We start from the raw sequence: 191,699 nt of genomic DNA, 5'->3' as shown, positions 1-191,699 counted from the left end.
CTTTCACTCCCGGGTTGGGCTGCACCGAAACGATGGCGCAATTCGTGTTCCCGAATGCGCTTCGACCGGCCAACCGGTCTGTTTCAGCGTTGCAACCGGGCAGGCGAGTCGGGAAATGGCGAGCCCAATGGGATCGGGAAGGGGAACCTTCCGCATCGACCCCGAAGGTTTCGACAAGGGCGAGCGACGTGTGCAGGCGCTTGAGCCGTGCGAAACGTATCAACGCTGAAACATTTTCATCCGTTCACGGCGACTTTCCGTGTATTCCGGCGGTTCGTATCGCCGTGCGAATCGAGTGCATTGCGATGGCATATCGCTTGCTACTGAGATTGACCCGCAGACGAGTGATCCGGGAAATAGCGTCCAGGTGCGATCGTCTTCATGAGGATCAAGAGGAAATCGTAATGAGCATACTTGCGACTTACACGTTCGCATTGCAGCACGGCAGCCATGTGACGTTCCTTATTCCTCAGAACGGCTGCCCATCCGGCGCGGCCCAGTTTTTCCTTGCCGCGCATCTGTCCGATGGCGCCGGATCGCTCGCCGACAGATTTCATCGAGCGAACAGGTTTGCCGAGCTGACTTCACCCGACGCGCACGAGAATTTGTCCTATCGCTACCTGGTCGATCTCGGCGGGCATATCGTCGCGTTTCGGCACGACTCGGAGGGGAACGAGTGGGAGCGGTTTTTCTCGGGACACTACGCGGAATTCATCAATGGGCACGCGCCGCTCAAGGTGCTCGGCGACGGCGTGCTGAAGCACATCAAGTCCTGCACCGGCGGAAATGACGAATGGGTGACGCGCGGGCAGCTTGTCAGGCGTCATGCCGCAGCCGTGGAGACACTGTCGTTGCAACGCGAACGATTTCCGGAGCGGGCGGATGTGATTTCAAGCTATCAAAGCGATGTCGACGCACTGGCCGTTTCTCTCCGGCGATACAGCGAATGTGAGGATTTCGAATGAATGCAGGAGAATGTTTCTTGAAGATATCGACCTGCATTATCTGACAGCTTCAAAAATGAATGATTTGGTGATTATATGAAATACGGTGGTATTTATATATTCATACCATTTCGCATGTTTTCTTAATTTAGATCAATGATAACGTTTCCGAATCAGGGCATCCACCTATGAGGTAGCGGACCGAAATGGATGCGAGCGCGTTAGAATGTGCCCACTAAATTTCGCATTGAATCGTCGCAGGAAATGGTGAGGGCGTTACAAACTCTCGAGCACCTCGTTACGTTGAAAGCGGGAGGCATGCGTTCGCGCATGTATACACAATCCAATTGTCCGATACGAACATTCCATGCAGACCATGCTAAGTCCGCACGAAATTACTACTTTAATGATCGTTCGGGATGCGCCAGATCAGATCGAACTGGATCGCGACGAACTCGTCACGCTCATCGAGCATCGCCTGATCGCCCTTGATCAGCCGGCATCGGGTTGTCGGCGTGTCCAGGTTACCGCAGAGGGCCGCGCTGTCCTGAGAGCGGTGTCGCGAATGCGTTGAGTGATCCGAGTTGGCCGAAAATGACGGAGGCTGCTATGAGCGGAGCATGGGTCGGGTTCGTGGTCGGCGCGTTCGTGCTGGCGTTTGCGGCAATTGCCGCAATGAACCGCTATCGCCGCGAACATCGTCGCGCGGAACTGCTTAGAAATCTGGACCACCATGAATGGTGGCACTGGACTCATACCTCCACTGCGGGTTCGCGAACCGCGAAAAGATGAACCACGCACATCGCAGGCCAGGCATCCGGCAGCAGGTCGCGCGCGACACGTTGCAATGACGCGTCGCGCGTGGCCGTCTCTACCGGCTTGATGAAGTGATCACCGAGTCGGGCGTGCGCGGTGCGCATCGTATATGCGAGCCGGCTCGCAACTCGGAGACTCTGCGGCCGGCGCCTCCCGGTCGACGGCCGCCTGGAATGCCGATTGCGTCGCGGTCGGGAACGAATGCACATTCAGCGCGCAGTGAAGTGTCCGATATCCGGACCCACCATGCGTCCGGCCCGCAGTTTCATACCGGCGCGCTAGATCCGTCGGACATACCGTTCCGAAACGACCGAGCGTTGCTGGATCCATGCGACGCCAAGCTCCAGCGCTTCATCGCGGGCCTCCCGGGCGTGGGCGAAGTCCCCATCGACGCCGAGCGTGCGTGTTTCGCCGGCCCGGTCGGTGACGATGGCCGCAGCTGCGTAGCGCCCCTTTCCGGTGGCGGTTACCACTGGCCGGACCTCACAGCCGTGATACTCCATGACATTGTCCGTTTGCATGTGACACCTCCTACAGAGCGTTGCGCCCGGAGCGAGCCCGGCGATACCGGCTGGCGTTCGAACAGCGCGTCGAACTCGGCGCGATTCATGTCGAGCTGGTCCGGCGCCTGGCGAACCAGCAGCCAGGTCGCAAATTCGTGCGGACCGACTTTGCGGACTTGCCCTAGCCGATATCGATCGTGCGCTTCGTGGACTGCGCCGGCTCCGATTTCGGCACGGTCAACGTGAGTACACCATTGTCAAACTTGGCCAGGGTGTGATCGGGGTCGGCGTTTTCCGGCATCGGGATCGTGCGCACGAAGCTTCCATGGGCGCGCTCCAGCCGGTAGCAGCCGTTTTCCTCGCTGCGCACATCCTGCTTTTTCTCTCCGCGCAGCACGATTGCCCCATCCTCGACGCTCACCTTCAGATCTTCGCGCTCCATTCCGGGCAGTTCGGCGGTCACGCGCAGCACCTGTCCTTCATCGACGACGTCGATGCGCGGCTGGAAGCGCGATGAGCTGAAGTCGCCAAACCATCGTTCGAGCACGCCACGGCCTGCAAACGGGTCGTGAAAGAACTCCTCCATTGCACGCCACGGCTCGCGTGAGAACAGTCGCGGAATGTCAGGCCATGAGGTCCGCCACGGTTCGCTTGGCGGCGGGCTTTCCGGGCCTTCCGCATCGGACTTGCGGGCAGCCCCGCGAAGAAACTTGAAGGGGTTCCACTTTTTCAGATCGGTATTCATAGCGTCCTCCGATTCAGCATCAACCTGTTTCGAGCGTGGCGGATGCGTGGCACGATCTGTCGCACGGGAATCGTGCGGATGCGGATCGCATGCCCTGGCCAGGACTCCTGAGTGACCTCAGGCACCGGGGCCTCTTGCTCCTGGTTCTCGCGGCGGCGGCAGCGCGATCGCTGCCGCCCATGCACCTGACCTGCCCTTGCTGGCGGGTCAGGTGGTCTTGACTTCAATGCGCCGTGGGCGCGCCTCGTCGCGGCGTGGGATCGTCAGCTTCAGCACTCCGTCCTGAAGGTTCGCCTCGATCTTTGACGTGTCGAAGTCCGGTGACAGCGTGAACGTCCGGGCGAAGTGCGGTTCGCGGACCTCGGCATGCTGCAGCCGCAGGTTCGCCGGCGTCGTCACCGCTGCCTCGGCTTCGATCGAGAGGCTGCTGTCGTGAACTTTGACGTCCAGCTTGTCCTTCGTCACGCCGGGCAGGTCGGCCCACAGCGTGACGCCCTGGCTGTCCTCGTATATGTCGACTGCCGGGGTGAGCGTGATCCGGCGCGTGGGCTGTTCGGTGTCGCGACGCGCTACGGAGGATGGGCCGCGTTCAGCCAGTTGGGTCGTGTCAGTCATGATCGGCTCCTTGGATTACTGGACAGTGATGGCGCGCGGCTTGGACGATTCGCGCCTGCCGATGCTGATCGACAGGCAGCCGTTTTCGTAGCGCGCCTGGACCTTATCGGGATCGGCGTTTTCCGGCAGCTCGATGACGCGCCGGAAGGTGCCGGCAAAGCGCTCCTGCGCATAGGTGCGCGTCTCGCTGCCAGTGTCGGGTTGTGTCGATTTGCGTTCGCCGCTGATGGTCAGCAGGCCCTTGTCGACCGATACGTCGAGTTCGGTTGCGTTGATTCCCGGGGCGAAGGCGACAATCTCGATCGACTCGTCGGTCGCGCCGATGTTGATCTGAGGAAACGCACCGAAACGGCTGGCGCGGATGCTGGACGGGAAACCGCCGAAAAGTTGCGCCATCTGCTGCTGCAGACGGTCAAACTCACTGAAGAGGTCGGTTCCGAAGTAAAGATCGCTCATGATCATATCCTCCTTGAGTGCAGCCGGGAGGCGAACGGGCCTACGCGCTCCAGTTCGCCTGCCGGGCTGCCGGCAAACAAATCGAAACACGCAGCGCGCGGAATGAGAGGGCCCGCGCGTCTGCCTGAGCGAAACTCAAGATAGGAACTCTGCGGAAAATTTCAAGGGGCGGCGGCAGTTTTTTGCACTTGAAATTTCGGCGTTGGCACCTATCATCGCAGCGGCTTGGAACTGCATATGGAGGACGCCATGGAATTCGACACGGACTGGCTTACGCTGGGCAGGCATCGTATCCGGCTGCGCTCGACAAAGGGCTTTCCGACCGAGACGATGCGCACCGTGGTGGAGGTTGTCAGGCTCGCGATCGACAACAACATGAGCGCGCGGGCGCGACTCGTCGAGGTCGTGTGCCGGCAGGAAAAGACCTACGACGTGCTGGTCGGCACGACGATGGTGGAGGACAAGGTTTGTGCACCGCAACTCGAAGCCGCCGTCGCGGTCGTGCTGGGCCTGTTACCTGACCAGATCGACATCACGGTCACTCACGTTACGCAAAAGGAGGTCGATCTGCACTTTGGTGTGTACGAGCGAATGTTGTCAGAGAAGCTGGGCGCGGCACCGCCGATCCAGTGAGCAATCGGTGCCTCATGTCGACCGTGTTCTGCGAGATCGCCGCCGAAGCAACCAGGTCGTAGCGTAGCCGCTTCCGTTGCTCCTCCGGCTCGTTCCCGGTAATCACGTAATAAGCAGGAGATTCTTTATTACCCAATGCTTATGACAGGGCTTACGCTTACCGTGTTCATACCCCGTTACCGGTGGATTGCCGCACGCAGCCGCTCGACTTCCCGTTCCGACACATCGCGCTGCCGGATGCGTACCTCGCCGCGGGCGCGTTGCCGACGTTGCACGAGCGCTACGGGATCTCGATCGGCGCGATGCAGGCGAACATCAAGTCGTGGCTCGCGTAGCAACGGCATGGCCGAGAGCTTCGTGAAGACGATGAAGCGCGACTATGGGGCCTTCATGCGGAAACCGGATGCAGCGACGGCCGTGCGGAATGTCGGCCATTGCGTTCGAGCATTGCAACGAGAAGCATCCCCGTAGCGCACTGAAATATCGCTCACTACGCGAGTTTCGACGCGCGGTGGATTCATCGAGCATGGCGTGAGGCTGTGTCCGCGACTACGGGGGTAACTCCACTTTGTGTCGTGGACGCGGTCGCCGTCGGCTCCGCGGCACGTGACAGGTACTGTTGCGCCTGGGGTGGCGCTGACGCGGCAAGCAGCGTGGATTCTGGTCCGGATTGTCCGGCGGGGGCGGCGAGGTGCGCCGGAACCGCTTCCGTCACAACAGGCAGACCCGACGCAGCGTGACCGTTCTCCGATAGACGGATTTATCGAGCCACGGCACGAACACATACTCGTCGTAAGCGTCGCAGCCGATCAGAATCCAGTGGGACAGAACGTTGGACATGATGGTCTCCTTGACTGCGCTCGTTTCGATGTGCAGGGCGCCGACGCGTCGCGATCGTCATCCGTCGTGCTCACACACCGTATACCCGGCGAGCACCGCGCCTATTCCCGAAACCGTGCGATGCACTTCATGCGCGGGATGTCGCGCGTCGCCGGAATAAACGGGCCCGCTCCGCGGTATGCCGATCAAGCGGCGGACGCATCGAGGGGAGGCGCCAATGAACGGCAAGGAGAGGCAAACCCGGGACATTCCGGGCCGATCGCGGCGCGATCGCGACGGTGCCCCGCAGGTGAACGAGGCATGGCGGCCATCGTTGTTCCAGGATCGCATCGGCATGCGCCCGCCGCGGCGCAACCGCGCGCCGCGTCCCGCGCAGAACGCGATCGACTCCGATGCCGGTAAAACGGCGTCGGCGCAAGACGGGATGCATACGGCCGCGCGAAGGCTGCAACTCGGTTCCGGCATCCTGCTGTGGCTCTATATTTCCGTCCATATGGTCAATCACGCGCTCGGCATCTGGTCGATCGATATCGCTGAGCGCGCGCTGCATCTGGCAATCGGGCTGTGGCAAAGCGCGCCCGGCACGATCCTGCTGTATGGCGCGGCCGGCCTGCATTTCGCGCTGGCGATCCGCACCATCTACGGCCGCCGACACTGGGCGCTGCCGCCCGCCGAATGGCTTCGTCTGTGGGCGGGACTCAGCCTGCCAATGCTGTTGATACGCCACGTCGTCGGGACGCGGGTTGCGACATCGTTTTACGGCTTCGAGCCGAACTACGAACGGGTCATCGTATCGCTCCTGACGAGCGGCACACAGGGCTTGCAGATCGCGCTGCTCGCACCGGGTTGGGTGCACGGCAGTCTCGGGCTGTGGTTTCATTTGCGCCGCCATGCATTTTTTCGGCGTGCGAAGTTCGTGCTGCTGGCGATGCTCGTCCTGCTGCCCGTGCTGTCGGCGGCGGGATTCGTGCAGATGACGCGTGCGATCGTGCCAGGAAGTCTCGCCGTGCCGGCGCCCGATGCGGCGCTGGTTGCGCACCGCGCCGCGCTCGACGGCTGGCGGCATCTCCTCGTTGCCGGGTATCTGTCGTTGATTGCGGGTGCGTTCGTCGTCGGTCAGTTGCGAAACAGGCTCTTCAGCGGCGATTCGCACGATCCATCCCGCGAGCAGCGGCGAACGGACGCATGAACGCCGTACGCCCGCTCGCGGTTCGCGTTCCGCGCACGTCGATTGCGTCCCGCACGGGTGCGCCGGCCGGGAAAGACTGCTGACCTACGTGAAGCAAAATGGCGATGCGTCGGCACAGTCGGCGCGATCCGCGATTTCACTACACGCCGGCACTATGCGGGCCGGCATGAGGTCGAGCTGATCGTCAACGGCCGGGTCGTGGCGCAATCGTCCTTCGAACTCGCCGTGTGAGCGGCCGTTGGCTGGTGCGAAGGAGGGAGTACGAAACGACGGACGTGTCGGCCGCCGGCCTTCGGAGATCGTGACCGGTGGCCGGCCGCGGGCCACCAGCGGTCATTCGACATCGCTGCCAGGATCGTTACAATCCGCTGCATACACCGCACCCACTGGCGCAAAGCCACCCGACAGGGAGTCCTCAATGACTGGAATATCCATCAGGTCCGCAAACATCGACGACGCACAGGCGATCGCCGATTTCCACGTCAAGGTCTGGCGGCACACCTATCGGGATCTCGCACCGACGCAAGCGCATGCCGTGCTCGACGAGCGCTATCGCGGCAGGAAATGGCAGGAAAAGCTGGCGTCGAACGACGGCGACCAGCTAGTGCTCGTTGCGGAGACCGACGGCAGGATCGTCGGAATCGGCGCGGCTGGCGCGCCGTCGGAACCGATATTCGACGGCCGTGGCGAGATCAAATTCCTGTATGTCGATCCCGAATTCAAGCGTCGCGGCATCGGCCGCAAGCTGCTTGCCCAACTCGCAACGCATTTGAGAAGGCTGCGGTATCGGGGTGCCGCGTTGAGTGTCGTCAACGGAAACGAATCCGCGATTGCCTTTTACGAGGCGCTGAATGCGCGGTTTGCCGGCGAGTACGTCGATGCGGGGCCGATCTGGCGGTCGCACAACATCGTCATGGTGTGGGACGACCTGGCGAATCTCATTTCCTGACCGAAACCCTGCCGCAAGCAACGACGCGCATCACGCGAGGCATGCTCGCAGCCACGACGTGAACGCGGTCACGAGCGGCGTCCCGGTCAGCTCGTGACGCGTGACGAGATAGTACGCATGACGTGACGGCACCGTTGCGCTGAACGGCCGCACGAGCGTGCCGTCGATCAGGTCGTCGCGCACGGACAGGCTGTCGCCGAGTGCGACGCCTTGCCCGTGCACCGCGGCTTCGACGCCGATGTGCGCGTTGCCGATTTCGAGGATGCGGATGCCCGGCAGCTTGTCGGCGTTCGCTTCCGCCAGCCAGCGCATCCACGAGCCCGCATGCTCGCAGAACAGCGTGCGCCCGGCGAGATCCTGCACCTTGCGGATCGCATCGGGCCCGTTCATCAACGCCGGGCTCACGACCGGGAACAGCGCCGGATGCTCGAGCAGCTCGACGTGCCGATTGCGCCAGGTGCCTTCCCCGTAACGGATGCAGACGTCGACGTCCGTCGAATAGATCTCGCGTTCGTCGTTCGACGGAATCACCTTCAGATGGATGCCCGGATAGCGCTCGAGAAAATCGCCGATGTGTCGGGCGAGCCAGCGCGACGTCAGCGACAGCGGCGTCGACACGACGAGATCGCCGACGGCGGCCGGCGAATCGAGCCTGACGGTGGCGTTCGCGATCAAGTCGAACGCGGCGCCGACCGGTTCCAGCAGCGCCTCGCCTTCGGGCGTCAGCTTCACGCGCGCCTTTGATCGGACGAATAGCGCGACGCCGAGCGTGCTTTCGAGAATACGGATCTGGTGGCTGACCGCGCTCGCGGTCACGTGCAGTTCGTCGGCGGCGGCCGACACGCTGCCGCGCCGGGCGGCGGCCTCGAATGCGCGAAGCGGGTTCAGCGGGGGCAGGCGGTTGCGCATCGGCGGGCGCGTCGAAGGCGACGGTGCTGAGAAAAACTTCATTTAAGCGGAGCCAATTTCTCGCTACAACAAAAAAAATTGAATGCCTACAGTGGGGGCAATCCAACCGAGTCGAGGTCGACCGCAATGAGCCTTACCGAACCGATCGAACGCCTGTGGGGCGGCCGCTTCCAGTCGGAGCCGTCCGACGCGCTGCAGAACCTGTCCCGCTCCGATCCGAGTTTCTACCGTCTCGTGCCGTACGATCTGGCGGGCTCCCGTGCGCATGCGCGCGAATTGAACCGCGCCGGCATCGTGAACGACGACGACCTCGCGCAGTTGCTGGCCGCGATGGACGGCATCGCGCGCGACTACGCGGCCGGTGTGATCGCGCCGTCGCTTGCCGACGAAGACGTGCACACGTTCCTCGAGCGCGTGCTCACGCAGCGGCTGCCGGCGCTCGGCGGCAAGCTGCGCGCCGGGCGTTCGCGCAACGACCAGGCGGCGAACGATCTGCGCCTGTACCTGCGCGACAAGGCGCGCCAGCTCGTGCGCGGCGTGCTCGACCTGCAGCAGGCGCTGGTCGGCCAGGCGAGCCGGCACGTCGACACGGTGACCGCCGGCTTCACCCACCTGCAGCCCGCGCAGCCGATCGTGTTCGGCCATCAGTTGCTGGCGCATGCGCAGTCGCTGTATCGCGACGCCGACCGCCTGGTCGACTGGGACCGCCGCACCGCGCGTTCGCCGCTCGGCGCGGCCGCGCTGGCAGGCTCGGCGATTTGCGTGCGGCCCGAGCTGTCCGCGCAGGAGCTCGGCTACGACGCGCCGTGCGAGAACTCGATCGACGCGGTGGCCGCACGCGATCACGTCGCCGAATTCGCGTTCGTCGCGAGCATGCTGGCCGTGAACCTGTCCCGCCTGTCGGAAGAAGTGATCCTGTGGACGTCGCGACAATTCCGCTGGGTGGAACTCGACGACGGTTATGCGACGGGCAGCTCGATCATGCCGCAGAAGAAGAACCCGGACATCGCGGAACTGACGCGCGGCAAGGCCGGGCGCCTGATCGGCAACCTGACGGGCCTGCTCGCGACGCTGAAGTCGCTGCCGCTCGCGTACAACCGCGATCTCGCGGAAGACAAGATCGCCGCGTTCGATTCGATCGACACGCTCGAACTCGTGCTGCCGGCGATGGCGGGGATGATCCGCACGATGCGCGTGAATGTCGACGAGATGCGCCGCCAGGCGCCGCTCGGTTTCACGCTCGCGACCGAGGTCGCGGACTGGCTTGCGCTGACGGGCGTGCCGTTCAGCGAAGCGCACGAGATCACCGGCGCGCTCGTGCGGGCGTGCGAACGCGACGGCATCGAGCTCGCGGACGCAAGCGCGGAACAACTGCAGGCCGTCGACGCGCGCCTCGCGCCGGCGGTGCGCGCGCATCTGACGCTCGACGCGGCCGTCGCCGCGCGCGGCGGCGCGGGCGGCACGTCGCCCGCGCGCGTGCGCGAGCAGATCGGCCGCCTGAGCGGTGCGATCGAACGCCAGGCCGCCTGGGCGGCCGACTACCGGGGGCCGTCATGCTGAGCGCATCCGATTCGAGCCGTCTCGACGGCGCACCCGGGCCGGCCGGCGCCGCGGCAGACGATACCGCAGGCCTCGTGCGCGTGCGCCGGCGCTACTGGGGCCGTTATGTCGCGTCGATCGCGATCGTTGCCGCGCTCGCCTACGTGGCCGCCGCGTTCGCGCGCGGACAGATCGAGTGGCGCGTCGTCGGCCAGTTCCTGACCGCACGCTCGATCCTGACGGGGCTCGGCAACACGATCGTGATGACCGTTCTCGCGATGACGCTCGGCGTCGTGCTGGGCGTGGTCACCGCGGTGATGCGGCTGTCGTCGAACCCGGTGCTCGGCGCGATCGCGCAGGGCTACATCTGGCTGTTCCGCGGCACGCCGGTGATCCTGCAACTGCTGCTGTGGTTCAACCTCGCGCTGGTGTTCCCGACGCTCGGCATTCCGGGTATCGCCGAATTCCGGACCGTCGACGTGATGACGCCGTTCCTCGCGGCGGTGCTCGGGCTCGGCATCAACCAGGGCGCGTATACGTCGGAAGTCGTGCGTGCGGGGCTGCTGTCGGTCGACACCGGCCAGTACGAGGCCGCGAAATCGATCGGCATGCCGCGCCTGCAGGCGCTGCGCCGGATCATCCTGCCGCAGGCGATGCGCGTAATCGTGCCGCCGATCGGAAACGAGCTGATCGGCATGGTCAAGCTGACGTCGCTCGCGAGCGTCGTGCAATACGCGGAGATGCTGCACAACGCGCAGAACATCTACTACGCGAACGCCCGCGTGATCGAGTTGCTGATCGTCGCGGGCATCTGGTATCTCGCGGTCGTCACCGTGCTGTCGCTCGCGCAGGCGCGCGTCGAACGGCGCTTCGCGCGCGGCGCGGGTCGCGCGGTGGGCCGCACATGAACGACACGACCCTCAACCATCGGGAGAACGTCATGACGAACGCGGTCGTTCGCGCGGTCGACGTGCGCAAGTCGTACGGCGATTTCCAGGCGCTGCACGGCATCACGCTCGACGTCGCGCAGGGCGAAGTGCTGTGCATCATCGGGCCGTCGGGCTCGGGCAAGAGCACGTTCCTGCGCTGCATCAACCAGCTCGAGACGATCAGCGCGGGCGCGCTGTGGGTCAACGGCGAACTGGCCGGCTTCCGCCGCACCGGCAACCGGCTCCACGAGCTGTCGGAGCGCCAGGTCGCGCGCCAGCGGCTGGCGACGAGCATGGTGTTCCAGCGCTTCAACCTGTTCCCGCACAAGACCGCGCTCGAGAACTTGACCGAGGGCCCCGTGCAGGTGCTCAAGCGCCGCCGCGGGCAAGCGGAGGAGGAAGCGCGCGCGCTGCTCGCGCGCGTCGGGCTCGCGCACAAATGCGACGCGTTTCCGGTCGAGCTGTCGGGCGGCCAGCAGCAGCGTGTCGCGATCGCGCGGGCGCTCGCGATGCATCCGCAACTGATCCTGTTCGACGAGCCGACGTCGGCGCTCGATCCCGAGCTCGTCGGCGAAGTGCTGGCCGTGATGCGCGATCTCGCGAAGAGCGGGATGACGATGATCGTCGTCACGCACGAGCTCGGCTTCGCGCGCGAGGTGGCCGACCGCGTCGTGTTCATGGACGGCGGACGGATCGTCGAGAGCGGGCCGCCCGACCAGGTGCTGTCCGCGCCGACGCACGCGCGCACGCGCGATTTCATCTCGGCCGTGATTGCATGACCGGGCCGGGCGCCCCGTACCGAAGCGCCCGAACGATTCCACCGTCAACGATACAAGCCCACCACGACAAGGCGATACTCCCCATGAAAGCATCCGTCCTGACCCGCACGCTGGCCGCCGTCGCATTCGGCGCGTTCGCGCTGCATGCCTCCTTCGCAGTCGCGCAGGCCGCGGGCGCGAAGCGCACGCTGAACGTCGCGATCGTGCCGAACTATCCGCCGTTCGAATACAAGGACCCGGCGACCGACAAGCTCGCGGGCTTCGACGTCGATCTCGGCGAAGCGCTCGCCGCGAAGATGGGCGCGAAGCTGAACTGGGTCGAGACGAGCTTCGACCAGATGATGAGCGCGGTCGCGACGCAGCGCGTCGACATGATCCTGTCCGGCATGACCGACCTGCCGACGCGCCGCGATGCGGTGACGTTCGTCGACTACATCGAGACGGGCCCGCAGTTCTACACGCTGAAAGCGCGCGCCAGCGAGTTCGCGCAGATGAGCGCGCTGTGCGGCAAGCGCGTCGGCTCGAGCCGGCGCACGTCGTTCCCGGACAACACGACCGCGTGGAGCGCGGAGAACTGCGTGAAGGCCGGCAAGCCGGCGATCGTCGTGGTCGGCACCGACGGCTCGTCGGACGCGCGCATGCAGTTGCGCCAGAACCGTATCGACGCGGCCGTGCAGGGCGGCGAGACGCTGCCGTACCAGAACGGCCTCGAGCAGAATGCATACGCGCCGGTCGGCAAGCCGTTCCTGTCGCAATACACGGGCATCGGCGTCGCGAAGAGCAACACCGCGCTGAGCAGCGCGCTGACGACGGCGCTCAACCAGCTGATCGCTGACGGTTCCTACCAGAAGATCCTGGCGAAGTGGGGGCTGCAGGAGCACGCGGTGACGAAGGCGATGATCAACGGCACCCACTGAGCGTGTGATGACGGCCCTTGCTCCCCGCTGGCCGGACGCGAAGCGCGCGTGCGTCGCGCTCGCGTTCGATCTCGACGGCCCGACCGGCGACGCGATGCTGAACGGGTCGATCTGGCGCAACCCCGCGTATTTCACGCTCGGCAGCTACGGGCCGTGGCGCGCGCTCGGCCGCTTGCTCGACATGCTCGCGGCGTTCGACCTGCCCGCGACGTTCTTCGTGCCCGCGTGGGTCGCGCGGACCTGGCCCGCGCAATGCGCGGCGATCGTCGAGCGCGGCCACGAGATCGGCTACCACGGCTATCGGCACGAAGCGTTCTGGACGCTCGAGCCCGAGCGGCAGCGCGAGATCATGGCGCAGTCGGCCGACGTGTTCGCGCGTACGCTCGGCGTGCGGCCGGTCGGGTTCCGCACGCCGTCCGGCGACTGGAGCGCGGCGACGGTCGCCGTGCTGCGTGAAGCCGGCGTGCGTTATTCGAGCTCGATGCGCGGCGACGACCGGCCGTACCTGCTGCACGGTGACGACGGCGAGGCGCCGCTCGTCGAGATACCCGGCCGCTGGGAGACCGACGACTACGCGTCGCTTGCGTATCACCGCAACCCCGATTATCCGGCCGGGCTCGACCGGATCGCCGGCTACGGCGCGACGCTCGACAACTGGACGCGCGAATTCGACGGCGTATACCGCGAAGGACTGTGCCTGACGACGCTGCTGCATCCGAAGGTGTGCGGCAAGCCCGGCCGCATCGCATTGCTCGAGGCGTGGCTCGGTCACATGCGCGCACAAGACGGCGTATGGTTCGCGCGCTGCCGCGAAGTGGCCGACTGGTGGCTTGCGCAGCACGCGCGAGACGCGCAACCCACGCAACGGAGCGGCCTGTGACGACGAACCATTCATGGCCGGGCGGCGCGCGATGCGCGGTCGCGATCACGGTCGACTTCAACGACATTCACGGTATCCAGACGCGCGAGCCGCGCATCGTCGGCCGCGAGAAATCGCTGTCGGTCTGGCGTTACGGCGCGACGCGCGGCGTCGACCGGCTGCTCGATGCGTTCGATGCGTTTCACGTGCCCGCGAGCTGGTTCGTCCCGGGCATCGTCGCCGAAACGCATGCGGAAGCGGTGCGCGCGATCGCCGCGGCCGGCCACGAGCTCGGCGTCAGCGGCTATCGCTGCGAGGATTTCGATGCGCTGCCGCTTGCCGCGCAGATCGACGCGTGCCGCGCCGGGCGGGCGGCACTCGCCGACACGATCGGCTGCGACGTGCAGGGCTTTCGCTCGTTCACCGGCAACTGGGCCGATGGTTTTGCGGATTTCCTCGTCGCGGAAGGCTTCACGTGGTCGTCGTCGTGGCGCGGCGACGATCTGCCGTATGTGCATCCGCGCGGCGACGGCGGCGCGGACGGCGCGCGGCTCGTCGAGCTGCCACTGCACTACGAACTCGAGGACGAGCCGTACTTCGAGTTCAACCTGTCGCCGCCCGTGCCGGCCGGTCAGCCGCGCATCGCGGCGTACCGCGACGTGCTCGACAACTGGCGGCGCGACGTCGACGGGTTTCGGCGCTTCGGGCTGTGCTGCGTGCTGCGCCTGCATCCCGAGATCATCGGCACGGCCGGGCGGATCGACCTGCTGCGCGCATTGCTCGCGCATCTGCGCGACGCGGGCGACGTCTGGTTCGCGACGGGGCGCGACGTCGCGCGCTGGTGGCGTGCCCAAGCGCCCGTCAATGCCCCGGGACATCCGGTCGACGTTTTCGCGCGCTGCGTGGCGGAGGAGTCGGCGCGATGACGATGACAGCCGATACGCGCGCCACGCGGCTCGCGGCGTTCGTCGCGCAGACGCCCGCCGACGCGTTGCCGGACGACGTCGTCGCGAAGGCCAAGCGTCATGTGCTCGACACGTTCGGTGCCGCGCTGGCGGGCACGTCCGCCGTCGAGACGCGCAGCGCCCGTGCGCTGACCGGCGCCGTCGCGCAGGGCGGTGCGTCGCTGTGGGGCACGCGGCGGACCGCGGGCGCGCGCGATGCGGCGTTCGTCAACGGGATTGCCGCGCACGCGCTCGAACTCGACGATTCCGGCGGCTGCGATCATTCGGGCGCGGTCGTGCTTCCGGCCGTGCTCGCCGCGCTGTCGTGCGTGGGGCGCCCGGTGACGGGTCGCGAATGCGTGGCGGCGATCGTGCTCGGCTACGACGTCGGCCGGCGCGTGCTCGAGGCAGCAGGCGGCTACTCGGTTCACAACGGGGCGGGCTGGCACTCGACGCTCAGTTGCGGCGTGTTCGGGGCGGCGGCCGCGAGCGCGCGCGTGCTCGGGCTCGACGCCGCGCGCACGCGCGACGCGCTCGGCCATGCGGCGAGTTTCGCGGGCGGCCTGTGGGGCTTCATCCACGACGGAGCGCAGACGAAGCGGCTGCACGCCGGGCGTGCGGCGGAGGGCGGCGTGCTCGCGGCGCTGCTCGCGCGCGAAGGCGTGAGCGGCCCCGCGCACGTGTTCGACGACGTGTGGGGCGGTTTTTTCAACACGTTCGCCGCACAGTCGCATGTGCCCGACGCATTGACCGACGGCCTCGGCGCGCACTGGAAGCTGATGCGCTGCTCGATCAAGCCGCACGCATCGTGCCGCAGCGCGCATGCGGCCGTCGACGCGGCGCTGCAGCTCGCGGACTGCCGCCTCGTCGAGGCCGGTGAGATCGAGCGGGTGGTCGTGCGCACGAGCGCGTTCGTGGCCCGCATGTGCGGCGGTCGCGACCTGTCGACGCTGTCGTCCGCGCAGATGAGCCTGCCGTACGCGGTGGCGGCAGCGCTGGCATTCGGCGACACGGGGATCGGCGTGTATCGCGCGGACCGGCGCACCGATCCGCGCGTGACCGCGCTGCTCGCGCGCATCGGGGTCGACGTCGATCCGGCGCTCGGCGATCTCGACGAGCCGACGGTGATCCTGCATCGCACCGACGGACGGCGGGAATCGCGCCACGTGCCGATCGCGCTCGGCGACCCGCGCAATCCGCTGTCGGACGCGGCGCTGTTGGCGAAATATCGGGCGCTGGCGGGCATGGCGCTCGACCGCGCGCAAGTCGATGCACTGGGCGACGTGTGTCTGTCGCTGGACCGGCAGGCGGATGCGCGCGTGATGAACGACTGGCTCGCAGGCGATGCCGAAGCGGCGGGGGCGATCGTCTGAATGTCGACGTCGTGTCGAATCGGTACGAGCGTACCCGTTCGGAGAGCGGAATGAACGTGCGGCATTCGAAGCTGCAAGCCCGGGATGGGGTGTCCGCAGAGTTGGCCGCAGGTGAGCCGGAAATTATGCCCCTGTCGATATAAAAGGCACACGCATTAAAAAAAATCGCCCGGAGGCGATGAAAGAAGCGCGCCATACGTCTCTCTTGCCGCATCGGCCATTTCCCGGCGGAAATCGGGAACAACGCTCATGCCGTGTCAGAACTCGAATGTCTACCTCTATTTCCGGTAACTGAAGCTCGAAGCCCGATCCTGCTTCGAGAAATGACTCGCCTCGATTCAGCCCTTATTCGCGAGCATCCGCATCCCTCTCCCGCATGTCGGCAACGAAATCGGTCCGTGGTCGTTGCGGCCCTGACCGGGCCCGGCCCCAGCCCCGGACTCGCACGGCCAAGCGCGCGCGGAAGAGACGTGCGCCTGTCGATGGCAATGCACATGACAGCGACCTGAGCCTCCCGAATGCCGTTCATGTCGGCCGCGTTACGGCGTGTCGTTACGTAACGTCTGCGAACGCCGCAGTCGCGCAAACGTTACACAGGATTATTTTGATTTATTCATACCTTTCAAATTTGGGACATAGGTCATTGGTTTATCGAGGATTTTCCGCGCTGCAGCACGAGAGAACGTCTCGGTGGCACGGATCGTGCGTCAAATGCCATGTGCAGAAGTAGTTAATACCATAACGCTAGACCAATCATGAATCAGATCAACACTCCTATATCCGGACGCGACGCGGGGGCGAAGCGGTCGATTCCGGACATTCAATCGATAAATCGCGTCCATTCGCCGATCCATTCAGGATGGTTCGGGCGCGGCATTTCCATTGCCATGCCGAATCGTGTTGACGCGTCCTTGCGGCGGCCATGCATCGGCGCGGGGGCGTGAGCCCAAGTAACCGGTAGTTCGTCCGCGGTCTGGATTCCCGGCGTGAATTGAACCGTCGGTTCGATAAAGGCGCATTCAATTTCATATAGGAATGCGAATTTCTTGATTAATTCATCGACGGGCCAATGACGCCCGGGATGAGTGTTGTCGATGCATCGGGATACCGAGGGCGGAGCATGTCCGGCGTCGCTCGGGAAATGTCCGTCGGCGTGGTGAGCGGCACGGACGCGTTTGACCGCAAATAAGGCGCCACCATGCGCCGCCTGGAGAATATCCATGTTCGGATTTCAGTCGATTATCGCGCGCCTGCTCGATGCGCTCGTGGTGGTGCTCGGAGCGGCGGCCGCGTCGCACGTGCGGTTCGATGGCGATACGCTCGGCCGGCCTGACGCGATGGTCGTCCCGTTTGTCGCGATGCTGACGCTCGCCGTCTTTCCGGCATGTCAGGTGTACCAGTCGTGGCGCGGGCGGTCGTGGATCGCGATGATCAGCCGCATCAGTGCCGCATGGGTCGCCGTGCAGGCATGCAACCTCGTGCTGCTGTTCGCGATGCATCGCGCCGATCAGGTGTCGCGGCTGTGGTTCGTCTACTGGACGGCGATCGCGGGATGCGGATTCATCGTCATTCGCCTGGCTGCCTATACGATGCTCGCGCGCGTCAGGCACGCGGGCCTGAATCTTCGCAAGGTGGCGATCGTCGGTAACGGCGCGCATGCCGTGCGTGTGATCGAAACGCTTGCGCTGTCGCCGGCAAGCGGGTTTCGCGCCGTCGTGCTCCACGATCCCGCGGGATCGTCCAGCGGCATCATCCCGGCGATCGCGGATTTCACCGAATTCGCCGCGGCAGTGCGTGCCGAAGCCGCGACGGAAATCTGGCTCGCGTTGCCGATCTCCGAGGAACGGACGATCCGGCGCGTGCTGAAGACGTTCGGCGACGATCTGATCAATATCCGCTTCATGCCGGACATGTGCAGCATCGCGTTGCTCGGTGGAACGATGATGGATCTCGTCGGCATGCCGGCGATCAACCTCGTCGCATCGCCGATGTCGCATCACGCGTTGATGCAGAAGGCGCTGTTCGACCGGGTATTCGCGGCGGCAGCGCTCGTCGCGCTGGCGCCGCTGCTCGGCCTGATCGCGCTGGCGGTCAAGCTGTCGTCCCCGGGCCCGGTGCTGTTTACGCAGTACCGGAAAGGCGCCGATGGCCGGGTGTTCAGGATTTACAAGTTCCGCACGATGCGCGTGCACGCCGAACCGGCCGGCATCGTACGCCAGGCGACCCGGGGCGATGCGCGCATCACGCGCGTCGGCGCGTTCCTGCGTCGCACCAGCCTCGACGAGCTGCCGCAGTTCTTCAACGTGCTGCGCGGCGACATGTCGGTCGTCGGGCCGAGACCGCACGCGATCGAGCACGACGATCTGTACCGGCCGCTCGTCGAGGGATACATCCATCGCTACCGGATCAAGCCGGGCATCACCGGATGGGCGCAGGTCAACGGTTATCGCGGCGAGACGGATCACCTCGACAAGATGGTCAGCCGTGTCCAGCACGACCTCTATTACCTGCGCAACTGGTCCTTCGGGCTCGACATGAAGATTGTCGCCGCCACGGTGCTGAAGGGCTTCGTCCATCCGAACGCGTACTGAGCCCGGCCATGATCGAACGCATTCTGGTCGTCTGCGACGGCAACGCATGCCGCAGCCCGATGGCGAGCGCGATGCTGGCACGCGCGCTGCCGTCCGTGCAGGTGCGTTGTGCAGGACTGATCGCGCTGGCGGGCCGGCCGGCCGCACAGGCCGCGATCGACGTGATGCGCGAACGCGGCTTCGACATCACGTCGCATATCGCGCAACCGGTGCATCTCGGCCACGTGCGCGCATCGCAGCTGATCCTCGCGATGACGCTCGTGCAGTGTCGCGAGATCGAGCGCCGTTACCCGTTCGCGCGCGGTCGCGTCTTCCAGCTCGACCATGCCGCGAAATGCGATATCGCGGATCCGGTCGGCAAGTCGGCGCAAGTGTTCGATGCCGTGGCGCGCCACATCGAGCGCGCGGTGGCGCACTGGATCGCGCGGATTCCCGCAGCTGCCGCACGGGGGCACGGCTGATGCGACGCCATGTCGGTCGACTCGCGATGCTCATCGGCCTGTCGTGTGCATCGGCTGCGCACGGCAATGCGCCGGTAGCGCGCCCTTCGACGAACGCGCCGCGGTGGATCGCGGGCCTCGCGGATAGCGCGTCCCAGACCTCGAATCCGTGGCGCGGATCGATCGCAAAGCCGGCGGTCGCGTCGGGCGTCGCGGCGCCGGCGGTCGGCAACTACGCGCCGCTGCCGATCGAGCGGCAGATGCGGGCGTTGTCGATCGACGCGCTGGGCATGCCGGCGGCGCATCGCACGCGCGGCGCGGCACGCGTCCCGATTCGGCCGCGCGGCGGGAACGACAACGCGACAGACGACTGGCCGGGCATGGCGTCGCCCTGGTCCCGTTCGTCATGGTGATCGACCGGGCGGTGCGGCATGAGGGCGAAGCAGGCCAAACCCTCACGCGACGAAATGAACACATCCGCGAGCACGGTGCCACGGACGGAATTGACGACAGCGCGACATACGAGGCAGCAATGGGCAAATCATTCGACGGTGTATCGACAGGCAGCAGACGGGGCCGCGCGCTGGCCCCGCTCGTGCTGTCCGTGTTCCTGACGGCATGCGCCGTTGCGCCCGGCATGCGGATGACCGGCTCGCAGGAATTGCCGGTGGCCAGCGCGCGAAACGGCGAACCGGCGCAGTCGCTCGATGTGCCGATCCGGGAAATCGACGTCAACCTGCTGCAATCGATGCGCGACGACAGCGACTCGACCGGGCACGTCGACGCGCTGTTGCGCGAGCGCGCGAAGGGCGGCTATCGGATCGGCGCCGGCGACGTGTTGCAGATCACGGTGTGGGATCACCCCGAACTTTCCGCGGCGGCGCCGACGAATCAGTCGTCGTCGACACAACGGCAGAGCGACCCCGTCGGCGGCTTCGTCGTCGATGAAACCGGCAGCGTGCAGTTTCCTTATGTCGGCACGCTCGCGGTCTCGGGCAGGACGACGACCGAGGTTCGCGATGCGTTCCGCGTCGCGTTGACGAAAACCTTCCGCGACCCGCAAGTCACCGTGCGCGTCACGTCGTACCGCAGCCAGCAGGTCTACGTCGAAGGCGAGGTGCGCAATCCGGGCGTCCAGCCGATCAACGACGTGCCGATGACGCTGATCGAGGCCATCGATCGCGCGGGCGGGCTTCAGCCGACGGCCGATCGGAGCCGCATCGAGCTGATGCGCGGCGACGAGCATTACGTGCTGAACCTGTCCCGGCTCGTCGCACGACGCATCGACCCGGCCAGCATCCTGTTGCGCAACCGGGACGTGCTGCGCGTGCAGTCGCGCGAGGACAACGGCGCGTTCGTGATGGGCGAGGTCGCGAAGCCGACGCTCGCGCTGCCGCTGCGCGACGGCTCGCTGACGCTCGGCGATGCGTTGCAGCAAGCCGGCAGCTTCAACAGCGGCACCGCCGACACGGCGCAGGTCTACGTGATTCGCGGGCGCGGCTCGAGTACCCCCGACGTGTTTCATCTCGATGCGAAGTCGCCGGTCGCCATGGTGCTCGCGAACGACTTCAGGCTGGCGCCGAAGGACGTCGTTTATGTCGACGGCAACGGCCTCGTCCGACTCAGCCGCGTGCTGTCGCTGCTGTTGCCCGCCATCAATGCCGGCATGACCGGCGCGCTGGTCGCGAAATGAACCGCCGGAACCCGATCGACACTGGATTTGCCATGACAGACCTTTCCGATGCACGGCTGTACGACGCGGCGTTGTACGACGATGCGCCCCTTTCGTCCTACGTCGACATCGTGCTGGCCCGGTGGCGCATGGTGCTGGGCATCGCGGCCGGCGTGTTCCTGCTGGGGCTGCTGTATGTCGTATTCGCGACGCCGGTCTATCGGGTCGACGCGACGATCCAGGTCAACGAATCGACCACGGCGGGCAATTCGCCGTTGCACGACATCGCGGCGTTGCTCGACAACGGGAGCACGACCGCTGCCGAACTCGAACTCGTGCGCGCGCGCATGGTGATCGACTCGGTCGTCACGAAGCAGCATCTGAACCTCATCGCCGAACCGCGCTATGTCCCGTTGATCGGCCGCTGGGTCGCGCGTCGCTATCGGGACGACGGCGTGGCGCGACCGCTTTGGGGATTGTCGCGGTTTGCCTGGGGCGGCGAGCGATTCGACGTCGTCACGTTCGAGACGGCCGGCAAGAAGAGCCACGACGGCATCGACGCGCTGGACGGGCTCTGGTTCGACGTGACCGCCGAAGGCGGCGGACGCTACGTGGTCAGGGACGAGGACGGCGACGTCGTGCTGAAAGGCGAGGTCGGCGTGCCGGCGCACGGGCAGTACAAGGCGCAGCCGCTGACGCTGCTGGTCGCGGCCCTCGACGCCCGGCCGGGCACGGCGTTTCGGCTCAGGCGCATCCCGCAGCTCGAAGCGGTTTCCCAGCTCCAGGACGATCTGACCGTCGAGGAAAAGGCCAAGCAATCCGGCATCCTGACCGTCACGCTCGAGGGCGACGACCGGACCCGCATCCGGGACATCCTGCGGGCCGTGGTCGACGGCTACGTCCAGCAGAACAAGGAGTACCGGAGCGAGGAGGCCGCCGCGACGCTGGCATCGCTGAAGAGCAGCATGCCGACCGTCATGAAGGCGCTGAAGGATGCCGAGGACAAATACGCGGCGTTTCGCGCGCGCACGGGGACGGTCGATCTCGACGAACAGGGCAAGCTGCTGCTCGGCCAGGAAGTGGACATCGAGACGCGCACGCTCGAACTCAAGCAAAAGCGCGTCGACCTGATCGCGCGGTTCGCCGACGGCCATCCGGCCGTGCAGGCGCTCGACGCCAACCTGGCGGAACTGGCGGGCAAGGCGAAGGAGCTGAAGGCGCTCGAAGCCAGGTTGCCCGATACGGAGCGCGAGGGCCTCGGCGTGCTGCGTGACGTGCGCGTCAACACCGAGCTGTATACGAACCTGCTGAACACCGGACAACAGCTCGAGATCGCCAGGCGCAGCGAGATCGGCAATGTCCGCGCCGTCGACTTGCCGGTCCTGCCGGTGAAGCCCGTCAAGCCCAGGCGCCTGCTGCTGGTCGCGCTGTCGTTGTGTGTCGGGATCGCCCTCGGCATCGCCGCCCCGTTCGCCCAGCGGGCGGTATGGGGCCGCGTCGAACATTCCGAGCACCTCGAGCAGGCGCTGGGCGTACCGGTCTATGCGGTGGTGCCGCATAGCCGGGAGCAGCGGCGTCTCGTGCGCAACCAGCAGCATGCGGGACAGGGCGCGCATGTTCTCGCATCGGAAATTCCGGAGGACGTGACCGTCGACGCGATCCGCAGCCTGCGCACGACGCTGCAGTTCACGATGTCCGAGTCGGGGCACAACGTGATCATGGTCACGAGCCCGCAGCCCAGTGCGGGCAAATCGTTCCTCTGCGCGAACCTGGCTTCGCTGTTCGCGTCGGGCGGCAAGCGCGTGCTGCTGATCGATGCCGATATTCGCCGCGGTCAGTCGCATCGCCACTTCGGGCTGCCGGCTGCGCCCGGCCTGCCCGACGCGATCGCGAGCGGCACGCTCGAGCGCGGCGTCCAGAAATCGGCGGTCGCCGGCGTCGACGTGCTCGCGCGCGGTGCCGTCGCCCGCACGTCGGAGCTGTTCAACGACGGCCGCTTCAAGTTGCTGCTCGACACGGCAGCGCGTCTCTACGACATCGTCATCGTCGACACGGCGCCGATCCTCGCGCTGCACGATGCGGCGACCATCGGCCGCCACGGCGCGACGACGCTGCTGTGCGTCCGGCATGGGCGCAGTTCGATGCCAGAGATCCGCGAGGCGGAGCGTCGCCTGCGCAACGCCGGCATCGCGATCAGCGGCGTCGTGCTGAACGACGTGCCGCGGCGCCAGGCCGTCTACGGCGCGTATGGCGAAGGGAAATACGCGTATGAAACCGAGCACTGAGCCCGCGATTCGCGACATCGCGCTGCGCGCCGCGAGCGACCGCGCGTCGCCCGCCGGCGAGCGGCTCGGTGCGCGCACGGTGCGAAGCCTCGCGTGGGCGCTGGTGCAGGCATGGGGCGGCAAGCTCGTCACGCTCGTCACCTATCTGCTGGTCGCGCGCTGGCTCGGCCCGGCGGACGTCGGGCTTGCGGCCGCGGTCACGCTGTCGCTGTCGCTGGTCCTGATGATCGCCGAGGGCGGCCTGGGCGACGCGCTGGTTCAGCGCGCGTCGCTCGACGACGACGATCTCGAATGGCCGTTCGTGTGCTCGATCGGCATGGCGATCGTGCTCGCGGTCGCGCTGTTCGTCCTCGCCGGGCGCGTCGAAACGTGGCTGGGCGTACCGGGCCTGGCGCCGTATCTGCGGGTGGCGTGCGTGTTCGTGCCGATCGGTTCGGCGAGTTCGTTCCAGGAGGGGCTGTACAAGCGGCGGCTGGATTTCCGTACGCTGGCGATGCGTCAACTCGGCTCGGTGAGCGTCGCAGGCGCCGTGGCGGTCGCGCTGGCGATCGCGGGCGCCGGTGCGTGGAGCCTGATTGCGCAGGCGGCGACCTTCATGACGATGTCCGCGCTCTGGCTCTGGCGCAGACCGGTCTGGCGTCCGCGCGGCCGCCGGAACGCGTCGACGTTCTGGCCCATTGCGCGCTTCGGCGGTCACGTCGTTGCGTCGAGGCTGATCGACTGGTGCGCGACACGCACCGTGGACCTGATCGTCGTCGCGCTGTACGGCGCGGCCGGGCTGGGCATCTATGCGATCGGGGCGCGGCTGTACCAGACGGCGCTGGAACTGCTGTGCCGCGCCGCGACCGACGTCGCGCTCGCGGTGCTGTCGCGTGTCGCGCACGACGCCGGGAAAATGGCGGCCACCTACCTCGACGTCACGGGGCTTGCCGCGATGGTCGCGGCGCCGCTGTTCGTGCTGATGGCCGTGTCGAGCCACGACATCACGGTCGTATTGTTCGGCGCGCGCTGGGCCGACAGTGCCGCGATCATGACGCCGCTGATGGGGCTCGGCGCGATTCAGACGGTCCAGTTCGTCAACGGTGCATTCCTGTCGGCACGCGGGCGGCCGAACGTCACGATGTGGCTGACGGTCGTGAAGCTCGTCCTGGTGCTGGGCGCGATGGTCTGCCTGCCGTCGCACGACGTCGCCGGGCTGGCGTGGCTGTATGTCGGCGCGGTGCTGTTCATCACGCCGCTCAGCTTCGGTGCCGTCGTGGTCGAGCTGTCGATCGATCCCGGCCGCTTGCTGGGTCGGCTGGTGCCGCCGTATCTGATTGCGTTCGGCTGCGCGCTGATCGTATCGCGGCTTGGCGCGCACCTCGGCGGTGTGCCGGCCCTGGTCAGGTTGCCGCTGCTGATCGTCGCCTTCGGCGCCGCTTATGTCGGCGCAACCTGGACGTTGCGTCGTCAGGCCGCCCGGCAAACCGTGGCGATGCTGATCGCATTACGCGATGCGAGGCAACGGACATGAGCCGCCTCGCGCTGCAGGTGCCGCGGCAACGCGCGTCGTCACTCGGTGGGGCGACGAGCGGGCCGCAGGTGCGCTTCGACCTCGCGGACGCGGTCCTGCTCGTGCTGCTGCTGCTGAGTTCGATCCAGTTCCTGAAGATCGGCGGCGCGCAACTCGGTCAGCTGTTCGCGGTGCTCGTGCTGCCGGTGCTGCTGGTGCGGCGCCGGATCCGCGTCGGCGCGTGGGAAATCTGGGCCTTTGCGTTGTTCGTCGGCGTCGCGTTGTCGACGACGTTCCTGTCCGGCTATCCGCGTTTCAAGGCGACCGAGCAGATCGTGAAATTCGGGTTCGTGATGCCGGCGTTCTATTTGATCGGCCGCTATTACGGCGCGCGGGCACGCACGCGGCCGTTGCCGTTCGGCTATGTCGCGATCGCGGGGTTCCTGGCGTTTCAGTACGCGCTGCAGTATTTCGACGTCCCGGTGCTGTACGAAAAAGTCGACTTCATGCAGAACGCGATTCACGGTTCGTTCAAGGAGCGCAACTGGTTCGCGGCGTTTTTCTTCCTGACCGCCTACGCCTGTTTCCTGCAGTCGTCACGCCGCATTCCCGACGTCGTGAAGTTCGTTGCGCTCGCACTCGTCGTGACGCTGCTGAGCGAATCGAAGACGGTGTTGATCGCATGCGCGATCGTGATCCTGCTGCAGGTGCGCGGCCATTTTTTCGCGAAAGTGCTGACGATGGCCGCCGGGGCCGGGTTCTATCTGTACATGTTCACGCGCGAACTGACCGGCGACCAGCTTCAGGTCCGGCTGCAACAGGAGCGCGGGCTTGCCTTCATGGAATCGATCAAGCTGGTCGGCCGCGACTGGATCGGTCACGGCTTCGGCTTCGTCGAGCATTACTTCTCGCACTCGGCCGTCGCCGTCCGCGGGCTCGGCGAGGGCACGAGCGCCGTGTTTTGCGCGCCGCTGGATCTGATGCTGGTGGCCGGCCCGATCGGGCTGCTCGCATGGGCGGTGTTCTTTGCGGGCCTCGGCCAGGGCCGGCGCGCGATGGTGTTGCTCGCGCCGATCGCGGCATGGTCGCTGATCAACCCGATGCACCAGAGCGAAACGTCATACCTGTTCGTCGGCTACCTCGCGTCGTTCGCGTTCGTTCCGCGGGCGGCACGCCGGAAAGCGCGCGCTGTGCCGCGCGTGTTGCGGCCCCGATCCATTTTCCCGTCCGGACCTACGCGATGAAATTCTCTCTCATCATGGCGACGCTCGGCCGTAGCGACGAGATCGAGCGCATGTTCGATTCGCTGCTGCGGCAGGCCTACGCCGACCTCGAAGTGATCGTCGTCGACCAGAACCCGGACGACCGGGTCGAGCGGATCGTCGACCGGTATCGCGACCGGCTGACGATCGTCCATCTGCGATCCGACAAGGGCAAGTCGCGGGCGACGAACGTCGGCCTGAAGGCCGTGACGGGCGACGTGGTCGGGTTCCCCGACGACGATTGCTGGTATCGGCCCGGGACGCTCCATGCGGTCGCGGCGCGCTTGTCCGCGGACAGAATGCTGGACGGCGTGACGGGCATGAGCGTCGATGCCGCGGGCCGGCCGTCGCAAGGACGGTGGGCGACCTCGGCGCAGACCGTCAACCGCTTCAACGTATGGGTGTGCGCGACGTCGTACACGATCTTCCTGCGCCGGTCCGCGGTGCATGCGGCGGGGCAGTTCGACGTGGACCTCGGCGTGGGCGCGACCACGCGCTGGGGAGCGGGGGAAGAAGTCGACTTTCTGGTGCGCGCGTTGCAGGCGGGGTGCCGGATCGACTACGACCCGCATCTGCGCGTCCATCATCCCGAACCGCTCGCCGTGCTCGACGAGCATGCGTATGCGCGCGGCCGGCGCTACAACCGCGGGTTCGGGCATGTGCTGCGCATCAATCGTTATCCGCTCGCCTACGTCCTTTACATGATCGCGCGGCCGGTCGCCGGCTGCCTGCTGTCATGCGTGCGCCGCAATCCGCGGCGTGCGAAGTACTACTGGATCGCCGCGTCGCATCGCCTGCTTGGCTGGATGGATTGAACGATGAGCACGATCCTCACCGCTTCGACCGAATGCACCGACCGTGCCGAGCGCACCGGGCGCGCGCCCCTCACGGTCTATACAGACACGCGCTGGCCGGTTGGAACCGGCATCCACAACGTGATGGCGGCCTATGCCGAGCGCGCGCCGTCGACCGTCCGCATCGAGCCGCTGCCGGTCGGCGGCAGTGTCGCGCACCCGCTGTCGCCGCTCGCGTTGAGCCGCGCGCTGAGGCGGCTGCCGGCCCGCAACGCCGTGTTCTGGAATCCCGGGTTCGTCCCGGCCGCGTCGCCCGATTTCCCGTCGGTGGTCGTGGTGCACGACCTCACGCATCGCCACTTCTATACGCGCGCGCACCGCTTCTACTACGACACGGTGCTCCGTCCGCTGTACCGGCGTTGCACCGCGATCGTCTGCGTGTCCGAGTTCACGCGCGACGAATTCCTCCGCTGGTCGGACATGCCGCCGGATCGCGTTCACGTGATCCACAACGGGACCGACGCTGCATACCGACGCAACCGCGACACGCTCGGCTATCCGTTTCCGTACGTGCTTTATCCGGGTAACCGGCGCAACTACAAGAACCTGCACCGGTTGATCGCGGCATTCGGCGCGAGCGGGCTGTTGCCGCTCGGCGTGCGTCTGATGCTGACCGGCGACCCCGACCCGGCGCTGCTTGCGCACGCCGCGCGGCACCGATGCGCGGACGGCCTCGTATTCGCGGGGGTATTGCCGAACGATGCGATGCCGAAACTGTATCGAGGCGCGCTGTTTGTCGCGTTCGTGTCGCAGTACGAAGGTTTCGGCCTGCCGATTCTCGAGGCGATGGCGTCCGACGTGCCGGTGCTGACCTCGAGCGTGTCGGCGATGCCGGAAGTGGCGGGTGACGCCGCGATGCTCGTCGACCCGTTGTCGGTCGCCGACATCGCGGTCGCGATGCGCCGGCTCGGCACCGAGGCCGTGTGGCGAGACACGCTCGTCGCGCGGGGCCGGGAGCAGATCCGCCGGTTCGACTGGGATACGTCGGCGCGCAGGTTCTGGCAACTCGTCGAGCAGGTCGGCGCGTCGGCATGACGCGCATGTCAACGAACAGAGCCGGGCAAACCGGCCGACACAATCAACCACGGCGCGGGGTATCACGATGGAAACCGAAGGAAGAATCAGCGTCATCGTCGTCAATTACGGCACGCCCGACCTGACGATACGATGCGTGGCGTCGTTGACGTCATTGCGCGTCGCACTCGCCGACGACATCGTCGTCGTCGAGAATGCGTCGCCGGACGACTCGTACACGCGGTTGCGGCACGCATTGCCGCGCGGCGTCAGGCTGCTGCGCGCGGCATGCAATCGCGGCTTCGGCTCCGGCGTGAACTTCGGCATGGCCGCCTGTCGGCGCGACTACGTGCTGGTGGTCAATCCCGATACGCGTTTCAGCGAGAACGGGCTGGCGAAAGTGCTGGAGCTGTTCGAGACACGACCGGAGGCCGGGCTCGTCGGGCTCGACCTGCAGTATCCCGACGGCCGGCGCCAGTACTCGGCGCGACGGTTCTACAGCTGGCTCGACATCGTCGCGCGACGCACCGCGCTCGGCCGCTCGGGCCGCTTTCGCGCGCGGATGAACCAGCACCTGATGATCGATGCATGGTCGTGCGGCAACCCGTTCGATGCCGAATGGGTGATGGGAACGGGATTCGTCGTGCGGCGCGACCTGTTCGAGTCGCTCGGCGGCATGGACGAATCGTATTTCCTGTACATGGAGGATGTCGATCTGTGCGCGCGGACCTGGCTGGCCGGCTATCGGGTGCTCGGCATGCCGGGCGTCACGCTCGTGCACGATCATCAACGACAGTCGGCGGCGAGCCCCGTGTCGCGAGCGGGGCGGCATCATCTGCGCAGCCTGTGGCGGTTCTACCGCAAGTTCCACGTGCCGCTGTCGTTGCCGCCCGGCATCTCGCGGATCGCACGGTAATGAGGCCTGCTGCGCCGGTTCGTGTCGCCGTGCGTGCCGCGGCTGTCGCATTGTGCGCGATGGCCGCACGCGGCGGCGATTGCGCGCAGCCGGTGCGGCCGCCGCACGACGCGAACGTCGTCGCCGGAAAGCCGCCGGTGTCGGCGCCGCGCGTGCTGCTCGCGCGGGATGGCGTCGCGCGCTACCTCGTTCGCGCCGGTGCGACGGATGCCGTGACGCGACATGCGGCGGACGAGATTGCCGACTACCTGTCGCGAATCAGCGGTGCGTCGTTCGCCGTGTCGGACGACGCGCAAGACCGGACGCCGGCCATTGTCGTCGGCGGCGAGCATGCGGCGGAACGATGCCGGTCGGCACACGCGGCGCCGCTCGGCAGCGACGGCTTCGTCGTCTGCCGCAGCGGCGACGACCTCGTCGTGGCCGGCGAAACCCCGCGCGGCACGCTGTTCGGCGCGTACTGGTGGCTCGACCGCAAGCTCGGCGTGAAGTGGCTCGCGCCCGACGCGACCGAGGTGCCGCGACAGGCCGAGCTGCGCGTCGACACGGCGCCCGTCCGGCAGGTTCCGCGCTTCGCGTATCGGGAGGTGTTGAGCGCGGAAGGGGAGGACAAGCCGTTCCGCGCGCACAACCTGCTGAACGGCGAGTCGCACGGCACGTCGTATCGCGCTTCCCCGCCCGGTATCGACATGTGGGATCGCAGCTGGCTCGCGCGGGACGGCGACGCGGATTTCTGGACGCTCGTGCCGCGTGACCGGTATGCGGCCGCGCATCCCGCCTGGTATGCCGGCGGGCAACTCGCGATGATGTCGGCCGACGTCCGCGCCGCGATGGCGGCCGGGATCGTGACGCGCCTGAAGCGGCAACCCGACCCGAGCCGCATCTGGTTCGGCATCCGCGACATGGACTGGGGCTGGGACCTGGACGCAGCCAGCCGCGCGTTTGCCGACGCACATGGCGGTGCGCCGTCGGCGGCGTTTCTCGATATGGTGCGGGACGTGGCGGCGCGGGTCCGGCAGGAGGTTCCCGGCGCGCGGTTTGCAATGCCGGCCTATCACTGGGGCTTCACGCCGCCGGACGGCATGCAGGTCCCGGATTACGTTCGCGTGTATCCGATGACGATCCAGGTCGACTACGGCGTCGCGCTGAATGAGGACCGAAACGCATCGCTGCGCGATGGTCTGCGCAAATGGAGCGACATCGCGCGGCACGTCACCGTGTGGGATCACGTCGTGAACTTCGGCGGCTACATCCAGCCGACGCCGAATCTCTATCCGATCGGCCGCAGCATCGCGTGGCTCGCCACGCTGCCGAGCGTCGACGGCTACTTCGCGGAAGGCGACTGGCAGTCGCGCGGCGGCGAATTCGCGAGCCTGCGCGTGTGGTTGATCGCCCGGCTGCTCTGGACGCCGACTGCGGATCCGCGCACGCTCGTCCGCGAATATTGCGACGCCTATTACGGCGCGGCTGCCCCGGCCGTCGTGCGCTACATCGATCGCATGCACGCCGCGCTGCGCGCGAGCGGCGACGTGCTGGCCGAACAGACGCCGGTCGGCATGTCGATGTACACGTACGACTTCGTCCGCCAGTCGGAATGGGATTTCGATGCGGCCGCCCGTGCTGTCGACGGCGATGCCGTGCGTAGCGCGCGCGTTCGCCAGGCGCGCATGCCGCTCGATTTCGTGATCCTGGCGCTGCGCGACCGCTACGCGGCGCGCGCCGCGCAGGAAGGCTGGGACCTCGATATCCGCGCGCGGCGCGCGCGTTTCGACGCGGCAATCTCGGCAGCGGGCGTTCGTCAGTACCGGCAAAGCGGCAATCTCGCGGCGCTCGGCGCATTGCTCGATCTCGACCGGCATCCGGTCGTTGCGCCGCCGCTCGTGGCGGGCCTCGCCGACAGCGACTGGCGCGCGATCGATGTTTCGCGTGTGAATCTTTACGACAGCGCGCGCGTGGTGGCCGACCCCACGGCGCTCGACGGCGCCGCGATAGCGATACGCGGCGATTCGGGCGTCTGGGCAATCCAGCTCAAGCTCGACAAGCTGCCGCGCGACGGGCGCTGGGATCTCTACGCGTCGGTGCGTGTGCCGGAAGGCGGCGGTGCGGGTGGTGCTGGCGCTGCGGCCGTGCGGTTGGGCGCCTACCCGCCGATGACGCTGCGCACCGACACGCCTGCGCACACGCTCGACGACGCGCGATTCGAATGGCTGCCTGTCCCGGGCGGCCCGTTCGCGTATGACGCCGATCACGAGAAGGGCATTTATGTCCACGGCGTCGGATTCGCGCGAGGACAGTCCGTGCGCGTCGGCACCTTCATCGCCATTCGTCACGGTGTGCCGGGCGGCACGCCGCCGCCGGTTCCGCCCAAAGGAAACGCCTCATGAAAGTTGCCATCGTCTCGCCCATTCCGCTGTTTCCCGTCAATGCCGGCAATCGCAGTCGCGTGCTGAATCTCGCGCGGGCGGTCAAATCGCTCGGCTGCGACGTGCATTTCGTCTATCTGGAATCGCGCCAGACGGGCGGCATGGACCTTGACGCGCATCGCCGGGAGTTCGGTGCCGACTGCGTGTCGATATTGCGCCGCGCGGGCCTGGCGCTGGCGCTGTATCGCGTCAAGCGGGTGGCCTGGCTGGCGCGTCGTCTCGCCGCGAAAGCGGCCGGCAGCCGACATGCGTACTACACGGGGCTCGACGAATTGTTCAGCGAGCGCTTTACCGCACAATTGCGCGCGCTGCAGCAGCACCACGCATTCGATGCCGTGTTCGTCGAATACGTGTTTTATTCGCGCGCGCTCGATGCGTTTCCCGATACGGTGGTCAAGGTCATCGATACGCACGACATCTTTGCGGACCGGCATGTGCCGTTCATCGGCCGCCCCGGCGCGAAGCGCTACATGTTTTCGATTCCGCCGGAACGGGAGTGCGACGGATTGCGCCGCGCGCATGTCGCGCTGGCCATCCAGGCCGAGGAAGGCGACCTGCTGGCGGCGCGTCTCGGTAGCGGCGTTACCCCGGCGGTCGCGGTGCTGAGTCATCTGCTGGCGTTTCCGCCACAGGTGGACTGTGCCGCGCATGCCGACGCGACCTTCCTCGGCAGCGACAACCAGCCGAATCGCGACGCCGTCAAATACTTCGTCGACGAGATCCTGCCGCGTATCGTGGCCCGGCTGCCGGCGTTCCGCCTGCATCTCGCCGGCACGATTGCCGCGGCCGTCCCCGACGGGCCGCATATCGTCAAGCACGGCCCCGTCGCCGAGCTGGGCGACGCATTCGCGATCGCGCCGATCTCGATCAATCCGATGCTGCTCGGCACCGGCATCAACATCAAGCTGCTCGAAAGCATGGCGCTCGGCGTACCGATCGTCAGCACCCGGACCGGCGCGCGCGGCCTAGGCGAGCATGACCTGAGCGGGGTGACCGTCGTGCGCGACGGCGATCCGCAGGGCTTTTCGGATGCGGTCGTCCGGCTCGCGACGGACCGCGCGCATCGGATTGCCCAGGGCGCGGCGGCGCGCGATTGCGCGCGGGCCTGGCACGACACGCAGCTTCGCGTGCTTCGCGACACGCTCCGGCGGCGGCCGCCGGTCGCCGCACCGGCCTGACGGTTGCATCCGTCGAAACCACAGAATCATTCAGGGGAACAGAGCATGTCGAAACTGGCCGGTTTGAAACAGCGGCTTCGCGTGTGGTTGTATGTGAAGCGATTGACCATGCAGTGGCGTCGCGAGGCCGCGCGACGCGTCACGGGCGACGACGGCGCATCCGGCGCCCATCTGCTGATCCTGCCGTGCGATCCGTGGACGCTGGTCGGCTCGAAAGGCGATGAAGCGATGCTGCGCGCGGTCGTCGAGCGGTTGCGGCAGGCGAACGGCGCATTGAAGGTGTCGGTCGTCACGGCCACGCCCGCGGCAGCAGACGCGGCGACCCGGCTCGGTTTGCATGCGGTCGACGCATGGAACGAGCCATGGCGCCTGACGGACACGGTCGAACGGCTCGCCGCACTGCGACCCAGCGCGGTGGTCGTCATCGGCGCCGACGTGATGGACGGCTACTATTCGCCCATTACGTCGCTGAGGTTGCTGGCAACGGCGGATCTGCTGGTCCGACGCGGCGTGCACGGCACGATTCTCGGCTTCAGCTTCAACCGCTTGCCGTACATGCCTTTGCGGCATGCATTCGATCGGATCGACGCCCGGCTGCTGGTCAACGTTCGCGACGGCGTGTCGCTGGATCGATTCAGGCGTTTCAGTTCGGCGAGCGCGGAGCTCGTCGCGGATTCCGCCTTCATGCTTCAGCCGGACGACTCGTCCGATTGCGTCAGGGGCACGGCCGCGTGGGTCGAAGCGCGCCGCGCGGCCGGCGACATCGTGATCGCATTCAACCTTCACCCGATGCTGATCCGCCGGGCCAGCGACGACGATATCGCGGCGCTGGTCGCGTCGGCACAGGCAGCCATTCGCGAACTCGCGGCGCTTCATCGGATCGGCATCGTGCTGCTGTCCCACGACTATCGCGGCCGGGACGGCGACGATACCTGTCTCGAGCCGCTGCATCGCGCATTGGCCGCGACGATGGGCGAGCGGCTTTGCTACCCGCGCACCAGGATGTCGGCGGCGGAACTGAAGGCCATTTCAGGGCAGGTGGACGGCGTGGTCACCGGGCGCATGCATCTGGCGATCGCGAGTCTTGGCATGGGTGTGCCTGTCGCCGCGTTGACCTATCAGGACAAGTTCCAGGGGCTCTTCAGTCATTTCGGTCTGTCGGACAGCTTCTTGCTGAAGCCCGAGGAAGCGATGCGCTCCACGCATCTGGCGGCGGTACTGGACCGGTTCGTGTCGGCGCTTCCGCAATTGCGCAACCAGGTGCATGCCGCGCTGCCGCGCGTAAAGGAGGCGTCATCCAGAAACCTGCGCGGCGTGATCCATGCGATCCGGCCTTCGTGAGCGGTGTCCACGATACTTTTCCCGCATTCGCAGCAGCGCCGCATGACGCGCGCGGTCACGCCGGCGTGACTCAAGTGAGCTGAATTCCAGAGGCATCGTTTCACATGCGGAATCCAAACGAAGATCCGGTTGATCCCGACGGTTCGGGTCTCAAGAAAAAAGCGCATTATCGTGCGCCGGCGCTCGAGAAGGGCCTCGATATTCTCGAGTTGCTCATCGGTCGCGAGTACGGAATGGCGCAGGCGGACATCTGCCGCGCGTTGAAGCGCAGCCGGAGCGAACTGTATCGGATGATGCAGGTGCTCGAGGAGCGGGGGTACATCTACAGGGTGGATCGTTACGACCGTTACGCGCTGACCATGAAGCTTTATTTTCTCGGACAGCATCATGCGCCGACACGATCGCTCGGCGCGCTTGTCACGCCGCTCCTGCAGCAGTTCGCGTTGCAGACTGTTCAGTCATGCTACCTGTCGGTATTCGATGGCGACACGATGGTTGTCATCGCAACGGCCGGCGCTGAAACGGAATGGAACCTGGCGGTCCGGGCCGGCACGCGCGTTCCGCTGCACGGCAGCGCCGCGGGCGAGATGTACCTGGCTTTGCAGGACGAAGACGTGCGAACCCGATTGCTGCGTACCGTCGGGCACGATGTCGAGTCGTGGAACCAGCCGCGCAGTGACGAAGCATTGCCGACCCATCAGGCAGACGGCTATATCTGCCGCCCGAACGAGCGCATTCCCGGCATCACGGATATCGCAACGCCGATCGTCGACAAGTCGGGCTCGGCAATCGCCATCCTCGCTTGCCCATATCTGGCGCTCTCCGGAGAGGCCGGGGCGATGTCGATCAGGCAGATCGGCGTCGCGCTGTGCGAAACCGCACGACGCATCTCCGCGACGGTCGATCAGCGGTTCATGCAATCTGCGGTCGAGATGCCGGCGCGTGAGCCGGTGCGGAGTGCGCGTCGGACGGGCTGAGGGTATCCCTGAGATTCGTATGGCACGGCGCCCGCGTATGCGATAACGCACGATGCGGGGTGGGCAACCCAGCCGTGGATAGTCGGCATGCCCGGACCAAACTCGTTGGCCAGTCGATGCCATTATGAAAAATTCGTGAAATGGCCTGTTCGCTTTTTGCGCCGGCGCATCGGCGGCCGGCATTTCGTGCGCAAGCGCCGGTAGTCGGCAGGTTGTACGAATATCGATAATGACACTACACTGATTATCAGCCGGCGCCGGGACACGCGGTTATCCATTCAATACGCATCGCCAAGTACTAATTAAACGCGTGCCGACAATCGCCATCGAGGATGGTTGCCTTGTTCCTCAATATCCAGCGGGGGGAAAGTGGCGATGAAAATCGGGGCTGCGCATAACCCGTCAGCGGTTTGCTAGCCGAGCGGCGCGCGCATGAGCACGACCGGAAGCATTCAGGCGACGTCACTCGGGCTGCATGGCACGAGCCCGGCGATGGCCGACCTGCGCCGCTATCTGGCGAAGGTCGCGCAGACCGATACGACGGTGCTCGTGACCGGCGAAACCGGCACCGGCAAGGAGCGCGTCGCCGCCGCCGTCCATCGCCTCAGCGCCCGCACCGGCAAGCCGTTCATCGCGGTCAACTGCGCCGCCGTGCCTGACAGCCTGTTCGAATCCGAGATGTTCGGCCACGAGCGTGGCGCTTTCACCAGCGCGCAAAACGCGTTTCCCGGCCGCTTCGTCGAGGCCGACGGCGGCACGCTGTTCCTCGACGAAGTCAGCGAGATGCCGCCCGCCGTCCAGGCCAAGCTGCTGCGCCTGCTCGAAGACCGCACGGTGATGCCGGTCGGCTCGCTGCGCCGACGCGCGGTCGACGTCCGGATCGTGGCCGCCAGCAATGAAAGACTGGAGGACCTGGTCGCCGAACGCCGTTTCCGCCCCGATCTGTTCTATCGACTGAACGTCGCGCGCATCGAGATACCGCCGCTGCGGGAGCGGCCGGAAGACATCGCGTCGATCGTCGATCACTTCGTCGCCGAACACAACCAGCGGCGTGCGATGCGGGTGGGGCGGCCCGATCCGGCGTTGCTCGAATGCATGCGGCACTACCCGTGGCCGGGCAATGTGCGCGAGCTGCGCAACCTGGTCGAGGCGTTGTTCATCGATGCGCCGGAAGGGCGCCCGTTCGGGCTGGGCGATCTGCCGCCGGCGTTTCGCCGCCTGTTCGTGCAGGACTTTTCCGCCGGCGAACATGAGCGCGAGCGGCTGGTCTCGGTGCTGCGCCAGACCAACTGGAACAAGATGGAAGCGGCGCGCCAGATGAACTGGTCGCGCATGACGCTGTACCGCAAGCTGGCCAAGTACAACCTGGACGCCGGCAACACTGCATCAGTGTGACAGCGCGGCTGTCACATGGTACAGCCCGGCAGCCTTCACGCATTCCGGTCCGACCGGGAAATTCCACGGCAAATCATGCGCTTGCGTCAGCGCGCGCGGGTTGGCCCGCTCCTTGCGAAGATCGACGGACAGACCGCCCGTCGCCATGCAAGGAGGCCGTGTGCACGTCATCGAGCCACTCCAGGACGCCCCGCCGGACCCGGCGCAGCCGGCCGGCCAGCCACGGCCGCTGCTGGCCAGTTATGCGAATTATTTCGAGGTCGGGCATAACGCGTTCGAGTTCCTGATCGATGCCGGACAGGTCGAGCCGCAGTCCGGCAACGTCCAGTTGATGAGCCGCATCGCGGTCAGCCCGGTTCACGCCAAGCTGCTGGCGCAGTTGCTCGCGCGCTCGATCGCCCAGTTCGAAGCGACGCACCACGACATCCCCGACATTGCCGACATCGCCGAACCGGAACCGGATCTGGCGATTCTTCCCCCGCAGGAATTCGAACAGCGCGCGATCGATGCGCGCAGCAAGCCGATGCTCGGCGGCCGTCGCGACGAGCCCGATCAAAACCAGAGCTGAGGACACGACATGGCAGCGCAACTCCATCCCAACCGCATGGTCGTGACCGACCGCTTCCCGATGCTGGGCTTCACGATTCGCGTCGGCCACGCGCCGTGCGTCGCCGAACTGGTGATCGCCACCGATCCCGCGCTGTTCGTGCGCAAGGAAGGCCGCACGTCGTCGACGTTCTACACCAGCCGCGAGGACGGCCTGCTGGCGATCCCGCGCGGCGAAGCGGTGTTCATGGTGCCGCCCGCGGTGCTGGCGCGCTTCGCGGGCGCGGGCCGGCTGTGGTTCGGTCTCGCCACCGCCGCATCGCCCGATGCCGATGCGTGGACGGTGGACGTCCTGCCGAATGCCGACAGCCCGTACGTGTCGCTGTCGGGGCTCAGCGACCGGGGGTTGCGCAGGGTGCTCATGTTCCCGACGCGCGGGGGGGGCGGCGTCAGGAGCCCGCTGTTGAACTGGGCCGGCGACGGCACCCGGCCGGGCACCACCGCCGTGCCGGCGCCAACCGCACCGGCAGCCGTTCCCGCCGCGCCGCAGCCGGGCGTCGAGGCCGCTGCGCCGCATCACGACGTCCACTACGACGACGGGTTCGGCCCGCTGCCGCCGCTGCACGCTGCCGCGCCGGTCGCAGCGATCCCTCCTGCGCCGGCACCGGCGCCCGCCGCCGCGCCGGCGCCCGTCTCGCAGGGGATGGGCGACGATGCCGAGTTCCGCCTTGCCGGCGAGCGCCGCAGCTTTACCTGGCCGCGGCCGCGCAAGCTCTCGACCGTCGAGCGGGCCGCGCTGCGCGCGATGCTGAGCGCGAATCCGGCCACCGCGTCGCTGCTGCTGCTGCTGCCGGTCGCGATGCGCAACGGCCTGTCGGTCTCGATCGGCGCGGGCGCGGGCGCCGGGCTGGAAGCCGGGGGCTCGGGCTCGGTCGGCCTCATCTTCGACGCCAATGGCGACGACATCGGCGCCTTCGCGGCGGGCGAGCTCGACTTCGGCTTCATCGTGTCGGCGAGCGTCACCGGCCAGATCAGCCTGCTGCGCGGGCATATCGACGATTTCGCGGGCGCCGGCACATCCGTGGGCGTGATGATCGGCGAGGCCCCGGCGGGCGGCATCTCGGCGCTGTTCAACGCCCGCAACGAATTCGTCGGCGTCACGCTGTCGGCCGGCGTCAGCGTCGGCAGCCCGGTCAGCATCTTCGTCGGCGTATCGCGCGCCGCGTCGGGCACGATCGCCACCTCGGCGTCGCTCGCGTGGTCGCGCAGCCTGAGCGACGACCCGGAGGCGTACGGCATCGATACGCCGCCGTACAGCGACGACGAAGCGGCCGCCGAGCCGTCCGCAACGGCCAGTGCGCTGGCGCTGGGGGCGCGCGAGAACAGTCTCGTCACGCGCACCGCGGCCAGCCCGAATTTCGACGAGGGGCGCGGCAGCAGGACGATCGACCGCATCATCATCCACATCGCCGACGTGCCCACCGTGCAGCACGTGGTGAATACCTTCACCAATGCCGCGTCCAAGGTGAGTTCGCATTACCTGGTCGGGCAGGCGGGCGAAGTCGTCCAGTTCGTTTCCGAGGCCGACACGGCGTGGCACTGCAAGGGCTCGAACCAGCGCAGCATCGGCATCGAGCATATCGCGGTGAAGCGCGGCGGCGCCGACTACCCGCGCCGCAACGGCACCGTCCAGCATTTCGACGCGCTGGCGCCGACCCCGCTCCAGTACGAAACCTCGGCGGCGCTGGTCGCGTCGCTGTGCGACAAGTATCAGCTGCCGATCAATCGCACCACGATCATGGGCCATCGCGAGGCCGACACCTCGACCGGCCATACCGCGTGCCCCGACGGCAACTGGGACTGGGACTACTTCATGCGGCTGGTCAACAGCCGCACCTGCCAGCCGCAGTCGGCCGGCCAGGCGCTGGGGCTCGCCGCCCGCGGCTTCGGCGACGACATTCCGCTCGATCCGGGCGTCGGCGGCCTGTCGATCGGCACCGATGCGCTGGAGATCGGCGACATCATTCTCAGCACCACCGGCAATCCCGGCTCGGGCGTCATTCGTGCCGGCTCGGGCGCCGAGGTCAGCCATGCGATGCTCTATGTCGGGCAAGGCGGGCAGGTGATCGAGGCGATTCCCGGCGGGGTCCAGCTGCGCCCGCTCGCGGATGCGCTGGCCGACGCGCGCCTCGCGGTCGCGTTCCGGGTGCCGGGCCTGACCGATACGCAGAAGCGGCAGGTCGCCGATGCCGCCGCGCGCTACCTCGATCGCGGCTTCAACTATGTCGGGCTGGTCCGCTGCGGCGGCTACCTGATCGATCGCCACGCGTGCGAACTGCTGTCGGGCGACGCGGCGGAGCGCTGCCGCCGTTTCGTCGGCCGCATCGAGCTCGGCGAAGGCGCCGACACCGACAACTTCTTCTGCTCGCAACTGGTCGCCCAGTCCTTCCAGGACGCGGGCAAGCCGATCGTCAGCGTGCCGCCGCACTGGGTGCCGCCGGGCGATCTCGCCAGCCTGTCGACCGGCACGATGACCCCGGGAACGCTCGCGTATGTCGGCCACCTGAAGGCGCCGATCCCGAGCCGCAGCTTCTTCGGCATCGGCCAGGCGCTGTCGGTCGCGCCGGGCACCGCGCGCGCGCTGGGCGCCGACGACTGGACGGTGAACTGGGACGAGGTGCAGCTGACCCCGCAGCCTACCGACATGGGGTGCTGGGCAACGGCCGCGTCGATGGTGATCGGCTGGCGCGACAACCAGAGCGTCGACCCGGCGCTGCTCGCGCGCTGCATCAGCCTCGAGCGCCAGATGCAGGATGGCCTGAAGCCGGCCGAGGTGGCGGTCTTCGCCGGGGCGTCGAGTCTCACGGTCGAACCCAATGCATGCTTCGCGCCCGAAGGCTTTCGGCGGTTGCTCGAGGCCAACGGGCCGATCTGGGTCGCCGAAGTCGTGCGCGCGCCGGTCAACTTCTTCCATGCGGTGGTGGTGACGGGCATGTATCGCAGCGGCGACGCGTATTTCGTGCGGATCACCGATCCGCTGGACCGCGTGGTCGGCACGCCGGGCCATCCCGGCGCGCGGACCCTGCCGCCGACTCACGCGACCGGCAGCCGCTACATCATGACTTACGAGGATTTCGTGTCGGAATACGAGGCCGCGGCCGGCATCGGCGTGATCCAGCTCATGCATGCGGGCGGCACGTTCGGCCACCTGATCAATCGCGGCAGCGCGGCGGGCGCGGGCTACGCGCTCGGCGTCGAGCCGCCGGCCGCGGGCGGCGAATTCGGCTTCGGCGTGAGCCTGACCCGGCGCACCGAGAGTCGCGACGGGCGCAGCTACGATCTTGCGCAACTGGCCGGGCTGGTCCAGCCCGCCAATGCACTGGCGGGCGGTGCCGGCCAGCCGCGCATGACCGGTCAGCGCATCGCCCTCGACGACTGGCCGTACATCGACGGGCCGAGCGGCCGCACGTCGGCGCCGGTGACGATCGACTGGGCGTGGCAGGGCGGCGCGGTCGGCGACGTGGCGATTTCGCCGGGCGACGGGCAGATGCTCGACGGCTGGAGCGCGCTGGTGCGCGCCGATATCGGCCGCGGTTCCGGCACCCCCGAGCGGGCGAGCGTCAGGCTGCGCATCACCACCACGTTCCGGCATGCCGGCGAGGAGGATCAGATCGGCGTGACCGAGGTGGCGCTGAACGGCGACGGCCGCTTCCAGACCGTGCACGGCGCCGACGGCGCGGCGCCGCTCCCGGCAAGCGGCACGCAACCCGCGGCGCGCGAATTGCAGCCCGCCTGACCCCTGAGGGACACGCGCGATGGCCCGCCACATTCCCCCTCCGCCGCCACGCGGTGCGGCAACGCCTGTGATGGCGCTCGCTCGCGACGCGTTCGGCCGCGAGATCGTCGACGGCTCCGGATCGAGCGACCCGGGCAGGCAGGACGGCGCGTTGCCGCAAGCGACGCCGGCCGGCGGCCCGGGCGCGTCGGCGCCCCCCAAGGAGAAGGCGACCGACGCCATCGGCCGGCGTGCGGCGGCACTGGCCGACGCGATCGACTTTCCGACCTTCGTCGCGAGCCTCGTGCATGGCACGTACGACGCGATCGTCGACAGCTCGATCAAGCAGGTGGAGAGTTTCGCCGACCTGGTCGGCGCGGTGGCCAAGCCGCTGGACCAGTTCGCGCAGGAGAACGTGACCGACGGACAGGCGCGCGCGTGGCTGGTCGAGCAGTATCCGCACGACGTGACGCTGGCGCAGGACGGCGGCGAATACCGTCTCGCGCCGGTGGTCCGGCCCGGCGACGGTGACGGCGACGCGGCGCCCGCGCCTGCGTGGCTCGCCGATTTCGGCGCGGCCGACGGCGCGTTCGATGCCCAGACGCTCGAATCGGTGGTGCTGCCCCGCGCCCGCGAGCGCGTTGCGCAACATCGGCTGTCGACGCTGTCGACGATGGTGCTGCTGGGCATGCAGCGCGTCGTGGTCAAGGACGGGACGATCGCCGCCAGCCTCAATTTCCAGGCCAAGGCGCGCGATCGGGCCGCCGTGCAGTATGCGACGTCGAACGACCCGTCGTCGGGACAGACGACCTGGGGCGGACGGGGGACGTCGGGCGACGTCGTCACCACGGTCTCGACCGTTGCGGTCAATGCGCAAACCGACACCGATCTCAAGGCGACGCTGACCGGGAAGGTGAGCATCAATTTCGCGTCGGAGACACTGCCGCTCGACCGTTTCGTCGACGAGGCGTCGCGCAATCTGCTGGAGCGGCACAGCCGGCCCGCCGCGCGGATCGCGCCGCCGGCGCCGACGGCCGCGACGGTCGCCCAGCCTGCCGCGCCGGTTGCGGCGCCCGCGCCCGCGGCGACGCCTGCGTTGCCGGCCGCACCCGTCGCACCCGCCCCGTCCGCTGTTCCGGCCGCTCCGGCTGCGCCCGCATCCACTCGAGGAGAACCGGCATGATTTCGCAGCGGCCGCTGGGCGAGACGCTGGGCGCGTTTGCCGACGTTGCCGAACTGCTGACCGCGGGTGCGGCGCAGGGGCTGCAGGTGCGCTCGCTGGCCATGGAGCTGCCGCTCGACCTGCGCGTCGCGCGCGGCGCCGGCGGCATCGAGCTGGTCGGCGACCTGCCGCAGTTCCTGACCCGCACGGCCTTCGATCCGGAGCCGGCGCGGCTCGTGATCGTCCTCGAAGCCGTGCCGATTGATGGAGCGGGGCAATGAACAGCAACGCCAGCCTGCGCCTCGAGGATTTCATCCAGGCCGTGCAGAGCCAGCTCGACAACGCGCAGGCGGCGATGGCGATCAAGGCACGCAACCTGAACCTGCCGCTGACCTTCGCGATCAAGGACGTCAACCTCGATTTGCGCGCCCATGTCGAATTCGTCGAAAGCGAGGTCTGGATTCGCCCCGCCGGCCCGGGCGACACCGACAGCAGCACCTTCCATCTCGTCTTCACGACCATCACGCGGCCGGCGATCGAGGAGAACGCGATCGCGCTGTCCGAGGACAGCAAGGACCAGCCGCTGGACGCGCTGGGCGACGAGCTTTCGGCCGAGGACCGCAAGCGGCTGGAATGGGCCGGCGTGCGCACGGTCAGGCAATTTCGGCAGGCCGAGCAGCGCGACATGGTGCATGCGATCGGCCGCGTCACCAACCTGTCCGTGGACCGGCTGCGCCGGGCGCTCGACCGGGCGTCCGCGCCGAGCGTCGAGCGGGTCGAGCCCGTGGCGCCCGCCACCGACGCGCTGCCCGATGCGTCGCCGCTGCTGCGCGTGGTCGGGCGCAATCTCGTCAACGGCGGGCACGCGCCGCTGGTGCGGATCGGCAATCGCCCGGTCGCCGTGCTGCAATCGGCGGACGACGAGCTGCTGCTCGCGCCCGGTCACGACCAGTGGGCCGGCGAACTCGCCGTGTCGCCGACGAGCCGGCATGCCGCCGCCGTGGCGTTCGACCTGAGCGCGTTCGCGCCGCCGCCGGCGCCTGCCGCCAGGCCGATGACCCTGGCCGCCGTTCCCGGTCAGGAGGAGACGCGGCCATGACGATCCATGCACTCGGCGCGCCGTGGGCGTCGCCCGGCGAGCGGCAGTTCAGCCTGCCGACCAGCCTGCTCCTGAAGCTGGCGCTCGGCGAAGCGCCCGAGCATGTGCCGTCGATCCGCGACGTGACGCGCGGCGCGCTGGCCGCCGCGCAATGCATCGACGGCGGCCCGGTCGACCGCATCGTGGTCGCGTTCGCCGGCCGCTTCCTCGCGGTGCGCCCGTTCAGCGCGGTGGCCGGGCGCTGGGTGCCCGGGCAGGCGCACCACGGTTACGACGCGGTCGAACAGACGACGGGCATGGCCCGCACGCTGCTGCTGCGCGTGCCGGCCGGCACGCCGATCGGTGCGCTGTGCGACTCGCTCGCGCAGCTCGCGAGCGTGGAGAGCGTGACGCCCAACTACGTGGCGATGGTGCCGATGGACGCGCCCGGCCGGCTGGCGCCCGTGCCGCCGGCCGCGCGGTTCGCACAGGATGCCCGCGCGCTGGTGCGCATGGCCGACGCGCATGCGATCGAGCGGGGCGACAGCGGCGTCACGGTCGGCCTCATCGACAGCGGCATCGCCCGCCAGCATCCCGAATTCGCCCACGCGTTCCGCGCGGGCGCCGACACGGTGCGGCTGGAGCCCGGCGATCTGTCGCCGGGCGTGCAGCTGCTGAGCGGCCACGGCCATCGCGGCGATTTTCCCGAGGATCGCTTCGTCGGCCACGGCATGGGCTGCGCGGGCATCATCGCCGCCGAGGGCGTGGCGATGCCGCGCGGACTCGGCGGCGATTGCCGCATCCTGCCGATGCGCGCGCTGGCGGCCGCCCGCCTGCCGGGCAACGCGCACGCGGTCGGGCTCGGCGCGATCGCCGACCTCGACCGCGCGCTCAAGCTGGCGGTCGACCTCGGCGCCAAGGTCATCAACATGAGTTTCGGCACCGACGATGCGACGATCGCCGCCAACCGCCCGAAACCGCATGCCGACACGATTGCGTATGCCGCCGCGCGCGGCTGCATCCTCGTTGCCGCGAGCGGCAACAACGGCAGCGTCACCCGCTACTGGCCCGCCGCCTATCCGCAGGTGATCGCGGTCGGTGCGGTGGGCGACGACGGACGGCCCACCCGGTTCTCGACGCGCGGTCCGCACGTCGCGCTGTGCGCACCGGGCGAACGGGTGCTGACGAGCGCGATCGAGGCCTATCAGCTTGCAACCGGCACCAGCTTTGCCGCGCCGTTCGTCGCGGGCGCCGCGGCGCTGCTCGTCGCGTATGCGCAGCGCCGCGCCTATCCGCTCGACGGCGCGACGGTGCGCGATCTGCTGGTCGCCACCGCCCGCCCGTTCGCGCCCGGCGCGGCCGACGGCTGCGGCGCCGGCATTCTCGACGCGGCGGCGGCGCTGCAGGCGCTGTCCGGCCGCATCGACGCGTACGAAGCGGCGGGCGACGACGGTTGCACGGACAAGGAAGGAAGCGCCGACGACGGCTGACTTGCGCACCGGATCCCGTTCATTCCCTCGAACCGACCGGATTTCAAGGAGAAGTTAAATGTTTCATGTCAATCATCAAGTCCGCTTCCTCGACCTCGTCGACCTCGAGACCCGGGCACGCGACGGGCTGGTCGATATCGTCAACCGGCTCGAGTCGCTGAAGCGGCCCCTGGTCGCTGCCGAGCGGCAGCAGCTCGCCCTGTGCAAGGCCATTCTCGACGTCGTCTACGGCAGCAAGACGTCGTCCGGCGAGGAGACGGAGGTCTGCGACCCGCTGTTCGTCGCCACCCGCGAGCTGCTCGCCAGCAAGTCGCTGATCAACCCGCCGCTGCTTTCCGAGGAAACCGGCCAGCTGAAATTCGGCGAGGGCGGCGTGGGCGGCTCAAATGGCGCGAACGGCGCGAACGGCGCGGATCCCGAGCCAGCGGCGATCACGCTGGTCGCGCTGGTGCTGGGCATCCTCGCGGTGGACGGAGCCACGCCGCCGCCCGTGAAGGTCGCGGACGGCAGGATCGTGCCGGACGACGGCAGCGGGCTGATGAACGCGTTTACCCGCCAGTTCTTCGCGGCGGTGGGCGAAGCCAATTCGTACGGGGCGCTCGCGCAGCGGGTGCTGGCGCTGCTGTGCATCGAGGGCGATCCCGACGGCCGCAACGGCCAGCAGCCGGGCGTGGTCGCCACCGAATTCGCGCGGGTGATGCGCGGCCTGCAGGCCCGCAAGATCCAGGCCGACGAGCCGCAGTTGCGCCGCCGCATCAACGAGGAGCTGAACACCGTCCAGAACATCGGCAGCCAGGACGCGATCGCCGATCTCGGCATCGATCTGCCGAACCTCGAGGATCTGGAGGACGCGAACATCGTCGCCGACAACGTGCGCGTGATGGGCCCGATGATCGTCGCCGCGATGTTCGACGAGCTCAAGGTGTTCCAGGTCGTCGACCGCATCGTCGAGCAGTTCCAGCACGGCACGCTGCCGATCGGCCCGGGCAATGCCGGCAAGCTGCTCTATCGCTACTGGCGCGAAACGCCGAACCGCATCTCCGAGCAGGAGCGCAAGAACTTCGCGGCGATCACGCTTGGCGTGCCGGGCGGCGATCCGAATACCGCGGGCAACCGCGAATTCAACGATCTGTGGATCCGCTTCGTGTCGTCGGTGTCGTCGTTCGTGCGCCAGACCGAGGTCGACTCGTTGCTGCGCGCGAGCGTGCCGAACCCGATCAACCACCAGCAGGTGCGCAAGGCCGCCCGGGATCTCGCCGGCAACCTTTCGCTGCACGGCTACGGCATGGCGCATTACGCCGCGCGCGAGATCCAGTCGCAGGTCAAGTTCATGATCGACCTGCTGCAGGACCCCGAGATTCGCGGCTGCTACGGCGCGAAGGACATGTGGCAGGTGATCGACCAGGTCGCGACCTACGATCTGGGCGGCGCGCGCACCAGCTCGCGCTATCGCACGCTGGCGACCTGCGGCACGATCATCACCGCGTGGCTGGCCAACAACGTCGATCGCGTCAACAAGGCGACCGGCCCGCTGCTCAGCATCGACCAGATCGCCAATCCCGACGTCTCGTCGAACCACAAGTCGACCGTCGATCCCACCGACTACGACCTGGTCAACGCGTGCGAGCTGTGGCTGGCCGATACCGCGACCACCGATACGCAGATCGAGCAGTTCTCGCAGCCGCGCGAGGCGCCGCAGATGACGTCGAAGCCGGTGCCGATCCCGGCGATGGCGCGCGAGATGCTGGACGGCGTCGGCGATATCGGCGCCGGCATCGGCCTCGGCACGGGCGTGCCGGTGAAGGCGGGCTACGGCGTCGGCACGCACAACGGCGCGAGCTACTACTCGAACCGCCCGCACTGAACCGGCGTTGCGTGCGCTGCGCCATCCCCGAACCCTGCCGGAGCCGAGCCATGCCCCTGACCTCAATCCGCGAGCCGGTCGTCGCCCGCGTCGAACGCCGCCTGAAAAGCGCCGCGCGAAGCCTCGGCACCGCCGATCCTTTCGCACCGTCGCGCGACCTGTTCCTGCGCACGTTCGGCGACGGCGCCGACGATCTGCGGTTCCGCGACAACGCGCTGATGCCGATGGCGGTGCCGTTCGAACCCAGCTTCTCGGAAAGCCAGCCGGGCAAGCTGCGCTTCACGATCGAGCCGCTGCCGCCGGAGGCGTCGGCGATCGACCGGCGCGACGCGTCGACGCGCGAAATGCGCAAGCTGATCCGCGACTTCATCGGCCGCGAAGCGCTGCACTGGTTCGACCAGGCGAGCGAGCCGTTCCGGGGCTTCGCGCGACCGGGCGGCAACCTCGACTACGGCGCGTTCTTCGGCTCCAGCTACGACCGCGACGGGCTCTACGCGTCCAAGGTGTACTACGAGCTGCCCGGCGACGCCGGCACGATCGAGAACCTGCCGCGCGACCTGGCCGGCATCGTCCAGGCCGCGCTGCAGATGGTGCCCGGGCTCAAGCCGCTGTTCACCACGATGGCGGCCCAGCGCGACCTCGGCGGCCAGCGGCTCACGTTCGCGTGCACCCGGGCGCTGCGGCTCGCCGATCTGCAGCCGGTCATGGACGCGCTTGGCCTCGGCCATCGCCTGCCCGGCATCATGCAGATCCTGGGGCTGGTGCTCGGCGGGCGGTTCGACCTGCCGCCGCACGGCGCGCTGCTCGCGTTCGGGCTGGGACCGGACGGGCCGGATTTCGAGCTCTACGTGCTGCTCTCGGCGATCCCCGACGTGCCGCCCGCGTTCCTCAGCCTGCTGACGATGGGGCTCGCCGAGCGTCCGCGCGGGCTGCAGGCGCTGGAGCAATGGATGGGCGCGTTTACGCCGGAGGACGCGCATTGGCCGGGCCGCTTCTCGATCATCAGCCTGCGCACGGACGCGGCAAGCCCTGCGCGGGTGAGCCTCTACCTGCGCCCCATCGAGTTCGAGTTGCCTGTGGACGCGTTCGCCCAGGCCAGCTGAATCCGAATCGCTTCGTCACGCGTTTTCCGCGAGGTCGCCATGTTCCCGCAAGCTGCCCGTCCCACGCCGATCGCGCCGCCCCCGCGCGCCGCCGCGGCCGCCCCGCGCCACACGCCGGTGCCGGTGCCGGCCGACGCAGTGCGCCACGGCGTCGCGCAGATGCTGACCCGATCGCAGGCCTTCAACGCGATGCCCGACGCCGATCGCCGCGACATCGCCCGCAACACCGCGTTGATCGCCGATTATCTGGCCCGGCCCGAAGGGTTTGCCGGCCACGAGATTCCGGGCGGTCTGGGCACCGCCACGGCGCGCGCGCTCGACGACAACACGGATCATTCGGCGCACGAGGCGGATTTCCAGACCCATAACCAGGCGGTGGAGGCCATCGGCAAGTCGAAGTTCACCGCGTCGGCCGCGCACGAAGGTGCCGCGGTGGCGGGCGAGCTGCTGAACCAGGTCAAGTTCCCGACCTTCGTCGCGAGCCTGATCAGCGGCGTGTTCCAGTCGATCACCCACAGCTCGATCGAGCAGATGAAGGCGTATCAGGAAATGATCGCGCAGGTGGCGAAATCGCTCGGCCAGTTCGCCGACGAGCACGTGACCGAGAACCAGGCGCGCGATCACATGGTCGACCAGTTTCCCGACCTGTTCCAGATCGGCATGGACGACAGCGGCGATACGCCGAGCCCGCGCGTGCAGGTGCGCGACGGGGTCGACCCCGACGAAGCGTCGAAGACCGTGCGCGCCCGCCTGCAGATGGGCGACGGCGACACCTTCGACCTGTCGGACGAGGCCTCGGAGCTGGCCATCGTCAACCGCTTCAAGATGCAGCTCGCCAAGCAGCGCCAGCAGATGCTGGCCTCGATCGTGCTGATGGGCATCAACCGCATCGTCGTCACCGACGGCAAGATCTCCGCGAAGATCATCTACGACGTGCGCGCGCAGGACACGCTCTCCAAGCAGCGTAGCGCCACCGCGGTCGACCTGGCCCGCGACAAGGACGGCAACGTCCAGACGACCTATGCCGGCAAGGGCACCTACGATCGCGGCGGCAAGTACGACTCCAGCAACGACAAGGACAACGGCCGCCAGTACAGCGCCGACTACTACGCGAAGGGCGACTACGAATACGAGAACAAGCCGATCATCACCGCGTCGACCGCCGCGTCCGAAACCAGCAACGCGGCGATGCAGACCAAGATTCAGCTGTCCGGCGCGGTCGACGTCAATTTCAAGAGCGACTACCTGCCGCTCGACAAGATGGCGACGCCGCAGATGATCGCCACCATCACCGGCAACGCGACGCCGGCCGATCCCAACGTGCTGCCCAGCCCGAAAACGCCGGCGGGCGCCGCCCCGGCCGCCGCCGCACCCGCAGCGGCTCCGGCCGCTGCACCGGCTGCCGCGCCGGCTCCGGCCAGGGGAAACTGAGCCATGCGCCTGTCCGCTCCCCCCGACGCGCTTCACCCGGTGCGGCCGCCCACGAGCGCCGCCGCGTTCGACGCGACGCGCCCCGAGGTGCGCCGCCTGCTGACCGCGATTCCGTCGTTCCTCGACCTGCCCGACGACGAACGCCGCCGCATCGCCGCCGATACGGTGCGGGTGCTCGCGTACCTGGCCGATCCCAACGGCGTGCATGCCGAGATCGCCGAGCGCGAGGCGAACGGCGAACTGCCGCCTACCGGCCTCGCGCGCCCCGTCGCCGCACCGCGTCCGGTGCCGGCCGCCGCCGCGCTGGCCGACGATCCCGTCACCGCGACCAAGCGCCAGTTGTCGCAGGATCCCGGCTTCGCCGGCAAGGACTTCCAGGCCGGCGCGGTCAAGCAGGGCGTCGAGCAGTTCGGCCAGATGGTGCAGAAGGTCGATTTCCCGAAATTCGTCGGCGGCCTCATCAAGAACGTGTTCCAGGCGATCGTCGAAAGCTCGATCGAGCAGATGCGCGCGTATGGCGAGCTGATCGCCAATGTCGCCAAGACCACCGCCCAGTTCATGAGCGACAACATCAGCGAGGGGGCCGGCCGCGACTATCTCGCCGATTCTTTCCCGGACGTGCTGTCGGTGCAGGCGCAGGACGGCGCCGACGCGTTCGACGCCGACAGCGCCGGCGCGGCGGCCGCCGCGGCTCCGTCGCGGCTGGTGGCGCAGGGCGACAACGCGCAGCAGCGGCTCGCCGAGATCAGCCGCAACTACAACCTCGATCCGCCCGTGACCGACCTGTCCGACGACAAGTCCGAGCTGCGCCTCGTCACCGCGGCGCGCCTGCAGATGGCGAAGCAGCGCCAGCAGCTGCTGTCGTCGATGGTCATGCTCGGCATCAATCGCATCGTCGTCACCGACGGGTCGATCAACGCCAAGGTGGTGTTCGACATGCGCGCCAGCGACACCGCGAAGCGCACCTATACCGCGTCGATGCACGACCGCGAGAGCCAGAAATACAAGGAATCGCTCAGCGCCCACTACGGCAGCTGGTACACGCCTTATTCGGCCGACGCAGCGTTCGAGGGGCAGCAGGAACACGTGGCCACCGTCGGGTCGGCGCTCGACGACACCAGCGAATCCAAGGCCGAGGTGAAAGCGAAGCTCTCGGGCGAGGTCCGCGTCAACTTCAAGAGCGACTACCTGCCGCTCGACAAGATGGCGACGCCCGAGATGATGTCGGTGATCCAGGGCAACTCGACGCCGTACAACCCCAACAAGCCGGCCCCCGCCGCCGGCTTGCCGGCCGGGCAGCACTGAATCATGGCGCGCATGCTCATCGCCCCGCTGGCGGATGCCGGGCTCGCGGTCGCGATCCGGTCGGGGGAGCGGCTCGTCGAGCGCGCGACCGCGCACGGCCTGGCCTTCGCGCTCGACGAGCTCGGCGACATCGCGATCCCCGATCCCGTTGCCGCGCGCGTCGACAAGGCGCAGCTGCGGGCGCTCGCGTCGCTCTATCTGGCGGCCGATCTCGAGCCCGCGGGCGTGATCCCCGCGGTCGAGGCGCTCGCCGGCTTGTCCGCGAGCGGCGCCGTCGGCGTCGATCTCGGCGGCGCGGGGCCGCTGGTCGCCAACTGGTGGCGCCACCGCGCCGAGAAGCTGGCGGCCGGCGAACGCGCGGCGTTCTATTCGCGGTTGTTCGGCACCGCGTACGGCCCGGCGGCGGCGGATGCCGAGCGCAACGTCCAGTTCGAGGAGTGCATGCTCGCGCTTTGCGAGGCGCTCTACAAACTCGACGAGACGCCCGGCGCCGACCCGCGCGGAGATCTCGGGCACCAGGCGCGGGTCCGCAACGCCGCCCGCTCGCTCGCGCAGAACCTCGGCGCCGCGTGTACCGGCGTGACCGCGTTCATGGCCGGCGAGATCGTCGGCATGCTCAGGGACGCGTTCGCGATCCTCGGCCATGCCGACATGCGTCAAGGCTTCGATGCGCACGACATCTGGGGCGTGGTCGCCGGCATCGGCCGGCTCTCGCGCCAGCCGCTGCGCCAGCCCGCCGCCCATGTTCGGCGCGGCAGGGCCGGGATGACCGTGATCGCGTGGCTGGCGGACGTCGCGGATGCGCTGGGCGGCGCGGCGCCGCTGGTGACCGCCGACAACCCGGTGATCGCCGCCGCCGCCGAATGGATCGAGGCAACGCTCGGCCTCGGCGAGAAACCCGACGGCCAGGCGCCTGCCGCGCCGGACGCCGGCCGCGGCGTGCCGCCGGCTTTGGGGCCGGCCGCGCCGGAGAACCCGTGGGCGGCACTCGGACGCTGACATGAAACCTCGTCGCTCAGGCCGTCGCGATGCGGACGGCACAACCGGGATGCCGAGGGCGGCGGACGCGCCGTCGCCACCCCGGCTGCGCGCCATGCGTCGCGGGACGCGCGACGCGCGGCGGAGCCGTTGAGATGGCGGCGGCCGCGCGCCCTGCGCGTTCGCCGGTGCTGCGGCCCGACGTTCGCCACCGTGTCCGCGAACTGCTGTCCGCGCAGCAGGGCTTCGGCGCCCTCGATCCGGCCACGCGCCGCGATCTCGCGTCCGGGCTGGTGCGGATCGGCTCGATCGCGCTCGACCACGACGCACTCGCGGCGCGTCCCGGTGCAGCGCTGGCCGTCGCGCAGAACGCCGGCTCGGACTATTCGGGCACCGCCATCGACCGGATGGCCGGCACCACCCGGGCGGTGCTCAACGCGGTGTCGTTCCCGCGCTTCGTGACCGAGCTGATCACGGGTGTCTTCAAGGCGATGAACGATTCGAACCAGCAGCAGCTGACCGCGTTCGTCGACCTGATCCGCAACGTCGCGCAGACCACCGAAGGCTTCGCGGACAGCAATGTCGGCATCGCCGGCGCGCGGCAGTGGCTGGCCGAGCATTTCCCCGCCGCCTACCAGGTCACCGGCGACGACGAGGCCGCGGACGATGCCGACGAATTGGCGGGCCTGCCGCCGGACGAGCGCCGCCAGCGCCAGCAGGAGCTGCAGGCCGAGCGCGATGCCGCGACTCGGCTGACGTTGCGCCCGGGCGCGTCCCCGCCGGCCGAAGCGGCGCTGCGCAGCGCACTGGGAATGGGGCCGGGCGACGCGGTCCCGGCTTCCGATCCCGAGCGCCTGGTGCCGCTCGCGCAGCAGGTGCTGGCCCGCAACCGCCAGCAGTTGCTCGCGACGATGGTGCAGATGGGCCTGCAGCGCATCGTCATCGAAAGCGGGCGGCTCAACGCCGCGATGAATTTCCATATCGACGCGAGCAGCGCCGCCGCCAACGACCGCGGCTCGCAATTCGACACGCGCAACACGGTGGGCGTGAGCGGGGGTGCACGCTTCGGGCCCTGGGGCGCGGAGGCCAATGTGCAGAGCACGATCGGCTACGTGTCGACCGACCGGACCCAGACGACCGAGAGTTCGCACGCCGACGTCAACCTGACGAGCGGCGTCGAACTGGTGTTTCGTACGGACTACGTGCCGTTGAACCGGCTGGCGGGCGTGGGCGACGTCGAGCGCATCCGCGTCAACACGATCAATCCGGATGCCGAAGCGGCGCGCCTGTCCTCCGATCGCGCCGCCCAGCGCAGCGCCGAACAGGCCGACCTGGCCGCCCGCCGGACCTCGCTCGACGGCGGGCTGCGGCCGCCGCCCGGCGCGGCGCCTGCGGCTTCCGGTTCCGCCGCTTCAGGCTCGGCAGGGGGGGCCGGCGCCGGCCAACCGTCCTCGTCGCCGCCTTCTTCTTCGCCACCGGCCGCGGCGCACACGTCCGCGCCGCAGCCGCCTTCCGGGCCTGGTGCCGCAGCGTCCCCGTCGCCCGCGCACCCCGCGGCGGCGGCACCGCGATCGCCTGCCGGCGCAACGGCGGCGGGACACCGCGCAGCGTCCTGAGCGCGCCATTGGTGACCACGAAATCGGCCACCGCGCAGTTGATCTTCACGTCGTGATCGTCGAACAACATCTCGTACACCACGTTCGCCACGTTCAAGCCGGCTGCTTCCATCAGTACCAGGCTCACGGTGCCGTCCGTGGCCAGCGTATTCACTGCTTCTATGGAAATGGACAGTCGCATGTGCGATGCACGGATTCAAGAATGAAACGTGTCGAAGGATGCAAACCCGTATCGCGCAAACCGGAAAGTGTTCAAAGGATGGATAAGCCGCGCGCGTATGCCGCGGCGATCGCCATCGATGCGAGGTGTCGATGGCGCCTGGAACCCGAGTGGCGACGTTCGGTGGCCGCCGCAACGCAGCGTGACAAGCGCGCGGCCGATCGCGATTGCCCAATTCGGGTCCATTCTTACGGGGGGCAGCATGGTGAACTGGATCAGCCGTTGGGCGATGCGTCACGCCCCGACGCCGGAAAAAACCGCCGCGTCGATGCTGGTGACTGCACGCATGGAATTGTTCGCTGCCGAGCAGCGTGTCATCGATGCGAAATTGCGAGCAAGCTACTGGAGCACGCGCGTTGCGTTTCTCGAAGAAGTGCAGCAGCAGGGCATCGATCCTTGGGTACACGCGCTGCCGTCGCTACGGCCTGAAGCCGAGTTCACTACGCTTGGCGCGGGCCCGCGTCTCGCCGCCGGCACTTGACGGCCATCCGCTGCGCGATCGCTCGCGGTTTCTGGAAATGACGATCCGGTAAATGAGGATCAATCAGTCAGGACGCCGGTGGCGGACGTCGCGAAAAGTGCGCCCGCCGGCTCCAAGGCCGCCGGCGCGTCGCTGGATTCCGCGATTGCCGCCAAGCGCGTTTTGCGAAACACTGCAACGAACCGGCCAACAGGCGGTCCAGGTCGCCCAAAGCAACCTCGACATGGACGTGATGGACACCTCGGCATCCATCAGGCGCGCTGTCGAGCCGGCGGCACCGGCCGCCACGCGGTGATGGCCGACTGTCGTCGGAGAGGTGGCCAGGCGTGAGCGCTCGCGGCGAGCGCTATAAGGCGCCAGGGATACCGGCGCCTGCAGATCGCGGCGCGATTCGATCCTCTGGTTTGTTGCCATTGTTATTGCTGGAGCGTGCCGGAATGGGAAAATACTCTGATGTTCGCTTCCGTTATGCGTTCGTTGCCGCCGTTGGCCTGGCTGTCGCAGGCTTTGCGAATGCCGATGAAGGCGCGCCGGACCCGTCGAGCGGGCCCGCCCCGGGGCAACGCACACTCGACGCATACGCCGTTTATGGGAATGGCCGTGCGAGCGAGGGCGGCAACATGCACTGGCGCGCTTACGAAGTCGGCTTTGGCCAGGCACTGAACGATTACGCGTCGGTGTTCGTCGCCTACCTGAACGAAGGCCATCCGACGGACAACCATCGCGACGGTTTCGCGCTGCTCGGCGCGGCGCGCTTGCCGCTTGGCGGAAGGACGGCGCTCGAGTTTGCGGCAGGTCCGTACTTCAGCATGAACACGACACACGTCGGTGATGGGGCGCGCAACGAGAAGCGTCTCGGAATCCGCGCGTCGGCTGCGTTACGCTACGAGCTTACGCCCAATGGCATCTATCTCAAGGCGCAGTACAACCGTGTTCAGATCGCGGGCGGCCACTCATCCGATATGGTGCTGTTCGGCATCGGCTCGGGATTCGGCGGCGACCCTCATCCGTCGCTGTCCGACGGCAGGACTCAGCTGAGCGTCTGGGCCGGAACCTCGCAAACGAACCGGCCGCGGGTTCCCATCCAGAAGGGGTACATGGTCGAGCTCAAACGACCGATCGGCGATGCCTGGGCATATTCGGCAAGCTTCGTTTACGAGGGCGTCAACGACGTCGCTGCCAGAAGGGGCGCTGCGGCCCAACTCTGGTACGTTGCGCCAATCTTGAGCAGATGGAGTCTCAGTGCCGGAGTCGGCCCCTATCTTGCATACGACAAGAGTGCGCCGTCCAACCGGATGAAGCTTGCTGCGCTTCTCAGCGCGCAGATCGGCTATGAATTTACCAAGGACTGGACTGCGAATCTCCGCTTCAACCGTGTCGCGACCGGCAACAACACGGACCAGGACATGTTCATGATCGGATTGGCCCACAATTTCTGAGGTGGGATTGCCGTGCAGGAATCCTGAAGATTCTGCTGACTTCGCGCTAGCGACGCGCTGGCCGCCGGCCCAAGGCAACCGACGAGCGAACGGGCGTTCGCGAGGATCGTTGCTTCCGGAAAGGACGCATCGGAGTATTTGGGGCGTTCAACGAAAGCGGTGCGAAAGTGCGACGAGGGCTCCCCCGGGCTTTGCTCGAGCGGCGGGTCGTTACTATTCACGATGCTCGTGTCGGTGTTCGTGTCCGTGCGCGGTGCCAGGCGAGCGCGCCGGCCTGCCCCTGCGCTTCGGAAATGTATGTGTTGATCAGAGCACCGAACAAGTAGAAAAAAATCTCCAAATCACCGGAATCGAAAAAAATAGAGAAATTGGCTTCTCCTGGCCGGGCGGTATGATTCCTCAAGCGAACGCACTACCCGATATGTGGGAAGCGGTCGCGTGCTACGGCTGAGCCGTCGTCCGCTGGGTTCCCGGTGTGCGCGCAAGTTCGTCTCGCGTTCGCCGCGTGGCGGCTAAAGAAATGTTCATCGGCGGTATCGGAGCGATTGCCGCGCGAGGACATACTCCTCGTAGCCTGCTGTTCGGTCTCGGGGCGAACGAGCCACGCGTGACTTTTACGGGCGACGCTGCAAAGAATCGCGCCGAACTGCTTTATCCAACATGGACGCAGCGGCCGACAGAGCGGCGAGTCACGGCACGATAGATCGAAATCAGATCGACGGGAAATCTTAACCCGGGCCGTCGCTCGCGGCTGCCAGAAGTGGCACGACCAGATCGCTAATCGGCGTAGGAATTCCGTGTGATCGAGCACAACGCTGCACGACTCCGTTTCGGCTGTCCCATTCAAGGGGACGGCCAGCTTGTCGGTCGGCGAGGATCGAAGTGCCCAGGTCGGCCGGGTAACTACGGAATGCATCCACGATCGCCTGCGGGACCTCGTCGCCCAGCGTCGCACCCTCTGCCCGAGCAACCTCAAGACACTCCTGCAAATAGGCTAGAGCCAGCCCGGCAACGTCGGTGCGGGAATACATGCCAGCGCGACGCCCCGCGAGAACCATTAAGCCGGCGACCGCGTTCTGTAAAAGCTTGCGCCACGCGACGGACGTGAAGTCGGCCACGACGTCGACCGAACATCGCGTGCCTCTCAACGCCGCAAGGACGATGCTGCTCTCCGGCGTGTCTGGCAATGTAAGGCGCGCTTTGCCCCGTAGCCAGACCGAGGCGTCAGGTTCGCGTTGGGCAGGGAACCATACCACCGAAGGTAAGACTAGACTGTCGGGCACGTAAGGCGCGAAGAGCGTTTTCTGTTCAACGCCGTTTTGCAACACGCAGACAACAGTCTTCTTCCCGCACAGGGCAGAAAGCCACGACGCTGCCGCGTCCACCTGTGTTGATTTCACCGCGACAAAAACCAGGTCGAATGTATTTTCGACCTCGGCCGGATTGGTTCGCACAGGTCCAGGTACCACGATATGACCGCCGTCGAAGCGCAGTTCCAGGTGTTCGTGCGCTGAGCGGCCGAAAATGGTCGGTGTGCGTCCGACCTCATGAAGGGCCGCCGCCACAGTCGTGCCGATGGCCCCCGGCCCGACGAGGGCGATCGCTGGATTTTCTGACATCATCACTATCGTTCCGTCCCAATAGTCTGTGCTGGTTCCGCAGCATGCGGCTCCCATCTATCCATAGTCGCTGAGCGACGTGCTCAGGATCTGCACATCGCTCTCACTGACCTCAGCACATCGGCGACCACGCTTCAGGCAGGCAAATCGTCGAGGCCGCCTTCTCGATCTGCTGGGGGCCGCCGTCAGGCGGCCATAGTCCTGCGGCATAGTGCTGTGCCCGCAGGTTCATGCGCTCTTCCAGGCTTGAGAATCTCCAGATGAACCGCACCGGGAATCGTGGAGGCCAGTTGGTTTAAGTTAATGCAGGCACTTCATCAACGTTTCCGAGATGCCTGTAGTAGTTTGCCTCAGCTTCAGCAGGCGGGATATAGCCGAGCGGTTCCATCAGGCGATGAAGGTTGTACCAGGCGACCCATTCCAGCGTTGCCAGTTCGACGGATTCCCTCGTTTTCCAAGGGGCGCGCCGATGAATCAGTTCCGTCTTGTACAGGCCGTTGATCGTTTCGGCCAGCGCATTGTCGTAGCTGTATTGGGGGCTGGAACGGAAAGCCTTACAGGCATTGGCTCACGGAACAGACACGATCCAAAGTTAAATGATTTGTGATCACTCGCCGCCGCAAAATTTTGCACAATGGCGGCAGCGCGGCGTTGCGCCGCGATTCGCCCCCGGCAACCGACAATCCCGACAACCGTTGTCGCAACCGTTACCGAACCCGAGCCCGACCTGCTGCCGCCCACCGCCATGGACCATCCGAAACGCATCCTGATCGTCGAGGACGACGCCGACATCGCCGACGTGCTGAGCCTGCACCTGCGCGACGAGCGCTACGAAGTCGTGCACAGCGCGGACGGCGCCGAAGGGCTGCGCCTGCTCGAACAGGGCAACTGGGACGCGCTGATCCTCGACCTGATGCTGCCGGGCGTCGATGGCCTCGAAATCTGCCGGCGCGCGCGTGCGATGACGCGCTATACGCCGATCATCATCACGAGCGCGCGGTCGAGCGAGGTGCACCGGATCCTCGGCCTCGAACTCGGCGCCGACGACTATCTGGCGAAGCCGTTCTCGGTGCTCGAACTCGTCGCGCGCGTGAAGGCGCTGCTGCGGCGCGTCGATGCGCTCGCGCGCGATTCGCGGATCGACGCGGGCACGCTCGACATCGCCGGGCTGTCGATCGACCCGATCGCGCGCGAGGCGAGCGTCGACGGCGCGCGCATCGACCTCACGCCGCGCGAATTCGACCTGCTGTATTTCTTCGCGCGGCACCCGGGCAAGGTGTTCTCGCGGATGGACCTGCTCAATGCCGTGTGGGGCTACCGGCACGAAGGCTACGAACACACGGTCAACACCCACATCAACCGGCTGCGCGCGAAGATCGAGGCCGATCCGGCCGAGCCCGTGCGAATCCTCACCGTGTGGGGACGCGGCTACAAGCTCGCCGCGCCGGGCCAGCGGGACGCGTCATGAAACTCACGCTCACCCAGCGGCTGTCGCTCGTGTTCTCGATCCTGCTGCTCGCATGCTCCGGCGCATCCGCGTGGCTGCAGATCCGCGCGAACGACATGCGCGAGAAGGAAGTCGTGCAGGGGCTGTCGCGCGACCTGGCCGCCAACATCGCCAACAGCGCGCCGCTGATGGACGCGAACGGGCTGCGCCCCGACGCCGTGCGCACGCTGTTCGGCCAGCTGATGGGCGTGAACCCGAGCGTCGAGGTGTACCTGCTCGACAACGCGGGGCGGATCAAGGGCGACGATGCGCCGCCTGGCCACGTGAAGCGCGACCGCGTCGATCTTGCTCCCGTGCAGCGGTTCATCGCGGGCCAGCCGCTGCCGATCCTCGGCGACGATCCGCGCAGCCCCGACGCGCGCAAGGTGTTCAGCGCCGCGCCGCTGCAGCGCGCCGGGCAGCCGCCGTCGGGCTATATCTACGTGGTGCTGCTCGGCGAGGCGCACGACCGGCTGGCCGCGCGCGTCGACGCCGGCAACGTGCTGCGCACGACGCTGTGGTCGATGGCGGTCGTCGCGCTGCTCGGCCTGCTCGCGGGTCTCACCGCGTTCAGCTTCATCACGCGCCCGCTGCGCCGGCTGACGGACGCGATGCGACGTTTCGACGCGAACGGCGTGCCCGACACGCAGCCGCCGGTGCCGCGCTCGCCGCCGGGCCGGCGCGGCGACGAAATCGCGGTGCTCGAATCCGCGTTCGCGCAGATGGCCGACCGGATCGGCGACCAGTGGCGCGCGCTGACGCACCAGGACCAGCAGCGGCGCGAACTGATCACGAACATCTCGCACGACCTGCGCACGCCGCTCACGTCGCTGCACGGCTATCTGGAGACCCTGTCGCTGAAGTCCGACGCGCTCGCCGAACCCGAACGGCGGCGCTACCTGTCGATCGCGCTCGCGCAGAGCGCGAAGGTCGGCCGGCTCGCGCAGGCGCTGTTCGAGCTCGCGCGGCTCGAATCGGGCGGCGTGCAGGCGGAGCGCGAGCCGTTCTCGCTGGTCGATCTCGTGCAGGACGTGTTCCAGAAATTCGAGCTGGCCGCGCAGGCGCGCGGCATCGTGCTGCATGCGCGGATCCCGCCGCGCGTGCCGGTCGTGTCGGCCGATCTCGGGATGATCGAGCGCGTGCTGACCAACCTGCTCGACAACGCGCTGCGGCACACGCCTTCGCACGGCGAGGTCGAGGTCGCGCTGGAGCCGCGGGGCGACCGCGTGGTCGTGACCGTGTCGGATACCGGCGAAGGGATTCCGGCGGCGCGCCGCGAAGGGCTGTTCCAGCGGCCGCAGCGGCCGATGAGCGGCGGCTCGGTGACGAGCGGCGGGCTCGGCCTGCTGATCGTGCACCGGATGCTGGCGCTCAACGGCAGCAGCATCCGGCTCGTCGACCGGGCCGGGCGTGGCGCGGTGTTCGAGTTTGCGCTGGCGGTCGCGTCGCCGGTGGCCGGCGACGCGCGCTGAAATTCGTCAGCGTCGTCGTTCGTGTTCAGCCGCCGCGCTTGCGCCGCACGTCGCTCGGCGTGGTGCCGGTCCAGCGCTTGAACGCGTGACGGAATCCGACCGCATCGCTGAAGCCGAGCGTCAGCGCGATGTCCTCGATGCTGAGCGTGGTGGTGCTGAGATAGTCGATCGCGAGCGCCTTGCGCACGCTCGTCAGCAGTTCGCTGTACGACGTGCCTTCGGCTTCGAGCTTGCGGCGCAGCGTGCGTGACGTGATGCAGAGGAGGTCCGCGATCGCGTCGATGTCCGGGAAGTGTCCCGGCGTGCGGGTGAGCTCCTGGTAGACGCGTCGCGTGATGCCCGACTGGCTGCGCAATTCGTCGAGCAACTGCGCGCAGTGCGACGATACCTGCGCGGCCGTGATCGGATTCGCGAGCTGCGGCGCGCGCGCGAGCCACGCAGCCGGGTAGTCGAGCACGTTGCGCGGCTGGCCGAACGCGAGAGGGCATTCGAGCGCGTCGGACAGCAACGCCGCATGCGGCGGCTCCGGCTGCGTGAACTGTGCGCGCGCCGGCACGCACCACGCACCCATCACATCCTTGATGATCGTCACGTGCAGCGCGAACTGCATGTCGATCAGGAAGCGGTACAGCGACTCGTCGAGGCAGGGCAGCGGCAGGGTTTCCCGATCGGGAAACAGCCATGACACCGTGTCGTCCTGCACGACCCAGCGAATCTCGAGCATGCGGTTCGCGAGCTGGTGATATTTGACTGCCGAGTCGAACGCGTGGGCCATCGATTCCGAGCACAGCATCGCGTAGCCGTACATCCCGTAGCTCGACGCGTGTAGCCGGCGCCCGACCCGCACGCCGAGGTCCGGATTGCCATATGCGCGGATCGCGTTGCCCGCGGCGGTCAGGAATTGCTGCGACGACGTCACCGTGAACGGATCGGCGACCGCAGCGGGATCGAGATCGGTTCCCGCCAGCACCGCGCCGGTGTCGAGCCCCAGGTCCGACGCGACCTGCAGCAGGACCGCGAGCTTGGCCGGCGAGAAGCACTTCTCGCGCAGCATGACGGGCAGCGCGGCGCCGGGCGACCGATCGCCTGAGCGCCGTGAATCCGCCGGTTTCAACAGCGCATCGCGCAGCATGAGCGAATCCTGAGTCTTGAGTCCGGTTCGATACCGGTTCCGGGTACGCGATTCTGCCTCTGAATGCGCCGGGTCGCCACAGGGTTCACCCTGAGTGCGGCCGCCCGCCGGCAGTTGTCCGTACACCTGGCAGGGGCAACGCAATCGGGCAACGTGACTGAATCGCCCTCCGGCGATCCGTACTGGCCGATGTCGACTACTTTCCCGCGTGTAAAGGCGCGTTCGTCTCGCCGAGCAACGTCAGAATTTTCTCGGTGACGAGTTCGGCCCATCGACGATATTGATTCGGCCCGGGATGGTACCGATCGATTGCCATCTCGGCGGGATTCGCGGCCCACTCGAGCGACACGTAGCGTCGCGCGGGATGGAGGTCGGCCCAGCGCTGCAAGGCCCGATCGAGTCGAACGGCGTAGCGGCCGAGGTACCACCGCAGCGGATGCGGTGCGGCCGGCAGGATGTGCAACGGCGGCAACCCTGTCACGACGATGCCGGCGGCGCCGGTGTGCAGTCCGAGATGATCCGCGAGCGCGATATAGTCGCGGATGAATTGCCCCGGCTTGCGCTGTGACGTGACGTCGTTCGTGCCGAGTGCCGTGACGAGATAATCGGCCGGCCCGATCTTGCTGCCCGTCAACAGCTTCAACGCCTCCTCCGTATTGACTCCGGACTTCGCGATCAGTTGCCATTCGACCCGCCGGCCCGTGGCGCGTGCCAGGAGCCGTGCAACCGGCTGCGCCAGTGCATGCTCCTGCTCGTCCACGCCCACGCCTGCCGCCGACGAATCGCCGACCACCAGAATGCGCAAGGGCTCCGTCGAGCCATCATCCGCGCCCTCGGCCCCCCCGCGGGGACCGTTGGCCTCGGGCAGGCGCAGCGCGGTTCGGCGCAACCAGCTCGCCTGAAGCAGCAGGATCGGACCAAGCGCGTATTTATATAGCGTCAACATAGAGCAAGAAGATCGAGGTGATGCGCTTCCGCAGTGAAGAATCGCGACGAGGCTACGCGACTTCGTTCAGAAAGGCCAGCGTGGCCGCAATGCCGGTCTTGTCGCGCAAGATCTTCCGGTGGCCCTGTTTCCGTGTCGAGAAAAGCCTTGCGTCGATGTGGTTCGAATGGAGTTCCTGCGCCTGTCGGAACGGCACCTCGTCGTCGTCCTCGTCATGAATCAACAGTATCGGCCGATCGAAGCCACGGATCAGTCGCGCCGGCGCTATCTGGTCCCAACGCCACGCATTCCGATGTCGCCGTTCGAGTCGTACGCGCATTGCGTGAATGACAGACGCCTTTATCCGGAAAAATCGCGCGAAAGAGTCGGTGATGAATACGGCGTCGGAAAAGCAGCTGATCAGCACCAGCTTCGTCGCGGCGAGGCCGAACCTGCTGATCGACAACAGCGTGCAAGCCGCTCCGAAGGAGTGGCCTACGACGATATCGACGCCCCCGACGTGGGCCGAAACCGCGGCGATTGCCTGTGCGAACTCCATCATGTCGGTACCCTTGCCCGTCGATTGCCCGTGCGCGGGGCCATCCATCGTACAAACGCGGTAGCCTTGCTTCGAGAGCGCGTCGGCATAGCTGCCGAGATGGGTGCCGCGACTTCCCCATCCATGAACAAGCAGGATGGTCTTGTCGCCGGTGCCGTGAGTCAGCACGCGCAAGCGCTTATTGCCGATCGTTACGAAATCGAGCGTACCCTCTTGTTCGAACTTCCGTTCCCAGCGGCTCGCCCTGGTCGCGGGCGGCGTGAGAAAGATCTTGAGCGCGAGCCTCGCTGCGAGGCCCGGGCCGATCGGTTGTAGAAGCCGGAAGGCGCCCCTAAGTAGATGGACGTAGAGCTTGATGGCGAGTGGACTTCCAGCCAGCGTGACATCGTTGATCATCGTTGCTTTCCGTATTTGCTTTGCGATGTGCGTTCGAGTGCCGCCTCGGCGACGCCGAGCTTCCCTTCATGCAGCACTTTGGGCGGAACGGGATGAAGGTCCCAGATAATGCCGATCACCGCGAGCAGGCGCAGCACGCAGTACGTCAGATCCAGTTCCCACCAATAGAAGCCCGCGCGCGCCGAGTTCATATAGCGATGGTGATTGTTGTGCCACGATGCGCCCATCGTCGGGATCGCGAGCAGCCACGAATTGGTCGTGGTATCGGGCGTGTCGAAACGGCGCTGATTGATCCAGCCCGGCTTGCGGGCATGCGTTAGCGTGTTGACGACGAACGTGGCGTGCAGCGATAACAACGTGCTCAGAAAGAAGACCCAGACGACCGCGCTCATACCGAGGCCGGTGCGCCCGAACACTGCGGTGTATTGGCCGAGCAGGAAAATGCCGACGAGCAGAAGGTAGGGAAACAAGTAGTGATATTTGTTGACCCATACCAACTCCGGAAAGCGAGCAAGATCCTTCGCACCGTCGAGATCGGTGTCGAGTTTGTCCTGATCGAGCACCCAGCCGACATGCGCATACCAGAAGCCGCGCTGGACCGGGGAGTGAGGATCGCCTGGCTGGTCCGAGTGTCGGTGATGCTCCCTATGATGCGCAGCCCACCAGATCGGCCCACGTTGCCCGCCGGCGGCGGCGAGCAACGCAAGCACCAGCTGAAACGCACGCGACGTACTGAAGGCGCGATGCGAGAAATATCGGTGTGAGCCTCCCTCCCAGGCGAATACGCGTATGAAGAAGCCGATGATTGCCGCGGCCGCCAGGCCCCACGTGAACGGGACGACGAATATGGCCAGCGATGCCGCATGCAGCAGCCATACGCGGAATTTGACTATGCCGAGGCGTTCGGCGCGCTGAATTCCAGACGTCTGCATCATTTCGGCTTTTTGCTTATGCCGAAGCATCGCACTTTCGCGCTTGAACGTGCTCGATCGCGTTGACGAGTTCGCCGACCGTATCGATGTGGGCTGCCGTATCCTGGTCGAACTCGATCCCGAAATCGTCTTCGATGGCCATGATGATTTCGACGCTGTCGAGCGAGTCCGCCCTGAAGTCGCGACGGAAGGACTTTCCTGGCGATACGTCGGCCGGTGCGACGTCCAGCGCATGCGCGACGATGATTTGAACTTTTTCCAGAATGGATTGATTGGACATGCTTAGGCTCGGTGGGTTGAAGGTACGGCTTGAACGGTGGCGATCGCTTCGCGAACGGACCGCGGTATGCGTATGGGTGTCAAGGTGAGCGGATGAATGAAGGCGCCATGCTGCGTCGCTTGCAGCAACGCTTCGTCACTGTCGGTACACATGAAAGCGAAAGCGACGACCCACCGTGAATAGGAAGCGGATTCGACCCAGGCGCGCCCGCGGAGCACATCGCCGTAGCGGACGGGTTTCAAGTACTTGACGTGGGTCTCGGCTATGACCGACAGGTGCTCCGGTGCACCGCAATCGAATTCCGGACAGCAGCGCGCCATGAGGGTGACGCGAAGGGCCTCCATCCAGCGCGGCGCGACGGTATTGCTGACGAAGCCGGTGAAGTCGACCTCGTAAGGCAACGGGCGGAACTCCAGCTCGACCGCGAGCCCTGACGGCTGGTCTGCGAACGCGGCGCGACTCATCGGCGAAAGACAACCATCTTCTGCACGGGACTCAGGCTCATCTGGACCAAGCCGACGATTCCTGCACGAAAGCTGCTTTCCGCTGCCAGAAAGTAGCGATCGTAGTGCGCGTATATCTCCGTTCCGAAGCGGGCTTCGATTTCGCTGCGATGACGGACCAGCCGCTCACGCCAGTTGACCAGTGTTCGCGCATAATCCAGGCCGATCTGCCTTGCCTCGACTATTTCGTAGGCATCCTGGACGCCAGCCTGGATATCGCTGATCGCGGGCAGCGCCGAGCCTGGGAATACGCGTTCGAGCAGGTATCGCGTGTCGCGCACTTCTTGCAGATTCCTCGGCATGCGCAATGTCACGATGGTCTGCAGCCCCAAGCGGGCGTGATCGGTCGACACGGAGCGACACCACTGGAAGAACTCGGTATAGACACTGCGATGCTGACCGGCATCCCGATCGTTCAGCGACGCGAAGTGTTCGAAGGCGCCAATCGAGACCAGTGCATCGAATTTGCACGAGGGGGCGTAATCCTTCCACGACGTAAGCTTCACTTCGATCCGCGGATCGTTCAGATCCGACACGAAGCGATACTGGTCTTCGCTCAAGGTTACGCCGACCGCGGACGCAGCCCCGGCGTCGGCGAGTGCATGCTGCATCATGCCACCCCATCCGCAGCCGATATCGAGCACTGCCTGTCCCGACGAGATCCCGGCGAAGCGGCTCAAACGGGCCAGTTTCTGATGCTGCGCTTCTTCGAGCGTCGATACGCCGTCCCAAACCGCGCAGCTATACGCACGATATCGTTTATCGAGGATAAGTTCGTATAACGAATTATCAACATCATAGTGGTATGCGATGTCTGCCTTGCTGGCCATGATCACTCTTTTCTGTTCAATGCGGGTCGTGGGCGACCAGCGATTTCTGATACTTGCGAAGTGCGTGCGGCGTGTCGAACGGCTCGTTCAGCAGCGAGGAAAGATTGGACAGTATCCCGCGCTCCACCTTCGTTTCCCAGTCTGCTGTGAAACGAATTTCACCGTCCAACCATTGACCAAGCCATTCCGGATCGGGCAACCGACCGTTCACGGTGTCATTGGGGAACAGGGTCTTGTTGACGTGCAGATTCGTCGGATGCATCGCCCGGTTCATGCGCGGGTTCGTCATCAGGACGCCGATCTTCGAAAACGCGCGCCTTGCGGCGTCGGGATGATGTGCGATGGCGCGCTGCATATAGGAATAGTATGCACGCGCATGCCGGGCTTCATCGTTGGCCAGTAATTGATAGATTGCGCGGATGACGGGCTCGCTGTGGTATTCCCTCGCGCATCGATACCAGTTGTTCAGGCGCACCTCGCCGCAAAAGTGCAAGGCGAGACTGTCCAGTGCGGGTGCCGTGTCGAACGAGAACCGTACGGACCCCAACTCGGACTCCGTCGGCACGAAATCCGGCGCGAAGCGACGCAAATACTCCATCAAGACGAGGCTGTGCTTTTGTTCCTCGAAGAACCAGATGGAGATGAACGCCGAGAAATCGGTGTCTTCCTGATTGTCTCGCAGGAACATCTCGGCGGTTGGCATGGCCGACCATTCGAGGATGGCGTTCATCTTGATGCCGTGCAGGTGGCGTTCCGTCACCTTGCCCGGATTGAAATCCCCCCAAGGGACATCGGTGCACAAATCCCAGCGAGCGCGCTCGAGACTTTCGAATAAACCTGGATAAAGCATCCCTTAATCACCTTCGGTAAGCAGCAATTCATTTCCGGTGACGCGCTCGCGAAGCACCGGGATACACGAGCCACAGCCGTCCAGGCACGACGAATAGCATTCGAGCATTTCCGTGAATGGCAAGGGGATATCCGCCTGGGCGGCGACGATTTCGTCGATGGATTTATTGGAGCAGATGCAAAACATAAGTGACGCAGCTAAAACGCATGTTATCCACGCAATCACGAATCCGCGCCGTCAAGCCCTTGCTCGACCCGGTGACATCCCGTCGCGCGCAGGAATACGGCGTTGATCTCAACTCGATACGCAAAGCTGCGATCGATTGATAACGCAAAAAGTGAAATGCGATGATTAACTTTGATCAGCCGAGTAAATGCGCGCCCCGCCATGAAGCGCGGTGCGAAAGCCGTCTCGGAAGTCCCCAGTTGAGTTGCCGTGCTGCGGCATCGAAGAAAAATCAATTGGTTCGCGGCCTCTGCGAACAATCGATTGGGTATGAAAACCCATGTGGCCTCTCGGTTTTAGAGTAGTGGGATTATTCTAATGGTGAAGATTTGTTTCGTCAATATCAGAATGTATGGCGGTGAATTAGATCGAATGGATTTCGTTTTCCGATGGCGCAATCGTGCCGAGGTTTAATGCGCCTGACCTTTTGCAACATTCCGGACCGCGCAGTCGTCCGCCGGGCAGGAAATCAGAAAGCCGTTGTAGTGCATCGTGAATGCCTCGAGCGGATCGTTCGATATTGACGAAGTGGAAATCATCTGAATCAAGTGCATTCAAATTGCCGCCGTCTTGCGTGGCACGTGCGCGCATTGCATCGAAAACCCATCGCGAGGATGTGTCACGAACGAAGTGACCGCGACACGCGGCAGGGCGTTGCGTCCTGCGCGGTAAAGCGCGCGAACGACCCACATGTCCGTTTCGATCATCTTTGCGGTCGCGCCGATCATTTGCAAAGCACGGCCGCCGAGCGATAGTCGACGCTCGACTGGCTGCCCTCGGCCGCCCCCGGCGACGTGTGCGGCCGCACAAGGATACCTATATGAGCAAGAGACACTGGACCGGGTCGTATGGCTCGATCCCCGCCGAGATCGACGCCGATCGCCATCCTTCCGTCAGCGCGCTGCTGGACGACGCGATGCGCCGCTTCGCCGATCGTCCCGCGTTCCATGCGTTCGGCCGCACGCTGACCTATGCCGATGTCGACCGCCTGTCGAGCGCGCTGGCCGCGTATCTGCAGCAGGTCGTCGGCGTGCGCAAGGGCGATCGCGTGGCCGTGATGCTGCCCAACGTGCTCGCGTTTCCTGTCGTGTTCGTCGCCGTCGCAAGGATCGGCGCGATCCAGGTCAACGTGAACCCGCACTACACCGCGCGCGAGCTCGAGCATCAGCTCAACGACGCTGGCGTCGAGGTCGCCGTGGTGTGCGGCGGGTCGATGGGCACGTTCGCCGACGTGGTCGGCGGCACGCGCGTGCGCACCGTGCTGAGCGTGGGGCGCGGCGATCTGGGCGTGGTCGATGCGCCGGCCGGTGCGTGCGACGCGCTGCCGCCCGGTTCGATCGCGCTCGCGGACGCGATCGCCGCAGGCGAATCGCTCGCGTGCGAGCCGGCCGCGCTGGGCGGCGCGGACCTGCTGCTGCTGCAATACACGGGCGGCACGACCGGATTGTCGAAGGGCGCCGCGCTGTCGCACCGCAACCTCGTCGCGAACATCGAACAGTTCGCGGCGATCGTGGCGGACGCGCGGGTGCCGGGCGAGGAAGTCGTCGTCACCGCGATCCCGCTGTACCACATCTTCGCGCTGACGGTGAACTTCCTGTCCTACTTCGCGATCGGCGCGCAGAACTGGCTCGTCGCGAACCCGCGCGACATGGACGCGTTCATCGACGTGCTGAAGGCCGCGCGGCCGACCGTGTTCGTCGGCGTGAACACGCTGTACGCGGGGCTCGCCGGCCATCCGCGCCTGAAGGAAGTCGACTGGTCGCGGCTGAAGCTGTCGGCCGGCGGCGGCGCGGCGGTGATCGACGTGATCTCGTCGCGCTGGAAGGCGGTGACGGGCAACTTCATCCGCGAGGGCTACGGACTGTCGGAAACGTCGCCGGTCGTGTCGTTCAACCCGCAGTCGATCGACGCATTCACGGGCAGCACCGGCCTGCCGCTGCCGTCGACCGACGTGAAGCTGCTCGACGACCAGGATCGCGAGGCCGCGATCGGCGAAGCGGGCGAGATCTGCGTGAAGGGGCCGCAGGTGATGACCGGCTACTGGCAGAAGCCGGAAGCGAATACGGCCGCGTTCACGGCGGACGGCTATTTCCGCACCGGCGACGTCGGCGTGTTCGACGCAGCCGGCTTCCTGCGGATCGTCGACCGCAAGAAGGACATGATCATCGTGTCGGGCTTCAACGTGTACCCGAACGAGGTGGAAGCCGTCGCGACCGCGCTGCCGGGCGTCGCCGAATGCGCATGCATCGGCGTGCCGGACGCGCGCACCGGCGAGGCCGTCAAGCTGTTCGTGGTGCCGGCGCCGGATGCCGACGTGACGGAGGCGCAGCTCGTCGCGCATTGCCGCGAGAGCCTCGCGGCCTACAAGGTGCCGAAGCTCGTCCGCTTTGTCGACCGGCTGCCGAAGTCGACGGTCGGCAAGATCCTGCGCCGGGAACTCAGCCGCACCGACTGATGGCGCCGAAGCGCCGCACGGCCGCGGCGGCGCGGCCCGGCGCGCCGAAGGCCCCGAAGCAGGCGCGCGGGCCGCTCAAGTACAATGCGAGCGGTTCGATCGACGGGGACGCGATGACCGGCTCAGATTCACTTTCCGCCCAGCCCGGGCGTGCGCTGCCGTCGCCGAGCGCGACGGTGCCGATCTCGCTCGTCAACGGTTTCCTCGCGAGCGCGGGTGCGCAGCGCGACGTGGTCGAACGCTACCTGCGCGGGGCCGGCATTCCGATCGAGCTGCTCGGCGAGCCGCATGCACGCGTGACGGAGGAGCAGTTCTCGACGCTGTACCGCACGCTCGCGATCGACCTCGACGACGAGATGCCCGGCATCTTCTCGCGCCCGCTGCGCGGCGGCACGCTGAAGTATCTGTGCCTGAGCCTGCTCGATGCGCGCAACCTCGAAACGGCGCTGCATCGCTTCGGCCAGTTCTTCCATATCCTGCTCGACGACTTCTTCGTCGAATCGAAGCGCGACGGTCTCGTCGCGCAGGTGCTGCTGCGCCCGAACGACGCCATCGGCCCGATCGGCGCGCTCGGCCAGGAGCTGATGCTCAAGCTCGTGCACGGCGTGTGTTCCTGGCTGATCGGGCAGAAGATCCCGCTGCTGCGGATCGAGTTCGCGTGCCCGCGGCCGCGCCATGCGGTCGACCACCTGTACTTCTTCACCGGCTCCGTGCAGTTCGACTGCGAGCGCACGCTGATGCGCTTCAGCGCGGACTACCTCGATGCGCCGATCCGGCAGAGCAAGCGCAACCTGCGCAAGTTTCTCGCGCGCGCGCCCGGCGACTGGATCTTCGAATCGTTCAGTGAACAGCTCGTGTGCCATCGCGTGCGGCAATACCTGTCGGCGGCGCTGCCCGACCTGCCCGTGATCGACCAGGCGGCCGAGCACCTGCATTGCTCGGTGCGCACGCTGAGCCGCCATCTTGCCGCCGAAGGGACGACGTTCCAGGCGCTCAAGGACGAACTGCGGCGCGACATCGCGATCCAGCGGCTGATCGGCACGCCCGACACGATCGCGGCGATCGGCGCCGATATCGGCTTCGACGATCCGAGCGCGTTTCATCGCGCGTTCCGGCACTGGACGGGGAGTACGCCGGGGACGTATCGGCGGCGCGCGTAGCGCGTTTTTTTCAAGCCGGTTCCCATAACCGGCTTCCTTCGTTCGCTCCCATGGCCGGCTCCCATAGGCGATTCCCATAACCGGCTCCCGTTGCCGCCGGCATGCTGCGCCGCTTCGACCTCATCGGCCGGCACGTCGATTGCTCACCGTTTTCATCGAAACCGGCTCCGGCCAAACCCTTATCCACCCGACCGTTTCCGGCCGCGCCTACGTAATCCGTGGCCGATTTTGTCACCATGTGGGCCGGATATGACAACGGGAACCGGCCATTGCGGCATTACGATGGGTCACGTCGTCGCCCGGGTCCGGCCGGTCTTGCCGTACCGGCCCGGTAGCGCGCCTCATTCACCGCCTGATTTGGAACATCGACCATGAGCTATAACGCCCCCGTCAAGGACATGCTGTTCGTGCTGAAGGAACTCGCGGGTATCGACGCCGTCGCGCAGTTGCCGGGCTTCGAGGATGCCGGTTACGACACGGCGCAGGCCGTGCTCGACGAGTCCGCGAAGTTCTGCGGCGAGGTGCTGGCGCCGCTGAACGTCGAAGGCGACCGCAACCCGAGCAGCTGGAAGGACGGTGTCGTGACCGCGACGCCGGGCTTCGGCGACGCGTTCCGCCAGTTCGTCGAAGGCGGCTGGCAGGGGCTGCAGCATCCGGCCGAGTACGACGGCCAGGGGCTGCCGAAGCTGATCGCGACGCCGTGCATCGAGATGCTGAACGCGTCGAACCTGTCGTTCGCGCTGTGCCCGCTGCTGACCGACGGCGCGATCGAGGCACTGCTGACGGCCGGCACCGACGAGCAGAAGCAGCGCTACGTGCCGAAGCTGATCTCCGGCGAATGGACGGGGACGATGAACCTGACCGAGCCGCAAGCGGGCTCCGATCTGGCGCTGGTGCGCTCGCGCGCCGAGCCGCAGGGCGACGGCACGTACAAGGTGTTCGGCACGAAGATCTTCATCACGTGGGGCGAGCACGACATGGCGGACAACATCGTCCACCTGGTGCTGGCGCGCACGCCGAACGCGCCGGAAGGCGTGAAGGGCATCTCGCTGTTCATCGTGCCGAAGTTCCTGGTCAACGACGACGGCTCGCTGGGCGCGCGCAACGATGTGCACTGCGTGTCGATCGAGCACAAGCTCGGGATCAAGGCGAGCCCGACCGCGGTGCTGCAATACGGCGACCACGGCGGCGCGATCGGCTACCTGATCGGCGAAGAGAACCGCGGCCTCGAATACATGTTCATCATGATGAACGCGGCGCGCTTCGGGGTCGGGATGCAGGGGATCGGCGTGGCCGATCGCGCGTACCAGAAGGCGGCGGCGTTCGCGAAGGATCGCGTGCAGAGCCGTCCGGTGGATGGCTCGGCGAAGCAGTCGGTGACGATCATCCATCACCCGGACGTGCGCCGCATGCTCGGCACGATGCGTGCACTGACCGAAGGCGCGCGGGCGCTGGCGTACGTGGCGGCCGCGCACAGCGACATTGCCCACCGCCATTCGGACGAGGCGACGCGTGGCCGTCATCAGGCAATCTACGAGTATCTGGTGCCGGTCGTGAAGGGCTGGAGCACGGAGATGGTGAACGACGTGGCGAGCCTGGGCGTGCAGGTGCACGGCGGGATGGGCTTCATCGAGGAGACGGGCGCGGCGCAGTACTACCGCGATGCGCGGATCCTGGCGATCTACGAAGGGACGACGGCGATCCAGGCGAACGACCTGGTCGGCCGCAAGACGATGCGCGACGGCGGCGCGGTGGCGAAGGCGCTGATCGCGGAGATCGGCGACACGGTGGCGGCGCTGGGCAGGCTGGACGGCGCGGCGGCCGCATCGATGAAGGTGCAGCTGGAACAGGGCGCGCGGGCGCTGTCGTCGGTGGTGGACTACGTGGTGGCGAACGCGAAGCAGGACCCGAACGCGGTGTTCGCGGGCAGCGTGCCGTACCTGAAGCTGGCGGGCGTGGTGCTGTGCGGATGGCAGATGGCACGCGCGCTGGTGGCCGCGCAGGCGAACCGTGCGAGCGACCCGGCGTTCTTCGACGCGAAGATCGCGATCGCGCAATGCTATGCGGAGCACATTCTCGTGCAGGCAGGCGGGCTCGAAGCGTCGATCGTCGGCGCGAAGGGCAGCGAGAGCGTGCTCGCGTTGACGGAAGACCAGTTCTGACCGGCTGACGGTCGGGACGCAGGAGGAGACAGGATTTTGACCACACAGGACTTGCTCGCGCAATACGGCCCGCGCGAATCGATGGAATACGACGTCGTGATCGTCGGCGGCGGCCCCGCCGGGCTGTCGGCGGCGATCCGGCTCAAGCAGCTGGCCGCCGAGAAAGGCACCGAGATCGGCGTGTGCGTGCTCGAGAAGGGTTCCGAGATCGGCGCGCACATCCTGTCGGGCGCGGTGATGGACCCGCGCGCGATCACCGAACTGTTCCCCGACTGGAAGGAACAGGGCGCGCCGCTCACCGTCGAGGTGACGGAAGACCGCTTCCTGTTCCTGTCCGAGAAGAGCGCGGTGACGACGCCGAACTGGGCGCTGCCCGAGAACTTCAAGAACCACGGCAATTACGTGATTTCGCTCGGCAACGTCACGCGCTGGCTCGGCCAGCAGGCCGAAGCGCTCGGTGTCGAGATCTTCCCGGGCTTTCCGGCCGCGGAGATTCTCTATAACGACGACGGTTCCGTGAAGGGCGTCGCGACCGGCAACATGGGCGTGGGCAAGAACGGCGAGCCGACCGAGAACTTCCAGCTCGGCATGGAGCTGCACGCGAAGTACACGCTGTTCGCCGAAGGCTGCCGCGGCCATCTGGGCCGCCAGCTGATCTCGAAGTTCAAGCTCGACGCGAACGCCGATCCGCAGGCATACGGGATCGGCATCAAGGAGCTGTGGGAAATCGATCCCGCGAAGCACAAGCCGGGCCTCGTGATCCACACGGCCGGCTGGCCGCTGAAGTCGGATACCTACGGTGGTTCGTTCCTGTATCACATGGACAACAACCAGGTCGTGGTCGGCTTCGTGGTCGGCCTCGGCTACACGAACCCGTACCTGTCGCCGTTCGAGGAATTCCAGCGCTACAAGACGCACCCGTCGATCCGCGCGTTCCTGGAAGGCGGCAAGCGCGTGTCGTACGGTGCGCGCGCGATCACCGCGGGCGGGCTGCTGTCGCTGCCGAAGACGGTGTTCCCGGGCGGCGCGCTGATCGGCGACGACGCGGGCTTCCTGAACGCATCGCGGATCAAGGGCAGCCACGCGGCGATCAAGACCGGCATGCTGGCGGCGGACGCCGCGTTCGACGCGGTGCAGGCCGGCCGTCAGTCGGACGAACTCAACGCGTACCCGGATGCCTTCAAGCAGTCGTGGCTGTACACGGAGCTGTACCGCGCGCGCAACTTCAAGCAGTGGATGGCCAAGGGGCTGTACCTGGGCACGCTGATGGTCGGGCTCGAGCAGAAGGTGATGGGCGGCAACGTGCCGTGGACGCTGCATCACCAGCACGCAGACCACGAGACGCTGAAGCCGGCGTCGCAGTGCGAGCCGATCGAGTATCCGAAGCCGGACGGCAAGCTGACGTTCGACCGGCTGTCGTCGGTGTTCATCTCGAACACGAACCACGAGGAGAACCAGCCGGCGCACCTGACGCTGAAGGATGCGAACGTGCCGGTGAACGTGAACCTGCGCACGTACGCGGGGCCGGAGGGGCGCTTCTGCCCGGCGGCGGTCTATGAGTTCGTGAAGAACGACGACGGCAGCGATCGGCTGGTGATCAACGCGCAGAACTGCGTGCACTGCAAGACCTGCGACATCAAGGACCCGACGCAGAACATCGTGTGGGTCACGCCCGAAGGCGGCGGCGGGCCGAATTATCCGAACATGTAACGCATCAGCGCGCATGCGTGCGCGAACGAACCGGAGCAGACGATGAGCAATGCAGCGAAAGAAGTCGTGGTGGTGAGCGGTGTCCGTACCGCGATCGGTGATTTCGGCGGCAGCCTGAAGGATTTTTCGCCGACCGAGCTCGGTGCGAAGGTCGTGCGCGAAGTGCTGTCGCGCGCGAACGTGCCGGGCGATGCGGTCGGGCATGTCGTGTTCGGTCACGTCGTGAACACGGAGCCGAAGGACATGTATCTGTCGCGCGTCGCGGCGATCGACGGTGGCGTCGCACAGCACACGCCCGCGATGAACGTGAACCGCCTGTGTGGTTCGGGCCTGCAGGCGATCGTGTCGGCCGCGCAGACGATCATGCTCGGCGATGCCGACGTCGCGATCGGCGGCGGGGCGGAGAGCATGAGCCGCGCGCCGTACACCGTGCCGGCCGCGCGCTTCGGCCAGCGCATGGGCGACGGCAAGCTCGTCGACATGATGCTCGGCGCGCTGCACGACCCGTTCCAGACGATCCACATGGGCGTGACGGCCGAGAATGTCGCACGCAAGTACGACATCTCGCGCGACGCGCAGGATGCGCTCGCACTCGAATCGCATCGTCGCGCGGCGCGCGCGATCGCGGAAGGTCGCTTCAAGGATCAGATCCTGCCGATCGCGATTCGCACGAAGAAGGGCGAGGTCGCGTTCGACACCGACGAGCACGTGCGTCACGACGCGAGCGCGGACGATTTCACGAAGTTGCGCCCGGTGTTCGCGAAGGAGAACGGCACCGTGACGGCCGGCAATGCATCGGGCATCAACGATGCGGCCGCGGCCGTGCTGATGATGAGCGCCGACGCCGCCCGCGCGCAGGGCGTGAAGCCGCTCGCACGCCTCGTCGCGTATGCGCACGCGGGCGTCGATCCGGCCTACATGGGCATCGGCCCCGTGCCGGCCACGCAGAAGGCGCTCGAACGCGCGGGCTTGAAGATCAGCGATCTCGACGTGATCGAGGCGAACGAGGCGTTCGCCGCGCAGGCCTGCGCGGTCACGCAGGAACTCGGCCTCGATCCCGCGAAGGTCAACCCGAACGGGTCGGGCATCTCGCTCGGTCACCCGATCGGCGCGACCGGTGCGTTGATCACGGTCAAGGCGCTGTACGAGCTGAAGCGCATCGGCGGGCGTTACGCGCTCGTGACGATGTGTATCGGCGGCGGCCAGGGGATTGCTGCGATCTTCGAGAACATCTGATAATCGGACACTCAGCACCCGAACACACAGGAAATTTCATGGCCATCGAAATCGTCGGCGTCGTGGGCGCCGGAACCATGGGCAACGGCATTGCGCAGACCGCCGCCGTTGCGGGACTCAACGTCGTGATGATCGACGTCAGCGACGCTGCGCTCGACAAGGGCATCGCGACGCTGAAGGGCAGCCTCGAGCGGCTCGTGTCGAAAGACAAGCTCGACGCGGCCGCACGCGACGCGGCGCTGGCGCGCATCACGACGTCGACCGACTACGCGAAGCTCGCGTCGGCCGACATCGTGATCGAAGCCGCGACTGAGAACGTCGAGCTGAAGGGCCGCATCCTGAAGCAGATCGAGGCCGTCGCGCGGCCCGACGCGATCGTCGCGACCAACACGTCGTCGATCTCGATCACCGCGCTCGCGGCGCCGCTCGCCGATCCGGCGCGCTTCGTCGGCATGCACTTCTTCAACCCGGTGCCGCTGATGCCGCTCGTCGAAATCATCCGCGGGCTGCAGACGAGCGACGCGACCGCGTCGGCCGTGCGCGAACTGACCGAGCGTTTCGACAAGTCGCCGATCGGCGTGCGCAATTCGCCGGGCTTCGTCGTGAACCGGATCCTCGTGCCGATGATCAACGAGGCGTTCTTCGTGCTGGCAGAAGGCATCGCGTCGGCCGAGGAGATCGACGCGGGGATGAAGCTCGGCGCGAACCACCCGATCGGGCCGCTCGCGCTGGCCGACCTCGTCGGCCTCGACGTGTGCCTCGCGGTGATGGACGTGTTCGTGAAGGACTTCGGCGATCCCAAGTATCGTGCTTGCCCGCTGCTGCGCGAGATGGTGTCGGCAGGGCGGCTCGGGCGGAAGGCGGGGCGCGGGGTGTACGAATACGCGTAACGCGTAGCGAGGTTGTCGATGCGGATGGCGAGTCGGGCCGGGCAGTATGGTTCACCCGGCGTCGGCTCGCGTCCGCGTTTTCCGTCCGGGTTGTCCATCGCGTGAGCGAGCGCCGTTCGCGGGGCATCGATCGAAGCCCGCATTGCCATCAAGGTGCCTTCAAGCCGGGCAACACCATGACAAATTGCGCTCGATGTCTTGTCCGCGATTTGCGCGAACAAGCAACCGAGTCCAATTCATGCGGTTTTGCCTGATCGAGAAGTCAATCGCCTATCTGCATAAAACTCGCGATGAAATGATTCGCAAAAAAAGCCACGAGGCGGTCGCTGCACTAAATATAGCAATCAGAAAAATATTTGAAAGCGTTGCGTAATATATGCGTACGCTGTCATTTCAGGGCATGACAATTATTGACTGTCTTGCGGATTTTCATGTGCAATCATCTGCCGAAAATACCAAGCGAGACCAACCATGCGCCGCGTCATGCGCGATATCGAGAAACGGCACGTTCAACGGGGAACGGCCAAGCAGACGATTGTCTTCGACCATGCTTCGTTGAAAAGCAAAGAGCACGGGCTTTGGGTCAAGGCGACCGCGTGGGTGATGACGGTCGTGATGTATTTCAGTCCGGCTGTCTTGCTCGCCGACCAAACCGCGCACGCGGCGCCGATCGTCGATCCGCGTGCGCCGATTCCGTTCCAGCCGTCCATCACGCAGACCAGCACGGGCGTGCCTGCGATCAACATTCCGGGTGCCAACTCAAACGGAATCAGCGTTGGGCAGTACCAGTCTTTCGACGTCGAGTCGCGCGGCCTCGTGCTCAATAACAGCACGGTGGCAGGCACGCCGCTGCTCGGCGGTACGCTTGGCGCCAACCCGAACCTGAACGGTCGGCCAGCGACGACCATCATCAATCAGGTCACGTCCAACAACATCGCGACGCTGAACGGGCCGCTCGAGGTTTTCGGATCGCCGGCGGCCGTCATCGTGGCGGCGCCGGGCGGTATTGCCGTAAACGGCATGGCGCTGACGAACGTACCGGGACTAACGCTGACGACGGGCACGCCGCAGTTTCTCACTGGCGTCGGAGGCACTGCGACCGATTTCGCCCACGCTGGTGCGGTCTCTTACGATGTCCGGTCGGGAAACATTTCGATCAATGGTCCGGCTGGGGTGAATGGCCCAGGTGCGGGTATCGAAGGTACAGTCGGCAATATCGACCTCATCGGCCAAAGTGTGACTTTGGCGGCTCCGTTGCGTGCGGATCAGCGTGTGAATGTCGTGACCGGCAACCAGCTCGTCACGCCGACCTCTATCGGCACGAGTGGCACAGCGTATGGAACGTCGGCGAACGGCGCGACGAACACGGCCGCCGCGATCGGCAGCGCGATTGCCGTGGATGCCAACCAGTATGGCTCGGTGACGAGCGGCACGGTCTACATCGTGTCGACCGCGGCCGGGATGGGCGTGAACACGCAAGGCCCGTTGTCGGCAACGGCGGGCAACGTGGTGGTCAATTCGAACGGCGACGTGTCGGTCGGTCAAACGTTCGCCAATCAGAACGTCAAGCTGACCAGCGCGGGCAGCACCACCATCAACGGTACGGGGCTCGCTAACCAGAACTATACGGTCAACGCGAACGGCGATATCAACGCGCCGGGAGCGGTGTCGGCGGGCCAGAACGTCACGATGACGGCGGGTGGCGACCTGAACGCCACGTCGGTCGCAGCGAACGGTACAGCCAGCCTGACTGCCGGGCAGTCGATGACGATCGGGGCGCTGTCGGCGCACGATATCGCGCTGCAGACGACGAATGGCGATCTCACGGTCGGGGGCTTGAGCGCACCCGGCACGGTGTCGGCGAAGGCCGGACGGGACTTGACGGTCAACGGGGCAGTGCAGGGCGGCAGCACGGTCGCACTGACGGGCGCGCGCAACGCGACTGTCAACGGACAGGTGTCGGGTGTCGGCGATACCACGATCACCGCGCAAACGGGCTCGGCAACCGTGAACGGCAACGCGCAATCGAACGGTGTGCTGTCGGTGACGGCGGGTCAGAGCGCCTTAATTGGCGGCACGGTGCAGGCGCAAGGACCGGTGACGATTGCAGCGCAAGGCGGCTCAATCACCGGGCAGGGGAATGTTACGTCGTCGCAGGGCGCGGTCGATCTGAAGGCTTCGCAGGCAATCGCGCTGGACGGTGCCGTGCAGAGTGGCAGTACGGTCAGTGCGACGGCTGGCACGAACGCAAATTTCGGCGGCACGGTGTCCGCGCCGGGCGCGGTGACGATTCAGGCGGGGCAGGACACGACCGTCGGTGGGAACGTCACCAGCGGCGGCACCCTGAGTGTGACGTCGGGTGGCAATACCAACGTGCAGGGCACGGCCGCATCGATCGGCAACATGACGCTGGGGGCTAACAGCGGCTCGCTGACGGCAACCGGTGATGTGGTCTCGCTCGGGACATTGAGCGCAACGGGCCAGCAGGGTGTTAGCCTGGGCGGCACGGTCTACAGCGGCGGCAACGCACAAATCGGTTCGACGGCAGGTAACGTCGCGGTGGCCGGTGCGGTCTCTAGCCCCGGCACGATCAGCATCAATGCCGGTCAGGATGCGACTATTGCCGGGACGCTTCATAGCGGGCAAACCGCGACGGTCGCCGCAACTCGCGACGTGGCCCTGAACGGCGGCGTCGAAGTCGACAACGCAGGCAACGCGAACGTCACGGCCGGACGTGATATCACCGGCTCGGGCGCGATGAACGTCGCGAACGACACGACGCTCAACGCCGGCAATAACATCGCCATTTCCGGCGCAATCCAGACCGGCAACAACCTGATCGCAACGGCTGGGCAGAACCTTGCTGTTGGCGGGGCAACAGCCGTTGGCAACAGCACGCTGACCGCGACCAACGGCAGCGCGACACTGACCGGCAATGTACTGTCGGGCGGCACGACCACGCTCACGGCCGGCACGGACGTGAACGCGCAAGGCAGCGTCAAGAGCCTCGGCGACCTTGCCGTGACGGCAAAAAGCGGCAGTTTGACCGCGGGTGGACCGGTATCGACGGGCGGCAACGCGACGTTGAGCGCGGGCCAGAGCATGGCGCTGAACGGTCAGACCACCGTGTCGAAAGACGCGTTGCTCTCGGCGACGAACATCACCACGCAGGGCGTCGCGATCGGCGGCAATCTGACGGCGAACGCGAGCAACAACCTCGATACGTCCGCCGGGCAGCTCAACGCACCATTCGATGCGAACGCGCCGGCGCTGTCAGTCGGCGGTAATGCGTCGCTCTCTGGCGCGCATGTCACTACTGCGAACGCTGTTGTCGGCGGCACGACGACGATCACCGGCACGCAGAGCGTCACGACGGGCGGTACGGCCGCGTTCAAGGGCGGCGCAACGCTGGCCGGCGGGACGGTCACGAACGTCGGAACGCAGCTCTCGGGCGGCAACCTGGCCGTCTCGGGCTCCAACGTCAGCAACAGCGGTACGTTGTCGTCGCTCGGCACGAGCAACGTGAATGCGGCGAACCTGACGAACAGCGGTTCGATCTACGGCGCTACTACCGGCCTGACCGTGTCGGGCACGACGACGAATTCCGGATCGCTGCTCGCGACGAACGCGCTCAATCTGACGACGAACGCGTTGAGCAACCGCAACGGGCTGATTTTCGCGGGCGACGTCAACAACAAGACCGCTCCGACCGGCAACGTGACCGTCACGGTGAACGGCGGCAATGGCACCTATGACAACACGGCCGGTGAAATCCTCGCGCAGCATGATTTGACGCTGAATCTGCCCAATCAGGCGTTCGATCCGTCTGCCGCATCCGCCGGCACGATCAATCTCGGCAACGCGCTGACGATCAACGCGCAGCAGATCAACAATTCGGGTACGTGGGCGATGCCGGGCAACAGCGTCGCGCTGAACACCTCGCAAGGCCTGACGAACACCGGCACGATCAGTAAGGCCGGCGACATTACGCTGTCGACGAACGGCACGTTGACGAACAGCGGGACGATCTCGTCGGGCAACAACGTGAATTTGTCGGGCACGGTCGTCAATCAGTCCGGCGGCACGATCTCGGCGAACCAGGACGTGAACCTCGCCGGTGTCGTGACGAACGCGGGAACGGTCAGCGCCGTGCGTGACGTCAACTTGTCGGGCAGCAGTTATGACAACACGGGTGCGTTGACGAAGGCCGGTCGCGACCTGAATGCATCGTTGTCTGGCGACCTCGTGAACGTCGGCGGCACGATCTCCGCGCAGAACAACGTGACCATCAACGCGGCCAACGTCAACAACAGCCGCGCGGGCGGCAACTCGACCAGCACCACGACGACCACGACCGATATCAACACGGCAGGCCTGGGCCGTGAACTGCTTGCGTCGCCGATGGGCACCGAAACGCTCAGCACGACGTACGAGAACATCGTCAGCGGTTTGGTTTCGACCGACTCGGCGACGATCACCGCGCGCGTCGGCGACCTCCAGCCGGCAAGCGCGACGTCGATGAGCGCGCCGGACATCAGCGGCGGCACGTTGTACGGTGTCGCATTGCCGACCGTCACGCGTACGACAACCACGACGCAGGCGAATGGCGCGGCCGGCGTGATTGCCGCCGGGCAGGATCTTTCGATCACCACGGGGACGCTTAATAACCACGGCAGCACGATCTCCGCCGGCCACGATGCAACGCTGAACGTTGCAGCACTCGACAACGGCGGTGACGCGAAGGTGACGACGATCACCGACAGCATCGATGCGGCTTCTTATACGGCATTCCTCACGCAGCTGAAGGCCGCATATACGGCGGGCAATCTGGTCGTGCTGCCGAACACGCAGTTCACCACGACAGCGAATATCACGCCTGGTCAGGTCAGCGCGCCGGCGTTACAGACTTCGACGATTACGTCCTATACGAGTCAGGATGCGGGCCAGATTGTCGCCGGCAATAACCTGAATCTGAACGGCACGGGCGCCAGCCTGACGAACGCCGGCAATCTATACGCCGGCCAGGATCTGACGATCCATGCGAACGCGTTTACGAATCAGGGCTATCACACCAGTAATGTCACGTCGACGGTCGGCTGTGCGGCGGGGGTGTCCGACGCTCAATGCGGATACCACTATGGGACGCAAGCGTTCCCGTCGGGATTCACTTACGACCGGCCGGGCCAAGCTTTCAGCGATGCCCAGCAGTTCATGCAACTGACGTATCACAGTCAGTCGACGATCGCGTTCTCCTATGGGCCCAACAACGATTCGATCGGTATCTTCGGCGATCAGATTTCAACGCAGGCCTACAGCTACACCCAAACCAACAATACGGTCTTTGCCGGCCGCGATCTGACGATTGCCGCGCCGACGGTTTCGAACAACTACGGCAATCTGCTCGCGGGCCGCGACGTCGTGATCGGCGGAGCCGGCACGAGCCGAGACAATACGGATCCGACCAGCCCGCAGACCACCCTGACGCAGGGTGCAAGCGTGACGAATTCCTCAGGGAACATACAGGCCGGCCGCGATATCGCGATGAGTACCGCGTCGCTGACGAACACGCTGGCGGCCCCACAGCAGGTGTATCAGAACTACGGCACGACCGCGCGCTACGGTTGTAGCGGAGCGTTCCAGCACTATTGCGATGCCTTTGTCGACATGCAGTCGGGCAATGCATCGACGATTTCGGCTAACCGTAATCTGTCGATCAGCGCAGGCAGTGTCACCAACACGGGCAGCCTGATCACGGCCGGCAACCAGGCGACCGTAACGGCTACATCCAGTGTCACGAACCAGGATCAGACGCTGAACGCATACTGGCATGACGGGTTCTGGGGCGGCATTGTCGGTGGTTCACCGCCGCCGGACAATTTCGGATGTGGGAGCTCCGGCACCTGCTCGACGCTGTTCGGCAGCGCGTATCAAAGCAATGCGGGGATCCAGCCGCCGACGCCGTATAAGAGTCTGCCCGGAACGATTCAGGCGCCGTCGTTGACGGTCGCGGCGGGTGGTGCCGTTCAGAATTCCGGCAATGTCATGGGGCAGCAGGTGTCCGTGACCGGGGCGTCGCTCGTCAACGGTCTCACGTCGCCGAACGTCTATACGCCGCAGCCGACCGCGTCGCAGCAAGTAATCCCGCTTGGTCCGGTGGGCGTGCCGGCAAGCGCGAGCACGGCGCAGAATGGCGCAAACGCGGTCGCGAATTCGCTGATTCAGTCGTCGATTGTGGCGGGTGCGGTATCGAGCGGTCCGTCCACGGCGATTACATCCCAAACCGTCGGTACGCCGCATAACCCGGCAGTGCCCTCGGCAACTACGCCGCAGGGCGGTACCGTCCAGACCATCGCCACTGCGAACGGGACCGCGACCTATCTGATCAACAACCCGGCGTCGCAGGTGATCGGCGGCGTTGGCCCGTCCGACCTGATTGCGAACCTGCCGGCCAATTTGCGGCCGGGCTCGACGCTGTTCTACTACGACCCGTTCAGCGAGAACCAGCTGCTTCAGCAAGCCGCACTCGCGCAGACAGGAACGGCGAGCTTCATCGACGGGCTGAAGTACGACAACCAGCATCAGAAGTCGGTCACGGATCAGGAAAAGTCCGTGCTGTACGGCAATGCGATCGCGTATGCGAAAGCGAACAACATCGCACTCGGGACGGCACTTTCGTCGCAGCAGATCGCGTCGCTTGATGCACCGATGCTCTGGTACGTCGAAGAAACCGTGCCGGAGCCGGGCTGCACTGCAACGGGCGTGGCCAGTTGCCCGACCGTGACCGCACTGATGCCGCAGGTCTACCTGCCGCAGAACTATGCGGTGGTTCAGCACGACGGCACGATTACCGGCCAGGACGTGTCGCTGGTCGCGACGAACAAGGGTTCGATTACCAACACCGGGACCATCACCGCAACGGGCACGTTGTCGATCGACGCCGGGACGGTAACCAACCAGCAGCGTTCCAGCGACGTCGGCACGATCTATACGTATATGCCGGACGTCATGGGTCTGCTGACGACGACCGGAACGGTGACACAGCAGGGCGGCTTCATGTCGGCCGCCAACTACAACCTGAACGTCGACCGCCTGGATCAGGTGGGCGGCGCACTTCAGAAACTGGATCCGAACGGGCAGGTCAACGCGAGTGCGACGGCGGATCAGCTTGCGGCACTGAAGAGCCAGCTCGGCGGGAATTTCACGCAGAGCACGGTCAGCGACAACCTGCACACGAGCTTCCAGTCGCTGGCGGATAGCCCAGGCCTGTTCGAGCAGATCGGGATGGCGGTGACGGCCGTGGTGGCGTCGTTCATCACGGCAGGCGCGGCGAGCGCGTTTATGGTTGGCGGCGCACTGGCCGGAACGGTTGGCGGGTCGATGATCTCGGCGGGCGTCGGCGGCTTCAGCGCGAGCGCAATCTCGCAGGCGAGTACGGGCCAGTTCAGTCTGACGGCGGCCCTTGAGGGCGGGGCGACCGGCGCGATCACCGCAGGTCTGACGAACGGCATTACCTATTCGCCGGACGCAGGCGTGGGCTGGGCGGGTCTCGGTGCGCCGATCGGCGACAACAGCCTCTCCGCGCTCGCGGGCGTGAAAAATGTGGGCGGCGCCATCGTTCCGCAGGCCGGTGCGTCAACGGCTACGACGTTCGGCCAAACCGCACTCGCACTGGGTGCCGAGGCGACGATTCAGGCTGGGGTACAGACGGCGATCCAGGGCGGCAGCTTCCTGACGAACCTGCGCAACAGTGCCGTGGCCGACGTTGCTGCGGCAGCGGCGTACTCGATTGGCAATGTAGCGAATATTCCGGGATCTCCGATCGAGGTCGGAACACCGGGTTATTGGCTGGCGCACGCGGCGCTTGGGTGTGCTGCCGGAGCGGCGACAGGGCAAGGATGCGGGGGTGGGGCGATTGGCGGGGCAGCGAGCGCGATGATCGCGCCGTCACTGGTCAATCAATTCGGTGGCGCGGGTAATCTCGACCAAGGTGGCCTGGCTGCACTGTCGTCCATCGTCATGGCGGCTAGTGGCGGACTTGCAGCAATTGCTGGCCAGAATGTGCAGGGCGCGATGACCGCAGGTCAAAACGAAGCCCTGAACAACTCGGGACAGAAGCATCCCGGTGTGCATCCGGACGAGACTGGTGGTAAGCATGGGTTGGATCTCGATGTCGAGAAGCCCGTTGTCCAAGTTGTTTCCGACAGCTCTGCTCAGGCGGCCGGATCTCCGAAGGGGGCGGAACCGGCGAAGCTGACTATTGGCGATGGTGTCCTCGCGGCGGGTCTCGGCGGTGCCGGCAGCACTGGTGGGACGACAACCCTATATCGAGCGGTCGGACCTGCCGAACTTGCAGACATTCAAGCTACAGGGACGATTCGAAATCTTGGATCAGCCACGGGCAAATATTTCACCACGTCCGACGCGGCAGCATCCTCCTATGCGAAGCAAGCTGTCACCGCATTCAAGGATCCTCCGTACACAACTATCACGACGCAAGTTCCAAATAGTATTCTTAACGGTATCGAGCCCGTCACGGTCGATCGTGGGATTCCTGCCTATGTAATCCCGAACGATCTGCTTAAGGGACTGGTTCCATCGATTGGAAGTAGCATGGGGATTCCAGGGAAAAAATGAATATTCAGCCGGATATCATCGCAAGAGTCACCATGTACTCGTCGCAAGTGTGCGGGAGGTCAACGATCCCTGCCGTTCGATACGGCTGCCCGCTATTTATTGAGGGTCAAGGGTTTGATTGTCGTCTGTTATTGGATCAGGTTGGCCACGGGCTTGAGGCAGGGGTTGAAGTTGAGGTTCCGATCAAGTTTCTTTATCCTGACTTGGTTCGAGATTTATTGAAGCCGGGTGCGCGATTTACTCTTTGGGAAACTCAAACTTTTGCCGACGGAGAAATAGTGGCGGTTTGTAAATAACCCGTTTCAGGGCGCACGATATACCAACTACGTTGCCATCGATGTGACCGGGCTTAACGGCTGTACAGGGGAGACTAGGAGTATTCGTCGTTCCGAACGAAACTCCCCTCGACCTAACAGGGCGGATCGTCGGCAGCGGTCCGGTGAAAGGAACGTGATGATGTACATCCGCGTTAAATGGATCCATACGATTCCATCCGAACCAGTATGGATCTACAGCGAACTCGACTCCAGCAGGTGGGAGCTCAGAAAGGTGGAAGTTTACGCAGACGGAAAGATGGGATTCGCTGATCAAGACAAATCCGTTGGGGGTTCATCCTTAAGTATCGAACCGCTGCCGTCCGTGGCGGAGATTAAGGTTGACCCTCGGTTTGAGCCAGTCGAAATCGCCAAGGAAGAATTCGAAGCTGTATGGGATGCCGCGATATTAAAGCATCGCAACTAGAAAGCCTCTGCTGAAGCGTCACATTTTTCGAGAAATTTCAGCTGTTGCCTCGTTTCCCCATGCAAATAGCGAGCGAAATAGAACTATCAAAATTGATTCGAGGTTGGGATGCGGAACGACAAATTTCGGTGCGGCTTGGCGTTAGTGTGGATGGCATTTCCATACACTGTCTATGCTGGCGTGATAGCCGCTGACGGGCACACGGCAACAACCGTGTCAACCGGCGCTGGCGGGCCTCAAACGGTCAACATCGCACCTGCAATTGGCGGTGTTTCGAACAACACCTACTCGTCCTTCAACGTCTCGAAAGCCGGCGCCGACTTGAACAACGTTGGCGTCAACGCGCGCACGATCGTCAACCAGGTCACCAGCACGAATCCGTCGCTGATCCAGGGCAACATCAACGTCCTCGGTCCGCGCGCGAACGTCATCCTGGCGAATCCGAACGGAGTGACGGTCGATGGCGGCAGCTTCACGAACACCGGGCACGTCGTGCTGTCGACAGGGCAGGTGAGCTTCAACGACCTCACGCTCGCCCCCGGCGTCGTGCAGCGCAACGTCGTGCTCACGACCGACCGCGGCGCAATCACGATCGGCCGCGGCGGGTTATCCGGTACGCTGGTCAACCTCGACCTGATCGCGAAGCAGTTGAGCATCAACGGCCCGGTCACCAACGATTTCACCAGCTCCACGAGCGGCATCCGCGCGATCGCCGGCGACAGCACGGCTACCTACGACACCGGCTTTTCTCCCTCTGACAACGGCCACGACTGGCTGATCGGCACCTCATCGCCGGGTACAAAAAGCAACGCCGTCGCGGTCGATATCACGGCGGCTGGCGGCCTGACGGCCGGCCGCGTCCAGTTGATCGTCACCGACCAGGGCGCGGGGGTGCATAGCCTCGGCAAAATCTACGCGAACGCCGGCGACGTCGTCGTCACCGCGAACGGCGACATCGCGCTCGCGGACGGCTCCCTGAAGGCAGAACGCGACGTCGCGCTCACGACGCCCGGCACCGTTTCGCTGCAGGGCGCACAGGTGACCGCGGCGAACAACGTGAACGTTCAGGCCGGCAATATCGCGCTGTCCGACGACACCACCGGCCCGACGACGCTGAGCGCAGGCAACACGGTCAACCTGACAAGTAGCGGCACGATCACCAACACCGGCAGCCTGATTCAGGCGGGCACCACTGCGAGCGACGGCACCACGACCGGCGGCGACGTAATCCTCAACGCCGCAGGCGACATCACGAACCGCTCGAGCGCGAACAACCTCGGGATCATGTTTGCCGCCAACGGGCAGACGAAGCTGACGGCCGGCGGCAACATCATCAACGACAACGCCCGCATCCTGTCGAACGACGCAGTGAACCTCACCGCGGCCGGCGACGTGCAGAACATCATCGACCATACGGGCGGCACCAACGGCGGCCAGCCCACTGCGTATTCAGACCGCGGCGGCAGCTTCCTGTTCTTCACGCATACGACGAGCGGCTTCAACATCGACTACGGGACGGTCAGCAGCCCGGACCAGCTCGCCTATATCGCCGCCGTGCACGGCCCGGTGACGATCTCGAGCCGCAACTTCACGAATTCCGGCGGGATCGTTCAATCGAACGACGGCGACGTGAACATCACCGCGCAGAACGCCTTCACCAACGCCGCGGTTTTCACGGGACAGGCGAGCTATACGCGCAGTTGCTGGATCTTCTGCCACGCCGACGCGTCGAGCAACGTCACGCCGTACGGCGGCACGATCCAGGCGGGCGGCAACATCGGCATCAAGGCCGGCACGGTCGCTCGCAACGTCGGCGGAAACGTCTTCGCGACCGGCGATATCAAGGTCGACGCACCCATCACGTACGCACAGGGCGTGACCGGTTACTCGGCAATCAACCAGCACCGCGGCTTCAAGGCGTTCTTCGGCAGCACGTGGGCGCAGATCATCGCGATGGACATCGGCGGCGGCTTCACCGCCAATGGCAGCGTGACGCTGACGGGCGAAGGCGTGATCGACGGCGGCTCGTTCAGCGGCGGGAAGGGCATCACGGCGTCCGGCGGCATCACGACTGTACGCGCTCCCTCGCGCACGCCCGTCCAGATCGACCAGCATCTGGGCCTGACGACGTGGTGGTGGCGCTGAAGCATGAACTATCGAACAAAAAATCGACTCGGGCTGGCCGTCATCGCCTTCGTCGCTCTCGTGATCGTCTTGGTCGCTGCAAAGAGCGACGCGATCGGAACGGCCACGTCGACGCTCGAGCACCTGCACGCACAATAACGATGAAACCACGCGTATTCCCCCGACTGAAGCTGCCGCTGCTGGTCGCGAGCCTCGCTGCATTCCATGTGCCGGCGCACGCGCAGACTCCGCCCCCGGCCGCCCGCCCCGTGCAGGATCCGGCGCAGCTGATCATCGAGCAGCAGCGCGAGCAGGCGCGCCAGCGTCAACTCGAACAGCCGCCGGCCTCGATTACAGTTGCGCCGACGTCGGAAACGACGCTCGACATTCCGCCGGACACGCCGGTCAATGCGATCACCGAATCCGGTCCGACCTTTGCCGTGAAGCAGATCACGCTACAGGCGTCCGACGGCAGTTCGTTCGAGCCGCCGAGCGGTGTGTCCGGTAAAAGGCTCGACGCAGTCGTCGCACCGTTCGTCGGTCAGGACCTCGGTTCGCATCGCATCAACGTTCTGTTGAAGAGGATTACCGACGTATTCGTCGAACGGGGTTTCGTTACGACGCGTGCACTGCTCGGCCCGCAGAATCTTGCCACCGGCACACTGAAGATCACGATCCAGGTCGGTTCAATTGAAGCGTTCACGATCAATGGCAAACCGGTTCACCGGCTCAAGCCCGGCGAGTCGTCGGCGGGCGGCGGCTGGATCACGGACGCCGGCTACGAAAACGCATTCCCAGCGACGTCTGGCGATCCGCTGCGCCTGTCCGACATCGACCAGGGCGTCGCGCAGATCAACCGTCTGCGCCGCAACCAGGCGACGGTCCAGATCCTGCCCGGCCAGAATCCGGGCGAATCGATCGTCGACATCGGCAACAAACCGGGTGATCGCCTCTACTACACGCTCGGCGTAGACAACTACGGCAGTTCGGCCACGGGTGTCACGCGTTACCGGGCTGGCGTCGAAGCCGACAACCTGCTCGGCCTGCAGGAATCGCTGAGCGTGAACTTCCTCGACAGCCTCGACAGTAATGCGATCGTCGGTTCGTTCGCGGTGCCGTTCGGCCGCCATACGTTCAGCTACACGATTTCCGATTCGGAATACCAGCAGGTGATCGGCACGACTGCGCTCGAATACGGCCGCACGCTGTCGCACATCTTCGGCTGGAATTATCTGGTTGGACGCAGCGTGAGCGATATCACCAGCGTAGACACCACGTTGTCGTGGCGTCGCACTGACCGGGAAGTCAACGGCATTGATCTCGATCCGCAGCGCGTCGCGGTGTTGCGCGTCGGTGGCAACTGGCTGCACAAGTTCGTGATGAACGACGCGCAAGGTAATTTCACGGTCAACGGCGGCGTATCGCAAGGTCTGCCGTGGTTCGGTGCGAACCACGATCCGCACGGCATCACGCGCGACGAAGCGCACAGCCAGTTCACGAAGGTGGATGCCACTGCTGCATTCACGCTGCCGTTGCCGAAGGTCGGGCGTGCGCTGCTCGCATATCGGGGCGTATTGAGCGGGCAGTACACGAACATGGCGCTGTTCGGTTCAGAGCAGCTGTACCTCGGAGGCATGGATACCGTCCGGGGGTTCCGTTCGGGCGAGATCGCCGGCGATCGTGGTTTCTACTCGCGCAACGAGCTTGCCTGGGTGAACGCGCCGGCGTGGAAGGACGGCCGGATCGAGCCGTACGTGTTCTTCGACGCAGGCAAGGCGAGCCTCGTCGCCGCGTCGGGTTTCCCGACGCTGGCCGGAGCTGGCGCGGGGGTGCGCGCGCAATGGCAGTGGCACAAGCAATTTCTGTCCGGCGAGTTGCTGGTCGGGCGTGCGCTGACGCAACCGGCCGCGCTCGGCTCGAAGGCGACGCTCGTGTTGGCCACGATGAACTGGAATTATTGATCGACGCGTACCGATCGCTCGCGGAGCGGTCGCATATGGGCGAAGACATGTCTTCGCGCCTTTCCATTCGAAGACGGAACGAAGATGAAAACGAAACTGATGCCTGCGCTGATCGCAATGTCGCTTGCCGGTGCACTGACCGGTACCGCATCCGCGCAAACGACGGCTGCATCGCAGCAGCCGACCACTGTTGCGACGGTGAACGGGACGGCGATCACGCAGGCGGAACTCGACGCCGTGTTGCGGGTCTCGAGGCAGCCGGACACGCCGCAGGTGCGTCAGGCGATCAAGAATCAATTGATTGCGCGCGTGTTGATCCAGCAGGCAGCCGAGAAGGCGAACTACGGCAGCAAGCCGGAAGTCCAAGCGGCGATGCAGGTGGCGAAGGCGAATGCCGAGACCCAGCTCTATCTGAAAGACAACGTGAAACCCGACCCGGTGACGGACGCGCAGGTGAAGTCGCGCTACGACGAGATCGTCGCGTCGCTCGGGAAGGACGAATACAAGCCGCGGCTGATCGTCGTTCAGGATGCGGCGACGGCCGCGACCGTGCTGAGCGAGTTGAAGGCGGGAAAATCGTTTGAAGGTCTTGCCCGCCAGTACAGCATCGCGCCGAGCCGCGGGACCGGCGGCGAGTTGCCGTGGACGAGCTTCAAGGCGCCGGCGACGGAGGGCAAGACGTCCGGTTTGCCGGTCGCGATCGCGCAGACGCTCGAAAAGCTGCCCGTGGGCGCAGTCACGCCCTCATCGATCCCGATCGATGGTGCACGAGCCATCGTGAAGCTCGATGCAAAGCGGCCGACGCAGGTGCCGTCGTTCCCGCAAGCACAGGCAACGATCCGCCAGCAACTGGAGGCGCTTGCACTGGAAAAGGCGAGTGCGCAGTTCGTTGGTGGACTGTTGAAGAACGCGACGATCCAGCAGTAGGCGAAACCGTTGCTATAGCGCAAGAGTCGGTCGGTGATGCGGCGCTGCCGCGATTGCCGGCGGCCTGCTTCCGAACCACACTGCAAGCCGTCCGCGCGTCGAAGCGGGAAAACGGCAGACCGAGTACGCCGAGCCAGCCCGGGGAATTCAATGAGAAGAGGCGAATCATCGAACTCGTCCAGATCCTCAGCCGGTACTTCTGGCTGATTGCCATCGTGTTCAGCACGGTACAGTACGTGCGTTGTTCACGCCGCCGCGTGTCGACGCTTCGGAGCGATGCGCTTCGCGATCAGGCGCGCGCCTACGGCCGCGCTCTTTTCGGTTTGCAGATCTTGCCGTGGATCGTGATGGGCGGCGGCATATTGTCCGGGCGGGCTCATGATGTCTGGGATTTTCTGAGACCGTCGAACGGCAACGCGCCGGTGATGGTGTTTTTTGGCGTCATGGTGGCCACGGCATGGGGGCTCGCGTGTTGGATTTTCACCGGCGGCGCAAAGAAAGTCGTCGAGTTGCAGTTGATGGATCAGTTCGGCTATCGGTACGAGAATGTCACGGAGCGTATGGTCAAGATCATGGCGATCGCCATGAGCATTGGGGTGGTGGCATTTTCGATAGGCTGCATTGCGATAAGCGGCACGGGTCAACGCAATCCCCTGATGGCTTTGACTTCCGATGTATCGTTGGCAGTATCCAGCGACGGCTATCGGATCGTATTCGACTACGCCAACAGTGGGTTTTCGAACTGGGCGTTCCCCGCATACGGCTTGTGCTTCGTGGCGGTTGGTGCCGTGTTTGTCTGCTTTCGCAACGATCTGCCGGTACAGGGGCCTGCCTTCATGCGCAAGGTCTTCCCGTTCGTCTGGCTGGGTTTTGCGATACTCTGGACAGCCATTGCCTTCGGAAGCACGTATGCCACGGCACATCGTCTTCAGAGCGCGATCGCCGCCGGCGAGGTTCGCGTGGTGGAGGGCGAGGTAAGCGCCTTTGAACCCAAGGCTTATGGCGGGCACGCGATGGAGCGATTCTGTGTCAAACAGGCATGCTTCTCGTACTCCGACTATGTGATTACGGGAGGCTTCAACAACACCGCATCGCATGGCGGACCGATCCGCGCCGGCTTGCCGGTCAGGGTCGGTTATGTTGACGACGTCATCGTGAAGCTCGAAGTTGCAACTGGAAAGTAAGAGATAACGCGTTCGAATTTCGACCCTATGAAAATTACAACGGGTCTTTTCATGCAGTATGCCGTCGGCATGCGGTTCCTGACCGGTAACGGTCTGCCGAGAGACAGAGCCATCGGCGCAGCGTGGATCGCGCGTTCGCGCGCGAGCTTCGATGCCATATCAGGTCTGGGGCGGTATGGCGCTGCTGCGGCGCTCGTCGAGGCGAGAATGGCTCAACGGCTGGATGACGGGGAAAAACAGCGTACCGCTGATATTGCCGAGAATTTGATCTCGACATTACCGTGAACATCGCCGGATACAGAGAACTGGATGATGCGTCGGGGATAATGGTTGGACGATCAGGACAATGAAAAATACCTTCAAGAACGCCTGGAACGGGGAAGAACGTTTGTGGAAAGTCTGGTGGCTGATTGGCGCACCGCTTAATCTGCTGTTTATCCCCTTGCTGGCGCTGATTCTGGGATCGAATTTTCCGGCACCGCTGCGTCTCGCGGCATTCGTCATTTACATCGTGCCGTTTTGTGCATGGATTCGTTCCGCATGGATGTGCGCGCCGAATGTCGAGAATCGCATCTGGACGATCCTCGCACGCGCCGTCATCGTCTATCGCATCGGTTCGCTCGGATATGTCCTATTCAATTTGAATTGATCGCATGACATCCCCGTGCTGCCGCATTCCGCATCTGGAGGCGGCGCATGAACATGATTTCGCTTGAAAGCGCGATCCATCGCACGATGGACAACTGCGTGCAGCGTGCCTGCCGTTACGCGTCCAGCACCGCCAGATCCCGCGGCAACATGCGCTTGAACATCGCGAGGATCTGCCGCGACGCCTTCGGCGGCAGCGTGATCGCGTGGCGCACGGCCGCTGCGATCTGGATCATCATCAGCTCGGCGAACGCGCGCCGCTGCGCGCGTGTCGTGTCGGGCGCCACGTCTCCCAACGCATCCGCGAACAGCGCGGCCAGGAACTCGCCGTCCGCCCGGTCGAGTTCCTGCAGCGCGCGGTCGGCCTGCGTCGCGCGCCAGATGTCGCGCATCAGCGGCTCGTCGACGAACATCCGGTAGTAGCTGTCCGTGATGCGCGCGAGCGTGCCGTGCAGGTCGTCGAGCGTCTTCATCGCGGCGAGATCGCGCCGCACGCAGTCGTGCCCGACGGCGTTGTAGCGCTCCGCGAGCGTGCCGATCACGGCAGACTTGTCCGGAAAGTACTGGTACAGCGAACCGAACGAGATGCCCGTGCGTTCGACGATGTCGCTCATCCGGAACGCGTCGCAGCCTTTCTCGATCATCACGTCCGACGCGCACGCGAGGATGCGCTCGAACCGCTCGCGGCTGCGCTGCTGCGTCGGCACGAGCCGCGCGCGCGCCGGCGCGTCCGCTGCCGCCGCTTCGGGCTCGTCGTTCTGCCCCGATTTTTGTCGGCCCATGCCGCCTCCGGAAAACTTGACGTTGCAAATGCGAGAGTCTATCGTGTTTTTCAAACGCGAGACATTCTCGCATTCAAGAGAGAAAAGGAGACGCACATGTCGGCACTTCCCATCCTCATCGTCGGCGGCTCGGGCAAGACGGGCGCCCGCGTCGATGCACGGCTGCGCGCACGCGGCATCGCTACCCGGCCCGTGTCGCGCACGTCGGCCGTCCGCTTCGACTGGACCGAGCCCGCGACCTGGCCCGCCGTGCTCGACGGCGTGTCGGCCGCGTACGTGACCTACCAGCCCGACATCGCCGTCGAAGGCGCGGTGGAAGCGATCGCTGCATTCGCACGGCTCGCGCGTGAAAGCGGCGTCGAGCGGGTGGTGCTGCTGTCCGGGCGCGGCGAGCCCCGCGCGCAGGCCGCCGAGGCCGCGCTGCAGGCGTCGGGCGTGGGCTGGGGTGTGGTGCGCGCGAGCTGGTTCAACCAGAACTTCTCCGAGGGCTACCTGCTCGACGGCGTGCTGGCCGGCGAGGTCGCGCTGCCGGCCGGTGCGGTGCGCGAGCCGTTCGTCGATTCGGACGACATCGCGGACGTGGCCGTGGCCGCGCTCACCGATGCCCGGTGCGAGGATCGCGTGATCGAGGTCACGGGCCCGCGCGCACTGGCGTTCGCCGAAGCCGTCGGCGAAATCGCGCGGGCCGCCGGCCGGCCGATCGTGTATCGCGAGATTCCGCCCGATGCGTTCGTCGCGGGGCTGCGCGCGGTCGGCGTGCCGGAGCCGGTCGTCGAGTTGCTCGACGAATTGTTCGGCACGGTGCTCGACGGGCGTAACAGCGCGGTGGCGCACGGCATCGACGACACGCTCGGGCGGCCGGCGCGCGATTTCGCCGACTATGCGCGTGCGACGGCCGCAACCGGCGTGTGGAGCGCGTGACCATGATCGCTTTCGCGACTTCCGCATTGCTGTGGGGTTTGGCCATCGGCTGCGGGCTGATGGCCGGCGTGTACTTCGCGTTCTCGACGTTCGTGATGACGTCGCTCGGACGGATCGCGCCGCAGGCCGGCGCGGCCGCGATGAATGCGATCAACGTCGACATCGTGCGTTCGCCGTTCATGCCGCTGTTCCTCGGCACGACGCTGATGGCGCTCGCGCTGGCCGTGCTCGCGCTGTTCGATCGCGATCGGCCGGGCGCGATGGCGGCGCTCGCGGGCGGCGTGCTCTACGTGTTCGGCATGTTCGCGGTGACGATGGCCGTCAACGTGCCGCTCAACGATGCGCTCGCCGCGGCCGATCCGGCGACCGCGCAAGGCGCGGCGCTGTGGACGCGCTACGTGCACGACTGGACGATGTGGAATCACGTGCGCACGGTGGCGTCGGCGGCCGCGTGCGTGTTTTTTATCGCGGGGATTGCGGCGCGGTAGTGTCGCGCTGGGCACGATGACGTTCCGATTCGCGCCGCGGTTCGAACGGCCGCTGCCTGATGTCGCGCAAGCCGTGCCGGAAGCGAAAACACCGGCGGCCTGCATGGCCGATGAAGGACGCCGGGAATCGGGGCCCGCGATACAGCGATTTCGTTTTCTTCATCCCGGCGTCCTGGACTCGCCGACGTGACAAGTGCCATGGAAGCTGCATATATTTCAGGTTTTCCGGAAATTTATTTTAATAAGACCCCCGGTTGCCGGAAGGAATGCAGCCCGGCCGACTTTTAGCTGATCGAGCCGATGACGACGAAGCTGAAATTCCGGTCGGTATATTTTCCGTTTGCGTCGCCGGTTTGAATCGTGGCTCCGCTGCCGGAAAGTGCCGGAAAGATCACGTTGTCCAGCGTGTTTTGTCCGCCGCCGTATCCCCATTGCGAGCCGACGATCGCGGGCGTTTTGATGAATGCGGTATTGAACGAGAGCTGGTACGTGCCGGTGCTTTCGCGTTTCACGGCGAATCCGCCCGAGCCATCCACGACCGTGCCGTTGCCCTGCACGCTGCCCCACAGTGTAACTTGAGCCATGATCGTTTCTCCTTCGCTATTTTTCTGAAACAATATCGGGAATTGAAACGGAATGTCGATCGTGTGTGGTCGGGATTCCCCGGATCGACAGCTGTATTGTATGTGATGGATTTTTAAAGTCAGGATCGACGGTAAATAATTTATTCTGGTTTCTATTTTAAATAAATCGAATTTGTAATGAGTGGCGCGAATTGTTGCGAAATATCGGCGCGTGGCGTCGGCAACCGATAAAAGCCCGCATTTATCGGGCGCGGGCCGTGGTATGCCGATCGCGGCGGGCAATCCGCGAGCGGCTGCGAACCCGACGCCCGGCTCAAGGCAAGAGGCACCACATCGCGAGAAACGGTGCGCTGCCCGAGCGCATCGCATGCACGATATTGGGCGTGTTGTGCAGCCCGCCGCCGATGCCCGGATCGAACCACGCGCCATCCCGCTGGCGAAATTCGCCTGCGGACAGCAGCACGTACGCCTCTTCCGGCAGATGCTGGTGATCGGGGTAGCGGGTAAAGGGCGCGATCAACGAAAACCCCAGTTGAACGTCGTAACGGCTCTCCATCCCGCCCGGCCCGCAGATCATCCCGTTCACATGCTTCTCGACGTAATCTTCGCTCCCGTTCAACCCCGACGTTCGTCGTTGCCAGCCCAGCGAGGGTTCGAGCGTCTTGAGCGCGCGTGCCGCGGCGCGCAGGTCGGACGAATCGTCGAGAAGGGGCGCGAGCGCGGAATCGAGGAGGTCGCAGGCCGGATATCGTTTCGCGGCACGCATGCCGTCGTGAGACGGATGCTCGAGGCGAGCGAAAACTTGTGCCGCTGCGTGGCGGGCCGCATCCGGCAACCTGGGCGACTGAAACAGGGCCCGGGCGATGGCGATGAAATGTTCGAGGTCTTCGTTGCGCGTGTACATGGTGCTCCATGAATGCGGTGACGGCCGTGTCGCATGCGTTGCGACGCGTTGAGTGCGTGGCGATTTCCCGTGAATGCCATTGCACGCTCTCGGGCGTTGCCCTCGGCCCGAATCATAGGCCAGGCGCGTCATGTCCGGCACGGCTGCCGTATCGCGTTCGGAAAGTCGATGCGGAAACGGGCGGCTTTTCAGGATTTTCCCTTGATCCCGCGCTGTGTCGCGCTCGGGCGGAAAGCGCTCGTGCAGCAGCACCTCTCTCGCCGCGAAGCTCCGCCGCTATTGGCGTTGCGCGCCGGTCGGCACGCCGTCCGGGCGCCATCTCAACCCGTTGATCGACAGCGGCGCCGAATGCGGGCGTTCGGCCATGCGCCGATCGTCGAGTGTCGCATGCCGCGCCTTTCGAACTGGCGCTGACGTTTCTCGACCACCGCATCGACTACCGTCGAGCCGTTGGTTTCTTCTCTTGTCGGCATGCATGATCACGCCCGCCGGCCTGAATACGCGCAGATAGTGGCGCATAATGTTTCGATATCGACCCTTGGCAGGAAGAGGGTTTTATGCGCTGCACAACATGCGGATCCGAGAATCCTCCCGGTGCGAGGGTCTGCCAGGAGTGTCAGGCCGTGCTGCCCCGCACTTGTCCGCAATGCGGACATGAGGCCGAGCCGGCAGCCCGCTTCTGCAGCAATTGCGGGGCGTCGCTGGCTACACCCGCCGCCGCGCCGTCGTTTTCTCGACCATCGGATCGGGAGCCGCCGCCAACCCCCATTCATTACACGCCCGATCATCTTGCCGAGCGGATCCGTGCCGAACACGCGGCCATGGAAGCGCGCGGCGAGCCCGCCGGCGAGCGCAAGACCGTTACCGCGCTGTTTGCCGACATGGCCGGGTCGACCGCGTTGATCCACGATCTCGATCCCGAAGTGGCGCATCGCTTGATCGTGCCCGTGGTCAAGCTGATGATGGAAGCGGTCCACTACTACGAAGGGTACGTAGCGAAATCGCTCGGCGATGGCATCCTCGCGCTGTTCGGCGCACCGATCGCCCACGAAGATCATGCGCAGCGAGCGCTTTTCGCGGCATTGCGCATGCAGCAGGCGATGCGGCAGCACGGCGACCGCATTCGTCTGCAGGAAGGCATTCCTCTGCAAATTCGCGTTGGCGTTCATACGGGCGAGGTCGTCGTCCGTTCCATCCGCACCGACGACTTGCATACCGAATACGATCCGCTCGGGCATACGATCCACATCGCGTCGCGGATCGAGGGAATTGCCACGCCCACGTCGATTCTCGTCAGCGAGTCCACCCATAAGCTGGCCGAAGGCTATTTCGAGTTCAACGCGCTGGGGGCAACGCAACTCAAGGGAATTCCCGCGCCGCTGTGCGTATACGAAGTGCTTGGCCTGGGAGCGTTGCGAACGCGCCTGCAGCTGTCGGCGCATCGCGGTCTAGCGCGTTTCGTCGGCCGTGAAACGGAAATGGGCCATCTGAACCGGGCGCTGGAGGCAATGAGGGGCGGGCATGGGCGCGTGGTCGGCGTGGTGGGGGAAGCGGGCGTCGGAAAGTCTCGCCTTTTTCACGAGTTCAAGGAGCGTTCACGGCGTGGCGCGCTGGTGCTGGAAACGTTTTCGGTCTCGCACGGCAAGGCGTTTCCCAATTTGCCGCTCATCGAACTCCTGAAGAACTATTTCCAGATCACGACGCAGGACGACGAGCGGCGCTGCCGGGAAAAGGTCATCGGCAAGGCGCTCACGCTCGAGCGCAGTTTCGAGGACCTCGTGCCCTACATCCTCTATCTGCTTGGAATCGGCGAGGGCGGGACGATACTGGTCGAGATGGATCCGCAGATCCGGCGCGACCGTACGTTCGACGCGATCAGGAATCTTCTCGCGCGAGAGAGCCGGAATCAGCCGGTCCATTTGCTGTTCGAGGATCTGCAATGGCTGGACCGTGAGACGGAAGCCTTCCTCACCTACCTGGTCGACCACGTGCCGGACGAGCGAATACTCCTGTTGGTGAACTACAGGCCCGAGTATCAGCCCGCGTGGGACCGCGCGGGTCATTGCAGCAAAATCCGTCTCGAACCGCTTGGTCCATCCGATGCTCAAGGACTGCTTACGGCGCTGCTCGGCGAAGATCGCACACTCGTGCCTCTCAAGCAGCTGATTCTGGAGAAGACGGAGGGCAACCCGTTTTTCATGGAGGAAGTGGTCCAGACGCTTGTCGAAGAGAAATCGCTGCTCGGCGATGCCGGGCATTACCGCATCGTGGAGACCCCGGCGACGCTGCACATTCCCACCACCGTGCAGGGCGTGCTGGCTGCCCGGATCGATCGGCTGCCCATCGAGGAAAAGGAACTGCTACAGGCGCTCGCCGTCATCGGCCACGAGTTTCCGTTCAGCCTGATCCGGCGAATTTGCAGCGAAGCGCCGGCGCGGGACGATGAACTGCGTCGTCTGCTCGCTCATCTGGAAGCCGCGGAGTTCATCTACGAGCGACCCGCCTTTCCCGAGGTCAATTATTCATTCAAACACGCGCTGACTCAGGAAGTGGCCGGGCGCTCGTTGCTCACGGAGCGGCGTACCACATTGCACGAGCGCACTGCGCAGGCGATCGAGGTGCTGTTCCCGACGCGCATCGCCGATTACTGCAGCGAACTTGCGCACCACTACAGTCAGAGCGGAAACATTCCCAAGGCCGTCGAATATCTGCATCGGGCAGCGCAGCAGGCGCTTCGTCATGCCGCCCACCTCGATGCAATGAATCACCTCGGAGCGGCGCTTGCGCTGCTCGAGCGTTTGCCGGATACGCCGATGCATGCGCATTGGGAACTGACGCTGCTGCTTTCCCTCGGGCCGGTCTTGATGGACGTCCGTGGGTATGGCGCGACCGAGGTGGGCGTGACATACAGGCGCGCGCTCGAGTTATGCGAGCGGACCGGCGACGCATCGCAACGCTTTGCGACGCAGTTGGGCTTGCGGATACACCATGTGGTGCGCGGCGAGTATGCAATCGCGACCGATCTGAGCAACCAGATGCTCGGTATTGCCAGGGATGCGAATGATCCGGGCTTGCTCGTGGAGGCATATGGTGCGCTGGGCGTGTGCTTTTTCCTGCAGGGCGATTTCGGCGCTGCTCGCGCAAACCTGGAACAGGCCTGTGCGATCTACGATCCGAAGCAGCATCAGGCACACGTCTTCGCGCACGGGGTGGATCCTGGTATTCGGGCGCTCAATTACCTCGTATTGACTTTGTGGTTTCAGGGCTATCCGGAACAAGCGCTCAAACGCAGCGCTGAAGCACTCACGCTCGCGCAGGGCCTTGCTTATGGGCCGTCTCTGGCGTTCAGCCTTACCTACGCAGCCCACTTGCATCAACTGCGGAGGGAGCCGGTGCTTGCCGGCGAGCGTGCCGATGCGGTCATTGCGGTATCGACCGAGCACGGATTGCCTTACTGGCTCGCGTGGGGGACGCTTCTGCGCGGCTGGGTGACGAGCGAGCAAGGAAACATCCACGACGGAATCGCGCAGATGCGGCTGGGCCTCGACGCGCAGCGGGCAGCCGGCGGCGCAGACCTGCGGCCATATTCCCTCGCGTTGCTCGCCGACAGTTACTGGCGTGCGGGCGACAAGAGGGCAGCACGAGACACGCTGGAAGAGGCAATGGCGATCGTCGAGAAATCCGGCGAGCATTGCTACGAAGCCGAGCTCTGCCGGCTCACGGGAATCTATCTGGCTGGAGAGGCGATCAAGGACGGCACTGCACCTGCACGCGATAACGAAGCCCTGGACTGTTTTCACCGAGCGATCGCGCGAGCGCGCCGGCAGGGTGCCAGGGCGCTGGAATTGCGCGCGGCGTCGGACCTTGCGAGGCTGTTGCAACGGCAGGGGAAGACCGTGGAGGCAAGGCGGGCGCTGTCCGAGGCGTACAGCTGCTTCACGGAAGGATTCGACACGAGCGACCTGCGAGAGGCGAAAGCGCTGCTGGATGCTTTGGACGCGCGCGCAGGATGAATGGACCTGCGGCGCACGACGACGTATCGCATGACGACATATCGTCCATTACCTGCCGCTGCTCCGCATGACGGAGAGCTGGGGAGACGGGCATGACAACCACGCACGCAAGACGCCGCAATGATGGACCGCGCAAACAGATCGCGCTGGCCTTGCAGGGAGGCGGGATGCACGGCGCCTTTACCTGGGGTGTGCTTGACAGTCTGCTCGAAGACAGCAGGCTAGAAATAGAGGGCGTCAGTGCAACCAGCGCCGGCGCGATGAACGCGGCTGTACTCGCATACGGGCTGCAAAAAGGCGGCGAAGACGGTGCGCGCCAGGCCCTGCACGACTTCTGGCGGGCAGTCGCGCAATCGGCGGAACGCTACAACCCGCTGCGTTGGGTGCCCTGGCTGAAGGGCACGCACAGCTTCGGGCTCGATCATTCGCCGCTGTATGCATTCGCCGACATGATGCTGCGCGTTTTTTCGCCCTATCAGTTCAATCCGAACAACCTGAACCCGCTGCGCGAAGTGCTCGAAAGCCAGGTCGATTTCGACGCGCTGCGCAAGCACTGTCCGATCCGGCTGTACCTGTGCGCAACCAATGTCGAGACGGGGAAAATACGCATCTTCACGGGACAGGATGTCAGTGCAGACGCGGTACTTGCGTCGGCATGCGTGCCGACACTGTTCCAGGCGGTCACGATCGATGGCGAGTACTACTGGGATGGCGGTTACATGGGTAATCCGGCCATCTATCCTCTCATCTACAATTGCGCGACGCGCGACGTCGTGATCGTGCACATCAATCCGCTCGTGCGCCGCGGCGTGCCGATCACGGCTGCGGAAATTCTCAACCGTATCAGCGAGATCAGTTTCAACTCGTCGCTGATGCGCGAGATGCGAGCCATCTCGTTCGTCACCGACCTGATTCGGCAAGGCACGATAAAACGCGGCGAGATGAAGGAAATGCTGATCCATTCCATTCGCGCCGACGACGCTCTGTGCACGTTGAGCGTATCGAGCAAGTACAACGCGGATTGGGGATTTCTCAGCGAACTGCATGACTACGGGCGACGCGAAGCGGATACGTGGCTCGCGCATCACTACGGAAACATCGGACAGCGGTCGAGTATCGACATCCGCAGTGAATTTCTCTGAGCGCATCGCGCTAATGTCGGTACCGGGCGATCATGCGCAGCCGTCCCGGGCCAAGGAGCGAACGTGAACCGGACGCGGGCGCGGTTCGTCGCGTTGTGGTCGTGCAGCGGCGGGACCCATGCCGAGGATGTCTATCGCATGCTGGCGCGATGCTATATGGAGCCGGCGCGCCATTACCATACGCTCACGCATGTACGACGATGTTTGCGTCATCTCGACCTGGCGCGCGACTCGATTCCCGAACCGGACGCCGTCGAGCTCGCGCTCTGGTTCCATGACGTGATTTTCGTTCCGGGCGCACAAGATAACGAGCCGCGTAGCGCGGACTGGTTCAGACGCCAGGCAGGGGAGCGAATCCGCGCGTGCGACCGTATCTGCGCGATGATTCTCGCGACGACCCACTTGGGGCTTGCCGCAGAACTGGATACCCGTTTCGTGTGCGACATCGACCTGGCAGTGCTCGGCGCTTCTCGCAGCCGGTTTCGTGAAGACGGTCGGCGCCTGCGGGCAGAGCGCCCCGATCTTGACGACCGGGCTTACGACCTTCATGAACGGACGATTCTTCGCGGGCTGCTCGCACGCCCGCGCATCTATCTGACGGATTTCTTCTACACACGCTGCGAGACGCGAGCGCGCAGAAATTTGAGCTGGCGGCTGGGCTTGCCGAGTCCGGAATAGCCAGGACAAGCTGCGGCGAACCAACGAAGGGGGCTAGCAGCGCATGCGGCTGGTTAACCGCCCCCTCAAATCATTTTGCTGGAGCTTCCTGGTCGAACGTGATGAACTGCGCCGACGACCACGCCTTGCTGTCGTTGCGCTGCCGTCCGAAGAAATACACGGGACGGCATCCGAACGGCGCATTGCCGGGCGCCACGTCGATGCTGCCCGCGAGATCGACGGGCAGCGGCCGGTCGGTCAGCCGCTCGACCGCGACGAACAGCTCGGTGCCGCCGAGCGCATGCGTTGCCGCGCCGCGCGCGAGCAGTTCCGCGCCGCTGATTTCGAAACGGAACGCGGGCGCATGCACGAACGGATTGCGCTGCAGCGGATCGTCGACCTTGGCGAAGCCGTCGATCGTGCCTTCGACCACGATCGTCGCGGCGGCGAGATTGCCGACGTCGAGTTCGATACTGTCGGCATCGCCGTAGGTGTCGCTGCGGAACTCGACGTCGGTCGCGCCGGTGCGCCATGCCGACTCCTCGACATGCTCGAACCCGTTCGATCCGAACCGATGGATCGTGCCGTTGACGATGCGGATCCGGCCGCGCCATGCGGCCCAGCGGTAGCGATCGCGAATGCGCGCGCCGCCCCAGCGGACACGAATCAGGCGCTCGGCGTAACCGAGTTCGGCATGCAGGTCGCGCTCCCACAGCAGGCCGTCGTGATCGTAGGCGGCCACGTATTCCCAGCCCGACTGGCCGAGCAGCCGGTAGTCGAGCCGCGCGGGCCCGCGGTGCGTAAACGCGTCGCCTTGCCAATGCTCGCCGCAGCGCACGAGCAGCGCGCTGTGCTCGCCGGTGGTCGCCCACGTGCGGCGCGCGCGCAGCGCTGCGCCGACGCTTTTCCGGTCGAGCGCGGGCGCGAGCACGCCGGTCAACCCGCCGTGCACGCCGAACACCTGCACGCCGGGCGCGCCGCCGCCCGGCCGGCCGCGATGCTCGTCGCCGCTGGCCGCTACGCCAAGCCGGTAGCCGCGCGCGATCACGTCCTGGTACAGCCAGCCGAAATGCCCCCATGAGGACGCGATCTCGACGAGCCGCTCGAGCTCCGGATGGTGCCAGTCGGGGATGTAGCGGCGGCCGCCGACATGCGGCATCACCAGATGCTGCGCGGCATCGTCCGCATAAGCGTCCCACAGCTCCTCGACGGGCCAGCGGCCGAGTTCGACCGCATGGCCTTTCATGTCCTCGTTCCAGACGAGCGTGCGGTTGTGTTCGCCGCGCGCGTTGTACGGGAAATCCGGCCGCGCGTTGCCGAGGAACACGACGTTGTGGTCGCCGCCCGCGGTCGAGCTGCCGCACCATTCCTGCACCGGATAGACGACGAAGCGGCCGGGCTCGTTGAAGCGCTCGACCGCATCGACGCCGAGCTGCCAGTTCTCGTCGGTGATCTGGAAATCGTTCGCCGTGTAGCCGAGCACGTCGATGCCGCCGATGTCGCGCGCATAACGCGCGTTGTATTCGGGGCTGTTGGTGCCGACCGTGTCGTGCGCATGGACGTGCAGGTCCGCATACAGCGCGCGCGGCGCGGGCAGCGACGCGTCGACCGTGAGCCACGCTTCGGCCGCGCGTACGTCGGGCCGCGCGGGCATGTCGGCCACGATCCGCAGCGTGCCGGCATCGGTCGGCAGGTCGTCGAGCGCGCCGCTCGCGAACCCCGCGTCGGGCAGCGCGTGCTCGCACCGGTAGACGGCTTCGCCGCGCGCGTCGTACGCGGTCACGCGTACCGCGCCGCCGACGTCGCGGCACGCATTGCCCCAGCGGTCCTGCAGCGACAGCCGGAATGGCGCGCGCGTGCCCGGCTGCACGAAGCGCGGGCCGTTCAGCAGCACATCGGCCGGCGCGCCGGCGCGGATGTCGATCGATACGTCGCCGGGCACCGCGACGAAGCGCGACGTGCCGAGCGGATCGACGTAGAGCCGGAAGCGGAAGTTGTCCTCGGCGAAGGTCTGCACGCGCGTGCCGGGGCCGCGGCGGCGGTCGCCGAGGCGGATCACGATCCGGTCGCCCGCATTGACGTAGCCGTCGACGACATCGACGATCACGGCTTTCTGGAACGGCCGCTCGTGTCCCTTCTGGTCGAAGCGCACGTTCAGCGCCTGCACCGTGGCCGGGCTCTGGCCGGGCACGAGCGGCGCGGCGTGGTATTCGGCGCTGATGTAATTGGCCGCGCTCGGATCGCTCGTCTGGAACAGCGCCCAGTCCGAATAGAACTTGAAGGTGGCCTTCAGCCAGCCGCCGTCGGCGATGCCGGACGAGCCGACCTCGTAATCGAGCACGATCTCGCTCCATTCGCCGGCTTCGACGCGTGCGACATTGCATTGCACGCGCCCGGCGAACGGCAGGCGCTTGTGGCGTTCGTACAGGCCTGCGGGTGCTACGTGCGGGCCGAGGCGGTCGCGCAGCGCGGCGGCGCGGGCATCAACGGTATCGAGGACGTCTTTGGATTCGTTCATCTGGAATGCAAAATGATGTCGATGGAAAGCGGCGTGCTTCAATGCGCGAACGGCCAGGGCGCGCTCGCGTCCCAGACCGGGACACCCATGTACGCGTACCACGGCGCGATCACGCAGAGGCCATAGACGATCGCGATCAGCACCGACACCACGCCGACCTTCGCGTAGTCGGCCGTCGAGAATGCGCCGCTGCTGTATGCGATGACGCCGGCGGTGATCTGCGTCGGCAGCAGGTACGCGAAGCTGTCGGTGTCGCTGACGAGCATCGTGAACGCGACCGGATGCAGCCCGAGGCGCGGTGCCAGCGCGAGTGCGATCGGCGCGATCATCGTGACGGCCGCGACGTTGGACAACATGCCGATGCGGATCACGTGCGTGCCGAGCATCACGATCGCGATCGTGAGCCACCAGCCGTGCCCGCGCGCGGCGACATAGATGTGATCGGCGGCCCAGCTCGCGAGGCCCGACGCGCTGATCGCCGCCGACATCGACAGCGCACCGGCCAGCAGGAACAGCGTGCCCCAGATCGTGCGCTGCTCGACTTCGGCCCAGCCGAAGCGCAGCACGCCGGGTGCGAACAGCAGCGCGAGCGCGATCAGCGCGACGATCTCCGACGGAAGGTGATGGAGCGGCTCGGTCGCCCACAACACGGCGACGGCCGAAAACAACGCGAGCACGGTCCAGTCGTTGCGTGTCGCAGGCGCCTGCGCGCGGCGCATCGCCGCGATCGCGCCGCGGCCACCGGGAATCGCGATGGCGCGCGAGCGGAAATAGAACTGCACCCAGCCCTGCGTGATCGCGAACATCCCGAGGTACGGCCACTGCAGCTTCAGCCACGTGAGATACGAGATCCGGATGCCGAGCTGTTTCTCGAGCAGCCCGGACACGACCATGTTCGGCAGGTGAGCCGTCAGGATGCACATGCCGCTGATCATCGCGCCGTACACGAGCGTCTGGATCACGATCGCCTTTCTGGCGGCGCGCTCGCGCGGCGATTCGCCGAACAGCCGGACGATGCCGTTCGTGACGGGCAGCAGCGTGGCCGCGCGCGCGTTCGCGGCGGGCACGACGAGCGCCATCACGCAGTTCACCGCGAACATCGCCCAGATCACGCCGTTGGCGGTGCGCACCTTCAGGCGGTCGAGCAGCAGCAGCGCGATGCGCCGGTCGAGCCCGCACGCCTGCATGATCGCGGAGAACAGGAACGCGGCGAGGCACAGGAACACGACGGGCGCGGCGAAGCCGCTGGCCGCCTTCGGAAACGACGGGCTCGCGTGCGACAGCACGAGCAGCATCGGCAGCAGGATGCCGCTCACGCCGACGGGAATCGCATCGGTGATCCATACGATCGCGACCCACGCGACGACGGCGAGCGTCGCGGTGCCTTCCGCGGACAGATGCGCGGGCGCGGGCAGCCACCACGCGATCGCGAAGAATGCCAGCCATGCGGCGCCGAAGCCGATCCGTGCCCGCCATTGCGTAGCGCGTCCGTGCGCAGCCGCGTGCGGATCGGCCGGCGCGTGTGCCGCTGGTTCGGCCGGTGGCGGCCAGCCTGCACGCGTGCCATCGAGCGGCGGCGTGCCGATTGCGTTGTCGGTCACTGGTATGCTCCCCGTGCGTCAGGCCCTGCAGTGGCGGACCGGATGTCTGTCGAGATGTCATAATACGTATTAATACAAGTTGGGCGATCCAATTGCTTTTCATATCGATATCGGGAATCGCGCATAGCGCGGGCCGGGCACGGAAGGGAAAAACCGATGACGTTGGTACGTGACGATGCGACGTCGCTCTACGAGCAGATCGCGGCGACGCTGCGCGATGAGATCGAGCAGGGCATCTACGAGCCGACCGGCAAACTGCCGTCCGAGGCGCAACTGAGCGAGCGCTTCTCGGTGAGCCGCGTGACCGTCAGGCTCGCGCTCGATCGCCTGGCCGACGCTCGCATCGTCGAACGCAAGCAGGGCAAAGGGACCTTCGCCGCGAAGCAGCGGCTGCGGCATCGGCTCGACGTGCTGCGCGGGCTCCACGATTCGATCGCCGGGCAGGGCGCACGCGCACGGATGGAATTGCTGCGAATGGAAACATGTGACGTACCGCCGGGCTTGCAGCAAGTATTCGCGGCCGACGTCACGCGCTGCATTTATCTCGAACGCCTGCACTGGGTCGACGACGAGCCGATCGCGCTCGCGCAGACCTGTCTGTTGCCTGAGGCACGTGACGTCGCTTATGCGCAGGCCGATAGCATGCCGACTTACGAACTGCTGGAGCAGTTGCTCGGCTGGCGCATTGCCGACGCCGACATGTCGGTGACGGCCGTGGCCGCGCCGGACGATATCGCCGCCCTGCTAAAGACCGGCAAGCAGGGGCCGTTGCTGGTGTTGCGGCGTACGTCTCGTCTGGCTGACGGCCGCACGTGCGAGTCCACGCTGTTTCATATTCGGCCGGAGCGCTTCGACCTGGTCGTGCGAAGCGGTGTCGAAGCACGATTTGTCGCCTGCGGCGCGCCTTCCGTCGTGGATCATGGCGATGGCGCCGCGCAGTAAATCGATTGGACAGTGCATTCAGACGCCTGGGAAATCCCGTCCTGATTCAGCTTTCCAATTGATTCTTCCTTGGAATTTCGTCGTTCCGCCATGTCGGCGGCACGGCTCGTGTCGACTGCCGACCTGACGCATCACGGCAGCAGCAAGCTGCCGGTCGGCAATCACCCGGTTCATCGACAGCGTCATGCACGGAGCGAAGTTATCTGGCTCCCCTCAGGCAGCGCTGAATACGCGATATAGAAAGCTCGAATACTTGGTTGGGCCCGTGCGAATGCTTCGCTAGTATCCGACGCTCCCATCGGAGCCGGAACCGGAAGGATCCGGCTGCGCCGCCCGTTGCGGCATTTCGCGACTTCCCAACTGCCGACATGTCTTCCCACTCGATTCCCGACGGCATCACGCGCCGGCTGGCCGCCGCGATCGCGTGCGCCGCGCCCGCGCGTGATCCATCCGCCATCGCAGCCGCGCGGCGCGGCCTGCTCGATTTTCTTGCCGCCGCGTTCGCCGGCGCGCGCGACAGCGGTTACCGCAAGCTGCTGGCGGTGTGCGGCCGCGATTCGGCCGGGGCGGCAGCGGTCATCGGTCGCGCGACTCCGGCGTCGCCGCACGATGCGGCACTGCTCAACGGCTATGCAGGCCACGCGCTCGACTACGACGACGTGCACAGCAGCGTGCGCGGCCATCCGGGCACCGTGCTACTGCCGGCGCTGCTCGCGCTCGCGCAGGTGCGCGCACGCAGCGCGCTGGACCTGCTCGACGCATACGTCGTCGGCGTCGAGACGATGGCGCGGGTCGGTCTCGCGCTCGGCAGCCGCCACTACGAACTCGGCTTCCACAACACCGCGACACTCGGCACGCTCGGCGCGGCCGCCGCCGCGGCACGTCTGCTCGGGCTCGATGCGGCGGCCACCGACAACGCACTCGGCATTGCCGCGACGCAATCGGCCGGGCTGCGGCTGCAGTTCGGCAGCGAGGTCAAGCCGTTGCACGCGGGCCTGGCGGCGCGCGCGGGCCTGTTCGCCGCCGAACTCGCGGAGGCGGGACTGGCCGGCGCACCGGGCGCACTCGACGGCCCGGAAGGATTCTTCGCCGTGTTCGGCGGCGGCGCGGCGCAGCCGGCGCGCGTGCTGGCCGACTGGGGCGCGCCGTGGCAGATCGTGTCGCCCGGCCTGTACTTCAAGCCGTGGCCGTGCTGCACGGCAACCCATTACGCGGTACAGGCCGCGCTCGATCTGCGCGCTCGCCACCGCATCGTGCCGGCGGACATCGATGGCATCGCGGTCACCTTCCCGCCAGGCGGCGACACGCCGCTGTCGAACCGGCTGCCGGCAACCGGCCTCGAAGCACGCTTCAGCGTGGAATACGCGGTGGCCGCCGCGCTGACGGACGGGCCGCCCGGTGTCGCGACGTTCGCCGACGTGCCCGTGCGCGACGACCTGATCGCGCTCGCCGCACGCGTGACGCGGCGCCACGATGCCGCGGCGCCGCGCGCGTCGACCGATCCCGCGACGCGCTTCTCGGTCGTCGAGATCGCGCTTCGCGGCGGCGACACGCTGCAGCGGCGCACCGAGCGCCTCGTCGGCACCGACGATCTCGCCGCGAAGTTCGCGGATGCAACTGCCCACGATCCCGCGCTCGCGTTCGTGCCGGAACTGATCGACACGATGCGAAGCACGGCCGATCTCGCACGCCTTTTCCACACCTTTACGTCGCTTCAATCATGAGCACCGATCGCAGCACACCTTCCCGCCGCCAGATGCGCCTGGGGCTGTTCCTTCAGGGCGCCGGGCACCACGTCGCCGGCTGGCGCCACCCCGACGCCGAATCCGGCAGCGAGAACTTCGACCTGCTGCGCCGCGTCGTGCAGACCGCCGAGCGTGCGAAGTTCGACATGGTCTTCCTCGCCGACGGCCTGACGAGCGGCCCGGACGCGCACCCGTCGATGGCGATGCGCTTCGAGCCGCTGAGCCTGCTGTCCGCGCTCGCGATGCATACGCGGCACATCGGCCTCGCGGCGACCGCGTCGACGACGTACAGCGAGCCGTACCACATCGCACGCGTGTTCGCATCGCTCGACCACCTGAGCGGTGGGCGCGCGGCATGGAACGTCGTGACGACCTCGTACGACCGCACCGCGGCGAACTTCACGCGCGGCAACCATCCCGATCACGCGCAGCGCTACGAGATGGCCGGCGAATTCGTCGACGTCGTGAAAGGGCTCTGGGACAGCTGGGACGACGACGCGGTCGTCAGGGACAAGGCGCGCGGCGTATATTTCGACCCGGCGAAGGTGCACGTGCTCGATCACGCAGGACGCTTCTTCAACGTGAAGGGGCCGCTGAACGCGTCGCGCCCGCCGCAGGGTCATCCGGTCGTGATTCAGGCCGGCTCGTCGGGCCCCGGTCAGGAGCTTGCCGCGCGCACCGCTGAAGTGGTGTTCACCGCGCAGCAGACGCTCGAGGAAGCACAGGCGTTCTATCGCGACCTGAAGGGGCGGCTCGCGGCATACGGCCGCGCGGAGGACGCACTGGCCGTGATGCCGGGCGTATTTCCGGTGATCGGTCGCACCGAGCAGGAGGCCAAGGACAAGTATGCGCAGCTCCAGCAATGGACGGACACGTCGGGCGCGCTGACGCTGCTGTCCGACCGTCTCGGCCACGACGTGTCGAAGTATCCGCTCGACGGCCCGCTGCCCGACTTGCCCGAATCCGATCAGTTGAAGAGCCGCGCGAAGCTGCTGACCGATCTCGCACGCCGCGAGAACCTCACGCTGCGCGAACTGTACTATCTCGTCGCCGGCGCACGTGGGCACCGGATCGTGTGGGGCACGCCGACGCAGGTCGCGGACGCGCTGGAGGAATGGTTCGAGGGTGGCGCCGCGGACGGCTTCAACATCATGCCGCCCTACTTCCCGGGCGGACTCGACGATTTCGTCGAGCATGTCGTGCCGGAGTTGCAACGGCGCGGCTTGTTCCGCACCGAATACGAGGGCACGACGCTGCGCGATCATCTCGGGCTCGCGCGGCCGCCGAGCCGCTACGCAGTGCGTTGACTCAGACCGCGAAGCGCGTCAGGTCGAGTGCGATCGGCGCGCTGTCGCGGCTGGCGTGCGGGCTGCCGGCCGGGCCGAGCGCATGCGCGAGGAAAGCCCGCGTGCGCGTGCTTTGCGGCGCCCGGAACAGTTGCGTGGCCGGCCCGTGCTCGACGATCACGCCCGCCTCGGTGAAGTAGACGACGTCGCTGATTTCCTCGGCGAACCGCATCTCGTGCGTGACGAGCACGCAGGTCATGCCGTCGCGCACGAGATCCCGGATCACCGCCAGCACGTCACCGACGGTTTCCGGATCCAGCGCGGACGTCACCTCGTCGAACAGGATCAGGTCGGGCTGCATCGCGAGCGCGCGAGCGATCGCGACGCGCTGCTGCTGGCCGCCCGACAGCTCGCCGGGGTACGCATGCGCCTTGTCGCCGAGGCGCACGCGTTCGAGCAGCGCGTGCGCGGTGCGCACGGCTTCGGTGCGATCGCGGCCGAGAATCCTGACCGGCGCGGCGACGAGGTTGTCGAGCACGCTCAGGTGCGGAAACAGGTTGTACTGCTGGAACACGAAGCCGACGCGCTTGCGCAGCGCGATTTCGTCGCGCTCCGATGCGAGCCGGTCGACGCGCGTGCCGTCGACGTCGATCAGGCCGCGCTGCGGCCGCAATAGCCCCGTGATGCAACGCAGGATCGTCGATTTGCCGGAGCCGGACGGACCGATGATGGACACGGCCTGGCCGCGGTGCACGTCGAGATCGATACCGCGCAGCACGGGCGTCGTGCCGTAGGACAGATGCACGTCGCGCAGGCGGACGAGCGGCTCGTCCGCGCCGCGCGGAGTTTCAGTGGAATGCATGACGTCGTTCGAGAAGGCGGGTGAAACGGGCAATCGGGTAGCAGTACGCGAAAAACAGGCCGAGTACCGTGAAATAGACGACGACGGTGAAGTCGGCGCGCGCGACGGTATTGCTCGCGACCTGCGCGGTGTCGAGCAGGTCGTGCACGCCGACGAGCGACGCGAGCGCGGTGGCCATCGTGATGCTCGCGTACAGGTTCATCCACGGCGGCAGCATGCGGCGCACGCATTGCGGCAGGATGATCCAGCGGAACACCTGCACGCGGCTGAACGCGAGCGAGCGTGCGGCGTCCCACTGCGCATGCGGAATCGACTGGATCGCGCCGCGGAAGATTTCCGCGAAGTTCGCGCTCGCCGGCAGCGCGAGGCCGAGCGTCACCTTGAACCAGTCCGGAAACGGCAGCGACGCATGGCCGAACCTGATTTCGAACGGGAATACATACGTCGAGAAATAGATCAGCACGAGCAGCGGCGCATTGCGGAACACCTGCACGTAGGCGCGCGCCGCAACGCGTGCGATGCCGAGCCGCGACAGCGTCAGCGGGCCGAGCACGAGGCCGGCGAGCGTGCCGAGCAGGATCGCTAGCGCGCTGATGCCGATGTTGACGAGCATCGCGTTGCCGAGCGCGGGCAGCCACGTGACGAGCGCGACGAGCGTCGGGTGGCGGCGACCGGCAACGGCCAGCGCGACGACCGCCAGCGCGGCCAGTGTTGCCGCGACCGCGGGCCAGCGCACGAGGCGCGCGGGCGAAGCGAGCGAGTCAATGGCCATAGCCGGGTATCCTCAAGCGGTGTTCGAGCCAGCGCCCCGCGAGGTTGACCGTGAACGTGAGCGCGCCGAAGAAGAGCAGGATCAGGATCATCAGCTCGAGCACGTTGTCGCGCTGCGTCCAGATCATGATCGACGCATAGGTGACGTCGCCGACCGCGATCGCCGACGCGACCGTCGTCATCTTCACGAGGTCGACCAGGTTGTTGACGAGCGCCGGTAGCGCGAAGCGCACCGCGAGCGGCAGCTGCACGTGCCAGAGCCGCTGGCGGCGGCTGTAGCCGAGCGACTGCGCGGCTTCCAGCGTGGCGCGCGGCACCGCTTCGAGGCCGGCGCGCAGCGCTTCCGCATGGAACGCGCCCTTGTGCAGCGAGATCACGATCACGCTCCAGATGAACGGCGTCAGCGGATTGCCGCCCAGATCGCGCAATGCGGCGCTGATCAGCATGTTGACGACGAGGAATGCGCAGAACAACTGGACGAGCGTCGGTGTGTTGCGGGTGACTTCGACGAATGCGCGCGCAGGGCGCGCCAGTGCCGCGCTGGGCGACACCAGCAACGCGGCGAGCGCGACACCGCAGGCGAGGCTGCCGAGCGCGGTCGCGATCGACAGTTCGAGCGTCGCGCCCATCCCGTGCACGAACGACGCGCGTTCGTCCGGGGCCAGCACGAAGCTGTAATCGAGGCCGAGCTTGCGGAGCGCATCGACTGCGGCGGCTGCCGTCATGTGCGCTGTGCCTTGAGCTTCGCGTTCAGGTCGAGCACGCCTTGCGACGGCGTCATGCCGTTCCTGCGCTCGACGTCGAGCAGCCAGCCGCTGCGATGCCAGTCCTGGACGATCCGGTCGAGCGCGCTCTGCGTATCGGTCTCGCCCTTGCGGACCCAGATCACCGCCGGCGACGGAATCAGGTCGGTCGGCAGCGGCGTCGCATAGTCCTTCCAGTCCGGATTGCGCGCGACGAGCATGCGCAACGTCGGCGCGACGTGCACGGCGGCCACGCAGTTGTTGCCGCGAAGCGCGAGCAGCGATTCGGGCTGGCCGCGGAACGCCTTCACCTGCGCGCCGTATTCCGTCGCGAGCGGCTTCGTGTAGTTGCTGCCCTGCGACACGCAGACTGGCTTGCCGCGCACGTCGGCCCAGGTCTTGATGCCGCTGTCCTTGCGCGCGATCAGTGCGCCGCCGATGAACTCGAACGGCGTCGGCGCATACGACAGTATCTCCGCGCGCTCCGTCGTCAGCTCCATGTTGGCGATCAGTGCGTCGACCTTGCCCTGCTGCAGGAACTGCACGCGGTTCGACGGCTGCACCGGTGTCAGCTCGACGTCGACGCTGAGCCGTTTCGCGACGTCGTTCGCCAGATCGACGTTGAAGCCGACCGGCTTTTGCGTCGCGGGATCGAGCGAGCCGAACGGCGGCCCCGACAGGATCACGCCGATCGCGATCTTGTGACGTTGATGGATGCGGTCGAGCGTGCTGTCCGCGCGAGCAACACCGGAAAAAGCGGCAAGAAGGGCGGCGACGAGCAGCGCGTGGCCCGACGTAGTGCGAAACGATCTGCTGAACATGGGAAAGAGGGACGTTGTTTGGGTGAAGCGGGGCGGCGCGTCGCGCGCCCGGTTGTCGGGAGCGTGTATTTTCTGGATGCGGTACGCATCCAAGAACCAAGAAATTCTCATACCGTTATCTGGTCCTCCGATTTACGCAGAGGAACACGACGCTCCCGCGGCCGGAATGGCGATGTGGCGGAGGGCTTTCACCAGCATGGGTGGCGACGATCTTCGTGAATCAGTGGTCCGCTCCTGCTACGTGGCCCGGCGTAGCGAGGCTGGAGGCGCGCGCCGTTCTGCCCTCGCGATCGTCCGATCATCCCGACGGTTGTCTAAATTACCTTTGGATCTGGATTTCGTATTTTTTATTCTTTTTATGAATTTCACGGTTCTGTCATATTTCTGGGCACCGCCTTTAATCGGACGAGAAAAATGTCAAAGACCACCATCGTCGCGACGATCGGGCCCGCGCCGAATACCGCTGAAACGCTGCTTGCGCTGCACCGTGCGGCGATCTCGCGCGACTACCTGCTGTTCGCGCGGGCCGGTGCGCCGTTGTACGAGCGCGCAATGGCCGCATTCATCGGCGTCTATCGCGCGGTCGTGCTGGCGAAGACGCTGGTCTTCGCGTGACGGGAGCGCAACCGATGCAGAATGTCCTGACCGCGCTGGTTCCGATCTTCGTGCTGATCCTGGCGGGATTCGTGCTGCGGCAGCGCCGCCTGCTGCCGGACGAATTCTGGCTGCCATGCGAAACGCTGAACTACTACTACATGTTTCCCGCGCTGATGTTCAGCCAGGTCGCGAAAGCCAATCTGACGCAGTTTCCGGTGCGGCCGATCGCGATCGCGATCCTCGGCGCGGTGGCCGCGAGCGCGGCGCTGCTGTATGCGTGGCGAGCGTGGAGCCGGCAGCCGGGGGCGGTGTTTTCGTCGGTGATCCAGGGGGCGTTACGGCCCAATACGTATGTGGGTGTTGCCGCAGCCGCGGCGTTGTATGGCAGCGTCGGTCTCACGCTCACGTCGATCAGCATCGCGGTCGCGATTCCGCTGCTGAACGTCGCGTCGATCATTATCCTGATGCAGCACGGCCGTGGCGGCGCACCATCGGCATCGCAGATCGGCGGCGCGCTGCTGAGGAACCCGGTCATCATGTCGGTCGTGCTCGGCGCCGCGTTCAATCTCGGCGGGCTGGGTTTGCCGGGCGTGGTGGCGAGTGTGCTGTCGATTCTCGGCGCCGCGTCGCTCCCGCTCGGACTGCTCGCGGTGGGAGCAGGCCTCGACGTGAAGGCCGCGAAGGCGGCGCGCGGCCCCGTGTTCCAGTCGTCGGTGATCAAGTTGCTGCTCGTGCCGCTGCTGACCTTCTGGATCGGTTTCAGCCTCGGCATCCGGGGCCCGGCACTCACGACGATCGTGCTGTTCAATTCACTGCCGTGCACACCGTCCGCGTACATCATGGCGAAGCTGCTCGGCGGTGATCACCGATTGTCCGCCGGCATCATTACGGTACAGACGGCGCTTGCTGCGGTCACGATGCCGTTGGTGCTGCTCGTGTTCCACGGCTGAACCGGGTTCGCGCACGCTTCGGCATGGCGAAAAGCAAAAGGCCGGCCGGGTTGCACCGACCGGTCTTTTGCATTTCCGATGGCCGTATTTGCGGAGGCCAGGAGGGGGAGTTGGTCGAGCGAACGGCACCTCGATACTGGATTGCTGGAGCGCCTCCGGATCCGGGCCGGCGGCGACAGGTGCATCAAGCGCCGCATATCGCCGGATCGGATATCGATCGCAAAAATAACCATTTGGTACACGCGTCGGCACGCATTACAGTCTCGCCTCCTGCTGCCGGCCGCGACGCCGGTGATTCCGACGTTATTTCAGAAGTCAGCCAAATGAATCGTTTGATGCGTTCCAGGGTCCGCGGCGCCGCGGCCGCGCTGTTCATGCTCGGCGCGGCGTGCGCCGCCCACGCGGCTCAACCGACGCTGCGCGTCGGCATCGACGCCGAGTCGTATCCGCCGTTCTTCTCGAAGGACGCCACGGGCAAGTGGAAAGGGTGGGAAATCGACGTGCTCGAGGCCGCGTGCGGCAAGCTGAACGTGCGCTGCGAACTCGCCGACATCGCGTGGGACGGCCTGATTCCGGCGCTGCAGAACCGCAAGATCGACGTGATCTGGTCGTCGATGACGATTACCGGCGAACGGCAGAAGGCGATCGACTTCAGTCGTGCGTACTACGAATCGCCGACGGTGTTCGTCGGCGCAAAAAGCGATCGGCGCCGCGTCGATTGCGCGGTGCCCGCGAGCTTCAAGGGCCGCGTGATCGGCGTCGAGGCCGGCACCAATTTCTCGGCCTTCCTCGATGCGCGCTTCAAGCAGGACGCGCAGATCAAGGCCTTCGACAAGTTCGACAATGCGCTCGCCGATCTGGTCTCCGGCCGGGTCGATTACGTGCAGGAAGCGAAGGGCCTGTTCACGGCGTTCCTGTCGTCTCGCGACGGCAAGGATTTCGAGGTCAAGGCCACCTGCGCGGACAACCCGGTGCTGGGTCTCGGCATCGGCGCGGGCGTGCGGCGCGGCGATGCGCTGCGCGACCGGCTGTCGGGCGCGATCGCGCAACTGCAGCAGGACGGCACGTGGGATGCGATCACCGCGCGCTATCCGAACCTGAAAGGCACGATCGAGAAGGGCCGTTGAAGCGATGGCCGCGGACGATTCGCTGCTGGCGCTGCTCGCATTCGACGACGGCGGTTACGGCCGCATCTTCGCGAGCGCGTTCGCGCTGACGCTCGGCGTCGCGGCCGCGTCGTTCGGCGTCGGCACGCTGCTCGGCATCGCCGGCGCGCTCGGCAAGCTGTCGCGGCACGCGCCGCTCGCGTGGTTCATCCGGCTCTACACGACACTCGTGCGCGCGCTGCCCGAGCTGTTGTGCCTGCTGCTCGCGTTCTATGCGATCGCGCCCGCCGTCGAAGCCGTGCTGCGCCGCGGCGGCCTGGTGCCTGACGGCTTCGCGTTTCCGCCGTTCCTCGTCGCCGCTCTGTCGCTCGGTTTCATCCAGGGCGCCTATCTGACCGACATCTTCCGCGCGGCGCTCGTCAACGTGCCGGTCGGCCAGATCGAGGCCGCGCACGCGTACGGGATGACGCCGTGGCAGACGTTGCGACGCATCCGGCTGCCGGCCGCGGCGCGGCTCGCGCTGCCCGGTGTCGGCAACGTATGGCTGAACGCGACCAAGGATGCGTCGTTCATCAGCGTGCTCGGATCGTTTACGGATCTGCTGAAGGCGAGCCAGCTCGCCGCCGGCGCGACCCGGCACTACGTGTTCTTCTATCTGGTCACGGCGGCGCTGTTCCTGCTGCTGAGCGTCACGTCGACGGGGCTGTTCGCCGCGCTCGAACGGTACGCGAACCGTGGCGCAACGAGCGCAACCGCATGAGCTTCTCGCTGCCGTTCCTGCTCGATACGGTGATGCCGAAGCTGCTCGCCGCAGTACCGACGACGCTCGCGCTGATGCTGTCGTCCGGCGTGGCCAGCGCGCTGCTCGGCATTCCGCTCGCGCTCGCCGCCGGCGCTCGCCACGCGCCGCTTCGCTGGTCCGCGCGCGGCTGGATCATGCTGATTCGCGGCACACCGCTGCTGGTGCAGCTTTATCTGCTGTACTACGGATTCGGCCAGATCGTGCCGCGCGAATGGATGCGCGACAGCTGGGCGTCGCCATTGTTGCGCGATGCGTTCTGGTATGCCGTCGTCGCGTTGAGCGTAAATGAAAGCGCGTATGTCGCGACGATCCTGCGCGGCGCGATCGCCGGCGTGCCGGCCGGCGAGATCGAGGCCGGCTACGCGTACGGAATGACGCGCGCCGGTGTGCTGCGCCGCATCGTCGGCCCGCGCGCGTGGCGGCTCGCGCTGCCCGCGCTCACCGGCGAAGCGATCCTGCTGCTGAAATCGACCGTCCTCGCGTCGACCATCACGGTGTTCGACGTGATGGGCACGGCCAACACGCTGCGCTTCGAGACGTTGCGCGTGTACGAGCCGCTGGCCGGCGCGGCGCTCGTCTATGTCGTGCTGGTCGCGCTGCTGACGATTCCTGCCGCCCGTCTCGAGAGACGCCTCAACCGCTACCTGACGCGCGAGTCGGACGACCGCGCACCCGCGCGCGCACGTAACGCGTCGTCGGGCGTGTGGGCGGCACCCAACTGATTCCCCTGTTCCGCATTGAGCATGACGATGTCCGATCCTCGCCCCCTGCTGTTTTCCCTCTATGAACAAGCCAGCGTCGGCTGCGGCGGCGCGCCGAGCCTCTGGACCCATCCCGCCGACGAACGGCTGCGCGCCAATACGCTCGCGTACTGGTCGGACCTCGCGCGCAAGGCCGAGCAGGCCGATCTCGACATGCTGTTCTTCGCGGACGTGCTCGGCCTGTACGACGTGTACGGCGGGTCGGCCGACGCCGCACTGCAGTGGGCGGTGGAGTCGCCCGCGAACGATCCGATGATGCTGATCCCGGCACTCGTCGCGCAGACCGAGCGGCTGGCGTTCGGCGTGACCGCGAGCACGACCTACGAGCATCCGTTCGCGCTCGCGCGCCGCTTCAGCACGCTCGATCACCTGAGCAACGGCCGGATCGGCTGGAACATCGTGACGTCCTACCTGACGAGCGCGGCGCGCAATTTCGGGCTAGACCGGATGATCGGCCACGACGAACGCTACGCACGCGCGGAGGAGTTTCTCGATGTCGTGTACAAGCTGTGGGAAGGCAGCTGGGCGGACGACGCGGTCGTCGCGGACAAGCACGCGCTGCGCTATGCGCGCGGCGACCGCGTGCTGCCGATCGCGCACGAAGGCGCGCACTATCGCGTGCATGGCCCGCACGTGTGCGCGCCGTCGCCGCAGCGCTCGCCGGTGCTGATTCAGGCCGGCTGGTCCGGGCGCGGACGGGAATTCGCGGCGAAGCACGCCGAAGTGGTGTTCGTCGCGAAGTCGAATCCGCACGAGATCCGCGCAGGCCTCGACGAGATTCGCCGGCTTGCAGTCGAAAACGGCCGCGCGGCGGACGACGTGAAGGCGCTGACGGTGCTTCGGATCGTGACGGCGCGCTCGTCGAGCGACGCGAAGGAGAAATACCATGCGCTGCAGCAGCACTATCACCTGCAGGCGCAGCTCGTCAGCTACGCGGGCGACACGGGCATCGACATCGATCGTTATGCGGACGACGAGCCGCTGACGACGCAGACGGAAGGGCTGACGTCCTACGTGGTGCGACCGGACGGCAGCGGCAAGCCGCTGACGGCCGGCGACGTGCGGCGCAAGTTCGCGAGCGTTACGCGCGGCACCGACCTGATTCTCGTCGGGTCGCCGGATGAAGTCGCGGACCGGCTTGCCGAGCACGCGCAGCAGTCGACGACGAGCGGCTACATGCTCAATCCGCTGATCAGCCCCGGTACGCTCGACGATTTCGCCGAACTGATCGTGCCGGAATTGAAGAAGCGCGGCCTGTACCGGACGCAGCCGCCGAGCGGGACGTTCCGCTCGCGCCTGGGCGGCGGCGATCGCCTGCCGGACAGTGCGTATGGCGCGTCGTTCCGGCAGTCCGCAGCGTCCGGGCGCTGACGGTCGGACGGATATCGATTCCGCAAAACATTGGTAGGGCCGCGCGATGCCGGGCGGTAGAGTCGACTATCCGGTCGCGGACCGGCCGCATCGGGAGCAGCAGGCGCAGCATGCGGCCGTCCCGGCGGAGCGACGAACCTGGGAGTTGCCTGACATGAACCGCGAGGTGCCGTTTCATCCGGAAGCAGGTTGCGCCGACTCGAAGCATGACGGCGAGCGTTTCGTATCCGCCTGCGGGAGCGCGATCGAAGGGCGGCCGTTCGCGAGCGATGCCGAACGCGGCTTCGAATGCGAACGGCCGGCCGGCCGGACGGCGGCACGGCTTTCCGAAGCGGCACGGGCGCCGGCGGGCACGACCATGAGCGCAGGCGCCGCAAATCGACCGCGCCGATCACCGGCGTCGCCCGTCCTGAGCGCCGCCGGCGTCGCGAAACGGTTCGACGCGACCGTCGCGCTGGCGGCGCTCGACCTGTCGATCGGCGCCGGTGAAGTCGTCGCGCTGATGGGCGCGAACGGCGCCGGCAAATCGACTTTCGTGAAGATCCTGAGCGGCGTGATCCGGCCCGACGGCGGCACGTTGACGCTGCGCGGCGCACCCTATCGGCCGGCTTCGCCGCACGCGGCGAAGCGGCTCGGGGTCGCCACCGTGCACCAGTCGGTCGCCGACGCCGTCGTGCCGACGCTGTCGATTGCCGACAACCTGCTGCTCGACCGACTGTGCGATCCGGCCTCGCCGTGGCGCGTGCCGCCGGCCGCGCGGCGCGCCGCGGCGCGGCCGCTCGCCGAGCGCGTCGGGCTCGACGCCGATCTGTCGGCGCCGCTCGCGTCGCTGTCGCTGGCCGATCAGCAGCGCGTGACGCTGGCGCGCGCGCTCGCCGGGCAGCCCGGCCTGCTGATCCTCGACGAGCCGACCGCGAGCCTGTCCGCGCCGGAAGCGGAGCGGCTGTTCGGGCTGCTGGACGCGTTGCGCGACGACGGCGTCGCGATCCTGCTGGTATCGCACCGGCTCGGCGACTTGCGCCGCATCGCCGATCGTGTGGCGATCGTCCGCGACGGCCGGATCGTCGCCGATCTGGCCGCGCCGGTCGACTTCGATGCCGCGGTGGAAACGATGATCGGGCGGCCGTTGCCGAAAGCGCGCGCGGCTGACGCGGGCCGCGCCGCGTCGTCGCCCGAAGCGGGCCTCAGCCTGCGAAACCTCCGGCTGTCGCCGGTCAGTGCGCCGTTCGATCTCGACGTCCGGCGCGGCGAGATCGTCGCGATCGCGGGCCCGGTCGGCGGCGGCAAGTCGCGCCTTGCCAATGCGATCTTCGGCGCAGTGCGTGCGGCCGCCGGCGAGATGACGCTCGACGGCCGGCCATGGCGGCCGCGCTCGCCGGCCGACGCCATTCGCGCCGGCGTGTTCCTGGCCGGCGAGGACCGCTGGCGCACGTCGTTGTTTCCCGACAGCGTGCCGTTCGCGTCGATCGCCGGCACGATCAGCTTTCCGTTCCTGTCGCGCTGGTTTGCGGGCGGCGCGCTGCGGCCGGCCCGCGAACGCGCCGCCGCCGCGGCCGCGATTGCCGCCTTCGGCATCCGCTGCACGGGCGCGGACGACCGGCTCGTGCGCCTGTCCGGCGGCAACCAGCAGAAAGTCGTGCTCGCGCGCTGGCACGCGGAACGCGCGCGGCTGTTGCTGCTCGACGAACCGTTCCAGGGCATCGATGCCGGCGCGCGCGCCGATATCGTCGATACGCTGCGGCGCCACGCGCACGAGCGCGCGACGCTCGTGTTCGTCAGCGATTTCGAAGAAGCAGCCGAAATCGCCGATCGCATCGTGCGGTTCGATCGCGCCACGCTCGACCATCCGCTTTCGTCTTTCTCCTGAATGACTGCGCCTCCCATGAAACCCGTTTCCACTTCCGTCTTGCCCGATGCATTGCCTGGCGAACGGGCCGGCCGTCCCGCGCCGGCCCGCATTCGCACTGCGCTCGAACGCACGGGCATCCTGCTCGTGCTGGCCGTTCTCGTCGTCGTGTTCGCGTTCAGGGAGCCCGCGTTCCTGAACCTCGACAACCTGTTCAGCATCCTTCAGGCGGTGTCGATCGTCGCGCTGCTCGGCATCGGCGTGACGATCACGCTCGCGGCCGGCGGCTTCGACCTGTCGGTGGGCAGCGTGGCCGCGTCCGCGCAGATGGCCGCCAGCTACGTGCTGGTCGTCTGGCACGGCGGCACGCTGGCGGCGGTGGCCGCCTGCGTCGCGCTCGGCGTGGCCGCCGGGTTGTTCAACGGCCTGCTGATTACGCGGCTGCGCGTGCCCGACCAGCTCGCGACGCTCGGCACGCTGTTCCTGCTGGCAGGCCTGCAACTGATCCCGACCGGCGGCCGATCGCTCGCGACCGGTTCGGTGCTGCCCGACGGCACGGACGCGACGGGCGTGTTCCCCGCCGCGTTTCTCGCGCTCGGGCGCCTGCGCCTGTTCGACGTCGTGCCGTTGCCGGTGCTGCTGCTCGCGGCGGTGACGGTGCTGGCCTGCGTCGCGATGGAAGCGACGCGCTGGGGCCGCGTGATTTACGCGATCGGCGGCAACGAAACGGCCGCGCGGCTCGCCGGCGCGCCGGCCGCATGCTACCGGGTCGCCGCGTATGTCGTGTCGGGCGCGATCGCGTCGCTGGGCGGCGTGCTGATCGCCGCGCGGGTCGGACGCGGCGACGCGAGCGCCGGGCATTCGCTGCTGCTCGACGCGGTGGCCGCCGCGCTGGTGGGTTACGCCGTGTGGGGGGCCAAGCGGCCGAACGTGTTCGGCACGGTCGTGGGCGCGGTGTTCGTCGGCGTGCTGCTCAACGGGCTGACGATGCTGAACGCGCCTTACTACATGCAGGACTTCATCAAGGGCGTGTTGCTGGTGCTCGCGCTGGCGTTCACGTTCGGCATCGGTCGCCGTGCGGACGCGCGTGCGTGACTGGTTGGGGCGCGCGGCGCCGCGTCAAGCGGCGCGGCTGCGCCGTGTCGCGAAGCTCAGCGCGAGCACGGCGAGGATCAGCGCGCCGGTGGCCACCTGCTGCCAGTAGAAATTCCAGCCGATCAGCAGCAGCCCGTTGGCGACCAGGCTGATCAGCAGCACGCCGAACAGCGTGCCGGTCACGCCGGGGCGGCGCATCGGCGACAGCGTCGTGCCGATGAACGTCGCGCCGATCGCGTTCAGCAGGAAACCGTTGCCGGCTTGCGGCACGTAGGCCTTGACCGTCGACGACAGCAGCAGGCCGACCACGCCGTAGACCAGTGCGCTCGCAACGCACGTCACGACGATGGTCGCCGCGACCGGCAGGCCCGAGTAGCGCGCCACGCCGGCCTGCGCGCCGAGCGCGATGCTGCGCCGCCCGAACGTGGAGTGCGCGAGCGCGACATGCACGGCGACGGCCAGCGCGCCGACGATCCACAGCGGCACCGGCACGCCGGCGAACGTGCCGTGCGCGAGCGCCCCGAACAGCGGCGGCAACGCCGCATTCAGCAGGTAGACGGGCTGGCCGCCGCCGGTGGCGAGTTGCTGGACGGTCTGGCCGATGAACAGCGTGCCGAGCGTCGCGAGAAACGGCGCGATGCCGAGCCCGGCGATCAGCGCGCCGTTGAACGCGCCGACCAGTAGTGCCGCGCAAAGACCGCCCGCGAGCGCGGGCAGCACGCCGACCTGCTGCGCGCACAGTTGCACGAACACGAGGCTGGCGAAGTCGATCGCGGTGCCGAGCGACAGGTCGACCGCGCCGATCGACAGCGCGAGCGTCATGCCGAGCGCGGCAATCGCCAGCAGTGCGAAGTTGTTGGTCAGCACGTCGGCAAGGTTGGCGGGCCGCGCGAACCCGGGCGCGCACACCGCGAAGAACGCGAACACCGCGACGAGCGCGGCCACGAGCGAGAACCGCTGCAAGCGGTCGGTCCATTCAGTCATGGGCATGGTCTTCCGTATGGCGGCGCCGAATCACGGCGGTCGTCGCGACGACGAACAGAATCAACGCGCCTTCGACGCCGTTGATCCAGTAGCTCGAGACGTTGTCGAGCTGAAAGCCGTTGCCGACGATGCCGACGAACAGCACGGCGAGCAGCGTACCCGGCACCGTCGGCACGAGCCGCCGCGAGAACACGACGCCGAGCAGCGCGGCCGCGACGACGGCCAGCAGGTTTTCGCCGGCGCCGGGCGCGCTGCCGCTCAGCAACGCGCTCGACGCGAGCGCGGCGAGTGCGGCCGCGATCCCGCTCAGCACGTAGCTGGCCGCGACATAGGCGTTCACGCGCAGCCCGGCGGCGCGCGCGGCGTGGCGATGCGCACCGGTCGCGGCGAGCCGCAGGCCGAAGCGGGTCCGGTGAACCAGCACGGTAAACAGCAGTGCGGCGCCCGGCAGCGCGTACGCGAGATGCGGGATATCGAACGGGCCGTTGTCGAGCAGGAAAGCCAGCAGCGGGCTTGCCGCCGCGACCGACGTGTTTTGCGTCAGCACCAGTTCGAAGCCGGCGCACAGGTTCATCGTCGTCAGCGTGGCGAGCAGCGGGAAGATGCGCAGCACGATCACCGCGAACGCGTTCAGCGCGCCGACGGCCGCGCCGGTGGCGAGCATCAGTGCGAGCGCCGCGCCATCCGTCGCGCCGTCGCGCAGCGCGACTGCCTGCACGGCCGCGCACAGGCCCAGGTTCGCCGCGACCGACAGGTCGAGGCCGCCGCGGATCGGGTCCGGGCCGCCGCCGATCAGCACGACCGTCAGGCCGAAGCCGAGCAAGCCGATCACGACGGATTGCTGCAGCACGTTCGCGAGATTCGCAACCGTCAGAAAGAGCGGCGAACTGGCGGCGAATGCCGCGAACACCGCCGCGAACGCCAGCAGTGCGCCCCAGCGCAGCCAGAATTGCGCGTCCGATGCAGCCGGCGGCAGCGCGAAAGCGGCGCCGCCGGCTGCCTGCGGCTGGCGGTCGAGCGGCCGGCTCATGCGGCGATCTCCCGTGGCGGCGTGCGGCCGCGCGCGCCGCTCGCCCACGCGAGCAGGTCCTGGCGAGTGGTGTCGCGCGTCGCGACCTCGTGCACGATCCGGCCGCGCGCCATCACGAGCACGCGGTCGGTGAGCTCAAGCAGTTCGAGCAGGTCGCTGGAAAACAGCAGGATTGCGGCCCCGTCGCGCGCGAGCCGGTCGAGCAGCCGGTAGATTTCCGCCTTGGCGCCGATATCGACGCCCACCGTCGGCTCGTCGAGCAGGTACACAGGGGAGGTCCGCTCGGCGCCGCGGCTCAGCCATTTTGCGAGCGCGACCTTCTGCTGGTTGCCGCCGGACAGTTGGCGCACCGGCGCGTCCGGGCCCGGCGTCCGGATGCCCAGGTCCGCGATCAGCCGCCGCACCGCGTCGTCCTCCCGGCGCCGCGCAAGCAGGCCGGCGCGGCTGAACCGCCCGAGGCTCGCGAGCGTGACGTTCTCGCGCACCGACAGCGCCGGCGCGACGCCGTGCGAGCGGCGGTCTTCGGGCACGAACGCGATGCCGTGCCGGACCGCGTCGCGCGGGCCGCGCAGCCGGGCCACGCGGCCGTCGATGCCGATCTCGCCGCGCATGCCGCGCTCCAGGCCGAACAGGCTGCGCACGACCTGCTTGCCGCCGGAGCCGAGCAGCCCAGTCATGCCGACGATCTCGCCGCGCCGCACGTCGAACGACACGTCGTCGAAACGACCGCGCACGGATAACCCGGTCACCTGCAGCACCGGCTCACCGGGCACGCGGGACGGCCCGCGCGGGCGCGACGCGGCGTCCGTGCCGAGCATCGCCGCGACGAGCGCTTCCGTCGACGTGGTGCGCGCGTCGACGTGCGCGACGTCGACGCCGTCGCGCAGTACGGTCACGCGATCGCACAGCGTCGCGATCTCGTCCAGGTAGTGCGATACGTAGAGGATCGTCAGTCCGCGCTGCCGCAGACGGTCCAGCGTCTGCAGCAGCCGGTCGACCTCGCGGCTCACGAGCGCGGCGGTCGGCTCGTCGAGCACGAGGATGCGCGGGTCGCGCATCAGCGCACGCGTGATCTGCACGATCTGCCGCTCGGCGACGCTGAGCTCGGCGATCAGCCGGTCCGGCGGCAGCGCGATGCCGAAATGCCGCTGCAACGCATCGTGCGCCGTGCGTCGCATGCGCCGCATGTCGAGCAGCCCGGGCACCCCGGCGCCGAACGCCGGCTCGCGGCCGAGCGCCAGCGCTTCGGCGACCGTGAAGGTGGCCGGCAGCAGGCGCTCCTGGTGAATGAATTCGATGCCGGACGACGGCGCGTGCGACCCGTCGGCGGCGAGCGGCCGCGCGACACCGTCGATCTCGAGCGTGCCGGCGTCGGCCGCGTCGATGCCGGCGAGAATCCGGATCAGCGTCGACTTGCCCGCGCCATTCTGGCCGATCAGGCCGTGCACGGTGCCGCGCGGGACGTCCAGCGACGCGCCGCGCAACGCCGGCACTCCGTCGAACCGCTTGACGATCCCGCGCAGCGCCAGCGCGGACGGGCCCGCGCCGGTGCTCATTGCGGCCCCGTCTGCCCGAGCGTCTGTTGCGCCGTGCCGGCGTTGTCCTTCGTGACGAGCAGCGACGGCACGTACGTATAGGGCGGCAGCGCGCGGTCTCCGGCCAGGTAGCGCGCGACGTTGTCGACCGCCGTCTTGCCGATCAGCGCGGGCTGCTGCGCGACCACGGCGGCCGCGCTCGATTTCGGGTCCTTCACGAGCGCGACGACGTCGGGGCTGCCGTCCACCGCGTAGGTCTTGATCTCGCTGCGGCGCGCGGCGTCGACGGCCTGCGTCGCGCCGACCTGCGGCACGTCCCACGCGGCCCAGATCGCGGCGATCTGTCCTTTCGGATACTTGCCGAGCAGCTGGCTCACCTGCGCGTACGCGCTCTGGACCGTGTTCGGAATTACGTCGCGCAGCTCGGGCTGGATGATCTTCACCTTCGGGTAATACTTCAGCACGGCCTTCAACTGGTCGTAGCGGATCGCGCACACCGGCACGCCGTAGAAGCCGTTGAACACGAGGATGTTGCCTTCGCCGTGGATGTCGTTGACGAGCTTCAGCGCGAGCTGCTCGCCGATGAAGAAGTTGTCCGAGGTCGTGACGTTCAGGCTCGACGGCGAGGCCGTGTCGATCGTGAACAGCGGAATGCCGGCCTGCCGGATCTTCTGCAGCCACGGCTCCAGCACGGTCGCCGTGCCGAGCTGCTCGATGATGGCGTCCGGCTTCTGCGCGATCAGCGTCTGGATCTGCGCGATCTGCCGGTTGTCGTTGCGGCCGGCATCGAGCGCGATCGGCGTGCCGCCCAGGCGTTTCACTTCGTCGATCGCGCCCTGGTAGGCCTTCAGGTCCCAGTAGTGATCGGTGCCGATCGCGGTGATGCCGATCCGCTTGCCTTTCAGCGACGGCACCGCGGCACCGGCCGGCGCGTCGCCTTGAGCGCGGACCGGAGAGAAGGCGCCGGTGGCCGCGAGCGCCAGTAGCATGCCGGCAAGCGAGCGGCGGATTCGATGGGGACGTGTCATGGCGTCGAAGGATCCGAAGGAAATGAGGGGGCTGAATCGTGCGACTGTAGTCAACGCGGGGTGCGCTGCCCAACCATCGATTCCTGCGACGGTTATCACGCGCGCGCTCGATTGCTTATTCCCGGATCGAAGCGTTGCCGCCGCAACCGATCTGACATCCGAAGGAATATCCATTGCCGAATCGCTCGGTTTGAGCGCGCATGTCGCGCTGATAGATTGTGCGGATATCGTTCCCACGGAGACAGGCAGACCATGCGATCGTCGCTTCGCCGCAAGCCGCGCATCGACCGGAAGGTCGGTGTGCTCACGCTGTTTTTCGCAGCTGCATTGGCTGCGTTCGCACCCGCGGCGCACGCCGGCCCGCTCAAGGGCGCGCCCGCACCGTTCGACAAGGGCGGCGTGAAGATCGCGCTCGTCAACTATCTGTCGACCGGCGACTTCTTCCAGGCCTACGAGGCCGGCGCGCAGAAGCAGGCGAAGGCGCTCGGCGTCGATTTGCGCATCTACGAGGGCCGGCAGGACGCGGCCGAACAGCGCGAGCAGATCCAGCAGGCGATCGGCATCGGCGTGTCCGCGATCATCGTCAACCACGGCTTGCCCGAATCGTTGAAGGACGTCGTCCAGCGCGCGCTGGACAAGGGGATCAAGGTCGTCGCATTCGACGTCGATCTCGGCAATCCGAAGGTGCCGCAGATCGAACAGAGCGATCGCGACCTGGCCAACCTGCTGCTCGGTCAGGCGGTCAAGGACAACGGCGACGCATTCGCGGCCGGTTATGTGTATGTCGCCGGCTTTGCGCCGCTCGACCGGCGCGATGCCGCATGGCGCGACTTCAAGCGCGCGCATCCGAAGGTGCAGGAAAAGGCGCGCTGGGGCACCGTCGACAACCCGATCGCGCAATCGGTCGCGAATCAGGCGGCAGCGGCCTATCGCGCGAATCCCGACATCCGCGTCGTGTTCGCGCCTTACGACGAGTTCGCGCGCGGCGCGAAGCTCGCCGCGGACGAAGCGAAGCTGTCGTCGAAGATCCGCATCTACAGCGCGGATATCTCGACCGCCGACATCGAGGCCATCCGCGCGCCGAACAGCGCGTGGGTCGCGACGGCCGCGACCAATCCGGCGATCGTCGGCGCCGTGTCGGTGCGGGCCGCCGCGCTGCTCGTCGCTGGCCAGGACCCGGGAGCGTGCATCGTCGTCAAGCCGACGCTGATCACGCGCGACGATCTCGTGAAAAACGACATCCGGACCGTGGCCGAACTCGGCGCGAAGTTCCCCGCGTTCCGTGCGAGCGACGCGGCGACCGCCGCTTGGATTCCGAAGGCGGACTGAGCGCCGCCGACAGCGGGCGGCGGACGCCGCCCTGCGCGAAGTACAACCGACTGACGCACCGACGACCCGGCCATGACGACCCTGAACGACTATCTCGCCCAAAAACGCGACGCCTGGCGCGCGAAGCAGGAAGCGGCACGCAACGATCCCGATTTCAAGGCGACGCCGCTGAAGGCGACCGTGCGCGCGCTCGGCCGCAGCGGCGTGCGCGAGATCCGCATTCGCGACTTCCAGGTGATCAGCGACAGTCCGCCCGACTTCGCGGGCTACAACCTCGGGCCCGCGTCGCCGGAGCTGCAGCTCGGCGTGCTGGGCAGCTGCCTCACGCACATCACGCTGATCCAGGCCGCCGAGCGCGGCCTGAAGATCGATGCGATCGAGGTGGAGGTGACCGGCGACCAGCATCCGCTCGCGCAGCAGCCGGGCTTCGAGCATGTGCCCGTATTCCCGCACAACCTTCGCTATACGCTCGACATCGTGTCGCCCGAGCCGCCCGACGCGATTCGCGCGCTGCATCAGGCGGTCGAAGCGGTCTGCCCGATCTTCAACCTGCTGAGGTTGCCGCAGACCATCGACGGCGAACTGCGGCACACCCGTGCATGACGTGCCGGGGCCGCATGTTCGACAGGACTTGCGGGCTCATGGCAACGAGTTTCGAGCCTCCTGGATTCCGGATTCGGATGCCTGATGGTCGTGCGGCTGGCGCCTCGTGCCGTCCGCACGATCGTGAAAGCGCTGGAACGCATCGAGCAGCCGCGCGCGCTGCGCGGCCAGCGACGGGTCGCGCCGATCGCGCGGCCGCGCGACTGCGACGTGGATCTCGTCGTCGACGCGGCCCGGGTTCGGCGCGAGCATCAGCACGCGATCGCCGAGATACAGTGCCTCGTCGAGATCGTGCGTAACGACGATCGCTGACATCCGGTGACGGTGAACCACATCGAGCAGCAGCGTCTGCAACCGCATCCGGGTGATCGCGTCGACCGCGCTGAACGGTTCGTCGAGCAGCAACAGGTCCGGCTCGCCGAACAGCCCGCGCGCGATCGCGGCGCGCTGGGCCATCCCGCCCGACAACGTGGCCGGCAGTTGCCGCGCGACGCCGGCAAGGCCGACTTCATCGAGCAGCCGTGCGACGGTCGGCTCGCGGCCGCCTCGCGGGCCGGACGCGAAGCCGACGTTGTCCGCGATCGATAGCCACGGCAGCAGTCGCGGTTCCTGAAAAATGACGCCGATGCGCGGGGAGGGCCCGTCGAGCGCGATTCCGTCGAGCTTGACGCTGCCGCGGAAGTCAGCGTCGAGACCGGAGACGATCCGCAGCAGCGTGCTTTTTCCGCAGCCACTCGGGCCGACCATGCAGACGATTTCGCCGCGGGCAACCTGCAGCGGGACGTCGGCGAGGATCGTCCGATCTCCGTAAAGCTTGCGGGCAATCCGCAGGTCGAGCAGCGGCGTAGCGGTGCCGGCCGTCGTGTGCGCAGAAGGCAGCGTACTCATTTCGATGCCTCGTGCGGCGTGTTGTCGAATGCGTCGCGCCAGCCGAGCCAGTGCGATTCGATGCGCCGCATCGCGCCGTCGGTCAGCTTGCCGAGCAACGCGAGCAGCAGGATCGCGCCGAACACGAGATCGGGGCGCCCGGTTTCCCGGCCGTCGCTCAACAGGAAGCCAAGGCCGCGCGTGGCCGCGATCAGCTCCGCGGCGACCATGAACATCCACGCAAGGCTGAGGCCGGTACGCAGGCCGGTAACGATTTGCGGCAGCGCGGCCGGCAGCAGGATTCGACGGAACAGCGCGACCGGGCCAAGCCGGTATACCGCGCCGAGCTCGACGAGCTTGCGGTCGACGTCGCGAATCCCGGCGACCACCGCCAGATGAACCGGAAAGAATGCGCCGATCGCAATCAGCGTGATCTTCGGCGCTTCGTCGATGCCGAGCCACAGCAGCAGCACGGGCACCCACGCGAGCGACGGGATCGCACGCAGCGCCTGGAACGTAGGCTCCAGCAGCGCGTCGATCCGGCGGCTCAGGCCCATCGCCGCGCCGACGACGAGCGCGAGCCCGGCACCGGCCGCGAAACCTGCCGCGACCCGAAGTGTGCTCGCGCCGATATGGCGCGCGATGCGTGTGATGCCCATCCGGGCGAGCGTATCGAGAATCTCGCTCGGCGCCGGGACGAGGTGGTCCGGCAGCCAGCCGTGCCGCACGCCGTATTCCAGCAGCGCGAGCGCGGCGAACGGCAATGCTAGGCCCGCGATGCGCCACGCGCGAAGCGGGTCGCGCCGGCTCGCGCGGGGCGATGCAAGGCGGTGGGGCGCGAGCGCGTCGTCGCGAGTGGCGGTGTCCGTCATCGGCGTGAACTCAGTGCGACGCGGCGACGAGCGGGCGCGCAAATGCCGGATCGATCAGCGTATCGACAACCTTCGCGGCATCGACGCCGGGCCTGGTCAACTGTTCGGCCGTCAGTACCGGCGCCGCTGCCTTTAGCGCTGCGCGTTGGGTATCGCCCGGCACCGGATCGCTGAAGTCGTTGCGCTGAAGCTGCAGTTTCGCAACCGGCAGCGATACCTTCGATTCGTCGGCGACGATCTGCGCGGTGTCGGCCGGATGCGCGATGATCCATTGGCGCGCGCGATCGTAGACCTTCAGCACGCGCGTGACCGCCTGCGGGTACTGGCTGGCGAATGCGTCGCGCACGTTCAGGAAACCGTACGTATTGAATGCGACGTTGCGGTACAGCAGGCGTGCGCCGTCGTCGAGCTGTGCTGCTGCCATGTGCGGATCGAGACCGGCCCATGCGTCGACCTGACCGTTCGCGAGTGCGGTGCGCCCGTCCGGATGCTGCAGGTTCACGATCTCCACATCGTCGCGCGTCAGGCCGGCCGTGTGCAATGCGCGCAGCGTGAACAGGAACGGATCGGTGCCGCGCGTCGCGGCGATTTTCTTGCCCTTCAGGTCTGCGAGAGAGCGGATCGGCGAATCCTTGCGGACTACGAGCGCGGTCCACTCGGGGCGCGAGAACACGTATACGGCGCGGATCGGGTTGCCGTTTGCCCGGGCGAGCACCGACGCGAGCCCCGCGGCCGATCCGAAGTCGACCGCGCCGCTGTTCAGGTATTCCAGCGCGCGATTGCTGCCGAGGCTCAGCACCCAGCGAATCGACGTGCGGTCGACCTTGAACTCGTCGTCGAGCCAGCCGAAGTGGCGAATCACCAGGCTCTCCGGCGAGTAGTACGCATAGTCGACGCGGATTTCCGCGGGGGTTGCCGCACGTGCGTGCATCGATACGAGACCGGCGAAAGCGGCAACGACGATGGCCGCGGATTGCCATGCGCGGGACCAGGACAGCTTCATCGGGGAATCTCCGGAAGAGCGGCAACGCGCCGCGAACAGGCAGGATGACCGCTCAATGTACCGAAGCGCCGTGGAATCGATAACGAAGAAATCCACGATTGCACATGCACGCCGCTGCTAAGCGCACGCGACGAGAAACTTTATGACGCACACCGAATAATTTATCGCGTTATATCGCTTGGGATAACCGGATCGCGAGAACAGAATCTCCGCTGCCGGAACTCGACGACAGTACGTGCCGACGGTCGAGCATTTGCTCCACGCACCGTCGATAGCGAATGCGCGTGCCGCGTTCCCGGCTCCCTGTGGATATCGCCGAACATTCGGCGCAACAAAGGAATGCGATGAGTTCGATCGATCTGAACGCGGTCACACCGGTTTCCGCGCCTATCCGCTCCGCGAGCGATGTGGCGCGCCTGATCAATACGACGGACAGCTCCGTCAGCCATGCGCGGATGATCGTGCTGCTCGCGCTCGGCGGCGTGTTTCTCGATGCGTACGACCTGACGACGTTGTCCTACGGTATCGACGACGTCGCGCGCGAGTTCGGCCTGACGCCCGCGCTGACCGGGCTGGTCGGTTCGGCGATCATGATCGGCACGATCTTCGGCAGCCTGATCGGCGGGTGGCTGACCGACAGGATCGGTCGTTATCAGGTGTTCATGGCCGACATGCTGTTTTTCGTGATCGCCGCGATCGCGGCCGGGCTGGCGCCGAACGTCTGGGTGCTGATCGGCGCACGCTTCGTGATGGGGCTCGGTGTCGGTATCGACCTGCCTGTCGCGATGGCGTTTCTCGCGGAATTCTCGAAGTTCAGCGGCCGCGGCAACAAGGCGTCGCGGCTCGCCGCGTGGTGCCCGATGTGGTACGTGGCGTCGTCGGTCTGTTTCCTGCTGATCTTCGGCCTGTATTTCCTGCTGCCGGCCGAGCACGCGGGTTGGCTTTGGCGCGCGTCGCTGATCTTCGGCGCGGTGCCGGCGCTCGTCATCATTCTGGTCAGGAATCGTTTCATGAACGAATCGCCGCTGTGGGCCGCGAACCAGGGCGACCTGGCTAATGCCGCGCGTATCCTTCGCGAGTCGTACGGCATTCACGCACACGAAGCGGAGGATGCACGACGCGAGCCGAGCCAGCCGCCGGTGCGGATTCGCGTGCTGTTCCAGCGTCCGTATCTCGGGCGCACGATCGTCGCCAGCGTGATGAACCTGTGTATTCCGTTCGAGTACACGGCGATCGCGTTCTTCCTGCCGTCGATCCTGTCGCAGTTTCTCGGCGCGGGCGTGTTCGAGACGATCGCGGCATCGCTCGCGTTGAACGTCCTGTTCGCGTTTACCGGTGGCTTGCTGGGCATGCGCCTCGCGTATCGATATCCGTCGCGTCATGTCGCGATCGCGGGCTTCGCGCTGCAGTTCGTCGCGCTTGTCGCGCTTGCGCTGGCCGGACATCCGCACGGTGCGATCGCGGTCGGCATCGTGCTGCTGATGCTCGGCACCTGGCTGTTCGCCGAAGGTTTCGGGCCGGGCGCGCAGATGATGATCTATCCGACCTTGTCTTACCCGGCGTCGATCCGCGGCACCGGTGTCGGCTTCGGGCGTTCGCTGTGCGGCATCGGCCAGGCGCTTGCGCTGTTCGTGCTGCCGATCCTGCAGGCCCGTCTCGGTACGGACATGTTCTGGGTCGTCGCGATCAGTGCGGTCACGCCGATCGTGTTTCTGTTGATCGTGCGTTACGAGCCGACGGCACGCGACATCGACGACGAAAGCGCCGCGTAAACGCTGGCGGGGGCGCGTTCGCCGCCCCGGAAAATACCAACGGCTTCGTCGGACCGCACGAAGCCGTTTGCGCTGAAGCCGGTCGCCGCCTAATGCGGGCAAGCCGGCTTCGACATTGCCGTCAGGCGCTGACGATCTCCCGCTCGGCATTGCGCTTGATCTGCTCGATATCGCGAAACTGCGCGGCCGGATGCTCGTCCGGCAGCCGCGCCGTGCCGCCGAACAGTTTCTCGCGCAGCGTGCCCGGCGCATATTGCGTCGGATAGACGCCGCGCCGCTGCAGCTCCGGAACGAGAAAGTGCACGATGTCTTCGAAGGTTTCATGCGCGACCGCATACGCGAGATTGAAGCCATCCACGTCGGTTGCGGCAACCCATTCCTGCAGGATGTCCGCGACGGTCGCCGCCGACCCGACGAACACCGGGCCCATTCCCCCGATGCCGCCCCAGGCCGCCAGTGCCTCGATCGTCCACGCGGTGTCGCCGCCTGCGAGGTGCTCGACCGCCGACACGATCGCATTCGTTTCGACGCGCCTGACCGGATCGGCCGGCGCATACTGGCCGAAGTCGATGCCGGTCCAACCGGACATGAACACCAGCGAACCGTCGTACGACACGTAGCGGCGGTATTCGTCGAACTTGGCCTGCGCCTTCTCGTCGGTTTCGTCGACGATCACCGTGACGAGGTTGTAGATCAGCACCTTGCGCGGATCGCGGCCCGCGGCGGCGGCCTGCGCGCGCACATCGGCCACGTAGCGCGCGAGCTGCTCGCGGGTCGGCGCGGCGACGAACACGCATTCGGCGTGCTGCGCGGCGAACGCCTTGCCGGGGCCGGACGCGCCGGCCTGAAACAGCACCGGCGTGCGCTGCGGCGACGGTTCGCACAGGTGATAGCCGGGCACGTCGAAGAAGCGGCCCTTGTGGCCGATCTCGTGCACCTTCTCGGGATGCGTGAACACGCGGCCGTCGCGATCGCGCACCACCGCGCCGTCTTCCCAACTGCCCTCGAACAGCTTGTACAGCACCTCGACGTATTCGGCAGCGACCGCATAACGGTCGTCGTGCGTGCGCAAGCCGTGATCGCCGACGTTCTTCGCGCCACTTTCCAGGTAGGACGTGACGATGTTCCACGCGAGCCGGCCCTTGGTGTGATGGTCGGCGGTCGACAGCCGGCGCGCGAACGTGTACGGGTGCTCGAACGTCGTCGACGCGGTAATGCCGATGCCGAGATGCTCGGTCGCCATCGCGATCGGCGCCGCGAGCTGCAGCGGGTCGTTGACCGGGATCTGCGCGGCCTGGTGCAGCGCGTGGTAGTTGCTGCCCTTGTAGACGTCGTAATAGCCGATCACGTCCGCGATGAAGATCGCGTCGAAGATCCCGCGTTCGAGGATGCGGGCGAGGTCGGTCCAGTAGTCGAGGTCCTTGTACTGCCACGAACGGTCGCGCGGATGCGCCCACAGCCCCGGCGACTGATGGCCGACACAGTTCATCTCGAACGCGTTGAAGCGGATGGTCTTGCTCATCGAACGGCTCCCGTTTCCGTACTCGGGCTCGTGCCGTTGCCGACGCGCCAGACGAACGGCGGCGTGCGGCCGTTGATGATCCAGTCGCCGACGATCCTGGCCTTGTAGACGAGCGGATTGTGCGACGACACCGTACGCGCGTTGCGCCAGTGGCGGTCGAGCGCGGTCGTGCTGCGCGTGGCGGACGCGCCAAGTGCGTCGAACAGCCGCGTCGCGGCGCGCAGTACGAGTTCGGACACGACGAGCTGGCTCTGCGCGGATTCGATTTCGGCCGCGACGTTCGCGTCGTGCTCGGCCTGTTCGTCGCCGCCGAAGCGGGTTTCGTAGGCGAGCTGAAGCGGCTGCGCGGCGCGCAACGCGAGCGCGTCGGCCGCATACGCCCATGACGAGATTTCGCCGATCACCTGCTGGAGCTGCGCATCGTCGCCCGCACGTGCGGCGTTGCCGTGGCTGTACACGCGGGTGCGGTTGCGCACGAGTTCACTCGCGTCGCGCACGATCGCGTGGCCGATGCCGGCCAGCGTCGCGACGTGGAACAACTGGTAGAACGCGGTCTGGTACTTGAAGCGGCGTGCGAAGTCGATCACGTTGTCGGCGTCGACCGTCGCATTCTCGAAGCGCGTCGTGCCGCTGCCGGTGGTCGTCTGGCCGAAGCCGTCCCAGTCGTCTTCGCGGATCACGCCAGGCTGTGCGGTCGCGACGGCGACGATCACGTCGCTGCCGTCGTGTGCGCGCTGCGCGAACACGTCGATCCAGTCGGCGAACAGGCTGCCCGTGCTGTAGAACTTCCGCCCGTTCAGCACGAGCCGGCCGTTCTGTTCCGACACCTTCGTGATGGTCTGGCCGAGCGGAACGTCGCCGGCCTCCGACCATGCGTTGCCGACGAGCTGGCCGCTCGCGAACCGGTCGAACCATGTCGTGCGTTGCGGCCCGGGCGGAGTGTTCAGCCAGTCCTCGACGAACGCGAAGTGTCCGCGCAACGCCTGCGGCAGATTGGAATCGGCGGCGGCGAGCTCGATCAGCAGCCGGAACAACTGCGGCAGCGATGCGCCGGCACCGCCGTCGCGTACCGGCAGCCGTACCGCGCCGAAGCCGGCCGCCTTCAGCCAGCCGATCGCTTCGTGCGGCAGCTCACGGCGGCGTTCGCGTTCGGCGGTGCCGGCGGCGATGCGGTCGAATATCGGCCGGAACCGGCTCGCGAGTGCGTCGTAGTCGGTGCCGGTGGAAAGGTCGGTGTCTGCGTGCGACGAAGTCATGCGGATTTCCTCGAAAGGCGGGGCCGTTTGCGCCGGGAGGCCAGTATAGGAAGCGCGGGGCGGGCATTCCAATAACGGATTCGCAGATCGTTATCGTCGATGAGCATTACGCGGACCGGCCGCGGACACCCCGACGCTCGGGCATCGATTGCGACGCGGAAGCATGATGTCGCGTGCGTGATTCTCCATGTCGTTTGTGATCCGAAGGAATATCATTACGAGAATCGCTCGGTTTGCCGACCTGCAACGCGCTGCTAGATTGAATGCTTTCGCGATTCGACAGGAGAGCCCGATGTCAGAGACGAGCGCCACGATTCAGGAGCGGTCGGCCGATCAGAAACCGCAAGTGGCCCGAGTGATCGCCGACGACGCACAGGCGATCGCGGCCGCACATGCGCTGGCGCAGCGGCTTGCGGAAGGCGCCGCCGAACGCGATCGGGAGCGCCGGTTGCCGCGCGACGAGATCGAATGGTTCTCGCAGTCTGGGCTATGGGCGATCACGGTGCCGAAGGCATACGGCGGCGCGGGCGTATCGCATGTGACGCTCACCGAGGTGATCAAGATCGTCGCGGCGGCCGATGCGTCGCTCGGACAGTTGCCGCAGAACCATTTCGGGCTGGTCGACGTGATCGCACTGGTCGGCACCGACGCGCAAAAGCGCTATTTCTTCGCGGAAGTGCTGAGCGGCAAGCGGTTCGGCAACGGCTTCTCGGAGAAGGGCACGAAGCACGTGCTCGATCTGAAGACGCGCGTGCGCCGCGACGGCGACGACTATGTCGTCGACGGCACGAAGTTCTACTCGACGGGTGCGCTGTTCGCGCATTACGTGCCGGTGCTCGGTCTCGACGACGCACAGCACGCGTGGCTTGCGTACGTGCCGCAGCCGACGCCGGGGCTGACCGTGATCGACGACTGGTCGGGGTTCGGGCAGCGCACGACCGCGAGCGGCACGGTGGTGCTCGACGGCGTGCGCGTGCCCGCGTCGCATGTGCTGCCCGCGCAGCGCGTGTCGGATGAGCCGACGCTCAATGGCCCGCTGTCGCAGATCATCCAGGCAGCGATCGATGCGGGCATCGCGAAAGCGGCGATCGACGATACGCTGGCGTTCGTGCGCACCCGCACGCGGCCGTGGGTCGACAGCGGCGTCGAACGGGCGGCAGACGATCCGCTGATCCTCCGCGAGATCGGCCGTCTGCACATCCAGCTTCATGCGGCGGAAGCGCTGCTCGAACGCGCGGCGCGCGCGCTCGACGAGATCGGCGCGCGCGGCACGGTGACCGACGACGATGTCGCGCGCGCGTCGGTTGCGGTCGGCGAAGCGAAGGTGCTGACGACCGAGATCGCGCTGCTCGCGGGCGAGAAGCTGTTCGAGCTGGCCGGCACACAGTCGACGCTGGCCGAGCACAATCTCGACCGGCATTGGCGCAACGCGCGCACGCATACGCTGCACGATCCGGTGCGGTGGAAGTATCACCTCGTCGGCAACTACTACCTGAACGGCGTGCGTCCGGCGCGCCATGCGTGGAATTGAGCTGCTCGCGATCCGGTTGATAGCGGATTGCGCGTTCCGCAAGTCGCCGACGGTGGCCGTGATGTGTGGATGATCGGTTGTTTTTTTTGGACCGGAGCTGCGCGCTGGCTCGCCTCCCGGAGCAGGCAAGCCGAATGCGGATCCACGCTTCACGGCTTGCCGCGGTGACGGACGAACGGCTCGTGGCGGTGAACGGAGTTCGACACCGCCGCTGACAGTCCGGTCCGGGCACCCGCCCTTCGCGCGTCAGTACGCCGAATCGCTGCCGCCCTGATCGGTGACGATCGCCACTCCCGAGCTCGTGCCGAGCCGCGTCGCGCCGGCCTCGAGCATCGCGAGCGCGGCCGCGCGGTCGCGCACGCCGCCCGATGCCTTCACGCCGAGGTCCGGCCCGACCGTGCGGCGCATCAGCGCGACATCCGCGAGCGTCGCGCCGCCGTGACCGAACCCGGTCGACGTCTTCACGAACGCGACGCCGAGATCGCGGCACATCTCGCACACGCGCACCTTCTCGTCGTCGCTCAGCAGCCCCGTCTCGAGGATCACCTTCAGCGGCACCGCGCCGCATGCGTGGTGCACGGCTGCGATGTCGGCCTTCACGTCGTCGGCACGGCCGCTCTTCAGCGCGCCGAGGTTGATCACCATGTCGATCTCGCCGGCGCCCGCCGCGATCGCGGCCGACGCCTCGAATGCCTTCGCGGCCGACAGCCCCGCGCCGAGCGGAAAGCCGACCACCGCGCAGACGAGCACGCCGGTATCGGCCAGCTCGCGTGCGGCGAGCGGCACGTTCGCCGAATTCACGCAGACCGAGTAAAAGCGATGCTCGGCCGCCTGGCGGCAGAGTTCGCGGATCTGCGCGTCGCTCGCGTCGGGCGCGAGCAGCGTGTGATCGATGGTTTGGGCGAGTTGGGCGTTGGAAAGCGGCATGTTTCAGGACTCCACGGATCGTGTGCCGGAAAGGCACACGGAAAGTTGATGTTTTCACATCGGTTTGTTACAAATACGACATTCCGGCCAGGCCCGCGCGCCCGGCACGACGAGCGACGAGTGCGAATGGCAGGCAGGATACAGGCATGGAAACGAAGAAGGGTGAACGGATCAAGACGCTGATGAACGTGCTGCAAGGGCAGAACGCGATTCATCTGAGGGAAGTCGCCGAGCTGTTCGGCGTGTCCGAGATGACGATCCGCCGCGATCTCGCGGACAACCCGCACGGCCTGAGCCTGATCGGCGGCTACGTGACGCGCCATTTCGCCGCGCAGCGCAGCGACATCGGCGAGTACCTGATCAGCGCCGAGAACAACCGGCAGACCGAGGAAAAGCGCCGCATCGGCAAGCTGGCCGCGCAGTTCGTGACGACCGGCGACACGATCTTCGTCGACTGCGGCTCGACCACGCCGTTCATCGTCGACTTCATTCCGGACGACCTCGAATTCACGGCCGTCTGCAATTCGCTGAACGTGTTCGCGAAGCTGCAGCAAAAGCCGCATTGCAGCGTGATCCTGTGCGGCGGCGCGTATCACCGCAAGAACATGGTGTTCGAGTCGGTCGCCGAAACCGGCATCCTCGACACGGTGCGCGTGTCGAAGGCGTTCATCTCCGCGGCCGGCGTGAGCGACCGCTGCGGCGTCACGTGCTTCAACTTCCACGAAGTCGACGCGAAGAAGAAGGTGATGGCGCGCGCGCAGAACCGCTTCCTGATCGTCGACCACACGAAGTTCGACGAAGTGCGCGCGGCCTATTTCGCCGAACTGACCGACTTCAACTACGTGATCTCCGACGGGCAACTGGGCAGCCGCTACGAAACGGCGATCCGCGAGCACGGGATCGCGCTCGTGACCTGACGCAACGCGGCCGCGCATCGCTTCACGCATCGCGTGCTTCCGCCGCGCTCAGGTAGCCGGTCACCACGTCGAAGCGGCGCGTCGCGCCCGGCGCGAGTGCCGCGACATGGCCTTTGCGGCGTTCCGCTTCATACCCCTCCGGCTCGCAGGTCGACGGCAGCGCGAACGCGGCGACCTGCTGGTCCGCGTTGTGCAGGATCCAGCGCGTCGCATGCGGGAACTGTTCGGGGCGGTACGCGGTGTGGAATGCGGCGCCGTCCGGATGCGCGAGCAGGAAATGCGCGACGCCGTCTGCATCCGTTTCCGCACCGTCGATGAGAAACACGATCTCGGGGTCGTACAGCGCGGGCGTATCGAGTGTCGTGAGCCGTTCCGGTTCGCGTGCGAGCGTGGCCGTATAGTCGCGCCACGCGGCGGTCGGCTTCACGTGTGCGGGCACGCTTTCGCGCAATCGCAATCCGCCGCGCGGCAGCGATTGCACAAAACGGCCGCCCGGCACGTACGCATAGTTCAGGTGCGCCATGTACATCAGGTCCATCGGCGTGCCGCCGAGATTCGTCACGTCCATCGTGATCGTCATCTGCGCGTCGTGTTCCGCGAGCCGTACCGACGGACGTGCGACGTAGTGACTGCCGAAACCCTGCACGTATTCGTATTCGCCGGTCACTTCGACCGTTGCGCCGTGCGCATCCGTGCCGACGATCAGGCTTGCGCGATCCATCGGCGCGCACGGCATCTCGCCGTGCAGCGCGTGCGTGTCGTCCGGGCCCGGGCAGCCGTTGCGCAGCAGCCCGCTGTGGAACATGAAGCAGCCGTAGGTATCGATGATCGACGCCGCGCGCTTCGGCTGCCGGAACATGTGCTTCATCGTCAGGTCGCGGCCGTCGAACGCGGCGGCCCAGATCATCTGGCCGAGATACGGCAGCACGACGACGTGGCCGCGGCGGTTCTCGAGCTTCAGCGCCTCGACGCCGGACGGATACGCGAACGCGGTGACGGTGATGCCGTCGGTGCGGTACAGCGTGCGCGGCATGTCGCGGAAGTCGTCGCGCCGCAGTTCGATCTCGCCTCGCATGGTTACGCTCCCGACGTGGTGCGCGTCGCCGCGTAGCGCGCGGCCGTTTTGCCGTCGGCCGCCGCGTCGGGCGTCGCGGCCGGCAGGTGGCGCAGGCAGTAGAAGCCGTAGTAGACGATCACGACGAAGCATGCGAGCGGCACGGCGAACGCGAGCTGCATGTTGCCGCCGGTATGGTCGGAAATCAGCCCCTGGATCAGCGGCACGACCGCGCCGCCGACGATGCTCATCACGAGGATCGAGCCGCCGTATTCGGTGTCCTTGCCGAGGCCGTCGATCGTGAGGCCGTAGATCGTCGGCCAGCACGGGCCGAGGAACACGCTTACGCATACCGCTGCATAGACGGCCGTGATGTTATGCACGCTGATCGTGTACGCGAGCAGCGCGATGCACAGGATGCCGTAGACGATCAGCACCTTGGCCGGGCCGACGCGCTTCATCACGAGCGTCGCGACCAGCTTGCCGACGAAGAACGCGAAGAATGTCGCGAGCAGGTAGCGCGAGGCGCCGCGCTCGGTCAGGCCGCCGATCTGCATCGCGAGCCGGATCGTGAAGCTCCACACGCCGACCTGCGCGCCGACGTACAGGAACTGCGCGACGATGCCCGCGACGAAGCGCCGGTTGCCGAACAGGCGCGCGAGCGTGCCGCGCGCGTCGATCCGGTGCGTGGCCGCGCTCGGCCCGTTGCCCTTGCAGGCCGGGTAGGGCGTGAGCGCAAACACGATGAACACCGCGACGAGCACGACGATCAGCCATTTGTACGGCTCGAGCGTGGCCTGGATCATCGCGAGCTGGTGCACGTGCGCATCGGCCGCCGACATCGCCGCGAGCTGCGCATGCGACGCGTCGCCTTCCTTGAAGATCAGGAAGCTGCCCATGTACACGCCGGCCATCGCGCCGAACGGGTAGAACGTCTGCGAGATGTTCAGCCGCCGCGTGCTGGTGTCGCGCGGGCCCATCAGCGTCGAATACGAGTTCGACGCCGTTTCGAGGAACGACAGGCCCGCGGCGATCACGAACAGCGCGACGAGGAACATCCCGTACTTCGCCATCGACGCAGCCGGGAAGAACAGCAGGCAGCCGGTCGTATAGAGCAGCAGGCCGACGAGGATCGTCGTCTTGTAGCTGAACTTCTTCACGACGGTCGCGGCGGGGATCGCGAGGAAGAAGTAGCCGAGATAGAAGGCGGACTGCACGAACGCCGATTCGAAGTCGGACAGGAAGAACGATTTCTTGAACTGCGCGATCAGCACGTCGTTCAGGTTCGCGGCGGTGCCCCACAGCGCGAACAGGCAGCACAGCAGCGTGAATGCGAACAGCGGTGTGCGGGTCAGGTAATAGCCGTCGGGTGTGTGTTCGATTCTGGCTCGGCTCACGGGTGTCTCCTTCCCAATTGTCTCGTCGATGAAGGCGCCGGTCAGAGGCCGGCGTCGCGGAGGAAGCGTTCGAACGTCGCGGCGTCGGCGTACGACTTCTGCGTGCCGAGGCCGGTGACCGAATGCGCGGCGTACGCGGATGCGTGGCGCATCGCGTCGATCGCGTCGTGCGACGCGGCATAGCAGCGCGCGAAGCAGCCGATATACGCGTCGCCGGCGCCCGTCGTATCGCGCGCGTCGACCGGTACGCCGGGCACGTGCTGTACACCGTCGCGCGACACGAGCAGCGAGCCCTTGTCGCCGAGCGTGACGAGCACGTGCTTCAGGCCGCGCGCGACCAGCGCTTCGGCGGCGCGCGCCGCGGTGTCGCGCGAATCGACCGGCATGCCCGACACGATCGCGAGTTCGGTTTCGTTCGGCACGAAGAATTCGACGGAGCGGATCCGCTCGAAATCGAGGTCGGCTACCGCAGGCGCGGGGTTCAGCAGCACGGGGATGCCGTGCCGCGCGCCGAACGCGATCGCGTGATAGACGGTGTCGAGCTCGATCTCGAGCTGCAGCACGATCAGCGCGCATTCGGCGAGCATCGGCGCGGCCGCGTCGATGTCGGCTGGCTTCAGGTGGCGGTTCGCGCCCTTGACGATCAGGATGCTGTTGCTCGAATCGGGTTCGACGAAGATCGGCGCGACGCCGCTCGGCACGCCGGCGACCTTGCGCACGTGCGTGGTGTCGATCCCTTCGCGCTCGAAGTTGCGGATCGTGTTGTCGGCGAACACGTCGTCGCCGACCTTCGTCACCATCACGACGCGCGCGCCGAGACGTGCGGCCGCGACCGCCTGGTTCGCACCCTTGCCGCCGCAGCCGAGCTCGAAGTTCGGTGCTTCGAGCGTTTCGCCCCGGGCGGGCATGCGCGCGACATAGGTCACGAGGTCGACCATGTTGCTGCCGATGACGGCGATTGTCTCCATCTGCGTCTCTTCCTTGGTATGGGGTGCGCCGCATGCGCGGTCCGCGGCGGCTTGCTACGAGTGATAATAAAATCACATTAAATGTGAAAATGCAATCTTCTGATGTTAGTCGTGTCACTATTTGGGATGAGGGCGTACGGTGGTTTTGCTGACGGGAGCCGGCCTGTCCTTCCGCGACCGCCGGCCGATTCGTCTGGTCAGACTGGTCGGATGGTTTGGTGCATGGACGCGCGCCGCGAACGGGCAACCGCGGCGTCCGGCATCGATTCATGCACCGAAATGAGGAATGCATTTCGGCATGCTCGGCGGCTATTGCCGACAATTGAAGGGTGAAGCGGGGGTGGCCCGGTTTTTGCTGAAGTGGGCATGGCCGCGCAACGGTTGCGCGCTGCCCGACGACAGACGAGACAAGGAAGACTCACCGTGAATTCGATCACCCGACCGTTCCCCCGACGCGCATGGCTGGCTGCGCTGATCGCCGCGCCCGTGATGGCGCTGTTTGCCGCCGCGCCCGCGCGCGCCGACGCGCTCGACACCATTGCGAAAAGCGGCGCGCTGCGCGTCGCGGTGCCGGAGGACTATCCGCCGTTCGGCTCGGTGGGTACGGACATGCAACCGCAGGGCTATGACATCGACATGGCCGAACTGCTTGCGAAATCGCTCGGCGTGAAGCTGAAGCTGGTGCCCGTGAACAGCGCGAACCGGATTCCGTATCTGACGACCAACAAGGTCGACATGGTGATCTCGTCGCTCGGCAAGACGCCGGAGCGCGAGAAGGTCGTCGACTTCTCGACCGCGTACGCACCGTATTTCCAGGGCGTGTTCGGGCCGGCCGACGTGAAGGTGAGCACGCCCGCCGACCTGAATGGCAAGACGGTCGGCGCCACACGCGGCGCACTCGAGGAGATCGCACTGTCGCAGCTCGCACCGAACGCGACGATCAAGCGCTTCGAGGACAACAACGCGACGATCCAGGCGTTCCTGTCCGGGCAGGTGCAGTTGATCGCGGCCGGCAACATCGTCGCAGCGGCGATTCTCGCGAAGAATCCGCCGCGCCGGCCCGAGGTCAAGTTCGTGATCAAGAATTCGCCGTGTTTCGTCGGCGTGAACAAGAACGAAGCACGCCTGCTCGCGAAGATCGACGACGCGATCGCGCATGCGAAGCAGGACGGCACGCTGAGCGCGATGTCGAAGAAGTGGCTCGGCCAGCCGTTGCCTGCCGGCCTGTGAGCGAGCGCCGCCGTGCCTGCGATGGCGCGGCGATCGTCGTCTGAACCCGATTCTTCCCATCTGTCATGAGCTATCAGCTTCGATTCGGCGAGCTCGCCGAATACGCCGGCATGTTCGCGAGCGGCGCGGCGACTACGTTCGCGCTGACCGCCGTCGCGACCGTGCTCGGTGTTTCGATCGGCGTGCTCGGCGCGGCCGCGTACAGCGCCGATGCGCGCGCGGCCGTGCGGCTGCGCCCGTTGGTCGGCGCGTACGTCGAGGCGATTCGCAATACGCCGTTCGTCGTGCAGCTATTCTTCATCTTCTTCGGATTGCCCGCGCTTGGCGTGCACATCGACGAATATACGGCCGCGATTCTCGCGATGACGCTGAATCTCGGCGCGTACTCGGTCGAGATCGTGCGCGCGGGTGTCGCCGCGGTGCCGAAGGGGCATCTCGAGGCGGCCGCCGCGCTTGCGATGTCGCGCGCGCAGATGCTGCGCCACGTCGTGTTGCCGCAGGCGCTCGCGAAGGTGTTTCCGGCGCTCGCGAGCCAGATCGTCATCACGATGCTCGGCTCGGCCGTCGTGTCGCAGATCTCGGTGGCCGATCTCACCTATGCGGCGAGCTATATCCAGTCGCGCAATTTCCGCTCGTTCGAAACGTATTTCGTGATCGCGCTCGCGTATCTGGCGATGGCGCTGCTGCTGCGCGCCGCGCTTGGCTCGATGGGGCGCCGCCTGTTCTCCCGCCGTGTGCGAGGTGCGCGATGATCGATTTCACGTTCGGGCAGATTCTGGCAAACCTGCTGCTCGCCGCACGCTGGACGGTCGTGCTGTCGATCGTGTCGTTTCTGTCCGGTGGTCTCGTCGGCCTCGGGTTGCTCGTGATGCGCGTATCGAACTCGCGCGTGCTGCGCAGTTGCGCGAAGCTGTATATCGAGGTGTTCCAGGGAACCCCGTTGCTGATGCAGCTGTTCGTCGTGTTCTTCGGCCTGCCGCTCATCGGTCTCGATGTGTCGCCGTGGATTGCGGCCACGGCCGGCCTCACGTTCTTCACGAGTGCGTATCTCGCGGAAATCTGGCGCGGCTGCGTCGAGGCGGTGCCGAAAGGGCAGTGGGAGGCATCGGCAAGCCTCGCGATGAGCTACGTCGAGCAGTTGCGTCACGTGATCCTGCCGCAGGCCGCGCGCATCGCGATCGCGCCGACGGTCGGGTTCGGCGTGCAGGCCGTGAAGGACACGGCGCTGGTGTCGATCATCGGCTTCACCGAGCTGACCAAGGTCGGCGTCGCGATCTCGAACGCGACGTTCCGCCCGTTCGTCGTGTACGGGCTCGTCGCACTCATCTATTTCGCACTCTGTTATCCGCTTACCCGTTACGCGCGCACGTTGCAAAGGAGATGGAATGCCGCTCGTTGAAACCCGTGGTCTCGAAAAGAATTTCGGTACCCATCATGTGCTCAAGGGCATCGATTTCTCCGTCGAACGCGGGCAAGTCGTGTCGATCATCGGCCGCAGCGGCTCGGGCAAGAGTACGCTGCTGCGCACGCTCAACGGGCTCGAGAGCATCGACGCGGGCACGATCGCGATCGACGGCGAACGCGTCGACGCGCGACACGCGGACTTGCGTGCACTGCGGCTCAAGGTCGGGATGGTATTCCAGCAATACAACCTGTTTCCGCATCTGAGCGCCGGGCAAAACGTGATGCTCGCGCAGTCGGTCGTGAAGAAGTCGCATCGCCAGCAAGCGCGCGCGATCGCGGAGCTGATGCTCGAGCGGGTCGGCCTCGGCGACAAATTCGACGCGTTTCCGGAACAGCTGTCGGGCGGTCAGCAGCAGCGCGTCGCGATTGCGCGCGCGCTCGCGATGAAGCCGAGCGTGCTGCTGTGCGACGAAATCACGTCGGCGCTCGATCCGGAACTGGTCGGCGAGGTGCTGGGTGTCGTCGAGCAGCTCGCGCGCGACGACATGACGTTGATCATGGTCACGCACGAGATGAACTTCGCGCGCGCGGTGAGCGACAAGGTGGTGTTCATGCATCAGGGCAGGGTCTGGGAGAGCGGGACGCCGGAGGAGATCTTCGCGCGACCGGGGACGGTGGAGTTGAAGCGGTTCCTTGGAGGGCTTCAGAAGACGGAAGAGTTCGCGAGCTGACGGCGGTCCGCTCCGATCCGCGGATGTTCGTGATGGCGCTTGATCTGCTCAGGACCGCGGTGGCGTGTTGCTCGCGTCGCACGTGAGTTCGCTCGGCGCGGCCGTCACGCCGAGCGCGATCGAGCGCCTGTTCGCGTTCATGGCGCCGCAGGCGTGGTGGTCGCTGCTGCGAGGATCCCGAGATCGGCGTCGAGAAAAATTCGCCCGGCGCGCTGCAAGTCCGGATCGGACGCGAACGTATCGGGCAGCCGGTGCGACTTCGTCGCGAGTACGAGGTCGTGTGCAACGGACACATGCGATGCGTGCGCATGCAACCACGGCTCGGTGCAGCGTTCGTTCGTGACCTGCACGAGCCAGTGCGCGCTGCGCGCTTCGTTGTCCGCATAGTCCGGCAGCGTCGTCGCGTAGACGAAATCGTGCGCCCATACGGCGAGCTCGATGGCTGGCCATAGCGGTTCCGTGCGATACGGCGCGAGGTGTGCGAACAATTCCGCCAGGTGCGCGAGCGTGTGGTAGAAACGCTGCGGCTCGCTGTATGCACGCTCGACGAGCGGCCAGACAGCGGCCGTGCCGAAGCAGGCGTCGCAGGATGCGCGCAGCGTGCGCGCGAGGTCGGAGGTGAGCGTGTTCATGTCGACGATCGTTTCGGGCAAGCGCTGCGCGCAGCATAACAAGCGCGGCGGCGCGTGCCGTTTCTACACGTTGACGGTACCGCGCCCGAGTTCGATCACGCGCCCCCCGACACCGATTTCGCCGTTTGCGCCGACCGACAACCGCAGCCGGCAAGGCCGGCCGACGGTATCACCCTGCTCGACCTGAAAGGCCGCAGGCAGATTGTGTTTGGCGGCAAGCAGCCAGCCACCGAGGTTTGCGCAAGCCGATCCGGTGCCCGGGTCTTCCGAAATGCCGCCGCCTTGTTTCACGAAGAAATAGCGGGAGACCACTTTCCCAGGGCGCTCGGCGTCGAACGCGAACACGTAGGCGGTCTTGCGGCCGAGGCTGCTTTTCGGCCAGATGTCGAGGCACGCGCTGTCGGGCATCGCGCGGCGCACGGCGTCGGTGTCCTTGAGTGCGACCAGCAGTTGATCGGCGCCTGTATCGACCCAGATCGGGGGCGCGAGCAAGTCGTCTTTCGTCAGCCCGAGCAGTGCCGCCGTTTGGGCATCGGGCAACTCACACGCTGCCGTCTTCGGCACGCCGACGTGCGGCGCGATGAACGTCCACACGTCGTCGTGCGCATTGACGTTGACAACCCCGGCCTTGAACTCAAGCGCGAGGTCATCGCCTGCTTCGAACAGGTCGCGCACGACATGCGCGGTGCCGAGCGTCGGATGGCCCGCGAAGGCCATTTCATACCCCGGCGTGAAGATGCGGACCCGCGCATGCGCGCGGTCCGACGGCAACACGAAGGTCGTTTCGGACAGGTTGAACTGCACGGCGAGTGCCTGCATGGTCGCGTCGTCCATGCCTCGCGCATCTTCGAATACGCAAAGCGGGTTGCCGCCGAACGTGGCTTCGGCGAATACATTCAGCAGGCGGAAGGCATACGTGGTCATTTGGATCTCGCGTGGAGGCGGCAATCACCGTATCTGGGCAGCATGGATGCGGACTGTACGCGTCGGCGAGCAGCACATCGTGCGCTTCGTTCAATGCGTCGGCAGCCACGCGGCGTTGCGTCGCTCAGCCCTGTTTGTCGAGTGGCGCAAGCATCGCCTGCATGTCGGGATGCTTCAGGACTTTCCTGTACTCCGCCGGACTCAATGCGTCGATCAATACGCGGCCGCTCACGTCCGCCTTGATGTACTCGACCGCGAGCAGCGCAATGACCGGATTGGTCGTCAGCGTCGCCTGATCGGGTGAATGATCGCCGAACTCTGCCGCTACTGCCTCGGTGTTGTCCGCCACCGCGACGGCGAGCCGGCGTCCGGAAAGCCTGAGCCTCGCGCTGGCGCCGCATTTGGCCATATCGTAGTGGCGCGGCCCGTTGAGCGTGCGATTGCCGTAAATCGCCACGTGCGTATCGACGCCCCGCGCCGCGGCGGCCTCAAGCAGCGGCCCCAGGTCGTCGATTTCCTCGTCCCAGACGCCCGCGACTATCTGCGTCTTCGCATTGACGATGACGCGCGCGAAGGCACTGGCGATCGCTTCCCGTCCGCTCAACGACCAGACCAGCCCCGGCTCCTGCTGCACCGGAAGCCGATCGAGCGCGCCCGCAGCGAGTTCAAGATCCGCATTGAAGCGCGTGCGCAATTCTTCGAGCAACGAGCGGTGAGGCACGGCCGCATAGCGGACGGGTTCGGACCGATTGACGAGCACCGCCCCGCGCGCTTCCAGGCGCGTCAAGGTTTCGTAGATCTTGGAGGGCGGCATGCCGGCGCGCCGGCCGACTTCCGCGCCCGTCAGCGCGGCTTGACCGACGAGTGCCGCGTAGGCCTGCGCCTCGTATTGGGTAAATCCAAGCCGGATCAACGACGTGATCAGCTCCGTGTTTTCGCTCATGTGTATTGGCTCCGGCTCCCACTCTTGCGACGATCTTCATGGGATTCCTTGATTAACTACCGGAGTAGTATACAATCGCCGCAACTTACTACCCAAGTAGTAGGTGATATTCCTGAACCTTATCGGAGGGATCTTCAAGATGCGTCAACGGATCAGCACCGGCTCCCCGTGGGAGCCTAAGGTTGGCTACTCGCGTGCAGTGGTCGTCGACAACACCATCTACATTTCGGGAACGGCGGGCAAAGGAGCAGACGTTTACGCGCAGACACGCGACGCGCTGGCGACGATCGAACGCGTGCTGGCAGACAGCGGGTTCTCGTTGTCGGACGTCGTCCAGAGCCGCCTGGTGGTCGCCGACTTCGACGATTGGGAGGCCGCGGCGCGCGCGCATGGAGAGATCTACGGCGATATCCGGCCGGCGTTTTCGCTGGTGCATGCGCTTCCGTTTGTCGATCCGGAGATCCTGGTCGAAGTCGAGGCGATTGCGGTCAGGACCGGAGCATGACCGTCGCGGGCGAACGCGTGCCGCTGTCGCGTGCTGCGACCGCGGCGCTTGCGCTGGCGGCGGGCGTGGCGATCGCTAACGGCTATGCGTTGCAGCCGTCGCTTTCCGTCATCGCGAGCGGGTTCGGCGTACCCGCGTCGCGCATGGCGGCTCTCGCCTCCGTGACGATGCTCGGTTATCTGGTCGGCCTGGCGTTGCTGGTTCCGTTGGTTGACCGGTTCAGTCCGCGCACGCTCATTCCGGCGCAAATGGGCGCGCTCGCGTTGTTGCTTGCGTGCGCGTCGTGGTCGTCCGGGCCGCTCGCACTCGACGCCGGCTTCTTTCTAGTGGGGGCGGCCACGACGGTCGCCGCGCAATGCAGCGCCGTCGCCGGGAAACATGCGGATCGGCACCGGCGCGGCGGGGCCATGGGCGCCGTGTCCGCGGGGATTTCCGCCGGTATCTTGCTGAGCCGCTTCGTGGGCGGCGTGTTGTCGCAATGGTGCGGGTGGCGCGGAGCATTGCTCGCGCTGGCCGGATGCGTTGCGCTGGCTGCGATCGGCAGCGGTGTGCTGTTGCCTGGCGGCCGACCGGAAGGGCGTCCCGGCCATGCGGCCACGATCGGTGCCATTCCGCACTTGTTGCGCGCCAGCGTCCAGCTGAGGCGCCGTACCTGCGCCGGCATGCTGTGGTTCTTCGCATTCAATCTGGTGTGGGTCGGGCTCGCGCTTCGCCTGGCCGAGCCACCCTACAGCATGGGTGCCTCGGCGATCGGTGCGTACAGTCTCGCGGGTGTGCTCGGTCTTGGCGTGACGCGCGTTGCCGGAAAATTCACCGATCGATTCGGCGATCGCGCCGTGATCCGTTGCGGGCTCGTCGTGGCGGCCCTGTCGGCCTTGCTGCTGGGCGTTGCGCTCGGTCGTCCCGGATGGCTGGGTGTCGGGCTGGCCCTGTTCGATGCCGGCTGTTTCGCTGCACAGGTTGCGAACCAGTCGCGTGTCGTCGCGATTCAGCCGGCTCGGGCCGGCGCATTGAGTGCCGCGTATCTGACGCTCTACTACGCGGCCGGCGCCGCCGGTGCCGTGGCGGCGGGGGGGCTCAACGAACGGGTCGGGTGGGGCGCGATGATGATCGTCGCGGCGGCGGCAATCGTGGCGGCCGGGTGGGTAGGCACCGCATCCGCGAGGATCGATATGCCAGGAGAGCCGACTTCCGCCGGTTGAGTGCGGATCGGGCCTGCTCTCGCGATCGAACGAAATTTCATTTTTCATGCATGATCGGGGTTCTCCGATTCGTCAATGGCGATCCGCTCCCGGCGTTCAAATTTCCGCAACACCGGCGGATATTTTTTGCGCCGGAGCAGGCAGTCGCGCTTGAGCGTGCGCCATTTGCGATCGCAGGCGAACCTCGATTCACCCGGTTCCACGACAACGACGCCGTGCCCATGCATCACATGTCGGGTTCAGTGTCGCTCAGCGCGTGCAAATTGAAGCATGCAGGAGGAAGACATGGAATCCGACAGAAGGGTCTTGCATACCGACGGCGGGCTTGCAAACACACACACGAATACCGGCTCGCCGCAAGCCGTCCTTGCAACGATCGTACGCGGCGTGGAAGGCTTCCGGATCCCTGCCGAAACGGATTGGCTCGCGGCGAAGCAATATCTGACCGACAACGATCGACAGTGGAAATTCTCGGCGGTCCTGGTGGCGATCGTCGCGCGGCGCGAGCCGACGATCCTGCTGACCAAGCGTTCGTCGGGACTCAGCGAATACTCGTCGCATGTGAGTTTCCCGGGCGGACGTCCGGCGGATTCCGACGGCAGCATCGGCGCAACCGCGCTGCGCGAAGCGTTCGAGGAAATCCGCCTCGAGCCCGGCGCGATTCGGGTGGTCGGGTGCTTGCCGATTCATAAAACCAGAAAGCGCAATCACGCGATCTTTCCCGTGATCGGCATCGTGCCGGAATCGGCCGAATGGGAGGCGGCACCGGCCGAGGTCGAGGAGATCTTCGAGTTTCCGTTCTCCACGCTGCTGAATCCGGATCTGCCGCGGCAATACACCGACGGCGAACGCGCGGGCGCCTGGTACTGGGCGGATCAGACGCAGGACATCTGGGGCGTGACCGCGCTCATCCTGAAGTCGCTGGCAAGTTTGGTTCTCGATGCTGCGCGCGGCGAGCGTGTGCGCAGCGATTAGCTTCACCCACCGGACGGGCGTCCGGCAGAGGTCACGCATGCAGATTGCAGAAACGTCCGGCGACGAAGGATTCGAAGTCCCTCGTCGCTATCTTGCTGCCGTCGCGATTCTGGTCGGCGTATTCATGTCCGCGCTGGACAGTGCGATCGTCAATATCGCGCTGCCGACCATCGCGACCGACCTGCGCGAGTGCGCGGCGTCGATGGCCTGGGCGACCGTGGCGCGCGCGTATTCGCCGACCACGTCGTCGAGGTCGGAGGGGTTGACGTTGATGCCGTAGTCGTTGCTGGCGAGCCATTCGCCGGCATGTAGCTGGAATAGCGATTCATGGTTTGCTCCGTAGCCACGGCGCCCGGAATGGGCGCCGCGCGAGGTTCAGTCGTCCAGTTCCTTGCCGCTGCGGTCGCGCGTCAGGCCGACGGCGATGAGCGACACCAGGCCGCAGCCCATCAGGAACATGCCCACGGGCACATAGCTGCCGCCGTAGTGCGCCACCAGCGCCGTGGCGATCAGCGGCATGGGGCCGCCCACCAGGGCCGCGCCGATCTGGTAGCCCAGCGACATGCCGGTGTAGCGGACCGAGGCGGGGAACGCTTCGGCCAGCAGCGTGCCGATCATGGCGCCGTAGGTCGACCAGATCAGCGTGAAGCCCACCGCGATGGCCAGCATGGCGGCCGGCAGCGAGCGCTGGTTCAGTAGCCAGAAGTAAGGCATGACCCAGATCATGAAAGCGATGGTGCCGCCCACGAACACCTTCTTGCGGCCGATGCGGTCGGACAGGCGTCCGAAGTACAGCATGGAGGGGAAGGCGAGCAACGCGCAGACCAGCACGATGTTCAGCACCTGCGACTGCTGGAAGCCCAGGTTCATCATGTACGCGATCGAGAAGGTGGCGTACAGGAAGAAGGTCGAGGTCTCGATGACCTTGGTGCCCACGGCGATCAGCACTTCGCGCCAGTGATGCTTCAGCGTTTCGGCCAGGGGCACTTTCGTGGCCGCCTCCGAAGCCAGAATTTTCTTGAACGACGGCGTTTCGTCGACGCGGTTGCGCAGCCACATGCCCAGTACGACCAGCGCAACGGAGGCGACGAAGGGGATGCGCCAGCCGTAGGACAGGAACGCCTGCGGCGACATGGACGAGTTCAACGCGGAGGTAATGATGTTGCCCAGTGCCAATCCCAGCACGGCCCCTGTTTGCGGCACCGCGCCATACAGGCCCCGGTGTTCGCGCGGTGAGTACTCCACGGCCAGCAGCACGCCTCCGCCCCATTCGCCGCCCAGCGCCAGGCCCTGCATCAGGCGCAGGAGGATCAGCAGAATCGGCGCCCATACGCCAAGCTGCGCGTAGGTTGGGAGCAGGCCCATCAGCACCGTCGAGACGCCCATCAGCGACAGAGTGATCACCAGCGTTTTCTTGCGGCCGATGCGGTCGCCGATGTGCGAAAAGATGATGCCGCCCAGCGGGCGGATCAGGAAGGCCAGCGCGAACGAGGCCAGCGCCAGCAGCTGACTGGTGAGCGCGTCCGTAGCGGGAAAGAACAGTTTGGCGAACACGATGGACGACATCGTGCCGTACAGAAAGTAGTCATACCACTCGATGGTGCTGCCCACCACGCTTCCGAACAGCGCGCGGTGCCGTTCTGAATCCGTGATCAGCCGTTCCTTGGGTATGTGGCCGGAATGCACTGCGTCGAGGTTGCTCATCGTCTCCTCCGATTTTGTTTATCGCTTGTGGATGTTGTTTTGTGCGAGGCGCTCGTCGCGGCCGCCTACATGGATTCGGCCAGCAGGCGCGCGTAGTCTTCGGTGCTGGCTTCGCGGGGGTTGGTCCGGTGGCTGTGGTCGGCCAGCGCGCCCCGCACGATGCGCGGGAACAGGTTTTCGTCGACTCCCAGCGCGCGTAGCCCTGCAGGCAGCCCCAACGCCAGGGACTTCAAGCGCAGGGCCTCTTCGATCTGGTCGGCGCCGGCCAGATCCATGGCCTGGGCCAATCGCGCCATCTTGTCGCCGGCTACGACCGTCGGCGCGGCGCGGTTGTAGCGCACCACCGCCGGCAGGAAGATGGAGTTGAGCGTGCCGTGGTGCAGGCGCGGGTCGATCCCGCCCAGCGAGTGGCTCAGGCTGTGCACGCAGCCCAGACCTTTCTGGAAGGCCAGCGCGCCCTGCAGCGAGGCGCTCATCATGTTCGTCCGCGCTTCGGCGTTGCGGGGTTCTCGGGCGGCCGTCTCGATGTGACGCCAGGCGCGGCGCAGCCCATCCAGCGCGATGCCTTCGGCGGGCGGATTGAACGAGGGGGCGAGGAAGGTCTCGATACAGTGGGCGATGGCGTCCATGCCGGTGGCCGCCGTCAGTCCCGGCGGCAGGCCGAAGGTCAGCTCGGGATCGCAGATGGCGGCCTTGGGCACCACATGGGGCGACAGCACACCGACCTTGCGGCCGTCATCGAGGATGAGGATGGCGCCTCGGCCCACCTCGCTACCCGTGCCGGCGGTGGTCGGTACGGCGATCAGCGGGGCGGTGGCCGGGGTGATGTTCTGCAGGCCGCCTTCGATCACGGCAAAGCGGCGCAGCGGGCCTTCGTGGCGCGCGCAGACGGCGACACCCTTGGCCAGATCGATGGATGAGCCGCCGCCCACGGCGATGATGCCGTCACAGTCGCCGGCGGCGAAGGCCGCTACCCCTGCGCGCACGGCCGCCTCGGTGGGATTGGACGGTGTGCCGTCATAGATGGCGGCCTCGGCGCGCGCCAAGGCCTGGAGCGCGATATCGACAATTCCGCTGGCACGTACGCCCTTGTCAGTCACGATGAGCGGCCGGCGGATCCCGACCCGCTCGCATTCGTCCGCGAGAGTCCTGATGGCGCCCAAGGAGAACTGAATTTGAGTTATATAAGAAATCAGCGACATACTGCTCCCGTGAATAGTGTGTCCATCGCTAAAAACATTGCGAAAATTGAGTGATTCAGCTCGGATCGTACGGATGGAATGGGGTATGGGATACTGACAAAAATCCATGGCGATATAACTTTTAGGCAATACGGATGATTCCGTCACTGAACTCGATCATGTCCCGGCTGCATTCCAGGCAGTTGCGCTTGCTGATTGCGCTTGAAGAGCAGGGATCGCTGTTAGGCGCTGCCGATAAGGTTGGCCTGACCCAACCTGGCGCAAGCAAGGCGCTGAAGGAACTGGAAGCCACGTTCGGCGCGGAGCTGTTCACTCGCACCAACCGCGGGTTGGTGCCGACCGTTGCAGGGCGCAGCGCCGCACGATGCGCGCGTCTCATTCAGGCCGATCTGGAACACCTGCGCTTTGAACTCAACGCCATCGAGCGTGGGGTGGGTGGGCGCCTGCTGGTGGGAGCCATCATGGGTGCCGTGCCAGTTCTGATGGACGCCGTGTCGGAATTGATCGCGGTTCAGCCGGAGATGTCTGTAGAGGTCGTCGAGGACACCAGCGAGTCGCTGCTTGCACTGGTCAACAGTGGCCGCCTGGATGCCGCACTTTGCCGTAGCTCCGTCAGCAGCACGCCGCAGCTCTATCAGTCTTTGTATGTGAAGGATGAGTCGTTGGCCGTGATTGCCAACGTGTCCCATCCGCGCCTGGGCGGCGAACCCTTGACGTTGGCCGACTTGGCCGAAAGCAGGTGGGTGGTGTACCGCGCGAACATGCCGATGAGGCGGCTGCTCGAGCGAGAATTCCATGAAGCAGGCCTACCGTTTCCGGTCCATCTGATAGAGACCACTTCGGTGTTGGCCACGTTGTCGCTCCTGCATCGCAATGCCGCCTTTGTCGCCCTGGTATCGGTGGACGTGGCCAACTACTGTATGAGCCATAACATGGTGGGTGTCTTGCCATTGACACTGTACTCACGCAGCGAACCCTATGAACTGGTGTTCCGCGAAGGCGCACCGAAGACACCCGCTATCGAGTCGCTGGTGAGAGTGCTTTGCCCGGACGCAGCGGATTGAATCGTGCGTGCGACAGAGGCCAACTCGCCGCGATGGGTGCGTTGATATCGGTCAGCTGGCGTGTACGCAGCCGATGTTGCCGATGAGTCTGGGCTACCTCGAAGGTGTTCGCACGAACAAACGTCGGTTCGTCTGGGCGGCAACCGTCGATTCCATCCTCCAGAAGGTGGCCTGGCTATGTAAGGCTATTTCCGGGACATAACACCAGGTGTGGCTGACTGAAGTCGATACACCCGCTTGTCGCCGTGCTCGACTCAATGCGACGACACAAACACCGCGTCCTCGAACGCCTCCGGAATCGCGAAGCTGTCGCGCATGCGCTGCGTTTCCTTCGCCGGCGTCAGGCCGAACAGGCGCTTGAATTCCCGGCTGAACTGCGACGGGCTCGTATAACCGACCGCGTAGCCGGCCGCCTCGGCCGTCAGGTCCTGGCGCACCATCAGCAGCCGCGCCTGATGCAGGCGTGTCGACTTCAGGTACTGCATCGGCGACACCTGCGTGATCGCCTTGAAGTGGCTGTGAAAGCTCGGCACGCTCATGCCGGCCTCGTCGGCCAGTTGCGACACGTCGAGGGGCCGCGCGTAATCGGCATGGATCACGCGCAGCGACCGGCCGATCCGGCCGAACTGCCCGCGCATCGCGAGTGCGCTGCGCATCGCGCTTCCCTGTGCGCCGGTCAGTACGCGGAAATACAGCTCGCGAAGCAGCGCCGGGCCTAGCACCGCGGCTTCGAGCGGCTGCTGCATCGCCTCGACGAAGCGCAGCACCGACGCGTGCATCGCTGCATCCATCGGCGTCGACATCATGCTCCTGGGCGCCTGCACGTGTTCCGCCACGCCTTCGCGGTCGATCTGCGCCGCGAGTTCGGCGGCCATCGTGAAATCGAGGTGCAGATACAGCGCGAGAAGCGGGCGCTCGGGCGTCGCGTCGGTTTCCATGCTGAACGGGACGGGTACGGACACGGCGAGGTAGTGATGCTCGTCGTACAGATAGCGTTCGCCGCCGAAGTAGCCGCGCTTGCGGCCCTGGCACACGATCACGATGCCCGGGTCGTACAGCACCGGCGTGCGCGACAGCGCGCGGTTCGAGCGCAGGATGCGCACGCTCGGCAGCGCCGTCAGGTTGTAGCCTTCGTCGGGCGCCAGCGTGCGCAGCAGCGCGACCAGGCGTTTGCGGTTTCGCGGTGATGACGACAGTGACGAATGTCGGGTGGAAGAGGACTCGGCGCTCATAGTTTTATGCAAGAAAATCAGCGGAATCAGGCTTATTCGGCGTTGATCGTCAGACTAGTATGCATGCTTCAATCGACATTCGGGAGAAGCGAACATGGCATCCGGCAACCTCATGCTCATCACCGGCGTCAGCAGCGGCTTCGGCCGCGCGCTTGCACGGGAGGCGCTCGCGGCCGGCTACACGGTGGTCGGTACCGTGAGAAGCGCGCAGGCGGCGCGGGAATTCGAAGCGCTGGCCGCGCAGGCGGCTTTCGCGCGCGTGCTCGACGTGACCGATTTCGACCGCATCGACGGCATCGTCGCGGAAATCGAAGCGAATGTCGGGCCCGTCGACGTGCTGGTGAACAACGCCGGCTACGGGCACGAAGGCATCATGGAAGAAGCGCCGCTCGCCGAGATGCGCCGGCAGTTCGACGTGAACGTATTCGGCGCGGTCGCGATGATGAAGGCCGTCGTGCCGTTCATGCGCGCGCGCCGGCGCGGCCGCATCCTGAACATCACGTCGATGGGCGGCCACATCACGATGCCGGGAATCGCGTATTACTGCGGCAGCAAATTCGCGCTGGAAGGCATTTCCGAAACCGTCGGCAAGGAGCTCGAGCCTTTCGGCATTGCGGTGACGGCCGTGGCGCCCGGTTCGTTCCGCACCGACTGGGCCGGCCGCTCGATGGCGCGCACGCCGCGCTCGATCGCCGACTACGACGCGATCTTCGATCCGATCCGCAACGCGCGCGAGGAGAAGAGCGGCAAGCAGCCGGGCGATCCCGCGAAGGCCGCGCGGGCGATGCTCGCAGTCATCGCGGCGGAATATCCGCCCGCGCACCTGTTGCTCGGCAGCGATGCGCTGCGGCTGGTGCGGACCAAATTGTCGGCGCTGGAAGCGGAAATCCATGCGTGGGAGGCCGTGACGGTGTCGACCGACGGTTGACGATCGGCGCACCGGCATCGCTCGCATCGCGGGCGTTTATCTACCGCCAGTAGATGATCGGCAGTCGCGTCGCACCGTGGCGTCACGGTTTCACAATAAAGGCAGATAATGGCTGCCGGCCGTTACGCCGAGTTCGTCCACCTCACAGGAGTCAATCGCGATGCCATACGTCACTACGAAGGATAACGTCGAGATTTTCTACAAGGACTGGGGCCCGAAGGATGCACAGCCCATCGTCTTCCATCATGGCTGGCCGCTGTCTTCCGACGACTGGGATGCGCAGATGCTCTTCTTCGTTCAGAAGGGCTATCGCGTGATTGCGCACGACCGGCGCGGCCACGGCCGGTCGGCGCAGGTGTCGGACGGTCACGACATGGATCATTACGCAGCGGACGCGTTCGCGGTCGCCGAAGCGCTCGACCTGCGCAATGCGGTGCATATCGGTCATTCGACCGGCGGCGGCGAAGTGGCCCGCTACGTCGCGAAGCACGGCCAGCCGGCCGGTCGCGTCGCGAAGGCGGTGCTGGTCAGCGCGGTGCCGCCGCTGATGCTGAAAACCGAATCGAACCCCGAAGGCTTGCCGATCGACGTGTTCGACGGCTTCCGGAAAGCGCTCGCCGACAATCGCGCGCAGTTCTTCCTCGACGTGCCGAGCGGCCCGTTCTACGGTTTCAACCGGGCCGGCGCGACGGTGCACCAGGGCGTGATCCGGAACTGGTGGCGGCAGGGGATGGAAGGCAGCGCGAAGGCGCACTACGAAGGCATCAAGGCGTTCTCGGAAACGGATCAGACCGAGGACCTGAAGTCGATCACCGTCCCGACGCTCGTGCTGCATGGCGAAGACGACCAGATCGTGCCGATCGCGGATGCCGCGCTGAAGTCGATCAAGCTGCTGCAGAACGGCACGCTCAAAACCTATCCGGGTTATTCGCACGGCATGCTGACGGTCAACGCGGACGTGCTCAACGCCGACCTGCTGGCGTTCGTGCAGGCGTAACGGTATCGGCGGGCGATCCGGCAGCGCCGTTTGAAACGGCTGCCGGATCGCCTGCCGCATCCAATATGCGTTGCATTGCGATAGTCCCTGCCGAGTCCGTTCTCCGATTCCAGATCCCCGAGCCGACGGGCATCGGCCACATCCTGCCGCCGAACTTATCAATCGAAAGAAGTGCCGCGTTGCGAGCGTGAGTGTCATGCCTCATCGTTTTTGGAACTGCAATAAACAACGGGGCTGGATTGAAAAATGGAAATCCAGCCCCTGGCGCCGAATGTCGGTAATTTCCGGGTTATTTAAAGTTTATCGAATGGCAAAGCGGGTGGCCGGGGAACCATTCGCGCAATTATTGCCGTAGATAAACATATTTCTGTTTTCGGAGTATGCCGAATAAATCAACGGATAAACTTCCTTGGCGCTGAATGAATAGGCGCCGTCGCCAATGGTCACCAGCAGATTGCCGGTGGCGTCGGTTTCGATCTTGTCGATCTTGCCGGCCTTGCAAAGTGCCTGTGCGGAAGCGTACGAGGAGGCGAACATCAGGGCCGAGAAAAGCACGGTCGCAATCTTTTTCATGTTTTTTCCTAGGGTAATAATGAGTGGAGTAACGCGGTTTGGTGTCGCATGGCCATGCCCGGAACTACATGCCTGATTTTCCAGATCGCCGATTCTCGTGTGTCGAGAAGTCTGCGCTGGCCTGGTCAGGCAAAAAACTCGTGAGGATTAACATCTAAAATAATATTCATGCACCTCCGTTATCTCGTCGATTTGGAATTGCGATGTTGCGGCGCGGAACACAGGCTATTGATTGGATTCGATGGATTCCAATCGAATTAATTTATCGACTTCTTGGTTCGATAATTTTTATAATTAACTCTGTTTTCGTAAATTTTCGATGAGGCTGTTTTTGTTTATTGATTGCTGTGGGAATTTGAATAATCGGCGATGGATATTGATTCGCTGAAAAGATCGACGGTATCGACATCCATCCGCACGCTCGCGATCTGCGCCGCGAAGGCGGGCCGCGTGTCGCGAAACGCGGCGAGCGCATCAACTGCACCGGGGACTTGCGTTTGATATGTCCGTTGGCTTTCCGTTGCTTCCGTCGGCGTGAGGCTGCCGATACCGGCTGGACGAGATGTGCCGGTATATCGACCGGGCGCTCAGGGCGCGGTACCGGTATAACGGCCCGGGCGATGCCATGCGACGACCATCGCGCTCATGGCGACGGCGCTGATCGCAGACCAGCCGACGCGATCGGCCTGAATGACCAGCGTGGACGTCAGCAGGATCATCGCGTCGATACACACTTGCGTAATGCCGGCGTTAATGCCTCGCACGCGCTGCAGCCACAACGTGACGACACCGGTGCCGCCGACGCCCGCGCCGTGCCGCGCGAGCGCAAGAACGCCCATGCCGCACAGCGTGCCGCCCACCAATGCCGCGAACAGCGGGTTCACGAAGGCAATTTTCAGGGTCCGGGGCATCGCCGCGAGGGCGAACGTGATGCCGCAGCTCGCGATCGTCGATTTGATCGCGAAACGTGGCCCCATCACGAAGTGCGCGAAGATGAAGAACGGCAGGTTGACCAGCGTGAAGATCGTCCCCACCGATAACGGACAGAGGTACGAAACGAGCAGCGCAATGCCGGCGATCCCGCCGGTGACGAGTCCGGCCGCCTTGAGCAGGACGAGCCCGATAACCACGAAGGCCATGCCGACTATCATCCCGTAGATGTCTTCGAGCACGGAGTGCGGCGTTGCGCTTGTGTCGCGTGTCGGGATGGCGCCGGATACGGCGCCTGATTCGTGCTTCATGATGTCTGCAGCCACATCGGGACGGCGGATCGAATCCTCCCAGGTCGATCGCGCCGCGGGTTCCTGATACGTGCCGATGTCTCCTGGCGGCGCGCGTCAGCGCAGCTTACCCAGGCAAAATTATTTGGGCAAATAGCTCGAATGCGTACGGCGACTCGTCGACGGCGATACCTTCACGCGTCGCCGGTCCGATGATCGACGCGCGCGCGATGCCCGGCAGGATCGGGCCCGACAGCGGCGGCGTGCGCAGCGAGCCGTCGTCCGAAACGAAGAACCCGTTCATGCCGCCTGGTTCCTCGATCCACTTGTGTCGCGCGGCGTCGAGACACTGCTATCCGTTTTCCGTCCCTCCAAACAGCCCCCGTTTCGAAGAGCACCTTTCCACCGCAGGTGACTAACAGCGGAAAAACGGCTCATTACACTGCGCCCGTCGCATCGCCGAGAGATCTCGACGCGGCACGCATACGCAGCGCACAAGCGTTGCGACCGGCAAACGAAAGACTTTGGGGGGAAATCGTCATGAACAAGCGTTGGGGGATCATCGCGCCCGCCGCCTTGCTTGCTGCCGCCGCGCATGCACAAAGCAGCGTGACGCTGTATGGCAAGATCGAGGACGGCATCAACTACACGAGCAACGCACGCGGCCACGGAACCGTGCAACTGCAGAGCGGCTACGATTACGGTAGTCGCTGGGGTATCAAGGGCACCGAGGACCTCGGCGGAGGCTACCAGGCGATTTTCACCCTCGAGAGCGGCTTCGACGTCAACAACGGAAAAATGAGCCAGGGTGGCCGGGAATTCGGCCGTCAGGCCTTCGTCGGTATCGCGTCGGATCGCTACGGCACCGTGACGTTCGGCCGTCAGTACGATCCGAGCGTCGACGTTTTCTCGCCGCTCACCGCAAACGGCAATTGGACTGGCTATCTGTTCTCGCATCCGTATGACAACGACAACACGGACTACTCGTTCCGCGTGAACAACGCGGTCAAGTACGTGTCGCCCGTGTGGCACGGGATTACCGCGGAGGCGATGTATGGATTCAGCAACCAGGCGGGCGGCTTCGCGAACAACCGTCTGTATGGCGCCGCGCTGCAATATCAGCAGGGCGGGCTAACGGTCGGCGCGTCATATTTGAAGATCAACAACGCCCGCAATGCCGATTCGACCGGCGCGATTACCGGCGACAACACGTTCGACGCGTCGTCACAGCAGAACATCGGTATCGGCGTGAATTACGCGTTTTCGAATGCCCTCGTAGGGTTCACGTATTCGCACGTCGACGTCTACGATCCGACGTCGAACGCGTATTTCACCGGTACGACGCAACCGGCGGGCGGTGCGTGGAAATCGTGGAAATTCGACAACTTCGAGGTGAACGGGCTCACTTCACGTCCGCGTTCTACATCGGTGCGGCATACACGTACACGCAGGCTCGTGTCGCTTCGACGGTCGGTGCGTTCAATCCGAAGTGGCATCAGCTGAGCACGAAGTTCAATTACGACATGTCGAAGCGGACGTCGGTGTTCGTGGAAGGCGTCTACCAGCACGCGATGAACGCGCACACCGGAACCGACTTCGACTACGCATACGTTCCGGGCGCCGCCGATATCTCGTCGGGCCCGAACCAGTACGTCGTGCGGGTCGCGCTGCTGCATCACTTCTGAGACCGACGCCGTTCGCGGCTGCCGCACACCGTGCGACGGCCCCGATCCGCATGACGGACGCGATGGGCAATGTCGAGTGACGTCAGGATGCCTACAGATACCAGTCGAGCGTCTTCAGGATGCCCGTCTCGAAGGTTTCCGTCGGCTTCCATCGAAGTTCGCGCTCGAGCTTGCCTGCGTCGATCGCATAGCGGCGATCGTGACCGGGGCGGTCGGCGACGAAGTGCTTGAGGCGCGCGTGCGGCGCGCCCTGCGGCCGGCGCACGTCCAGCAGCGAGCAGATCAGGTCGACGATGTCGGCGTTGCGCCACTCGTTGCATCCTCCGACGTTGTACGTCTCGCCGACCGTGCCGCGCCGGATCACGGCATCGATCGCCCGGCAGTGATCGTCGACGTATAACCAGTCGCGGACGTTCGCGCCATCGCCGTACAGCGGAATGGGTACGTCGTCGACGCAGCTGCGGATCACCGTCGGGATGAACTTCTCGGCGTGCTGGCGCGGGCCGTAGTTGTTCGAGCAGTTGGTCGTCGTGACCGGCAGCCCGTACGTGTGGAAGTACGCGCGCACGAGATGGTCGGAGCCGGCTTTGCTGGCGGAATACGGCGAATTCGGCGCGTACGGCGTGGTTTCGGAGAACGGTGGACCGTCCGGCGCGAGCGATCCGTACACCTCGTCGGTGCCGATGTGATGGAAGCGGCGCTGCGCGTGCGCGTCGGCGTCCCGCCCCGTCATCCAGACCGTGCGCGCCGCGTCGAGGAGGGTCCAGGTGCCGACGACGTTCGCGCGGACGAATTCGCCCGGGCCGGTGATCGAGCGGTCGACGTGGCTCTCGGCGGCAAAGTGGACGATCGTGTCGATCGCATGGTCGCGCAGCAGGCTCTCGACGAGCGGCCGGTCGCAGATGTCGCCGAGCACGAAGCGGTGGCGGCCGGTGTCTTCCGAGCCGGCGAGATGATCGAGGCTGCCGGCGTAGGTGAGCAGGTCGAGATTGATGATCCGGACCTGCGGATCCGTCGCGAGCAGGTAGTGGACAAAGTTGGCGCCGATAAACCCGGCGCCGCCGGTGACGAGGACATGTTTCGGTCGATGGCTCATGAGGTTCGTTTCCAGGTATCGAGCACGTCGGCGAGCGCCGGGATCCAGCACGGCGCCTCGATGCCGAAATGCTCGCGAATGCGGGTGCAGTCGAGTGCGGAGTTCACCGGGCGCGGCGCCGGCAGCGGATAGGCGGCCGTGCGGATCGGGCGCACGAGCGGGATGCGATCGATGAGGCCGGCGCGCCGTGCCTGCCCGAAGATCGTCTCGGCGAAGCCGTGCCAGGTCGTGACGGGCGTGCCGCACAGGTGGTAGGTGCCCCAGCGCGTCGTGGCGCCCGTGCGGTGGCGATCCGCGATCGCAAGCAGCGCGTCGGCGACCGCGCCGGCGTGCGTCGGGCCACCATACTGGTCGGCGACGACCGCGAGTTCGTCGCGCTCGCGGCCGACCCGCAGCATCGTGCGCACGAAATTGCCGCCGTGCGCGCCGAACACCCACGCGATCCGGAGGATCAGGTGCGCATCCGGCAGCCGCTGGCGGACCGCTTCCTCGCCAGCCCATTTGGTGTGCCCGTAGACACCGAGCGGCGCGACGCCCGCCGCTTCGTCGTACGCGCCTTGCGCGCGGCCGTCGAACACGTAGTCGGTCGACAGGTGCAGCAACGGGATGCCGGCCGCGGCGCACGCATCGGCGAGCGTCGCCGGGCCGGCGCAATTGGCGCGCCATGCGGCGTCGGGTTCGGTTTCCGCGCGATCGACGGCCGTCCACGCGGCCGCATTGATCACGAGCGTCGCGCGGTGCGTGGCGAGCGCATCGCGGACAGCCTGCGGATCGGCGATGTCGAGCTGCGCGCGGGACAGCCCGATCGCCGGGCGCGTACCCGCGCGCAGCAGGAGTTCACGACCGACCTGGCCGAGCGCGCCGGTCACGACGATCGTCATCGCAGGGCTCCGTGAAGGTCGGGCGACGCCGGTGCACGGTCGCGCAGGCGCGGCTGTCGGCGATCCTTGTCGGACAGCTCGAACGGCACGTCGAGCGCGGGCCATTCGATGCCGATGTCGGGGTCGTCCCACAGCACGCCCGCATCCGACGACGGATCGTAGTACGCGGTGCACTTGTACGCGAAGTCGGCCTCGTCGGACAGCACGCAGAAGCCGTGCGCGAAGCCCGGCGGAATCCACAGCTGGCGATGCGACACGTCGTCGAGCACGGTGCCGAACCAGTGCCCGAGATGCGGCGAACCGGGCCGGATGTCGACCGCGACGTCGTACACGGCGCCGCGCGACACACGCACGAGCTTGCCCTGCGGATGCCGGAACTGATAGTGCAGGCCGCGCAGCACGCCGCGCCGGGAGCGCGAGTGGTTGTCCTGCACGAAGCCCGCGTCGACGCCCGCGTCGCGCAGCCAGGACTCGCGATAGCTTTCGACGAAGAAGCCGCGCGCGTCGCCGAAGCTCGCCGGTTCGATCAGCAGCACACCCGGCAGCGTCGTCTCGATGACGGACGTCATGCGGCGACCTCCTTGTTCAGCACGTCGAGCAGGTAACGGCCATACCCGCTTTTCGACAGCGCATGCGCGAGCGCTTCGAGCCGTTGCGAGTCGATCCAGCCGAGCCGGTACGCGATCTCCTCGGGGCACGCGATCTGCAGTCCCTGACGTGCCTGCATCACCTGGATGAAATTCGCCGCATCGAGCAGCGACTCGTGCGTGCCGGTGTCGAGCCACGCGTAGCCGCGGCCGAGGATCTCGACGTTCAGCTTGCCGTTCGCCAGATAGGCGCGGTTCAGGTCCGTGATCTCCAGCTCGCCGCGCGCGGACGGGCGCACCTCCTTCGCGAGCGAGACGACGTCGTTGTCGTAGAAGTAGAGACCCGTCACCGCGTAGTGCGATTTCGGGTCGCGAGGCTTCTCTTCGAGATCGATCGCCCGCCCGTGCTCGTCGAACGAGACGACGCCGTAGCGCTCCGGGTCGCGCACGTAGTAGCCGAACACCGTTGCGCCCGTCGTGCGCGCGGCGACGCGCTGCAGCAGCGACGACAGCGCCGGACCGTGATAGATGTTGTCGCCGAGCACGAGCGTCGCCGCGTCGTGTCCGATGAACGACGCGCCGATCACGAACGCCTGCGCGAGCCCGTCCGGGCTCGGCTGCACCGCGTACGAGAAATTCATGCCCCACTGTTCGCCGTCGCCGAGCAGTTGCCGGAACGCATCGAGATCGCGCGGCGTCGAGATGATCAGGACGTCGCGGATGCCGGCCAGCATGATCGTGCTGAGCGGGTAGTAGATCATCGGCTTGTCGTACACCGGCATCAGCTGCTTCGATACCGAATGCGTGAGCGGATGGAGCCGGGTGCCGGATCCGCCCGCCAGAATCAGTCCCTTACGGCCAGTCGCTGTGTGCATGATGTCCTCGCTGTGATGAAGAAGGGCGGGCCGTGTGCGCGTCAGCCCGGGTCGATGCGCCGGAACACGATCGCGAAGCCGGCCAGATAGACGGCCGCGATCACCGCGAAGCCGGCGGCGGTTGCGCGGTCCGGGTCGGCGATCGCGTGCAGCACGACCGACGCGATCGCGACGCCGACCAGCGAGCCGATCTGCCGGCTCGCGTTCAGCGACGCGGCGGCGAGATTCGCGTCCGCGGGGCCGGCCGACTGCATGACGACGAGATTCATCGCGGGGATCGCCTGGCCCGCGCCGAAGTTCGCGATGCAGACCGCGATCGCGAGCGCCGTGTAGGGCAGCGCCTCGATGCCGATCAGCGCGGCGCTGCCGAGCGTGGCGAGCGCGAGGCCCGCGAGCAGCGTGCCGCGCGGGCCGAGCCGCGCGCTCACGCGGGCGGACGCGAGATTGCCGATGCCGAACATCGCCATCAGCGGAAACAGCTCGAAGCCGGCACGCAGCGCGCTCGCGCCGCGCGTCTGCTGCAGGTAAAGGCTCAGCAGGAAGATTTCCGCAAGGATGCCGAAATTGATCGCGAGCCCGAGCAGGCCGCCCGCGACGAAGCGCGGGTTGCGCAGCAGTGCGGGCGACAGGATCCGGTGGCGGGCGCGACGTTCGCGCCACACGAATGCGGTGCCGGCAGCGAGCGTCGCGGCCGCGCCGGCGACGATGGCGGGCGAGCGCCAGCCGGCGCCCGGCCCCTCGATCAGCGTATAGCTGAGCGCCGCGAGCGCGAGCACGCCGAGCAGATGGCCGAACGTGTTCAGCGGGCCGGGATGGCGCGGCGAGTGCCCGACATGGCGGCGCGTGAGCCACAGTCCGGCCAGGCCGACGGGCAGGTTGACCCAGAAGATCCCGCGCCAGCCGATTACGTCGACGAGCACGCCGCCGACGCACGGCCCGATCGCCATCGCCGCCGATACCAGTGCGCCCCAGATGCCGATCATCCGCGTGCGCAGCGGCCCGGCCGGAAACGCCAGCGTGAGCAGGCTGAGCGAGCTCGGCATGAAGAGCGCGGCACCGACGCCCTGCAGCAGCCGCGCGGCGACCAGCATGCCGCTCGTCTGCGCGGCCGCGCACACCACCGACGCGGCGACGAACAGCGCGAGCCCGGCGACATAGATCGTACGCGGCCCGTAACGGTTCGCGAGCGCGCCGCCGAACAGCAGCAGCGCGGCGAAGCTGAGCGTATAGGCATCGACCACCCAGACGAGTGCCGTCAGCGACATGTCGAGACTCGCCTGCATCGCCTTCAGCGCGACGTTCACGATGGTCACGTCGAGCATCGCCATCACGAAGCCGCAGGCGAGCGCGACCATCACGCGCGCGGGCCGGGTGGCGTTCGCGCCGGTCGCGCCGGCAGCGGGGGCGGCATTCGTGCTCATGCGGCACGCCCGCCGAGATAGAGGCGCCGCATCTCGTCGCTGTCGAGCAGTTCGGCCGACGTGCCCGTCAGCGCAACGCGGCCCATCGTCAGCACCACGCCGCGATCGGCGATGCGCAGCGCCTCGAGCGCGTTCTGTTCGACCATCAGCACGGCGATGTGCTCGGTGTCGCGCATCCTGACGATCGCGTCGAACACCTCGTCGACCATCTTCGGCGACAGGCCGGCCGACGGCTCGTCGAGCAGCAGCAGCACGGGGCGCGGCATCAGCGCGCGTGCGAGCGACACGATCTGCCGCTCGCCGCCCGACAGTGCGCCCGCGGGCGACCGGTAGCGGCGCCGCAGCACCGGGTATTGCTCGCACAGCTCCTCGATCCGCGCTTCGCGCGGGAACGCGGACATCGCGTGGCCGCCGAGCATCAGGTTCTCGCGAACCGTCAGCGCGCCGAACACGTTGTCGGTCTGCGGAACGAAACCGATGTCGTACTCGCGGATCTTGCGGTGTACCGGCACGCGCGCGATGTCGCGGCCGTGCATCGTGACCGTGCCGGCGCGCGGCAGCACGAAGCCGGCGATGGCCTTGAGGAGCGTCGACTTGCCGCAGCCGTTCGGGCCGAGGATCGTGACGATGTCGACCGGCCCGACGGATAGCGATACCCCGTGCAGGATGTCGATGTCGGGTGTGTAGCCGGCGATCAGATCGCGGACGTCGATCATGACACCCCCAGCGGACGGCGCGCATGCGCGCGGCCCAGGTAGGCATCGAGCACGCGCCGGTTGCTCTCGAGTTCGGCGGGACGGCAGTCGGCGATCGCGGCGCCGCGATCGAGCACGATGCAGCGGTCGCACAGCTCGCGGATGAAGTGCATGTCGTGCTCGATCACGACGAGCGTGACGCCCTGTCCGCAGATGCGGCGCAGTTCGGCGACCAGCTCGCCGCGCAGGTTGGGGTGAACGCCCGCGGTCGGTTCGTCGAGCAGCAGCAGCTTCGGCTCGGTCATCATCGCGCACGCGATGCCGAGCAGCTTCTTCTGGCCGCCCGAAATTGCCGCGGCGCCGAGCTGCGCGACGTGCGCGAGCTTCAGCTCTTCGAGCAGCGCGGTAGCGCGTGCGCGGGTTTCGGCTTCCAGCGCGCGCGTCGCGCGACTGCGCAGCAACGCGGCGACCGGGCCGTGACGGGCCGACGACGCGGCCATCGCCAGTTCCAGCACCGACATGCGCGCGGGCATCGACGGCAACTGGAACGTCCGGCGGATGCCGAGCCGCGCGATCCGGTGCGGCGCAAGCGCGTCGATGCGGCGCCCGGCGAAGCGGATCGCGCCGGCCGCGACCGGAGCGAAGCCCGTGATCGCGTTGAGCGCCGTGCTCTTGCCCGAGCCGTTCGGACCGAGCAGCCCGACGATCTCGCCGTCGCCGACGGACAGCGTGAGGCCCGACAGCACCGTGTTGTCGCCGTAGCGTATCGTGACGCCTTCAAGCTCGAGCAGCGCGCTCATGGGTGAACCTCCAGTCGTTCCGGCACAAGGCCGCGCGGGCGCCACAGCACGCATGCGAGCAGCATCAGGCCGACGAGGCCGAGGCGCACCGCGCCCGCGAGATCGCTGCCGACGCCGAGCCAGTCCTTCAGAAACGGCGCGACCGCGTAGACCGCCTGCACGATGAGCGCGCCGGCCAGCACGCCGGCATGGCTGCCGAGCCCGCCGACCATGACGATGGTCCACAGCGCGAAGGTTTCGGATGCCACCATCGTGTCCGGGCCGACGTAGCTGATGTACCAGGTGAGGAGCGCGCCCGCGAACGCCGCGGGCAGCGCCCCCGCGACGCTCGCCCGGGTCTTCAGCGCGACCGGGTCGTAGCCGAAGCAGACGGCGAGCGCGGGCTCCTCGCGCATCACCTTCAGCGCGCGGCCGAAGCGGCCGGTGGTCAGCAGCCGGCATGCGGCGTATGCGACGGCGAGGCCGCCGGCCGCGACGGCGAGGAACGCGAGGTCGGCCCACGGCGCGCGCAGCCCGGGAAACAGCGGCGCGATGCCGCCGATGCCTTGCGCGCCGCCCGTCAGCCAGCCTTCGTTCAACGCGAACGTGCGCAGGATCTCGGCGATCGCGAGCGTCGCGATGCCCCAGTAGTCGGCCGACAGATGGCGGCCGAGCCGTGCGATGGCGACGGCCAGCACGCTCGCCGCGCCGGCCGCGAGCGCGAGTGCGGCCGGCAGCGGCCAGCCGAGCTGCGACGCGATGCCGGCGGCGTAGGCGCCGAGCCCCGCGAACGCGACGAAGCCGAAATTGACGAGCCCCGCATAGCCGGCCTGCAGGTTCAGGCCGAGCGCCATCGTCGCGTACAGGCACGCGACGGTCAGCAGATGGACGATGAAACTAGACACGACGCACCTCCCTGTCGAAGATTCCGTATGGCCGGAACACGAGTACGACGAGCAGGATCGCGAACGACACGGCGCCGACGTATTCGACCGGAAAGAACGCGAGCGGCCGGCCGACCAGCCCGCCGAAGTCGACGTCGAGCGCGGTCGTTTCGGCGAACGCGATCAGGAGCGCGCCGGCCGCCGCGCCGAGCGGATTGCCGAGGCCGCCGAGGATGGCGGCGGAAAACACCGGGATCAGCAACCCGTAGCCGAGGTTGACGTGCACGCTTTCGGTCGCGCCGAGCATCGTGCCGCCGAGCGCCGCAAGCACGCCGCTTGCGAACGTGATCACGTTGGTCACGCGCTGCGCGTCGATGCCCGTTGCGAGCGCGAGCGCGCGATTCGACGCGAGCGCGCGCATCGCCCGGCCGAGGCGGGTGCGGTACAGCAGCAGCGCGAACACCGCGAGCGCGACGGCGCCGCACGCGATCGAGCCCGCCTGCGCGGACGACATCGCGACGCCGCCGACCATCAGCGGCGGACGCACCGCCTGCGCATACTGCAAAGGCCGCGAGCCGGCGGTGCCGAGCATCAGCGCGACGGCGAGCAGCGATACGGCGAGCGAACCGATCATCGCGACCGCGCTGCCCGAGCGCAGCAGCCGCGTGAACACGAACAGGTTCAGCAGCGTCGCGGCAAGGCCGACCAGCACGCACGACACGGCGGTCGCGAGCGCGAACGGCAGGCCCGCGCGTTCGAACCCGAGGGTCGCGAACGCACCGATCATCGCGTACTGGACGTGCGCGATGTTCGGGAAGCGAATCAGCGAATACAGCGTCGACAGGCCGACCGACACGAGCAGCAGGTCGGACGTGCGCATCAGGACATCGATCAGGAATTGCAGCATCGCGTTGCTCCCGGTGGCTAGCGCGCGACGACGGATTGCCGGTACAGGACCTTCTCGTACGGCTGCACCGTGCGCTGGCCGTCGGCGTCGAAGGCGATCGTGCCGGTCACGCCCGTGTACGGCTGGCTGGCCGCGAGCGCCGCGCGCACCTTCGCCGGATCGGCCGATTGGGCGCGATTGATCGCGGCGGCGGACAGCATCGTCGCGTCGTACGCGTAGCTGCCGAACGCCGAGCGCGGCGCCTCGTGGTAGGCGGCGCGATAGTCGGCCGCGTACGCGGCGGCACTTGTGCCGAGCGCCGCGACCTCCAGGCCGATCTGCCCCTGCGCGATCTGCGCGGGCGTGTCGCTCGTGCACATCGTCAGGTAGATCCCGTACCACGGCTGCTGGTTGAGGCGCATCTCGAACGCCTGCCGGTTCAGCGTCGCGGCTTCCTGTCCGTACGCGCTGTACACGTAGCCGTCGGGCTGTGCGCGCGATGCCTGCTCCAGCTCGCGCCGGTAGGTCGACTGGCCCTCGGTGTAGAGCACCGTCGACACGATCGTGCCGCCGAGCGCCTCGAAGCGCTTCCTGAACTCGGCCGCGATGCCCTGGCCGTAGCCGTTGTTCGGCGCGATCAGCGCGACGCGCCGCAGCTTGCGGTCGTACACATCCTGCGCGGCGAAGCGCGCGGACAGGTCGTCGAGCCCGATTGCGCTGAACGAGCCCGCGCCGATCTTGCGGACCTGCTGGCTCGACGAACCGATGTTGATGTGCACGTCGCCCTGGCGCACAAGGAACTGCCCGACCGGAATCGTTACCGACGAAGAGAATTCGCCGAGCACGAGCGGCACGCGCTCGACCGTCGCCAGCTTGCGCGCGGCGTCGAGCGCCGTGTTCGCCGTGCCGCCCGAATCCTCGATCCGCACCTGCAGCTTCTGCCCGAGCACGCCGCCTTGCGCGTTGATTTTCGCGACCGCGAGTTCGATCCCGCGCCGCTGGTCCTCGCCGATCGACGCGCTTGCGCCTGTCAGCGGCAACACGGCGCCGACGCTGACGTCGGCGTGTGCAGGAAATGTCGCCGACGCGCCGAGCGCGACGCAGATCCCGAGACTCCAGCAACCCAGCTTCATTTTTGTTCTCCTGAATGCGTGTTGAATTGCGTTTGAAATACAAAAGTGTCGACAGAATCACAGAACAAAAATCGTTGGCAAACACTTTTTGAGCGGATGTGGCGAAGTTCGTAAAACACATCGAGGTTCACAAGAAAATGCCTTGTTTTAAAGCATTAGATGCACAAACTCAGCGACGGTAAACACCAGCGTCGGGCATATGCGCCAGATTGGCGCGGCGTCGAATATTTTTGAAAAAAGTGTATACAGTGCTGAATATGGATGCTTAGAATTCAACCCACTCGACACGGAAACGGAGGCGGTGCGATGGAGATCAAGCGATATGGCGCAGGCGAACGGATGAGCCAGCTCGTGGTTGCGGGCGGCTTCGCGTTCATTGCCGGACAGGTTGCCGACGACACCGCACTCGACGTCGCCGGCCAGACCCGCCAGATCCTCGACAAGATCGACCGGCTGCTCGACGGCGCGGGGCTCGACAAGCGCCGGATCGTGTCCGCGAACATCTGGCTTGCCGATCACCGGAGCTTTGCCGACATGAACCGGATCTGGGACGCATGGGTGCCGCAGGGCGACGCGCCGGCGCGCGCCTGCGTGGAGTCGGCGCTCGCGTTTCCCGAGTACACGGTCGAAATCGCGGCGATCGCCGCGTTCTAGCGGAGGCGAGCGATGAGGACGGTCGTGCTCGGAGGCGGCATCGTCGGTGTGACGACCGCCTACTTTCTCGCGAAGGCGGGCGACGAGGTGGTGGTGGTCGACCGGCGCGACGGCGTCGCGCTCGAGACGAGCTTCGCGAACGCGGGGCTGATCGCGCCCGGGCATTCCTATACGTGGGCATCGCCGCGCGCGCCGAAGATCCTGCTCAAGTCGCTGTTCTCTGACGGGCAGGCGCTGCGCCTCAAGTGGTCGCCGGACTGGCGGATGTGGGCGTGGTGCCGCCAGTTCCTGCAGAACTGCACGGCGGAGCGGTCGCGCCGGAACACGTCGATCAAGGTGCGGCTGTGCCGCTACGCGCAGCAGCAGCTCCAGTCCGCGACCCGCGACGAGGGGCTCGCGTACGACCGGATCAGCGGCGGGCTGCTGTACCTGTACCGGGATCCCGCGTCGTTCGAGCGCGGCATCGCGAACATGCGGATCCTGTCCGACAACGGCCTGCCGCTCGAGACGCTCGACCCGCGCGCGGTGATCGAGCGCGAGCCCGCGCTCTCCGGCGCGGCGGGCGAGATCGCGGGCGCGATCTACTGCCCGTCCGACGAGAGCGGCGACGCGCATCTGTTTACCCGCGCGCTCGCCGAACGCTGCCGCGCGCTCGGCGTCGAGTTCCGCTTCGGCGCGACGATCGACGGCATGCGCGCGAACGCGGACGCGGTGGACTACGTGCAGACGTCGCAGGGCCGCGTGAGCGGCGACCGCTACGTGCTCGCGCTCGGCGCGTACTCGCCGTTCGTCGCGCGCCGGCTCGGCTACCGGTTGCCGATCTACCCGGTGAAAGGCTACTCGGTCACGCTGCCGATCGACGCGCGCCACGAGCCGCCGACGCTCGGCGGCGTCGAGGAAAACCAGCTCGTCGCGTGGGCGCGGTTCGGCGAGCGGCTGCGCCTGACCGCGACGGCCGAATTCGGCGGCTACGACACGACCCACACGCCCGCGGACTTCGCGCACATGCTGGCGACCGCGAAGGCGCTGTTTCCGAACGGCGCCGACTATACGAAACCGTCGTACTGGGCCGGGTTGCGGCCGATGACGCCGGAAGGCACGCCGATCATCGGCGCGACCCGGCATCGCAACCTGTTTCTCAACACCGGGCACGGCCACATGGGCTGGACGATGTCGTGCGGTACCGCGAAGATCGTCGCGGACCTGATCCACGGCCGGCAGCCCGACATCGACATTACCGGGATGACACTCCAGTGAGCGAACTTCTTTCGACCCCTGTGCAGCACGGCGCCGGTTCGTACGCGCGCTTCGGCTTCTCGCTCGATGCGGGCATCGCGCGCCGCGCGGCGATCGGGCTCGTCGTGCTCGCGACCGACCATACGATCGAATACGAATGGCGGCGCGTGCTCGCGCTCGACGGCGTCGCGTTCTACGAGAGCCGGATCGCGAACTCCGCCGACATCACCGCGGAGACGCTCGCGCGGATGGACGGCGGGATCGCGGCGGCCGTCGAGCTGATCCGCCCCGGCGAGCGCCTCGACGTGGTGGCGTTCGGCTGCACGTCCGCGTCGATGGTGCTCGGCGAGGAGCGTGTGTTCGAGCGGATCCGCGAGGCGCGGCCGGGCGTCGCGTGCACGACGCCGATCACTGCGGCGCGGGTCGCGCTCGGCGCGCTGGGGGCGCGCGGCGTCGCGCTCCTCACGCCGTACGAGCGCTCGATCAACGAAGCGATGGCGGCCTACCTGCGCGCGCGCGGTGTCGACGTCGTGCGCGCGGGCTCGTTCGAGCACCGCGACGACAACGAGGTGGCGCGGATCGACCGCGCATCGATCGAGCGCGCGGTGCTCGCGCTGGCCGCCGATCCGGCGGTGGACGCGGTGTTCGTGTCGTGCACGAGCCTTCGGCTCGTCGACGCGCTCGCGGAGATCGAGGCGCGCGCCGGCAAGCCGGTGTTGTCGAGCAATCACGCGCTCGCATGGCATTCGCTGCGGCTCGCCGGCGTCGACGATCCGGTGCCGGGCTTCGGACGCCTGCTGATGCAATGACGGTAGCAGCAAGAAAGGCGTCCGCAGGCCGCCATGGCCGATAATGACGGTCGCCGACAGACGAAGGAGGAGGCGAGATGGCAGCGAATTCCGTGCTTGGCGGCCGCGAGGCGCTGGCGCCCAGGCGCGCGGGCCTCACGGTCAACGAGATTTACGAGCAACTGAAGCAGATGGCCGTGGTGTATTCGATCCGGCCGGGCGAGCGGGTCAACGAGCTCGAACTGGCGGAACGGTTCGACGTCAGCCGCACGCCGATCCGGGAGGCGCTGAACCGGCTCGTCGCAGAGAACCTGCTGGTCTTCGTGCCGAATCGCGGATTCTTCATCCGCCAACTGGAAGGGAAAGACGTGTTCGATCTCTTTGAGCTGAGGCGTTCGATCGAGTCGACCGCGGTGATGCTCGCGTGCGAGCGGGCGTCCGACAACGACATCAAGACACTGCGCCGCTTCTGGCGGCAGGTGATGAAGAGCGCGCCGCGGATGCCGTCGTCGGAGCTCGTCCTGAAGGACGAACTGTTTCACCTGGAGCTTGCCGCGCTGTCGGGCAATGCGGAGATCGGGCGCGTGCTGCAGGGAATCAACGCGCGGATTCACTACGTGCGATGGGTCGACGTCGACCAGCGGCGCGACGCGGCCTTCACCGAGCATCTGGAGATTCTCGACGCGCTCGCCGCGCGGGACACCGAACGATGTGTCGCGTTGACCGACACGCACATCCGCTGGCGGATGGAGGAAATCACGCGCGTGGTGGAAGCGAGCGTCGTGAAGCTGTACGCGAAATAACGGGCGGTCCGCGGCGCACGCGCGCCCGGCGAGACCGCACCGACGAGACGCAAGGCCAAGGAGGACGAGCCGCCCGCCTGCCGGTGCGGCGCATCGCCACGCTTTCGTTACGAGGTGCCGTCATGAAACATGGCACGCTGGTCACGCTGTACAAGCCGTCCGCGGCGCAGATCGACCATCTGCTGGGCCTGCCCGCGCACAGTCCGGCCGTCGTCGCGGTCGACAACTCGCCCGTCGTCGATCGCGAGCTGCACGCGCGGCTCGCCGCGCACGGCGTCGACGTGGTCGCGAACCACAACCGCGGCGGGATCGCCGGCGCGTTCAACGCCGGTGTGGAGTTTCTCATTCGCCGCGGCTGCGACGTGTTCTTCATCTTCGACCAGGATTCGACCGTGCCCGCCGATTATTTCGAGCGGATGCTCACGGGGTGCGCGACGGTCGGCGATACGCGCTTCCTGGTCGGGCCGCGCATCTTCAACCGCAACTTCCGGCGCAACCTGCCGCTCTTCACCGTGCGCCGCTGGTCTGCGCGGATCACACCGATCGGCGACGGCGCGCGCGGCTTGCTGCCGTGCTCGGTGATCATCTCGTCCGGCACCGCGATCTCGCTCGACGCGTATCGCGCACTCGGCCGGTTTCGCGAGGATTTCTTCATCGACCATGTCGACGCCGAGTACTGCATGCGCGCGCAGGCGAACGGCGTGCCGGTGTGCGTGAATGCGGACGTGTCGCTGCCGCACGAGCTCGGCAGTCCGTCGGCCCGGCAGCACTGGCCGCGCGTCGAGATCTTCGACCAGAGCGCGCTGCGTCATTACTACGCCGCCCGCAACTGCATCCTGGTCGCACGCGACTACTGGCGCCGCTATCCGGCCATGCTGCTGATCAACCTGATCACGCTGAAGCACGTCGCGTTCATCCTGCTGCATGCGCGCGACAAACGAACCAAGCTGCACGCGATTCTTTGCGGCGTGACGGACGGGCTGCGCGGCCGGTACGGCCGGGTCTGACCGACTCGTGACGACGTGCGGAATCGCGCTTTATCAATTTTGTAATCCTGAATGAAGTGAGGCCGACAAGATGATTCATGACACGCAGGCAGCTCGCCGCTATACGGGCGCGTTTTCCGTTGCGCCGACCATTTTCACCGAATCGGGCGAACTGGATCTGGAAGGGCAGATGCGTTGCGTCGACTTCATCATCGACGCGGGCGCAGACGGGCTGTGCATCCTCGCGAACTACTCGGAGCAGTTCTCGCTGTCCGACGACGAGCGCGAGCGGCTCACCGGGATGATTCTCGAGCACGTCGCGGGCCGGGTGCCCGTGATCGTGACGACGACCCATTTCAATCCGGTGATCTGCGCGGCACGCAGCCGGGCCGCACAGGCGGCCGGCGCGGCGATGGTGATGATCATGCCGCCGTATCACGGCGCGACGATTCGCTGCGGCGAGGCGGCGATCGGCGCGTTCTTCTCGGAGGTCTCCGATGCGATCGACATCCCGATCATGTACCAGGACGCGCCGATGAGCGGCACGCAGGTATCGGCGGCGTTTCTCGCGCGGCTCGCGCGTACGATTCCGAACCTGCGCTATTTCAAGATCGAGGTGCCGCAGTCGGCGGCGAAGCTGCGCGAGCTGATCGCGCTCGGCGGCGACGCGATCGAGGGGCCGTGGGACGGCGAGGAGGCGATCACGCTGCTCGCCGATCTCGACGCGGGCGCGACGGGCAGCATCCTCGGCGGCGGCTACCCGGACGGGCTGCAGCCGATTTTGGCCGCCTATCGCGCGGGCCGGCGCGACGAGGCGGTGGCCGGCTACGAGAAGTGGCTGCCGCTCATCAACTACGAAAACCGGCAGGCCGGGCTGCTCGCCTGCAAGGCGCTGATGAAGGAGGGCGGCGTGATCGCGTCGGACGCGCCACGGCGCCCGCTGATGCCGCTGCACCCGGAGACGCGCGCGGGCCTCGTCGAGATCGCGCGGCGGCTCGACGCGCTCGTGCTGCGCTGGGCGCGCTGACACGCGCGCATTTTTCTTCTTTCCGATCGAGGAACGTCCCGATGAGCATGCCCACGATACGACACATCCGCGCGCTGACGGTGCGCGGCGGCGGCGCCGACTACCACGACCAGGGCGCTGACCACTGGATCGACGATCACATCGCGACGCCGATGGCGCGTTACCCGGAATACCGGCAGAGCCGGCAGTCGTTCGGCATCAACGTGCTCGGCACCCTCGTGATCGAGATCGAGGCGAGCGACGGCACGGTCGGGTTCGCGGTGACGACGGGCGGCGAGATCGGCGCGTTCGTCGTCGAGCGCCATCTGGCGCGCTTCATCGAAGGGCAGCGCGTGACCGACATCGAGAAGATGTGGGATCAGATGTTCTACGCGACGCTCTATTATGGGCGCAAGGGCGTGGTGCTGAACGCGATCTCCGGCGTCGATCTCGCGTTGTGGGACCTGCTCGGCAAGGTGCGCGGCGAGCCGGTGCACCAGTTGCTCGGCGGCAAGGTGCGCGACGAACTGCAGTTCTATGCGACGGGGGCGCGGCCGGATCTCGCGAAGGAGATGGGGTTCATCGGCGGCAAGCTGCCGCTGCATCATGGCCCGGCGGAGGGCGACGAGGGCCTGCGCCGCAACCTCGACGCGCTGGCGACGATGCGCGATCGCGTCGGCGCGGATTTCTGGCTGATGCTCGACTGCTGGATGAGCCTCGACGTGCGCTATGCAACCCGGCTCGCGCACGAGGCGCGCGCTTACGGGCTCAAGTGGATCGAGGAGTGCCTGCCGCCCGACGACTACTGGGGCTACGCGCAGTTGCGCCGCGCGGCGCCGCCCGATCTGCTCGTGACGACGGGCGAGCACGAGGCGACCCGCTGGGGCTTCCGGATGCTGCTCGAGATGGGCTGCTGCGACATCATCCAGCCTGATGTCGGCTGGTGCGGCGGCCTGACCGAACTCGTCCGCATTTCAGCGCTCGCCGACGCGCACGGCGTGCTGGTGGTGCCGCACGGCTCGTCGGTCTACAGCTATCACTTCGTGACGACGCGGCACAACAGCCCGTTCGCGGAATTCCTGATGATGGCGCCGCAGGCGGATCGCGTCGTGCCGATGTTCGATCCGCTGCTGCTCGACGAACCGGTACCGACGGGCGGGCGGATGAAGGTGCCGGATACGCCCGGTTTCGGCGTGCGGCTCAATCCGGCCGTGCGCACCGAACGGCCCTACACGCACTGAGCTGCCGCGATGAAACTGCTCGAGAACAAGGTCGTCGTCGTCACCGGTGGCTCGCGCGGCATCGGCCGGGCGATCGCGCTCGCGTGCGCGCGGCATGGCGCCGACGTCGTCGTCAATTACTGGGCCAACCCGTTGCTGCCGGCGCAGTCGGATCACGCGCTCGACGCGCTGGTCGACGAGATCGGCGCGACCGGCCGGCGTGCGCTCGCGGTGCCGGGCGACATCGCGCGGCCGGACACCGCGGACGAACTGGTCGCGCGGGCCGTCGACGCGTTCGGCCGGATCGACGTGCTGGCGAGCAATGCGGGGATCTGTCCGTTCCACGCGTTCCTCGATCTGCCCGCCGACCTGCTGCGACGCACGATGGAGGTCAACCTGCACGGCGCGTTCCACGTGACCCAGGCGGTCGCGCGCCGAATGGCCGCGCAGGGCGACGGCGGCGCGATCGTCGCGACGAGTTCGATCAGCGCGCTCGTCGGCGGCGGCATGCAGACGCACTACACGCCGACGAAGGCCGGCGTGCACGCGCTGATGCAGTCGTGTGCGGTCGCGCTCGGCCCGCACCGGATCCGCTGCAATTCCGTGCTGCCGGGCACGATCCGCACCGAGATCAACGAAGCGGATCTCGCGGCGCCCGGCAAGGCCGAGTACTTCGAGCAGCGCATTCCGCTCGGCCGCCTCGGCGAGCCCGACGACGTCGCGGACTGCGTGGTGTTCCTCGCGTCGGACCTGGCGCGCTACGTCAACGGCGCGGCACTTCTCGTCGACGGCGGCCTTTACGTGAACCTGCAATGACGGCGGCGGACATGGAGACGATCGCGTTCCGGATGCGGCTGCATCCCGGGCAGAAGGACGAGTACCGGCGGCGCCACGATGCGATCTGGCCGGAGCTGGCCGACGCGCTGCGCGCGGCTGGCGTGGCCGATTACTGGATCTTTCTCGACGACGAAACGGATTGCCTGTTCGCCGTCCTGAAACGGCCGGCCGGGCACCGGATGGCCGAACTCGCGCAGGCCGACGTGATGCGCCGGTGGTGGGCGTACATGGCCGACCTGATGGCGACGGACGGGGACGGGCGGCCGCTCGAAAAACATCTGGAACCGATGTTCCATCTGGCGTGATCGCAGGGAGGCGCAATGCAGGTCGTCGATCCACATGTGCATTTCTGGGATGCCGATGCGTTGAGCTACGGCTGGCTCGACCGCGCGCAACCGGCGTTTTCCGGGCCGGTGGCGGCGCTGCCGCGCGCATACGGTCCGGCCGACCTGCGCGCGGACGCGGGCGGGATCGATATCCTGAAAGTCGTGCACGTCGAAGCGATCCATGACGCGTGGACAACGCCGAGCGAGGTCGAATGGCTGCAGGCGCTGGCCGACACGCCGGCGAGCGGCGGCATGCCCGAGGGCATTATCGCGGGTGTCGACCTGTCGCGTGCCGACGCGCCTGCGAGGCTCGAGGCGGCCGCCGCCTGCGCGAACGTGCGCGGCATTCGCCAGGTACTGAACCGCCACGCGAACCCCTGGTACAACTACGTCGATCGGGACTATCTCGACGATCCGGGCTGGCGCGACCATTTCGGGTGGCTCGCACGGCTCGGGCTGTCGTTCGACCTGCAGCTCTATCCGTCCCAGGTCGGGGCCGCGCTGACGCTGGTCGACGCGCATCCGGACACGGTCTTCATCGTCAATCACGCGGGCATGTTCGTCGACCGCGACAGCGTGCACGGCTACCGCGCGTGGCGCGCCGGGCTGCACGGGCTCGCCCGGCGCGAGAACGTCATGCTCAAGCTGAGCGGGCTTGCGATGTTCGATCACCGGTGGACGATCGAAAGCTTTCGGCCATATGTGCTCGAGGGAATCGACGCGTTCGGCGCCGCGCGATGCATGTTCGCGTCGAATTTTCCGATCGACCGGCTGCATGCCGGCTATCCGGCGCTCTGGCACGCGTATTCGGAAATCGTCGCAGGGGCGAGCGACGTGGAGAGGCACGCGCTGTTTGTCGGCAATGCAGAGCGGATTTATCGCATCTGATACGCCGGGGACCAACGTCGCCGCGTTTCCGCCCGCTAGCTGTTGCGCAGGAACACGACGTAGCCGCGGAACCACGGGTTCGTCGCGAGGTACGGCGGCGCGTCCCACTCGCCGCCCTGGATCACGCCGATGCGAAACGGCAGTTGCAGCCGCGCGACGCGCGGCAGGTAGGCCGCATAGTCGGGGATCGTGCTGCGCCCCTGATAGGTCTGCACGATCACCTCGTCGACAATGCCCCTGAGCTGGTTGACCTGGTCGGCATCGATGCGGCTGCTCCAGTCGAGCAGCCCGGTGATGCTCAACCGGCAATCGGCGGGCAAGGTCTCGCGCAGCGTGCGCAGGAATTCGACGTAGTCCTGCAGATGGCGCGTACGCGCATCGAAGTCGATCTGGATGCCCGCGATCGTGCGTCCCGACGCACGCCAGCGCGTGAGCTGCGCCAGCATGATCTGCGTGACGCGCGGCGTCCAGCGCAGCGTATGCGCACGATAGACGAGCCAGACGCGCGCGTTCGGCGCGGGCGGCAGCGCGACGCCCTGCGCGATGACGCGTACCTGCGATTCGTCCCGCGGCGATGCTTCGATCTGCCCTTGCAGCACGTAGACGGCGCGCGCGCCGCTTACGACCGCCTGCGGCTTCACGCCGGCCCACAGCCAGAACGCGTCGTACTGCGCGGCGTCGACGGTGCCGGCCAGCGCGAGGCGCCCGGCCAGCAGCAGCGCGACGCACGCAATACGCTTCACGCCGTGCTTACCAGTAGTAGCGGAGCTTCTGCGCCCACGGGCTGCCCGGATAGGTGGCCTTCAGCGTATCGAACCAGCGCTTGCGCGTGTTCTTCGGCACGTCCTTGCCGCCGCATTCGTTGCTGCCCGACGGCGCATAGCACTTGATTGCGCGGTAGAACGCGTACGCGCGGTCGTTCGGGTTCGCCTGCGCATCGGCCATCACCGTCACGTAGCTCGACATCCGCTCGTACGGCTTGCCCGCGAACTGCGACGGCGATGCGCCGAGCGTCGGCGGTACGCGCGTGGCGGTCGTCGACGATGCGTTGCGTATCCACAGCGGCACCGGATCGCCTTCGAGACCGGCTGCGGGCGGATGCAGGCGCGCGAAATCGGCGAGGCAGTTCAGCCCTTTCGCGTCGCCGGGGTTCTGCTGCAGCGTCGCGGCGATGTCGCGCGCGGACGGGCACGTGTAGCCGTCTTCGTTCCTGGCGCCGGGCGCGATGAACGGTTTCAACGGATCGGCAGGCGTGCCGGAAACCAGCGCGGCATCGGCAATGAAGTCGGCGTAGTGCGAGCGCGTGAGCTCCTTGTACAGCAGCGTGTACAGCGCGGTGTCGCGCAGCGCGCCGCCGGTCGCCTGGTTCTGCGCCTGCGCGCGCAGCAGGTCGGCACTGGCCGAACGCTGCAGCAGGATCGCGCGGAGCGCGGCGTTCTGCACCGGCGAATCGTCGGCGAACACGTCGTTGACGAGCCCGGCCTGCTCCAGGTTGATCGCGAGCGCGAGTTCCAGCGCCTCGCGCTGGAAGCGGAATTTCGCGAGCGGGATCAGGTCGCGCCACAGCTGGCGCGCCTTGTCGGGCTGGCCGCTGTCCTCGAGTGCGAACGCGCGCAGCGTCTGCTGGCTCAGGCCGAAGTAGTCGAGCGGCACGGCCGGCGTCTGCGGCAGCAGTTCGAGCGCGGCATCCGGCTTGTGCCCGATCTGGACATACCAGGTCGCGAGCAGGTAGTCGTAGAGAGCGGGCGCGTTCGCGAAGCGCGGCTTCTGCGCCTGCAGGTCGTCCAGCGTCAGCGGCTTGCTGCGGCTGGCGTCGCTGCTGTCCGACGTGCGCATGCGCAACAGGTCGACGGTCGCGAGCACGGTCGGCGACTGGATCTGCCGCGCATCGAGTTCCGACCCGAACAGCAGCTTGCTGTCGAGTTCGTTCGCCAGTTGCATCAGCGGCACGTTCGAGGTCTTCGGCGACCAGCGGGCGAGCGCGTTGCCGTACAGGTCGGCCTGCTGCGTGACGTTCCCGCCGAGCCACGCGACGCGCCGCAACAGCCCCGACGCGGACACCGCATAGCGCCCCTGCGGATATACGTTCAGGTAGGTACGAAACACCGTGTTCGCGGCGTCGAGCGATACCTTCGTCACACGAGCGCGCGACGGCGTGGGGCTATCGTTGTCGAACACGTTGGCCTGCGCGGCGTTCAGCTGCGCGCGCCCGGCCATGTAGAGCCCGGTTTCCTTCAGCCACGGGTTCGCGCTGTGCGATGCGTTCGCGAAGGCTTTGGTTGCGGTGAGGAAGTCGGCGCGGTAGAACGCGTTCGTGCCGTCGAGGTAGGCCGCGAACTGCTGACCGAGCGGCGATTTGACCGGCGGCTTCGTCCAGGCGGCGCTAGCGCCGCCCGCGGCACAGGTCTTCTGTGCGATGTCGGTGCGCGCCGTGCGCAGGCGCGCGGCTTCGTCGGCGGGGATGCCGGCGGCGGCATTCAGTGCGTCGTTGAACGCATCGGCGCCGGCGTTCATGCTGCGGCAGATGCTGCCTTCGCCGTCGGCATACCGATTCGACGGCGCATCGGCATCCGCCGCGCCGCCGGCCTGGTCGGGCCGCTTCTGACCGATCTCGATCCACCCGGAAAAGTCCAGCGGGAACGGCACGATGATCTGGTTGATCCGGTCTTTCGCCGGGATCGTCTTCGGGTCCGGGAACACCTGGGCGACCTTGGCGCTGTCGACCATCAGCAGCATCGCGTTGATGCGCGTGTCGTTGGCGGGGCTCAGCATCGGCACGTTGCCGCACGAGTACGCATTCTGCCGGAGCGTGGCCGGCGCGTAGCAAGTGTCGTCCGAGCTGGCGTGGGCGCCGGGGATCCAGAGCAGGCTGGCCGCCAGCGCGGCGAGCAGGTTTCGTTGCAGCAATGGGTTTCTTCGCATTTTTCTTGTGCTGGGGTGGGGCCGCGATGGCCGGGTCTCTCAGGGGGCGTCGTGCCCCGGCGCGTATCGTACCAAACGGGCGGGATGGATAGCGCCGGCGGACGGTGCGGTCGCGGTGATCGGGCGGCGGGCGCGAGTCTGTCGGCCAGTCGCGGCGATTGCCGGCCCGGCGAAATGGAAGTCCACTCAGTGTAGACGTAACGCCACCTTGAATCCGGATCGCCCGAATCAAGATTCAGCCGGCAGTTGCGACCGACGATCGATGGGCCGACGGCGGCCGGCTGGCGGGATGGACGCTGCCGTTCGGCGTGCTCACCAACCGAGCGGGCGGCGCGCCTCGCGCATCACGCGTACACGCTGCTCGCGACGCCATCGTCGGCGACATCGTCGATCGCGGCCCGCAGGTCGTCGATCGCCACCATCAGTTCGCGGACCTGCCGCAGCGACGGGTATTGATGCAGCACGGCATGCCATTGCGGCAGCGTCAGCAGCGCATGCCAGATGACGCCGAGGCCGCCCGGATCGGCGTTCGGCTGCCGTGCGAGCGCGCTCGCGTATTCGAGGCTCGCCTGCGCAGACAGCAACTGCATCCGGCTCGCCGCGCCCAGCAGGCGCGGCGTCGCGTCCGCGGACGCATCGCAGCAATACAGCACTTCCCGTTGCAGCGCCGCGTCGTCGGTCGTCAACGCGCGGAGCGACGCGCCGTGCACGCGCACCGTGCCCTGGTGCGTCTCGAACGAATAGATCGTGTCCGCGTCGGCCTGCGCGAGCAGGTTCAGGCCGCGCAGCAGCCGCGGCAAATCGGTTGTCGCCGCATCGGCCGATGCCTTCGCTTCGACGAGGAAGCGAACGTTCCATGCGGGCGCCGCTTCATCGCCGCGCGTGCGTTCGAGCAGGATCGCGTCCCATTCGGTTTTCGCGCGGTCGTGCCGTCCCGGTATCGATGACGGCACGCGCATCGATGTGACCACCCGGTAGGTGCGCCGTTCGTCCACGGCTTCCAGCCTGCCGGCCAACGCGTCGAGCGCCTGTGCGGCCAGCGCTTCGACGGCTGCGCCGCGCCGCTGCGACGCGGCGCCCTGCGCAACCGCGATCGTGCTGCCTTCGAGCGGACCCTGGCGCACCCACAGTGCGCGGTATCGCCGGACGTGCTCGTCCGTCGCCAGCGCATCGAGACGCAGCAGGCGTTCGAGTGCCGCACCATCCTTCAGCTTGACGATGTCCTGCTCGAACGCGGCGTCGGTCGCCATGTCGGGCAGCGCGAGCAGTTGCTGCAGCGTCGCATGGAGATCGGCCCACGACGCGGACGTTGCGGCCGAATGCAGCCGCGCGAGCCCGTCGCGTTGCCACGCCTGGGCGCTGCGCTCGAGTTTGGCCGGGTGCGCGATCGCGTTGACGGCCGAGTGCAGCGCGCGCCGGTCCTGCTCGGCGTGCGCGTGCAGCGACGCGTATTCGCGCACGCTCGGCGCGTCGTGCCGCAGCACCGCGGCCTGGAAGGCTGGATCGCCGGATTGCCTGTCCATCGCGTCGCGGATCATCCGTGCGAGCGCATCGATGAAGCGCTGCTGCAGTTCCGCGCCGGGAGCTTGTCCGTCGCTTCGCAGCCGGCGCGCTTCCTCGATCGCGATCGCAAGGGTGGCGGCCGGGTTCGCGGCTTCGGCCGGCGACGACGCGCTGTCGAGCGGCGGCAGCCGGTAACGGCGAGCGACGGTGCGCAGGACTTCGTCGAGCAGGGCGGGAAGCGGTGTCAGCGACATGTCAGGTATCGGGGTGGAAGCCGTTCGCGTGATCGGGGTTGAGGCCAGGCGCGATGACGCTGCCGTCACGGAAGGTCGGACGGCAGCGCGCGTGACACGTCACGCCGTCAACGTCACCGACAAACTGCCGAGCTCGCCGAAGCGGACCGTCAGCGCATCGCCGAGCGGCACGTCGATCGCGCCCGCGTACGAACCGGTCGTCACGATCTGGCCGGCGCGCACCGCATCGCCGCGCGACGCGAGGAAATTGACGAGCCACACGAGCGGCTTCAGCGGATCGCCGTCCGGATGGCGGCCGTCGATCGTGCGGTTCAGCGCACCTTCGAACGACAGCGCCAGCGTCGCGAGCGGCACGTTCAGCCCGTCGTGCACGACCGGGCCGACGCACAGCCCCTGGTTGAACTGCCCGTCGGCCAGCAGCTCGAACTTCGACGCGCGCGCCGGCTCCGCGTAGCGGCAGCCGAGCACTTCGAGCACGATGCGCACCTCGCGGATCGCGCCGCGCACGTCGTTCTCGTCGTACGGCCGTTCGCGCGCGGGCAGGTCGCGATCGAGCACGAACGCGATTTCCGGTTCGATCCGCACGATCGGCCCGCCGACGACGCGGTACGGTGCATCGGCTTCGCGGATCGTCGACGCGAAGATCGGCGCGAGGATCACGCGGTCGGGCGGCGGCAGCGCGCATTTCCATCCGCCGACGGGTTCGCCGAGCAGGTCGGCGACGCGCTGCTGGATCGCCAGCGCGGTGTCGACGTCCTCGGGGCGCAGCGCATCGGGCAGCAGCGGGCCGGGCGAGCCGGCATGGCGGGCGGCGACGAGATGCTGGGCGGCGCCGTCCACGCGTTCGGTAGTCGTTGTCATGTCGGTTGAGCGAGTTGAAAGTGAGCCGGCAAAAAAGGGCCGGACGAAAGTCGTACATTCGATGATAGCGCTTTCGGCGCGATGGCCGCTCGATCCGGTCGCGCATTGGCGGCCCGCGGCCGCCGCACGCCACCCTCGGAATCTCCGCTGGACGATCGGCTCGCCCCGGCGCCAGCAAGCCCGGCACGTTGTGCGACGCAACAGGGAAAGCGCCTTCCCGAGTGAATCGAGCGACGGGAAACGCGGGTTTCCTTCCTGCGCGGCGGCCGAAAGCCGTGCATGGCGGGCGCCCGCGTCGCCGGTTCGCGGATCGAATACCGGCCCGGCTTGATCGTCATCAACAACCGAACCCGCCAGCCGCCGATGATGGCGACATGGCCGCGCGCGATACGGTGCGCGGCAGTTCACCCCAGCGAGGTTCGCATGTACGAGAAGATCATGGTGGCCGTCGACGGCAGCGCTACGTCGAAACAGGCGCTTGCCGAGGCAGTGAAGATGGCACGGGCGGGCGACGCGCACGTCAGCGTCGTGTATGTGGTCGACAAGTCGGTGCTGTTCACTTACGCGGGCCGGTTCGACCCGCATGCGCTCATCGAGGAAATCCGTGAAGACGGGTTCAAGGTGCTGCGCGAAGCCGAACAGATCGTCGCGGCCGCCGGCGCGAAGGGCGAGGCTGAGCTCGTCGAGACCGAGAGCATCGGCGAGGACGTTGCGGAACGCCTGCAGCGCTATGTGAAGGACCGCGGGATCGATCTCGCGGTGGTCGGCACGCACGGGCGGCGCGGCATCCGGCGCGTGCTGCTCGGCAGCGTCGCCGAGCGCTTCGTGCGCGGCTCGAAATGCCCGGTGCTGCTGATTCGCGGCGACGACGCCGACGTATCGGCCGCCGCCGCGGCCTAATGCGGCGGGTGCGAGATGATACGCCGCCAATACCGGATCGTCGTCGCGGCGATCGCCGTGTTCGTGTCGCTTGCGGGGATGATGGCCGTCGTGACGGGGTTGCTGTTCGATGAAGCGATGGCGCTGCGTGGCGGCGCGATCGCGTTGATCGTCGGCGTGGCCGGCTTCGTCGTGATGCTCAATCCGGGCGTGAAAGGCGAGGAGTGACGCGGGGCATGCTCTGCCCGCGTCTCCCGGTCGACCGGGCCCGACAGGTCCGGCGGCCGCCTTTCGAAAAGCCGGCGGTAGCCGTTGCCGCATCGGCCCCGTCCCCGTCGCTTCGCGCCGCTGTCCGGCGCCGTTACTCCGCCTGCGCGCCCGCCGTTTCCGGCGCCTTCGCGCCGTCCTGCCCGATCTGTATCTCCAGCCGCTTCGCCGTTTCCTCCAGCTCCGCGTTGTTCGGCTGAATCTTCCGCGCCTGCGCGAACGCAGCGCGCGCCTCATCCTGACGTCCCAGCTTCCACAGCACTTCGCCCTTGTGCGTCAGGCCGGTGGCATAGGCTTCGTGCGCGTCGCTGTCGTCGCCGTTCTTCGCGAAGATCGCAATCGACCGGTCGAACCACGTGAGCGCTTCGTCGTTGCGGCCGAGGCGATACAGCGCCCAGCCCTTGCTGTCGAGCGCGTACGCATCGTCCGGTGACTTCGCGAGATGCGCGTCGATCATCGCGAGCCCGCGATCGACTTCCACACCCGCGTCGACGAGCCGATAGCCGATGTCGTTCAGGCGGTCGTCGGGGGTCTCGCCGAGATCGAGCACGGCGGCGATCCGGTTCGAGTCGTGTGCGGCGATCGCGAGCGACAGCAGCTTGGTGACGATCTGTTGCCGCAATTCGACGCTGATCCGGCTGCCGTTGGCTACCAGGCTGCCGAGGTATTGCGTGTACAGGTCCGGCGCGCCGGGATCGCTCGCGCCGTTCGCGATGGCCGCGCCCGGGCCCGCGCACCAGTCATCGTCGGCGGACCCGGCCAGCGTCCCGGCATAAAGACTGATGTTCCGCGGCGTGCGCGATTGCGCGTAGTAGGTGTAGCCGCTCGCATCCGAGTAGCCGCACGCCAGATATTCGTTTTCCACGTCCAGTACATACGGGAATTTGCCGAGCGGCTCGTTGCCGAATGGTTCGACGAGCCGGAACGATTCGCCCATGTCGCCTTCGCCGACGATCGGGTTGAACACCCACTGCTTCTGCGGATGAACCTTCGGCAGCCGGATCTTGACGGTGCGCCCGGCGGCGTCGGTCGTGCCGAAGATCACGCTGTCGTGCTCGTCCGGCTTGACCGGCAGGCCCGCGATGACCTGGCCGGGCAGGAACAGCCGGTACCGCGCATTCGGCAGCGGCTGGTGCGTGACGGGGTCGCGCAGCACGAACTGGTGAACATGAGCGCCTTTTCCGAACGACTGTGTCGATGCGACGTAGGTGCGCGCGTGGGCGGCGGGCAGCGCGGTGCAGCTCAAGGCCGCGGCAACGAGCGCGGCGAGAAGGCGTGATGTCATGGAATTGCGGTTCTTATATGTAAGGGTTTTTATAGACCGACGGCCGGGAATGCACTGAACAACCTGCGCAACCTTCGATAAACAACGGGCTGCGGATGCCGGATCGTCCATTGCAATTCAATGCGGAGTCCGCTCGCCGCACCGTGATGCTTGGAAGAGGCGTACGGGTGACGCGCGAATGCAGTGCGCAGCATAACAGGCACGTGTCGTGTACTCGCGTCGATCGACACGCCGGACGCCGCGCGCGACGTTTCCGGCCGCGCGCGCTTCTGTCAAACTGGCGCCCATGAAACCGCGCCTCGCCTCACCGCCTTCCTCCGATTCCGCGCCTGCGCCCGCAGGCTTTCCCGATGCCGACGAACTGGCCGCGCTGCGCGCGTGGTACGCGGGCATGACCGTGCGCCAAGCCGTCGAGCGCTACCTGCCCGATCGGCTCGGCGCAGGGCGTTCGGCGCGCGGCGTGATCGGCGGCATTCGCCGCCGCCTCGTGCGCGTCGCGCGGCTGGCCGGCCGGCCCGATCTCGCGGAACGGCTCGGTCATCCCGACGGTGAGCGTGTACGGGAGGCGAAGGCCGCGACCGAAGCGATCGGCCTGCTGCGTCATGCGCGCGCGCCGGTCCCGCAGATCAGCGACGACGTCGGCCTGTGGCTGCCCGCGCGCGCGGTCGCCGCGCTGCGTGCGCACGGGATCGCGACGCTGGCCGATCTGACCGTGCGGATTCCGCGCCGGCGTCAGTGGTGGAGCGCGATTCCTGGTCTCGGCATGGCCAGTGCGCGGCGCATCGAGGCGTTTTTTGCCGCGCATCCGGACCTGACCGAACGGGCGCGCGCGCTGATCGCCGCGACGCCGCGCAGCAGCATCGTGCCGTGGGAGCAGTTGAAGCTGCCGCACGAAGTCGACGGTTCGGCCGGCACGTTCCGCGCACCGCGCGCGACCAGCACGCTCGACGCGGACAACGATTACGCGGCCGTGCACGCATGGCTGTCGCTGCACGAATCGGCTGCGACGCGGCGCGCATACCGGAAGGAGGCCGAGCGGCTGATCCTGTGGGCGATCGTCGAGCGCGGCCGCGCGCTGTCGTCGCTGACGACCGAGGATGCGGTCGCGTATCGCGCGTTCGTGCGACGCCCGACGCCGCACGAACGCTGGGTCGGGCCCGTGCGGCCGCGCGGCGCGCCCGACTGGCGGCCGTTCTCGGGCGGGCTGTCCGCGCGTTCGGCGGCGTACACGCTGTCGGTGCTCGGTGCACTGTTCCGCTGGCTGATCGAGCAGCGCTACCTGCTCGCGAATCCGTTCGCGGGCGTCAAGGTGCGCGACACGCGCGGCCCGAACGCACTCGACACGTCGCATGCGTTCACCGAAGGCGAGTGGCTGCTGGTCCGCACGATCGCCGACGGGCTCGAGTTCCGCAAGGACGCGTCGTCCGGCTGGACGCTCGCCGCTGCGCAGCGGCTGCGCTTCATTCTCGATTTCGGCTATGCGACCGGGCTGCGCGCGAGCGAGCTGGTCGGCGCGACGCTCGGCGACATCGAGACGGACGCGCACGGCGACGCGTGGCTGAAGGTGATCGGCAAGGGGCGCAAGGCCGCGCGCGTCGCGCTGCCGCCGCTGGCGCGCACGGCGCTCGATCGTCATCTGGTCGCGCGCCGGCTGCCGGTCACGCCGGTGCGCTGGCGGCCCGATACGCCGCTGATCCCGAGCCTCGCGGAAGACGGCTCCGCCGCGATCACGAGCGTGCGGCTGTGGAAGGTGATGCAGCGCTTTTTCGCGCAGACGGCCGAGGTCGTCGATGTCGATAACCCGGCGCTCGCGCAGAAGCTGCGGCAGGCGAGCCCGCACTGGATGCGTCATACGCATGCGACGCATGCGCTCGCGCGCGGGGCCGAGTTGACGACCGTGCGAGACAACTTGCGGCATGCGTCGATTTCGACGACGTCGATTTATTTGCATGGCGACGATGTGAAGCGGGCGCGGCAGATGTCGAGTGCGTTTGCGGCCGACAAGTAGGCGAGTCGGAAGGTGTTGGCAGGCAACGCACATGCGACGACGGCGGTCGATGGTTGGGCGCGTTTCCCGTCTGCGAATGAATGACGCACCGCAGCGTATCCGCCGACAAGACGGAACGGTCCGGCGCACACTGCGGTCATACACATTTTCACCAGGAGCAGCGAATGGCATCGAGCCAGGGCACGGTCGATTTCATCGTCGAGCAGATCGCGGCGGCCGGCACGGTATCGGCCCGCAAGATGTTCGGCGAATACGGCATCTATTGCGACGGCAAGATGGTCGCGCTTGTCTGCGACGACCGGCTGTTCGTCAAGCCGACACCCGAAGGCCGCGCGTTTCTCGGCACCTGCGAAGAAGGCCCGCCGTATCCGAGCGCGAAGCCGCACCTCGTCATCGCCGGCGATCGCTGGGACGACCGCGAATGGCTGTCGGCGCTGATCCGGATCACCGCGGCGCAGTTGCCGGTGCCGGTGAAGCGAAGCCGATAGCGGGCATGCGCGACGCGCCACGTCGTGCAGCGCGCAGGCGTATTCTGTGACACATGCGTGCGACCAGCGCGCGCCCGGAGGGAGCACAAGAATGGAGACATCCGGACATCTGCGCGGCACATGGCTTGCCCGTCGCGCCTGGCACGCGTTCGTCGCGGCCGTTTGTGTCGGCTGGAGCGCACTGGCGTTCGGCGCGGACGGCGCAGGCGGCGCGGCGGCGCTGCTTGACCGCTACCACAGCCTCGGCGCGCAACTGAAGGACAACGCGTTTCACCGGCCGCTGACCCTCGAATCGTCGGAGGCGTCGTCGTCGCTGAAGGGCGACATCTATGCGGTGGTCGACTATCCGTTCGCGGTCGTGAACGGCCAGCTCAACGATCCCGCGCAAGGCCCCGCGAACTGGTGCGCGGTGCTGATCCTGCACCTGAACACGAAGTATTGCCATGCGTCGAGCGGCAGCAACGGCCCGGTGCTCGACATGAACGTCGGCCGCAAGATCCAGCAGAAGCTGCCGGATACCTATCGCCTGCAGTTCCGCTATCGCGTGGCGGCCGCGACGCCCGACTACTTCCAGGTCGACCTGACCGCCGACAGCGGCCCGATGGGCACGAAGGATTACCGGATCGCGCTGGAGGCCGTGCCGGTCGGCGCGTCGCGCACGTTCCTGCACCTCACGTATTCGTACGGCTTCGGCACGGTCGGCCGGATGGCGATGAAGACCTACCTCGCGACGGTCGGCAGCGACAAGGTCGGGTTTACGGCCGCCAGCGGCGCATCGGCCGCGCAGCCGCAGTACATCGGCGGCGTGCGCGGGCTGCTGGAGCGCAACACGATGCGCTACTACCTCGCGATCGACACGTATCTCGCGACGCTCGACAAGCCGCTCGACCAGCGCCTCGCGCGCTGGTTCGACGCGACCGAGCAGTATCCGCAGCAACTGCACGAAGTGGAAAAGGGCGCGTATCTGCAGATGAAAGCGCAGGAGATACAGCGGCAGCAGGCGGCGCGGTAGGCGACGCCGTCCGCTGTCCTGCCGCTCAGTTCGACGCGCCGCCGACCGTGCGGATACTGCGCCACTGTCCCTGTTCGACGCGGAACAGCGTGTAGGGCGGCTTGATCAGGTCGCCGCGCTCGTCGAACGAGATCTTCCCGGTCACGCCGGTGACCGACACGCCCGGCAGGCTCGCGACGATCCTGGCGCGATCGACCGAATCGGCCTTGCGGATCGCCGCGATCATCGCGAGCGCCGCGTCGTACGCGAACGGCGCATACAACTCGACATCCTGGTTGAAGCGCGCCTTGTAGCGCTGCGCGAACGCGACGGCGGACGGCAGCTTGTCGAGCGCGGGGCCCGGTTCGAGATCCTGCGTGCCTTCGCCCGAATTGCCGGCGATCTTCAGGAATGCATTGCTTTTCAGCGCGCCGGCGCCGAACAGTTGCGCGCGGATGCCGAGCGAGCGCATCTGCTTGACGAGCATCGCGCCCTGTTCGTCGAGCCCGCCGAAGAACAGCAGGTCGACGTTGTTGCTCTTCATCGTCGTCAGGATGCCGCGGAAATCGACGGCCTTGTCGTTCGTGTATTCGCGGCCGACGACGCTGCCGTGCGCGTCCTTCACGCCTTTCTCGAACGCGTCGGCAAGCCCCTGGCCGAACGCGGTGCGATCGTCGATGATGCCGATCCGCTTCGCCTTCAACTGCTCGACCGCGAAGCGGCCGGCCACCACGCCGCCGATGCCGTCGTGCCCCATCGTGCGGAACACGTTCTTGAAACCCTGCATCGTCAGTTGCGGATTGGTCGAGCCGGGCGTGATCATCGCGACGTTCGCCTGCCGGTAGACGGCCGATGCGGGAATGCTGCAGCCCGAGTTGTAGTGGCCGATCACGCCGGCCACGCCGTCGTCGACGAGTTTCTGCGCGACCTGGATCGCGATGCGCGGATCGGCCTGGTCGTCCTGCACGTCGAGCACGAAGCGCACCGGCTTGCCGCCGATGGTCGGATGCTTCGCGTTTTCCTCGTCGAGCGCGAGCTGCGCACCGTATTGCAGGTCCTTGCCGACGCGCGCGACGGGCCCCGTCAGCGGGCCGGCGAAGCCGATCTTGATGGTTTCCGGGTCCGCGGCCTGCGCGGACACCGTGACCGCGCCGATCGAGCAGACGGCCAGCCAAACCAGCCAGTTACGACGATTCATGATGGATGCCTCCTTGCAGTGGTTGAAATCGCGGCGCGCGTCAGAATCGCGCGGCCCGGTATGGCGTGAGGTCCAGCGGCGGTGCGCGCTGGGCGACGAGGTCGGCGACGATCCACCCGGTGATGCCGGCGAGCGTCACGCCGAGATGCTGATGACCGAATGCATGGATCACGCGCGCGCTGCGCCGCGCGCAGCCGATCACGGGCACGCCATCCGGCAGCGTCGGCCGGAAGCCGAGCCAGCTGCGCGTCGGCGCGCCGAGCGACGGCAGCGCCTCGCGTGCCGAACGCGTGAGCAGTGCGACGAGCGGGCGGTTCATCGGCGCGTCGAAGCCGCCGAGCTCGACGGTGCCGGCCGCGCGCAGCCCTTCGTCGAGCGGCGTCATGTAGAAACCGCGTTCGGCCCAGCCGACCGGCCGCGTGACGATCTGCTCATGCGCGGCGAACTGCACGTGATAACCGCGCTCGGTATCGAGCGGCACGGCGTCGCCGCACGCAGCCGCGAATTCACGCGAGCGGGCGCCCGCGGCAATGACGACGTGATCGAAGGTGCGCACCGAGCCGCCCGCGTGCACGTTCACGCCGTCGCCGACGGGCTTGATCCGCTCGACGCGCTCGCGTTCGAGCGTCGCGCCGCCGGTTGCGAGATGCGCGAACAGTTCGCCGAGAAACCCGCGCGGATCGGAGAAAAACCAGCTTCCGAC

The 191,699-nt window shown here is 66.5% G+C and carries 172 protein-coding genes and 5 pseudogenes (1 of these 177 only partly in view); 110 read left to right on the top strand and 67 right to left on the bottom strand.

Features of this window, described 5'->3' with window-relative positions; genetic code table 11:
- Positions 1-404: 404 nt before the first annotated feature.
- The 3 genes from MRS60_RS34925 to MRS60_RS34915 all read left to right on the top strand — a co-directional run bounded on the left by MRS60_RS34925 (position 405) and on the right by MRS60_RS34915 (position 1,736).
- Positions 405-965 (top strand): hypothetical protein, encoded by a 561-nt coding sequence (locus MRS60_RS34925; protein ID WP_131947611.1) that lies wholly within the window; start codon positions 405-407, stop codon positions 963-965.
- Between the two features lie 346 nt (positions 966-1,311).
- Positions 1,312-1,518 carry a hypothetical protein gene (locus MRS60_RS34920; protein WP_105393474.1) on the top strand — a complete coding sequence of 69 codons (207 nt, stop codon included), beginning with the start codon at positions 1,312-1,314 and terminating at the stop codon, positions 1,516-1,518.
- Between the two features lie 35 nt (positions 1,519-1,553).
- Entirely contained in the window at positions 1,554-1,736 is a 183-nt protein-coding gene (locus MRS60_RS34915; RefSeq protein ID WP_072444060.1) for a hypothetical protein, read from the top strand.
- A 302-nt stretch (positions 1,737-2,038) separates the two neighbouring features.
- Here the strand turns inward: MRS60_RS34915 and MRS60_RS34910 are convergent, their stop codons facing one another.
- From MRS60_RS34910 to MRS60_RS34895, 4 genes are all read right to left on the bottom strand, one after another.
- Entirely contained in the window at positions 2,039-2,281 is a 243-nt protein-coding gene (locus MRS60_RS34910; RefSeq protein ID WP_243567151.1) for a hypothetical protein, read from the bottom strand.
- Positions 2,282-2,444: 163 nt separating this feature from the next.
- Entirely contained in the window at positions 2,445-3,008 is a 564-nt protein-coding gene (locus MRS60_RS34905) for an Hsp20/alpha crystallin family protein (RefSeq protein ID WP_243567149.1), read from the bottom strand.
- 207 nt (positions 3,009-3,215) lie between these two features.
- On the bottom strand, positions 3,216-3,623 hold the full coding sequence (locus MRS60_RS34900; RefSeq protein ID WP_034185006.1) for an Hsp20/alpha crystallin family protein: 408 nt from the start codon (positions 3,621-3,623) through the stop codon (positions 3,216-3,218).
- Between the two features lie 15 nt (positions 3,624-3,638).
- On the bottom strand, positions 3,639-4,079 hold the full coding sequence (locus MRS60_RS34895; protein ID WP_034185046.1) for an Hsp20/alpha crystallin family protein: 441 nt from the start codon (positions 4,077-4,079) through the stop codon (positions 3,639-3,641).
- Between the two features lie 249 nt (positions 4,080-4,328).
- Between MRS60_RS34895 and MRS60_RS34890 the strand changes: the two genes are divergently transcribed.
- From MRS60_RS34890 to MRS60_RS34880, 3 genes and pseudogenes are all read left to right on the top strand, one after another.
- Positions 4,329-4,712, top strand: coding sequence for a hypothetical protein (locus tag MRS60_RS34890; RefSeq protein ID WP_034185047.1), 384 nt, complete (start codon positions 4,329-4,331; stop codon positions 4,710-4,712).
- A 212-nt stretch (positions 4,713-4,924) separates the two neighbouring features.
- Positions 4,925-5,047: pseudogene (locus MRS60_RS34885) on the top strand (transketolase family protein); the annotation flags it as partial.
- Positions 5,043-5,247, top strand: a pseudogene (locus MRS60_RS34880) (integrase core domain-containing protein); the annotation flags it as partial. The pseudogenes MRS60_RS34885 and MRS60_RS34880, both read left to right, overlap by 5 nt.
- Positions 5,248-5,423: 176 nt before the next feature.
- Here the strand turns inward: MRS60_RS34880 and MRS60_RS35010 are convergent.
- Complete coding sequence (locus tag MRS60_RS35010; RefSeq protein ID WP_258170546.1) at positions 5,424-5,552, bottom strand: hypothetical protein; 129 nt, start codon at positions 5,550-5,552, stop codon at positions 5,424-5,426.
- Positions 5,553-5,976: 424 nt separating this feature from the next.
- Here MRS60_RS35010 and MRS60_RS34875 point away from each other — a divergent pair, with 424 nt between their 5' ends.
- Positions 5,977-6,741, top strand: coding sequence for a hypothetical protein (locus tag MRS60_RS34875; RefSeq protein WP_243567447.1), 765 nt, complete (start codon positions 5,977-5,979; stop codon positions 6,739-6,741).
- 301 nt (positions 6,742-7,042) lie between these two features.
- The gene (locus MRS60_RS34870) at positions 7,043-7,690 is read left to right on the top strand and encodes a GNAT family N-acetyltransferase (RefSeq protein ID WP_243567148.1); all 648 of its coding nucleotides are present in this window, start codon (positions 7,043-7,045) and stop codon (positions 7,688-7,690) included.
- A 30-nt stretch (positions 7,691-7,720) separates the two neighbouring features.
- Here the strand turns inward: MRS60_RS34870 and MRS60_RS34865 are convergent, their stop codons facing one another.
- Positions 7,721-8,599: a LysR substrate-binding domain-containing protein gene (locus tag MRS60_RS34865; RefSeq protein WP_034185008.1), complete on the bottom strand. Its 879-nt coding sequence runs from the start codon at positions 8,597-8,599 to the stop codon at positions 7,721-7,723.
- Between the two features lie 126 nt (positions 8,600-8,725).
- Here MRS60_RS34865 and argH point away from each other — a divergent pair, with 126 nt between their 5' ends.
- The 7 genes from argH (at position 8,726) to MRS60_RS34830 (ending at position 15,939) form a co-directional block, all read left to right on the top strand.
- Positions 8,726-10,159 (top strand): argininosuccinate lyase, encoded by a 1,434-nt coding sequence (gene argH / locus MRS60_RS34860; protein WP_243567146.1) that lies wholly within the window; start codon positions 8,726-8,728, stop codon positions 10,157-10,159.
- Entirely contained in the window at positions 10,153-11,046 is an 894-nt protein-coding gene (locus MRS60_RS34855; protein ID WP_243567145.1) for an amino acid ABC transporter permease, read from the top strand. Before argH ends, MRS60_RS34855 begins: the two co-directional genes overlap by 7 nt.
- Positions 11,043-11,846 carry an amino acid ABC transporter ATP-binding protein gene (locus tag MRS60_RS34850; protein WP_279388979.1) on the top strand — a complete coding sequence of 268 codons (804 nt, stop codon included), beginning with the start codon at positions 11,043-11,045 and terminating at the stop codon, positions 11,844-11,846. The genes MRS60_RS34855 and MRS60_RS34850 overlap by 4 nt, the downstream gene beginning before the upstream one ends.
- Before the next feature lie 83 nt (positions 11,847-11,929).
- The gene (locus MRS60_RS34845; protein ID WP_243567143.1) at positions 11,930-12,763 is read left to right on the top strand and encodes an ABC transporter substrate-binding protein; all 834 of its coding nucleotides are present in this window, start codon (positions 11,930-11,932) and stop codon (positions 12,761-12,763) included.
- Between the two features lie 7 nt (positions 12,764-12,770).
- Positions 12,771-13,643 carry a polysaccharide deacetylase family protein gene (locus MRS60_RS34840; RefSeq protein ID WP_034185013.1) on the top strand — a complete coding sequence of 291 codons (873 nt, stop codon included), beginning with the start codon at positions 12,771-12,773 and terminating at the stop codon, positions 13,641-13,643.
- The gene (locus MRS60_RS34835) at positions 13,640-14,548 is read left to right on the top strand and encodes a polysaccharide deacetylase family protein (protein WP_243567141.1); all 909 of its coding nucleotides are present in this window, start codon (positions 13,640-13,642) and stop codon (positions 14,546-14,548) included. Before MRS60_RS34840 ends, MRS60_RS34835 begins: the two co-directional genes overlap by 4 nt.
- Positions 14,545-15,939, top strand: a complete 1,395-nt coding sequence (locus MRS60_RS34830) for an MmgE/PrpD family protein (RefSeq protein ID WP_243567139.1) — start codon at positions 14,545-14,547, stop codon at positions 15,937-15,939. The genes MRS60_RS34835 and MRS60_RS34830 overlap by 4 nt, the downstream gene beginning before the upstream one ends.
- Positions 15,940-16,759: 820 nt before the next feature.
- On the opposite strand, the gene MRS60_RS34825 is transcribed toward MRS60_RS34830, so the two are convergent.
- Positions 16,760-17,161 carry a hypothetical protein gene (locus MRS60_RS34825; protein WP_152604016.1) on the bottom strand — a complete coding sequence of 134 codons (402 nt, stop codon included), beginning with the start codon at positions 17,159-17,161 and terminating at the stop codon, positions 16,760-16,762.
- Here MRS60_RS34825 and MRS60_RS34820 point away from each other — a divergent pair.
- The 29 genes from MRS60_RS34820 to MRS60_RS34680 all read left to right on the top strand — a co-directional run bounded on the left by MRS60_RS34820 (position 17,160) and on the right by MRS60_RS34680 (position 54,264).
- Complete coding sequence (locus MRS60_RS34820; protein WP_243567138.1) at positions 17,160-18,530, top strand: undecaprenyl-phosphate glucose phosphotransferase; 1,371 nt, start codon at positions 17,160-17,162, stop codon at positions 18,528-18,530. The two genes, MRS60_RS34825 and MRS60_RS34820, sit on opposite strands and share 2 nt — an antisense overlap.
- Positions 18,531-18,538: 8 nt before the next feature.
- Positions 18,539-18,991, top strand: a complete 453-nt coding sequence (locus MRS60_RS34815) for a protein-tyrosine-phosphatase (RefSeq protein ID WP_034185017.1) — start codon at positions 18,539-18,541, stop codon at positions 18,989-18,991.
- A 26-nt stretch (positions 18,992-19,017) separates the two neighbouring features.
- Positions 19,018-19,383, top strand: coding sequence for a hypothetical protein (locus MRS60_RS34810; protein ID WP_243567136.1), 366 nt, complete (start codon positions 19,018-19,020; stop codon positions 19,381-19,383).
- Positions 19,384-19,502: 119 nt separating this feature from the next.
- Positions 19,503-20,663 carry a polysaccharide biosynthesis/export family protein gene (locus MRS60_RS34805; RefSeq protein ID WP_243567134.1) on the top strand — a complete coding sequence of 387 codons (1,161 nt, stop codon included), beginning with the start codon at positions 19,503-19,505 and terminating at the stop codon, positions 20,661-20,663.
- Positions 20,664-20,695: 32 nt separating this feature from the next.
- Positions 20,696-22,927: a polysaccharide biosynthesis tyrosine autokinase gene (locus MRS60_RS34800; protein ID WP_131947599.1), complete on the top strand. Its 2,232-nt coding sequence runs from the start codon at positions 20,696-20,698 to the stop codon at positions 22,925-22,927.
- Positions 22,911-24,440 (top strand): oligosaccharide flippase family protein, encoded by a 1,530-nt coding sequence (locus MRS60_RS34795; protein ID WP_243567132.1) that lies wholly within the window; start codon positions 22,911-22,913, stop codon positions 24,438-24,440. The genes MRS60_RS34800 and MRS60_RS34795 overlap by 17 nt, the downstream gene beginning before the upstream one ends.
- Positions 24,437-25,663 carry a hypothetical protein gene (locus tag MRS60_RS34790; protein ID WP_243567131.1) on the top strand — a complete coding sequence of 409 codons (1,227 nt, stop codon included), beginning with the start codon at positions 24,437-24,439 and terminating at the stop codon, positions 25,661-25,663. The genes MRS60_RS34795 and MRS60_RS34790 overlap by 4 nt, the downstream gene beginning before the upstream one ends.
- The gene (locus MRS60_RS34785) at positions 25,660-26,496 is read left to right on the top strand and encodes a glycosyltransferase family 2 protein (protein WP_243567128.1); all 837 of its coding nucleotides are present in this window, start codon (positions 25,660-25,662) and stop codon (positions 26,494-26,496) included. The genes MRS60_RS34790 and MRS60_RS34785 overlap by 4 nt, the downstream gene beginning before the upstream one ends.
- 3 nt (positions 26,497-26,499) lie before the next feature.
- The gene (locus tag MRS60_RS34780; RefSeq protein WP_243567126.1) at positions 26,500-27,570 is read left to right on the top strand and encodes a glycosyltransferase family 4 protein; all 1,071 of its coding nucleotides are present in this window, start codon (positions 26,500-26,502) and stop codon (positions 27,568-27,570) included.
- 67 nt (positions 27,571-27,637) lie between these two features.
- Entirely contained in the window at positions 27,638-28,465 is an 828-nt protein-coding gene (locus MRS60_RS34775; protein ID WP_034185023.1) for a glycosyltransferase family 2 protein, read from the top strand.
- A gap of 59 nt (positions 28,466-28,524) precedes the next feature.
- On the top strand, positions 28,525-30,846 hold the full coding sequence (locus tag MRS60_RS34770; protein ID WP_243567124.1) for a DUF4838 domain-containing protein: 2,322 nt from the start codon (positions 28,525-28,527) through the stop codon (positions 30,844-30,846).
- Positions 30,843-32,063, top strand: a complete 1,221-nt coding sequence (locus tag MRS60_RS34765; RefSeq protein ID WP_243567122.1) for a glycosyltransferase — start codon at positions 30,843-30,845, stop codon at positions 32,061-32,063. The genes MRS60_RS34770 and MRS60_RS34765 overlap by 4 nt, the downstream gene beginning before the upstream one ends.
- Before the next feature lie 45 nt (positions 32,064-32,108).
- Positions 32,109-33,404 carry a polysaccharide pyruvyl transferase family protein gene (locus MRS60_RS34760; RefSeq protein WP_243567121.1) on the top strand — a complete coding sequence of 432 codons (1,296 nt, stop codon included), beginning with the start codon at positions 32,109-32,111 and terminating at the stop codon, positions 33,402-33,404.
- 104 nt (positions 33,405-33,508) lie between these two features.
- Positions 33,509-34,381 carry an IclR family transcriptional regulator gene (locus MRS60_RS34755; protein WP_243567119.1) on the top strand — a complete coding sequence of 291 codons (873 nt, stop codon included), beginning with the start codon at positions 33,509-33,511 and terminating at the stop codon, positions 34,379-34,381.
- 432 nt (positions 34,382-34,813) lie between these two features.
- Positions 34,814-35,776 (top strand): sigma-54 interaction domain-containing protein, encoded by a 963-nt coding sequence (locus tag MRS60_RS34750; protein WP_105391481.1) that lies wholly within the window; start codon positions 34,814-34,816, stop codon positions 35,774-35,776.
- Positions 35,777-35,936: 160 nt separating this feature from the next.
- Entirely contained in the window at positions 35,937-36,344 is a 408-nt protein-coding gene (locus MRS60_RS34745; protein ID WP_034185053.1) for a DUF3467 domain-containing protein, read from the top strand.
- Between the two features lie 9 nt (positions 36,345-36,353).
- The gene (locus MRS60_RS34740; protein WP_243567115.1) at positions 36,354-40,118 is read left to right on the top strand and encodes an N-acetylmuramoyl-L-alanine amidase; all 3,765 of its coding nucleotides are present in this window, start codon (positions 36,354-36,356) and stop codon (positions 40,116-40,118) included.
- Positions 40,119-40,188: 70 nt separating this feature from the next.
- On the top strand, positions 40,189-41,280 hold the full coding sequence (locus MRS60_RS34735) for a hypothetical protein (protein WP_243567113.1): 1,092 nt from the start codon (positions 40,189-40,191) through the stop codon (positions 41,278-41,280).
- Positions 41,277-41,540, top strand: a complete 264-nt coding sequence (locus tag MRS60_RS34730) for a hypothetical protein (protein WP_105391480.1) — start codon at positions 41,277-41,279, stop codon at positions 41,538-41,540. The genes MRS60_RS34735 and MRS60_RS34730 overlap by 4 nt, the downstream gene beginning before the upstream one ends.
- A complete protein-coding gene (locus MRS60_RS34725; protein WP_243567112.1) occupies positions 41,537-42,358 on the top strand; it encodes a hypothetical protein in 822 nt (273 codons plus the stop codon). Before MRS60_RS34730 ends, MRS60_RS34725 begins: the two co-directional genes overlap by 4 nt.
- Positions 42,355-43,827 carry a S8 family peptidase gene (locus MRS60_RS34720; protein ID WP_243567110.1) on the top strand — a complete coding sequence of 491 codons (1,473 nt, stop codon included), beginning with the start codon at positions 42,355-42,357 and terminating at the stop codon, positions 43,825-43,827. Before MRS60_RS34725 ends, MRS60_RS34720 begins: the two co-directional genes overlap by 4 nt.
- 58 nt (positions 43,828-43,885) lie before the next feature.
- A complete protein-coding gene (locus MRS60_RS34715) occupies positions 43,886-45,691 on the top strand; it encodes a hypothetical protein (protein ID WP_243567108.1) in 1,806 nt (601 codons plus the stop codon).
- A gap of 50 nt (positions 45,692-45,741) precedes the next feature.
- Complete coding sequence (locus tag MRS60_RS34710; protein WP_131946060.1) at positions 45,742-46,794, top strand: hypothetical protein; 1,053 nt, start codon at positions 45,742-45,744, stop codon at positions 46,792-46,794.
- Between the two features lie 39 nt (positions 46,795-46,833).
- Positions 46,834-48,225 (top strand): hypothetical protein, encoded by a 1,392-nt coding sequence (locus tag MRS60_RS34705; protein ID WP_243567106.1) that lies wholly within the window; start codon positions 46,834-46,836, stop codon positions 48,223-48,225.
- 3 nt (positions 48,226-48,228) lie between these two features.
- Complete coding sequence (locus tag MRS60_RS34700; RefSeq protein ID WP_063835090.1) at positions 48,229-49,530, top strand: hypothetical protein; 1,302 nt, start codon at positions 48,229-48,231, stop codon at positions 49,528-49,530.
- Between the two features lie 3 nt (positions 49,531-49,533).
- Positions 49,534-50,529 (top strand): hypothetical protein, encoded by a 996-nt coding sequence (locus MRS60_RS34695; RefSeq protein ID WP_131946062.1) that lies wholly within the window; start codon positions 49,534-49,536, stop codon positions 50,527-50,529.
- Positions 50,530-50,663: 134 nt separating this feature from the next.
- Entirely contained in the window at positions 50,664-52,124 is a 1,461-nt protein-coding gene (locus MRS60_RS34690; RefSeq protein WP_105391474.1) for a hypothetical protein, read from the top strand.
- A gap of 422 nt (positions 52,125-52,546) precedes the next feature.
- Positions 52,547-52,825 (top strand): hypothetical protein, encoded by a 279-nt coding sequence (locus tag MRS60_RS34685; RefSeq protein ID WP_034185034.1) that lies wholly within the window; start codon positions 52,547-52,549, stop codon positions 52,823-52,825.
- Positions 52,826-53,262: 437 nt separating this feature from the next.
- On the top strand, positions 53,263-54,264 hold the full coding sequence (locus MRS60_RS34680) for a hypothetical protein (protein ID WP_347814860.1): 1,002 nt from the start codon (positions 53,263-53,265) through the stop codon (positions 54,262-54,264).
- Positions 54,265-54,992: 728 nt separating this feature from the next.
- Here MRS60_RS34680 and MRS60_RS34675 read toward each other — a convergent pair.
- Together MRS60_RS34675 and MRS60_RS34670 are read right to left on the bottom strand one after the other, a co-directional pair.
- Positions 54,993-55,886, bottom strand: coding sequence for an oxidoreductase (locus MRS60_RS34675; RefSeq protein WP_432207863.1), 894 nt, complete (start codon positions 55,884-55,886; stop codon positions 54,993-54,995).
- Positions 55,887-56,178: 292 nt separating this feature from the next.
- Positions 56,179-56,430: pseudogene (locus MRS60_RS34670) on the bottom strand (integrase core domain-containing protein); the annotation flags it as partial.
- Between the two features lie 198 nt (positions 56,431-56,628).
- Between MRS60_RS34670 and MRS60_RS34665 the strand changes: the two are divergent.
- Together MRS60_RS34665 and MRS60_RS34660 are read left to right on the top strand one after the other, a co-directional pair.
- Positions 56,629-57,351: a response regulator transcription factor gene (locus MRS60_RS34665; protein WP_034185037.1), complete on the top strand. Its 723-nt coding sequence runs from the start codon at positions 56,629-56,631 to the stop codon at positions 57,349-57,351.
- Entirely contained in the window at positions 57,348-58,841 is a 1,494-nt protein-coding gene (locus tag MRS60_RS34660; protein ID WP_243567101.1) for a sensor histidine kinase, read from the top strand. The genes MRS60_RS34665 and MRS60_RS34660 overlap by 4 nt, the downstream gene beginning before the upstream one ends.
- Positions 58,842-58,866: 25 nt before the next feature.
- Here the strand turns inward: MRS60_RS34660 and MRS60_RS34655 are convergent, their stop codons facing one another.
- The 9 genes from MRS60_RS34655 to MRS60_RS34615 form a co-directional block, all read right to left on the bottom strand.
- Entirely contained in the window at positions 58,867-59,973 is a 1,107-nt protein-coding gene (locus MRS60_RS34655) for an AraC family transcriptional regulator (RefSeq protein ID WP_243567099.1), read from the bottom strand.
- A 196-nt stretch (positions 59,974-60,169) separates the two neighbouring features.
- Positions 60,170-60,919: an SGNH/GDSL hydrolase family protein gene (locus MRS60_RS34650; protein ID WP_243567098.1), complete on the bottom strand. Its 750-nt coding sequence runs from the start codon at positions 60,917-60,919 to the stop codon at positions 60,170-60,172.
- A 52-nt stretch (positions 60,920-60,971) separates the two neighbouring features.
- A complete protein-coding gene (locus tag MRS60_RS34645) occupies positions 60,972-61,853 on the bottom strand; it encodes an alpha/beta fold hydrolase (RefSeq protein ID WP_243567096.1) in 882 nt (293 codons plus the stop codon).
- Positions 61,850-62,788, bottom strand: coding sequence for an acyl-CoA desaturase (locus MRS60_RS34640; RefSeq protein WP_152859454.1), 939 nt, complete (start codon positions 62,786-62,788; stop codon positions 61,850-61,852). Before MRS60_RS34640 ends, MRS60_RS34645 begins: the two co-directional genes overlap by 4 nt.
- A 13-nt stretch (positions 62,789-62,801) precedes the next feature.
- The gene (acpP, locus tag MRS60_RS34635; protein ID WP_243567095.1) at positions 62,802-63,065 is read right to left on the bottom strand and encodes an acyl carrier protein; all 264 of its coding nucleotides are present in this window, start codon (positions 63,063-63,065) and stop codon (positions 62,802-62,804) included.
- A 2-nt stretch (positions 63,066-63,067) separates the two neighbouring features.
- Positions 63,068-63,529: an acyl-CoA thioesterase gene (locus tag MRS60_RS34630; protein WP_243567093.1), complete on the bottom strand. Its 462-nt coding sequence runs from the start codon at positions 63,527-63,529 to the stop codon at positions 63,068-63,070.
- Positions 63,526-64,398 carry an SAM-dependent methyltransferase gene (locus MRS60_RS34625; RefSeq protein ID WP_243567091.1) on the bottom strand — a complete coding sequence of 291 codons (873 nt, stop codon included), beginning with the start codon at positions 64,396-64,398 and terminating at the stop codon, positions 63,526-63,528. Before MRS60_RS34625 ends, MRS60_RS34630 begins: the two co-directional genes overlap by 4 nt.
- A gap of 16 nt (positions 64,399-64,414) precedes the next feature.
- On the bottom strand, positions 64,415-65,248 hold the full coding sequence (locus tag MRS60_RS34620; protein WP_243567090.1) for a ferritin: 834 nt from the start codon (positions 65,246-65,248) through the stop codon (positions 64,415-64,417).
- 588 nt (positions 65,249-65,836) lie between these two features.
- Positions 65,837-66,064, bottom strand: a complete 228-nt coding sequence (locus MRS60_RS34615; protein ID WP_243567088.1) for a hypothetical protein — start codon at positions 66,062-66,064, stop codon at positions 65,837-65,839.
- A gap of 229 nt (positions 66,065-66,293) precedes the next feature.
- Here MRS60_RS34615 and MRS60_RS34610 point away from each other — a divergent pair, with 229 nt between their 5' ends.
- From MRS60_RS34610 to MRS60_RS34540, 15 genes are all read left to right on the top strand, one after another.
- The gene (locus MRS60_RS34610) at positions 66,294-67,928 is read left to right on the top strand and encodes an AMP-binding protein (protein ID WP_243567086.1); all 1,635 of its coding nucleotides are present in this window, start codon (positions 66,294-66,296) and stop codon (positions 67,926-67,928) included.
- Positions 67,928-69,088 carry an AraC family transcriptional regulator gene (locus MRS60_RS34605; RefSeq protein ID WP_243567084.1) on the top strand — a complete coding sequence of 387 codons (1,161 nt, stop codon included), beginning with the start codon at positions 67,928-67,930 and terminating at the stop codon, positions 69,086-69,088. Before MRS60_RS34610 ends, MRS60_RS34605 begins: the two co-directional genes overlap by 1 nt.
- A 371-nt stretch (positions 69,089-69,459) precedes the next feature.
- Positions 69,460-71,250: an acyl-CoA dehydrogenase gene (locus MRS60_RS34600; RefSeq protein ID WP_243567082.1), complete on the top strand. Its 1,791-nt coding sequence runs from the start codon at positions 69,460-69,462 to the stop codon at positions 71,248-71,250.
- A gap of 81 nt (positions 71,251-71,331) precedes the next feature.
- Positions 71,332-72,960 (top strand): electron transfer flavoprotein-ubiquinone oxidoreductase, encoded by a 1,629-nt coding sequence (locus tag MRS60_RS34595; RefSeq protein ID WP_432207867.1) that lies wholly within the window; start codon positions 71,332-71,334, stop codon positions 72,958-72,960.
- A gap of 42 nt (positions 72,961-73,002) precedes the next feature.
- The gene (gene bktB, locus MRS60_RS34590) at positions 73,003-74,196 is read left to right on the top strand and encodes a beta-ketothiolase BktB (protein WP_034184640.1); all 1,194 of its coding nucleotides are present in this window, start codon (positions 73,003-73,005) and stop codon (positions 74,194-74,196) included.
- Between the two features lie 38 nt (positions 74,197-74,234).
- Positions 74,235-75,086 (top strand): 3-hydroxybutyryl-CoA dehydrogenase, encoded by an 852-nt coding sequence (locus MRS60_RS34585; RefSeq protein ID WP_243567078.1) that lies wholly within the window; start codon positions 74,235-74,237, stop codon positions 75,084-75,086.
- Between the two features lie 471 nt (positions 75,087-75,557).
- Positions 75,558-83,720 (top strand): filamentous hemagglutinin N-terminal domain-containing protein, encoded by an 8,163-nt coding sequence (locus tag MRS60_RS34580; RefSeq protein WP_243567076.1) that lies wholly within the window; start codon positions 75,558-75,560, stop codon positions 83,718-83,720.
- Positions 83,717-84,016: a hypothetical protein gene (locus MRS60_RS34575; protein ID WP_243567074.1), complete on the top strand. Its 300-nt coding sequence runs from the start codon at positions 83,717-83,719 to the stop codon at positions 84,014-84,016. Before MRS60_RS34580 ends, MRS60_RS34575 begins: the two co-directional genes overlap by 4 nt.
- A gap of 157 nt (positions 84,017-84,173) precedes the next feature.
- The gene (locus MRS60_RS34570) at positions 84,174-84,461 is read left to right on the top strand and encodes a DUF6881 domain-containing protein (RefSeq protein ID WP_243567445.1); all 288 of its coding nucleotides are present in this window, start codon (positions 84,174-84,176) and stop codon (positions 84,459-84,461) included.
- Positions 84,462-84,611: 150 nt separating this feature from the next.
- Positions 84,612-86,606 (top strand): filamentous hemagglutinin N-terminal domain-containing protein, encoded by a 1,995-nt coding sequence (locus MRS60_RS34565; RefSeq protein WP_243567072.1) that lies wholly within the window; start codon positions 84,612-84,614, stop codon positions 86,604-86,606.
- Positions 86,607-86,746: 140 nt separating this feature from the next.
- Positions 86,747-88,546 carry a ShlB/FhaC/HecB family hemolysin secretion/activation protein gene (locus tag MRS60_RS34560; RefSeq protein WP_243567444.1) on the top strand — a complete coding sequence of 600 codons (1,800 nt, stop codon included), beginning with the start codon at positions 86,747-86,749 and terminating at the stop codon, positions 88,544-88,546.
- A gap of 84 nt (positions 88,547-88,630) precedes the next feature.
- Positions 88,631-89,473, top strand: a complete 843-nt coding sequence (locus tag MRS60_RS34555; protein WP_217589080.1) for a peptidylprolyl isomerase — start codon at positions 88,631-88,633, stop codon at positions 89,471-89,473.
- 53 nt (positions 89,474-89,526) lie between these two features.
- Positions 89,527-90,657: a hypothetical protein gene (locus MRS60_RS34550; RefSeq protein ID WP_243567071.1), complete on the top strand. Its 1,131-nt coding sequence runs from the start codon at positions 89,527-89,529 to the stop codon at positions 90,655-90,657.
- A 27-nt stretch (positions 90,658-90,684) separates the two neighbouring features.
- Positions 90,685-90,942, top strand: coding sequence for a hypothetical protein (locus tag MRS60_RS34545; protein ID WP_217589084.1), 258 nt, complete (start codon positions 90,685-90,687; stop codon positions 90,940-90,942).
- 61 nt (positions 90,943-91,003) lie between these two features.
- Positions 91,004-91,306: a hypothetical protein gene (locus MRS60_RS34540; protein WP_217589085.1), complete on the top strand. Its 303-nt coding sequence runs from the start codon at positions 91,004-91,006 to the stop codon at positions 91,304-91,306.
- 115 nt (positions 91,307-91,421) lie between these two features.
- On the opposite strand, the gene MRS60_RS34535 is transcribed toward MRS60_RS34540, so the two are convergent.
- On the bottom strand, positions 91,422-92,087 hold the full coding sequence (locus MRS60_RS34535) for a TetR/AcrR family transcriptional regulator (RefSeq protein WP_217589086.1): 666 nt from the start codon (positions 92,085-92,087) through the stop codon (positions 91,422-91,424).
- A 96-nt stretch (positions 92,088-92,183) separates the two neighbouring features.
- Between MRS60_RS34535 and MRS60_RS34530 the strand changes: the two genes are divergently transcribed.
- Together MRS60_RS34530 and MRS60_RS34525 are read left to right on the top strand one after the other, a co-directional pair.
- The gene (locus MRS60_RS34530; RefSeq protein WP_243567069.1) at positions 92,184-93,008 is read left to right on the top strand and encodes an NmrA family transcriptional regulator; all 825 of its coding nucleotides are present in this window, start codon (positions 92,184-92,186) and stop codon (positions 93,006-93,008) included.
- Positions 93,009-93,010: 2 nt separating this feature from the next.
- Entirely contained in the window at positions 93,011-93,496 is a 486-nt protein-coding gene (locus MRS60_RS34525) for a DUF1772 domain-containing protein (RefSeq protein ID WP_243567067.1), read from the top strand.
- 284 nt (positions 93,497-93,780) lie between these two features.
- Here MRS60_RS34525 and MRS60_RS34520 read toward each other — a convergent pair whose 3' ends face one another.
- Both MRS60_RS34520 and MRS60_RS34515 read right to left on the bottom strand, forming a co-directional pair.
- Positions 93,781-94,362, bottom strand: a complete 582-nt coding sequence (locus tag MRS60_RS34520; RefSeq protein ID WP_243567065.1) for a hypothetical protein — start codon at positions 94,360-94,362, stop codon at positions 93,781-93,783.
- Between the two features lie 31 nt (positions 94,363-94,393).
- Complete coding sequence (locus tag MRS60_RS34515; protein ID WP_175748090.1) at positions 94,394-94,984, bottom strand: dimethylsulfoniopropionate lyase; 591 nt, start codon at positions 94,982-94,984, stop codon at positions 94,394-94,396.
- 557 nt (positions 94,985-95,541) lie between these two features.
- On the opposite strand from MRS60_RS34515, the gene MRS60_RS34510 reads away from it, so the two are divergent.
- From MRS60_RS34510 to MRS60_RS34500, 3 genes are all read left to right on the top strand, one after another.
- On the top strand, positions 95,542-98,997 hold the full coding sequence (locus tag MRS60_RS34510) for an adenylate/guanylate cyclase domain-containing protein (RefSeq protein WP_243567063.1): 3,456 nt from the start codon (positions 95,542-95,544) through the stop codon (positions 98,995-98,997).
- Positions 98,998-99,089: 92 nt separating this feature from the next.
- Entirely contained in the window at positions 99,090-100,139 is a 1,050-nt protein-coding gene (locus MRS60_RS34505; protein WP_243567061.1) for a patatin-like phospholipase family protein, read from the top strand.
- Positions 100,140-100,277: 138 nt separating this feature from the next.
- Positions 100,278-100,817, top strand: coding sequence for a hypothetical protein (locus tag MRS60_RS34500; RefSeq protein ID WP_175748368.1), 540 nt, complete (start codon positions 100,278-100,280; stop codon positions 100,815-100,817).
- Positions 100,818-100,887: 70 nt separating this feature from the next.
- Here the strand turns inward: MRS60_RS34500 and MRS60_RS34495 are convergent, their stop codons facing one another.
- Both MRS60_RS34495 and MRS60_RS34490 read right to left on the bottom strand, forming a co-directional pair.
- Complete coding sequence (locus MRS60_RS34495) at positions 100,888-103,314, bottom strand: hypothetical protein (RefSeq protein WP_243567058.1); 2,427 nt, start codon at positions 103,312-103,314, stop codon at positions 100,888-100,890.
- A gap of 38 nt (positions 103,315-103,352) precedes the next feature.
- Positions 103,353-104,915 (bottom strand): SLC13 family permease, encoded by a 1,563-nt coding sequence (locus MRS60_RS34490; protein ID WP_243567056.1) that lies wholly within the window; start codon positions 104,913-104,915, stop codon positions 103,353-103,355.
- A 156-nt stretch (positions 104,916-105,071) separates the two neighbouring features.
- Between MRS60_RS34490 and MRS60_RS34485 the strand changes: the two genes are divergently transcribed.
- The 3 genes from MRS60_RS34485 to MRS60_RS34475 all read left to right on the top strand — a co-directional run bounded on the left by MRS60_RS34485 (position 105,072) and on the right by MRS60_RS34475 (position 108,909).
- Positions 105,072-105,857, top strand: coding sequence for a GntR family transcriptional regulator (locus MRS60_RS34485; protein WP_034184631.1), 786 nt, complete (start codon positions 105,072-105,074; stop codon positions 105,855-105,857).
- Positions 105,858-106,225: 368 nt separating this feature from the next.
- On the top strand, positions 106,226-107,581 hold the full coding sequence (locus MRS60_RS34480) for an MmgE/PrpD family protein (protein ID WP_034184630.1): 1,356 nt from the start codon (positions 106,226-106,228) through the stop codon (positions 107,579-107,581).
- A complete protein-coding gene (locus MRS60_RS34475; RefSeq protein ID WP_034184629.1) occupies positions 107,578-108,909 on the top strand; it encodes an LLM class flavin-dependent oxidoreductase in 1,332 nt (443 codons plus the stop codon). The genes MRS60_RS34480 and MRS60_RS34475 overlap by 4 nt, the downstream gene beginning before the upstream one ends.
- Before the next feature lies 1 nt (position 108,910).
- Here MRS60_RS34475 and MRS60_RS34470 read toward each other — a convergent pair whose 3' ends face one another.
- From MRS60_RS34470 to MRS60_RS34455, 4 genes are read right to left on the bottom strand one after another with little or no spacing between them, the layout of a single operon-like run.
- Positions 108,911-109,750, bottom strand: a complete 840-nt coding sequence (locus tag MRS60_RS34470; RefSeq protein ID WP_034184628.1) for an amino acid ABC transporter ATP-binding protein — start codon at positions 109,748-109,750, stop codon at positions 108,911-108,913.
- Entirely contained in the window at positions 109,737-110,522 is a 786-nt protein-coding gene (locus tag MRS60_RS34465; RefSeq protein ID WP_034184627.1) for an amino acid ABC transporter permease, read from the bottom strand. The genes MRS60_RS34470 and MRS60_RS34465 overlap by 14 nt, the downstream gene beginning before the upstream one ends.
- Positions 110,512-111,246: an amino acid ABC transporter permease gene (locus tag MRS60_RS34460; protein WP_034184626.1), complete on the bottom strand. Its 735-nt coding sequence runs from the start codon at positions 111,244-111,246 to the stop codon at positions 110,512-110,514. Before MRS60_RS34460 ends, MRS60_RS34465 begins: the two co-directional genes overlap by 11 nt.
- Complete coding sequence (locus tag MRS60_RS34455; protein WP_432207862.1) at positions 111,243-112,085, bottom strand: transporter substrate-binding domain-containing protein; 843 nt, start codon at positions 112,083-112,085, stop codon at positions 111,243-111,245. The genes MRS60_RS34460 and MRS60_RS34455 overlap by 4 nt, the downstream gene beginning before the upstream one ends.
- Before the next feature lie 414 nt (positions 112,086-112,499).
- Between MRS60_RS34455 and MRS60_RS34450 the strand changes: the two genes are divergently transcribed.
- The 8 genes from MRS60_RS34450 (at position 112,500) to MRS60_RS34415 (ending at position 120,613) form a co-directional block, all read left to right on the top strand.
- Positions 112,500-112,700, top strand: a complete 201-nt coding sequence (locus MRS60_RS34450; RefSeq protein WP_243567052.1) for a hypothetical protein — start codon at positions 112,500-112,502, stop codon at positions 112,698-112,700.
- A 14-nt stretch (positions 112,701-112,714) separates the two neighbouring features.
- On the top strand, positions 112,715-113,632 hold the full coding sequence (locus MRS60_RS34445) for an AEC family transporter (RefSeq protein WP_034184623.1): 918 nt from the start codon (positions 112,715-112,717) through the stop codon (positions 113,630-113,632).
- A 323-nt stretch (positions 113,633-113,955) separates the two neighbouring features.
- Entirely contained in the window at positions 113,956-114,759 is an 804-nt protein-coding gene (locus tag MRS60_RS34440) for a transporter substrate-binding domain-containing protein (RefSeq protein WP_105391458.1), read from the top strand.
- A 4-nt stretch (positions 114,760-114,763) separates the two neighbouring features.
- Positions 114,764-115,498: an ABC transporter permease gene (locus tag MRS60_RS34435; RefSeq protein ID WP_034184621.1), complete on the top strand. Its 735-nt coding sequence runs from the start codon at positions 114,764-114,766 to the stop codon at positions 115,496-115,498.
- Complete coding sequence (locus MRS60_RS34430) at positions 115,495-116,262, top strand: ABC transporter permease subunit (RefSeq protein WP_034184620.1); 768 nt, start codon at positions 115,495-115,497, stop codon at positions 116,260-116,262. Before MRS60_RS34435 ends, MRS60_RS34430 begins: the two co-directional genes overlap by 4 nt.
- 27 nt (positions 116,263-116,289) lie before the next feature.
- Positions 116,290-117,672: an LLM class flavin-dependent oxidoreductase gene (locus tag MRS60_RS34425; protein WP_243567049.1), complete on the top strand. Its 1,383-nt coding sequence runs from the start codon at positions 116,290-116,292 to the stop codon at positions 117,670-117,672.
- A 358-nt stretch (positions 117,673-118,030) separates the two neighbouring features.
- The gene (locus MRS60_RS34420; protein ID WP_243567443.1) at positions 118,031-119,539 is read left to right on the top strand and encodes a sugar ABC transporter ATP-binding protein; all 1,509 of its coding nucleotides are present in this window, start codon (positions 118,031-118,033) and stop codon (positions 119,537-119,539) included.
- A 15-nt stretch (positions 119,540-119,554) separates the two neighbouring features.
- Positions 119,555-120,613 carry an ABC transporter permease gene (locus MRS60_RS34415; RefSeq protein WP_243567047.1) on the top strand — a complete coding sequence of 353 codons (1,059 nt, stop codon included), beginning with the start codon at positions 119,555-119,557 and terminating at the stop codon, positions 120,611-120,613.
- Positions 120,614-120,637: 24 nt separating this feature from the next.
- On the opposite strand, the gene MRS60_RS34410 is transcribed toward MRS60_RS34415, so the two are convergent.
- From MRS60_RS34410 to MRS60_RS34395, 4 genes are read right to left on the bottom strand one after another with little or no spacing between them, the layout of a single operon-like run.
- The gene (locus MRS60_RS34410) at positions 120,638-121,597 is read right to left on the bottom strand and encodes an ABC transporter permease (RefSeq protein WP_034184617.1); all 960 of its coding nucleotides are present in this window, start codon (positions 121,595-121,597) and stop codon (positions 120,638-120,640) included.
- Positions 121,590-122,627 carry an ABC transporter permease gene (locus MRS60_RS34405; RefSeq protein WP_034184688.1) on the bottom strand — a complete coding sequence of 346 codons (1,038 nt, stop codon included), beginning with the start codon at positions 122,625-122,627 and terminating at the stop codon, positions 121,590-121,592. Before MRS60_RS34405 ends, MRS60_RS34410 begins: the two co-directional genes overlap by 8 nt.
- The gene (locus MRS60_RS34400; RefSeq protein ID WP_243567045.1) at positions 122,624-124,183 is read right to left on the bottom strand and encodes a sugar ABC transporter ATP-binding protein; all 1,560 of its coding nucleotides are present in this window, start codon (positions 124,181-124,183) and stop codon (positions 122,624-122,626) included. Before MRS60_RS34400 ends, MRS60_RS34405 begins: the two co-directional genes overlap by 4 nt.
- The gene (locus MRS60_RS34395) at positions 124,180-125,151 is read right to left on the bottom strand and encodes a sugar ABC transporter substrate-binding protein (protein WP_131946873.1); all 972 of its coding nucleotides are present in this window, start codon (positions 125,149-125,151) and stop codon (positions 124,180-124,182) included. The genes MRS60_RS34400 and MRS60_RS34395 overlap by 4 nt, the downstream gene beginning before the upstream one ends.
- A gap of 291 nt (positions 125,152-125,442) precedes the next feature.
- On the opposite strand from MRS60_RS34395, the gene MRS60_RS34390 reads away from it, so the two are divergent.
- A complete protein-coding gene (locus MRS60_RS34390; protein ID WP_243567042.1) occupies positions 125,443-126,519 on the top strand; it encodes a substrate-binding domain-containing protein in 1,077 nt (358 codons plus the stop codon).
- Positions 126,520-126,591: 72 nt separating this feature from the next.
- Positions 126,592-127,122 (top strand): OsmC family protein, encoded by a 531-nt coding sequence (locus MRS60_RS34385; protein ID WP_034184613.1) that lies wholly within the window; start codon positions 126,592-126,594, stop codon positions 127,120-127,122.
- A 36-nt stretch (positions 127,123-127,158) separates the two neighbouring features.
- Here MRS60_RS34385 and MRS60_RS34380 read toward each other — a convergent pair whose 3' ends face one another.
- Genes MRS60_RS34380 through MRS60_RS34370 form a run of 3 tightly spaced genes read right to left on the bottom strand, consistent with a single transcriptional unit; the run spans position 127,159 to position 129,864 of the window.
- Positions 127,159-128,010, bottom strand: coding sequence for an ABC transporter ATP-binding protein (locus tag MRS60_RS34380; RefSeq protein ID WP_243567040.1), 852 nt, complete (start codon positions 128,008-128,010; stop codon positions 127,159-127,161).
- Complete coding sequence (locus MRS60_RS34375) at positions 128,007-128,861, bottom strand: ABC transporter permease (RefSeq protein WP_243567038.1); 855 nt, start codon at positions 128,859-128,861, stop codon at positions 128,007-128,009. The genes MRS60_RS34380 and MRS60_RS34375 overlap by 4 nt, the downstream gene beginning before the upstream one ends.
- A 10-nt stretch (positions 128,862-128,871) precedes the next feature.
- On the bottom strand, positions 128,872-129,864 hold the full coding sequence (locus MRS60_RS34370; protein WP_243567036.1) for an aliphatic sulfonate ABC transporter substrate-binding protein: 993 nt from the start codon (positions 129,862-129,864) through the stop codon (positions 128,872-128,874).
- Between the two features lie 344 nt (positions 129,865-130,208).
- Between MRS60_RS34370 and MRS60_RS34365 the strand changes: the two genes are divergently transcribed.
- Positions 130,209-131,636: an MFS transporter gene (locus MRS60_RS34365; RefSeq protein ID WP_243567034.1), complete on the top strand. Its 1,428-nt coding sequence runs from the start codon at positions 130,209-130,211 to the stop codon at positions 131,634-131,636.
- A 121-nt stretch (positions 131,637-131,757) separates the two neighbouring features.
- Here the strand turns inward: MRS60_RS34365 and MRS60_RS34360 are convergent, their stop codons facing one another.
- Both MRS60_RS34360 and MRS60_RS34355 read right to left on the bottom strand, forming a co-directional pair.
- Positions 131,758-133,158, bottom strand: coding sequence for an LLM class flavin-dependent oxidoreductase (locus MRS60_RS34360; RefSeq protein ID WP_243567032.1), 1,401 nt, complete (start codon positions 133,156-133,158; stop codon positions 131,758-131,760).
- Positions 133,155-134,414: a monooxygenase gene (locus MRS60_RS34355; RefSeq protein ID WP_243567031.1), complete on the bottom strand. Its 1,260-nt coding sequence runs from the start codon at positions 134,412-134,414 to the stop codon at positions 133,155-133,157. Before MRS60_RS34355 ends, MRS60_RS34360 begins: the two co-directional genes overlap by 4 nt.
- 292 nt (positions 134,415-134,706) lie before the next feature.
- On the opposite strand from MRS60_RS34355, the gene MRS60_RS34350 reads away from it, so the two are divergent.
- Positions 134,707-135,945, top strand: coding sequence for an SfnB family sulfur acquisition oxidoreductase (locus MRS60_RS34350; RefSeq protein WP_175748048.1), 1,239 nt, complete (start codon positions 134,707-134,709; stop codon positions 135,943-135,945).
- A 246-nt stretch (positions 135,946-136,191) separates the two neighbouring features.
- On the opposite strand, the gene deoC is transcribed toward MRS60_RS34350, so the two are convergent.
- Complete coding sequence (gene deoC / locus MRS60_RS34345) at positions 136,192-136,872, bottom strand: deoxyribose-phosphate aldolase (protein ID WP_034184586.1); 681 nt, start codon at positions 136,870-136,872, stop codon at positions 136,192-136,194.
- A 146-nt stretch (positions 136,873-137,018) separates the two neighbouring features.
- Between deoC and deoR the strand changes: the two genes are divergently transcribed.
- Positions 137,019-137,789 carry a DNA-binding transcriptional repressor DeoR gene (gene deoR, locus MRS60_RS34340; RefSeq protein WP_034184585.1) on the top strand — a complete coding sequence of 257 codons (771 nt, stop codon included), beginning with the start codon at positions 137,019-137,021 and terminating at the stop codon, positions 137,787-137,789.
- A gap of 22 nt (positions 137,790-137,811) precedes the next feature.
- Here the strand turns inward: deoR and MRS60_RS34335 are convergent, their stop codons facing one another.
- The 3 genes from MRS60_RS34335 to rbsK are packed head-to-tail and all read right to left on the bottom strand — an operon-like array spanning position 137,812 to position 141,208.
- The gene (locus MRS60_RS34335) at positions 137,812-138,864 is read right to left on the bottom strand and encodes an aldose 1-epimerase family protein (protein ID WP_243567029.1); all 1,053 of its coding nucleotides are present in this window, start codon (positions 138,862-138,864) and stop codon (positions 137,812-137,814) included.
- Between the two features lie 2 nt (positions 138,865-138,866).
- Positions 138,867-140,240, bottom strand: a complete 1,374-nt coding sequence (gene fucP, locus MRS60_RS34330; protein WP_034184583.1) for an L-fucose:H+ symporter permease — start codon at positions 140,238-140,240, stop codon at positions 138,867-138,869.
- A gap of 41 nt (positions 140,241-140,281) precedes the next feature.
- Positions 140,282-141,208: a ribokinase gene (rbsK, locus tag MRS60_RS34325; protein ID WP_243567027.1), complete on the bottom strand. Its 927-nt coding sequence runs from the start codon at positions 141,206-141,208 to the stop codon at positions 140,282-140,284.
- Positions 141,209-141,494: 286 nt separating this feature from the next.
- On the opposite strand from rbsK, the gene MRS60_RS34320 reads away from it, so the two are divergent.
- The 5 genes from MRS60_RS34320 (at position 141,495) to MRS60_RS34300 (ending at position 144,573) form a co-directional block, all read left to right on the top strand.
- Positions 141,495-141,635 (top strand): hypothetical protein, encoded by a 141-nt coding sequence (locus tag MRS60_RS34320; protein WP_243567026.1) that lies wholly within the window; start codon positions 141,495-141,497, stop codon positions 141,633-141,635.
- Positions 141,632-142,438, top strand: coding sequence for a transporter substrate-binding domain-containing protein (locus MRS60_RS34315; protein WP_034184581.1), 807 nt, complete (start codon positions 141,632-141,634; stop codon positions 142,436-142,438). The genes MRS60_RS34320 and MRS60_RS34315 overlap by 4 nt, the downstream gene beginning before the upstream one ends.
- A 65-nt stretch (positions 142,439-142,503) precedes the next feature.
- Positions 142,504-143,190, top strand: coding sequence for an amino acid ABC transporter permease (locus MRS60_RS34310; protein WP_034184580.1), 687 nt, complete (start codon positions 142,504-142,506; stop codon positions 143,188-143,190).
- Positions 143,187-143,837, top strand: coding sequence for an amino acid ABC transporter permease (locus MRS60_RS34305; protein WP_034184579.1), 651 nt, complete (start codon positions 143,187-143,189; stop codon positions 143,835-143,837). The genes MRS60_RS34310 and MRS60_RS34305 overlap by 4 nt, the downstream gene beginning before the upstream one ends.
- Positions 143,824-144,573, top strand: coding sequence for an amino acid ABC transporter ATP-binding protein (locus MRS60_RS34300; RefSeq protein WP_034184578.1), 750 nt, complete (start codon positions 143,824-143,826; stop codon positions 144,571-144,573). The genes MRS60_RS34305 and MRS60_RS34300 overlap by 14 nt, the downstream gene beginning before the upstream one ends.
- A 137-nt stretch (positions 144,574-144,710) precedes the next feature.
- Here MRS60_RS34300 and MRS60_RS34295 read toward each other — a convergent pair whose 3' ends face one another.
- The 3 genes from MRS60_RS34295 to MRS60_RS34285 form a co-directional block, all read right to left on the bottom strand.
- Positions 144,711-145,205: a hypothetical protein gene (locus MRS60_RS34295; protein ID WP_243567024.1), complete on the bottom strand. Its 495-nt coding sequence runs from the start codon at positions 145,203-145,205 to the stop codon at positions 144,711-144,713.
- 63 nt (positions 145,206-145,268) lie between these two features.
- Positions 145,269-146,129, bottom strand: a complete 861-nt coding sequence (locus MRS60_RS34290; protein ID WP_243567442.1) for a PhzF family phenazine biosynthesis protein — start codon at positions 146,127-146,129, stop codon at positions 145,269-145,271.
- Positions 146,130-146,253: 124 nt separating this feature from the next.
- On the bottom strand, positions 146,254-147,072 hold the full coding sequence (locus MRS60_RS34285; protein WP_034184576.1) for a TrmB family transcriptional regulator: 819 nt from the start codon (positions 147,070-147,072) through the stop codon (positions 146,254-146,256).
- Between the two features lie 139 nt (positions 147,073-147,211).
- Between MRS60_RS34285 and MRS60_RS34280 the strand changes: the two genes are divergently transcribed.
- Both MRS60_RS34280 and MRS60_RS34275 read left to right on the top strand, forming a co-directional pair.
- Positions 147,212-147,577 (top strand): RidA family protein, encoded by a 366-nt coding sequence (locus MRS60_RS34280; protein ID WP_034184681.1) that lies wholly within the window; start codon positions 147,212-147,214, stop codon positions 147,575-147,577.
- Positions 147,574-148,779, top strand: coding sequence for an MFS transporter (locus tag MRS60_RS34275; protein WP_175748036.1), 1,206 nt, complete (start codon positions 147,574-147,576; stop codon positions 148,777-148,779). The genes MRS60_RS34280 and MRS60_RS34275 overlap by 4 nt, the downstream gene beginning before the upstream one ends.
- Positions 148,780-148,823: 44 nt before the next feature.
- On the opposite strand, the gene MRS60_RS34270 is transcribed toward MRS60_RS34275, so the two are convergent.
- Positions 148,824-148,982, bottom strand: a complete 159-nt coding sequence (locus MRS60_RS34270; protein WP_161785078.1) for a hypothetical protein — start codon at positions 148,980-148,982, stop codon at positions 148,824-148,826.
- Between the two features lie 82 nt (positions 148,983-149,064).
- Between MRS60_RS34270 and MRS60_RS34265 the strand changes: the two genes are divergently transcribed.
- On the top strand, positions 149,065-149,754 hold the full coding sequence (locus MRS60_RS34265) for an NUDIX hydrolase (protein WP_152604005.1): 690 nt from the start codon (positions 149,065-149,067) through the stop codon (positions 149,752-149,754).
- A 37-nt stretch (positions 149,755-149,791) separates the two neighbouring features.
- Positions 149,792-150,034, top strand: coding sequence for a hypothetical protein (locus tag MRS60_RS34260; protein WP_034184572.1), 243 nt, complete (start codon positions 149,792-149,794; stop codon positions 150,032-150,034).
- A 95-nt stretch (positions 150,035-150,129) separates the two neighbouring features.
- On the opposite strand, the gene MRS60_RS34255 is transcribed toward MRS60_RS34260, so the two are convergent.
- Together MRS60_RS34255 and MRS60_RS34250 are read right to left on the bottom strand one after the other, a co-directional pair.
- The gene (locus tag MRS60_RS34255) at positions 150,130-151,458 is read right to left on the bottom strand and encodes an MFS transporter (protein WP_034184571.1); all 1,329 of its coding nucleotides are present in this window, start codon (positions 151,456-151,458) and stop codon (positions 150,130-150,132) included.
- A gap of 65 nt (positions 151,459-151,523) precedes the next feature.
- The gene (locus tag MRS60_RS34250; protein WP_034184570.1) at positions 151,524-152,660 is read right to left on the bottom strand and encodes an iron-containing alcohol dehydrogenase; all 1,137 of its coding nucleotides are present in this window, start codon (positions 152,658-152,660) and stop codon (positions 151,524-151,526) included.
- A gap of 134 nt (positions 152,661-152,794) precedes the next feature.
- Here MRS60_RS34250 and MRS60_RS34245 point away from each other — a divergent pair, with 134 nt between their 5' ends.
- A complete protein-coding gene (locus MRS60_RS34245; protein WP_243567023.1) occupies positions 152,795-153,724 on the top strand; it encodes a LysR family transcriptional regulator in 930 nt (309 codons plus the stop codon).
- 254 nt (positions 153,725-153,978) lie between these two features.
- Here the strand turns inward: MRS60_RS34245 and MRS60_RS34240 are convergent, their stop codons facing one another.
- Positions 153,979-154,956 (bottom strand): AraC family transcriptional regulator, encoded by a 978-nt coding sequence (locus tag MRS60_RS34240; RefSeq protein WP_131945908.1) that lies wholly within the window; start codon positions 154,954-154,956, stop codon positions 153,979-153,981.
- A gap of 94 nt (positions 154,957-155,050) precedes the next feature.
- Between MRS60_RS34240 and MRS60_RS34235 the strand changes: the two genes are divergently transcribed.
- Positions 155,051-155,884, top strand: a complete 834-nt coding sequence (locus MRS60_RS34235) for an oxidoreductase (RefSeq protein ID WP_243567022.1) — start codon at positions 155,051-155,053, stop codon at positions 155,882-155,884.
- Between the two features lie 160 nt (positions 155,885-156,044).
- Positions 156,045-156,881, top strand: coding sequence for an alpha/beta fold hydrolase (locus tag MRS60_RS34230; RefSeq protein ID WP_243567021.1), 837 nt, complete (start codon positions 156,045-156,047; stop codon positions 156,879-156,881).
- 300 nt (positions 156,882-157,181) lie between these two features.
- Here MRS60_RS34230 and MRS60_RS34225 read toward each other — a convergent pair whose 3' ends face one another.
- From MRS60_RS34225 to MRS60_RS34215, 3 genes and pseudogenes are all read right to left on the bottom strand, one after another.
- Entirely contained in the window at positions 157,182-157,454 is a 273-nt protein-coding gene (locus tag MRS60_RS34225; protein ID WP_105391501.1) for a hypothetical protein, read from the bottom strand.
- A 587-nt stretch (positions 157,455-158,041) separates the two neighbouring features.
- Positions 158,042-158,695, bottom strand: coding sequence for a YitT family protein (locus tag MRS60_RS34220; protein WP_081938621.1), 654 nt, complete (start codon positions 158,693-158,695; stop codon positions 158,042-158,044).
- Positions 158,696-158,831: 136 nt separating this feature from the next.
- Positions 158,832-159,020: pseudogene (locus MRS60_RS34215) on the bottom strand (aminotransferase class IV); the annotation flags it as partial.
- 194 nt (positions 159,021-159,214) lie between these two features.
- On the opposite strand from MRS60_RS34215, the pseudogene MRS60_RS34210 reads away from it, so the two are divergent.
- Positions 159,215-160,359 (top strand): annotated as a pseudogene (locus MRS60_RS34210) (porin).
- A gap of 91 nt (positions 160,360-160,450) precedes the next feature.
- Here the strand turns inward: MRS60_RS34210 and rfbB are convergent.
- The 10 genes from rfbB to MRS60_RS34160 are packed head-to-tail and all read right to left on the bottom strand — an operon-like array spanning position 160,451 to position 169,596.
- Positions 160,451-161,455 carry a dTDP-glucose 4,6-dehydratase gene (gene rfbB, locus MRS60_RS34205; protein WP_243567020.1) on the bottom strand — a complete coding sequence of 335 codons (1,005 nt, stop codon included), beginning with the start codon at positions 161,453-161,455 and terminating at the stop codon, positions 160,451-160,453.
- Entirely contained in the window at positions 161,452-162,336 is an 885-nt protein-coding gene (gene rfbD, locus MRS60_RS34200) for a dTDP-4-dehydrorhamnose reductase (protein ID WP_243567019.1), read from the bottom strand. The genes rfbB and rfbD overlap by 4 nt, the downstream gene beginning before the upstream one ends.
- Complete coding sequence (gene rfbC, locus MRS60_RS34195) at positions 162,333-162,905, bottom strand: dTDP-4-dehydrorhamnose 3,5-epimerase (protein ID WP_243567018.1); 573 nt, start codon at positions 162,903-162,905, stop codon at positions 162,333-162,335. The genes rfbD and rfbC overlap by 4 nt, the downstream gene beginning before the upstream one ends.
- Positions 162,902-163,798 (bottom strand): glucose-1-phosphate thymidylyltransferase RfbA, encoded by an 897-nt coding sequence (gene rfbA, locus MRS60_RS34190; protein ID WP_034184560.1) that lies wholly within the window; start codon positions 163,796-163,798, stop codon positions 162,902-162,904. The genes rfbC and rfbA overlap by 4 nt, the downstream gene beginning before the upstream one ends.
- A 41-nt stretch (positions 163,799-163,839) precedes the next feature.
- Positions 163,840-165,219, bottom strand: a complete 1,380-nt coding sequence (locus MRS60_RS34185) for an MFS transporter (protein ID WP_243567017.1) — start codon at positions 165,217-165,219, stop codon at positions 163,840-163,842.
- Positions 165,216-165,935, bottom strand: a complete 720-nt coding sequence (locus tag MRS60_RS34180; RefSeq protein ID WP_034184558.1) for an ABC transporter ATP-binding protein — start codon at positions 165,933-165,935, stop codon at positions 165,216-165,218. Before MRS60_RS34180 ends, MRS60_RS34185 begins: the two co-directional genes overlap by 4 nt.
- A complete protein-coding gene (locus MRS60_RS34175) occupies positions 165,932-166,714 on the bottom strand; it encodes an ABC transporter ATP-binding protein (protein WP_175748025.1) in 783 nt (260 codons plus the stop codon). The genes MRS60_RS34180 and MRS60_RS34175 overlap by 4 nt, the downstream gene beginning before the upstream one ends.
- Positions 166,711-167,598 carry a branched-chain amino acid ABC transporter permease gene (locus MRS60_RS34170; protein ID WP_243567016.1) on the bottom strand — a complete coding sequence of 296 codons (888 nt, stop codon included), beginning with the start codon at positions 167,596-167,598 and terminating at the stop codon, positions 166,711-166,713. Before MRS60_RS34170 ends, MRS60_RS34175 begins: the two co-directional genes overlap by 4 nt.
- The gene (locus MRS60_RS34165) at positions 167,591-168,484 is read right to left on the bottom strand and encodes a branched-chain amino acid ABC transporter permease (protein WP_034184555.1); all 894 of its coding nucleotides are present in this window, start codon (positions 168,482-168,484) and stop codon (positions 167,591-167,593) included. Before MRS60_RS34165 ends, MRS60_RS34170 begins: the two co-directional genes overlap by 8 nt.
- 17 nt (positions 168,485-168,501) lie before the next feature.
- Positions 168,502-169,596 carry an ABC transporter substrate-binding protein gene (locus MRS60_RS34160; RefSeq protein WP_131947217.1) on the bottom strand — a complete coding sequence of 365 codons (1,095 nt, stop codon included), beginning with the start codon at positions 169,594-169,596 and terminating at the stop codon, positions 168,502-168,504.
- Positions 169,597-169,902: 306 nt separating this feature from the next.
- On the opposite strand from MRS60_RS34160, the gene MRS60_RS34155 reads away from it, so the two are divergent.
- From MRS60_RS34155 to MRS60_RS34110, 10 genes are all read left to right on the top strand, one after another.
- Positions 169,903-170,250 carry a RidA family protein gene (locus tag MRS60_RS34155; protein WP_034184553.1) on the top strand — a complete coding sequence of 116 codons (348 nt, stop codon included), beginning with the start codon at positions 169,903-169,905 and terminating at the stop codon, positions 170,248-170,250.
- A 12-nt stretch (positions 170,251-170,262) separates the two neighbouring features.
- Positions 170,263-171,507 carry a D-amino acid dehydrogenase gene (locus MRS60_RS34150; RefSeq protein WP_105392798.1) on the top strand — a complete coding sequence of 415 codons (1,245 nt, stop codon included), beginning with the start codon at positions 170,263-170,265 and terminating at the stop codon, positions 171,505-171,507.
- Positions 171,504-172,295: a maleate cis-trans isomerase family protein gene (locus tag MRS60_RS34145; protein ID WP_243567015.1), complete on the top strand. Its 792-nt coding sequence runs from the start codon at positions 171,504-171,506 to the stop codon at positions 172,293-172,295. The genes MRS60_RS34150 and MRS60_RS34145 overlap by 4 nt, the downstream gene beginning before the upstream one ends.
- Positions 172,296-172,372: 77 nt before the next feature.
- On the top strand, positions 172,373-173,077 hold the full coding sequence (locus tag MRS60_RS34140) for a GntR family transcriptional regulator (RefSeq protein WP_243567014.1): 705 nt from the start codon (positions 172,373-172,375) through the stop codon (positions 173,075-173,077).
- 122 nt (positions 173,078-173,199) lie between these two features.
- On the top strand, positions 173,200-174,084 hold the full coding sequence (locus tag MRS60_RS34135) for a glycosyltransferase family 2 protein (protein WP_105392800.1): 885 nt from the start codon (positions 173,200-173,202) through the stop codon (positions 174,082-174,084).
- Positions 174,085-174,154: 70 nt separating this feature from the next.
- Positions 174,155-175,090, top strand: coding sequence for a dihydrodipicolinate synthase family protein (locus MRS60_RS34130; RefSeq protein WP_034184548.1), 936 nt, complete (start codon positions 174,155-174,157; stop codon positions 175,088-175,090).
- A gap of 41 nt (positions 175,091-175,131) precedes the next feature.
- Positions 175,132-176,310, top strand: coding sequence for an L-rhamnonate dehydratase (rhmD, locus tag MRS60_RS34125; RefSeq protein ID WP_006756437.1), 1,179 nt, complete (start codon positions 175,132-175,134; stop codon positions 176,308-176,310).
- Positions 176,311-176,319: 9 nt separating this feature from the next.
- Positions 176,320-177,105, top strand: a complete 786-nt coding sequence (locus tag MRS60_RS34120) for an SDR family NAD(P)-dependent oxidoreductase (protein ID WP_105392802.1) — start codon at positions 176,320-176,322, stop codon at positions 177,103-177,105.
- Between the two features lie 11 nt (positions 177,106-177,116).
- A complete protein-coding gene (gene rhaM / locus MRS60_RS34115; RefSeq protein ID WP_034184679.1) occupies positions 177,117-177,431 on the top strand; it encodes an L-rhamnose mutarotase in 315 nt (104 codons plus the stop codon).
- Between the two features lie 15 nt (positions 177,432-177,446).
- Positions 177,447-178,340, top strand: a complete 894-nt coding sequence (locus MRS60_RS34110) for an amidohydrolase family protein (protein WP_243567013.1) — start codon at positions 177,447-177,449, stop codon at positions 178,338-178,340.
- A 35-nt stretch (positions 178,341-178,375) separates the two neighbouring features.
- On the opposite strand, the gene MRS60_RS34105 is transcribed toward MRS60_RS34110, so the two are convergent.
- The 4 genes from MRS60_RS34105 to MRS60_RS34090 form a co-directional block, all read right to left on the bottom strand.
- Positions 178,376-179,083, bottom strand: a complete 708-nt coding sequence (locus MRS60_RS34105; protein WP_243567012.1) for a DUF3142 domain-containing protein — start codon at positions 179,081-179,083, stop codon at positions 178,376-178,378.
- Between the two features lie 7 nt (positions 179,084-179,090).
- Positions 179,091-181,262: a hypothetical protein gene (locus MRS60_RS34100; RefSeq protein ID WP_243567011.1), complete on the bottom strand. Its 2,172-nt coding sequence runs from the start codon at positions 181,260-181,262 to the stop codon at positions 179,091-179,093.
- A 344-nt stretch (positions 181,263-181,606) separates the two neighbouring features.
- Entirely contained in the window at positions 181,607-183,019 is a 1,413-nt protein-coding gene (locus MRS60_RS34095; protein ID WP_243567010.1) for a 3-deoxy-D-arabino-heptulosonate 7-phosphate synthase, read from the bottom strand.
- 99 nt (positions 183,020-183,118) lie between these two features.
- Entirely contained in the window at positions 183,119-183,880 is a 762-nt protein-coding gene (locus tag MRS60_RS34090) for a 2-keto-4-pentenoate hydratase (RefSeq protein ID WP_034184542.1), read from the bottom strand.
- A gap of 423 nt (positions 183,881-184,303) precedes the next feature.
- On the opposite strand from MRS60_RS34090, the gene MRS60_RS34085 reads away from it, so the two are divergent.
- Entirely contained in the window at positions 184,304-184,780 is a 477-nt protein-coding gene (locus MRS60_RS34085) for a universal stress protein (protein ID WP_243567009.1), read from the top strand.
- Positions 184,781-184,795: 15 nt separating this feature from the next.
- A complete protein-coding gene (locus tag MRS60_RS34080; RefSeq protein WP_034184541.1) occupies positions 184,796-184,987 on the top strand; it encodes a DUF2964 family protein in 192 nt (63 codons plus the stop codon).
- Between the two features lie 133 nt (positions 184,988-185,120).
- Here MRS60_RS34080 and MRS60_RS34075 read toward each other — a convergent pair whose 3' ends face one another.
- On the bottom strand, positions 185,121-186,422 hold the full coding sequence (locus MRS60_RS34075) for a tetratricopeptide repeat protein (RefSeq protein ID WP_243567008.1): 1,302 nt from the start codon (positions 186,420-186,422) through the stop codon (positions 185,121-185,123).
- A gap of 175 nt (positions 186,423-186,597) precedes the next feature.
- Here MRS60_RS34075 and MRS60_RS34070 point away from each other — a divergent pair, with 175 nt between their 5' ends.
- From MRS60_RS34070 to MRS60_RS34060, 3 genes are all read left to right on the top strand, one after another.
- Positions 186,598-188,319, top strand: a complete 1,722-nt coding sequence (locus MRS60_RS34070) for a site-specific integrase (protein WP_243567007.1) — start codon at positions 186,598-186,600, stop codon at positions 188,317-188,319.
- Between the two features lie 164 nt (positions 188,320-188,483).
- Positions 188,484-188,807: a TfoX/Sxy family protein gene (locus MRS60_RS34065; protein WP_034184532.1), complete on the top strand. Its 324-nt coding sequence runs from the start codon at positions 188,484-188,486 to the stop codon at positions 188,805-188,807.
- A gap of 91 nt (positions 188,808-188,898) precedes the next feature.
- Positions 188,899-189,819, top strand: a complete 921-nt coding sequence (locus MRS60_RS34060; protein WP_243567006.1) for a hypothetical protein — start codon at positions 188,899-188,901, stop codon at positions 189,817-189,819.
- A 25-nt stretch (positions 189,820-189,844) separates the two neighbouring features.
- Here MRS60_RS34060 and MRS60_RS34055 read toward each other — a convergent pair whose 3' ends face one another.
- Complete coding sequence (locus MRS60_RS34055) at positions 189,845-190,996, bottom strand: branched-chain amino acid ABC transporter substrate-binding protein (RefSeq protein ID WP_131947231.1); 1,152 nt, start codon at positions 190,994-190,996, stop codon at positions 189,845-189,847.
- A 40-nt stretch (positions 190,997-191,036) separates the two neighbouring features.
- Positions 191,037-191,699, bottom strand: partial view of an NAD(P)/FAD-dependent oxidoreductase gene (locus tag MRS60_RS34050; protein ID WP_243567005.1) — the 3' portion only. The gene runs 567 nt beyond the window's last position; only the last 663 of its 1,230 coding nucleotides appear in the window; the start codon falls outside the window, past its right edge; it ends in the stop codon at positions 191,037-191,039.

The organism is Burkholderia pyrrocinia, from assembly GCF_022809715.1.
GTDB classification, from domain to species: Bacteria; Pseudomonadota; Gammaproteobacteria; order Burkholderiales; family Burkholderiaceae; genus Burkholderia; species Burkholderia pyrrocinia_C.
Note: the sequence above shows the minus strand (reverse complement) of the source record. Positions and strands in the feature narration are given on the sequence as shown.

What these genes read in the sequence shown, in the direction of transcription:
- MRS60_RS34925 (WP_131947611.1), top strand. Translation starts at nt 405, where the DNA reads ATGAGCATACTTGCGACTTACACGTTCGCATTGCAGCACGGCAGCCAT.
- MRS60_RS34920 (WP_105393474.1), top strand. Translation starts at nt 1,312, where the DNA reads ATGCAGACCATGCTAAGTCCGCACGAAATTACTACTTTAATGATCGTT.
- MRS60_RS34915 (WP_072444060.1), top strand. Translation starts at nt 1,554, where the DNA reads ATGAGCGGAGCATGGGTCGGGTTCGTGGTCGGCGCGTTCGTGCTGGCG.
- MRS60_RS34910 (WP_243567151.1), bottom strand. Translation starts at nt 2,281, where the DNA reads ATGCAAACGGACAATGTCATGGAGTATCACGGCTGTGAGGTCCGGCCA.
- MRS60_RS34905 (WP_243567149.1), bottom strand. Translation starts at nt 3,008, where the DNA reads ATGAATACCGATCTGAAAAAGTGGAACCCCTTCAAGTTTCTTCGCGGG.
- MRS60_RS34900 (WP_034185006.1), bottom strand. Translation starts at nt 3,623, where the DNA reads ATGACTGACACGACCCAACTGGCTGAACGCGGCCCATCCTCCGTAGCG.
- MRS60_RS34895 (WP_034185046.1), bottom strand. Translation starts at nt 4,079, where the DNA reads ATGAGCGATCTTTACTTCGGAACCGACCTCTTCAGTGAGTTTGACCGT.
- MRS60_RS34890 (WP_034185047.1), top strand. Translation starts at nt 4,329, where the DNA reads ATGGAATTCGACACGGACTGGCTTACGCTGGGCAGGCATCGTATCCGG.
- MRS60_RS35010 (WP_258170546.1), bottom strand. Translation starts at nt 5,552, where the DNA reads ATGTCCAACGTTCTGTCCCACTGGATTCTGATCGGCTGCGACGCTTAC.
- MRS60_RS34875 (WP_243567447.1), top strand. Translation starts at nt 5,977, where the DNA reads ATGCATACGGCCGCGCGAAGGCTGCAACTCGGTTCCGGCATCCTGCTG.
- MRS60_RS34865 (WP_034185008.1), bottom strand. Translation starts at nt 8,599, where the DNA reads ATGCGCAACCGCCTGCCCCCGCTGAACCCGCTTCGCGCATTCGAGGCC.
- argH (WP_243567146.1), top strand. Translation starts at nt 8,726, where the DNA reads ATGAGCCTTACCGAACCGATCGAACGCCTGTGGGGCGGCCGCTTCCAG.
- MRS60_RS34855 (WP_243567145.1), top strand. Translation starts at nt 10,153, where the DNA reads ATGCTGAGCGCATCCGATTCGAGCCGTCTCGACGGCGCACCCGGGCCG.
- MRS60_RS34850 (WP_279388979.1), top strand. Translation starts at nt 11,043, where the DNA reads ATGAACGACACGACCCTCAACCATCGGGAGAACGTCATGACGAACGCG.
- MRS60_RS34845 (WP_243567143.1), top strand. Translation starts at nt 11,930, where the DNA reads ATGAAAGCATCCGTCCTGACCCGCACGCTGGCCGCCGTCGCATTCGGC.
- MRS60_RS34840 (WP_034185013.1), top strand. Translation starts at nt 12,771, where the DNA reads ATGACGGCCCTTGCTCCCCGCTGGCCGGACGCGAAGCGCGCGTGCGTC.
- MRS60_RS34830 (WP_243567139.1), top strand. Translation starts at nt 14,545, where the DNA reads ATGACGATGACAGCCGATACGCGCGCCACGCGGCTCGCGGCGTTCGTC.
- MRS60_RS34820 (WP_243567138.1), top strand. Translation starts at nt 17,160, where the DNA reads ATGTTCGGATTTCAGTCGATTATCGCGCGCCTGCTCGATGCGCTCGTG.
- MRS60_RS34825 (WP_152604016.1), bottom strand. Translation starts at nt 17,161, where the DNA reads ATGGATATTCTCCAGGCGGCGCATGGTGGCGCCTTATTTGCGGTCAAA.
- MRS60_RS34815 (WP_034185017.1), top strand. Translation starts at nt 18,539, where the DNA reads ATGATCGAACGCATTCTGGTCGTCTGCGACGGCAACGCATGCCGCAGC.
- MRS60_RS34810 (WP_243567136.1), top strand. Translation starts at nt 19,018, where the DNA reads ATGCTCATCGGCCTGTCGTGTGCATCGGCTGCGCACGGCAATGCGCCG.
- MRS60_RS34805 (WP_243567134.1), top strand. Translation starts at nt 19,503, where the DNA reads ATGGGCAAATCATTCGACGGTGTATCGACAGGCAGCAGACGGGGCCGC.
- MRS60_RS34800 (WP_131947599.1), top strand. Translation starts at nt 20,696, where the DNA reads ATGACAGACCTTTCCGATGCACGGCTGTACGACGCGGCGTTGTACGAC.
- MRS60_RS34795 (WP_243567132.1), top strand. Translation starts at nt 22,911, where the DNA reads ATGAAACCGAGCACTGAGCCCGCGATTCGCGACATCGCGCTGCGCGCC.
- MRS60_RS34790 (WP_243567131.1), top strand. Translation starts at nt 24,437, where the DNA reads ATGAGCCGCCTCGCGCTGCAGGTGCCGCGGCAACGCGCGTCGTCACTC.
- MRS60_RS34785 (WP_243567128.1), top strand. Translation starts at nt 25,660, where the DNA reads ATGAAATTCTCTCTCATCATGGCGACGCTCGGCCGTAGCGACGAGATC.
- MRS60_RS34780 (WP_243567126.1), top strand. Translation starts at nt 26,500, where the DNA reads ATGAGCACGATCCTCACCGCTTCGACCGAATGCACCGACCGTGCCGAG.
- MRS60_RS34775 (WP_034185023.1), top strand. Translation starts at nt 27,638, where the DNA reads ATGGAAACCGAAGGAAGAATCAGCGTCATCGTCGTCAATTACGGCACG.
- MRS60_RS34770 (WP_243567124.1), top strand. Translation starts at nt 28,525, where the DNA reads ATGGCCGCACGCGGCGGCGATTGCGCGCAGCCGGTGCGGCCGCCGCAC.
- MRS60_RS34765 (WP_243567122.1), top strand. Translation starts at nt 30,843, where the DNA reads ATGAAAGTTGCCATCGTCTCGCCCATTCCGCTGTTTCCCGTCAATGCC.
- MRS60_RS34760 (WP_243567121.1), top strand. Translation starts at nt 32,109, where the DNA reads ATGTCGAAACTGGCCGGTTTGAAACAGCGGCTTCGCGTGTGGTTGTAT.
- MRS60_RS34755 (WP_243567119.1), top strand. Translation starts at nt 33,509, where the DNA reads ATGCGGAATCCAAACGAAGATCCGGTTGATCCCGACGGTTCGGGTCTC.
- MRS60_RS34750 (WP_105391481.1), top strand. Translation starts at nt 34,814, where the DNA reads ATGAGCACGACCGGAAGCATTCAGGCGACGTCACTCGGGCTGCATGGC.
- MRS60_RS34740 (WP_243567115.1), top strand. Translation starts at nt 36,354, where the DNA reads ATGGCAGCGCAACTCCATCCCAACCGCATGGTCGTGACCGACCGCTTC.
- MRS60_RS34735 (WP_243567113.1), top strand. Translation starts at nt 40,189, where the DNA reads ATGGCGCTCGCTCGCGACGCGTTCGGCCGCGAGATCGTCGACGGCTCC.
- MRS60_RS34730 (WP_105391480.1), top strand. Translation starts at nt 41,277, where the DNA reads ATGATTTCGCAGCGGCCGCTGGGCGAGACGCTGGGCGCGTTTGCCGAC.
- MRS60_RS34725 (WP_243567112.1), top strand. Translation starts at nt 41,537, where the DNA reads ATGAACAGCAACGCCAGCCTGCGCCTCGAGGATTTCATCCAGGCCGTG.
- MRS60_RS34720 (WP_243567110.1), top strand. Translation starts at nt 42,355, where the DNA reads ATGACGATCCATGCACTCGGCGCGCCGTGGGCGTCGCCCGGCGAGCGG.
- MRS60_RS34715 (WP_243567108.1), top strand. Translation starts at nt 43,886, where the DNA reads ATGTTTCATGTCAATCATCAAGTCCGCTTCCTCGACCTCGTCGACCTC.
- MRS60_RS34710 (WP_131946060.1), top strand. Translation starts at nt 45,742, where the DNA reads ATGCCCCTGACCTCAATCCGCGAGCCGGTCGTCGCCCGCGTCGAACGC.
- MRS60_RS34705 (WP_243567106.1), top strand. Translation starts at nt 46,834, where the DNA reads ATGTTCCCGCAAGCTGCCCGTCCCACGCCGATCGCGCCGCCCCCGCGC.
- MRS60_RS34700 (WP_063835090.1), top strand. Translation starts at nt 48,229, where the DNA reads ATGCGCCTGTCCGCTCCCCCCGACGCGCTTCACCCGGTGCGGCCGCCC.
- MRS60_RS34695 (WP_131946062.1), top strand. Translation starts at nt 49,534, where the DNA reads ATGGCGCGCATGCTCATCGCCCCGCTGGCGGATGCCGGGCTCGCGGTC.
- MRS60_RS34690 (WP_105391474.1), top strand. Translation starts at nt 50,664, where the DNA reads ATGGCGGCGGCCGCGCGCCCTGCGCGTTCGCCGGTGCTGCGGCCCGAC.
- MRS60_RS34685 (WP_034185034.1), top strand. Translation starts at nt 52,547, where the DNA reads ATGGTGAACTGGATCAGCCGTTGGGCGATGCGTCACGCCCCGACGCCG.
- MRS60_RS34680 (WP_347814860.1), top strand. Translation starts at nt 53,263, where the DNA reads ATGGGAAAATACTCTGATGTTCGCTTCCGTTATGCGTTCGTTGCCGCC.
- MRS60_RS34675 (WP_432207863.1), bottom strand. Translation starts at nt 55,886, where the DNA reads ATGATGTCAGAAAATCCAGCGATCGCCCTCGTCGGGCCGGGGGCCATC.
- MRS60_RS34665 (WP_034185037.1), top strand. Translation starts at nt 56,629, where the DNA reads ATGGACCATCCGAAACGCATCCTGATCGTCGAGGACGACGCCGACATC.
- MRS60_RS34660 (WP_243567101.1), top strand. Translation starts at nt 57,348, where the DNA reads ATGAAACTCACGCTCACCCAGCGGCTGTCGCTCGTGTTCTCGATCCTG.
- MRS60_RS34655 (WP_243567099.1), bottom strand. Translation starts at nt 59,973, where the DNA reads ATGCTGCGCGATGCGCTGTTGAAACCGGCGGATTCACGGCGCTCAGGC.
- MRS60_RS34650 (WP_243567098.1), bottom strand. Translation starts at nt 60,919, where the DNA reads ATGTTGACGCTATATAAATACGCGCTTGGTCCGATCCTGCTGCTTCAG.
- MRS60_RS34645 (WP_243567096.1), bottom strand. Translation starts at nt 61,853, where the DNA reads ATGATCAACGATGTCACGCTGGCTGGAAGTCCACTCGCCATCAAGCTC.
- MRS60_RS34640 (WP_152859454.1), bottom strand. Translation starts at nt 62,788, where the DNA reads ATGATGCAGACGTCTGGAATTCAGCGCGCCGAACGCCTCGGCATAGTC.
- acpP (WP_243567095.1), bottom strand. Translation starts at nt 63,065, where the DNA reads ATGTCCAATCAATCCATTCTGGAAAAAGTTCAAATCATCGTCGCGCAT.
- MRS60_RS34630 (WP_243567093.1), bottom strand. Translation starts at nt 63,529, where the DNA reads ATGAGTCGCGCCGCGTTCGCAGACCAGCCGTCAGGGCTCGCGGTCGAG.
- MRS60_RS34625 (WP_243567091.1), bottom strand. Translation starts at nt 64,398, where the DNA reads ATGGCCAGCAAGGCAGACATCGCATACCACTATGATGTTGATAATTCG.
- MRS60_RS34620 (WP_243567090.1), bottom strand. Translation starts at nt 65,248, where the DNA reads ATGCTTTATCCAGGTTTATTCGAAAGTCTCGAGCGCGCTCGCTGGGAT.
- MRS60_RS34615 (WP_243567088.1), bottom strand. Translation starts at nt 66,064, where the DNA reads ATGCGCGCACGTGCCACGCAAGACGGCGGCAATTTGAATGCACTTGAT.
- MRS60_RS34610 (WP_243567086.1), top strand. Translation starts at nt 66,294, where the DNA reads ATGAGCAAGAGACACTGGACCGGGTCGTATGGCTCGATCCCCGCCGAG.
- MRS60_RS34605 (WP_243567084.1), top strand. Translation starts at nt 67,928, where the DNA reads ATGGCGCCGAAGCGCCGCACGGCCGCGGCGGCGCGGCCCGGCGCGCCG.
- MRS60_RS34600 (WP_243567082.1), top strand. Translation starts at nt 69,460, where the DNA reads ATGAGCTATAACGCCCCCGTCAAGGACATGCTGTTCGTGCTGAAGGAA.
- MRS60_RS34595 (WP_432207867.1), top strand. Translation starts at nt 71,332, where the DNA reads ATGGAATACGACGTCGTGATCGTCGGCGGCGGCCCCGCCGGGCTGTCG.
- bktB (WP_034184640.1), top strand. Translation starts at nt 73,003, where the DNA reads ATGAGCAATGCAGCGAAAGAAGTCGTGGTGGTGAGCGGTGTCCGTACC.
- MRS60_RS34585 (WP_243567078.1), top strand. Translation starts at nt 74,235, where the DNA reads ATGGCCATCGAAATCGTCGGCGTCGTGGGCGCCGGAACCATGGGCAAC.
- MRS60_RS34580 (WP_243567076.1), top strand. Translation starts at nt 75,558, where the DNA reads ATGCGCCGCGTCATGCGCGATATCGAGAAACGGCACGTTCAACGGGGA.
- MRS60_RS34575 (WP_243567074.1), top strand. Translation starts at nt 83,717, where the DNA reads ATGAATATTCAGCCGGATATCATCGCAAGAGTCACCATGTACTCGTCG.
- MRS60_RS34570 (WP_243567445.1), top strand. Translation starts at nt 84,174, where the DNA reads ATGATGTACATCCGCGTTAAATGGATCCATACGATTCCATCCGAACCA.
- MRS60_RS34565 (WP_243567072.1), top strand. Translation starts at nt 84,612, where the DNA reads ATGGCATTTCCATACACTGTCTATGCTGGCGTGATAGCCGCTGACGGG.
- MRS60_RS34560 (WP_243567444.1), top strand. Translation starts at nt 86,747, where the DNA reads ATGAAACCACGCGTATTCCCCCGACTGAAGCTGCCGCTGCTGGTCGCG.
- MRS60_RS34555 (WP_217589080.1), top strand. Translation starts at nt 88,631, where the DNA reads ATGAAAACGAAACTGATGCCTGCGCTGATCGCAATGTCGCTTGCCGGT.
- MRS60_RS34545 (WP_217589084.1), top strand. Translation starts at nt 90,685, where the DNA reads ATGAAAATTACAACGGGTCTTTTCATGCAGTATGCCGTCGGCATGCGG.
- MRS60_RS34540 (WP_217589085.1), top strand. Translation starts at nt 91,004, where the DNA reads ATGAAAAATACCTTCAAGAACGCCTGGAACGGGGAAGAACGTTTGTGG.
- MRS60_RS34535 (WP_217589086.1), bottom strand. Translation starts at nt 92,087, where the DNA reads ATGGGCCGACAAAAATCGGGGCAGAACGACGAGCCCGAAGCGGCGGCA.
- MRS60_RS34530 (WP_243567069.1), top strand. Translation starts at nt 92,184, where the DNA reads ATGTCGGCACTTCCCATCCTCATCGTCGGCGGCTCGGGCAAGACGGGC.
- MRS60_RS34525 (WP_243567067.1), top strand. Translation starts at nt 93,011, where the DNA reads ATGATCGCTTTCGCGACTTCCGCATTGCTGTGGGGTTTGGCCATCGGC.
- MRS60_RS34515 (WP_175748090.1), bottom strand. Translation starts at nt 94,984, where the DNA reads ATGTACACGCGCAACGAAGACCTCGAACATTTCATCGCCATCGCCCGG.
- MRS60_RS34510 (WP_243567063.1), top strand. Translation starts at nt 95,542, where the DNA reads ATGCGCTGCACAACATGCGGATCCGAGAATCCTCCCGGTGCGAGGGTC.
- MRS60_RS34505 (WP_243567061.1), top strand. Translation starts at nt 99,090, where the DNA reads ATGACAACCACGCACGCAAGACGCCGCAATGATGGACCGCGCAAACAG.
- MRS60_RS34500 (WP_175748368.1), top strand. Translation starts at nt 100,278, where the DNA reads ATGCTGGCGCGATGCTATATGGAGCCGGCGCGCCATTACCATACGCTC.
- MRS60_RS34495 (WP_243567058.1), bottom strand. Translation starts at nt 103,314, where the DNA reads ATGAACGAATCCAAAGACGTCCTCGATACCGTTGATGCCCGCGCCGCC.
- MRS60_RS34485 (WP_034184631.1), top strand. Translation starts at nt 105,072, where the DNA reads ATGACGTTGGTACGTGACGATGCGACGTCGCTCTACGAGCAGATCGCG.
- MRS60_RS34480 (WP_034184630.1), top strand. Translation starts at nt 106,226, where the DNA reads ATGTCTTCCCACTCGATTCCCGACGGCATCACGCGCCGGCTGGCCGCC.
- MRS60_RS34475 (WP_034184629.1), top strand. Translation starts at nt 107,578, where the DNA reads ATGAGCACCGATCGCAGCACACCTTCCCGCCGCCAGATGCGCCTGGGG.
- MRS60_RS34470 (WP_034184628.1), bottom strand. Translation starts at nt 109,750, where the DNA reads ATGCATTCCACTGAAACTCCGCGCGGCGCGGACGAGCCGCTCGTCCGC.
- MRS60_RS34465 (WP_034184627.1), bottom strand. Translation starts at nt 110,522, where the DNA reads ATGGCCATTGACTCGCTCGCTTCGCCCGCGCGCCTCGTGCGCTGGCCC.
- MRS60_RS34460 (WP_034184626.1), bottom strand. Translation starts at nt 111,246, where the DNA reads ATGACGGCAGCCGCCGCAGTCGATGCGCTCCGCAAGCTCGGCCTCGAT.
- MRS60_RS34455 (WP_432207862.1), bottom strand. Translation starts at nt 112,085, where the DNA reads ATGTTCAGCAGATCGTTTCGCACTACGTCGGGCCACGCGCTGCTCGTC.
- MRS60_RS34450 (WP_243567052.1), top strand. Translation starts at nt 112,500, where the DNA reads ATGTCAAAGACCACCATCGTCGCGACGATCGGGCCCGCGCCGAATACC.
- MRS60_RS34445 (WP_034184623.1), top strand. Translation starts at nt 112,715, where the DNA reads ATGCAGAATGTCCTGACCGCGCTGGTTCCGATCTTCGTGCTGATCCTG.
- MRS60_RS34440 (WP_105391458.1), top strand. Translation starts at nt 113,956, where the DNA reads ATGAATCGTTTGATGCGTTCCAGGGTCCGCGGCGCCGCGGCCGCGCTG.
- MRS60_RS34435 (WP_034184621.1), top strand. Translation starts at nt 114,764, where the DNA reads ATGGCCGCGGACGATTCGCTGCTGGCGCTGCTCGCATTCGACGACGGC.
- MRS60_RS34430 (WP_034184620.1), top strand. Translation starts at nt 115,495, where the DNA reads ATGAGCTTCTCGCTGCCGTTCCTGCTCGATACGGTGATGCCGAAGCTG.
- MRS60_RS34425 (WP_243567049.1), top strand. Translation starts at nt 116,290, where the DNA reads ATGTCCGATCCTCGCCCCCTGCTGTTTTCCCTCTATGAACAAGCCAGC.
- MRS60_RS34420 (WP_243567443.1), top strand. Translation starts at nt 118,031, where the DNA reads ATGAGCGCAGGCGCCGCAAATCGACCGCGCCGATCACCGGCGTCGCCC.
- MRS60_RS34415 (WP_243567047.1), top strand. Translation starts at nt 119,555, where the DNA reads ATGAAACCCGTTTCCACTTCCGTCTTGCCCGATGCATTGCCTGGCGAA.
- MRS60_RS34410 (WP_034184617.1), bottom strand. Translation starts at nt 121,597, where the DNA reads ATGACTGAATGGACCGACCGCTTGCAGCGGTTCTCGCTCGTGGCCGCG.
- MRS60_RS34405 (WP_034184688.1), bottom strand. Translation starts at nt 122,627, where the DNA reads ATGAGCCGGCCGCTCGACCGCCAGCCGCAGGCAGCCGGCGGCGCCGCT.
- MRS60_RS34400 (WP_243567045.1), bottom strand. Translation starts at nt 124,183, where the DNA reads ATGAGCACCGGCGCGGGCCCGTCCGCGCTGGCGCTGCGCGGGATCGTC.
- MRS60_RS34395 (WP_131946873.1), bottom strand. Translation starts at nt 125,151, where the DNA reads ATGCTACTGGCGCTCGCGGCCACCGGCGCCTTCTCTCCGGTCCGCGCT.
- MRS60_RS34390 (WP_243567042.1), top strand. Translation starts at nt 125,443, where the DNA reads ATGCGATCGTCGCTTCGCCGCAAGCCGCGCATCGACCGGAAGGTCGGT.
- MRS60_RS34385 (WP_034184613.1), top strand. Translation starts at nt 126,592, where the DNA reads ATGACGACCCTGAACGACTATCTCGCCCAAAAACGCGACGCCTGGCGC.
- MRS60_RS34380 (WP_243567040.1), bottom strand. Translation starts at nt 128,010, where the DNA reads ATGAGTACGCTGCCTTCTGCGCACACGACGGCCGGCACCGCTACGCCG.
- MRS60_RS34375 (WP_243567038.1), bottom strand. Translation starts at nt 128,861, where the DNA reads ATGACGGACACCGCCACTCGCGACGACGCGCTCGCGCCCCACCGCCTT.
- MRS60_RS34370 (WP_243567036.1), bottom strand. Translation starts at nt 129,864, where the DNA reads ATGAAGCTGTCCTGGTCCCGCGCATGGCAATCCGCGGCCATCGTCGTT.
- MRS60_RS34365 (WP_243567034.1), top strand. Translation starts at nt 130,209, where the DNA reads ATGAGTTCGATCGATCTGAACGCGGTCACACCGGTTTCCGCGCCTATC.
- MRS60_RS34360 (WP_243567032.1), bottom strand. Translation starts at nt 133,158, where the DNA reads ATGAGCAAGACCATCCGCTTCAACGCGTTCGAGATGAACTGTGTCGGC.
- MRS60_RS34355 (WP_243567031.1), bottom strand. Translation starts at nt 134,414, where the DNA reads ATGACTTCGTCGCACGCAGACACCGACCTTTCCACCGGCACCGACTAC.
- MRS60_RS34350 (WP_175748048.1), top strand. Translation starts at nt 134,707, where the DNA reads ATGTCAGAGACGAGCGCCACGATTCAGGAGCGGTCGGCCGATCAGAAA.
- deoC (WP_034184586.1), bottom strand. Translation starts at nt 136,872, where the DNA reads ATGCCGCTTTCCAACGCCCAACTCGCCCAAACCATCGATCACACGCTG.
- deoR (WP_034184585.1), top strand. Translation starts at nt 137,019, where the DNA reads ATGGAAACGAAGAAGGGTGAACGGATCAAGACGCTGATGAACGTGCTG.
- MRS60_RS34335 (WP_243567029.1), bottom strand. Translation starts at nt 138,864, where the DNA reads ATGCGAGGCGAGATCGAACTGCGGCGCGACGACTTCCGCGACATGCCG.
- rbsK (WP_243567027.1), bottom strand. Translation starts at nt 141,208, where the DNA reads ATGGAGACAATCGCCGTCATCGGCAGCAACATGGTCGACCTCGTGACC.
- MRS60_RS34320 (WP_243567026.1), top strand. Translation starts at nt 141,495, where the DNA reads ATGCATTTCGGCATGCTCGGCGGCTATTGCCGACAATTGAAGGGTGAA.
- MRS60_RS34310 (WP_034184580.1), top strand. Translation starts at nt 142,504, where the DNA reads ATGAGCTATCAGCTTCGATTCGGCGAGCTCGCCGAATACGCCGGCATG.
- MRS60_RS34305 (WP_034184579.1), top strand. Translation starts at nt 143,187, where the DNA reads ATGATCGATTTCACGTTCGGGCAGATTCTGGCAAACCTGCTGCTCGCC.
- MRS60_RS34300 (WP_034184578.1), top strand. Translation starts at nt 143,824, where the DNA reads ATGCCGCTCGTTGAAACCCGTGGTCTCGAAAAGAATTTCGGTACCCAT.
- MRS60_RS34295 (WP_243567024.1), bottom strand. Translation starts at nt 145,205, where the DNA reads ATGAACACGCTCACCTCCGACCTCGCGCGCACGCTGCGCGCATCCTGC.
- MRS60_RS34290 (WP_243567442.1), bottom strand. Translation starts at nt 146,129, where the DNA reads ATGACCACGTATGCCTTCCGCCTGCTGAATGTATTCGCCGAAGCCACG.
- MRS60_RS34285 (WP_034184576.1), bottom strand. Translation starts at nt 147,072, where the DNA reads ATGAGCGAAAACACGGAGCTGATCACGTCGTTGATCCGGCTTGGATTT.
- MRS60_RS34280 (WP_034184681.1), top strand. Translation starts at nt 147,212, where the DNA reads ATGCGTCAACGGATCAGCACCGGCTCCCCGTGGGAGCCTAAGGTTGGC.
- MRS60_RS34275 (WP_175748036.1), top strand. Translation starts at nt 147,574, where the DNA reads ATGACCGTCGCGGGCGAACGCGTGCCGCTGTCGCGTGCTGCGACCGCG.
- MRS60_RS34265 (WP_152604005.1), top strand. Translation starts at nt 149,065, where the DNA reads ATGGAATCCGACAGAAGGGTCTTGCATACCGACGGCGGGCTTGCAAAC.
- MRS60_RS34260 (WP_034184572.1), top strand. Translation starts at nt 149,792, where the DNA reads ATGCAGATTGCAGAAACGTCCGGCGACGAAGGATTCGAAGTCCCTCGT.
- MRS60_RS34255 (WP_034184571.1), bottom strand. Translation starts at nt 151,458, where the DNA reads ATGAGCAACCTCGACGCAGTGCATTCCGGCCACATACCCAAGGAACGG.
- MRS60_RS34250 (WP_034184570.1), bottom strand. Translation starts at nt 152,660, where the DNA reads ATGTCGCTGATTTCTTATATAACTCAAATTCAGTTCTCCTTGGGCGCC.
- MRS60_RS34245 (WP_243567023.1), top strand. Translation starts at nt 152,795, where the DNA reads ATGATTCCGTCACTGAACTCGATCATGTCCCGGCTGCATTCCAGGCAG.
- MRS60_RS34240 (WP_131945908.1), bottom strand. Translation starts at nt 154,956, where the DNA reads ATGAGCGCCGAGTCCTCTTCCACCCGACATTCGTCACTGTCGTCATCA.
- MRS60_RS34235 (WP_243567022.1), top strand. Translation starts at nt 155,051, where the DNA reads ATGGCATCCGGCAACCTCATGCTCATCACCGGCGTCAGCAGCGGCTTC.
- MRS60_RS34230 (WP_243567021.1), top strand. Translation starts at nt 156,045, where the DNA reads ATGCCATACGTCACTACGAAGGATAACGTCGAGATTTTCTACAAGGAC.
- MRS60_RS34225 (WP_105391501.1), bottom strand. Translation starts at nt 157,454, where the DNA reads ATGAAAAAGATTGCGACCGTGCTTTTCTCGGCCCTGATGTTCGCCTCC.
- MRS60_RS34220 (WP_081938621.1), bottom strand. Translation starts at nt 158,695, where the DNA reads ATGAAGCACGAATCAGGCGCCGTATCCGGCGCCATCCCGACACGCGAC.
- rfbB (WP_243567020.1), bottom strand. Translation starts at nt 161,455, where the DNA reads ATGAGCCATCGACCGAAACATGTCCTCGTCACCGGCGGCGCCGGGTTT.
- rfbD (WP_243567019.1), bottom strand. Translation starts at nt 162,336, where the DNA reads ATGACGATCGTCGTGACCGGCGCGCTCGGCCAGGTCGGTCGTGAACTC.
- rfbC (WP_243567018.1), bottom strand. Translation starts at nt 162,905, where the DNA reads ATGACGTCCGTCATCGAGACGACGCTGCCGGGTGTGCTGCTGATCGAA.
- rfbA (WP_034184560.1), bottom strand. Translation starts at nt 163,798, where the DNA reads ATGCACACAGCGACTGGCCGTAAGGGACTGATTCTGGCGGGCGGATCC.
- MRS60_RS34185 (WP_243567017.1), bottom strand. Translation starts at nt 165,219, where the DNA reads ATGAGCACGAATGCCGCCCCCGCTGCCGGCGCGACCGGCGCGAACGCC.
- MRS60_RS34180 (WP_034184558.1), bottom strand. Translation starts at nt 165,935, where the DNA reads ATGATCGACGTCCGCGATCTGATCGCCGGCTACACACCCGACATCGAC.
- MRS60_RS34175 (WP_175748025.1), bottom strand. Translation starts at nt 166,714, where the DNA reads ATGAGCGCGCTGCTCGAGCTTGAAGGCGTCACGATACGCTACGGCGAC.
- MRS60_RS34165 (WP_034184555.1), bottom strand. Translation starts at nt 168,484, where the DNA reads ATGCTGCAATTCCTGATCGATGTCCTGATGCGCACGTCCGACCTGCTG.
- MRS60_RS34160 (WP_131947217.1), bottom strand. Translation starts at nt 169,596, where the DNA reads ATGAAGCTGGGTTGCTGGAGTCTCGGGATCTGCGTCGCGCTCGGCGCG.
- MRS60_RS34155 (WP_034184553.1), top strand. Translation starts at nt 169,903, where the DNA reads ATGGAGATCAAGCGATATGGCGCAGGCGAACGGATGAGCCAGCTCGTG.
- MRS60_RS34150 (WP_105392798.1), top strand. Translation starts at nt 170,263, where the DNA reads ATGAGGACGGTCGTGCTCGGAGGCGGCATCGTCGGTGTGACGACCGCC.
- MRS60_RS34140 (WP_243567014.1), top strand. Translation starts at nt 172,373, where the DNA reads ATGGCAGCGAATTCCGTGCTTGGCGGCCGCGAGGCGCTGGCGCCCAGG.
- MRS60_RS34135 (WP_105392800.1), top strand. Translation starts at nt 173,200, where the DNA reads ATGAAACATGGCACGCTGGTCACGCTGTACAAGCCGTCCGCGGCGCAG.
- MRS60_RS34130 (WP_034184548.1), top strand. Translation starts at nt 174,155, where the DNA reads ATGATTCATGACACGCAGGCAGCTCGCCGCTATACGGGCGCGTTTTCC.
- rhmD (WP_006756437.1), top strand. Translation starts at nt 175,132, where the DNA reads ATGAGCATGCCCACGATACGACACATCCGCGCGCTGACGGTGCGCGGC.
- MRS60_RS34120 (WP_105392802.1), top strand. Translation starts at nt 176,320, where the DNA reads ATGAAACTGCTCGAGAACAAGGTCGTCGTCGTCACCGGTGGCTCGCGC.
- rhaM (WP_034184679.1), top strand. Translation starts at nt 177,117, where the DNA reads ATGGAGACGATCGCGTTCCGGATGCGGCTGCATCCCGGGCAGAAGGAC.
- MRS60_RS34110 (WP_243567013.1), top strand. Translation starts at nt 177,447, where the DNA reads ATGCAGGTCGTCGATCCACATGTGCATTTCTGGGATGCCGATGCGTTG.
- MRS60_RS34100 (WP_243567011.1), bottom strand. Translation starts at nt 181,262, where the DNA reads ATGCGAAGAAACCCATTGCTGCAACGAAACCTGCTCGCCGCGCTGGCG.
- MRS60_RS34095 (WP_243567010.1), bottom strand. Translation starts at nt 183,019, where the DNA reads ATGTCGCTGACACCGCTTCCCGCCCTGCTCGACGAAGTCCTGCGCACC.
- MRS60_RS34090 (WP_034184542.1), bottom strand. Translation starts at nt 183,880, where the DNA reads ATGACAACGACTACCGAACGCGTGGACGGCGCCGCCCAGCATCTCGTC.
- MRS60_RS34085 (WP_243567009.1), top strand. Translation starts at nt 184,304, where the DNA reads ATGTACGAGAAGATCATGGTGGCCGTCGACGGCAGCGCTACGTCGAAA.
- MRS60_RS34080 (WP_034184541.1), top strand. Translation starts at nt 184,796, where the DNA reads ATGATACGCCGCCAATACCGGATCGTCGTCGCGGCGATCGCCGTGTTC.
- MRS60_RS34075 (WP_243567008.1), bottom strand. Translation starts at nt 186,422, where the DNA reads ATGGACGATCCGGCATCCGCAGCCCGTTGTTTATCGAAGGTTGCGCAG.
- MRS60_RS34070 (WP_243567007.1), top strand. Translation starts at nt 186,598, where the DNA reads ATGAAACCGCGCCTCGCCTCACCGCCTTCCTCCGATTCCGCGCCTGCG.
- MRS60_RS34065 (WP_034184532.1), top strand. Translation starts at nt 188,484, where the DNA reads ATGGCATCGAGCCAGGGCACGGTCGATTTCATCGTCGAGCAGATCGCG.
- MRS60_RS34060 (WP_243567006.1), top strand. Translation starts at nt 188,899, where the DNA reads ATGGAGACATCCGGACATCTGCGCGGCACATGGCTTGCCCGTCGCGCC.
- MRS60_RS34055 (WP_131947231.1), bottom strand. Translation starts at nt 190,996, where the DNA reads ATGAATCGTCGTAACTGGCTGGTTTGGCTGGCCGTCTGCTCGATCGGC.